The 223,262-nt window shown below is 59.4% G+C and carries 237 protein-coding genes (1 of these 237 running past the window's edge); 100 read left to right on the top strand and 137 right to left on the bottom strand.

The features are described 5' to 3' along the window. The 8 genes in view from CFA77_RS01175 to rpmH are tightly spaced (at most 54 nt apart) and all read right to left on the bottom strand, a layout consistent with a single transcriptional unit that may run on beyond the window. A protein-coding gene (locus CFA77_RS01175; protein ID WP_206991901.1) for a pyrimidine 5'-nucleotidase crosses the window boundary here: on the bottom strand, positions 1-465 show its 5' portion. The gene continues 282 nt to the left of window position 1, outside the view; the window shows 465 of its 747 coding nt (coding positions 1-465); its start codon is at positions 463-465; its stop codon lies beyond the left edge, outside the window. Continuing rightward, a complete protein-coding gene (locus tag CFA77_RS01170) occupies positions 462-1,493 on the bottom strand; it encodes a DUF1036 domain-containing protein (RefSeq protein WP_206991900.1) in 1,032 nt (343 codons plus the stop codon). Before CFA77_RS01170 ends, CFA77_RS01175 begins: the two co-directional genes overlap by 4 nt. Continuing rightward, positions 1,468-2,364, bottom strand: coding sequence for an acetylglutamate kinase (gene argB / locus CFA77_RS01165; protein WP_206991899.1), 897 nt, complete (start codon positions 2,362-2,364; stop codon positions 1,468-1,470). Before argB ends, CFA77_RS01170 begins: the two co-directional genes overlap by 26 nt. Positions 2,365-2,408: 44 nt before the next feature. Next, positions 2,409-2,870, bottom strand: a complete 462-nt coding sequence (locus CFA77_RS01160; RefSeq protein WP_198019835.1) for a GNAT family N-acetyltransferase — start codon at positions 2,868-2,870, stop codon at positions 2,409-2,411. 54 nt (positions 2,871-2,924) lie between these two features. Beyond that, positions 2,925-3,566, bottom strand: a complete 642-nt coding sequence (gene yihA / locus CFA77_RS01155; protein WP_206991898.1) for a ribosome biogenesis GTP-binding protein YihA/YsxC — start codon at positions 3,564-3,566, stop codon at positions 2,925-2,927. 4 nt (positions 3,567-3,570) lie between these two features. Then, complete coding sequence (yidC, locus tag CFA77_RS01150) at positions 3,571-5,397, bottom strand: membrane protein insertase YidC (protein ID WP_206991897.1); 1,827 nt, start codon at positions 5,395-5,397, stop codon at positions 3,571-3,573. Between the two features lie 51 nt (positions 5,398-5,448). Further along, a complete protein-coding gene (gene rnpA / locus CFA77_RS01145; protein ID WP_206991896.1) occupies positions 5,449-5,817 on the bottom strand; it encodes a ribonuclease P protein component in 369 nt (122 codons plus the stop codon). 42 nt (positions 5,818-5,859) lie between these two features. Further along, complete coding sequence (gene rpmH, locus CFA77_RS01140) at positions 5,860-5,994, bottom strand: 50S ribosomal protein L34 (RefSeq protein WP_034817532.1); 135 nt, start codon at positions 5,992-5,994, stop codon at positions 5,860-5,862. Between the two features lie 188 nt (positions 5,995-6,182). Between rpmH and CFA77_RS01135 the strand changes: the two genes are divergently transcribed. The 6 genes from CFA77_RS01135 (at position 6,183) to CFA77_RS01110 (ending at position 12,530) form a co-directional block, all read left to right on the top strand. Beyond that, positions 6,183-7,370, top strand: coding sequence for a serine hydrolase (locus tag CFA77_RS01135; protein ID WP_206991895.1), 1,188 nt, complete (start codon positions 6,183-6,185; stop codon positions 7,368-7,370). Positions 7,371-7,480: 110 nt separating this feature from the next. Next, positions 7,481-8,260, top strand: a complete 780-nt coding sequence (locus tag CFA77_RS01130; protein WP_242517442.1) for a DUF547 domain-containing protein — start codon at positions 7,481-7,483, stop codon at positions 8,258-8,260. Next, the gene (locus CFA77_RS01125; RefSeq protein WP_206991893.1) at positions 8,257-9,000 is read left to right on the top strand and encodes a TVP38/TMEM64 family protein; all 744 of its coding nucleotides are present in this window, start codon (positions 8,257-8,259) and stop codon (positions 8,998-9,000) included. The genes CFA77_RS01130 and CFA77_RS01125 overlap by 4 nt, the downstream gene beginning before the upstream one ends. Then, on the top strand, positions 9,000-10,532 hold the full coding sequence (locus CFA77_RS01120; protein WP_206991892.1) for an NAD(P)/FAD-dependent oxidoreductase: 1,533 nt from the start codon (positions 9,000-9,002) through the stop codon (positions 10,530-10,532). Before CFA77_RS01125 ends, CFA77_RS01120 begins: the two co-directional genes overlap by 1 nt. A 15-nt stretch (positions 10,533-10,547) precedes the next feature. After that, positions 10,548-11,975: a HAMP domain-containing sensor histidine kinase gene (locus CFA77_RS01115; protein WP_242517441.1), complete on the top strand. Its 1,428-nt coding sequence runs from the start codon at positions 10,548-10,550 to the stop codon at positions 11,973-11,975. A 72-nt stretch (positions 11,976-12,047) separates the two neighbouring features. Further along, entirely contained in the window at positions 12,048-12,530 is a 483-nt protein-coding gene (locus CFA77_RS01110) for a hypothetical protein (protein ID WP_206991891.1), read from the top strand. A 76-nt stretch (positions 12,531-12,606) separates the two neighbouring features. Here CFA77_RS01110 and CFA77_RS01105 read toward each other — a convergent pair whose 3' ends face one another. Continuing rightward, on the bottom strand, positions 12,607-12,747 hold the full coding sequence (locus CFA77_RS01105; protein WP_198019834.1) for a hypothetical protein: 141 nt from the start codon (positions 12,745-12,747) through the stop codon (positions 12,607-12,609). A gap of 123 nt (positions 12,748-12,870) precedes the next feature. Here CFA77_RS01105 and CFA77_RS01100 point away from each other — a divergent pair, with 123 nt between their 5' ends. Beyond that, a complete protein-coding gene (locus CFA77_RS01100; protein ID WP_242517440.1) occupies positions 12,871-13,500 on the top strand; it encodes a pseudouridine synthase in 630 nt (209 codons plus the stop codon). Between the two features lie 49 nt (positions 13,501-13,549). Beyond that, complete coding sequence (locus CFA77_RS01095) at positions 13,550-13,978, top strand: hypothetical protein (RefSeq protein ID WP_206991890.1); 429 nt, start codon at positions 13,550-13,552, stop codon at positions 13,976-13,978. 6 nt (positions 13,979-13,984) lie between these two features. Here CFA77_RS01095 and CFA77_RS01090 read toward each other — a convergent pair whose 3' ends face one another. Both CFA77_RS01090 and hrpB read right to left on the bottom strand, forming a co-directional pair. Then, on the bottom strand, positions 13,985-14,455 hold the full coding sequence (locus CFA77_RS01090; protein ID WP_206991889.1) for an OmpA family protein: 471 nt from the start codon (positions 14,453-14,455) through the stop codon (positions 13,985-13,987). A gap of 56 nt (positions 14,456-14,511) precedes the next feature. Beyond that, on the bottom strand, positions 14,512-16,953 hold the full coding sequence (gene hrpB, locus CFA77_RS01085) for an ATP-dependent helicase HrpB (protein WP_206991888.1): 2,442 nt from the start codon (positions 16,951-16,953) through the stop codon (positions 14,512-14,514). Between the two features lie 118 nt (positions 16,954-17,071). Here hrpB and CFA77_RS01080 point away from each other — a divergent pair, with 118 nt between their 5' ends. The 4 genes from CFA77_RS01080 to CFA77_RS01065 all read left to right on the top strand — a co-directional run bounded on the left by CFA77_RS01080 (position 17,072) and on the right by CFA77_RS01065 (position 21,247). After that, positions 17,072-18,385, top strand: coding sequence for a dicarboxylate/amino acid:cation symporter (locus tag CFA77_RS01080; protein WP_206991887.1), 1,314 nt, complete (start codon positions 17,072-17,074; stop codon positions 18,383-18,385). Positions 18,386-18,512: 127 nt separating this feature from the next. After that, positions 18,513-19,130, top strand: a complete 618-nt coding sequence (locus tag CFA77_RS01075) for a DUF937 domain-containing protein (RefSeq protein WP_242517439.1) — start codon at positions 18,513-18,515, stop codon at positions 19,128-19,130. Between the two features lie 38 nt (positions 19,131-19,168). Then, positions 19,169-19,903: a phosphatase PAP2 family protein gene (locus CFA77_RS01070; RefSeq protein WP_206991885.1), complete on the top strand. Its 735-nt coding sequence runs from the start codon at positions 19,169-19,171 to the stop codon at positions 19,901-19,903. A gap of 39 nt (positions 19,904-19,942) precedes the next feature. Further along, the gene (locus tag CFA77_RS01065) at positions 19,943-21,247 is read left to right on the top strand and encodes an MATE family efflux transporter (protein WP_206991884.1); all 1,305 of its coding nucleotides are present in this window, start codon (positions 19,943-19,945) and stop codon (positions 21,245-21,247) included. Here the strand turns inward: CFA77_RS01065 and CFA77_RS01060 are convergent. Next, positions 21,210-22,262, bottom strand: a complete 1,053-nt coding sequence (locus CFA77_RS01060; RefSeq protein ID WP_206993135.1) for a quinone-dependent dihydroorotate dehydrogenase — start codon at positions 22,260-22,262, stop codon at positions 21,210-21,212. The two genes, CFA77_RS01065 and CFA77_RS01060, sit on opposite strands and share 38 nt — an antisense overlap. After that, positions 22,249-22,614 carry a DUF952 domain-containing protein gene (locus CFA77_RS01055; RefSeq protein WP_233347876.1) on the bottom strand — a complete coding sequence of 122 codons (366 nt, stop codon included), beginning with the start codon at positions 22,612-22,614 and terminating at the stop codon, positions 22,249-22,251. Before CFA77_RS01055 ends, CFA77_RS01060 begins: the two co-directional genes overlap by 14 nt. A gap of 66 nt (positions 22,615-22,680) precedes the next feature. Here CFA77_RS01055 and CFA77_RS01050 point away from each other — a divergent pair, with 66 nt between their 5' ends. Next, positions 22,681-23,109 carry a DUF4112 domain-containing protein gene (locus CFA77_RS01050; protein WP_206991883.1) on the top strand — a complete coding sequence of 143 codons (429 nt, stop codon included), beginning with the start codon at positions 22,681-22,683 and terminating at the stop codon, positions 23,107-23,109. Here the strand turns inward: CFA77_RS01050 and CFA77_RS01045 are convergent. Continuing rightward, positions 23,098-24,888: a hypothetical protein gene (locus tag CFA77_RS01045; RefSeq protein WP_206991882.1), complete on the bottom strand. Its 1,791-nt coding sequence runs from the start codon at positions 24,886-24,888 to the stop codon at positions 23,098-23,100. The two genes, CFA77_RS01050 and CFA77_RS01045, sit on opposite strands and share 12 nt — an antisense overlap. A 216-nt stretch (positions 24,889-25,104) precedes the next feature. On the opposite strand from CFA77_RS01045, the gene CFA77_RS01040 reads away from it, so the two are divergent. The 5 genes from CFA77_RS01040 to CFA77_RS01020 all read left to right on the top strand — a co-directional run bounded on the left by CFA77_RS01040 (position 25,105) and on the right by CFA77_RS01020 (position 29,804). Then, on the top strand, positions 25,105-26,340 hold the full coding sequence (locus CFA77_RS01040; protein WP_206991881.1) for an argininosuccinate synthase: 1,236 nt from the start codon (positions 25,105-25,107) through the stop codon (positions 26,338-26,340). 2 nt (positions 26,341-26,342) lie between these two features. Continuing rightward, positions 26,343-27,137 (top strand): hypothetical protein, encoded by a 795-nt coding sequence (locus tag CFA77_RS01035; RefSeq protein ID WP_206991880.1) that lies wholly within the window; start codon positions 26,343-26,345, stop codon positions 27,135-27,137. A 13-nt stretch (positions 27,138-27,150) separates the two neighbouring features. Then, positions 27,151-27,657, top strand: coding sequence for a GNAT family N-acetyltransferase (locus CFA77_RS01030; protein WP_206993134.1), 507 nt, complete (start codon positions 27,151-27,153; stop codon positions 27,655-27,657). A 350-nt stretch (positions 27,658-28,007) separates the two neighbouring features. Beyond that, positions 28,008-28,562, top strand: coding sequence for a hypothetical protein (locus tag CFA77_RS01025; RefSeq protein ID WP_206991879.1), 555 nt, complete (start codon positions 28,008-28,010; stop codon positions 28,560-28,562). Between the two features lie 48 nt (positions 28,563-28,610). Then, on the top strand, positions 28,611-29,804 hold the full coding sequence (locus CFA77_RS01020; RefSeq protein WP_206991878.1) for an NAD(P)/FAD-dependent oxidoreductase: 1,194 nt from the start codon (positions 28,611-28,613) through the stop codon (positions 29,802-29,804). Here the strand turns inward: CFA77_RS01020 and CFA77_RS01015 are convergent, their stop codons facing one another. The 20 genes from CFA77_RS01015 to miaB form a co-directional block, all read right to left on the bottom strand. Beyond that, entirely contained in the window at positions 29,805-30,767 is a 963-nt protein-coding gene (locus CFA77_RS01015) for a hypothetical protein (protein WP_206991877.1), read from the bottom strand. Positions 30,768-30,791: 24 nt separating this feature from the next. Then, positions 30,792-32,270, bottom strand: a complete 1,479-nt coding sequence (locus CFA77_RS01010) for an oligosaccharide flippase family protein (protein WP_206991876.1) — start codon at positions 32,268-32,270, stop codon at positions 30,792-30,794. Between the two features lies 1 nt (position 32,271). After that, positions 32,272-33,267 (bottom strand): HEXXH motif-containing putative peptide modification protein, encoded by a 996-nt coding sequence (locus CFA77_RS01005; protein ID WP_206991875.1) that lies wholly within the window; start codon positions 33,265-33,267, stop codon positions 32,272-32,274. 83 nt (positions 33,268-33,350) lie between these two features. Further along, complete coding sequence (locus CFA77_RS17175) at positions 33,351-33,482, bottom strand: hypothetical protein (RefSeq protein ID WP_255342031.1); 132 nt, start codon at positions 33,480-33,482, stop codon at positions 33,351-33,353. A gap of 233 nt (positions 33,483-33,715) precedes the next feature. Next, positions 33,716-34,657 (bottom strand): tRNA pseudouridine(55) synthase TruB, encoded by a 942-nt coding sequence (truB, locus tag CFA77_RS01000; protein ID WP_206991874.1) that lies wholly within the window; start codon positions 34,655-34,657, stop codon positions 33,716-33,718. Positions 34,658-34,793: 136 nt separating this feature from the next. Then, the gene (locus CFA77_RS00995; protein ID WP_206991873.1) at positions 34,794-35,441 is read right to left on the bottom strand and encodes a hypothetical protein; all 648 of its coding nucleotides are present in this window, start codon (positions 35,439-35,441) and stop codon (positions 34,794-34,796) included. A gap of 91 nt (positions 35,442-35,532) precedes the next feature. After that, entirely contained in the window at positions 35,533-35,937 is a 405-nt protein-coding gene (gene rbfA / locus CFA77_RS00990) for a 30S ribosome-binding factor RbfA (protein ID WP_206991872.1), read from the bottom strand. Continuing rightward, positions 35,937-36,464 carry a YcxB family protein gene (locus CFA77_RS00985; RefSeq protein ID WP_206991871.1) on the bottom strand — a complete coding sequence of 176 codons (528 nt, stop codon included), beginning with the start codon at positions 36,462-36,464 and terminating at the stop codon, positions 35,937-35,939. The genes rbfA and CFA77_RS00985 overlap by 1 nt, the downstream gene beginning before the upstream one ends. Positions 36,465-36,475: 11 nt before the next feature. Beyond that, complete coding sequence (infB, locus tag CFA77_RS00980; RefSeq protein ID WP_206991870.1) at positions 36,476-39,031, bottom strand: translation initiation factor IF-2; 2,556 nt, start codon at positions 39,029-39,031, stop codon at positions 36,476-36,478. A 60-nt stretch (positions 39,032-39,091) separates the two neighbouring features. Beyond that, positions 39,092-39,769, bottom strand: a complete 678-nt coding sequence (locus tag CFA77_RS00975; protein ID WP_242517437.1) for an RNA-binding protein — start codon at positions 39,767-39,769, stop codon at positions 39,092-39,094. Continuing rightward, positions 39,741-41,510, bottom strand: coding sequence for a transcription termination factor NusA (gene nusA / locus CFA77_RS00970; protein WP_206991869.1), 1,770 nt, complete (start codon positions 41,508-41,510; stop codon positions 39,741-39,743). Before nusA ends, CFA77_RS00975 begins: the two co-directional genes overlap by 29 nt. After that, the gene (gene rimP, locus CFA77_RS00965; protein ID WP_206991868.1) at positions 41,507-42,106 is read right to left on the bottom strand and encodes a ribosome maturation factor RimP; all 600 of its coding nucleotides are present in this window, start codon (positions 42,104-42,106) and stop codon (positions 41,507-41,509) included. Before rimP ends, nusA begins: the two co-directional genes overlap by 4 nt. A 192-nt stretch (positions 42,107-42,298) precedes the next feature. Further along, positions 42,299-42,508, bottom strand: coding sequence for a cold-shock protein (locus CFA77_RS00960; protein ID WP_034817395.1), 210 nt, complete (start codon positions 42,506-42,508; stop codon positions 42,299-42,301). Positions 42,509-42,693: 185 nt separating this feature from the next. Beyond that, positions 42,694-43,392 (bottom strand): tRNA (guanosine(46)-N7)-methyltransferase TrmB, encoded by a 699-nt coding sequence (gene trmB / locus CFA77_RS00955; RefSeq protein WP_206991867.1) that lies wholly within the window; start codon positions 43,390-43,392, stop codon positions 42,694-42,696. Between the two features lie 33 nt (positions 43,393-43,425). Beyond that, complete coding sequence (locus CFA77_RS00950) at positions 43,426-43,851, bottom strand: helix-turn-helix domain-containing protein (RefSeq protein ID WP_206991866.1); 426 nt, start codon at positions 43,849-43,851, stop codon at positions 43,426-43,428. 36 nt (positions 43,852-43,887) lie between these two features. Then, positions 43,888-45,531 (bottom strand): apolipoprotein N-acyltransferase, encoded by a 1,644-nt coding sequence (gene lnt / locus CFA77_RS00945; protein WP_034817388.1) that lies wholly within the window; start codon positions 45,529-45,531, stop codon positions 43,888-43,890. A gap of 3 nt (positions 45,532-45,534) precedes the next feature. Next, on the bottom strand, positions 45,535-46,398 hold the full coding sequence (locus CFA77_RS00940; protein ID WP_206991865.1) for a transporter associated domain-containing protein: 864 nt from the start codon (positions 46,396-46,398) through the stop codon (positions 45,535-45,537). A gap of 13 nt (positions 46,399-46,411) precedes the next feature. After that, positions 46,412-46,861: an rRNA maturation RNase YbeY gene (gene ybeY, locus CFA77_RS00935; RefSeq protein WP_034817476.1), complete on the bottom strand. Its 450-nt coding sequence runs from the start codon at positions 46,859-46,861 to the stop codon at positions 46,412-46,414. 11 nt (positions 46,862-46,872) lie between these two features. Next, the gene (locus CFA77_RS00930) at positions 46,873-47,850 is read right to left on the bottom strand and encodes a PhoH family protein (protein WP_084333532.1); all 978 of its coding nucleotides are present in this window, start codon (positions 47,848-47,850) and stop codon (positions 46,873-46,875) included. A gap of 2 nt (positions 47,851-47,852) precedes the next feature. Continuing rightward, positions 47,853-49,229, bottom strand: a complete 1,377-nt coding sequence (gene miaB, locus CFA77_RS00925; protein WP_206991864.1) for a tRNA (N6-isopentenyl adenosine(37)-C2)-methylthiotransferase MiaB — start codon at positions 49,227-49,229, stop codon at positions 47,853-47,855. Positions 49,230-49,385: 156 nt separating this feature from the next. On the opposite strand from miaB, the gene CFA77_RS00920 reads away from it, so the two are divergent. Next, the gene (locus CFA77_RS00920; protein ID WP_206991863.1) at positions 49,386-51,110 is read left to right on the top strand and encodes a sodium:alanine symporter family protein; all 1,725 of its coding nucleotides are present in this window, start codon (positions 49,386-49,388) and stop codon (positions 51,108-51,110) included. Positions 51,111-51,261: 151 nt separating this feature from the next. Here the strand turns inward: CFA77_RS00920 and CFA77_RS00915 are convergent, their stop codons facing one another. From CFA77_RS00915 to CFA77_RS00905, 3 genes are read right to left on the bottom strand one after another with little or no spacing between them, the layout of a single operon-like run. Continuing rightward, complete coding sequence (locus tag CFA77_RS00915) at positions 51,262-51,735, bottom strand: VOC family protein (RefSeq protein ID WP_206991862.1); 474 nt, start codon at positions 51,733-51,735, stop codon at positions 51,262-51,264. Then, entirely contained in the window at positions 51,732-52,190 is a 459-nt protein-coding gene (locus CFA77_RS00910) for a hypothetical protein (RefSeq protein WP_206991861.1), read from the bottom strand. Before CFA77_RS00910 ends, CFA77_RS00915 begins: the two co-directional genes overlap by 4 nt. Positions 52,191-52,243: 53 nt before the next feature. Beyond that, positions 52,244-53,128: a bifunctional helix-turn-helix domain-containing protein/methylated-DNA--[protein]-cysteine S-methyltransferase gene (locus CFA77_RS00905; protein WP_206991860.1), complete on the bottom strand. Its 885-nt coding sequence runs from the start codon at positions 53,126-53,128 to the stop codon at positions 52,244-52,246. Positions 53,129-53,261: 133 nt separating this feature from the next. Between CFA77_RS00905 and CFA77_RS00900 the strand changes: the two genes are divergently transcribed. Continuing rightward, positions 53,262-54,209 (top strand): glutathione S-transferase family protein, encoded by a 948-nt coding sequence (locus CFA77_RS00900; RefSeq protein WP_206991859.1) that lies wholly within the window; start codon positions 53,262-53,264, stop codon positions 54,207-54,209. 67 nt (positions 54,210-54,276) lie between these two features. Next, on the top strand, positions 54,277-55,086 hold the full coding sequence (locus CFA77_RS00895) for an SDR family oxidoreductase (protein WP_206991858.1): 810 nt from the start codon (positions 54,277-54,279) through the stop codon (positions 55,084-55,086). Here CFA77_RS00895 and CFA77_RS00890 read toward each other — a convergent pair. After that, the gene (locus tag CFA77_RS00890) at positions 55,083-55,934 is read right to left on the bottom strand and encodes a hypothetical protein (protein WP_206991857.1); all 852 of its coding nucleotides are present in this window, start codon (positions 55,932-55,934) and stop codon (positions 55,083-55,085) included. The two genes, CFA77_RS00895 and CFA77_RS00890, sit on opposite strands and share 4 nt — an antisense overlap. Before the next feature lie 213 nt (positions 55,935-56,147). On the opposite strand from CFA77_RS00890, the gene CFA77_RS00885 reads away from it, so the two are divergent. Beyond that, positions 56,148-57,848 (top strand): acyl-CoA dehydrogenase family protein, encoded by a 1,701-nt coding sequence (locus CFA77_RS00885; RefSeq protein WP_206991856.1) that lies wholly within the window; start codon positions 56,148-56,150, stop codon positions 57,846-57,848. Positions 57,849-57,874: 26 nt separating this feature from the next. On the opposite strand, the gene CFA77_RS00880 is transcribed toward CFA77_RS00885, so the two are convergent. The 4 genes from CFA77_RS00880 to CFA77_RS00865 are packed head-to-tail and all read right to left on the bottom strand — an operon-like array spanning position 57,875 to position 61,277. Beyond that, positions 57,875-58,711, bottom strand: coding sequence for a family 16 glycosylhydrolase (locus CFA77_RS00880; RefSeq protein WP_206991855.1), 837 nt, complete (start codon positions 58,709-58,711; stop codon positions 57,875-57,877). 8 nt (positions 58,712-58,719) lie between these two features. Further along, entirely contained in the window at positions 58,720-59,595 is an 876-nt protein-coding gene (locus tag CFA77_RS00875; RefSeq protein WP_206991854.1) for an N-acyl homoserine lactonase family protein, read from the bottom strand. 44 nt (positions 59,596-59,639) lie between these two features. Continuing rightward, positions 59,640-60,035, bottom strand: a complete 396-nt coding sequence (gene hisI / locus CFA77_RS00870) for a phosphoribosyl-AMP cyclohydrolase (protein WP_206991853.1) — start codon at positions 60,033-60,035, stop codon at positions 59,640-59,642. Between the two features lie 48 nt (positions 60,036-60,083). Beyond that, positions 60,084-61,277 (bottom strand): CaiB/BaiF CoA-transferase family protein, encoded by a 1,194-nt coding sequence (locus tag CFA77_RS00865; protein WP_206991852.1) that lies wholly within the window; start codon positions 61,275-61,277, stop codon positions 60,084-60,086. Between the two features lie 29 nt (positions 61,278-61,306). Here CFA77_RS00865 and CFA77_RS00860 point away from each other — a divergent pair, with 29 nt between their 5' ends. Beyond that, positions 61,307-62,203: a hydroxymethylglutaryl-CoA lyase gene (locus CFA77_RS00860; protein WP_206991851.1), complete on the top strand. Its 897-nt coding sequence runs from the start codon at positions 61,307-61,309 to the stop codon at positions 62,201-62,203. 2 nt (positions 62,204-62,205) lie between these two features. Here CFA77_RS00860 and cobT read toward each other — a convergent pair whose 3' ends face one another. The 4 genes from cobT to rpmB all read right to left on the bottom strand — a co-directional run bounded on the left by cobT (position 62,206) and on the right by rpmB (position 67,398). Continuing rightward, positions 62,206-64,203, bottom strand: coding sequence for a cobaltochelatase subunit CobT (gene cobT, locus CFA77_RS00855; protein ID WP_206991850.1), 1,998 nt, complete (start codon positions 64,201-64,203; stop codon positions 62,206-62,208). Positions 64,204-64,230: 27 nt separating this feature from the next. Beyond that, entirely contained in the window at positions 64,231-65,214 is a 984-nt protein-coding gene (gene cobS, locus CFA77_RS00850) for a cobaltochelatase subunit CobS (RefSeq protein ID WP_198019831.1), read from the bottom strand. Between the two features lie 104 nt (positions 65,215-65,318). Next, on the bottom strand, positions 65,319-66,980 hold the full coding sequence (locus CFA77_RS00845) for an amidohydrolase (RefSeq protein ID WP_206991849.1): 1,662 nt from the start codon (positions 66,978-66,980) through the stop codon (positions 65,319-65,321). 133 nt (positions 66,981-67,113) lie between these two features. Further along, the gene (gene rpmB / locus CFA77_RS00840) at positions 67,114-67,398 is read right to left on the bottom strand and encodes a 50S ribosomal protein L28 (protein ID WP_034817354.1); all 285 of its coding nucleotides are present in this window, start codon (positions 67,396-67,398) and stop codon (positions 67,114-67,116) included. A gap of 251 nt (positions 67,399-67,649) precedes the next feature. Here rpmB and CFA77_RS00835 point away from each other — a divergent pair, with 251 nt between their 5' ends. Next, entirely contained in the window at positions 67,650-68,537 is an 888-nt protein-coding gene (locus tag CFA77_RS00835) for a DUF3108 domain-containing protein (protein WP_206991848.1), read from the top strand. A 5-nt stretch (positions 68,538-68,542) separates the two neighbouring features. Here the strand turns inward: CFA77_RS00835 and CFA77_RS00830 are convergent, their stop codons facing one another. Next, positions 68,543-69,562 carry an RluA family pseudouridine synthase gene (locus CFA77_RS00830; RefSeq protein ID WP_206991847.1) on the bottom strand — a complete coding sequence of 340 codons (1,020 nt, stop codon included), beginning with the start codon at positions 69,560-69,562 and terminating at the stop codon, positions 68,543-68,545. Positions 69,563-69,650: 88 nt separating this feature from the next. On the opposite strand from CFA77_RS00830, the gene CFA77_RS00825 reads away from it, so the two are divergent. Further along, complete coding sequence (locus CFA77_RS00825; RefSeq protein WP_206991846.1) at positions 69,651-71,360, top strand: alkaline phosphatase; 1,710 nt, start codon at positions 69,651-69,653, stop codon at positions 71,358-71,360. Here CFA77_RS00825 and CFA77_RS00820 read toward each other — a convergent pair. The 4 genes from CFA77_RS00820 to CFA77_RS00805 form a co-directional block, all read right to left on the bottom strand. Further along, complete coding sequence (locus CFA77_RS00820; RefSeq protein WP_206991845.1) at positions 71,357-72,115, bottom strand: SDR family oxidoreductase; 759 nt, start codon at positions 72,113-72,115, stop codon at positions 71,357-71,359. The two genes, CFA77_RS00825 and CFA77_RS00820, sit on opposite strands and share 4 nt — an antisense overlap. A gap of 5 nt (positions 72,116-72,120) precedes the next feature. Then, positions 72,121-72,450 (bottom strand): hypothetical protein, encoded by a 330-nt coding sequence (locus CFA77_RS00815; protein WP_206991844.1) that lies wholly within the window; start codon positions 72,448-72,450, stop codon positions 72,121-72,123. A 65-nt stretch (positions 72,451-72,515) separates the two neighbouring features. Further along, on the bottom strand, positions 72,516-72,683 hold the full coding sequence (locus CFA77_RS00810) for a YdcH family protein (protein WP_034817340.1): 168 nt from the start codon (positions 72,681-72,683) through the stop codon (positions 72,516-72,518). A 111-nt stretch (positions 72,684-72,794) separates the two neighbouring features. Continuing rightward, complete coding sequence (locus tag CFA77_RS00805) at positions 72,795-73,484, bottom strand: GGDEF domain-containing protein (RefSeq protein ID WP_206991843.1); 690 nt, start codon at positions 73,482-73,484, stop codon at positions 72,795-72,797. 124 nt (positions 73,485-73,608) lie between these two features. Between CFA77_RS00805 and purE the strand changes: the two genes are divergently transcribed. From purE to CFA77_RS00770, 7 genes are all read left to right on the top strand, one after another. Next, complete coding sequence (gene purE, locus CFA77_RS00800) at positions 73,609-74,103, top strand: 5-(carboxyamino)imidazole ribonucleotide mutase (RefSeq protein ID WP_206991842.1); 495 nt, start codon at positions 73,609-73,611, stop codon at positions 74,101-74,103. Beyond that, positions 74,100-75,179 carry a 5-(carboxyamino)imidazole ribonucleotide synthase gene (locus tag CFA77_RS00795; RefSeq protein ID WP_206991841.1) on the top strand — a complete coding sequence of 360 codons (1,080 nt, stop codon included), beginning with the start codon at positions 74,100-74,102 and terminating at the stop codon, positions 75,177-75,179. Before purE ends, CFA77_RS00795 begins: the two co-directional genes overlap by 4 nt. Before the next feature lie 4 nt (positions 75,180-75,183). Then, entirely contained in the window at positions 75,184-75,939 is a 756-nt protein-coding gene (locus tag CFA77_RS00790; RefSeq protein WP_206991840.1) for a creatininase family protein, read from the top strand. Between the two features lie 86 nt (positions 75,940-76,025). Next, positions 76,026-76,757, top strand: coding sequence for an ABC transporter ATP-binding protein (locus CFA77_RS00785; RefSeq protein WP_034817328.1), 732 nt, complete (start codon positions 76,026-76,028; stop codon positions 76,755-76,757). Further along, positions 76,754-77,509: an ABC transporter permease subunit gene (locus CFA77_RS00780; RefSeq protein WP_206991839.1), complete on the top strand. Its 756-nt coding sequence runs from the start codon at positions 76,754-76,756 to the stop codon at positions 77,507-77,509. The genes CFA77_RS00785 and CFA77_RS00780 overlap by 4 nt, the downstream gene beginning before the upstream one ends. 1 nt (position 77,510) lies before the next feature. Further along, entirely contained in the window at positions 77,511-79,403 is a 1,893-nt protein-coding gene (locus CFA77_RS00775) for a GldG family protein (protein ID WP_206991838.1), read from the top strand. Next, positions 79,400-80,452 carry a DUF4340 domain-containing protein gene (locus tag CFA77_RS00770; protein WP_206991837.1) on the top strand — a complete coding sequence of 351 codons (1,053 nt, stop codon included), beginning with the start codon at positions 79,400-79,402 and terminating at the stop codon, positions 80,450-80,452. Before CFA77_RS00775 ends, CFA77_RS00770 begins: the two co-directional genes overlap by 4 nt. Here the strand turns inward: CFA77_RS00770 and CFA77_RS00765 are convergent, their stop codons facing one another. Then, entirely contained in the window at positions 80,453-81,103 is a 651-nt protein-coding gene (locus CFA77_RS00765; RefSeq protein WP_206991836.1) for a DUF1223 domain-containing protein, read from the bottom strand. 117 nt (positions 81,104-81,220) lie between these two features. Then, positions 81,221-83,908 (bottom strand): aconitate hydratase AcnA, encoded by a 2,688-nt coding sequence (gene acnA, locus CFA77_RS00760; RefSeq protein ID WP_206991835.1) that lies wholly within the window; start codon positions 83,906-83,908, stop codon positions 81,221-81,223. A 118-nt stretch (positions 83,909-84,026) separates the two neighbouring features. Between acnA and ccmA the strand changes: the two genes are divergently transcribed. The 5 genes from ccmA (at position 84,027) to CFA77_RS00735 (ending at position 86,882) form a co-directional block, all read left to right on the top strand. Next, positions 84,027-84,605, top strand: coding sequence for a heme ABC exporter ATP-binding protein CcmA (ccmA, locus tag CFA77_RS00755; RefSeq protein WP_206991834.1), 579 nt, complete (start codon positions 84,027-84,029; stop codon positions 84,603-84,605). A gap of 165 nt (positions 84,606-84,770) precedes the next feature. After that, positions 84,771-85,439 carry a heme exporter protein CcmB gene (ccmB, locus tag CFA77_RS00750; RefSeq protein WP_206991833.1) on the top strand — a complete coding sequence of 223 codons (669 nt, stop codon included), beginning with the start codon at positions 84,771-84,773 and terminating at the stop codon, positions 85,437-85,439. A gap of 21 nt (positions 85,440-85,460) precedes the next feature. Then, positions 85,461-86,192, top strand: coding sequence for a heme ABC transporter permease CcmC (gene ccmC / locus CFA77_RS00745; RefSeq protein WP_206991832.1), 732 nt, complete (start codon positions 85,461-85,463; stop codon positions 86,190-86,192). Between the two features lie 4 nt (positions 86,193-86,196). Beyond that, a complete protein-coding gene (locus CFA77_RS00740) occupies positions 86,197-86,361 on the top strand; it encodes a heme exporter protein CcmD (protein ID WP_206991831.1) in 165 nt (54 codons plus the stop codon). Next, positions 86,358-86,882, top strand: a complete 525-nt coding sequence (locus CFA77_RS00735; protein ID WP_206991830.1) for a redoxin family protein — start codon at positions 86,358-86,360, stop codon at positions 86,880-86,882. Before CFA77_RS00740 ends, CFA77_RS00735 begins: the two co-directional genes overlap by 4 nt. Positions 86,883-86,898: 16 nt before the next feature. On the opposite strand, the gene CFA77_RS00730 is transcribed toward CFA77_RS00735, so the two are convergent. After that, positions 86,899-87,630, bottom strand: coding sequence for a MarR family winged helix-turn-helix transcriptional regulator (locus CFA77_RS00730; RefSeq protein ID WP_206991829.1), 732 nt, complete (start codon positions 87,628-87,630; stop codon positions 86,899-86,901). 127 nt (positions 87,631-87,757) lie between these two features. Between CFA77_RS00730 and CFA77_RS00725 the strand changes: the two genes are divergently transcribed. Then, positions 87,758-88,309 (top strand): NUDIX domain-containing protein, encoded by a 552-nt coding sequence (locus CFA77_RS00725; RefSeq protein ID WP_206991828.1) that lies wholly within the window; start codon positions 87,758-87,760, stop codon positions 88,307-88,309. On the opposite strand, the gene CFA77_RS00720 is transcribed toward CFA77_RS00725, so the two are convergent. Together CFA77_RS00720 and CFA77_RS00715 are read right to left on the bottom strand one after the other, a co-directional pair. Then, positions 88,306-88,947, bottom strand: a complete 642-nt coding sequence (locus tag CFA77_RS00720; RefSeq protein WP_206991827.1) for an inner membrane-spanning protein YciB — start codon at positions 88,945-88,947, stop codon at positions 88,306-88,308. The two genes, CFA77_RS00725 and CFA77_RS00720, sit on opposite strands and share 4 nt — an antisense overlap. Positions 88,948-89,057: 110 nt before the next feature. Next, positions 89,058-89,918 (bottom strand): DMT family transporter, encoded by an 861-nt coding sequence (locus CFA77_RS00715; protein WP_206991826.1) that lies wholly within the window; start codon positions 89,916-89,918, stop codon positions 89,058-89,060. 104 nt (positions 89,919-90,022) lie between these two features. Here CFA77_RS00715 and CFA77_RS00710 point away from each other — a divergent pair, with 104 nt between their 5' ends. Continuing rightward, positions 90,023-91,759 carry an amidohydrolase family protein gene (locus CFA77_RS00710; RefSeq protein WP_242517436.1) on the top strand — a complete coding sequence of 579 codons (1,737 nt, stop codon included), beginning with the start codon at positions 90,023-90,025 and terminating at the stop codon, positions 91,757-91,759. Here CFA77_RS00710 and ftsY read toward each other — a convergent pair whose 3' ends face one another. The 8 genes from ftsY to CFA77_RS00670 form a co-directional block, all read right to left on the bottom strand. Next, positions 91,760-93,148 (bottom strand): signal recognition particle-docking protein FtsY, encoded by a 1,389-nt coding sequence (gene ftsY / locus CFA77_RS00705; RefSeq protein WP_206991825.1) that lies wholly within the window; start codon positions 93,146-93,148, stop codon positions 91,760-91,762. After that, the gene (mtaB, locus tag CFA77_RS00700; RefSeq protein WP_206991824.1) at positions 93,145-94,422 is read right to left on the bottom strand and encodes a tRNA (N(6)-L-threonylcarbamoyladenosine(37)-C(2))-methylthiotransferase MtaB; all 1,278 of its coding nucleotides are present in this window, start codon (positions 94,420-94,422) and stop codon (positions 93,145-93,147) included. The genes ftsY and mtaB overlap by 4 nt, the downstream gene beginning before the upstream one ends. 78 nt (positions 94,423-94,500) lie before the next feature. Further along, on the bottom strand, positions 94,501-95,310 hold the full coding sequence (gene dapF / locus CFA77_RS00695; protein WP_206991823.1) for a diaminopimelate epimerase: 810 nt from the start codon (positions 95,308-95,310) through the stop codon (positions 94,501-94,503). Between the two features lie 64 nt (positions 95,311-95,374). Beyond that, the gene (locus tag CFA77_RS00690; protein ID WP_034817298.1) at positions 95,375-95,791 is read right to left on the bottom strand and encodes a hypothetical protein; all 417 of its coding nucleotides are present in this window, start codon (positions 95,789-95,791) and stop codon (positions 95,375-95,377) included. 40 nt (positions 95,792-95,831) lie between these two features. Further along, complete coding sequence (locus tag CFA77_RS00685; RefSeq protein ID WP_206991822.1) at positions 95,832-96,884, bottom strand: MaoC family dehydratase; 1,053 nt, start codon at positions 96,882-96,884, stop codon at positions 95,832-95,834. 38 nt (positions 96,885-96,922) lie between these two features. Then, complete coding sequence (locus CFA77_RS00680) at positions 96,923-97,180, bottom strand: hypothetical protein (protein WP_034817295.1); 258 nt, start codon at positions 97,178-97,180, stop codon at positions 96,923-96,925. An 89-nt stretch (positions 97,181-97,269) separates the two neighbouring features. Continuing rightward, the gene (locus CFA77_RS00675; protein WP_206991821.1) at positions 97,270-97,617 is read right to left on the bottom strand and encodes an ArsC/Spx/MgsR family protein; all 348 of its coding nucleotides are present in this window, start codon (positions 97,615-97,617) and stop codon (positions 97,270-97,272) included. Between the two features lie 53 nt (positions 97,618-97,670). Beyond that, positions 97,671-98,552, bottom strand: coding sequence for a CoA ester lyase (locus CFA77_RS00670; protein WP_206991820.1), 882 nt, complete (start codon positions 98,550-98,552; stop codon positions 97,671-97,673). Between the two features lie 85 nt (positions 98,553-98,637). On the opposite strand from CFA77_RS00670, the gene CFA77_RS00665 reads away from it, so the two are divergent. The 3 genes from CFA77_RS00665 to CFA77_RS00655 are packed head-to-tail and all read left to right on the top strand — an operon-like array spanning position 98,638 to position 100,937. Continuing rightward, entirely contained in the window at positions 98,638-99,153 is a 516-nt protein-coding gene (locus tag CFA77_RS00665; protein ID WP_206991819.1) for a hypothetical protein, read from the top strand. A gap of 38 nt (positions 99,154-99,191) precedes the next feature. Next, on the top strand, positions 99,192-100,310 hold the full coding sequence (locus CFA77_RS00660) for a serine hydrolase domain-containing protein (protein ID WP_206991818.1): 1,119 nt from the start codon (positions 99,192-99,194) through the stop codon (positions 100,308-100,310). A gap of 3 nt (positions 100,311-100,313) precedes the next feature. Beyond that, the gene (locus CFA77_RS00655; RefSeq protein WP_206991817.1) at positions 100,314-100,937 is read left to right on the top strand and encodes a LysE family translocator; all 624 of its coding nucleotides are present in this window, start codon (positions 100,314-100,316) and stop codon (positions 100,935-100,937) included. A 92-nt stretch (positions 100,938-101,029) separates the two neighbouring features. Here CFA77_RS00655 and rarD read toward each other — a convergent pair whose 3' ends face one another. Both rarD and CFA77_RS00645 read right to left on the bottom strand, forming a co-directional pair. Beyond that, positions 101,030-101,938 (bottom strand): EamA family transporter RarD, encoded by a 909-nt coding sequence (rarD, locus tag CFA77_RS00650; protein WP_206991816.1) that lies wholly within the window; start codon positions 101,936-101,938, stop codon positions 101,030-101,032. 60 nt (positions 101,939-101,998) lie between these two features. Continuing rightward, positions 101,999-103,042 (bottom strand): aspartate-semialdehyde dehydrogenase, encoded by a 1,044-nt coding sequence (locus CFA77_RS00645; RefSeq protein ID WP_206991815.1) that lies wholly within the window; start codon positions 103,040-103,042, stop codon positions 101,999-102,001. Between the two features lie 122 nt (positions 103,043-103,164). On the opposite strand from CFA77_RS00645, the gene CFA77_RS00640 reads away from it, so the two are divergent. Together CFA77_RS00640 and CFA77_RS00635 are read left to right on the top strand one after the other, a co-directional pair. Continuing rightward, positions 103,165-103,536 carry a nuclear transport factor 2 family protein gene (locus CFA77_RS00640; protein ID WP_034817434.1) on the top strand — a complete coding sequence of 124 codons (372 nt, stop codon included), beginning with the start codon at positions 103,165-103,167 and terminating at the stop codon, positions 103,534-103,536. Positions 103,537-103,541: 5 nt separating this feature from the next. Then, positions 103,542-104,339, top strand: coding sequence for a TIGR03084 family metal-binding protein (locus CFA77_RS00635; RefSeq protein ID WP_206991814.1), 798 nt, complete (start codon positions 103,542-103,544; stop codon positions 104,337-104,339). On the opposite strand, the gene leuB is transcribed toward CFA77_RS00635, so the two are convergent. The 11 genes from leuB to trmD form a co-directional block, all read right to left on the bottom strand. Next, on the bottom strand, positions 104,336-105,388 hold the full coding sequence (leuB, locus tag CFA77_RS00630; RefSeq protein WP_206991813.1) for a 3-isopropylmalate dehydrogenase: 1,053 nt from the start codon (positions 105,386-105,388) through the stop codon (positions 104,336-104,338). The genes CFA77_RS00635 and leuB overlap by 4 nt on opposite strands. Before the next feature lie 143 nt (positions 105,389-105,531). Continuing rightward, positions 105,532-105,804 (bottom strand): hypothetical protein, encoded by a 273-nt coding sequence (locus CFA77_RS00625; RefSeq protein WP_206991812.1) that lies wholly within the window; start codon positions 105,802-105,804, stop codon positions 105,532-105,534. A 116-nt stretch (positions 105,805-105,920) separates the two neighbouring features. After that, complete coding sequence (locus CFA77_RS00620) at positions 105,921-106,097, bottom strand: hypothetical protein (RefSeq protein ID WP_206991811.1); 177 nt, start codon at positions 106,095-106,097, stop codon at positions 105,921-105,923. 23 nt (positions 106,098-106,120) lie between these two features. Next, positions 106,121-106,750 (bottom strand): 3-isopropylmalate dehydratase small subunit, encoded by a 630-nt coding sequence (gene leuD / locus CFA77_RS00615; RefSeq protein ID WP_206991810.1) that lies wholly within the window; start codon positions 106,748-106,750, stop codon positions 106,121-106,123. Positions 106,751-106,760: 10 nt separating this feature from the next. After that, positions 106,761-107,603, bottom strand: a complete 843-nt coding sequence (locus tag CFA77_RS00610; RefSeq protein WP_206991809.1) for a VOC family protein — start codon at positions 107,601-107,603, stop codon at positions 106,761-106,763. A gap of 6 nt (positions 107,604-107,609) precedes the next feature. After that, complete coding sequence (gene cysK / locus CFA77_RS00605; protein WP_206991808.1) at positions 107,610-108,593, bottom strand: cysteine synthase A; 984 nt, start codon at positions 108,591-108,593, stop codon at positions 107,610-107,612. Between the two features lie 79 nt (positions 108,594-108,672). Next, positions 108,673-109,254, bottom strand: coding sequence for a hypothetical protein (locus tag CFA77_RS00600; protein WP_206991807.1), 582 nt, complete (start codon positions 109,252-109,254; stop codon positions 108,673-108,675). Positions 109,255-109,442: 188 nt separating this feature from the next. Next, entirely contained in the window at positions 109,443-110,837 is a 1,395-nt protein-coding gene (gene leuC / locus CFA77_RS00595) for a 3-isopropylmalate dehydratase large subunit (RefSeq protein ID WP_206991806.1), read from the bottom strand. A gap of 60 nt (positions 110,838-110,897) precedes the next feature. After that, complete coding sequence (locus tag CFA77_RS00590) at positions 110,898-111,332, bottom strand: hypothetical protein (RefSeq protein WP_156947948.1); 435 nt, start codon at positions 111,330-111,332, stop codon at positions 110,898-110,900. Positions 111,333-111,431: 99 nt separating this feature from the next. After that, entirely contained in the window at positions 111,432-112,001 is a 570-nt protein-coding gene (gene rplS, locus CFA77_RS17250; protein WP_206991805.1) for a 50S ribosomal protein L19, read from the bottom strand. After that, positions 111,988-112,713, bottom strand: coding sequence for a tRNA (guanosine(37)-N1)-methyltransferase TrmD (gene trmD, locus CFA77_RS00580; protein WP_206991804.1), 726 nt, complete (start codon positions 112,711-112,713; stop codon positions 111,988-111,990). The genes rplS and trmD overlap by 14 nt, the downstream gene beginning before the upstream one ends. A gap of 156 nt (positions 112,714-112,869) precedes the next feature. Here trmD and CFA77_RS00575 point away from each other — a divergent pair, with 156 nt between their 5' ends. After that, entirely contained in the window at positions 112,870-114,000 is a 1,131-nt protein-coding gene (locus CFA77_RS00575; protein ID WP_206991803.1) for an aromatic ring-hydroxylating dioxygenase subunit alpha, read from the top strand. Here the strand turns inward: CFA77_RS00575 and CFA77_RS00570 are convergent. Next, the gene (locus CFA77_RS00570) at positions 113,997-114,332 is read right to left on the bottom strand and encodes a DUF6614 family protein (protein ID WP_206991802.1); all 336 of its coding nucleotides are present in this window, start codon (positions 114,330-114,332) and stop codon (positions 113,997-113,999) included. The two genes, CFA77_RS00575 and CFA77_RS00570, sit on opposite strands and share 4 nt — an antisense overlap. Positions 114,333-114,428: 96 nt before the next feature. On the opposite strand from CFA77_RS00570, the gene CFA77_RS00565 reads away from it, so the two are divergent. Continuing rightward, on the top strand, positions 114,429-114,608 hold the full coding sequence (locus CFA77_RS00565; RefSeq protein ID WP_206991801.1) for a hypothetical protein: 180 nt from the start codon (positions 114,429-114,431) through the stop codon (positions 114,606-114,608). Continuing rightward, entirely contained in the window at positions 114,605-115,396 is a 792-nt protein-coding gene (locus CFA77_RS00560) for a glycosyltransferase family 2 protein (RefSeq protein WP_242517435.1), read from the top strand. Before CFA77_RS00565 ends, CFA77_RS00560 begins: the two co-directional genes overlap by 4 nt. 12 nt (positions 115,397-115,408) lie before the next feature. Here CFA77_RS00560 and CFA77_RS00555 read toward each other — a convergent pair whose 3' ends face one another. The 9 genes from CFA77_RS00555 to CFA77_RS00515 all read right to left on the bottom strand — a co-directional run bounded on the left by CFA77_RS00555 (position 115,409) and on the right by CFA77_RS00515 (position 124,568). Next, positions 115,409-117,043 (bottom strand): beta/gamma crystallin-related protein, encoded by a 1,635-nt coding sequence (locus CFA77_RS00555; protein ID WP_206991800.1) that lies wholly within the window; start codon positions 117,041-117,043, stop codon positions 115,409-115,411. A gap of 66 nt (positions 117,044-117,109) precedes the next feature. Beyond that, complete coding sequence (gene rimM, locus CFA77_RS00550; protein WP_206991799.1) at positions 117,110-117,661, bottom strand: ribosome maturation factor RimM; 552 nt, start codon at positions 117,659-117,661, stop codon at positions 117,110-117,112. A gap of 50 nt (positions 117,662-117,711) precedes the next feature. After that, on the bottom strand, positions 117,712-118,377 hold the full coding sequence (locus tag CFA77_RS00545; protein ID WP_206991798.1) for a beta/gamma crystallin-related protein: 666 nt from the start codon (positions 118,375-118,377) through the stop codon (positions 117,712-117,714). A 162-nt stretch (positions 118,378-118,539) separates the two neighbouring features. Then, on the bottom strand, positions 118,540-118,977 hold the full coding sequence (gene rpsP / locus CFA77_RS17230) for a 30S ribosomal protein S16 (RefSeq protein WP_206991797.1): 438 nt from the start codon (positions 118,975-118,977) through the stop codon (positions 118,540-118,542). Between the two features lie 40 nt (positions 118,978-119,017). Continuing rightward, complete coding sequence (locus tag CFA77_RS00535; RefSeq protein WP_206991796.1) at positions 119,018-119,335, bottom strand: chorismate mutase; 318 nt, start codon at positions 119,333-119,335, stop codon at positions 119,018-119,020. Then, entirely contained in the window at positions 119,332-120,804 is a 1,473-nt protein-coding gene (gene ffh / locus CFA77_RS00530; protein ID WP_206991795.1) for a signal recognition particle protein, read from the bottom strand. Before ffh ends, CFA77_RS00535 begins: the two co-directional genes overlap by 4 nt. Positions 120,805-120,995: 191 nt before the next feature. Beyond that, a complete protein-coding gene (locus CFA77_RS00525) occupies positions 120,996-121,586 on the bottom strand; it encodes a GNAT family N-acetyltransferase (protein ID WP_034817254.1) in 591 nt (196 codons plus the stop codon). 106 nt (positions 121,587-121,692) lie between these two features. Continuing rightward, on the bottom strand, positions 121,693-123,864 hold the full coding sequence (locus tag CFA77_RS00520) for a prolyl oligopeptidase family protein (RefSeq protein WP_206991794.1): 2,172 nt from the start codon (positions 123,862-123,864) through the stop codon (positions 121,693-121,695). A gap of 122 nt (positions 123,865-123,986) precedes the next feature. Beyond that, on the bottom strand, positions 123,987-124,568 hold the full coding sequence (locus tag CFA77_RS00515) for a hypothetical protein (RefSeq protein WP_206991793.1): 582 nt from the start codon (positions 124,566-124,568) through the stop codon (positions 123,987-123,989). Between the two features lie 131 nt (positions 124,569-124,699). Here CFA77_RS00515 and CFA77_RS00510 point away from each other — a divergent pair, with 131 nt between their 5' ends. From CFA77_RS00510 to CFA77_RS00500, 3 genes are read left to right on the top strand one after another with little or no spacing between them, the layout of a single operon-like run. Next, the gene (locus tag CFA77_RS00510) at positions 124,700-125,842 is read left to right on the top strand and encodes an AGE family epimerase/isomerase (protein WP_206991792.1); all 1,143 of its coding nucleotides are present in this window, start codon (positions 124,700-124,702) and stop codon (positions 125,840-125,842) included. A gap of 55 nt (positions 125,843-125,897) precedes the next feature. Then, entirely contained in the window at positions 125,898-126,611 is a 714-nt protein-coding gene (gpmA, locus tag CFA77_RS00505; RefSeq protein ID WP_206991791.1) for a 2,3-diphosphoglycerate-dependent phosphoglycerate mutase, read from the top strand. Beyond that, the gene (locus CFA77_RS00500) at positions 126,608-127,063 is read left to right on the top strand and encodes a riboflavin biosynthesis protein RibD (RefSeq protein ID WP_242517433.1); all 456 of its coding nucleotides are present in this window, start codon (positions 126,608-126,610) and stop codon (positions 127,061-127,063) included. The genes gpmA and CFA77_RS00500 overlap by 4 nt, the downstream gene beginning before the upstream one ends. Here CFA77_RS00500 and CFA77_RS00495 read toward each other — a convergent pair. Further along, positions 127,060-128,109, bottom strand: coding sequence for a glycosyltransferase (locus CFA77_RS00495; RefSeq protein ID WP_206991790.1), 1,050 nt, complete (start codon positions 128,107-128,109; stop codon positions 127,060-127,062). The two genes, CFA77_RS00500 and CFA77_RS00495, sit on opposite strands and share 4 nt — an antisense overlap. Positions 128,110-128,243: 134 nt before the next feature. Here CFA77_RS00495 and CFA77_RS00490 point away from each other — a divergent pair, with 134 nt between their 5' ends. Then, positions 128,244-129,236 (top strand): glutathione S-transferase family protein, encoded by a 993-nt coding sequence (locus CFA77_RS00490; RefSeq protein ID WP_206991789.1) that lies wholly within the window; start codon positions 128,244-128,246, stop codon positions 129,234-129,236. A 74-nt stretch (positions 129,237-129,310) separates the two neighbouring features. On the opposite strand, the gene CFA77_RS00485 is transcribed toward CFA77_RS00490, so the two are convergent. Next, a complete protein-coding gene (locus tag CFA77_RS00485; protein WP_206991788.1) occupies positions 129,311-129,688 on the bottom strand; it encodes a hypothetical protein in 378 nt (125 codons plus the stop codon). 94 nt (positions 129,689-129,782) lie between these two features. Between CFA77_RS00485 and CFA77_RS00480 the strand changes: the two genes are divergently transcribed. Further along, complete coding sequence (locus CFA77_RS00480; RefSeq protein WP_206991787.1) at positions 129,783-130,658, top strand: LysR family transcriptional regulator; 876 nt, start codon at positions 129,783-129,785, stop codon at positions 130,656-130,658. 63 nt (positions 130,659-130,721) lie between these two features. Here CFA77_RS00480 and CFA77_RS00475 read toward each other — a convergent pair whose 3' ends face one another. Continuing rightward, positions 130,722-131,201 (bottom strand): Hsp20 family protein, encoded by a 480-nt coding sequence (locus CFA77_RS00475; RefSeq protein WP_034817234.1) that lies wholly within the window; start codon positions 131,199-131,201, stop codon positions 130,722-130,724. A gap of 198 nt (positions 131,202-131,399) precedes the next feature. Here CFA77_RS00475 and CFA77_RS00470 point away from each other — a divergent pair, with 198 nt between their 5' ends. Continuing rightward, complete coding sequence (locus CFA77_RS00470) at positions 131,400-132,299, top strand: class I SAM-dependent methyltransferase (protein ID WP_242517432.1); 900 nt, start codon at positions 131,400-131,402, stop codon at positions 132,297-132,299. Between the two features lie 88 nt (positions 132,300-132,387). Further along, positions 132,388-133,002 (top strand): TIGR02466 family protein, encoded by a 615-nt coding sequence (locus tag CFA77_RS00465; RefSeq protein WP_206991786.1) that lies wholly within the window; start codon positions 132,388-132,390, stop codon positions 133,000-133,002. Positions 133,003-133,009: 7 nt separating this feature from the next. On the opposite strand, the gene CFA77_RS00460 is transcribed toward CFA77_RS00465, so the two are convergent. Beyond that, on the bottom strand, positions 133,010-133,420 hold the full coding sequence (locus tag CFA77_RS00460; RefSeq protein ID WP_206991785.1) for an MAPEG family protein: 411 nt from the start codon (positions 133,418-133,420) through the stop codon (positions 133,010-133,012). 172 nt (positions 133,421-133,592) lie between these two features. Between CFA77_RS00460 and ppa the strand changes: the two genes are divergently transcribed. The 3 genes from ppa to CFA77_RS00445 are packed head-to-tail and all read left to right on the top strand — an operon-like array spanning position 133,593 to position 135,939. Next, positions 133,593-134,129, top strand: a complete 537-nt coding sequence (gene ppa / locus CFA77_RS00455) for an inorganic diphosphatase (RefSeq protein ID WP_034817227.1) — start codon at positions 133,593-133,595, stop codon at positions 134,127-134,129. A 19-nt stretch (positions 134,130-134,148) separates the two neighbouring features. After that, on the top strand, positions 134,149-135,315 hold the full coding sequence (locus CFA77_RS00450; protein WP_206991784.1) for a sialidase family protein: 1,167 nt from the start codon (positions 134,149-134,151) through the stop codon (positions 135,313-135,315). Continuing rightward, positions 135,316-135,939 (top strand): LysE family translocator, encoded by a 624-nt coding sequence (locus tag CFA77_RS00445; protein WP_206991783.1) that lies wholly within the window; start codon positions 135,316-135,318, stop codon positions 135,937-135,939. Positions 135,940-135,957: 18 nt separating this feature from the next. On the opposite strand, the gene CFA77_RS00440 is transcribed toward CFA77_RS00445, so the two are convergent. Then, a complete protein-coding gene (locus tag CFA77_RS00440; RefSeq protein ID WP_034817223.1) occupies positions 135,958-136,581 on the bottom strand; it encodes a carbonic anhydrase in 624 nt (207 codons plus the stop codon). Positions 136,582-136,732: 151 nt separating this feature from the next. Between CFA77_RS00440 and CFA77_RS00435 the strand changes: the two genes are divergently transcribed. Then, positions 136,733-137,332, top strand: coding sequence for a TetR/AcrR family transcriptional regulator (locus CFA77_RS00435; protein ID WP_206991782.1), 600 nt, complete (start codon positions 136,733-136,735; stop codon positions 137,330-137,332). 56 nt (positions 137,333-137,388) lie between these two features. After that, complete coding sequence (locus tag CFA77_RS00430; RefSeq protein ID WP_206991781.1) at positions 137,389-138,447, top strand: acyltransferase family protein; 1,059 nt, start codon at positions 137,389-137,391, stop codon at positions 138,445-138,447. Between the two features lie 16 nt (positions 138,448-138,463). Here CFA77_RS00430 and CFA77_RS00425 read toward each other — a convergent pair whose 3' ends face one another. Together CFA77_RS00425 and CFA77_RS00420 are read right to left on the bottom strand one after the other, a co-directional pair. After that, the gene (locus tag CFA77_RS00425; protein WP_206991780.1) at positions 138,464-139,012 is read right to left on the bottom strand and encodes a DUF1465 family protein; all 549 of its coding nucleotides are present in this window, start codon (positions 139,010-139,012) and stop codon (positions 138,464-138,466) included. Between the two features lie 63 nt (positions 139,013-139,075). Next, positions 139,076-139,261 (bottom strand): DUF1192 domain-containing protein, encoded by a 186-nt coding sequence (locus CFA77_RS00420; RefSeq protein ID WP_034817216.1) that lies wholly within the window; start codon positions 139,259-139,261, stop codon positions 139,076-139,078. 93 nt (positions 139,262-139,354) lie between these two features. Here CFA77_RS00420 and CFA77_RS00415 point away from each other — a divergent pair, with 93 nt between their 5' ends. The 4 genes from CFA77_RS00415 (at position 139,355) to CFA77_RS00400 (ending at position 143,382) form a co-directional block, all read left to right on the top strand. Then, on the top strand, positions 139,355-140,332 hold the full coding sequence (locus CFA77_RS00415; protein ID WP_242517431.1) for an NAD(P)H-quinone oxidoreductase: 978 nt from the start codon (positions 139,355-139,357) through the stop codon (positions 140,330-140,332). A gap of 135 nt (positions 140,333-140,467) precedes the next feature. Beyond that, positions 140,468-141,145, top strand: a complete 678-nt coding sequence (locus CFA77_RS00410) for a DUF1013 domain-containing protein (RefSeq protein WP_206991779.1) — start codon at positions 140,468-140,470, stop codon at positions 141,143-141,145. Positions 141,146-142,012: 867 nt separating this feature from the next. Beyond that, a complete protein-coding gene (locus tag CFA77_RS00405) occupies positions 142,013-142,726 on the top strand; it encodes a hypothetical protein (protein ID WP_206991778.1) in 714 nt (237 codons plus the stop codon). Positions 142,727-142,914: 188 nt separating this feature from the next. Next, a complete protein-coding gene (locus tag CFA77_RS00400) occupies positions 142,915-143,382 on the top strand; it encodes a hypothetical protein (RefSeq protein WP_034813016.1) in 468 nt (155 codons plus the stop codon). A 71-nt stretch (positions 143,383-143,453) separates the two neighbouring features. On the opposite strand, the gene phaR is transcribed toward CFA77_RS00400, so the two are convergent. After that, entirely contained in the window at positions 143,454-144,026 is a 573-nt protein-coding gene (phaR, locus tag CFA77_RS00395) for a polyhydroxyalkanoate synthesis repressor PhaR (protein ID WP_206991777.1), read from the bottom strand. Positions 144,027-144,177: 151 nt separating this feature from the next. Between phaR and phbB the strand changes: the two genes are divergently transcribed. Next, positions 144,178-144,903 carry an acetoacetyl-CoA reductase gene (gene phbB, locus CFA77_RS00390; RefSeq protein WP_034812987.1) on the top strand — a complete coding sequence of 242 codons (726 nt, stop codon included), beginning with the start codon at positions 144,178-144,180 and terminating at the stop codon, positions 144,901-144,903. On the opposite strand, the gene CFA77_RS00385 is transcribed toward phbB, so the two are convergent. From CFA77_RS00385 to CFA77_RS00370, 4 genes are all read right to left on the bottom strand, one after another. After that, complete coding sequence (locus CFA77_RS00385; protein WP_206991776.1) at positions 144,900-145,904, bottom strand: NAD(P)-dependent alcohol dehydrogenase; 1,005 nt, start codon at positions 145,902-145,904, stop codon at positions 144,900-144,902. The genes phbB and CFA77_RS00385 overlap by 4 nt on opposite strands. Before the next feature lie 70 nt (positions 145,905-145,974). After that, entirely contained in the window at positions 145,975-147,438 is a 1,464-nt protein-coding gene (locus tag CFA77_RS00380) for an AMP-binding protein (protein WP_206991775.1), read from the bottom strand. A 20-nt stretch (positions 147,439-147,458) separates the two neighbouring features. Next, on the bottom strand, positions 147,459-148,412 hold the full coding sequence (locus CFA77_RS00375) for an alpha/beta fold hydrolase (protein ID WP_206991774.1): 954 nt from the start codon (positions 148,410-148,412) through the stop codon (positions 147,459-147,461). 75 nt (positions 148,413-148,487) lie between these two features. Beyond that, on the bottom strand, positions 148,488-148,790 hold the full coding sequence (locus tag CFA77_RS00370; protein WP_034812976.1) for an SCP2 sterol-binding domain-containing protein: 303 nt from the start codon (positions 148,788-148,790) through the stop codon (positions 148,488-148,490). 174 nt (positions 148,791-148,964) lie between these two features. Between CFA77_RS00370 and CFA77_RS00365 the strand changes: the two genes are divergently transcribed. Further along, complete coding sequence (locus tag CFA77_RS00365) at positions 148,965-150,512, top strand: acyl-CoA carboxylase subunit beta (RefSeq protein WP_206991773.1); 1,548 nt, start codon at positions 148,965-148,967, stop codon at positions 150,510-150,512. A gap of 78 nt (positions 150,513-150,590) precedes the next feature. Further along, positions 150,591-151,490 (top strand): DUF4349 domain-containing protein, encoded by a 900-nt coding sequence (locus CFA77_RS00360; RefSeq protein WP_206991772.1) that lies wholly within the window; start codon positions 150,591-150,593, stop codon positions 151,488-151,490. Between the two features lie 39 nt (positions 151,491-151,529). Here the strand turns inward: CFA77_RS00360 and gltB are convergent, their stop codons facing one another. Both gltB and CFA77_RS00350 read right to left on the bottom strand, forming a co-directional pair. Beyond that, positions 151,530-156,071 (bottom strand): glutamate synthase large subunit, encoded by a 4,542-nt coding sequence (gene gltB, locus CFA77_RS00355; protein ID WP_206991771.1) that lies wholly within the window; start codon positions 156,069-156,071, stop codon positions 151,530-151,532. Positions 156,072-156,075: 4 nt separating this feature from the next. Further along, on the bottom strand, positions 156,076-157,521 hold the full coding sequence (locus CFA77_RS00350; protein ID WP_206991770.1) for an NAD(P)-dependent oxidoreductase: 1,446 nt from the start codon (positions 157,519-157,521) through the stop codon (positions 156,076-156,078). A gap of 233 nt (positions 157,522-157,754) precedes the next feature. Here CFA77_RS00350 and CFA77_RS00345 point away from each other — a divergent pair, with 233 nt between their 5' ends. Continuing rightward, positions 157,755-158,606, top strand: a complete 852-nt coding sequence (locus CFA77_RS00345; protein WP_206991769.1) for an undecaprenyl-diphosphate phosphatase — start codon at positions 157,755-157,757, stop codon at positions 158,604-158,606. 2 nt (positions 158,607-158,608) lie between these two features. Here CFA77_RS00345 and CFA77_RS00340 read toward each other — a convergent pair whose 3' ends face one another. From CFA77_RS00340 to CFA77_RS00330, 3 genes are all read right to left on the bottom strand, one after another. Further along, positions 158,609-159,613, bottom strand: a complete 1,005-nt coding sequence (locus CFA77_RS00340; RefSeq protein WP_206991768.1) for a complex I NDUFA9 subunit family protein — start codon at positions 159,611-159,613, stop codon at positions 158,609-158,611. A gap of 159 nt (positions 159,614-159,772) precedes the next feature. Then, on the bottom strand, positions 159,773-161,266 hold the full coding sequence (locus CFA77_RS00335) for a glycerol-3-phosphate dehydrogenase (RefSeq protein WP_206991767.1): 1,494 nt from the start codon (positions 161,264-161,266) through the stop codon (positions 159,773-159,775). Between the two features lies 1 nt (position 161,267). Further along, the gene (locus tag CFA77_RS00330; protein WP_034812959.1) at positions 161,268-161,891 is read right to left on the bottom strand and encodes a DnaJ domain-containing protein; all 624 of its coding nucleotides are present in this window, start codon (positions 161,889-161,891) and stop codon (positions 161,268-161,270) included. Between the two features lie 31 nt (positions 161,892-161,922). Here CFA77_RS00330 and CFA77_RS00325 point away from each other — a divergent pair, with 31 nt between their 5' ends. Both CFA77_RS00325 and CFA77_RS00320 read left to right on the top strand, forming a co-directional pair. Further along, positions 161,923-162,195 carry a BolA/IbaG family iron-sulfur metabolism protein gene (locus CFA77_RS00325; protein WP_034812955.1) on the top strand — a complete coding sequence of 91 codons (273 nt, stop codon included), beginning with the start codon at positions 161,923-161,925 and terminating at the stop codon, positions 162,193-162,195. 78 nt (positions 162,196-162,273) lie between these two features. Then, on the top strand, positions 162,274-162,618 hold the full coding sequence (locus CFA77_RS00320) for a hypothetical protein (protein WP_206991766.1): 345 nt from the start codon (positions 162,274-162,276) through the stop codon (positions 162,616-162,618). On the opposite strand, the gene CFA77_RS00315 is transcribed toward CFA77_RS00320, so the two are convergent. The 3 genes from CFA77_RS00315 to CFA77_RS00305 are packed head-to-tail and all read right to left on the bottom strand — an operon-like array spanning position 162,598 to position 165,529. After that, complete coding sequence (locus CFA77_RS00315) at positions 162,598-163,860, bottom strand: HlyC/CorC family transporter (protein ID WP_206991765.1); 1,263 nt, start codon at positions 163,858-163,860, stop codon at positions 162,598-162,600. The genes CFA77_RS00320 and CFA77_RS00315 overlap by 21 nt on opposite strands. Before the next feature lie 23 nt (positions 163,861-163,883). Then, positions 163,884-165,026 carry a 3-dehydroquinate synthase gene (aroB, locus tag CFA77_RS00310; RefSeq protein WP_206991764.1) on the bottom strand — a complete coding sequence of 381 codons (1,143 nt, stop codon included), beginning with the start codon at positions 165,024-165,026 and terminating at the stop codon, positions 163,884-163,886. Next, positions 165,011-165,529 (bottom strand): shikimate kinase, encoded by a 519-nt coding sequence (locus CFA77_RS00305; RefSeq protein WP_242517430.1) that lies wholly within the window; start codon positions 165,527-165,529, stop codon positions 165,011-165,013. The genes aroB and CFA77_RS00305 overlap by 16 nt, the downstream gene beginning before the upstream one ends. A 149-nt stretch (positions 165,530-165,678) precedes the next feature. On the opposite strand from CFA77_RS00305, the gene CFA77_RS17165 reads away from it, so the two are divergent. From CFA77_RS17165 to CFA77_RS00285, 5 genes are all read left to right on the top strand, one after another. After that, a complete protein-coding gene (locus CFA77_RS17165; protein WP_256434941.1) occupies positions 165,679-165,813 on the top strand; it encodes a hypothetical protein in 135 nt (44 codons plus the stop codon). Positions 165,814-165,910: 97 nt separating this feature from the next. After that, on the top strand, positions 165,911-167,407 hold the full coding sequence (locus CFA77_RS00300; protein WP_206991762.1) for a hypothetical protein: 1,497 nt from the start codon (positions 165,911-165,913) through the stop codon (positions 167,405-167,407). A gap of 67 nt (positions 167,408-167,474) precedes the next feature. Next, positions 167,475-169,430 (top strand): DUF3604 domain-containing protein, encoded by a 1,956-nt coding sequence (locus tag CFA77_RS00295; RefSeq protein ID WP_206991761.1) that lies wholly within the window; start codon positions 167,475-167,477, stop codon positions 169,428-169,430. A 40-nt stretch (positions 169,431-169,470) separates the two neighbouring features. Beyond that, the gene (locus CFA77_RS00290) at positions 169,471-170,388 is read left to right on the top strand and encodes a tyrosine recombinase (protein ID WP_206991760.1); all 918 of its coding nucleotides are present in this window, start codon (positions 169,471-169,473) and stop codon (positions 170,386-170,388) included. A 91-nt stretch (positions 170,389-170,479) separates the two neighbouring features. After that, complete coding sequence (locus CFA77_RS00285) at positions 170,480-170,704, top strand: hypothetical protein (protein ID WP_206991759.1); 225 nt, start codon at positions 170,480-170,482, stop codon at positions 170,702-170,704. On the opposite strand, the gene CFA77_RS00280 is transcribed toward CFA77_RS00285, so the two are convergent. Next, positions 170,705-170,878, bottom strand: a complete 174-nt coding sequence (locus tag CFA77_RS00280) for a YqaE/Pmp3 family membrane protein (protein ID WP_206991758.1) — start codon at positions 170,876-170,878, stop codon at positions 170,705-170,707. A 211-nt stretch (positions 170,879-171,089) separates the two neighbouring features. Between CFA77_RS00280 and CFA77_RS00275 the strand changes: the two genes are divergently transcribed. From CFA77_RS00275 to CFA77_RS00255, 5 genes are all read left to right on the top strand, one after another. Beyond that, positions 171,090-171,734, top strand: a complete 645-nt coding sequence (locus CFA77_RS00275) for a putative 2OG-Fe(II) oxygenase (RefSeq protein ID WP_206991757.1) — start codon at positions 171,090-171,092, stop codon at positions 171,732-171,734. Between the two features lie 64 nt (positions 171,735-171,798). Continuing rightward, positions 171,799-172,854, top strand: a complete 1,056-nt coding sequence (locus CFA77_RS00270; RefSeq protein WP_206991756.1) for a CoA ester lyase — start codon at positions 171,799-171,801, stop codon at positions 172,852-172,854. A gap of 60 nt (positions 172,855-172,914) precedes the next feature. Continuing rightward, a complete protein-coding gene (locus CFA77_RS00265; RefSeq protein WP_206991755.1) occupies positions 172,915-173,343 on the top strand; it encodes a hypothetical protein in 429 nt (142 codons plus the stop codon). Between the two features lie 15 nt (positions 173,344-173,358). After that, on the top strand, positions 173,359-173,787 hold the full coding sequence (locus CFA77_RS00260) for a nuclear transport factor 2 family protein (RefSeq protein ID WP_206991754.1): 429 nt from the start codon (positions 173,359-173,361) through the stop codon (positions 173,785-173,787). A gap of 13 nt (positions 173,788-173,800) precedes the next feature. Then, positions 173,801-174,325 carry a GNAT family N-acetyltransferase gene (locus CFA77_RS00255; protein ID WP_206991753.1) on the top strand — a complete coding sequence of 175 codons (525 nt, stop codon included), beginning with the start codon at positions 173,801-173,803 and terminating at the stop codon, positions 174,323-174,325. On the opposite strand, the gene CFA77_RS00250 is transcribed toward CFA77_RS00255, so the two are convergent. After that, complete coding sequence (locus tag CFA77_RS00250) at positions 174,322-176,073, bottom strand: bifunctional diguanylate cyclase/phosphodiesterase (protein ID WP_206991752.1); 1,752 nt, start codon at positions 176,071-176,073, stop codon at positions 174,322-174,324. The two genes, CFA77_RS00255 and CFA77_RS00250, sit on opposite strands and share 4 nt — an antisense overlap. Before the next feature lie 123 nt (positions 176,074-176,196). Here CFA77_RS00250 and hisB point away from each other — a divergent pair, with 123 nt between their 5' ends. Continuing rightward, complete coding sequence (gene hisB / locus CFA77_RS00245; protein WP_206991751.1) at positions 176,197-176,793, top strand: imidazoleglycerol-phosphate dehydratase HisB; 597 nt, start codon at positions 176,197-176,199, stop codon at positions 176,791-176,793. A 6-nt stretch (positions 176,794-176,799) separates the two neighbouring features. On the opposite strand, the gene CFA77_RS00240 is transcribed toward hisB, so the two are convergent. After that, entirely contained in the window at positions 176,800-178,236 is a 1,437-nt protein-coding gene (locus tag CFA77_RS00240; protein WP_206991750.1) for an amidohydrolase, read from the bottom strand. A 111-nt stretch (positions 178,237-178,347) separates the two neighbouring features. Between CFA77_RS00240 and hisH the strand changes: the two genes are divergently transcribed. The 4 genes from hisH (at position 178,348) to CFA77_RS00220 (ending at position 181,167) form a co-directional block, all read left to right on the top strand. Then, a complete protein-coding gene (gene hisH, locus CFA77_RS00235) occupies positions 178,348-178,995 on the top strand; it encodes an imidazole glycerol phosphate synthase subunit HisH (protein WP_206991749.1) in 648 nt (215 codons plus the stop codon). 91 nt (positions 178,996-179,086) lie between these two features. Beyond that, complete coding sequence (gene hisA / locus CFA77_RS00230; RefSeq protein WP_206991748.1) at positions 179,087-179,812, top strand: 1-(5-phosphoribosyl)-5-[(5-phosphoribosylamino)methylideneamino]imidazole-4-carboxamide isomerase; 726 nt, start codon at positions 179,087-179,089, stop codon at positions 179,810-179,812. Beyond that, positions 179,809-180,639 carry a hypothetical protein gene (locus tag CFA77_RS00225; RefSeq protein WP_206991747.1) on the top strand — a complete coding sequence of 277 codons (831 nt, stop codon included), beginning with the start codon at positions 179,809-179,811 and terminating at the stop codon, positions 180,637-180,639. The genes hisA and CFA77_RS00225 overlap by 4 nt, the downstream gene beginning before the upstream one ends. 240 nt (positions 180,640-180,879) lie before the next feature. Next, the gene (locus tag CFA77_RS00220) at positions 180,880-181,167 is read left to right on the top strand and encodes a GIY-YIG nuclease family protein (protein ID WP_242517429.1); all 288 of its coding nucleotides are present in this window, start codon (positions 180,880-180,882) and stop codon (positions 181,165-181,167) included. 865 nt (positions 181,168-182,032) lie between these two features. Here CFA77_RS00220 and CFA77_RS00215 read toward each other — a convergent pair. The 4 genes from CFA77_RS00215 to CFA77_RS00200 all read right to left on the bottom strand — a co-directional run bounded on the left by CFA77_RS00215 (position 182,033) and on the right by CFA77_RS00200 (position 183,805). After that, positions 182,033-182,791 carry a GGDEF domain-containing protein gene (locus tag CFA77_RS00215; RefSeq protein WP_051607648.1) on the bottom strand — a complete coding sequence of 253 codons (759 nt, stop codon included), beginning with the start codon at positions 182,789-182,791 and terminating at the stop codon, positions 182,033-182,035. 176 nt (positions 182,792-182,967) lie between these two features. After that, the gene (locus tag CFA77_RS00210) at positions 182,968-183,156 is read right to left on the bottom strand and encodes a hypothetical protein (protein ID WP_034813151.1); all 189 of its coding nucleotides are present in this window, start codon (positions 183,154-183,156) and stop codon (positions 182,968-182,970) included. A gap of 71 nt (positions 183,157-183,227) precedes the next feature. After that, a complete protein-coding gene (locus CFA77_RS00205) occupies positions 183,228-183,428 on the bottom strand; it encodes a hypothetical protein (RefSeq protein ID WP_206991746.1) in 201 nt (66 codons plus the stop codon). A 164-nt stretch (positions 183,429-183,592) separates the two neighbouring features. After that, positions 183,593-183,805, bottom strand: coding sequence for a hypothetical protein (locus tag CFA77_RS00200; RefSeq protein WP_206991745.1), 213 nt, complete (start codon positions 183,803-183,805; stop codon positions 183,593-183,595). A 146-nt stretch (positions 183,806-183,951) separates the two neighbouring features. Between CFA77_RS00200 and hisF the strand changes: the two genes are divergently transcribed. Further along, positions 183,952-184,713 (top strand): imidazole glycerol phosphate synthase subunit HisF, encoded by a 762-nt coding sequence (gene hisF, locus CFA77_RS00195; RefSeq protein WP_206991744.1) that lies wholly within the window; start codon positions 183,952-183,954, stop codon positions 184,711-184,713. An 82-nt stretch (positions 184,714-184,795) separates the two neighbouring features. After that, positions 184,796-185,212 (top strand): GFA family protein, encoded by a 417-nt coding sequence (locus tag CFA77_RS00190; protein ID WP_206991743.1) that lies wholly within the window; start codon positions 184,796-184,798, stop codon positions 185,210-185,212. Here the strand turns inward: CFA77_RS00190 and CFA77_RS00185 are convergent. Then, entirely contained in the window at positions 185,209-186,024 is an 816-nt protein-coding gene (locus tag CFA77_RS00185) for a crotonase/enoyl-CoA hydratase family protein (protein WP_206991742.1), read from the bottom strand. The two genes, CFA77_RS00190 and CFA77_RS00185, sit on opposite strands and share 4 nt — an antisense overlap. A 109-nt stretch (positions 186,025-186,133) precedes the next feature. Between CFA77_RS00185 and hisE the strand changes: the two genes are divergently transcribed. Further along, on the top strand, positions 186,134-186,481 hold the full coding sequence (hisE, locus tag CFA77_RS00180; RefSeq protein WP_206991741.1) for a phosphoribosyl-ATP diphosphatase: 348 nt from the start codon (positions 186,134-186,136) through the stop codon (positions 186,479-186,481). Here the strand turns inward: hisE and CFA77_RS00175 are convergent. Together CFA77_RS00175 and CFA77_RS00170 are read right to left on the bottom strand one after the other, a co-directional pair. Further along, complete coding sequence (locus tag CFA77_RS00175) at positions 186,478-186,975, bottom strand: DUF4262 domain-containing protein (RefSeq protein ID WP_206991740.1); 498 nt, start codon at positions 186,973-186,975, stop codon at positions 186,478-186,480. The two genes, hisE and CFA77_RS00175, sit on opposite strands and share 4 nt — an antisense overlap. Next, on the bottom strand, positions 186,972-187,709 hold the full coding sequence (locus CFA77_RS00170; protein WP_034813140.1) for a DUF6065 family protein: 738 nt from the start codon (positions 187,707-187,709) through the stop codon (positions 186,972-186,974). Before CFA77_RS00170 ends, CFA77_RS00175 begins: the two co-directional genes overlap by 4 nt. A gap of 58 nt (positions 187,710-187,767) precedes the next feature. On the opposite strand from CFA77_RS00170, the gene CFA77_RS00165 reads away from it, so the two are divergent. Further along, on the top strand, positions 187,768-188,277 hold the full coding sequence (locus tag CFA77_RS00165) for a prolyl-tRNA synthetase associated domain-containing protein (protein WP_206991739.1): 510 nt from the start codon (positions 187,768-187,770) through the stop codon (positions 188,275-188,277). Positions 188,278-188,343: 66 nt separating this feature from the next. Here the strand turns inward: CFA77_RS00165 and CFA77_RS00160 are convergent, their stop codons facing one another. Continuing rightward, entirely contained in the window at positions 188,344-190,851 is a 2,508-nt protein-coding gene (locus CFA77_RS00160) for a TonB-dependent receptor (RefSeq protein ID WP_206991738.1), read from the bottom strand. Positions 190,852-191,116: 265 nt separating this feature from the next. Here CFA77_RS00160 and CFA77_RS00155 point away from each other — a divergent pair, with 265 nt between their 5' ends. Both CFA77_RS00155 and CFA77_RS00150 read left to right on the top strand, forming a co-directional pair. After that, entirely contained in the window at positions 191,117-192,625 is a 1,509-nt protein-coding gene (locus CFA77_RS00155) for a sulfotransferase (RefSeq protein WP_206991737.1), read from the top strand. Between the two features lie 62 nt (positions 192,626-192,687). Continuing rightward, positions 192,688-193,704: an aldo/keto reductase gene (locus CFA77_RS00150; protein WP_206991736.1), complete on the top strand. Its 1,017-nt coding sequence runs from the start codon at positions 192,688-192,690 to the stop codon at positions 193,702-193,704. An 82-nt stretch (positions 193,705-193,786) separates the two neighbouring features. Here CFA77_RS00150 and CFA77_RS00145 read toward each other — a convergent pair whose 3' ends face one another. After that, the gene (locus tag CFA77_RS00145) at positions 193,787-196,252 is read right to left on the bottom strand and encodes a DNA translocase FtsK (protein WP_206991735.1); all 2,466 of its coding nucleotides are present in this window, start codon (positions 196,250-196,252) and stop codon (positions 193,787-193,789) included. Between the two features lie 272 nt (positions 196,253-196,524). Between CFA77_RS00145 and CFA77_RS00140 the strand changes: the two genes are divergently transcribed. Continuing rightward, entirely contained in the window at positions 196,525-197,532 is a 1,008-nt protein-coding gene (locus tag CFA77_RS00140) for a fasciclin domain-containing protein (protein ID WP_206991734.1), read from the top strand. Positions 197,533-197,615: 83 nt separating this feature from the next. On the opposite strand, the gene CFA77_RS00135 is transcribed toward CFA77_RS00140, so the two are convergent. After that, positions 197,616-198,995 carry an ammonium transporter gene (locus CFA77_RS00135; RefSeq protein WP_206991733.1) on the bottom strand — a complete coding sequence of 460 codons (1,380 nt, stop codon included), beginning with the start codon at positions 198,993-198,995 and terminating at the stop codon, positions 197,616-197,618. A gap of 214 nt (positions 198,996-199,209) precedes the next feature. Here CFA77_RS00135 and CFA77_RS00130 point away from each other — a divergent pair, with 214 nt between their 5' ends. Beyond that, positions 199,210-200,448: an FAD-dependent monooxygenase gene (locus CFA77_RS00130; RefSeq protein WP_206991732.1), complete on the top strand. Its 1,239-nt coding sequence runs from the start codon at positions 199,210-199,212 to the stop codon at positions 200,446-200,448. On the opposite strand, the gene CFA77_RS00125 is transcribed toward CFA77_RS00130, so the two are convergent. Genes CFA77_RS00125 through trxA form a run of 4 tightly spaced genes read right to left on the bottom strand, consistent with a single transcriptional unit; the run spans position 200,445 to position 202,600 of the window. Then, positions 200,445-200,750 carry a gamma-butyrobetaine hydroxylase-like domain-containing protein gene (locus CFA77_RS00125; RefSeq protein WP_206991731.1) on the bottom strand — a complete coding sequence of 102 codons (306 nt, stop codon included), beginning with the start codon at positions 200,748-200,750 and terminating at the stop codon, positions 200,445-200,447. The genes CFA77_RS00130 and CFA77_RS00125 overlap by 4 nt on opposite strands. Continuing rightward, positions 200,747-200,995 carry a Trm112 family protein gene (locus CFA77_RS00120; RefSeq protein WP_206991730.1) on the bottom strand — a complete coding sequence of 83 codons (249 nt, stop codon included), beginning with the start codon at positions 200,993-200,995 and terminating at the stop codon, positions 200,747-200,749. The genes CFA77_RS00125 and CFA77_RS00120 overlap by 4 nt, the downstream gene beginning before the upstream one ends. An 8-nt stretch (positions 200,996-201,003) precedes the next feature. Continuing rightward, positions 201,004-201,654, bottom strand: a complete 651-nt coding sequence (locus CFA77_RS00115) for an LON peptidase substrate-binding domain-containing protein (RefSeq protein WP_206991729.1) — start codon at positions 201,652-201,654, stop codon at positions 201,004-201,006. Between the two features lie 55 nt (positions 201,655-201,709). Beyond that, entirely contained in the window at positions 201,710-202,600 is an 891-nt protein-coding gene (trxA, locus tag CFA77_RS00110; protein WP_034813090.1) for a thioredoxin, read from the bottom strand. A gap of 242 nt (positions 202,601-202,842) precedes the next feature. On the opposite strand from trxA, the gene CFA77_RS00105 reads away from it, so the two are divergent. Then, complete coding sequence (locus tag CFA77_RS00105; protein ID WP_242517428.1) at positions 202,843-203,502, top strand: outer membrane lipoprotein carrier protein LolA; 660 nt, start codon at positions 202,843-202,845, stop codon at positions 203,500-203,502. A gap of 281 nt (positions 203,503-203,783) precedes the next feature. Beyond that, positions 203,784-204,587, top strand: a complete 804-nt coding sequence (locus CFA77_RS00100; protein ID WP_206991728.1) for an exodeoxyribonuclease III — start codon at positions 203,784-203,786, stop codon at positions 204,585-204,587. Here CFA77_RS00100 and CFA77_RS00095 read toward each other — a convergent pair. Continuing rightward, positions 204,584-205,270 (bottom strand): response regulator transcription factor, encoded by a 687-nt coding sequence (locus tag CFA77_RS00095; protein ID WP_206991727.1) that lies wholly within the window; start codon positions 205,268-205,270, stop codon positions 204,584-204,586. The genes CFA77_RS00100 and CFA77_RS00095 overlap by 4 nt on opposite strands. Positions 205,271-205,373: 103 nt before the next feature. On the opposite strand from CFA77_RS00095, the gene CFA77_RS00090 reads away from it, so the two are divergent. Then, positions 205,374-205,877, top strand: coding sequence for a L,D-transpeptidase (locus CFA77_RS00090; protein ID WP_206991726.1), 504 nt, complete (start codon positions 205,374-205,376; stop codon positions 205,875-205,877). Here the strand turns inward: CFA77_RS00090 and CFA77_RS00085 are convergent. Next, entirely contained in the window at positions 205,874-206,542 is a 669-nt protein-coding gene (locus CFA77_RS00085) for a YggS family pyridoxal phosphate-dependent enzyme (protein ID WP_206991725.1), read from the bottom strand. The two genes, CFA77_RS00090 and CFA77_RS00085, sit on opposite strands and share 4 nt — an antisense overlap. A gap of 4 nt (positions 206,543-206,546) precedes the next feature. Between CFA77_RS00085 and CFA77_RS00080 the strand changes: the two genes are divergently transcribed. Continuing rightward, positions 206,547-207,170 carry a thiamine phosphate synthase gene (locus CFA77_RS00080; RefSeq protein WP_206991724.1) on the top strand — a complete coding sequence of 208 codons (624 nt, stop codon included), beginning with the start codon at positions 206,547-206,549 and terminating at the stop codon, positions 207,168-207,170. Here the strand turns inward: CFA77_RS00080 and CFA77_RS00075 are convergent. Together CFA77_RS00075 and CFA77_RS00070 are read right to left on the bottom strand one after the other, a co-directional pair. After that, positions 207,167-207,616 carry an NtrZ family periplasmic regulatory protein gene (locus CFA77_RS00075; protein ID WP_206991723.1) on the bottom strand — a complete coding sequence of 150 codons (450 nt, stop codon included), beginning with the start codon at positions 207,614-207,616 and terminating at the stop codon, positions 207,167-207,169. The two genes, CFA77_RS00080 and CFA77_RS00075, sit on opposite strands and share 4 nt — an antisense overlap. Before the next feature lie 76 nt (positions 207,617-207,692). Beyond that, positions 207,693-208,874: a porin gene (locus CFA77_RS00070; RefSeq protein ID WP_206991722.1), complete on the bottom strand. Its 1,182-nt coding sequence runs from the start codon at positions 208,872-208,874 to the stop codon at positions 207,693-207,695. A 105-nt stretch (positions 208,875-208,979) separates the two neighbouring features. Here CFA77_RS00070 and CFA77_RS00065 point away from each other — a divergent pair, with 105 nt between their 5' ends. From CFA77_RS00065 to holA, 4 genes are read left to right on the top strand one after another with little or no spacing between them, the layout of a single operon-like run. Then, entirely contained in the window at positions 208,980-209,408 is a 429-nt protein-coding gene (locus tag CFA77_RS00065) for a DUF3576 domain-containing protein (RefSeq protein WP_034813069.1), read from the top strand. Between the two features lie 37 nt (positions 209,409-209,445). After that, positions 209,446-212,013 carry a leucine--tRNA ligase gene (leuS, locus tag CFA77_RS00060; protein WP_206991721.1) on the top strand — a complete coding sequence of 856 codons (2,568 nt, stop codon included), beginning with the start codon at positions 209,446-209,448 and terminating at the stop codon, positions 212,011-212,013. After that, entirely contained in the window at positions 212,010-212,480 is a 471-nt protein-coding gene (gene lptE / locus CFA77_RS00055) for an LPS assembly lipoprotein LptE (RefSeq protein ID WP_206991720.1), read from the top strand. The genes leuS and lptE overlap by 4 nt, the downstream gene beginning before the upstream one ends. Beyond that, positions 212,480-213,514, top strand: a complete 1,035-nt coding sequence (gene holA, locus CFA77_RS00050; protein ID WP_206991719.1) for a DNA polymerase III subunit delta — start codon at positions 212,480-212,482, stop codon at positions 213,512-213,514. Before lptE ends, holA begins: the two co-directional genes overlap by 1 nt. A 3-nt stretch (positions 213,515-213,517) precedes the next feature. On the opposite strand, the gene CFA77_RS00045 is transcribed toward holA, so the two are convergent. From CFA77_RS00045 to hemE, 9 genes are all read right to left on the bottom strand, one after another. After that, complete coding sequence (locus CFA77_RS00045; RefSeq protein WP_206991718.1) at positions 213,518-214,435, bottom strand: ParB/RepB/Spo0J family partition protein; 918 nt, start codon at positions 214,433-214,435, stop codon at positions 213,518-213,520. Between the two features lie 5 nt (positions 214,436-214,440). Next, positions 214,441-215,253 (bottom strand): ParA family protein, encoded by an 813-nt coding sequence (locus CFA77_RS00040; protein ID WP_034813061.1) that lies wholly within the window; start codon positions 215,251-215,253, stop codon positions 214,441-214,443. Continuing rightward, on the bottom strand, positions 215,240-215,863 hold the full coding sequence (gene rsmG, locus CFA77_RS00035) for a 16S rRNA (guanine(527)-N(7))-methyltransferase RsmG (protein WP_206991717.1): 624 nt from the start codon (positions 215,861-215,863) through the stop codon (positions 215,240-215,242). The genes CFA77_RS00040 and rsmG overlap by 14 nt, the downstream gene beginning before the upstream one ends. A gap of 5 nt (positions 215,864-215,868) precedes the next feature. After that, the gene (gene mnmG, locus CFA77_RS00030; protein ID WP_206991716.1) at positions 215,869-217,734 is read right to left on the bottom strand and encodes a tRNA uridine-5-carboxymethylaminomethyl(34) synthesis enzyme MnmG; all 1,866 of its coding nucleotides are present in this window, start codon (positions 217,732-217,734) and stop codon (positions 215,869-215,871) included. A gap of 67 nt (positions 217,735-217,801) precedes the next feature. Continuing rightward, positions 217,802-219,136, bottom strand: coding sequence for a tRNA uridine-5-carboxymethylaminomethyl(34) synthesis GTPase MnmE (mnmE, locus tag CFA77_RS00025; protein WP_206991715.1), 1,335 nt, complete (start codon positions 219,134-219,136; stop codon positions 217,802-217,804). 16 nt (positions 219,137-219,152) lie between these two features. Then, positions 219,153-220,442, bottom strand: a complete 1,290-nt coding sequence (gene rho / locus CFA77_RS00020; RefSeq protein WP_369794153.1) for a transcription termination factor Rho — start codon at positions 220,440-220,442, stop codon at positions 219,153-219,155. Between the two features lie 154 nt (positions 220,443-220,596). Then, the gene (locus tag CFA77_RS00015; RefSeq protein WP_206991714.1) at positions 220,597-221,025 is read right to left on the bottom strand and encodes a CopD family protein; all 429 of its coding nucleotides are present in this window, start codon (positions 221,023-221,025) and stop codon (positions 220,597-220,599) included. Beyond that, the gene (hemH, locus tag CFA77_RS00010; protein ID WP_206991713.1) at positions 221,025-222,107 is read right to left on the bottom strand and encodes a ferrochelatase; all 1,083 of its coding nucleotides are present in this window, start codon (positions 222,105-222,107) and stop codon (positions 221,025-221,027) included. The genes CFA77_RS00015 and hemH overlap by 1 nt, the downstream gene beginning before the upstream one ends. 6 nt (positions 222,108-222,113) lie before the next feature. Then, positions 222,114-223,145: a uroporphyrinogen decarboxylase gene (hemE, locus tag CFA77_RS00005; protein WP_206991712.1), complete on the bottom strand. Its 1,032-nt coding sequence runs from the start codon at positions 223,143-223,145 to the stop codon at positions 222,114-222,116. Positions 223,146-223,262: the final 117 nt, after the last annotated feature.

Raw genomic sequence — 223,262 nt, 5'->3', positions numbered from 1 at the left:
GGGAGTGTACTCAGCGTCCTCGATACCGAAGCTCCCGTGGAACAGGTCTTCCAGCCCCATCTTGCCAACAACCCGCTCGGCATGGCGACGCGAGCCATTCGTGTAAACGAATTTCCGGCCCGGCAGCGCGCTGATTGCCTGGCGCAAAACCGGCAAGTCCGGCAGTGGCGACAAGTCTATGTCATGCACATGATGCAGAAAATCGGCAGGATCGATCTTGTGCACCTTCATCAGGCCGGACAGCGTCGTCCCATAGGTTGCATAATAATGTTTCTGCACCTTGCGCGCCTCCAGCGGCGGCAATTCCAGCAGGCGCGAGACGAAATCCGTCATGCGCGTGTCGATCTCGGCGAACAGGTCGCACTCCGCTGGATAGAGCGTATTGTCGAGGTCGAACACCCAATCCGTAACATGGCCGAAATTGCCGAACGGTGCGAGGTGTACACCCGCCTTTGGAGAGGTCATTGACTACCGGCCTTGGCGAAGTCCCGCTCGAAGAACTCAAACACGAGACGCTGGTCAACTGGCTCCGGTGCGGCAGCGAACAGCGCGGTGCGATAGGCGGACGCTTCGCAGTCGTCCCGGCCAACGATCGCAAACTTTGCCCGGCCCACACAGAACGGATCCGATGCCTTTGCCAGCGTTCGGATGCGCGTCCCATCTTCCATCTCGCCAAAGACATAGTGCTCAGTGCCGCGAAGGGCCTTGTCGATCACTCGCGCGCAACCTCCCGCCTCGAGCATCCACCAGCCGCGGCTCTCCCAGCCCTCGGTGCCGCGGCGTCCGATGGCGCTCCAGATCCGTTTGTCGGTGCGGTTGCACAGGGTAAACCCGACATTGCGGCCATTCTCCTTCGCCACCTGCTCCAGGAAGTCGATGAGATCTGAATCCGACGTCGAGTCAGGCAGATTGTTCTCTTCCAGGAATTTTCCGATCGCGGTGCGGGTCTTGTATCCGATCCGGCCATCAATCGCGCCTGACAATACGCCCGCCTCTTCCAGCAGGCGCTGAATCCCGGCTGCCTGCGCGGTCGCGCGGTCATAATTTTCGATTTCGGTGAAAGTTGTCGTCCAGCGGGAGCGGCTGGAAATGTCGACCGCCCGGAAACCTCGCGCTTCCAGACCCATTGCATTGCAATTGGGCGGGCTTTCCAACGAGAAACCACCGGTGGGGTCCACGCAGAGTTCGCGCTCGCCGCCCCACTCTCTCAGGCCACCCCGATGGGCAGTCGATGTACGCCCATAGACATAATGGATTTTCGGATCGAGCGGCGCCCGCACGGCGACCTGACAGGAGCCTGGCTGCAATTTGGTCCAGCCATCCACATTGACGGAGCCGCCTACAGGGCGGCCAACCGCTGTTTCGATGATAAAGCTGGTCTCGTTACACAGTTTCCAGCCATCGCCTGTCCCCTGTGCGTGCGCTATTGCGGGCAAACCCGCCGCTGCTGCAACAAAAGCAAGACCTTTAAGAAATGAGCGTACCTGCGCCATGTTCGGTAAATAGCTCCATGAGCAGGGCGTGCGGGGCACGCCCATCGAGGATCACTGCCGCCCCGACCCCATGTTTTACGGATTGGGCCGCAGTTTCAAGCTTCGGTATCATGCCACCTGCAGCTGTGCCGTCCGCGATCAGGTCAGGAATGGCATCCACGGCAATCTCGCGCATTAAATTCTTCTGCTTGTCGAGCACGCCAGCGACATCTGTCAGCAGGAACAGGCGGCTGGCGCCCAGTGCCGAGGCCAGCGCGCCGGCAGATGTGTCTGCATTCACATTGTAACGATGGCCATCCTTGCCGACTCCGACCGGGGCAACCACCGGAATCAACTGGGAGTCGGACTTCAGGAGCGCATCGATCACGCTTGTATCCACTGCAGTCGGCTCACCCACAAATCCAAGGTCCAGAACCTGTTCGATATGGCTGTCCGGATCGCGTTCGGTTTTCTTGGCCTTCTCGGCCTGGATCAGATTGCCGTCCGACCCGGACAGGCCAACGGCCTTGCCGCCCGCCTGATTGATCGCCCGCACAATGGATTTGTTGATAGGCCCCGACAGGACCATCTCGACCACTTCCATCGTCGCTTCGTCGGTTACCCGCAGGCCGCCCTTGAATTCGGACACGATGCCCAGCCGGTCCAGCAATTTGCCAATCTGAGGCCCGCCGCCATGCACGATGACGGGATGAATTCCCAGTGTTTTCAGCAAAACCACGTCGCGCGCAAAGATTGCCGACAGGCGCTCGTCCACCATGGCGTGACCGCCATACTTCACGACAATTGTCTTGCCAGCATAGCGCTGGATATAGGGCAGCGCTTCTGAGAGCGTCTGGGCGGTGAATTGCGCAGCGGAGATCTGGTCTGTCATGCGGGCCCCTTTAGCGCGGATCGCCGCCGTGACAAACTCGAATTCTAGAGGGCCCGATGCATGTACACGCTGTTCGGATCAAGCGTGTAGTCACCAAATGGCGAACAATAGACAAAGCCATACGCCTCATAGATGCGCCGTGCTGGCAGGAATCCGACCATGGACCCGGTTTCCAGATACAGCGCCGAATAGTTGCGCTGCTCTGCTTCGGCCATGATGTGTTCCAGCATGCGGCGGCCATGCCCCTGCCCGCGCAGGTCCGAACGCGTATGCATGGATTTCACTTCGCCCACACCGCCTGGCAACTCCTTCAGTGCCCCGCACCCAACGAGAACTTCCTCGTCCCACATTGACCAGACTGTCACGTCCGGTGCCCGCAATCCTTCCGCAGGCAGGAAGTGGCAACTGCCCGGAGGGGATAATGCCAACATCAAATTCGCGTGCGTCTGGAGAAGGGCCAGCATGGCAGGGCTGGTCACGTCATCAACTTTGATTTCGATTGGCATGAATGCACGGCTCCAGATTACTCTCCGGCGCACATGTAATCTCAATTCGTGGCGCTATTCCAGTCCGGCGATTTCGGCGCGAAGTTCGGGGATGCCCCACCCCTTCTCAGACGAAGTCTGGCGAACAACTGGATGCGCCGCGCCGCGTTTTTTCAGCTTGCCGGCGATCTCTTCAACGAGCTTTTCGACTTCGGACTTCTGCATCTTGTCGACCTTGGTCAGGACGATCTGATAGGTGACCGCCGACTTGTCGAGCATGGTCATAACCTCCTCGTCAGTATCCATCAGGCCCCGGCGAGAATCGACCAACAGGAACACCCGGCGCAACGACGGACGGCCCCGAAGATAGGAGCGTGTCAGCCGCATCCAGCCCTCGGCCTGTGTCCGGCTGACCTTGGCATAGCCAAAGCCCGGCAGATCGACGAGGAACATGCGGCCTTCGCCGAGGTCAAAATAATTGATCTCGCGCGTGCGGCCGGGTTCCGCAGAAGACCGCGCCAGCTTGGCGCGATTGGTCAGCGCGTTGATGAGCGATGACTTGCCGACATTGGACCGCCCCGCAAAGCAGACTTCCGGACGATCCGCTGTGGGCAGGCCCTTCAGGTCCACCACGCCTTTGACAAACACGACCGACCCGGCGAACAGGACGCGGCCCGCTTCGAGCGCGTCTTCACTGAAGGCGTCTCCGGTTTCCATCAGACTAGTCCGCCGCTTTCTTCTTGCCGCGCACAAGTCGGCTGACAAATTTGCCAATCTCGGTGTCGACACCGTTCCGCCGCATGATGAAATATTGCTGCGCGAAGGAGAGCAGGTTTGACCATACCCAGTACATCACAAGGCCTGCCGCAAATCCGCCGAACACGAACATGAAGACCAGCGGCATGGCCTGAATGATCCGGCGCTGTGTCGGGTCTGGAGGTGGCGGGCTGAGAGTCTGGATGGCCGCCATGGTCACGCCATAGAGAATTGGCAGGATGCCAATACCAATGATGATGCCGATGATCGGAATCGCCTTGATGTCCGCGGCTGACCACCACGGGATGAGACCGAACAGGTTGCCGATGGCCGTGGGATCAGGTGCCGACAAATCCTTCAGGAAGCCGAAAGAGGCATGGCGCATCTCGATGGTCACATAAAGCGTCTTGTAGAGCGCATAGAAGATGGGAATCGTGAACAGGATCGGCAAACAGCCGCCGACCGGGTTCGCGCCTTCCTGTTTGTACAGCTTCATGACTTCCTGCTGCTGGCGCTGCGGATCGGCTTTGAAGCGCTCGCGGATTTCCTGCATCGGCTCTTGCAGCTTCTTCATTTTCGCCATGGACTTGTAGCTCTGATTGTAGAGCGGCACGAGCGGGAGCTTGATCAGAACCGTGAAGGCCAGAATCGCCCAGCCAAACGAGCCCACAATGCCGGACAGCCATTCCAGCGCATAGAAGAAGGGCTTGGTCAGGAAGAAGGCCCAGCCCCAGTCGATGGCATCCACCATTCGGGGAATACCCAGTTCGTTCTGATACTGTTGCAGCACTTCAAACCGTTTCGCACCGGCATAAAGGCTGTTGGCCATGGTCTGGCTTTCGCCGGGCGCAATCGTCAGTGGCGCGGATTCCGTGCGCACTTCCAGCGGCTGGCCACGTGACAGCTTGCGCTTGTCAACAAGGCCCGCAAAGAACTGGTCCTGTTGGGGCACGAGCGCGCCCAGCCAATACATGTCCGACAGGCCCCACCAACCGCCCTGGTCAGATGGGAACGTGCCTTCACTGGTCTCGCCCTTGATGTCCTTCAACTGGAACAAGGGCTTGTATTTCTTCAAGCGCAGTTCGCCGTTCACGACGCCCATCAGACCCATATGTGCAAGGCCGTTCTTGGCCGAGGAGCCCGGATCGGTTGTCTCAAGGAATTCCTTGTAATCCCCATGCCGCTCGATCGAGCCAATCGCGCGAAGCTGGCGCGCTTCGCCGGAATTATTGGTGACCGTATCCGTGAAGGTGAAGAGATAGTCCTCATCAACAGAGATCACCCGGTCGATGACAAGGCCTTCTGTCTCGAGCCGCAGTATCAACGGATTGCCGGGCGTCAGCTGCCCTTCCCCGACTTGGCTCCAGGGCGAATTGCGTCCTGCGACCAATTTCGATCCATCCGCCCAATACCAGGTGGCGAAATATCCAAACTCGGTGTTTTCCGGACGAAACAGGCGAACTTCCTGTTCCTTGTCGACAGTGAGGTAGTGCTTTTTCAGGCTGAGATCGTCGATGCGCGAGCCAGCAAGGCGGATCGACCCATCCACAGAGGCGGCATCAAACGGCACGCGGGCATCATCCTGCAGCGCTTCCTCGACCGGCTTGATTTCAGCAATCGCCGGCGCATCAGAGGCCACTGTCGGGCCGGTTTGCTGCTCGGCCTCGCGCACGGCCTGATTGGCTTCGAATTCTTCCTGGGCGGGCTTCATGATGAAGGCCTGGTAGGCAAAAACGAACGCGATCATCGCGACCATGGCGATCAGAAAATTGCGCTGGTCAGGTTTTTCCATCTGGCGGGATCCCGGCAAATCTTTTGAGCACGCCGGAATCGGCGGCAGGGGTTAATCAGCGGCGAGGCTTATCAGCGCGCTTTCCATATCGTCAAGCAAACGCGGCCACGCAATGTCAGCGGTGTCCATACGTGCAATGAAGACATAATCCCACCCCGGTTTTCCATGCTGCGGCAAGAGAACACGCGCCGCTTCGCGCAAGCGCCGTTTCGCCCGGTTGCGAATGACCGCATTCCCGATCTTCTTGGTGGCGGTAAATCCAGCGCCGGCATGCGCGCCCGGACTGGCCCCTTTACGGCGTCGCGCCTGCACCAAAAGGGCTTTGCGCCGCTCGGTTTTTCCGTGACGCACATAAAGAAATTGAGGTCGCACGCGAAGACGGGCGACCTCAAATTCGGTTTTATCTGTTTTGCTGGTCATGGCCTGTTGCCGCCTGCGTGAGACGGTCCGTGGCCTGCCGCCTTAAGCGGACAGTGACTTGCGGCCCTTGGCGCGGCGACGTGCCAGCACCTTGCGGCCGTTCTTAGTCGACATGCGCTCGCGGAAACCATGGGTGCGGCTGCGGCGAAGGTTGCTTGGCTGGAAAGTGCGTTTCATGGGTCTGCTCTGAAAGCTAAGAATCTCGGAAAGAGGGGCCAATACAGGCAGCAGAGGTTCGAAGTCAAGCCGAACCGACAGCCAGAACCGAATAAATCTGTCTCTCCGCGCCCAAGACTCTTTACATGGCCAGAGAGTCTTGTGAACTCTGCACGCTGAGGCTGGGCAAAAGAGTTCGAAGAGGTCCAATGCGGTTTCCACGCTTTGCCATCCCGTGCCTGTTGGCCATGATCGCGCTTCCCATCACAGCGCACGCACAGTTCATAGACTATGACCGTCTGGATGCCCGGCTGACGCGGCTCGCCGCAGATGAAGACATTGTCGGCCTCTCTGTTGCCGTGATCGACCGGGGCGAGGTCGCCTTTGCCAAAGGGTATGGCATCACCCAGTCGGGCGGAGAGCCCGTTACAGACGAGACGGTGTTTCGTTGGGCATCCTTGTCCAAAGGTGTGGCCGCGACCGAAGTCGCGATCCTTGCGACAGAAGCGCGCCTGAACATCACCGACCCGGTATCGAAATACGCAACCACGCTGCGACTTCCCAATGGCGGTGAAACCACGGCGACGCTCGAAGATGTGCTTTCGCACCGACTGGGTATCCTGCCAAATGCCTATGATACGCGGCTGGAAGATGGTTGGGACCCAGCCGAGATTCGCAACAGCCTGAAATCACTGAAGCCCATCTGTCCGATTGGTGACTGTCACACCTATCAGAATGTTGCCTATGACAGCATCGCCGAAGTGATCGAGGACGTGACCCAGTCGCGCTATGCTGATGCCGTAGAGACCTCAATATTCAAACCCATCGGCATGGTAACGGCCAGCATCGGTCGCGCCGGGCTTGAAAACTCCCGGTCCTGGGCCCGTCCGCATTCAAAGAACAGCCGCGCGGCCGGCCCACCGCGCAAGAAGATCGTGAATGACGATTATTACAATGTCCCTGCGGCCGGCGGCGTGAACGGTTCGATCCGCGATCTTGCGCTCTATGCCCGGGCGCATATGGGATTGCTGCCGGATATCCTCAGTGATTCCGCCCTCGAACTGCTCCAGACGCCGCGCATTTACACGCGGCGCGAACAATCGGGCATGTCCCGACGCTATCGGGGTACAGTCCGGGATGCCCGCTACGCGCTTGGCTGGCGCGTCTACAAATACGGAGAGGCGGGCGACCGGGTGGTTGGCCATCGCGGCGCGGTGGAAGGCTACCGATCCTATATCCTGTTCGATCCGGACCGCGACACCGGAGTCGTTATCCTCTGGAACTCGAGCTCTCGCCGCCCCAATGGGATAGGGTTCGAGGTCATGGATATGGTCTACAACCTACCCTTCCGGGACTGGATGGAGTTGGACGCGCACGCCAGCGCAGGCAGTCGCTGACATCTCCCTCACGAGGGCGTTAGCCCGGCGCACGCAGTCGTGACGCGATCTTTTCCAGGCATCAGGCTATGCGGGGGCATCTTTCGCCCCATACTTCAGACCCGATGCTTATGCCTGATCTCCACTTTCTTGTTCGCCCGCTCGTTGGCCTGGCTCTGGCCAGCTGCCTCGCCCTGCCCGGTGTGGCGCAGGGAAATGACGCATGGACCCAGCTTCTTGAAACCTATGTCCATGAAAGCACGGACGGCGTGAACCGCGTGGACTATGCCGCGCTTTCTACCAGTCCCGCCGACCGCGCGACGCTCGACACTTATATCGCCAGCTTCGAGGCGCGTGACCTGACAGGCACGGACGATGCCACTTTCGCTGCATGGGCCAATCTCTACAATGCTGTGACGGTTCGCTACATCGCGGAGAAGTACCCGCTGGATTCGATCCGCGACGGTTTCCTGTTCGGGGGGCCCTGGAAGAAAGTGACCGTAATGGCTGGCGGCCGCGAAGTCTCGCTCGATGCCATTGAGCACGACATCTTGCGCCCCCGCTTCGGGGACTCGCGCGTCCATTACGCCATCAATTGCGCCTCTTATGGTTGCCCGAACCTGCTCACTCGCGCCTGGACGGCGAACACACTTGATGCAGACCTCGACGCCGCTGCGCGTGCTTACATCAATCACCCTCGTGGTGTAACGGTCGGAAACCGCGGCCTTACTCTATCGTCTATCTACAAATGGTTTGAGGCCGATTTCGGCGGATCGAAAGATGGCGTTATCAAACACCTGCTTCAATATGCCGAGCCGGCGCTCGCCGAGAATATCCGCGCTACGCCCAAAATCCGCGGCTACACCTATGACTGGTCGCTCAATGATACCCGGACGGACCCTGCCAAATGACCGAAGAAACCCAACACGCTTCGCGCCCGCTCTGGTTGCGCCTGTGGCCCCTCTACCTGATTGCGGGTGGCCTGATCGCCGCATGGTTCTTCGGCCTGTTCGACTATCTTTCGCTTGAGACACTGCGCCAGCAGCAGGCCTCGCTACGCGCGTTCGTTGAAGACAACCTGATCCTGGCCATTGCCGCCTATGTGGGCGTCTATGCAGCCAGCACAGTCTTCATGCTGCCCGGCGCACTGTGGATCACGATCAGTGGGGGCTTCCTGTTCGGCCTCGCCGGCGGCACGCTCGCCACCGTGGTGGGCGCAACCCTCGGCGCCAGCCTGCTCTTCCTGGCAGCAAAGACTTCGCTGGGCAGCTTCATGCGGAAGATCGCAAGCGGCTATGCCGACAAGGTCCGAACCGAATTCCAGAACAGCCCCATGGCCTATATGTTTGCCATGCGCTTCATTCCGGCCATGCCGTTCCCTGTCGCCAATATCCTGCCTGCCATCCTCGGCGCCAAGTATCGAGATTATGCCATCACGACGGCGCTCGGCATCATACCGGGTGTGATCGCCTATACTTGGGTCGGCGCAGGGCTCGGCGCGACCTTCGCCAAGGGCGAAGATCCCGATCTTGCCTCCGTTTTCCAGAACCTGCTTCCCGCCGCGATCGCCCTGGGCGTTGTGTCCCTGTTACCCGTCGCGTGGAAGAAGTTCTTTCCCAAGAAGGCCAACCAGATTGAAGAGGCTGCCTGATGTCCGACAATGCCGACCAAAATGCCCGTGCACCGCTCGCCGGATCGGCGGATCCAGACAAGGTCGCGACCTCCCCTGCGCCGCATTCGCCGGGCGCCGCCCCGATGCGCGAGATGAAAGCCGATCTTGTCGTTATCGGCGCTGGGTCAGCTGGCCTGTCGGCTGCGGCTGGTGCAGCCCAGTTCGGGCTCTCGGTCGTGCTGTATGAAAAAGGCGAGATGGGAGGTGATTGCCTGAATTCCGGCTGTGTCCCGTCGAAAGCCCTGCTCAGCGCTGCCAAGGCCGCCGCCCATGTGCGCGAGGCTGGCAAGTTCGGTATCGAGACCACACCGCCAAGAATCGATTGGGAAAGGGTGAAGTTGCACGTGCGCACGTCCATCGCGACCATTGCGCCGGTTGATAGTCAGGAACGATTTGAAGGCCTTGGCTGCACGGTTATCCGCGAACATGCAAAGTTTGCCAGCCCGGACACCGTCATCTCCCCGACCACGCGGGTAAAGGCCCGGCGCATCATCATCGCCACAGGATCTCGTGCCTTCATTCCGCCAATCGAAGGACTCGCCAACACACCCTACCTGACCAATGAAACCATTTTCGACCTGCCGGACTTTCCCGAACACCTTGTCATCCTCGGCGGCGGTCCAATCGGGATGGAAATGGCGCAAGCCTTTGTCCGGCTCGGTGCCAAGGTCACCGTGATCGAGATGGGCAAGGCACTCGGTCGATCCGACCGTGCCCACGCCGAGATCGCCATCGAAGCCCTGCGCGCCGAAGGCGTCACTCTTCTGGAAGGTTACAAGGCTACGAAGGTTGAACAGGACGGAAAGACCATCCGCGTCCACACAGAGCCAAAGGACGGCGAGGCCTGGATGGTCGAAGGATCACACCTGCTCGTCGCCGTCGGTCGCCAGACCGTTTTTGACGGCATGGATCTCGACAAGGGCGACGTCGATCATGACCGAAAGGGCATTATTGTCGGCGACAATTTACGGTCAGCCTCAAACCGCCGGGTCTGGGCGCTGGGCGATGCCGCCGGCCGCGAACAATTCACGCATATCGCTGGCTGGCACGCCTCGGTTTTTGCCCGCCGCGCCTTCTTCAAGCAGCGGACAAAAGCAGACAGCCTGCCGGTGCCCGCCGTCACCTACACATCGCCGGAAGTCGCCCAGCTGGGTCTGACAGAAGCCGAAGCCCGCGAAAAGCATGGAGACGATATCACGACGCCGAGCTTCCAATTCGAGGAGAGCGACCGCGCCATTGCCGAAGCTGACACAGAAGGCGAAGTGAAACTGATTGTGCGCAAAGGCAAACTGCTCGGTGCGTCAATCGTCGGCAAGGAGGCCGGAGACTTGCTTCAACTGGTTTCTGTGGCCATGTCCAATGGACTTGGCGTGAAGGAACTGACCAATTTCATCTCTCCTTACCCTACCCGGGCCGAAGGGGTGAAACGCGCTGCCAATGCGCACTATGCCGATGTTGTGTTCGGAAAGAGCGCAAAGCGACTCGTCGGCTTGCTCCAACGTATCCCCTAGGCTAGTTCAGGCGGTGTGAACGACACCGCCGACCTGCCCCCGCCGGCTCTGACGAAAACCCGCGCCGGGGCGCGCTGGTTCGACAGCCTCTCATTTCGATTGTTTGGCCTGACCATACTCGCCATTCTGGTCGTCGAAGCCTTCATCTTTGTGCCGAGTGCATCCGGTTTCCGTACGAGCTGGCTGACCGAACGCGTTCAAGCCGCCCGGATCGCATCCCTCGCCCTCGAAGCTGCGCCGGACCGATCGGTTTCCGAAGAATTGTCGGCAGAACTCCTCAAATATGCCGAAGTCTGGGCCGTCACCGAAATGGAAGACGACATGCGTTTCCAGCTATTGCCAGCCCAAATGCCTCTGGATGGCGACATGCATATGCTCGACCTGCGAGAGGCAACATCCACGAACCGCGTCGCCAATACGTTTGGCGCGTTCTTCGCACGGGATGACCGTGTGCTGGTAGTCACCGCGCAGGGCGTGAACGAAGACCGGGTCATCGAAGTTCTGATGCCGCACGCACCGATGAAATCCGCGCTGTTGGCCTATGCACGCCGCATTGCCGCTCTTTCCCTGCTGATCGCACTTGCCGCCGCCACGATCATCTATGTCTTGCTCCACCTCCTCGTCGTGCGTCCCATGCAGCGGGTTACGCTGAGCGTCGAACAATTCAGGATGGATCCCGGCTCATGGACCCGTCGCCTGCCTCACACCAAACGGCGCGACGAAATCGGCAGGGCCCAGAATGCGCTGGCCGACATGGAGAGCGCCGTGGCTGAAAGCTTCCGGCAGCGCTCTCACTTGGCCGAACTTGGCACCGCAGTGGCAAAGATCAACCATGATCTCCGCAACTCACTGGCATCAGCCCAGCTGGTTTCGGATTCCCTGGCCCGCTCGGACGACGTGCGTGTACAGAAGGCTGCCCCCCGACTCGAGCGCGCGCTCACCCGCGCAATCACACTGGCAACCGAAACGCTGGACTATGGCAAGGCGACGCCCCAGCCGGCAGAACTGGAGCAGGTTGAATTGCGACAGGCGCTCGATGAGGCCGCCGACGAAGCGCTCGCCGCCTGGCCATCGGTCGAGTTCGTCAACAATGTTCATATGCTGGAACATGTGATGGCCGATCCTGACCACCTGCATCGCATCGCCGCAAACCTGCTCCGAAATGCCGCCGAAGCCATGTCAGCGGCCGGGTCTGACCCTTCCCGCATCTTCGTCAGCTTAGAGACCAATGAAATCGTCTTTTCCGACACGGGTCCTGGCATGCCGGAGAAGGCCGCAGCGAACCTGTTCACCCCGTTTGCCGGCACGACCCGGCAAACGGGCAGCGGACTTGGGCTTGTCATCGCTAGAGAGCTGGCGCGAGCCATGGGCGGCGAATTGGTCTTGGCTGAAACTGGCCCCGCGGGCTCGGTCTTTCGCCTCACACTTGCGCCGCACGAATGACACGTCCCGACACATTTGCTGGAACCAAGCCGGGGTGAATGCATTGGTCCACCAGATAGCTGGATGGACACCATGACCCCCGAAACCATTGTTTCTACTTTATTTTCAACAGGCGCTGCGGCCGCTGCAGGACTGGCTGTTGTGCTACAGCCGAGCCTGCCCCGGCCTGACGTGACGCCGGTGGATCATTTTCAGGAAGCCGACTTTGCCATCTATGATCGCGACTTCTCCCTTCAGGGGCGCGACTGCGAGATTGGCATTGAGAAACGTGGCATCTGCCTTAGCGCATCGCCGCTGGAAGATTCCATCGTTCCCGGCATGATACTGCCTGTAAAAGTCCCTGCGACGAGTGCTGAGTTTCCAATCATTCTCGAGGGTTCCCTGAAAAAGCCGAACCTCCAGACCGTGCGATTCGGCCACCGCATCGCGCTCTTCAACCCGACCACGCGCGAAATCGTCGACGTGATGGATCTGGATGCGAAGAGTTTTGCGGAAGCCAAGAATATCAATCACCAGAAAGCCGAGGTAACAGCCGCATCTGCGCGCTCCAGCTAGAAACGTCCGCCCAAAACAGCCCAATAAAAAAAGCCAGCCCCGAAAGGCTGGCTTTTCTTTGTCGAGAGAAACCGGACTAGTTGGTTTCGTCTTCGAGTTCGTCTGCAGCGTCGTCAATTTCTTCACCGAGTTCTTCAGCAGGGCCCTCATTGGTGTCGCAGGCTGCGAGACCGAATGCGCCAAGACCGAACAGAATTGCAATAAGTGGCTTTTTCATTTCCATAACTCCTTTATCAGTCAGCCCCCAGAGCGAAGGCGTCCCCCTGCAAACGTATGTGTGGGGGTCTGGTTCCAACGGAGCAGGATTGGTTTGACATCCCCCTACACACCCCCGGCCGAAATGCCGACGATCCTTCATGTCGATGACTGGCTGATCGTCGCGGAGAAACCGGCCGAACTGCTCTCTGTTCCAGGGCGTGGTCCGGAAAAGGCCGACTGCGCGCGCACACGTATCCAGCAAACCTATCCCGACGCGCTGACCGTCCACCGCCTGGACATGTCGACGAGTGGCTTGTTGCTGTTTGCCAGATCCAAGCATGTGCAGCGCGCATTGTCCGCTGAATTTGAACAAGGTCGTGTGCACAAGACCTACCTCGCCGATGTTTGGCAGCCGCCCGTCGAGGATGCCGGCCTGATTGACTTGCCGCTTGTGAATGACTGGCCCAACCGGCCTCGCCAGAAAGTGGACCATGAAACAGGAAAGCCGAGCCAGACCAGATTTCAGGTCCTGACGCGCCACGCACAAGCTGCACGGGTTCAGCTGACACCCCTCACCGGTCGAACTCACCAACTCCGCGTCCATCTTGCCGCGCTGGGGCATCCAATCCTGGGCGATGACCTCTATGCCCATGATGATGCCTTGTACATGACCTCCCGGCTGCACTTGCACGCGACCGAGTTGATCTTCCGCCATCCGGGCACCGACGCGGCAGTAACCTACCAATCCCCCTGCCCATTCGAGACGCCTTGACGCTGCGCATAATTGACATTATCGTTTTTCGATAATTTGGAGATTAGCCATGCACGCCGAGATCGTTCGCCTGTCCCTGCACCATGTCGATATCAAGATCGTGAAAGATGAGCAGATGCACGTCCTTCAATGGCGACGGAACCTGCTCTGGGATGAAGTCCTGCTGGACGGCAAACGCCAGGCATCCAGCCATGGGCTGTTCGGTCGGGAGAAAGTATACGGCCTGGTCTTTGGCCGGGATGAAGAGGGCAAAGGCGGCCAGCAGGTCATGCTGTTGCTCGATCCCTCCACTCATGCCGACTGGACCGAAGGCACACAGCGCGTCAAAGGCGTCCGGCTTGAGGGGCGCGATGGTCCGCTCGTCGCTTACGGAACACTCGACCCCAAGACACTCGAAAAGCCTGCAACATTTGCAGACTGGATGAAGAAGAATATGGGTATGGAATGGGGCGACTCAGCCGAGAGCCGCCCTCATTAGGAACTTCTAGGAATCCCGCGAGTTCGCGGAAACCGGAACGAGACGGACCGTCGCTTTCCGGTTCAACGGCTCGACCAGGCCATTGGCCGCATAGGCGCTGGCCTCGCCTTTCGGCATGACACCAATCTGCTCAGCAGAAATCCAGCGGGCTTCCAGAGCGGCCATTACAGCTTCGGCACGGTCCTCGGAAACACGCTGATTGACGTCTTCCGGACCGGTCGCATCTGCATGGCCGGCGACTTCAATCCGGAAGTATTCACACTGAGCTGTATCCGCAGCCACAGCATCCAGAACCGCTTCAGCCTGATCGCCAAGCTGGGTAACACCCCGCTCGAAATAGATCGTGAATTCCTCGACAGCGCAGGCAGCGGGGGCCGTTTCATACGTGACCGGCTCCTGCGGCGGAGCGGGCAATTCTGCTTGGGCCGCCAGGGCTGCCATTGCGGCAGAAATCATTGTCAGGCTGGCGATTTTCATGGTCGTCTCCATAAGTGACTATGCAAACAGAAACGCCACCTCCCCCGCCCGGTTCCTTACAATCTTTTCTTTGTGCGCCCTTCATGGGCCTTTGCGGAGGCCGGATCGGCCGGCCAGTCATGCTTCGGATAGCGTCCGCGCATGTCCTTGGCCATGTCCAGATAGCCCGCCCCCCAGAACCGGCCGAGATCCTGTGTCGTGGCGACAGGTTTCATGCCCGGCGATAGCATTTCCACGGTTACCGGCACCCGCCCCGAAGCCAGTTTCGGGTGGTCACCCAACCCATAAAAAGCCTGCGCCCGCGCAGATATGAGCGGCGCGCGATCATCGAGATAATCGACCTGCGCCGTCTGGCCGGACGGCAGCGACAGGCTGAGCGGCGCCTCCTTGCGCAGCGCTTCCTGCACCTGCCAGTCGAGCGAGGCGATCAGGGCTTCGCGCACCGCATGGGGCGCAGGCACCTGCGCACCTTTCCGTTTCAACAGGGGGAACAACCAGTCGCTTGCCGTCTCAACCAGTTTCACTGTGTTCCAACCCGTTTCATCCAAGCACCCGGCTGTTTCAAGCATTGCAATCCGGGCCAGTGTTTCGCGCACCACATCGCCTGCGCCGATGGCTTCGAAGCCCTCTTCCGCAATTGCCTCAAGCATCGCGCGGGCGGCCACAGTCGGGCTCGGCTTTGGCAGCGGACTTTCCGACAGGATGATCGCGCCGAGCGCCTTCACCCGCCGCGCGGCAAATTTTCCGGTCTTTGGGTCGAAGCTGGCCCGGTCTTCGGAGACGATGCCGCCAATTTCCAGCGCGTCCGCCTCTGAAATCGGCGCGGCCAGCGAAATCCGCGCCTCTTTCGCTGCGCCGCCAAGGTCTGCAATCACCAGCCAATCCTGCTTCGCCAGCGATTCGGTCTCCGGCAGCATGGCTGCGCGCCCTGACGCCATGAGGTAGCTGCCCGCACTGCCGGGGCGCTTGCGGGCAATCTGGTCCGGCCAGGCGCGCGCCAGAAGTTTCGCCACATCCCCGCCCGGCGCAGCCCCCTTCCCCCAGCTTTTCGCCTGCGCCTTCAGGCTGCGGGCGCGCGGCGAGCCATCGCGGCGGAACCCGGCCAGCCGGTCGCGCAGATCCGGTGAATTTCCGCCCATGCCCCGCTCCCCGGCAAGAGCCGCAATCTCCGCCGCCAGCGCGCGCGCTTCCGCGTTCGGTGCGCTCGCCACCAGGGCACCCAGCCGGGGCGGCAAGGGCAGGCGAGCCATTTCAGAGCCAAGCACCGTCAACGCGCCCGTTTCATCAATGGCACCTAACGTCGAGAGCAGTTCCTGCGCCGCCTTCAGCCGTCCAGCAGGCGGCGCATCCATCCAGGTCAGGCGCGTTGCGTCTCGCTCGCCCCATTCCGCGAGGGTGAGGACGAGCCCGGAGAGATCACTTTTCAGAATTTCCGGAACCGGCGCGGCCATCAGGCCCCGTGTCGCCGCCTCATCCCATAACCGGTAACAGACACCCGGCGACAATCGCCCCGCCCGGCCGCGACGCTGATCAACTGACGCACGCGAGGTCTTCACGGTGGACAAACGCGTCCCCAGCCCGCCGGCGGCCTCTTCCGCCACGCGCGAGAGGCCGGAATCGATCACGATCCGCACGCCTTCAATGGTCAGCGCGCTCTCCGCAATATCCGTCGCCAGCACAATCTTGCGCATTCCTTCCGGCGCCGGTGACACGGCCGCATCCTGCTCTGCCGGGCTCAATGCGCCGAACAGAGGGGCCACGCGCACATTGTCAGGCACGGTCTCTAGCTGTTCGGCCGTTCGCTGGATTTCCCGCGCGCCGGGCAGGAAGGCGAGGATCGAGCCCTCCTCTTCGCGCAACGCCTTGCGCACAGCAGCTGCCATACGGTCTTCGATACGGTCCTGCGACCGGCCGAGATATTTCGACTCCACGGGATATTGCCGCCCCTGACTCTCCACGACCGGAGCCCCGAGCACGCTGGATGCCTTTTCCGTATCGAGCGTGGCCGACATGATCAGGATTCTCAGATCGTCGCGCAAAGCGCCCTGGGCTTCCATCGCCAGCGTCAGTCCCAAATCCGAATTCAGCCTACGCTCGTGGAATTCGTCAAAGATCACCGCGCCGACGCCTGCCAATTCCGGGTCGGAAAGGATGCGCCGCGTGAACAGGCCATCCGTAATCACCTCCACCCGCGTCGCCGCAGACACTTTCCGGTCCACCCTTGTCGTCAGGCCGACCGACTGGCCGAGCTTCTCTCCAAGAGAATTTGCCATTTGCTGCGCCGCCATGCGCGCCGCAATGCGCCGTGGCTCCAGCATGATGATCTTGCCTTCAATGATGGGGGCTTCGCCGAGCAGGCCCGCCAGCGCCAGGGGCACGCGCGTCGTCTTGCCTGCGCCGGGCGGCGCCGCGAGCACAAGCCGCGCATGGTCGCGCAGGCCCGCGCAGATTTCGGCCAGCACATCATCAATCGGCAAGGAGGGCAGGGAAGACTGCATCCTGCCTGATAGGCTTTTCATCATCCGACTGGCAAGCTGCAGGAATGCGCACCGCGCGATTGCCTTCCCCGGCAGCGCGCCGTACCGTCGGGCGCTACAGACGGGGCAGGAGCAGCTTATGAAATGGTGGTTTGGCATTGATCTCTGGAAACGGGTGATCGCAGGTCTGGTTCTGGGCGCACTCGTCGGCCTTGGCCTTCGCTATGGGCTCGGCCCGGAAGCCGCCAGCGACAATGTCTCCACCTGGGCCAAGCCTATTGGCGATGCCTTCATCAACCTCATCAAGATGCTGGTTGTCCCGCTGATCTTCACCACGCTGCTGTCCGGCGTGCTGGCCATGGGTGATCCCAAAAAGCTCGGCAGCCTCGGCGGGCGCGCCCTGCTCATGTATATGGGCACCACGGTCATTGCCGTCAGTTTCGGCCTGCTCATGGGCACGTTGATCCAGCCCGGCGCAGGCTTTGACCTCTCGATTGCCTCAGCGGCTGACATTGCCGAGGCTAAAGCCCGGCTCGATGCAAACCCGCAACCGGGCAGCATCGGCGAACAGCTGATGAATACGCTGCTCTCCATCATCCCGACCAATCCGGTCGCAGCCTTGACCAATGGCGACGTGCTGCAGATCATCTTCTTCGCCATCATGCTCGGCATCGGCATCCTGATGACGGGCGAAGCCGGCAAGCCACTCGCCAATGTCATCAACAGCGCGGCTGAAGCCGTCATGAAGCTGACGCTGATCGTCATGGAAACAGCACCATTCGGCGTCTTCGCCCTGATGGCCTGGGTGCTTGGCGAGCGCGGCCTCGACATTCTTGTCTTCCTCGGCAAGCTGACGCTCACCCATTATCTCGCCTGTATCCTGCACATCTTGATCACATATGGCCTGATCATTCGGGGCGGCTTGCGCCTGCCCCTGATCCCCTTCTTCCGCGGCGCGGTCGACGCGCAGGCCGTCGCCTTCTCGACATCTTCCTCGAATGCCACACTGCCCATGACGATTTCCTGTGCGCGGGAAAACCTGGGCATTGGCAAGCCGGTCGCCTCTTCCGTCCTGCCGCTCGGCGCGACGATCAACATGGACGGCACCGCGCTCTATCAGGGTGTGATTGCCCTGTTTGCGGCCCAGGCCATGGGCACGCCCATGACGGCCGGCATGTATCTCACCATCATCCTGATGGCGACGCTCGTCTCGATCGGCACAGCCGGCATTCCCTCGGTCAGCCTGTTCCTCGCCGCCACTACGCTCAGCGTGATCGGGGCCACGCCGGAACAGATTGTCGTCGTGATTGCCGTCCTGTTCCCGTTCGACCGCATCCTCGACATGATGCGCACCGTCACCAATGTGACGGGCGATCTCACCGTTGCGACGGCGGTGGCGAAATGGGAGGGCGAACTGGACGAAGAAATCTTCCGCGCCCGCGACCCGGTATAGACTGCGCTTTTCAACCCAGCTGACATTCCCACCCGTCCAGTCATCTTGCGTTCAACAATCGATTGTTACGTATAACCCAAGTTAAATCTGAACGGAGACGGGAATGGCTGGGATCAACCTTTTTGACATGCTGACACAAACGAATAATGGCGCTGCCGTACAACAGGTAGGGCAACAGACTGGCCTGCAGCCGGACATGGCGCAAGCGGCCATCAAGGCCCTGTTGCCAGCCATCGCCGGTGGTCTTCAGCGTAATGTCCAACAGCCCGGCGGGCTTCAATCCCTGCTCGGCGCGCTGCAGAACGGCCAGCATGAGCAATATCTCGACCAGCCGGAATCTCTGGCTCAACCGAACGCCATCGCCGATGGCAATGCCATTCTCGGCCATTTGCTCGGATCGAAAGACACCAGCCGAGCGGTCGCCGCGCAGGCTGCCCAGAAAACCGGCCTCAGCGAACAGGTCCTGAAATCCGTCTTGCCCATGGTTGCGTCCATGGCGATGGCCTCGCTTTCCAAGCAGACCAAGAAGCCTGACATGGCGGGCGCACTTGCCGGCATGTTGAGCGGCCAGCAGCCTCAACCTGCGCAAGGCGGTATCGGCGGATTGCTGGGCGGCCTTCTGGGAGGACAATCCAAGGCTCAGGCCCAGACCGGCGCGATGGGTATGCTCGGCGGCCTTCTCGATGCAGATGGCGACGGCAATGCCGTGGACGATATCTTCCAGATGGTGATGAACCGCCGCTAGGGCTTGGAACCGGATGATGTGTGAGGCATTCAAGCCTCATGCATTTTTCCCGAACGCAATGGCTGTGCGCCAGTCTCAGCCTGCTTGTATTCGCCGGTCTTGCCTTGGGCGAGGCCGGCCTCTGGCCGCTTGAGGCGTTTGATCGTGCCATCACGGACGCAGTGCCCGCCCTTCGCACCGAAACACTGAACCTGCTGATGCTCGCCGTCACGGCGCTCGGGAACACTCGCTTTCTTGTCTTCGTGGCCTTCACGACCGTGTTGGCCCTGCTGGCTGCAAAGGCGTGGCGCGAAGCCCTGCTCTTTGGCACGGCCTTCACACTGATGCCGCTCATCGTGAAATTTCTGAAGATGACGATCGCCCGTCCCCGACCCACAGTCGATCTCTATGGCGGCGTTGAATCCTTCAGCTTTCCGAGTGGGCATGCCACCAATTCAGCGCTCATCTATGGCGCATTGGCCCTGCTCGCGCTGGCCGTATTCCGCAAGCTTCCCGGCCGTCTACTCGCCTTGGCCTTTGGTGTGCTCGCCATCATGATCGCCGTCTCTCGAATCTATCTTGGTGCGCACTGGCCGAGCGACACGCTTGCCGGGCTGGCCCTCGCAAGCCTGATGCTGACATGCGTGTCGGCCATTCAGGACGAGCTGCGCCTGCCCGAAGCCGCACGTTTCGTGCCTGTTGTATTGATCCTGATCACCGCTGCCTTCCCGCTCTATCTCCTGATAGCGCTGCCTGAGGCGCGTGAACTCTATACAGCGCTGCACCCGGAATAGGCCTCGCCCCGATCCGGCAATCACGCTAAGCGGGCGGGCATGCTGACCCGCGGAAAAGTCATTTCCCTCGCCGTGCCGATCATTCTGGCGCAAGCCGCGACCGCCACGACGGGCGTCGTTGATACGGCCATCATGGGCCGGTTCGGGGACAAGGCAGATCTGGCTGCCGTCGCCATCGCGGCTGTGGCCTACAGTTTCATTTATTGGGGCTTCGGCTTTCTGCGCATGTCGACCACAGGCCTGACGGCGCAGGCCAATGGCCAGCACGACACAGCCGAATCCCGCGCCATCCTCCTGCGCGCACTCATGCTGGGTGGCGCGATCGGAGTGGCGCTTTTCCTGCTCTCTCCTCTTCTGAAGATAGGCACGTTCGCGGCCTTCGAAGGGACCCAGACTGTCGAGTCCCTTGCCAAGGGCTATTTCAATGCACGCATCTGGGGCGCGCCCGCATATCTGATGGGCCTCGCCGTCACCGGCTGGATGCTCGGCACTGGCAAGACCGGCCAGATGCTCGCCTTCCAGATCGTGATGAATGGCACCAATGCCGGGCTGGATGCCTGGTTCGTCGCAGGCCTCGATTGGGGGCCGACCGGGATTGGCGCAGGCACAGCCATCGCTGAATGGGTCGCGCTGATCTTCGGCCTTATCCTTGTCGCGCCTGCCTTCCGCGGCCATGCCCGCCTGCTGGACCGGGACAAGCTCACCGCGCTGTTTGCGGCCAATCGCGACATCATGATCCGCACATTGGCGCTGGTCTTCTGCTTTGCCTGGTTTGTCCGCTCCGGCACGCTGATCTCCACTGCGGTGACGGCCGGCAATGAAGTCTTGCTCCAGTTCATTACCGTCGCCGCCTTTGTGTTGGACGGATTTGCCTTCGTGGCGGAGAAAGAAGCTGGCGAAGCCTATGGCGCGCGCGACGGCAAACGGCTTGCCCGGGCCATGCGCCTGACAACAGAGTTCGCGCTTGTCTCCGGCGCAGCGATCTCGCTGCTTTATCTTTTCGGCGGCGGCTGGGTGATCGAAACCTTCATTCGTGATCCGGAGGCGCGCGCCGCAACGCTGGCCTATCTTCCGTGGTGCGCCGCTGTCCCCCTGCTCGGCATCGCTGCGTGGCAGCTGGACGGGCTTTTCCTTGGCACGACCCAAGGCCGCGCCCTGCGGAATGCGGGAGTCATCTCAGCTGTGCTCTATCTCGGCGCCGACATGCTGCTGCGTCCGGCCTGGGGCAATACCGGTGTCTGGGCAGCTTTTCTGACAATGTATGTGTTTCGTGCGGCTGCGCTTGGCGCCTATGTGCCGCGCCTGTTCAGAGATCTTTCCCGACCGCATCAGCCAGCGTCGTGAAACCGTCCGCCTGTAACAGGCGGACAAGTTCGCGATTGATATGTTCGGCCAGACCGGGCCCTTCATAGATCATCGCAGAATAAAGCTGGACCGCATGGGCCCCTGCCCGAATCTTGCGATAGGCATCGGCCCCGCTGGTAATGCCGCCTGCCCCGATCAGATCAAACTCACCCTTCAGTTCACGCGCGAAATTTGCCAGCACGTCCGTGGAGGAGTTCATGAGGGGCGCGCCAGATAGGCCCCCCGCCTCACCCTTGTCAGCACTCTTCAGGCTGTCCGGTCGCGCAATCGTCGTGTTGGAAACGATCAGGCCGGACAGCCATGCGCCCGGTCCGCGCACAACGCCGCAGATATCTGTAATGGCTTCCGGGTCGAGATCCGGCGCCACTTTCAGGAAGACTGGCTTGCCCGCACGCTCAGCCGCACCGCACGCCATCAGCAAAGCTTCGAGCGATGCCTTGTCCTGCAAGCCGCGCAGGCCCGGTGTGTTGGGCGAGGAAATATTGACCGTGATATAGTCCGCATGGGGCGCAACGGACTCGATACCGCGCACATAATCCGCAATTCGGTCGTCACTCTCCTTGTTCGCCCCGACATTCGCGCCGAGTGGCACGGCACCGGAATACACTTTGAGGTTCGCGACGAAATTGTCGAGACCTTCATTGTTGAACCCCATCCGGTTGATGACGGCCTTGTCAGCGCTGAGGCGAAACAGGCGCGGCTTCGGATTTCCCGCTTGGGGCTTCGGCGTGACGGTCCCGCACTCTACAAAGCCGAAGCCAAATTTCGACATGGCGGTCGGCACGTCGCAATTCTTGTCGAATCCCGCGGCAAGACCCACCGGCCCGGACAGGACGAGTCCTGATTTCGGCAGCTTAACTGCGAGCGTCGGATGGGTTGCCGGCGGATTGACCGGCACGCCCAGGCGCTCCTTCAGAAGACGGATCGTTGTTGTGTGCGCCGCTTCCGGCGGCAACAGCTTGATTACGGCAACGCCAAGATCAGTCAGGCTCATCATTCAAATCCTCTGGCATGAGCGGGGCGCCATTCTCTGCACGCGCAAGCCGCCAAACCGCATCGGCCTTGGCAATCTGCAACCGCCCGTAGAGGTGCGGGAACAATTGCCCACCCCGGCTCGTTTCCCATTTGAGTGGCGGCAAACGGTCCACGGGAAAGCGGACCAGCCGCACGTCCTTGAGACCCTTGAAATACTTGTCCGCCGTTTCGCCGACCTGCGCCGCCGTGGACAGATGCACATAACCATCGTCACGGTCCAGCGGCACATTGGTCACCCCGGAGGCCTCGGCAGCACGCCATTGGTCGTCGGTCAGCAATTTGTAGACATGCGTATCATCCATACGCGCCATTCAACAGGCTTTGACGCGCGGCGCAATATTGGGTCACTGTGACACTGGAATAAGGGGACAAATGACATGCCATCACGGATCAGCCAGGAAGAAGCAGAATCGCTGCACCTGCCCAATGGGCGCACTGTCGCCGACGAGATCGCCGGCTTCGACCGGTTCTCGGATTTGATGGATACGCGCTTCAGGATTGCCGGCGTGCCGTTCGGTCTCGATTCCCTGCTCGGCATTATCCCCGTCGCAGGCGATGCCATCACTGGCGCCGCTGGCCTTTATGCCCTTGGCACCGCGGCCCGGCTGAAACTGCCCATCACGGCGCACATACACATTATCTGGAATCTGGTCGTCGACGTGGTCCTCGGCTCTGTCCCACTGGCGGGCGACGTATTCGACTTCTTCTTCCGGTCACACCGCAAGAATTTCCGCGTGGTGGAGAAACACCTGATCAAGCGCGCCAAGCGCCATCACAAGGACATGGCCAAACGCCTAGATGCTTGATTTGGGCTCTTCACTCGCCCGCGAGATCAGCCACTCGCCCTTGCCCGACTCGCATGCCGCAAACCGCCCGCGCTCCTTGCCCGGAATGACATAGGAAATATCCCGGCACGTCAGGGCAACACTGCGATCCACCTGCGCCGTCACCGAACGCTGCACAGCATTATATTCGCTGACCGAATAACTCACCGTCTTCAGCACAGGCCGGCTCGCTTCGCGCATGGTCGTCTGCTCGACCGTGATCTCGATCTGGCCGCCTTGTGGCAACGCAATCGTGGAAACCGCGCCATCCTGCGCGGAGTTCACGATGGACAGGAATTCAGCCTGCAAGGTTTCGAGGGCCGCCGCGGATACGGGCACATCAGCGGTGCGCTGCACCCGCTCGGCCATGAAGGCTTCGACCTTTTGAGAGGCTTGTTGAACCGGTTGCGGACGGTCAAAGGCGCGAACATGCGCGCCATTGGGCTTGAGGGCGGGCGGCGCAGCACGCTCGACGGGTGTCTGCGCAACCAGGACAAGGGGCTTTGACGGTTTCAGCGAGGCCGTGGTTGGCATTGGGCCACTATACGCTGCCCAGGTCGCCACGGGCTTGGCCTTGGGTGTGCGGACCAGCGGCTTGACCTGCGGCGTTGGCGCCACCGGCAAGCTGACCGCATTCGCCATCGACACATACTGAACCGGTGCGCGCAGCGCCTGCACTTCCGCAGCAGCCACCCGGCGCGCCTCGGCAAGACGGTCAGCTTCAATATTGGCGAGCCTCAGGGCTTCGGTCTCGGCATGCGCGATGCGGCGCGCTTCCAGTTCGGCAAGGCGCGTCGCCTCGGCGCGCGCAGCTGCAGCTTGCTCTGCATCCAGTTTGGCCTGGCGGATCGCTTCCATGCGCGCCACCCGTGCGGCTTCTTCCTCGGCAAGGCGGCGCTTCTCGGCAGTGGCATCTGCAAGCCGTGTCGCTTCGGCAAGACGCGCAAGGCGCTGTTCTTCGGCAAGCTGTTGCGCTTCCGCCTCGGCAATGGCCGCAGCCGCGCGGCGTTCTGCTTCAGCAGAGGCGGCCACAGCGGCAACGCGCTGGGCTTCACTATGCACTTCATTGCGTGCGGCAATGTCAGAGGCGATGGCCTTGTAGTCGAACCAGGGCTGGGCCGTGCCATCGGCGGGCGCGGAGGCGCTCGCCATCGCGAGTGCAGACGCCTGGCTGGACGTGATCCGCTGGCTGGTTGCCGCTTTCAGCGCGGCATGTGTTTCAGCAGCCGCGGCGGCATCCTCGTCGCCATCGGCCCCGTCAGCGCCGTTCAGCGCATTGTCAGCCGCCATGAAAGACAGGCCCGCAAAGCCGAGCACGGCAAGACCCGCAAACATGATCTGCGACAGCTTGGCCATGCGCGCGCCCATGCCGGACGCATCATCGCCGTCTCCGCCGCCGAGGGTCAGCCCATTCGACAGCGTGATCGCAGGCAATGCGCCGCCCATGGACGACACGGCCCGCATCAATATCGGCGTGACACGCATCTGCGGCTCGGCAACCGCATTCACAGGCCGTTTCGGCTTGGCCGCCCGCATCGGCGCGGGGCGGTTACGGCCTGCGTCCAGTGTTGGATAATGAATGCCGGATGTGATGGCCAGCGTGGACTGGGTCCGCACCGCGCGGCGCGCTTCAAGCCGGTCGCGGAAAGAGGCCTCCGCCACACTCTGGCGCGGCGCATCGGCGCGCGTGTCCGTGCAGTCCAGGACGGCACGGCGAAGGGCTTCGGGAAGTACGGAAACGGGCTCGCGCCGATCTGTCATGTGCGTCTCAAGCATGACCCTATCTAACCCCCAGCTGCCTACCTTAACCTTAACGGCCCGACTATATCGCGTTAACCGGGATCAAACTATCCCTTCCGCCAAAGAGTCTTGTGAGACTCTCGTGAACGCCCGGTCCCCGCGCAACGCTTGTAATCGCGGGCTTTCCCTCCTATTGCATCCCCGCAATCAGCAGGTCCCCGAACAAGGTACAAATTCATGTCCGTTTCCGCTCCGAAAAAAGTCGTGCTCGCCTATTCCGGCGGCCTCGACACGTCCATCATCCTGAAATGGCTGCAGACGGAATTCGGCGCCGAAGTCGTCACCTTTACCGCAGACCTCGGACAGGGCGAGGAGCTGGAGCCAGCCCGCGCCAAGGCGCTCGCCGCCGGGGTGAAGCCGGAGAACATCTTCATTGAAGACGTGCGCGAGGAATTCGTCCGTGACTTTGTCTTCCCCATGTTCCGTGCCAACGCCGTCTATGAAGGCGTCTACCTGCTCGGCACTTCCATCGCCCGTCCGCTGATCTCCAAGCGCCAGATCGAGATTGCCGACATGGTCGGCGCTGACGCCGTCTGTCATGGCGCAACCGGCAAGGGCAATGACCAGGTCCGCTTCGAGCTTGGCTATTACGGCCTGAACCCGGACATCAAGGTCATCGCCCCGTGGCGCGACTGGAGTTTCAAATCCCGCACGGATTTGCTCGCCTTCGCTGAGCAGCACGGCATCGAGATCACCAAGGACAAGCGCGGCGAGGCCCCCTTCTCGGTCGATGCAAACCTGCTGCACTCCTCTTCCGAGGGGAAAGTCCTGGAAGACCCGGCAGAGCCTGCGCCGGAATTCGTCCATATGCGGACGATCAGCCCGGAAGACGCGCCCGACGAAGCAGAGATCATCACGATCGGCTTCGAGCGCGGCGACGCCGTTTCCATCAATGGGGAAGAGGTGTCCCCCGCCACGCTGCTCACCGCGCTGAACGCCTATGGCAAGAAGCACGGCATTGGCCGGCTGGACCTGCTCGAAAACCGTTTCGTCGGCATGAAGTCCCGCGGCATCTATGAGACGCCCGGCGGCACCATCCTGCTGACGGCGCATCGCGGCATCGAACAGGCCACGCTCGACAAGGGCGCGGCCCATCTGAAAGACGAACTGATGCCGCGCTATGCGGAACTGATCTATAATGGCTTCTGGTGGAGCCCGGAGCGCGAAATGCTACAGGCCGCCATCGACCATTCCCAGCGCTGGGTGACGGGCGAAGTGACACTGAAACTCTACAAGGGCCAGGCCTACCTCACCGGCCGCTCCAGCCCCTATTCTCTGTACCGGGAAGACATCGTCACCTTCGAAGACGACCACGGCGCCTATGACCAGAAAGACGCGGAAGGCTTCATCAAGCTGAATGCGCTGCGCTTGCGGTTGCTGGCAGGGCGGGACCGGAAGTTTGGGAAGAACTGACTGTGTCGTGGCTTGAAAAAATTACAGACAGTGAGAGATTCGAAGTCCGGGATCGCTACAACAGAAATCGCTTGATTTCTCAGCGGAAGTGGATCGTTCTTTTTTATTTCTCAGCATACGTCTTATTAAGCGACAAACTTAATATGCAGAAAGAAATTGGCCCGCTAAATTTCTCAAATCTTACAGATGAGTATATCGCCTTAGCTTTCTTGATAGCCAATGCCTTGATATTTGCTTACTCAATAATCCAGATACCGTCCTTTCTTTCAAATTACCCGGCCTACCTACGAGACACTTTCGCCAACATTAGGGCTAATGAGGGCATTGAAGATAGGGAAACGATGGATAAGCTTAACACAGAAGCTGCAGAGTCGGAGAAGAGAGCGCACGAGCTAGAGATTCGGCAAGAAGACTTCGCGAATGCTTACCAAGCTTATCAAGACGAATTTGGAGATCGAGATCTACTCGATGAAGATGACGAAAGAAGAGCGCGAACAATTGCTGAAAATTATGGTGTCCCATACAAACCCCACTTTTTGCAATCAATTGAGCGAGAGCTGCGCTCGATCGGACGAGTGCGCTACCAAGTTTCCGAAAGCTTAGATCGGGTATACAGCGACATCGCCTCACTAAACGAAAACATTGAAAGAGGGCTTAGCCAGCGTTCTGAGAACTTTAAGATGTATGCCATCACAGAAGTCCTTACTGACACAACCAGAGTTTTGCCTACAATCGTCTTCGGAATAATGACCATCGTGTTGTGGGCGCAGAACTACTACTCAGTACCTCCGACCTGAGTTTGGAAACCGAATCTCACACATTTTTTTCATCCGTCCCTACACCCCTTCCGACCTCCCTGCCCTCTATGCCATCAATCAGGCCTCGACGCCCGGCGTGGGGCATGAGGATTCGGCTAAGGGCCTGAAGCGATGGATTGATCTCGCCACCTGCCTCGTCGCGACAGATGCGGACGGCGCGCCGCTCGGCTTCATCACGCTGATCGAGCCCGGCACGCTGGCCTATGAGAGCGCCAATCTCCGTTGGTTCGAAGCGTGGCAGGCAGAGCAAGGCTGCGACCTGCTCTATGTTGACCGGATCGCTATATCAAAGGCCGCGCGCGGACAGGGCCTCGGCCAGCGCCTCTATGCAGCCGCCTTCGACCTCGCCCGCGGTCGCCAATGGCTCGGCGCGGAAGTGAACACAGACCCGGACAATCCGGGCTCGCACAGATTCCACGCCCGTATGGGCTTCGTCCGTGTTGGCGAGAAACGCTACACGCCGGACTATACCGTCGCCTATTATGCAAGGCCGGTCTGAGGCACGTCCCTTCCTGTCATCCCCGCCTCTCCGGCGCATGCCGGAGTCTCGCGCGGCTGGCTCAGCTTAGTTTCTGCAGGCGACCCCGGCATGCGCCGGGGATACGGTCTTTGTGAGCGAGAGGTTGCTCTTCGAGGAGCACAAATCGCACGGCGATTTACCCGAGAAGGCCCAAGCGCAAACGCAGGGCTTGCGCTTGACCATGAGAGACCCGGATGGCCCGCGCCAGTTCGCCTTGCGCATGGGCCGTGACTTCTCGCGTCCCACTATTCCACTCACGCCAAACTTGACACAGGTCTCTTGATCATTCACTTTGCTTTTCAAAGTATTCTGCAAAAAGGAAACTTGTCATGGTCCGCACGCTCTCCCTCACCGCGGCGACCTTCGCCCTCGCCCTTGGTGCACTGGCGCAAGAGGCCGCCGCCCCTGCCCATCCGCTCACCCCATTCTATGGCACATGGGTGGGCACGGCGAGCGGCTATGACGAGGCCAGGCAGCCCTATACTGTCACACAGACAGAGCGTGTCGGTCTCATGCTGGACGGCGCGATCGCGGTGATCGAAGGGCGCGGCTATCGCGACGACGGCTCACTGGCCTTCAACGCCTTCGCTGTCGTGTCCTGTTCCGAAGACGCCGAGGCCTGCGACATGAACAGCTATCTGCCCGATCGAACCGGGTCTTTCAAACTGGTGCCAACCGAGACCGGGTTCATTTGGACCATCCCTGCTGGCCCGGAGGCCGAAGTCAAATATGTCGCGACCCTGGACGGTGATGTCTGGACCGAAATCGGCCACTACCATCCAGCCAGCGGAGACCCGATGGAAATATTCCGCATGGAAGTCACACGTACGGGCGATACAGACTGGCCCGCTGGCGGTGCTGTTCTCCCTCCGGCGACAGAGTAGACAGTTGCCTGCCTAGCCCGCGCAGTCCAAACCCGCTAAAGCCCGCGCATGCCAAATGCGCCGACATCCTATGAAGCAATTGTCCTGGGCGCGGGCGCGGCGGGCCTGTTCCATGCGGGCCTTGCCGGTCAACGCGGACGGCGTGTATTGGTGCTAGACCATGCAAAACGCCCCGCCGACAAGGTACGCATCTCCGGCGGCGGACGCTGCAACTTCACCAATCTCGAAACGCGCGCCGACCGCTTTCTCAGCCAGAACCCGCATTTCGCGAAATCGGCGCTGGCCCGCTACACGGCCTGGGATTTCATTTCCCTCATGGCCGCCCACGGCCTGACCTATACCGAAAAGCACAAGGGCCAGCTTTTCTGTGACCAGAAATCCGGCGCCATCATCCAGATGCTGCTGGACGAATGCGACAAGGGCGACGCGGAGATCCGCCTCTCCACAGAAGTTTCCGGCGTGACCCATACGGATGGACGGTTCACGGTCGAGACCAGCAGCGGTGCGGCCAGCGCAGAGCGGCTCATCGTGGCCACAGGCGGGCTTTCCATTCCCAAAATGGGCGCGACCGGCCTTGCCTATGACATCGCCCGCCAGTTCGGGCATGACATCGTGGAAACGCGGCCCGGCCTTGTCCCCTTCACCTTTTCGGGTGAGCTGGGCGAAAAATTCGCCTCGATCTCCGGCGTCGCTACCCCCGTGCTCGCCAGCGTCCCCGGTGCGCGCTTTGATGAAGACCTGCTCTTCACCCATCGCGGCCTCTCGGGCCCTGCAGCGCTCCAAACCTCCTCCTACTGGCATCAGGGCGACCCCCTGTCCCTCAGCCTGCTGACGAAGGCAGATCTGGGCGATGCCCTGCGCGCCGCCAAGCAGGCTGCGCCGAAACAGACGCTCGCCAAGGCATTGGAAGCCCACTTCCCTGCCCGCCTCGCCGACCTGATCGCAGATCTCGGCCCGATCGCACAAGATGCCCGGCTGGCCGACCTCTCCCACGTCGCCATCGACGAATTCGCAGCCTTCCTCAAGGATTGGCGCGTGCCCCCAATGGGCACGGAAGGCTATCGCACCGCCGAAGTCACCGTGGGCGGCATCGCCACTGACGGCCTGGACCAGAAGACGATGGAAAGCCGCCATGTTCCGGGCCTGCATTTCATTGGAGAATGCGTGGACGTTACCGGCTGGCTGGGTGGCTATAATTTCCAATGGGCCTGGGCCAGTGCACACGCCGCCGCAATGCTGTGATCAAGGAGTCCAGCGCGGCCGTGTCAAATAGCCATCGCGCTTGCGCTGGGAGACCAGGTCTGGATGGTCCATCAAGATGGGATCACCACCTGTTTCCGTATCAATGGCCCGCATCGCCTCGGCCAGACGCTGATGGAACAAGGCGTCTGTCTCAACCCGCAAGGGGAATGGATGGTCCAAAATCAGCGAATTGTTCGGGTTCGTATTGATTTCGTAGACCTCGACCTTTCCCTTCACCAGCGTGAAATCCGCCCGTCCGAAGGAAATGCCTGCTGCCTTGAAATGCCCGGCAATCCCCGCAGCATGGCGGTTTTCCTTCACCGCCTGCATCTCGTCGAGATAGTGCGCCTCACTCGCCACACCTTCCTTGCCATACTTGGCGTGCCAGTTTTCATCGTGGACGGACATTCCGGTTATGACTTCATCGCCCACGCAATACGCGGCAAGCTTGCGGAACAAGCCATCCTCAATAGGCTCGGCGCAATATTCCACAAACATCAGATCTGACAGGCAAAGCCCCGATCTGACGAGTTCGTCGAGCGCAGACCGAGCCTCTTCCGGTGTCGTCAGCAATTCGGTCTGCGTACCGCGATGCGCCGCGCGTGTGCGCAGGAATACCGGATACCGATCCGGCAAGCCATCCATCTCCGCGTCCCATACCGAAAAGCTGTTCAGGCCTTCGCCCTGGAGTTTCTTGAGCATGGGCAACCGGGTGCGCGCGCTGGCCGGATCATTCAGCGCCCTTGCATTGTTGGCCGTGAGGCAGCGATAGGCTTTGGCGGCCAGTTCGCGCGTCCAGAAATCAATGCGGTCAAAATCGGTGAAGACGTAGGTGGCGCGAGGCAAGGACTTCTTGCGAAGCAATTGGTTGTACGACATCAGATCGATCTTCGGCATGCCGGGAACGTCGCGCAGCTCGCGCACAGCGTATTTGTGCGATCCGGATGTGATAAAGCAGATCAATTATTCGTCCCCGTCTGTCAGATTTCAGATCGCGTCTTCGACGCTGTCATGATGGTTTCGGAACCAGGTCATCCCCTCCCGGATTTCCCTGACTTGCCGCACTCCAATCAAAAACATGAGCGCACCATAGGCCACAATACCAGTCGCAACCATTGCAGCAATGATGGCGACATCGAACCATTCACTCGGCAGGAATTTCTGGACTGTCCACACCGCGCCGACCATGCCGATCGCGCTGAGCAGTGCCTGCCAGCCAACGGTCAGCTGGTGCAGCGCCGAGTAGCCTGCGGCTCGCTGCACCAGCAAGGCCGAGAGCGGCCATGTGAGAAAAGTTCGCAGGGCGATCAGCGCCGCAATACCGACAACACCATATGGCATCAGGAACGGCGCCATTGCGCCCAAGAGGACGATACCTATCGAAAGGATCAACAGAGGAGACTTGCTGTCGCCTACACCCCTCAGGATCGCAATATTGAAATTGCCTGTGGCGTCCCGGATCCCCAGAACAAGAAAAATCTGTATCGGCAACACCGCCGCCACCCATTCATCCCCCACGACAAGCGGCACAAGCAGAGGTGCCACCATTGCAAGGCCCAGGGTCGCCGGATAGATGGCTGCTGTCGTCATGGCGAATACACGGTCCAGCAGATCATGCACCGTCTGGCGACTGGACTGCAGACGCGCCACCACGTTCATCGCGATCTCATTGAATGGTCCCATCAACAGTTCCGTCAGCATGCCGGAAACATTGCCAGCCATCGCCAACAGGCCGACCGCGCGTTCGCCGCCGATCATGCTGAGCAGGAAGCGCGGAATGGCATCATCAACATAGCCGAGCAGATAGGTCAGTACGGTATCGCGATTGAACGCAAACAATTCTCGAAAGGCGTCCCGGCTCACGGCAAATCCGGGTCGCCACTTCGCGGCATAGATGATGCCCGCTGCCGAGATCACCGTGCCAACCGCCATACTGAGGACAAGCGCCCAAACGCCGAAGCCGAGAATTGCCAACACAAGTGCCGCGCCGGTTGAGACCACTTCCGAAACCGTCTCGATCAGAACCACTTTATCATTTTCCAGACGCCGCTGGAGCAGTGCTCCAGGCACCCCCTCAACGCTACCCAATACCATGAGCAGGCTGAGCGCAGGCAGGACATCCGCTACGGCGGGAGCGCCGATCAGGTTGGCGAGAGGTTTTGCCAGCAAGGCGATGATGATGGAAAACAGAACCGTCAGACCTGAATTCAACCAGAAGGTCGTATCCAGGTGTCCATCACTGAGGTCTTCTCGTTGCTGCAGGCTTTCGGTCAAAGGCGGGCCGACAAAGATGCCCACCAGGCCAAATATCAGACTGGCGAGCGCCATGATGCCATACGGCTCCGGTCCCAGAATGCGCGCCATGATCGCGAAGCTGACAAGGCCGAAGATCGCCGAGCCCCAGGAATGCGCGAACATCCATACAAGGTTGCGCATGGCCCGGCGTATGATGAAGGAGGCCGTCATGTCAGACGGAAATCGGCAACTTGCCTGACCCATCCATGAAATCAGTCATCGCCTGCAGCACGCTCTTGCCCGTCTCGGTCAAACGTCCCTCGCGCCGGACAATGTCTGCAGAGTCCCGCTGGATGGTTTCGGCTTCCTTCAGGATTTTCCTGAGTCGGCGGCGCTCGAACCAACCGAATTCATCGCCAGCCAGCATGTGCTTCAACACCCAAATCATCCGGGCAGATACAAATGATGCGTGAAAAATACCTTCCAGCGGGCGTTCGGTTCGGCGGATGGGCGACCAGAACAATTCTGAATCCGGATTTTCCACAAGCATTTCATTCTTGCAGGCACCGAACAGGGCCGCATGGCCTTCCTCGTGCGCCAGTGTGACAATCAGATCGGCCACAGACGCCTTACGCTCTGCATTCAGGGCAATTGCACCCCAGAGGCGGAAACAGGTGCCGCCTTCAAACTCGAGCGAGCCTTCCGCCGGCCCCACCAGGACCAACTCCCCCAGCAGTGCATTCATCTCATCGTGCAACTCGGGCAGGTTGTGCTCTATCCAGCCAATTGCCTCTTCCAGCTTCGCGGAGAAGCGGTCGGCTTGCGACGGGTCTGGCCGAGTTACGCCTGCAGCGCCCGTTTCGGGAGCGCCCATGAAAGTTTGAATTCGGCGACTGTCAGCGTCTGTATAGTCACGTCCCAGAACAGTGATCTTCGTGCTCCGCGCCACGGGATGTTCCGTTAGAATGCGCTGAATAAGCGCCACACCTGTGTCGGTCTCACCGGCTTGGAGAGCTTCCACAGCGTCGTAGTAGGTTCCGAATACCGCTGATGATACGCGCTGAGCTGGTCCGATTTCCTCGCGCCAGGCTTCAAATGCAGCGGGCAGTGTCGGCGCTTTGTCGCTCAGTTCGCCTGCCAGATATCGAAGGCTGTCATACAGGCCATCATGCATGGCCTGATTGGTCGTGATGGCGTCGCTGGAGTTCGGAATGAAGCGGAACGGCATTTTCAACGAATCTCCCGGCATACGCTGTTTAAGTATGTGCACCGCCTCGCGAGAGGCGGTGCACGTTCGCTAGCGCTGGTATACTACCAAAACTTGAAGAATTTTCTTCCGCCGCGCCGGCGTTTGTTGCGACCTCCCTTGCAGCCGACCATCGTGTCGTTTTTCGCGTCACGAAGGTTGCTGAAGCCGAGGAGCATATCTTTCTTGAGATTCATAAGAGTACTCCCTTGTTTCCCGCCGTCATTGACGGGACTACGCATCTTGCAGATTCCGTGCAACTTTCCAGCAGAATCTCGCTAGGCGCGAAAAAATTAATGAATCAAATAGCCACATTAATGGATGTACATCTGCATGGGACGAATCTCACGAATTCCCGCAGGAATGGGCCCCGTCTCCGCGCTGAGAGAGACCTGACACAGTTCTTGGAAAACTCGTAAAACGCCTGAAATTATGACGTAAATACGCGACTTGGCTCGAAACGCCCGGCGCGGACATCCCCCAAGGCAACAGCTTTTCCGTCGCAAACGGCGATCGCTGCCCGGTCGTCTGGATCGTCAGACGATTCTTCCTTCCATCGCTCAATTATGTGCGGCAATAGAACAATCGTCCGTCCGTGGCGGATGTTTCCTGCTTCCTCGCGTGTGATGTCCACACTTGGCACATTCTCGAGCATGGCATGGATCGGCTGAAGAAACCCCATCAGGGTTTCCATATTCTCAGCTTCCTCAATCATTGCCAGCGGGATCGCCGCAGGGGCGCCGAACTGGCCGACACGTGTGCGCCGCAACTGACTGATATGGCCTTCGCATTCGAGATCAAATGCCAGGTCCCGTGCCATGGCGCGGACATAGAAGCCCTTGCCCGACGTGACATGGATCACGGTATGGTCTGCGTCCGGCATACCAATCACACTGGCCGTGAACACGTCGACTTCGCGCGAGGTAAGTTCGAACTCCTCCCCTTCCCGTGCGAGGTCATAGGCCCGCTGGCCATCTACCTTGATCGCAGAGAATTTCGGCGGCACCTGCTCAATGGTCCCCAGGTAGCCTTTCAGAAGTTCTTCCACCTGTTCCCGCCTTGGTCGCGCTTCGGATGTGGCGGTCACTTCGCCTTCGGCATCCTGACTTTCCGTCGAGATGCCCCAGCGAATGGTAAAGACATATTCCTTCTGGGCATCCATCGCCCACTGCACCGTCTTGGTCGCCTCGCCGAAAGCAATTGGCAGGATACCGTCGGCCAGCGGGTCCAGTGTCCCGCCATGGCCAACTTTTTGAGCATTATACTTCCGCTTCAGGATCGCGACGGCCTGAGTTGATGTGATATCGACAGGTTTGAACAGGTTGAGCCACCCGTTGATCGGGTCGCCTTTGCGCTTTCTTTGACGGGCCAAGTTTCAGAACTCTCTGGTTGCGCCAGCACGCGGTTCGAACGCGGGCGGCGGTGTGTCGGAAAAGGATTAAGGCGCGGCCATACGCAGCCCGCTCATGTGCGTCAAGCCAGTGCGGCCAGCCCTGCGACAATGGAGGTCAGGAAGCGTCGCGGACGATCTCGGGATCGTGATCGAACAAGACCTCGGTTTCGGTCTCGGAGGGTCCAGCCGGAACGACTGGCTCTCTTGGCGACGCAATCGTCTTTTGTGGCTCGGTCGGCAAGCTGAGGTCCACAAGATCCAGATCGAGATCAAACTCGCCGCGGATGGCACGCTCACCGGAATCCATCTTGTGACGGACAACGTCCCGAATACGCATCAACACGTCACGATTATTATCCACCAGCGGGATCTGCCGCCCATCCGATGCGCCGATCACGAGCCGGTAATAAGGCTGGCGCGTCTTCATGCGACGCGCGATCAACGCCGCGCGAATGCCAAGGATAAACCCCAGCAACGTCAGCACGCCGCCCACCAACAGCGCGACCATGCTGGAGCCGTTCCCCGGAAACAGGCCGCCCCAGGCGAGCGCCATCAGACCGAAGAACAGATTGATTACGAAGAAGGACGCATAAAGGCTCTGGGTTCGCTTGTTCGCGGGCGTCTCCCATGGCGCAAACTCCTTCGACTCCACGGACATGGTGGCTATGCATTGGATGGCGATCGTGTCTTCGCCCATCTGAAGCGACGCCGCAGAAATCTCTCCCCGGCGAGCCCCTTCCATGTCGAGCGTCTGGCGATCCATCCGTGCGGGCCCCTGATTGCGATCAATCAACGCTCGCAATCTGGTGCAGGCGAGTCAACTTACAACCTGTCCAGAGACAGCGGACCAGATGCTATTCCTGGTCCAGATCGCGTCTCACGCGAGGATCTGCCAGCAAGCGGTCAATCGCGGTCGCCTCATCATAGGATTTGTCGGCAATGAAATGGAGCTGCGGCGTGAATTTCAGCTCGATTTCCCGGCCAAGTTTTCCTCTCAGGAAACTCGCCGCGCGGTTCAGGGCTTCCGCAAGTTTGGTACGCCCCTCTTCGCTGTCATTGCCCAGCGGTGATACAAAAATGTTTGCATGGCGCAGGTCGGGGGAGCAGCGCACTTCTCCGACTGTCACAATGACGCCGACAAGGTCCGGGTCGCGAAAGTCTTCTCGGGCAAGAATGTCCGAGATCGCATGACGCACAAGTTCGCCTGCGCGCAACTGGCGCTGGCTCGGAAGCCCCGGAGAGGATGATTTGCGTGCCATCAGACACCTGCTTTCTGTTTGAGGCGCTCCACGAAATTGCGGCGCGCCTGCTTGTCCTTGTTGAACCATTCGTCGGGAATGATCAGCGCATCTGCGCCTTGTATTTGTACCGATGTGAACCCGCGACTGGATTTGACGGCCGCAACGCTGGTCCAGTCAATTCGGGTTTCGATACCGCCTCGTCGGACTTTCAGATATTCGTCCATCACACTGATTTCGGTTTCCAGAGGCGAGGCTCCAAACACATCGACCGGAGACCGGTATGACCAGCGAATGAAAATGAGATACCAAGAAATCCCGGCAAACGCGGCGACAAGCGCCGACAGGAACCATTGCCAATATGGGCTGAGGCCGGCCATTTCGGTCGCGTTGCGCATCATGACCGACATGCTGGCCGATATGATGGGTGCCGTCACGCCCGCATAATATATTGCGGTCGGCCCGACTGCGCCTCGCCTTGAAAGACGGATCAGGCGCTTCTGGTCTTTTTCACCCAGAAGGCCGGAGATGTGATCAGGCGCAATCATCCGTTCCTGGCTTATTCAAGCGACCTTGCGATTTCCTCAACCTGGAAGCACTCGATCTTGTCGCCGACACGCATGTCGTCGTAGCGCTCGAACGCCATACCGCACTCCATGCCGGAGCTGACCTCAGTCACTTCATCCTTGAAGCGCTTCAGTGTTTTCAGCTTGCCTTCATGGATGACAACATCATCCCGCAGCAGGCGAACTCCACAACCGCGAAGAACCTTGCCTTCGGACACACGGCAACCGGCAACCTTGCCGACTTTGGTGATGTTGAAGACTTCCAGAATTTCGGCATAGCCGATGAAGGTCTCGCGCTTCTCTGGGGCCAGCATGCCCGACAGCGTGGATTTCACATCGTCGATCAGGTCGTAGATCACCGAATAATAGCGGATCTCGACGCCTTCTTTCTCTGCGAGGTCACGCGCCTGCTTGTTTGCACGCACATTGAACGCAAAGATCGGAGCTTCGGAGGACTGGGCGAGCAGAACATCGCTTTCGGAAATACCGCCGACCGCACCGTGAATGACCCGTGCACGGACTTCGTCGGTCGAAATCTTGTCCAGAGACTGGCTGATCGCTTCGACGGAACCCTGGACGTCACCTTTGACGACCACCGGCAGTTCCGACGTTTCGACAGACCCGTCCTTCAACTTGCTGAGTAGCTGATCGAGCGATGCCCGCGCGGCTGCGCCAGCCTTGCCGGAAACCTGACGCTTCTGGCGTACACGATACTCGGTGACTTCACGGGCACGCGCTTCGGTATCGACCACAACGAACTGGTCACCCGGATCTGGTGCGCCATCCAGGCCGAGCACTTCGACAGGAAGCGACGGACCGGCATCTTTCAATTGCTGGCCACGCTCGTCGACGAGCGCACGGACCTTGCCCCACTGAGCGCCGGCAACAACAATGTCGCCCCGCTTGAGCGTGCCGCGCTTGACCAGAACCGTCGCGACCGGGCCGCGACCCTTGTCGAGTTGGCTTTCGATCACGGTACCGTCCGCAGGACGGGCCGGATTGGCCTTCAATTCCAGAAGTTCAGCCTGGAGCGTGATGGCGTCCGTCAGTTCGTCCAGTCCGGCGCCGGTCAGCGCAGATACTTTCACGGCCTGGGTCGAACCACCCATGCTTTCAACCTGCACATCATGCTGAAGCAAATCGGTCAGCACCTTGTCGGCATTCGCATCCGGAAGGTCGCTCTTGTTGACGGCGACGATGATCGGAACGCCAGCAGCCTTCGCATGATTGATGGATTCAATCGTCTGCGGCATCACCGAGTCATCGGCTGCGACCACAAGAATTGCGATATCGGTTGCGGTCGCGCCGCGGGCACGCATCGCCGTGAAGGCTGCGTGGCCCGGCGTATCCAGGAAGGTGATCTTGTCACCGGATTTCAGCTTCACCTGATAGGCACCGATATGCTGCGTAATGCCGCCAGCTTCGCCTGCCACAACATCTGTCTTGCGCAAGGCATCCAGAAGCGACGTCTTGCCGTGATCGACATGGCCCATGATCGTCACGATCGGCGCGCGCGGCTTCAGGTCTTTCGCATCATCCTCGCCGCCTTCCAGGCCGATCTCGACATCAGCTTCAGACACGCGTTTCACGGTGTGGCCGAATTCCTCGGCGATCAGTTCAGCCGTATCGGCATCGATAATGTCGTTCCCGCGGAGCATTTCACCCTGCTGGATCATGAACTTCACAACGTCACCGACGCGTTCGTTCATGCGTTGGGCAAGGTCCTGCAACGTGATGGTCTCTGGCAGAGTGACCTCAACGGACATCTTTTCGCGCTGGTCATTACCGCCTGTACGGCGCTCACGTTCACGCTCCCGGGCGCGGCGCAGCGAGGCGAGCGAGCGTTGACGATCAGCGTCATCACCGAGCGCAGAAGAAATCGTCAACTTGCCACGGCGACGTTCGCCGCCACCACCGCCACCGCGTGAACTGCGGTTCTGTGAGTCGCGGCTGGCACGATCACGGTCATCACGACCGGACTTGCCGCGCTTGGCACGTGCCGGGCTGTCATCAACGGGTGGGGTCGCCGCTGGCGCGGCTGCATCCGTCTTCCCGCGAGCCTTGGGCGCGCGATCCGCACGTTCCTTCGCGGCGGCTTCCTCGACCTTGCGAGCTTCTTCCTCAGCCTTGCGACGAGCTTCAGCCTCTTCGCGTTCCTTGACTTCCTGGATCTTCTTTTCCTGCTCCGAGCGCAAGCGATCCTGAGCAGCCTTTTGGGTCTGCTCTTCCTTGGCGCGGCTGGCCTCTTCCTGTTTGCGCTCATACAGCGCTTTCTGGCGGGCTTTCAGCTCATTGACCGTGATACCAAGCTTCTTGGCGGTCGCGACGAGGCGGGCTTCGAGGGAGTCTGAAGCCGCTTTCGAAGCATCACCACCTGGCGCAGCAGCCGAACCGCTCGGTCCTACAGACCGGCGCTTCTTGGTTTCAACAACCACCTGCTTGGAGCGGCCATGACTGAAGCTCTGCTTCACCGTGCCGGATGACTTCCGTGCAACAGTGAGCGGCTTGCGTCCGCCCGTATTACCACCAGTGTCTTTCGTATCGCTCATACGTTCTTCATACCACGTTTCTTACCGATCCGCGCCCATGCGCCTCGGCCTTGTTTTCCGCTACCGATCCTGATCCGGGAACCAGTCCAGTTCGGGCCTTGCTCGAAATCCGGCTAGCCGCTGATAAGCAAGCTCTGTCGCCTTCGCAATTGGACCCTTGCGGACGAGACCGTGTATCACACGCTCACGTCCAAAAGCCACGCCCAATTCCTCTGAACTGAGCGCACCGGCCATTTTCACGTTGCTATATAATGCTTTGGCGAGGAAATACACCTTTGAACGGCCATCTTCTGCACCATCAGCGGCTTCCAGAAGCAAGCCAGGACGCTTCTTCTGCAACGCATCTCGCACCTGGTCGAAGCCAAGCACGATATCCCCTGCTTTCTTCCCCATGCCCAGCAGGCCGGTCAGCCTCTGCAACAGTAAAGTCTCTACAGTGCCAGAAAGTCCTTCCGGGACAATGACCTGTTGCTTGAAGCCGCGCGCAAAGGCGCCCTTCTTCACGGCCGTTTCCAACGTCTCACGGTCCGAATGGACCCAGACGCCACGGCCAGGCAACTTGCCTGAAATATCCGGGGTCACGACATTGTCTGGCGACAGCGCAAATCGCACCATCGCATCCTGCGGAAGCTTTTCCCGGGTTACGGCGCATTGCCGGACGGGGCCCTCCCCGTCCGCAACACGACCTTCAGTAGCGGTTACCCGCGCTTCACTCTTGCGGTGCGGCCTCTTCATCATCACCGCCCTCCGCTGCCAGGGCATCGAGATCAAACTCGAGCTCTTCAAGAGCTTCGTCCACCGCATCCGGTGATGGGTTGTTACCCAGTTCACCAAGTGCCAGGAGCGCACGCTCCTCCTCGGTAAGTTCAGGGGCTTCTTCTTCGGCTTTCTCGGCCAGCATCTGCTCAATGGCGTCCGGCTCGATCCACCCTGCGGCAACCCGTGCGCGCATGATGAACATCTGCGCGTCATCCTTGCGCATCTCGCCCTTCTTCAGAACACCTTCGACCCAGACCGGCTTGCCGTCAGGGCCGGGCTCACGCCAACCGGTGATGTCGTCCGGCACAAGACCCGCCACATCGTCCAGCGTCTGAACACCCTCTTCGCCGAGGCGGACCGCGAAGGAAGGCGTCATGCCTTCCAATTCCATCACAGGGTCCTCAACACCGAGTTCCTTGCGCTTGGCATCATTCTCAGCGGCAAGACGGTCAAGGAATTCCCGGGCGCGCTCCTGAAGCTCTTCCGCCACGTCAGCGTCAAAGCCCTCAATCGTGATGAAGTCTTCCGGCGCAACATAGGCGATCTCTTCGACCGTCTCGAAGCCTTCGGACGCCAGCAACTGCGCCAGCGTTTCGTCGGCATCAAGCGCCTTCATGAAGAGGTCGGTACGCTCCTGGAACTCGCGCTGGTAACGCTCGGAATCGGCGCTCTCGGTCACGAGGTCGATCTGCCAGCCGGTGAGCTGGGAAGCGAGACGCACGTTCTGGCCCCGACGGCCAATGGCCAGCGGGAACTGATCATCAGCCACCACGACTTCAACGCGGCGCTCTTCTTCGTCCAGCACCACTTTCGACACTTCGGCCGGCTGCAGGGCGTTCACGATGAAGGTCGCATCGTCATAGTTCCAGGGAATGATGTCGATCTTCTCACCCGACAGTTCGCCGACCACAGCCTGCACACGCGCACCGCGCATACCGACACAGGCCCCGACCGGATCGATGGAGGAATCATTGGAGATCACGCCGATCTTGGCGCGGCTGCCCGCATCGCGCGAGCAGGCCTTGATCTCGATCACGCCCTCATAAACTTCCGGCACTTCCTGAGCGAACAGCTTGACCATGAAGTCAGGCGCAGAGCGGGACAGGAAGATTTGCGGACCCTTGGTCTCGCGGCTCACCTTGTAGAGATAGGCGCGGACACGGTCATTGGTCTGGAAGTTCTCGCGCGGGATACCGTCATTGCGACGGATAATGCCTTCGGCGCGGCCGAGGTCCACGATGACATGGCCATATTCTACGCGCTTGACGACACCGGAGATGACTTCGCCGACACGGTCCTTGTACTCATTGTACTGGCGCTCGCGCTCGGCATCGCGAACCTTCTGCATGATGACCTGTTTGGCCGTCTGGGCAGCAACACGGCCGAAATCGAAAGGCGGAAGCTCTTCCTTCAGCTCGTCACCTGCCACCAGGTTCTCATCAATCTTCTTGGCCTCGGACAGGCGCAGTTCCTTGGACTCGTCCTCGAACTCCTCGTCCGCCACAACGGTCTGGATGCGCCACAGCGTCTGCTCGCCTGTCACAGAATCGATCTTCGCACGAATGTCGTGCTCCTGGCCGTATTTCGCTTTTGCGGCCTTCTCGATTGCTTCCTGCATGGCCTCGATGACAATCGACTGATCAATTGCCTTCTCTTCGGCGACCGCTTTCGCGATCTGCAGGATTTCCAGCCTGTTGGCTGAAACGCCGATGGTGTTCATGTGACGTCTCCCGTCTCTTCGTTTGTATCGGTGTCTTCGTCCGTCTCGTCGATCTCCAGATCGCCAAGGTCGTCTTCGTCTGGCTGCGGCGGCAAGGTGCCAGCCGCGCGCGCTGCATCAATCAATTCGTCGGTCAGGATCAGGCTGGCGCGGCTCATCTCATGGACATGGGCAACGAGTTCAGTCTCGCCGTCCAGCTCGATATGCGCGCCATCCTCGTCCTCGCCCCGGATCACACCGGAAAACCGCCGACGGCCATCAATCGGCCGGGACAGTTCAATCTTCGCCGCATGGCCAATCCAGCGCCCGAAATCCCCTTCCCGCGTCAGGGGACGGTCGATGCCAGGCGTGGACACTTCCAGCGTGTAGGCCTCGCTGATCGGGTCAGCCTCATCCATCAGAGGCGCGATTGCGCGCGACAAGCTGGCGCAATCCTCGACATTGGTTGGGGCGCCGCCGGCGCGCTCTGCCATGATCTGCAGCTGTGGGCGCCGCCCGCCCTGCACGCGCAGGCGAACGATTTCCATGCCAAGCGACTCGGCCACGGGCGTGACGAGCGCGAGAATCTGGCGTTCCTGTTCGGTCAGGGCAATCATCGGAGAAAGGGACTATTCCGGTAAAGAAAAGCGGCGGCCCCGTTGCCGGAACCGCCGCCGATATGTTTCGACTTGGGAGTGCATATACTCCCTGCAGTGCGGCCTGTCGAGAGATGGGGTGCGGTAAGCATGGAAAAACGGCGGTCCCGTTGCCGGAACCGCCGCCTTGAACCCAGAAAGGGTAATTCGTGCTTACAGAACCTTCAGGTCCACAGCCGAGGTCTTGCCACGGCGTTCGTCCTTGAAGAGTTCGTAAGATACTGCCTGGTCTTCAGCCAGCGTACGCAGGCCGGAGCGCTCAACGGCCGAAATGTGTACAAAAACGTCCGCGCCGCCCTCATCAGGTTTGATGAAGCCAAAGCCCTTCTGGTCGTTGAACCATTTCACTTTGCCAGTTGCCATTACTTGTAGTCCTTTACGTTAGATAGAAGCGTCCCGGTTCGGATTTGAACCAGATCCACTTATCGAAACGGGTAGGAAGAAAGTCATGGCCGCCGGTCTGACGGGGTCTTGAAGTTTCAGACCGACCGAATTCGATGGCAATATAAACGCATGGGTGCGACAATCGGTCAAGTGAATGTCTTGTGTCAGCTGCGAACGAAGTCCAGCCAAACCGGGGCGCAATCGCCCAATTTCTTGCGCTCATAGCGCGTTGTGAGGTGATCTTCTGGCGGACGCCGCCAATCATCGGCACAGTTCACCCCCCAGTCGAATCCTCCATGTTCCAGAAACCGGGCAAGCGCTTCGTCAGCATAGCTCTTGACGTCAGTCGCGAACCGGATCTGCGCGCCGGGACGACAGATACGATACAGTTCATCCAGAAATTCCGGCTGGATCAGGCGGCGCTTTTGCTGCCGCTTTTTCGGCCACGGATCCGGGAAAAGGATAAAGGCGCGCGCAATGCTCTGATCCTTCAGCGCCGCCATAACCGGCCGCGCATCGTCCATGACGAGCCGAACATTGCCGAGGTCATGATCCTTGATACCCGTCAGCGCCTTGGCCATGCCCTCCACGAAGGGCTCACAGCCGATGAACCCAACTTCCGGGTGCAATCCGGCCTGACCAACAAGATGCTCCCCGCCCCCGAAGCCTATCTCCAGCCAGATGTCGCGATCATCCCCGAACATGTCTGACGGATTCAACGTGCCCGGATCCGCCGACGGGACTTCCAGCTCAGGCAGGAGATTGTCGATCAGGTCCTGCTGGCGTGCGGATAGCGCCCGCCCACCCGTTCGGCCAAACGTGCGCAATGGGCGTGATTTCAAGGAAGGGGTATCGTCGGTCATCGCGGCGTCTGATGCCTCAGTGATCGAAGGGGATCAATCCTCGTCCTGCTGCTTTCCGTCAAACGCGGTTGCAGCGGCCTGAATGGTTCCAAGCAGGGATTTGCGCAGCGACTGGTCTTCGATCTTCTGGAAGGCGGCAATCAGGTCCAGGATTTCCGACGTCATCACAGGCGCATGGATCGCGTCGCCGTCTTCAGCGACATACGCGGCATCATGATCGAGAAAGGTCTCTGCCCCGTCAAAGAAGTAGGTGATGGGGACACCCATGGCGGTGGACATCTCAAACAGGCGCCCCGCGGATACACGGTTCACACCCTTTTCGTATTTCTGGACCTGTTGAAAGGTCAGGCCGAGCAGCTCTCCCAGCTTTTCCTGGGTCAGTTTCAGCTCCTTGCGCCGCCACCGGATGCGCTGGCCGACGACGCGATCAATACCGCTGGGTAGCTTGTTGTCGGCCATGTCCCCCCCTGTTTCTGTATGTCGCTTGTACTTTTTCTATCTTCGCCACGTAAGGAAGGCCAGTCCGACGAACAGGAACAGGGACAGCCAGAACAGGATTAGGCCAATCCGGGTCTGGAACAGGGTAACCGGCTCGGGCAATGGAAGTCGTCCACGGCCAAAGCTGGTATTCCACCCACTCGGGGCGTCTGCGACCGGCGCCGCACGCAGCACTTCCCTGCCCAAACCATCGACAATGGCCGACGCCCCCCGGCTGGCAACACGTGCCATGGGCAAGCCTGTCTCGATCGATCGATACCGGTTTTGCGCATAGTGCTGGGCCGGGCCCATGCCACCCCCAAACCAGGCATCGTTCGAAATCAGGACCAGCCAGTCCGCCCGCGCCCCCAAATTGGCGTTTCGCGGGATCGACGGATAGAGCCCCTCATAGCAGATCATCGCGACGAAAGGCGGAATGTCATCGGCATAGATGACTGCCGGGCCAAGGCCGGGCCGGAACCCGTCACTGGCCATGCGCTGTATTGCGCCCGGCAAGATGCCGGACATGGCCTGCCCGAACGGAATGATGCGCGTGGCCGGCAGCTCTCCAAAAGGCACCAGGCGATGTTTGTCATACAGCGCCACAGGGCCGGAGCGGATCGCATTCTCATCGATCACGGTCAGGCTGTTATAATAATCGCGCATGTCCTTGCCGGTGATCTCGTACCGGGTTGTGCCAGCGATCAGCTTGCGGGGGCCAAGATACGCGCCCACAGCGTCGAGGGCGTTCGCATCCTGCAACAAGGTGGTCGGCAACGCCCCTTCCGGCCAGAGGACAATATCGCCCGCCTCCCCTTCCTGCGTCGACAGCATGCGCAAATATTCGATCAGGATCGGATCGGGACCGATCTCCCATTTCTCGCTCTGGGGCACACCCGAATCCATCAGCACGACAAACTGATCTGACTGGGCCGAGGGTTGGGCAATGCGTTGGGCGCCCCAGGTCCAGCCGAGCGCGATCAGGATCGCGGCGGCAAAGGACGGCGCCATACGCACCGCCAATTGGCGGGACTCTCGCGTGTCCACAAGCGCGGCCGGCGCCGACATGATGAACACCGTCAACAGCGTCAGCCAGTAGACCCCTCCAATCGACGCCGTCTGGGACAAGGCGCCGCCCGGAATCCAGGTCGTACCGGGCAAGTTCCACGGAAACCCGCCGAACAGATGACCGCGCACGAACTCGGCGAGTGCAAAGAATAGCGCGAAAATGAAAATGCGTGAGGGTGAGGAAGACCAGAATGCGCCCGCCATCGCGCCGAACACGCCCCAGATGATCGCCATCCCACCCGGCAACAGGATCAGCGGCATCCACAGGAAAATGGCGTGCTTTTCCGGCTCAACCAGGAAGGGCGCCGCCGTCCAATGCATGCTGATCAGGAAAAATCCGGCGCCAAATGCCCAACTGCGCAGGAAGATTGCCTTGCCCCATTTACGGTGACTGCGGGCACCATCCAGCATCCAGATCAGACCGGTGAATGAAATCACCAGGACCACGCTGAAATGAAACGGCGCAAATGCAACCGCCGAAAAAGCGCCCAGCAACAAGCTGGTGATCACTGCCGGCCAGCCGGTCAGGCGGGCGAAGGCTTCATGCAGGGGCCCAAGCGCTGTGAACCCGTGGCTTCGCACCGGATGAGTCATGACTTACTCCTGATGTGCAGGGGCAGGCATTTCCGGGGTGCGAAGGCGAACGCGGCGAATACGCCGGGCGTCGGCTTCCATGATTTCGATCTCGACACCGGTCGGGTGCTCCAGCACTTCTCCGCGCACAGGGACTTTTCCGGCCAGCGCGAAGGCGACCCCGCCAAGCGTGTCGAAATCCGTGTCGTTGTCCTCAAGTGCGAGGTCAATGCCCGTTTCCTCTGCAAAGTCGTCAATCTCCGTGCGGGCGTCCGCCTCCCAGATTCTCTGGCTCCGGCGCACGAACATGGCTTCTTCATCATCGTGTTCGTCTTCGATGTCACCGACGATTTCTTCGACAAGGTCTTCCAGGCTGACCAGCCCATCCGTACCGCCATACTCATCCACGACCAACGCCAGATGAATACGGGTCGACTGCATTTTCACAAGCAAATCGGTCAACTTCATGGATGGCGGCACATAGAGCACTTCGCGATGCAGCCGTTCGAGCGGCCGCTTGGCTGGCTCTCCCCCCTTCGCCAGTTCGCTGACCACATCCTTCATGTGCACAAAGCCGATCGGATCATCGAGCGACTCCCTGAACACCGGCAGTCGCGAATGCGTGACCTCGGCGAAATATTTCAGAAGTTCCGGAAACTCGATCCCGACCTCTACGGCCTTGATCTCGGCGCGCGGGACCATGACGTCTTCCACACGCAAATCCTGGAATTCGGCAAGGCGCAGGCGCATCTCGTGCGGATTGTGCGGCGGCGTTTCCCCATTGGTGGCGGCGGACACCGGTTCCACAGGGACTGGCTTCCGGCGGAAACCGAAAAAGCTACGTAATCGGCCGCTTGGCGGCGCGTCAGAAGGGTCAGGGTCGCTCATGGCCTCAGGTGATTCAGTTCATCAAATATGGATTATCAATGCCCAGCGATGCAAGCGCCTTTATTTCGAGGCCCTCCATCGTCTCGGCATCATGGGTGATTTCATGGTCGTGCCCCAACAAGTGGAGATAGCCATGAATTAGAAGATGGGTCAGGTGATCGGCAAGCGACTTGCCTTGCGCTCTGGCATCAGCCTCGGCGACGCCAAAGGCCACTGCAATATCGCCCAGCAGGGGCCGGTCCATCGGATCGGCCGGGAATGAGAGCACATCCGTCGGCTTGTCCTTGGCCCGAAACTGCAGGTTCAGCGCCTGTAGCGCGTCATTATCAGCCAATAGCAGGGACACGACACCCTTCGCTGGCTCAACAGTCGCGCCAGCCTTGAACGCCGTCTGGCACACAGCTTCCAGATCAGGAATTGCCGACCAGCGATCCTCTTCGATGATAAGATCAAGTTCGATCATGCGCGCGGCGATCAACCCTCTCCGTGGGCGGCGTAGGCATCAATGATGCGGCTGACCAGCCCGTGACGGACAACATCCGCCGCGGTGAGCGTGTGGACATTGACGCCTTCGACATCAGACAGGATTTGCAAGGCGTGCTTGAGGCCCGATGGCTGGCTGCCCGGCAAATCCACCTGGCCCGGATCGCCCGTAATCACCATGCGGCTGTCACGGCCCAGCCGCGTCAGCACCATCTTCATCTGCGGTACGGTCGTGTTCTGCGCTTCATCCACGATGACGAAGGCATTCTTCAGCGTACGTCCACGCATGAAGGCGAGCGGCGCAACTTCAATCTCGCCGCGCGCCATGCGGCGCTCCATCTGTTCCTGTCCCATCAACTCGCGCAGCGAGTCCCAGATCGGCAGCATGTAGGGATCAACTTTTTCTTCCAGCGTCCCCGGCAGGAAGCCGAGCTTCTCACCGGCCTCTACGGCGGGCCGCGTCACGATCAGACGCTGGCGCGTGCCGGACAGAAGTTCGGACACCCCCGCCGCGACCGCGAGAAAGGTCTTGCCGGTTCCGGCCGGACCGACCCCGAAGATCATCGCATTGTCAGGATTGGCCAACAGGTCGATATAGCGGGACTGGCCGCGCGTTTGCGGGGTGATCGGCTTCTTCAGCGAGCGGAAGGTTCCAAAGGTCTGCGACGGCGTCTGCGCAGCTTCCACAGCGCCATCAACGTCCATATCGGAAATTTCCGCGCCCGTGCGCAATCGACGCTCGAGTTCTGCAAGCACCGCCTCGGCAATCGACACGCCCTCGGCCTTACCGACAAGCAGGATGCCCCCGCCCTGACTTTCCGCCTTCAGGCCATAGTCGGCCAGACGTGTTTCCAAAAGCTGGAGGTGGCGGTGATGCGGGCCACAGATGTCCCGCAGCCATTCCGCATTGCGGACTTCGAAGATACGGCTGACAGGGGCTTCAGGCGAAGCGGACGGACGACGTTTCACGCTCAAAGCGCCACCTCATGTTCGCGCACAAGATCGCCGGTGAGCGAACTCATCGTTGCGCCACTCACTTTCACATCGACAATCTGACCTGTCAGCTCTTCCGGTCCCTGGAAATGAACGGATTGCATCCACGGAGACCGCCCATGCGCCTGCCCTTCAAGGCGTCCACGCCCTGTGACAAGTACGGGCACGGTCTGACCGATCTTGGACTCGTTGAACTCGGTCTGCTGGTCACGGAGCAGTTTCTGCAAGGCTTGCAGGCGCACATCCTTCACGTCTTCCGGCACCTGACCGAACATCTCTGCCGCCGGCGTGCCTGGCCGCTGGGAATACTTGAATGAATAGGCCACCGCATAATTCACATCGCGCACCAGCTGCATGGTCGCCTCGAAGTCCTCGTCGCTCTCTCCGGGAAAGCCGACAATGAAATCTGATGCTATGGCGATATCTGGCTGGGCCGCGCGCACTTTGCGAATGATCTCCCTATACGCGTCTGCCGTATGGCTACGGTTCATGGCCTTCAGGATACGGTCAGACCCCGACTGAACGGGCAAATGCAGGAAGGGTTGCATCTGGGGCGTGTCGCCATGTGCTGCGATCAGGTCGTCTTCCATGTCGCGCGGATGACTCGTCGTATAGCGGATACGTTCAATGCCGCCGATCTTCGCAATGTGGCGACAGAGCTGGCCCAGCGTCCAGTCGTCTCCCCCTTCGACGGCCGGCGCAGCGCCATGGAATGCATTCACATTCTGGCCCAGCAAGGTGATCTCCCGCACGCCTTGCGCAGCCAGGTTCCGCGCCTCCATCACGATGTCGTCCACAGAGCGGGAAAGCTCAGCGCCACGCGTATAGGGCACGACACAGAAAGTGCAGAACTTGTCGCAACCTTCCTGCACCGAGAGGAAGGCGGTCGGGCCATCCGCCTCACGGACTTTGGGCAGCGCGTCGAACTTTTCGAGCGTGTCGAATTCGGTTTCCAGCCGGTCACCCACAGCGCGGCTGGCGCGTGCAATCATCTCCGGCAGCTTGTGATAGGCCTGCGGTCCCAGCACGAGGTCGACCAGCGGCTGGCGGCGCATGATCTCTTCGCCTTCGGCCTGCGCAACACAGCCAGCCACGGCGATTGTCATGTTGCGACCGGTCTTGCGCTTCATGCGCTTCAACTGGCCGAGTTCGGAATAGACTTTTTCGGTGGCCTTTTCACGAATATGGCACGTGTTCAGCACAACGAGGTCTGCCGCTTCCGGCGTATCAACCGGCGCATAGCCGAGCGGACGCAATACGTCCCGCATGCGCTCGGAATCATAGACATTCATCTGGCACCCATAGGTCTTGATGAAGAGACCCTTGGTGTTCTGTTTCGCCGCTGGTGTGGTCATGCGCGGGCTTATGCCTGAAAATGACTGTCGCTGCCAGAACCTTGTGCGCCTCGCCTGCAGCCGCAGCAAACGCGTCCCGATCCTGCGACAAAAGCTTCACAGCGCCGGAAAGCTAGCTAGGGTGCGGCCAAGCAATCAAAGGAGCCGGGGAGGCCCATGGATATCATTAAGCTTATCGAGAACGTCTCAGGATTCATCTGGGGAGGAACCTGGGGAGATACTGTCGTCATTCCGGGCCAGATCGGCCCGCTTGCCGTTGTCCTCCTGGGCACTGGCCTGTTCATGATGGTTCGACTGGGCGCGCGCCCGATTCTCCGGTTCGTGCCGGCGGTGTTCGAAGTCTGGCGAGGCCGCAAGGCACAAGGCGAAGACGGCGCCATCACACCCTGGCAGGCGCTCTCCACAGCCCTGTCCGGTCAGGTCGGCACGGGGAACCTCGCCGGTGTGGCCACGGCCATTACATTGGGCGGTCCCGGCGCGATCTTCTGGATGTGGGTGGTTGCCCTGTTCGGCATGGCGCTGGCCTTCTCGGAAAGCTCGCTGGCCATCAAGTATCGTGAGACCGACGAATATGGCCGCATCAATGGCGGTCCGATGTATTATATCAAGAACGGCCTCGGCAAAGGCTGGGGCTGGCTCGCCGTCATTTTCTGTCTCGGCACGCTGTTCTCCGCCATGGCAACCGGCTCGATGATCCAGGCCAATTCCATCACCGAAGCTGCGCTGGAAACCGGCTCCCATATGGGCGTCAGCATTCCGAACTGGAGCGTGGGCATTATCCTGTCTGTCCTGGTCTTCGCGGTCATTATCGGCGGCATCAAATCCATTGGCTCATTCGCCGGCAAGGTCGTGCCGGTCATGGCTGGCCTCTATGTGCTGGTCGCCTTCATCGTGCTTGTGATCAATGCGGACAAGGTGCCGGGCGCCTTCATGCAGATCATCGGCACGGCGTTTGGCTGGAAAGAAGCTGCTGGCGGCGCGGCTGGCTACGGCGTCATGCAGGCGGTCCGTTACGGTATCGCCCGAGGCCTGTTCTCGAACGAAGCCGGTCAGGGTTCCGCCCCGATCGCCCATGCTGCCGCTCAGACCAAGAACCCGGTCATGCAGGGCGAAATCGCCATGATTGGCGTGTTTATCGACACGATCATCATCTGCACCATGACTGCGCTGGTCATCCTGACAGTTCAGGGAGACTTCAAGAAGAGCCCTGCCCTGATGGCGGCCAATGCCTGTTTTGATGCAGGCATTGAAATGCCGGTGAACCCGGGCGCGACTGACGGTGCCAAATACGGTGTGGGGGACCTGTTCCCTTCTGCTTACGAAGATGGCCGCGAAGCGAAGATCGCCGCAGTGGGACCGACAGCCCAGTCCTACCTCCTGGCCTGCCAGGCATCTGGTCAGGTTGAAGTCAATCAGCAAGCGCTCGACGCGTCTGGCAATCCGGAAGTTCTGATGGATGTGGACCATGCCTGGGAAACAGATGCGAACTCGGCTGCCGTCACCACGCGCGCCTATGCCGCCGCCATTCCGGTGGTGGGCCCGTGGATCGTGCCAGTCGCACTGTTCTTCTTCGCCTTCACCACCATCATTGGCTGGTCATACTATGGCGAGCAGGCCGTGACGTATCTGATCGGCGAATGGGCGACACACCCGTTCCGCTATATCTGGGTCGTGGTCGTATTCCTCGGCTCGGTTGCCGCGGCTGACTGGCTCTGGCTGCTGGGGGACATCGCAAATGCCTCAATGGCGTTCCCGAACCTGATCGCCATCCTTGCCCTGTCAGGCGTCGTCGCCGCCATGCACAAATCGAATGGCGATCCGGACAAGGGTCATCCTGTGCATGACTACCGAGAGGAGGAGCGCCATCCTGAAAAGGAATAGGCGCTGACCCTACCGAAATGAAAAGCCCCGCCCGGTTCAGACCAGGCGGGGCTTTTTCTGTCCGGGTGTATTTGGACGCAAAGCCCATATATGCGGGCACTTTATGGACAGTTTATGGGCTGGTTTATGGACCAGCGCTTCGGGACGGGGCCTACCAGGCGCCGATATTCTCTGCGCTCGCCCACGGCTCTTTCGGTGACAGCGGCTCGCCCTTTTGCAGCAATTCGACCGAGATGCCGTCTGGCGATCGAATAAATGCCATTCGGCCATCGCGCGGCGGCCGGTTGATGGTCACGCCAATTTTCTGCAGCCGTTCAACCGCGCCGTAAATGTCGTCGACCATATACGCCAGATGGCCGAAATTGCGGCCACCTGCATAGTCTTCGGGGTCCCAATTATAGGTCAGCTCCACCATCGGAATGTCGGTCTGGGTCGGGCTGACGCCGTCCGGCATGCCGCCCATACGCTCGACATCTTCCGGCGTGGCCAGAAAAACGAGCGTGAACCGCCCCGCGTCGCTGTCCATCCGGCTGACCTCTGTCAGGCCCAGGCCATCGCAGAAAAATTTCAGCGACGCGTCAATGTCACTGACGCGCACCATTGTGTGCAGATACTGAATGCTCATGACTGGCCTCCATTAAGGTCCCGAATGACATGTTTGAAACTAGGCGGCATCAGCGCGTAGTACCGCCGCATAGCGATGGCCAACAAGCCGATCGATGCCAGCATGAAGGCGATGAAAACCGAAAATGTGTGAATCAGCGTCCCTGTTTCGAAAACAGGTGACTGGCCGCTCAGCCGCCAGATCATCCGCCAAACCTGATTGAAGCCGGCCACGAAAGGTGCCAGCAGAACAAAAACGATCGCAGCGCAGACGAAGAAATAGGTCGCCGCGCGCGGGCCTTCACTGCGTAGATAGAGATCCGTGAACTCGGCAGCGCTGACATCTTCCGGCACTTCTCCGGCTGCCTTGCGCACCGCCAATACTTCCGGCGCGAAGTCCCGCGTCTGCTTCCAGCGCCAGGCAAGGTGAGCCCCCCAGGCGACAAGGCCAGCGAGTATGATCAGGAAAAGTATCATGGGCGGTGCGGAATCCAGCTTGGGCGGCGTGGGCCGACTGCCCACCGCCTGGTTCAGGCTGCGCAGGCGCGTTCGAGGGTCAGCATGGCACGCTTGCGCGCCACACCCCAATGATAATTATGGAGCCGGCCGTCCGCCGCAAGGGCACGGTGACAGGGAATGAACCAACTGATCGGATTTGCGCCCACTGCCGCACCGACAGCGCGGGCCGCCTTCGGATTGCCGCTGGCCTTCGCCAAGGCCCCATAGGTTGACACCGCACCGACAGGAATTTCCAGCAAGGCCCGCCAGATCTGGCGGCGAAACGGCGTACCATAAAGCGCAACCGGGAGCGGCTCACCGGATTCAAACACCCGGCGCGCCAGAGTCTCGGCCTCGTGATCATCCCGGCGAATGCTGGCATCCGGATACCGCGCCGCAAGATCGGCAAAGGCCTGCTCTTCATTGCGTCCCTGGTGTTCAAAACCGGTGCGTTCCGGGGCGTTCTCATCAACAAACCCTAGCGCCACCAGGCCCCGCGATGACATGAGCCAGGCTCCTTCCCCGAATGGAGTCGGCGCCCGTCCAAGGACCAGATCGGCTCCCTTGCCGCCTGCCTTGGCTTCACCGGGAGAGAGGCCTTCATGCGCGATGAACAAATCATGCAGGCGCCCCGGTCCTGACAAGCCTGCCTCCAGAGTGGCGTCCAAAACACTTGCGCCCTCTCTCAACAGATCACCTGCCGCAGCGTGGGCAAGTGCGGACTGGTATTGTTTCGGGCTGATGCCGGCCCAACGGGTGAATTCGCGCTGGAAATGGCTGGGCGACAGGCCTACGGCCTTTGCTGCAGTCGAAAGATCCGGCCATTCCTGCCAAGTGTCCCCCAGATAGGACAGGGCATTGGCCATGCGCTCATAGGCGACAACGCGTTCATCAAGAGGCGAAACTAGATTGGTCATGTGAGAATAATGCCGCGCCGCGGAGCCTGTCGCCACCCGTTTCTTGCGGCTTGTCAGACCAATTGAGGCTTTCCAGCGCCTGAAAAGCCCGGCAAGAATAGGGACCAATAAAAAGAAGGCTGGGAGAAATAGAATGGCAGATGCGCGCAGTATTATCCTGCATGAATATCCCACGTCACCCTATGCAGAGAAAATCCGCCTCGCGCTGCGCCTGAAGAATCTCGCCTATAGCCGGGTCGAAATTCCAGTCATCATGCCTCGGCCAGACCTGATGCCGCTGACGGGGGGCTATCGCCGGACACCCGTCCTTCAGATCGGCGCCGACATTTTTTGCGATACCGCCATCATCCTGCGGGAGCTCGAAGCCCGCTTCCCTATGCCGGCACTCAAATTGCCCGGTCATGAGGGCCTCGCCCAAATGGTCGCCGGCTGGACCGATGGCCGCTGGTTCCAAAGCTCGGTCGCGGTCATCTTTGGTGAGCGAGGCGACAGCGTACCGGATGCGTTCCGGAAGGACCGCGAAGCCTTGTCGGGTCGTCCCTTCGACACCAATGCAATGAAAGCTGTTGCCCCCATGATGCGCGACCAATGGCGGGCCCGACTCATGCTGCTGGAAGAGCGCCTGCAGGGCGGCAAGGGCGCTGGGTCCGGCATCTATCTCGTCGGCATGAAACCGGGCCTTGTGGACATTCACGCCTACATGAATGTCTGGTTCATGTATGAAAATCTGCCCGACTTCGTCGAAAAATGTTTCGAGACAGCGGACCTGACCAAGGCCTGGTTCGAGCGGCTGAAGGAGTTTGAAGGGCAAACCCCGGACACGATCAGCTCTGCAGAAGCCCTCGAGATCGGCCTGAATGCGGCGCCGCGTCTCGTGGCGGCGACCACCCGCAACGAACCGCAACAATTTGCTCCGGGCGAAAACGTCGCCGTTGCGCCCGATGATTATGGCCAGGTCTGGGTGAAAGGGGAACTCGTCCACGCCGACTCCCAGCGCGTCATTCTCCAACGCACTTCACCAGAGGCGGAAACAGTGCATGTGCATTTCCCACGCGCGGGCTTCCTAGTCCGGCGTGTCTAGCCTGCCTTGCATGCCGGGCGCGCGCCGCTAGTCTCGCCAGCATCAGCAATTCGGACGGAAGACGGCCATGGACCGGCGACTTTGCCTTATCACGGGCGCATCAGCGGGAATTGGGGCTGAGTTTGCCCGCCAGTACGCCGCATTGGGCTGGGATGTTGCGCTCACCGCACGCCGCGAAGATCGGCTAACCAACCTCGCCGCAGAGCTGGAAGAGAAGTTTGGCATTCACGCGATTTGTATCGCGCAGGACCTCGCGCGCGCCAATTCCGCGGACAAGATCATCTCCGCGCTGTCCGAGCAGGGCCGCCATGTCGACGCGCTGGTCAACAATGCGGGTTATGGCCTGCCGGGCACCTTCTTCAATACGAGTTGGAAGTCACAGGCAGAGTTCATTCGCGTACTTTACACCGCTCCGATCGAGCTTGCACACAAAGTGCTGCCAGGCATGGCAGATCGCGGCTATGGCAGGATCATCAATGTCGCCTCCCTTGCGGGCTACGCCGCCGGCAGCAATGGGCACACGCTTTATGCCAGCGTAAAGTCGGGCCTCATCAAGTTCTCCGAAAGCCTGAATGCCGAGTGCGACGCGTTTGAAGGGGCGGACATTCACTGCACGGCACTCTGTCCCGGCTTTACCTATAGTGAATTCCATGACGTGAACGGCACGCGCGAGCAGATGAACAAGATGAGCAAGCGAATGTGGATGGAGGCTGCGCCTGTCGTGAAAGCCGGCATTGATGCGGTCAATCGCGGCCAACCGGTTGTTGTGCCGGGGCTCGTCAACAAAAGTCTTGCCACGCTGACTCGCATCATGCCGGAACCCATCGGTCGGGCCATCATGCGGCGCCAGAGCCGGACGATCCGGCGTCAGGATTAGTCGGAAGAAGCTGAAAACTCATCGCGAATGCGATCAGCCGTCGGCGTGGTGTCCGATTTGCGCCAATCCTTCGCGCCACGCTGACGCAGGATTTCGACTTTGCCGGACCGCTTGGCCTCTCCGGAATCGGACCTGTCGCTATCGCGGGCAATTGTCACGATTGGCCCCTCGAAAAAAGCTGACCAGTATTTGGACAGTACGTCCCGACGGCCCTCAAGGGAGCGCAGCTGCCGGCGCTCTTTCCAGGATGTCAGCTTGATGGCTTCTGTCTTGATGCGCTTGTCCATACCCGCCACTTGCAAGCAGCCGGCATACCGGCGCGGGGCGCCTCCGGTCAGGTCAAACTGAATCTCGCCAAAACCCTCGGCTTGTCGGCCCGAATCCGATGGCAAGGTTTCGCGGAACTTGAAGTCCAGTCTGGGCCAGCTGATTTGGTGGAATTCTGCATGCAGGCCACTCTCAATCTCGCCCATGCGAGTCAGGGTCGAGGAGGTCACAAGGATGCCGGGGTATGCAGGCTTCATTGAAACGATGGCCAGGCGTGGACCATTTGGGCCACCGCGTTCAGCCTGAATCCAACTGCCTTCCACGAAAGCACGGCCGAGGACCCATCGACGCAGCACCCCGATCTTTAGAACACCCGGAAGGAGGACACCCGACAGAACAGACCAGATCACGAGCAGCATCACACCCGAGCCTATCAGTCCGGCCCACTGTGCGACTTGGCTGGAACCGGCGGCGTCAACAATGGTCTGGCGCACAACCGGGCCAAATGCCAGGACACTCGCCAGCACCGCGCTGGACGCCAGGAAGCCCGAGACAATGCGGAAACGTTCATAAGGGTTCATATGTGAGGCGGCTCCGTTAGGAAGTGGCGGCAGAAAGGGCCATTTAGAAAGCCGGAACCGAAGTTTCGGTTAACGCAAGGATACCCGGTGTGATCCTTCAATTTTACATGACATCGAACCGAGACGTTTTGTTGCAGCGCACAAAATATATATGACTTGCCGCCACCTGCGCCCTATACTCAACGAAAATAAAGTCCAGTGGAGGAAATTCGAATGGATGGTGCTGTTGAGGGTCCGGCCCTGAATTCTGCGATAATTCCAAACCTTGTTGCCGTCATCAAGGATGCGAGCGCAGCCGTCGACGCCTATGTAGACGTTGCACGTGGCAAATGCCGCGAAGCGCTGACCAAGGCGGATGGCCGTCCTGACCGGGCTGCACTCGAACGCCAGCAACATATGGCCCACGGCCTGTCTTGGCTGGGCACATATGCTGAAACGCTACGCCAGACAGCCGAATGGGCCGCGCGTCTGGAGCAAGAGGGCAAATTCAGCACGACCGAAGCGCTCCTGACGCAAATTCTCTTTAGCGAATACTGCGCTCAACTGATTGGTGGGGTACCCATGAATCAGGGCGAAGTGATCCGCCCTCACGAATTGGGCATCGTTGCGGAAGCTGATGCCCTGTTCGCGACGCCGGTGGTCCAGCAGCTGATTATTGATGGAAAAACCCCTGCTGTGATGGCTGCTGCGGCTGAATGCCTACCTGACGCCCTAAGCCGGAACACGGTTGAAGAAACCGGTCTGGACGAAACCATGTCGATGGTTCGCGAACAATTTTCCAAATACGCGTCCGACAAGATCAAACCCCATGCCCATGAGTGGCACTTGAACAATGAGTACATTCCGATGGAGGTCGTCAATGAAATGGCCGAGCTTGGTGTGTTTGGCCTGACCATCCCTGAAGAGTTTGGCGGGTTTGGCATGGGCAAGATTGCCATGTGCGTAGTCTCAGAGGAACTGTCTCGGGGATACATCGGCACCGGCTCTCTCGGCACCCGGTCAGAGATCGCGGCGGAGCTGATCCTGATTGGCGGAACGGACGACCAGAAGACCCATTGGTTGCCGCAAATAGCCAGCGGAGAAATCCTGCCAACGGCCGTCTTCACTGAACCGAATACCGGCTCTGACCTTGGCTCGCTGCGGACACGCGCCGTGAAGTCCGACGACGGCTCTCATTACAGTGTCACAGGCAACAAGACATGGATCACGCATCCCGTGCGAGCCGATCTGATGACACTGCTGGCCCGGACTGATCCCGCCACAAACAATTTCTCTGGTCTCTCCATGCTGCTTGCGGAGAAGCCGCGCGGAACAGACGACACCCCCTTCCCTGCTGACGGCATGACCGGCGGCGAGATCGAAGTCCTCGGCTATCGCGGGATGAAGGAATACGAAATCGGATTCGATGATTTCAAGGTGAAGTCCGAGAACCTGCTTGGCGGTGTCGAAGGCCAAGGCTTCAAGCACCTGATGGCGACCTTTGAAAGCGCTCGCATCCAGACTGCGGCCCGCGCCATTGGCGTTGCGCAAAATGCGTTTGAAACCGGTCTTCAATATGCGCTGGATCGCAACCAGTTTGGCAAACAGATCTTCGACTTCCCGCGCGTTTCAAACAAGCTTGTCATGATGGCCGCAGAACTGGTGGGTGTTCGCCAGCTGACATATTTCTCGGCGCGCCAGAAGGATGGCGGAAAGCGCTGCGACCTTGAAGCCGGCATGGCGAAACTGCTTGCCGCACGGATCGCCTGGGCTGCAGCTGACAACGCCCTGCAGATTCATGGCGGAAACGGATTTGCGCTGGAATACCCAATCAGCCGCATCTTGCAAGATGCTCGTATTCTGAACATTTTCGAAGGCGCTGGCGAAGTTCAGGCCATGGTTATTGCCCGTCGCCTGATCGAAAGCGGAAACTAAAAGGAATCCGTAGGGTGCCCCGCACCCTACGGCGCTTCTCGTTCGTACACCCGGACCCAGTCGACCAGGAAACGATCAGGTAAGCGTTTGTTATCCGGCACGTTGGACCACCATTTGTGGGCCACTGTCGACTGCGTGCTTATCTCGCCGGATAGCTTCACCCATAAGGGCACTTTCGACACGCCGCCCGCAGCGCTTTGCCAGACCTGCTCTCCGTCCACGAACCATGTATATTCGGTTTCAGTCCATTCCAGCGCGAAGACGTGCCACCCACTCCGAATTCCCGGGTGGAACTCGCGCTTGTTCTTGGTCTTGTGGCGTTTTCCGTACCCATCCCAGTGAAGCGCATAGCTGATCTTGTCAGTCCAGCCAAACGCTTCAACGATGTCGATCTCGGTTCCATCCTCTCCCGATCCATCCACTCGGTGGACCTCATCCGCGAACAGCCAGAAGGCAAGCCACCAGCCCGGATCCTGTGGCAATTTTATGCGGGCTTCATACCTGCCGAACGTCGTTTCGAACTTGCCTTCGGTGGAAACCATGCCGGATGCGTAGTCATAGGGATCGTCATCCTCTTCAGGATTGCGATTCGGAATTTGCGTCGCGCTGATTTCGAGTTGGCCCCATCCTGTCAGACTGACATTATCCTTGAGCCACCAGCCATCCGGGCCGTCAGGATTTTTCTTGCGATTATACTCCTGCGATATCCATTTTTCAGGATCAGGCTTTCCGTGTCCGTTGAATTCGTCCCGGAAAACCAGCGACCACCCCGAATTGGGCTGGTCCAGCGCCGAGTATGAATTGGTCGCAGTTGAGCACGACGCCAACATTACGATGGCCGCAACGATTGGAAACGACTTCAAACGAAATCTCACCGAATTTTACCTTCGAGGGGGTCAATGTCCGCAGGTTCATGCTGGATGATGACCTTTGCGCCCAGGGCATCCGCACGCGCCTCAAATGCCTCCATTGACGACACGGTCATGGCCTCATCGGAGTTGAAGCGGGGAACGCGCTTCAGCTCGCGGCTTTCAGCGCGATGGTAGAGGTCCCCGGTCAACAGGACCGGGCCGGTTTCCGGCATCATCAATTGCAGGGATGTATGGCCCGGCGTGTGTCCGGGCGTCTCGAAAATCACAACGCTCCCATCACCAAAAACATCAAGTTCGTCTTCGAAGACTTTCTGCTCCATGGGGGCGAACAATGAAAACAGCGCCTGCTGCTCCTGGGCAATTTCGGCCCCTTCCCCGAACATGGCGTCGAGTTCTTTCTGGCTCACCAGCCAAGTCGAGCCCGCGACCTGATCGGCCTGGCCGATATGATCGAAGTGGCTGTGAGAGATGGACACGTAGTCGACATCGTCTGGGGACATCCCCCTATCTGCCAATTGTTCGGTAATTGTCTGCTCGAGCGAAACCGTGAAGATCTGCTGCGTTTGCGGGCCCGCAATAGCCAGCACTCCTGGCAAACCAAGATCCCAGAGCAAGTTGCCATCAGGATGCCTCACGAGGAAACAGGAATCGGTGAACGTGTCAGTCTCACCGGCATAGTCGCCGGCAGACGAAAACGCGTCGAGGTCAGACACTTCAATCGTTCCGCAATCCAGCACATCGACTTCCAGCGCCGCTTCCTGCTGTGTTTCGGGTGGCGATTCTAATGTTGCCTCGGTAGATGCAGGCGATTCTGACCCGCATGCGCTCGCGAGTGCCAGTGCGGATACTGCCGCAGTTATAGTGATAAGACGCATGCCAGAGGCCCCCTTCTGTCTTCCAACAAATTCAATCTCAAGTATCAGTTGTTGGCAACAGACAGACTGCGTCCATCTGGAGACAAAATCCTGTAGAAACAGCTGGGTCGCCCTGTATGGCAGGCACCGCCTGTCTGGTTGACCTTCAGCAGGATAGCATCCTGATCGCAATCAATACGGATCTCGATGACGTCCTGAACATGCCCGGACGTTTCACCTTTGACCCATAGCGCTCCGCGCGAACGGGACCAGTAGGTTGCCCGCCCGGTCTCGATCGTCGCCGCAAGCGCGTCGGCATTCATCCAGGCGAGCATCAGCACTTCGCCAGTTCCGGCATCCTGCGCGATGGCGGCAACCAGGCCGTCCGCATTGAATTTCGGGCGCAGCTCAAGCGTCTCGTCCTGCGCACTGCCAGAAAGGGGATCGGGATAATCGGTCATGAGGGCGGCTTAATCGAAATGACGCCGGTGAGCCAGTCAAGATTCGCGCTAGATGACGCCCTGCGCGCGCAGCGCCGCCTGCTGGTCCGCGCTGAATCCAAGGCCTGCAAGGATGCTTTCTGTGTGCTCACTCAGGCTTGGAGACGTTTCTTCCACCCCGCCGGGCGTATCGGACAGTTTAGGAAAGACGCCCTGCATCGGTACGTCGCCCAGAACCGGATGGGCCACGCGGATGATGGCATTGCGCGCCGCAATATGTGCATCTTCCAGCATCTCCTTGGCGCGGTTCACCGGCCCACAGGGAATGCCATTCCCTTCGCAAGTTGCCAGCACATCTGCCATTGTGCGCTGTTTCGTCCAGTTCGAGATCATTTCATCCAGTTCCAACTGGTTCTCGCCGCGTGCATCATGCGTTGCGTAGCGTGCATCGTCAGACCATTTCGTTCCGCACATGGCCGAGAGGCGGCGGAACAGGGAGTCCTGATTGGCGCCGATGATGACCATGCCATCGCTGCATGGATACACGCCCGACGGCGCAATCCGCGGCAGGATCGGTCCGCTGCGCTCGCGCGTATGCCCCATCAGGGCGTATTCGGGGATCAGGCTCTCCATGAAGGCCATGACGGTTTCGTAGATTGCCGCATCGACCACCTGCCCCTTCCCCGATTTCTCGCGGGCAAACAGCGCCATCATCGTGCCGAGCGCCGCGAAGGTGCCGGTCATCGTGTCGCCGAGGGAGACGCCGGCTCGCGCGGGCAACCGGTCCGGCTCGCCGATCAGGTAGCGCAAGCCGCCCTTCGCCTCGCCGACGCTGGCATAGCCCGCCTTGTGACTTTCCGGTCCCGTCTGGCCATAGCCGGAGACGCGCGTGATCACGAGGCGGGGATTGATCTCGTGCAATACATCCGGCCCAATCCCCCAGCGCTCCAGCGTGCCCGGCCGGAAATTTTCGACCAGCACGTCAGCAGTTTTCACCAGGTCCCGCAGGATCGCCTGCCCCGTTTCCACGCGAAGGTTCAGCGTCAGGGATTTCTTGTTGCGGCCAATGATCGGCCAGAACAGGCCAATGTCATCCTTCTTCACCGCGCCCCAGCCCCGGGCCGGGTCCGGCAGGCCGGGCGCCTCGACCTTGATGACTTCGGCGCCGAAGTCACCGAGCAATTGTCCACAGAAGGGGCCAGCGATCAGCTGTCCGAGTTCGATGACGCGCAGGCCATCCAGGGGGCGTTTGGAGTCTGTCATTTGTCCTCAATGCACATTACATAGGCATCATGACAAGACGCATCGACATTGTAGAAGTCGGCCCGCGCGACGGGCTGCAGAATGATCCGGCCGACCTGACGACCGAACAGAAGCTGGAATTCATTGCCCGGCTTGAAGAGGCCGGCGTTCGGCGGATGGAATCCGGCAGCTTTGTCAGCCCCAAGGCCGTGCCCAAAATGGCGGATTCTGCTGCGGTCTTTGCAGGCGTCGACCGATCAAAGCCGACGCGCCATATCGCGCTGGCCCTGAACGAAAAAGGCGTTCGTCGCGCGATCGACGCCAAGGCTGACGAGATCAATTTTGTGCTCGTGGCCTCGGAAGCCTTCGGCATACGCAATCAGGGCATGACCCCGCAGGACAGCGCGGACGCCCTGCTGCAGATTGCCCCGCTCGTACTTGAAGCAGGCATCCCTCTGTCCGCCACGATATCGGTTGCCTTCGGGGATCCGTTCGACGGCGAAGTCGACATCAAGTTGGTCGGCAATCTCGCCGCGCAGGCCCAGCGCGCGGGCGTCAGCGAACTGGCGCTGGGTGACACGATTGGTGTGGCCGACCCGTGGGATGTCCGCAAACGGATCGAGCGCGTGCGCATGGAAGCACCGGATGTCTATTTGCGCATGCACTTCCACGACACACGTGGCGCAGCGCTCGCCAATGTCGCGGCCGCCATTGATTGCGGGGTCGATGTCATCGATGCCAGCTGTGGCGGCATTGGCGGCTGTCCGTTTGCCCCGGCGGCGACAGGCAATGTGGCCACCGAGGATGTGGTCTACATGCTGGAGCGCGGCGGCTTCGAAACTGGACTGGACCTGAGCAAGTTGATCGAGACATCGCATTGGCTGGAAAAAGTGTTGGGGCACCCGATTGCGTCGTCACTCAGCAAGGCGGGCGGATTTCCCACTTGACCCTACTTCTTCGGGCCCTTCACTTCAGTAAGGGTCGTCGCCTTCACGGCCCGGCCGAGATCGACTTTCTTGCCATAGCTTGGCGCGCCGCTGGTGGCGCCTGAGACGGCGCTGCCGCCGCGCACTGTCTTGTTCGTCAGAGGCGGAATGGCCATCGCCTTGGGCTCTGGCGCGTTCTCGTCGAACAGGCTAGCCAATTGCTCCGTCATCGCACCACCGAGCTGTTCGGCGTCCACAATCGTAACGGCGCGTTTGTAGTAACGTGTCACGTCATGGCCGATGCCGATGGCGATCAGCTCCACAGGGCTCTTGGTCTCAATCTCTTCGATCACCTGCCGCAGATGGCGTTCGAGATAGTTGCCGACATTCACGTTCAGTGTGGAATCGTCCACCGGCGCGCCGTCAGAAATCACCATCAGGATCTTACGCTGCTCCGGTCGCCCGAGCATCCGATCGTGCGCCCATAGCAAGGCCTCGCCGTCGATGTTTTCCTTCAGCAGACCTTCGCGCATCATCAGACCCAGATTGCGCCGCGCCCGGCGCCATGGGGCGTCAGCTTGTTTGTAGACGATATGGCGAATGTCATTCAGGCGCCCCGGTCCGGCGGGCTTGCCGGCCTTGACCCAGTCCTCCCGCGAAAGGCCACCCTTCCACGCCTTTGTCGTAAAGCCGAGGATCTCCGTTTTCACGCCGCAGCGCTCCAGTGTGCGGGCCAGAATGTCCGCACATAGCGCCGCCACCATGATCGGCCGGCCGCGCATGGAACCGGAATTATCCAGCAATAGCGTCACAATCGTATCGCGGAACTCCGAATCATCTTCCTGCTTGAAGGAGAGCGGCGCTGTCGGGTCGGTGATCACACGCGTCAGGCGGGCCGTATCCAGCACGCCCTCTTCAAGATCGAAGCTCCAGGAGCGGTTCTGCTGTGCCAGCAAACGTCGCTGCAGCTTGTTGGCAAGTTTGGACACCGCGCCCTGCAGTCCCTGTAACTGGTGATCGAGATAGGCGCGCAGCCGCGTCAGTTCCTCAGCGTCACAGAGGTCTGGCGCATTGGCGACTTCATCATTCTCGCGCGTGAAGACATTATAGTTGAACCGGTCGCGATCATCGCCATCCTTGAAGTTCGGGCGCAGCGGCTTGGTCCCGTCCTCATCATCATCAGGCGTGTCATCGGCCTCGGCGTCGACATCCATGTCGACGCTGACATTGGATTCCTCGCCCTCCATTTCCTCGGTGTCGCCCGCATCCATCTGCTCGGCGGAAGAACCCATCTGCTCTTCGGACTCCATGTCCTGATCGCCTTCAGAGGGCTGTTCATTCTCTTCGGACTGTTCCGAATCGTCCTGTTCCTGCGTTTCCACGTCTTCGCCCGGCGCATCGGAGGCGGTCAGGTCCCGGATCATATCGCGTACTGTGCGTGCAAAGCCGGGTTGATCGTGCAATTGCGCGATCAGACGGTCAATTGCGCCCCCAGTTTCGGCTTCGACCCGTTCGCGCCAGACATCGGCCACGCGTTTCGCGCTGTCCGGCAAGGCGCGCCCGGTCAGCTTCTCGCGCAGCAGAAATTCGAGCGCCGGCGCGAGCACCGCCTCAGCGTCTTCTGCGCCCATCGCGAACTCGCCGGACTGGCAGCGATGGTCCAGGACAGCGTCGAGATTGTCGGCCGTACCGCGCATGGCATTGGCGCCCAGGCTTTCGATGCGCGCCTGTTCAGCCGCGTCATAGACCTTGCGGGGCAAATCCCCGCCGGGACGATGCGCGAAATGTGCCTCAGCATTGTGGTGCGCACGACGCAGGGCAATGGCATCTGCCTCGCCGCGAATGCGCGCAGCGATATGGGGTTCCAGCTGTTGTGGCGGCGTGCGCAGAGTGATCGTCTCACCGTCCCCGCCCACATCATTGCCAAAGCCGACCTCGACATCACGGTCTGCACTCATCGCTTTCGTGGTGGTGGCCAGCGCCTGCTTGAACAATTCCTGAGGAGAGGTGTCTTTGGACATGGCTGTGACTTAGCGCGGGGCTCCGGCTCAGGCGACCCTCACCATGAGGGCGCTTTCAGGCAGTTCCTCGGCGAAGCAGCGCTGGTACATTTCTGCCACCAGAGGCCGCTCCAGCTCGTCGCACTTGTTCAGGAACGTCATCCGGAACGCATGGCCAAGATCACCAAAGATGGCGAAGTTTTCAGCCCATGTGATCACGGTCCGCGGGCTCATCACTGTGGAGAGGTCGCCGCTCATGAACGCGTTCCGGGTCAGGTCGGCCAGCGTCACCATCTTGGCGAGCGTGTCATCATCCACGCCCGTGGCCTTGGACTTCACGATCTCCACTTCAGCATCATGTTCCAGATAGTTCAGCGTGGTCACGATGCTCCACCGGTCCATCTGGCCCTGGTTCAGCTGTTGTGTGCCGTGATAGAGGCCGGTCGTGTCACCCAAACCAACCGTGTTGGTCGTGGCGAACAGGCGGAAATACGGATTTGGCTCGATGACGCGATTCTGGTCGAGCAGGGTCAGCTTGCCGCTAGCTTCCAGCACGCGCTGGATCACGAACATCACGTCCGGCCGGCCGGCATCATACTCGTCGAACGTGATCGCCACAGGGCGCTGCAAGGCCCAAGGCAGGATGCCTTCGCGGAATTCGGTAATCTGCGCGCCATCCTTCAGGACAATGGCATCCTTGCCGACCATGTCGATCCGGCTGACATGGCTGTCGAGATTGACCCGGATCATCGGCCAGTTCAGGCGCGCGGCCACCTGTTCGATATGGGTCGATTTCCCTGTGCCGTGATAGCCTTGCACCATGACGCGGCGATTGTGCTGAAATCCTGCCAGGATCGCCATTGTCGTCTGAGGATCGAAGCGATAGGCCTCGTCAATCGCTGGCACATATTCTGTGCGTGTCTTGAACCCATGTACGACCATGTCCGTGTCGAGGCCGAAAACCTCGCGAACATTGATTTCTACGGTCGGCTCCATGCCGTCCAGCACATCGGTATCACTCATCACAGTCATGGCATGCGTCTCGTCATCTATTGCATTGATGGACCTATCACACCTGACGCTTCCGCCAAGCGTGACATAGGGTCAAATGTGGGTTTGGTCCGCCGCGCGGCAACTCATTCAGCAGCTTGCCAGACGATTTCCCCGCCAATGATGGTCATTCGGGCCTGTGCATCAAGGATTTCAGCGGCAGGAATCGTCATCAAATCCCGGTCGAAGACGGAGAAATCCGCAATCTTGCCGACTTCGATCGTGCCGAGGTCATCCTCCTGGAAAGCTGCAAAGGCAGCGGCGGACGTGAACAGGGCCAGCGCCTGGTCCCGCGAGAGGGCCTGTTCAGGGTGCCACCCCTCCCCCGCATTGCCGTCGAGGTCCTGCCGGGCCACCGCCGCATAGAATTCGATCAGGGGTGAGCCGACTTCAACCGGCGCGTCCGAGCCGCCAGCAACCACGGCGCCCCCGGCCAGCATGTCCTGCCAGGCATATGCGCCGGCCAACCGGTCCAGACCGAGACGTGAGGGGGCGAACTTCAAATCGCCAATCGCATGAGATGGCTGCATGGAGGCAATCAGGCCCAGCTCTCCGACGCGCGCGACATCCTGCGGCGCAAAGATCTGCGCATGTTCAATCCGCCAGCGTAGCTCATCGCCATTCCCCAGCGCCTCGAAGGTTTCGAGAATGTGCCGGTTCGCAAGGTCCCCAATGGCATGGATGGCCAACTGGACGTCTGCGCCCTTGGCTTTCATCATCAAGTCGTGGAGCGACTCCGTATCGAGCAAGGAGAGACCATTGGTGTCCGGCTGGTCTGAATAGGGTGCGATCAACAGCGCGCCCCGGCTGCCAAGGGCGCCGTCCATATAGAGTTTCACAGCACGATTGGTGACTGTGTCAGTCTCGAACTTCCGGGACTCCGCCACTTCGAAGGCGTCCACGTCGAAGGCATTGTAAACGCGCAGCGGCAGGCGCCCTTCCCCGTCGAGGCGGGCCATGATGGGCGCCTGGGATGCGCTGACGCTCATATTGTGAACGCCCGTCCAGCCCCGGCTGGCATAGGTATTGGCGCCAACCTCCAGGGCCGTCTCGACATCTTCTTCCGTTGGGGCCGCAAGCAGCTGGAAGACAGGGCCCATCGCATTGTCGATCACAATGCCCGTCGCTTTGCCGCTGTCATCCCGCTCCACCCGGCCGCCCGAAGGGTCTTCGGTCAGATCGTAAATGCCGGCCGCCTTCAGCGCGGACGTGTTGGCCACGAGGGCATGGCCATCCGCGCGCGTATAGATCACCGGATTATCTGGACTGACCGCGTCGAGGTCTGCGGCGGAGGGCATGCGCCCTTCCGGCCAACCGGTCTCGATCCAGCCGCGCCCGAACAGGATTTCGCCAGGAGCCTTGCCCTGGATCTCTGCCTCGGTGCGGGTGACAAGTTCATCTACGGAGGCGGTGCCTTCCAGGTTAAGCGTCAGTTCCCGCTGGCCAATCCCCATCAGGTGCGCATGGGCATCGGTGAATCCCGGAAACATGACTGCGCCTCCGAGATCAACAATCGTGACCTCGTCTTCGCTCCAGTCGGCCGAGGCGGGCGGCACAATGGCAACGATCCGGCCATCAGGCCCGACGACCACCGCGTCAGCGGTGGGCTGGTCAGCGACCCCGGTGTAAATTGTGCCCCCGGTAAAGACGGTAAGCGCTTGCGTCTCATCCGTTTCAGATTGCGGAGCCCCGCCCGGCTGGCATGCTGCCAGAACCCCCAACGCCAGTGCAAAACCGAATACCCGCATGATCACATTCCCTCCAAGACGGGACCATGTGTGGCACGCACGGGCGCCCGCTGCCAGATTATGGACGTAAAAAAGCGCGCGCAGCCTGTGCCGCGCGCGCTTTCAAATCTCATCAGCCCAAAAGGGCCAGACCTTAGGCGACAGCTTTCTTTTCGATGTCGCGCTTGATCTTCAAGGCCTTGGAAGACAGGGCATCTTCCTTTGCCTTCGCCAGGAACGCATCCAGGCCGCCGAGCTTGTCGACAGTGCGCAGGGCTTTCGCCGCGATGCGCATGCGGAAATTCTGGCCCAGTGCATCGGAATGCAGCGTAACCTGTACGAGGTTAGGGCGGAAAATCCGCTTGGTTTTCATTTGCGAGTGGCTCACATTGTGGCCAGTCATCGGCTTGGTGCCGGTAAGTTCACATTCGCGGGACATGGCCTCGCTCCGAATAGGTCTATAGGGATCTCGAAGGCGCGTCGTTACAGGGCAGATGGCCCCCGTGTCAACTCTGAGGATCAGGCATTTCGGCAGTTTTCCGGTTGCAGGTGTCATCCGCTGTCATACTTGTTGAATGCAAACCCCATCCGAATGAGGCATGATCAGGGCATGGCTGTTCAGGTGGTGTTGGAGAAGACGGGGTATAGGGGATGTTGTAACCTAGTGCTCCGGAAAGGATTCTGGTTCAGATGAAACGCGCTTTCCTTCTTGCCTCTGCTGCAGGACTCGCCCTCGCTGGTTTTTCAGCTGCCGATACGGCCCCAAGCAGTGCGGCCCCCGCTGTCCTTGCCAATGTTAAGGCCGGTGAGGCCACACGCATGGTCTATGAACTGGAGGCGAAAGCCTATGTCCTGTTCATCCCGGCAACCGGCCGGGCCCATTTCGATGTCGAGATGCGCCCCGATACCTACAATATCAAATCACGCGTCAAGGTGACCGGCATCGCCGACTGGTTCGTGAATTACGACATGCACCTGCAGGCCTCCGGCTATACGCGCGGCGACGAGCTGAAGACCTATAATTACGTGTCGCAGAACCGGGACGGTAAAAAGAACCGCCGGGTCAATCTGACAATCACGGATGACGATTTCTCGATGACTGCCAATCCGGTCTTCGGGAATCTGGGCGAACCCCCGGCCACGGTTGAGCAGGTCCTCAAGACGAATGACCCGATTACCGCGCTCATCACATTCGCGCTCGAGCCCCGCGCGCCAGGTGCTGACCCGTGCGGCGGTCCGATCCGTCTGTTCGATGGTCGCCAGCTGACCTATCTGCACCTTGAAAATGCCGGCACGAAACAGATTGATGTGAAGGCTTGGTCTGGTGAAGCCATCGAGTGTCACATCACGATGGAAAAGGTCGCTGGCTACAAGAAGGACAAGTCTGACAATGACAATCTGTCAGGCATCGACGGCCCGCTACGCATGTGGCTCGCACCCCTGCCAAATGGTGCAACCGTTCCGGTGAAAATCCAGGCCGATACAGACAAGATCGGCAAAGTCACCCTTCAAGCCTCGAAACTCTATTTTGAGCCGGTTGTAACATCAGAAGCCGCGCTGAATTCTGACGGCGGCTAAACTCGTTACTTTTCGATGGGCAGGCTTCGCAGCGCATCGATCAGCTCAGACATGTCTTCTGGAAGAGGCGCTTCGAACCGAAGCGCCTCTTTCGTTATGGGATGTACAAAGCCGAGCACAGCGGCGTGCAAGGCCTGACGGGGAAAGGCGCGCGCCGCATTGGTTCCCGCAATGTGCGCATCGCTTTGCCCATGGACTGTAATCCCCTTGTGACGTCCATAAACCGGATCACCAATCAGCGGTGCGCCGATATGCGCCATATGCACCCGTATCTGGTGGGTCCGGCCAGTTTCCAGCTGGCATTCCATCAGCGCCGCTGCAGGCAGCCGAGTGCCCTTGTCTCTGGTCCCGAACGTTTCGAGTGCCCGGTAGTGCGTGACGGCGTTGCGGCCAACACCGCTTTCAGGGTTACGCACCACCGCCATCTTCTTCCGGTCTGCAGTGGACCGGGCGATCGGCATGTCCACCGTACCCGACAATGGCCGCGGCGCGCCGCGCGTCACCGCAAGGTATTTGCGTTCAATATCGTGTTTCTGGAACAGTTCAGACAGGCCGAGATGCGCCGCCTCGGTCTTGGCCGCGACCAGAACGCCGGTCGTCAGCTTGTCGATCCGGTGAACAATGCCCGGCCGCTCTACCCCGCCAATTCCCGAGAGTTGTCCCCGGCAATGATGGAGCAGCGCGTTGACCAATGTGCCGTCCCAGCTGCCGGGTGCCGGGTGGACTGCCATACCGGATGGCTTGTTGATGAGGATCAGGTGCTCGTCCTCAAACAGGACGTCGAGCGGGATGTCTTCCGGGTCTGGTGTTGCAGGAACAGGCTCCGGCAGCTTTATCAGATAGCTGGCACCGGCGATGGCACTGCGCTTCGGGTCCAGCACGGCCTCCCCGTCGAGCGTAACCGCGCCTTCAAGAATCAACGCTTTCACGCGCGAGCGCGACAATTGCTCAGCCTTTGAGGCGAGAAAAGTATCAAGCCGGGTGCCGGTATCGTCCGCAGTAGCAGTAATTTTCAGGGTGTCCATTGTGGCGCTTATAGACGAACTTCCGTCTGATCGTCATGCTATTGTCAACAGACCGGACTAGGGGAGGTTCGGAACACGGGAGAGAACCATGACCAAGATCACTCGACGCGGCCTGCTGGGCGCTGCTGCTACCGGAACCCTGAGTGTTGCCGCCTGCGCAACCACGGCTACCAATGTTGCGCCAAAGCCGGCGCCATATGCGGGCGAGGTTGAGTTCCTCCATGGAGTCGCATCCGGTGACCCACTCAGTGATCGTGTCATTATCTGGACCCGCGCCACCCCCAAGACCGGCACTGGCCCGATCCCTGTCTCCTACAGCGTTACCGATCCCGAAAATCCCTCCGCCCCACCTATCACCGGCACAGCTATGGCAAGTGCATCGCGAGATTATTGCGTGAAGGTCGACGTTGCCGGGCTCAAGCCGGGCAAGGCCTATTCCTACGCCTTCAGCGTTGCGACCGAAGCGGGCAATGTCGACTCGCCGGAAGGTCGCCTGAAAACAACGGCGCTTCATGGGGACGCCCCCGTGCGCATGGGCGTAGTTTCCTGCTCAAACTGGCAGTTTGGATATTTCAACGCCTATGAAGCGTTGTCGAAGGAAGAAGACCTCGACGTCATTCTTCATCTTGGTGACTATCTGTACGAATATGGCGTGGATGGTTACGGAGCTGAAGTGGCGACCGAGATTGGCCGCGTTCATGATCCGATCACGGAGATGGTCACGCTCGCCGACTACCGCATGCGCCACGCGCAATACAGGAGCGACCCTGCCCTGCAGGCTGCACATGCGCTCGCGCCATGGATTTGCACATGGGATGATCATGAAAGCACAAACAATTCCTATCGGACGGGCGCCCAGAATCACAATCCAGAAGAAGGCGAAGGCGATTGGTCGGATCGCAAACAGGCTGCCATTCAAGCCTACTTCGAGTGGATTCCATTGCGTGAGCCCGCTGCGGGTGAAATCACATCCGCCGTCTGGCGGAGTTTCACCTTTGGCGATGTCGCCACCATCCATGCTCTGGAAAGCCGCCTGACGGGGCGCTCACCCGATGTCAGCTGGTTTGATGCGCTCACCGGCGTTACCGACCAGGACGTCATGATGCAACGCGTCGCCGAGACCCTGGAGACAATCAATGATCCAGCCCGCACCATGCTTGGATCAGAGCAGGAAGCCTGGCTGTCCGGCGAGCTCAAAAGCTCGGTCGAGCGCGGCAAGGCCTGGCAGGTTCTCGCCAACCAGGTCGTGATGGCCCGGACAAAACTGCCGAATTTCCAGGAAACTCTGACGCCTGAACAACTCGCCGCGCAAGACAACGGCTTTGTCCAGACCATGGTTGGCTTTTCAGCGCTGGGCCTGCCATTCAATCTGGATGCGTGGTCCGGGTTCCCTGCTGCTCGCGAACGGCTCTACGCGGGCGCCGCTGCGGCAGATGCGAAACTGATCACACTGGCAGGAGACACACACACGGCCTGGGTGAACACGCTCTATGACGCCGAGGGTGGCAAACGCGGCGTCGAGTTCGGGTGCACCTCGATCACTTCACCGGGCACAGGCGCCTACATTAAGGGAATCCCCGATCTGGGCGAACAATTCGCCGACGCAAACCCGGAAGTGAATTGGCACGATCCGTTCAATCGTGGTTACACAATCGTCACCCTGTCGAAAGACACGGCGCGCGCAGAGTATCGCACCGTGTCGAACATCCTGAGCCGCGACTATGCAGTTGAAACGGTAGCTGTGTACGAAACAAGCCAGGAAAATGGTACACTGAGCGATCTGGTAAGCGTCGCCTAGTCGAGGATACCGGCGAGGCTGGAGCGCCCACCGTCCAGCTTCAGCAGCTCGCCGGTAACAATGGCGGCTTCTGGAGAAGACAGGTACCGGGCAGCATCTGCAATTTCATCAGCAATCGCTGCGCGCCCCAAGGGGGTGCGCCGGGTTGTCCAGCTTTCAATACGCTCTTCACGAGGGCGGATGGCGATGATGCCGTTGACGCGTATTTGTTGTTCAGCCAGTTCCACAGCGCCGGCCTTGATGACACCCAGTACGGCAGATTGGGTAATCGTCTCCGTAAACCGTCCTGGCATGGTTGCCATGGCCGAATAGGACAGGACGAACGTGACGGCCCCCTTCTGGCGGATGCGTTCAACACCAGACTCAGGCAGGTCTTCTTGCTCAGAAATCCGTTCGGAAAAGACCTTCAATGCCAAGGCCGCGCCCCGTGTGGCCTTGGCCACCGCCTTGTCGAATTTCTCCTGCGCGAAGTCTTCCAGTGAATCTGCAGCTTCAATATCCGGAATGACGATCAGATTGTCGACTCGGCCAAACGCCTCGACCGCTACGGTTAGCGCGTTGCGCAGACCGAGCCGCGTATGCAACTCACCATGATGGAGCAATACTTCGTCTGGCACAGCGTTACGTGAGGCGGCTATCCGGTCATCAGAAGGGTCAGCGGCGACGACATGATGACCAAACTTGCTGAACCGACGTGCGACAGCGTCTCCAACCTCACGGCCGAGACCCAGGATGACCGTGACGGGCTGAGCCATAGCCCCTAGGCCCTGGTATCTGTTGTTGGATCAGCGACAGGTCGGCTACGCCTTGTGCGGATGTCATCTCCGACCACGGACAGACGGTCGTTCAGCCGGTGTAGCGCTGCCAGAATTTCGGCCAACAAGCGTACGACAATGTAAAGAAAGCCGAGTACAGCCAAACTGGCGACGATACGTCCGATTCCATGGAAGACATGGCCGCTGAAGATCTGTCCCAACCCTGATAGCACAGCGAACGCTGCGGCTATGAGGAACAGTATGGCGAGGACGCCCGTAGCCTGTTTGACGGCTCCAAGCGTCATCGCTCTTTCCTGATCAAAAATCTCGCGCATGCGTTTTCCTTATGCCTGCTGAAATTCAGGCTAGGGCACAAAGATGAAGGCGAGGTTTCGAGGCCCTAGCTCGCTTCCAACACGTGAAGCTGTTGCTTGATCTGCAGTTTTTCGCGCTTAAGGCGTTTTAATCGAAGGGCATCTGCCGACGGTCGTTTCTGTTCCTCGTGGATAATCTCGTCGAGTTTGCGGTGCTTGTTGGCGAGCTCATTGATCCGGCCTTTAAGCGACATGGCAGTCTCCTTCTTGCTGTTAAGTTGTTGTGTCTTAACGGCAACAGTAAATCACAAGAGGTTGGGGGCGTCACGGGGGGCGGCCCCCGGAATCGCGCTCAAACGCGTGAATTATTGTTTACCTGCCTGCTGGCTGGTTTTCCTGCGCGCTTTCTGGGCGAACATCGCCTGGTCGGCCAGTGCCAGCAGGCTTTCAGCGTTCTGGCCCACCTGCCATTCGACCACACCACAGGACGCGCCGATCCGGACTCCCGGATGGGCATCATCGCCATCACTCCGCACCACCAGCTGGTCGACTTCATGTGTGAGCTGCTCTGCCTTCAGCCGGCTGTCGTCCACATTGGCCTGCGCCAAAACGATTCCGAATTCATCCCCGCCTAGTCTGCCCACGATATCGGTCTCGCGCGTATGGCGCAGCAACAGCTCCGCGATACGGATCAGCACCTCATCGCCCGCCGCATGCCCGAACACGTCATTGACCTGTTTGAAGTGGTCGAGATCGATATAGATCATCGAAAGCGGTGTTCGGAACCGCGCCGCAAGGGCGATTTCACGCCGGATCTCTCGTTCGAAGGCCCGCCGGTTGAAGACGGGACACAGTGCGTCATTGTCGGCGAGTGAAACCGCCTCATCAAGCGCGTCTCGCAACTCATCTGCGTCTTCGCGCAAAACCAACACTTCATCACAGAGGGCTTCAATGGCGGCGCGGGCCCTGAAATCCAATGCTGACAGGTCAACGCCCAGCACATTCAGCAGTGCCAATCGTTCCGTCGCCTTTGGAGTGTAGAAGTCGTCCGCCATGTCGGAAGGTTAAGCAAATATTACGCCGAGATACAGTCATTCCTGCCGCGTGAGCCAACACGCTGGCAGTTGACGCCGCAACCCGCTTACTTATGTTGCGCGCTTTCCAGCGGCGAGGCTTCCCATGACGGACACAGATTCCCCACAGGTCGGCATTATCATGGGTAGCCAGTCTGACTGGCCAATCATGAGGTTGGCCGCTGAGATCCTCGAGGAACTGGGTGTTACGCACGAAACCCGCATCGTGTCCGCCCACCGCACACCTGACCGATTGGTTGAGTATGCAAAATCCGCGCGCGGACGCGGCATGAAGGTCATTATCGCTGGCGCTGGCGGCGCTGCCCATCTGCCCGGCATGGCCGCGTCGATGACCCCCCTTCCCGTGCTTGGTGTGCCAGTTCAGTCGCGGGCCTTGTCCGGCATGGATAGCCTGCTTTCCATTGTCCAGATGCCGAAAGGTGTGCCCGTCGGCACGCTGGCCATCGGTGAGGCTGGCGCGACGAATGCCGGACTGCTGGCTGCGTCGATCATCGCCCTTCAGGATCCTGTCGTCGCAGACAAGCTGGATGCGTTCCGCCAGGCCCAGACGGACAAGATTGGCGAGTCTCCAGAGGCATGACGATGATCGCGCCCGGTCGCACCATCGGGATACTGGGCGGCGGCCAGCTCGGCCGTATGCTGGCTAGCGCCGCGAACCAGCTTGGCTTTGATGTCCACATTTTTTGCCCGGAAACGGACTCCCCGGCGTCGCGCGGTGCGCGCAAGACTTGGAATGCCGATTACCTCGACGCCGATGCAATGCGTGAATTCGCAAAATCCTGCGATGTCGTCACACTCGAGTTCGAGAACATCCCGGTCGAAGCAACAGACCTGATTGCGTCATGCGGAGTCGCGCTGCATCCCGGGCCCAGATCTCTCGCCATCTCGCAGGACCGCGCCGAAGAGAAGGCATTCCTGAACCGGATCGGCATTCCAACAGCGCCCTACGAAGTCATTGAGTCGGCAGCTGACATTCCTCCTGCCCTGAAGCGTGTCGGGGGCACGGGCGTGCTGAAGACTCGCCGCGATGGATACGATGGCAAGGGGCAAACTTGGGTCCGTGCGGCTGACGAGGCCCAAGCGGCATGGTCCGCCATTGGAGAGGCCCCAGCAGTGCTGGAAGCAGCCATCCCCTTCGAGTGTGAAATTTCAGTCATTGTCGCCCGTTCCAGCGCCGGTCAAACGCTGAGTTGGGCACCCCCACGCAACATGCATGAAGACGGCATTCTGGCCCGGTCGGTCGCGCCATCCGGTCTCAGCAAAGCCGTTGAAACCGAAGCCCGCGAAAAGGCCATGAAACTGGTCGACGCCCTCGACCATGTCGGCGTCCTCGCCCTTGAATTCTTTGTGCTTTCAGACGGGACGCTTCTGGCCAACGAGTTCGCCCCAAGGGTTCACAATTCCGGTCATTGGACACCGGAAGCCTGCCAGACAGGCCAGTTCGAACAGCATATCCGCGCCATCTGCGGCTGGCCCCTCGGCGATACCCGCCGCCTCCATGACGCAGAGATGCGAAATCTGATCGGTAATGAAGGCTTGGTTGACCCGACGAAGCTGAACGCCGATGAGACTCTGACCCTGTATGGAAAGAGAGACGCCCGACCCGGCCGCAAGATGGGACACATCACGCGCCGGATTGCCCCCAGAAAGGACTGAATGCATGCTGCTTCCCGTTTCGACCTGGACTGACATCGAAACCTGGCTGAAGACGTCCAAGACCATCGTCATCCCGATTGGCTCCATGGAGCAGCACGGGCCGAATGGTTTCATCGGGACGGATGCGCTGTGCCCTGAAATCATTGCCCACGAAGCCGAAAAGCTAGCGCCGGAGGACATGCTGGTCGGCCCAACCTTCAGTGTCGGCTGTGCCCAGCACCATCTCGGCTTTCCCGGCACGATCACGTTGCGCCCCTCAACCATGATCGCTGCAATGGCGGACTGGACCGAAAGCCTGATGCGGCACGGCTTTGAGCGTATCTACTGGCTGAACGGCCATGGAGGAAACATCGCCACGATTGAAGCGGCCTTCTCTGAAATTCACGCCCGGCGCAGCTTTGACCCGCGCGGCGAGGACAATCGTCACGGCCTGAGTTTGAAACGTCGCGACTGGTGGGATTTCAAATCCGTCATGTCCTTGTGCAACCAGCTCTACCCGGTCGGTCATGGCAGCCACGCCACCGCATCGGAAGTTTCGGTGACATATTACGGCTACCCCGATCATGCCCGCACAGATGTGGAAATGACGCCAAAAATCGCCCCGAACGGCAAGATTGGTGATGCCGTGCAATATCGCCGCGACTTCCCGGATGGCCGTATCGGATCGGACCCCACGCAATCGAACGTGGAAGACGGCGGAAAGATCGTGGCAGCCGCTGCGCAGGCGGTGCTGGACGAGGTACGCCGCTTCTCCGCATAGAGCGGGTCGCTTCTACGTTAGGCCACTGGCCAGACTCGCCGAAGAACGGTATCACGAGGCTCCCGGGAAAGGATCTGTCGCGAAGAATGCTGGACATTCAGAAGCTGGAAAAATCCTTTGGTGAAAAGCGGGCCGTGCAGGGCCTGTCCTTCACCGTAGAAAAGGGAACCGTGCTCGGTTTTCTCGGCCCGAACGGGGCGGGAAAGTCGACCACGATGCGTATGATCGCGGGTGTGTTGGAGCCGGACTCCGGCGACGCCACGATTGACGGAAAGTCAATCGTCTCAGCCCGTCGCGAGGCACAGGCCGCTTTGGGCTACCTGCCCGAGGGCGCGCCGCTATATGACGACATGACCCCACCAGAATTCCTCGCCTTCATGGCGGCTGCTCGGTCCCTCCCCCGGTCCGAACGTAAATCGGCAATCGAACGCGCCATTGCGGACTCTCGTATTTCCACCGTTTGCGGACAAAGGATCGGATCGCTCTCCAAGGGCTATCGCCGCCGTGTCGGCCTGGCCGGCGCCATCCTGCATGATCCACCCGTCTTGCTGCTGGACGAGCCCACCGATGGCCTAGACCCCAACCAGAAGCGAGCTGTGCGCGCCCTGATCGCGCGTATGGCGCCGCGCAAGGCGATTGTCATCTCCACGCACACGCTGACCGAAGTTCCGGCCATGTGCACACGCGCCATTGTTGTGGATCGCGGCCGTATTGTTGCCGACGAGACGCCCGAAGGCCTGTTGAAGCAATCTGCAGATGGCACGCTTGAAAGCGCGTTTACGCGGCTAACCGACCAGGCAGAGGCCGAATCCGCATGAACCGGTTCCGTCAACAATTCGACAGTTTCCTGCCGACCTTCCGGCGCGAGCTTGGCGCATACTTCGCAACACCTATGGCCTATGTTTTCCTCGCCGTGTTCCTGCTCTCTATTGGCATGTTCACATGGGAGGCCGCCCGCTTCTTCGATACAGGCACTGCAGACCTGTCCCCGTTCTTCGTCTGGCATCCCTGGATCTACATGATCTTCCTGCCAGCGCTCGCCATGCGCCTCTGGGCAGATGAAACCAGTGCCGGAACCGACGAGCTGCTGCTTTCCCTGCCCCTCGGCATGCCGGGCCTGGTGCTGGGAAAGCTCTGCGCCGCATGGACCGTCGCGGCTGTCGGGCTGGTCCTGACGCTACCGATGTGGATCACCGTCAATTATCTTGGCAATCCGGACAATGCTGCCATCGCGCTGACCTATTTTGTCAGCCTTCTGATGGCTGGCTCCTACCTCTCCATTGGGGCCGCTATCTCCGCTCTCACCCGCAGTCAGGTCACCGCCTTTGTTATGAGTGTTGTCGTGGCCTTCGTGTTCACAGCCGCTGGATGGCCTCTCGTCTTGTCCGGTGTGAAGAGCCTGTTCGGCGCGGGCCTTGCCGACCTGGTGGCCCAATTCTCATTCCTGTCGCATTTTGAGGCTGCGCAGCGCGGCGTGCTGGAATTGCGCGCTGTGCTGTTCTTCGTCGGCTTCATGACGCTGTGGACCATCCTCAACGGCCTGTGGGCATCTCGTCAGAGGCACGGCTGACATGAAGGCGAAACACTACCTCATCATCGCAACAGCGCTCACGGCAATCATTTTCGTTGCGGCAAACCTTCTTGTACAGAAGGTCTTCACTGGCGCGCGCATCGATTTTACCGAGAACAATCTCTACACACTCTCCGACGCGACAAAGTCGACATTGAAGACCGTGGCAGAACCAGTCGATCTGACTTTTGTCTACACACGTAGCGCCGGGCAGGATTTCCCGGCCATCCGCGCCTATGCCGCGCGTGTACGCGAATTGCTGCAAGTCTATGAGAGCCAGTCCGGTGGCAATGTCCGCGTGACCGAGATCGACCCCCTTCCCTTCTCTCCGGCTGAAGACCAAGCGCTCGCCGCGGGCATCACTGCGATCGATACAAACGGCAGTGATCCACTCTATTTCGGGATCATCGGTCGCAACTCAATTGACGACCAGCGGGTCATTCCCTTCCTCGCACCCGAACGGGAGGTGACACTAGAATACGACCTGACCCGTATGGTTGCGCGGCTGGACGATCCAGATCCGCCCAGAGTCGGGATCCTGTCTTCGCTGCCCGGCATGACCGCACCCGGAGGTGAAGGCGGGTACACGCTCCTGCGCGACATACACAAATCGTTCGATGTCGAACCAATCGCGGAAACTTTTCAGTCATTGCCGGAAGACCTGGACGTCTTGCTCATCGCTCAGCCGCCACTTCTGTCCCCACGCCAGGAATGGCTGATCGACCAGTTTATCTTGCGAACAGGTCGCGCCGTGATTCTCGTGGACCCCGCTGCCAAGACGGTCGCAAGCACGGGTCCGTTCAACATGAGTGACGCGGCCACGTCCTCCTCCCTCATGGCTTGGGGAGATGCCTGGGGTGTGGAACTGTCGACCTCCGCGGTCGCTGACGCCGCCAGCGCCCTGCCCGTTCCGGTCGATACCGGTGGCGGACGCATAGAGGAACTGGCGCACCCGCTGTTTCTCGGCATACCGGCCGGAGACATGAATCAGGATGACCTGATTACCGCAGACCTCAGCCGAGCAGTCAATTTCGGCGCACCGGGAGCTTTCTCTACTGAAGACTTGGCCGCGACCCTTGAGATGACGCCCTTGCTCTCCACAGGGCCAAGCCCTTCCTTCATTGATGCATCGGACGCCATCACCGACATGGCGCCCCAGCAGGTGCTGCGTCAGTATCAAACTGAGCCAGCCCCGCTCGTCCTAGCCGCAAGACTGTCCGGCAGGCTGAGCACGGCCTTCCCGCAAGGTGCGCCGGCTTTCGATGAACCATCCGATCCAATGCTGGCAGAGATCGCGCGCGCTGAAGCCGCCGCGGCCCTGCCCCACATTTCGCAAAGTGAAACCGATGCACAAATCGTCCTCGTCGCTGATGTCGATTTCATTGCAGATGACTTCTACATAATTCCCAACGAACAGATCGTCGTTGCCGACAATGGCGCGCTGGTCCTGAATGCGTTGGACGCACTGGCTGGGAGTGGAGAACTCTCACGCCTCCGGTCGCGTGCGCCCAGCCTGCGCCGCATGGGGCGAATAGACCGTATGCGGGAAAATGCCGAAGCGATCTATTTCCGCCAGCAATCAGCTCTGCAGGACAATCTCCAGACGGCGCAGGCGCGATTGGAAGAGTTGCAGGCCATCGGTGCAACGGATGGATTTTTCTCTGGCGACCTCGAGGCCGATCTGACCGAAGCCGAGCGTACGGAACTTTTGGACCTCCGCCAGAAGATCGTCGAGTTGCGCGCCCGATTGCGGGAAATCGAGCGCAACTACCGGCGCGACATCGACCGTCTCGAAGGCACGCTCAAAGCCATCAATATCTGGGGCGGCCCATTTCTGGTCTGTTTGATCGGACTATTCGTCTGGTATCGCCAGAAGCGGAAAGCGACAGCATGAGCGATGTGAGATCAAAACAGCGGATTCGTCGTCTCCAGATTATGGGAGGCATTGCGATTGGCCTGACTGCACTGACATTTACTGCTCATAGTCTTCACGGCCCATCTGCGCGGTCGTCTGAACGCGACGGCCAGCGGGTGATCCCCGATTTTGCCGCCATTCGCGCCGATGCCAGCGAGATTCGTGTGACCTTGTCTGATGAAGCCTACACGCTGGCCAACACGCAGGATGGCTGGAAAATGGGAGGCCCGGACGGTTATCCCATCCGCCCCGACCGGCTTGCGGAACTTGCAACGGGCCTTGAAGGCCTGAGCTGGGGCGAAGGGCGCACGCGCGATCCCGACAAGCTGAATCGTATCGGTCTTGGTGACCCGCGAGATGGCGGCACTGGTGCATTGGTCGAAATTCTTGATGAGGATGGCAAGATCACGGCCGCCCTGATTACGGGGCGCAAGGACAGCCGCGTCTATGGTCGCCTGCCAAGCGAGGAACAGGCCTTTCAGGTCAACGGGGACTTGCCGCCACTCTATAGTCATGACGCTTGGCTCGATTTCGATATTCTGGACATCAATTCAGACGCCATCTCGGCCGTAAGGCTCTTCGATTCCATGGGCGAGAGTCTGTATTTGCAGCGCTCTGTCGGATCGAGCGACCGCAGCTTTGTCCCTGGTCCGCCTTTTCAGGACTTCAGATTGGTCAGCCGTCTTGCTGCCTCTACGCCCGCCCTCGCCCTGACGCGGTTTGCACCCATTGGGGTGAAGCCAGCCAGCAAACTGCAAACGCGCACTGTCGCGCGCCATATCACCGAGACCCATGACGGGTTGGAAGTCGAGCTTCGCGCTTTCAGGGAGCCTGATGGGTATTTCGTGACCCTGCGGGCCATTGAAGCCGGCGAAGGCGCCCATCGCGGCAGCACGATCAATGACAAGGCCGAAGGCTGGGCCTATCAGCTGGCAGAGTATGACTGGAATGAATTCACGCCGCGCGTGTCCTCAATTGTGAGAGCGCCGGTCATGGCTATCGAGACCGGACAGCCTGCCCAGCCCTGATCAGGGCGCGATCACCATTGTTTCGAGAACGGGGCCGAAACCAGCTTCCTGGACAATAATCGCACAACCAGACTCACAATGCGGAACACTGAGTTCGACTGGATTTCCCAACCATGGCCCAAGTGCAGATACCCGCGTAACCGGATGGAGCATATCGGTCGTGTTGGCTTCACCGGACAGGTAATCAACAAGCCAGATATCAGCCAGATCCGGCACTTGCCCCGACAGACGAATTTTGTCGCCGGTACGCACAAGTTGGACATCGAAATCTGACTTGTCCTGAATCTTCGCAAGCGCCCGCTCGACATAGTGGCGCTTGTTGCCTGCGCATTGTTCCTGTCCATTATAAACCGTTTGCGGCGTATAAGGGCCGCGCAATCGGAAGCGATCTGTATAGCCCCGCTGTCGATCCTTGGACTCCGTCATCGCCATCGGGTCCTTGTCGCCAAGATAGTCCCAATAGTCGACGGACCAGGTCAGCACGAGCAGGTCATCGCGCTCGGCATTCACCGCCTTCAACGTTTTGTGGGCTTTTGGGCAGGCGCGGCAATTCTGGGACGCAAACAGCTCCACCAATACCGGACCTTCGGCAAAGGCGGGTGCCACCATGAGTTCCATGGCAAGCAGGAGGGAAAGCACAATTCGTATCATTTCAGTCCCAGTTTATAGAGCCAACTCCGCTTCCGTGACAGTCACAGGGATGTGAGGGCTGCAAAAAAGCCCCCACAGCACGCTGCAGGGGCTCTCTGATCAGAAATCGCGAACCGCTCAGGCTGCTGCGCGGGCGAGGTTCCGCAGCACATAGTGCAGGATGCCGCCATTGCGGTAATAGTCGAGTTCGTTCTCGGTATCGATGCGAACCGTCGTATTGGCGGTGAAGCTCGTACCGTCTTCGCGTGTGATCTCCACGGCGAGCGTCTGGCGCGGCTTGATCGAATCGATTCCCTTGATGGTCACCTGCTCTTTACCGGTCAGGCCGAGCGACGCGGCACTCTCCCCGTCAGCAAATTCGAGTGGCAGAACACCCATGCCGATCAGGTTTGACCGGTGGATCCGCTCAAAACTGCCCGCGATGACGGCGCGAACGCCCAGCAGGACCGTACCCTTGGCCGCCCAGTCACGCGACGACCCATTGCCGTAAAGATCGCCAGCAAACACAACAAGCGGTGTGCCTTCGGCTTCATACTTCATGGCCGCATCATAGATCGGCATCTGCTCAGCGTCCGGATAGTGTACCGTCACGCCGCCTTCGACACCCGGAACCATCTGGTTCTTGATGCGGATATTGGCGAACGTGCCGCGCATCATGACTTCATGGTTGCCGCGGCGCGAGCCGTAGGAGTTGAAGTCCAGCGGAGAGACCTGGTGTTCCTGCAAGTACACACCAGCCGGGCTGGAAGCCTTGATCGATCCGGCCGGAGAGATGTGGTCGGTCGTGATGGAATCACCAAACAGTGCCAGGACGCGCGCGTTCTCGACGTCCGCCGGCGCGTCGATGTCCAGGCCCATGCCTTCAAAGTAAGGCGGGTTCTGAACATAGGTGGAGGCTGGGGGCCAGCTATAGGTCTGGCCACCGGACACTTCGATGCCCTGCCAGTGCTCGTCGCCCTTGAACACGTCGGAATAGCGCTCGGCAAACATCTGCGGCGTCACGGCTTTCGACATGATCTCTGCGATCTCGTGCGAGGTTGGCCAGATGTCTTTCAGGAAGACGTCATTGCCATTCTTGTCCTTGCCCAGCGGATCCGTGGTCAGGTTCACGCGCAGCGAACCTGCGATGGCATAGGCGACGACCAGCGGTGGCGAGGCAAGATAGTTGGCCTTGATGTCCGGGCCGATCCGGCCTTCGAAGTTACGGTTGCCCGACAACACCGAACAGGACACGAGATCGCCATCGGCGATCGCTTTCGCCAGTGGGGCTTCGAGTGGACCGGAATTACCGATACACGTCGTGCAACCATATCCGACGAGGTTGAACCCGAGCGCATCGAGTTCATCCGACAGGCCGGCCTTGTCGAGATAGTCAGTGACAACCTGCGAGCCCGGCGCGAGGGATGTCTTCACCCAGGGCTTGCGGTTCAGGCCCAATTCGCGCGCTTTCTTGGCCACAAGGCCAGCAGCAATGAGAACGGACGGGTTGGACGTGTTCGTACAGGATGTAATCGCCGCGATGAACACGTCGCCATGCGTGACGGTGTAGTCCTTGCCTTCGACCGCGATTGGTTCAGCGGCATCGGCTGCCTTGCTGAATTCCTTCGCCATGGCTTCGGCAAAGGCGGTGTCGCCTTCGGACAGCAGGACGCGATCCTGCGGACGCTTCGGGCCGGAAATCGACGGCACAACTGCGCCAAGGTCAAGTTCCAGCGTATCAGTGAAGATCGGCTCAGCCTGTTCCGGACGCCAGTAGCCCTGTGCCTTGGCATAGGCCTCGACGAGGGCAACACGTTCGGCGTCACGGCCGGTATTGGTGAGGTATTTGACGGTGTCCTCATCAACCGGGAAGAAGCCACAGGTCGCGCCATATTCCGGCGCCATGTTGGAGATCGTCGCCTGGTCTTCGAGGGTCAGGTTCGACAGGCCCGGGCCGTAGAATTCGACGAATTTGCCGACGACGCCCTTGGCGCGCAGCATCTGCACAACTGTGAGCACGAGGTCGGTCGCTGTGGCGCCTTCTGCCATCTTGCCGTCAAGACGGAAGCCGATGACTTCCGGGATCAGCATGGAGACTGGCTGACCCAGCATGGCTGCTTCGGCTTCAATGCCGCCAACGCCCCAACCGAGCACGGCGAGGCCGTTGATCATGGTCGTGTGCGAGTCGGTGCCGACGCAGGTGTCGGGATAGGCAACGGTTTCGCCGTCTTCATCTTTTGTCCAGACCGTCTGGCCCAGATATTCGAGGTTCACCTGGTGGCAGATGCCGGTGCCCGGTGGCACAACGCGGAAATTCTTGAACGCAGTGGAACCCCAACGCAGGAACTCATACCGCTCCTGGTTGCGCTTGTATTCGATTTCGACGTTCTTTTCGAAGCTGTTCTCGCCGCCGAAGCTGTCGACCATGACCGAGTGGTCGATGACGAGGTCGACCGGGACTTGCGGGTTGATCGCGTCTGCTGACGCGCCGAGCTTCTGCGCGGCATCGCGCATGGCTGCAAGGTCAACCACAGCCGGAACCCCGGTGAAATCCTGCATCAGCACACGAGCCGGACGGTAGGCGATCTCGTGGCTGACACCGCCCTTGTTCTCAAGCCAGGATTTGAATGCGAGAATGTCGTCCTTGGTGACGGTCTTGCCGTCCTCATGGCGCAACATGTTCTCAAGCAGGACCTTGAGGGACGCAGGCAGGCGGGAAACGTCGCCAAGACCGTTTTCTGCGGCTGCGGACAGCGAGAAATACGTGTAGGTCTTGCTACCGACGGTGAGTGTGCGTTTTGACTTGAAGCTGTCGAGGGACGGCATGGAGAGGGAACCTCGCGTCTGAAATTATCGATCTGCGGCGATGAGCCGCCGCGCTGGTCTGTCTCATATAGGCCCTAGTGCATTGAGGCAATTGGGACAAAGGGTCTAAACGGGACATATGAGCGCCAGCGCCCTCCTTTCCGCAGCCGATATCGGCATGATCCGCGGCGAACGCCTCCTGTTCCGGGAGGTGTCCCTGTCCTTGGCGCCGGGCGAAGCAATTGTCCTGCGCGGCCCGAATGGCGCGGGCAAGACGACGCTGCTGCGTATTCTCGCAGGCCTGACGCAGGCCGAGACCGGCACAATTGACCGCAACGCGCCGCATCATTGGGTGGCCCACCGGGACGGATTGAAACCGCATGAAACGCCGCGAGAGCATTTGACCCTCTGGGCACGCGCATGGGGACAATCCACAACAGACATCGAGCCTCTCCTGGACAAAATGGGGCTTTCGCGTCCGTCAGATGTGCCCGCCAAGCACCTATCGGCCGGACAGCGCCGCCGGACCGCCCTTGCCCGTCTGCACCTCGAATACCGCCCCGTCTGGCTGCTGGATGAGCCGCTAACCGCGCTCGATTCCGAGGGGCGGACGCTCCTGCTCGGGATGATCGAGCAGCACCGGCAGTCGGACGGTGTGGTGGTTGCAGCCGTCCACGGCGATGCAGGCTTCCACGCAACACGCGAGGTAGAGATTTGAAATATTTCTTTTTCGGAATCTGGGCTGTCTTGGGATGCCTTTTCGGTTTTGCAGCAACTTATGTTTGCGGCTGGAAAAATGGAACCGATGGCCTGGAATGTGGCATTCCAGTCTTGGTGTTCTTTCTAGGTCTCGGCTTTGTTCACTGGCGAAAGCTCCGCCGATATGGCTAGCCCCGCACCCATCTTCTCCGCCTTCCGGCAAGCGCTGGGCGAAGCCTGGGCGGGCGGCGCCGGCGCGCTGCTGCCGGTGGGCTTCTTCGCAGGGGCGGCTGTCCTCGTGCCACTCGGCGTCGGAACGGACCCGGAAACCCTGCGCACGATTGGTCCCGGGATTCTGTGGGTTTCGCTGGCGCTTTCCAGTCTCGTAACATTGGAGCGCATCTTTCAGGCGGACGCCGAAGATGGCTCGCTGGATCTCTGGTTACAGACCAGCGCCCCCGCCGCCTCTATTGCCGCAGCAAAGACATTTGCGCATTGGCTGACCGCTGGCCTGCCCCTCGCCCTGCTCTCCCCCTTGCTGCTCCTGATGTTCCAGGCCCAGATTGGCGACGCATTGCTTGAGAACATGCTGTACTATGCGATTGGCGGGCTGGCCTTTTACTTCTGGGGCGGCGTAGGGGCAGCACTCGCCGCGACCGTACGCCGAGGCGGACTGTTGATCAGCCTGATCGCCCTGCCCCTTTACGTCCCCACCGCCATATTTGGCGCCCTCGCCATGGGAGACGGCCCAAGCAGCGCCGCCGCCCCATTATTTCTCGCTGCCTCAACGCTGTTTGCGTTGGCTGTCGCACCATTTGCCATGGGTGCAGCCCTGCGCTTGGCGGCAGACTGAGGGAAGGGTATTCCGAACGCGATGTTTTCCTGGTTCGCCAATCCGCACCGTTTCCTGATGCTGTCCAGCTGGCTCGCGCCCCTGTTCTATGCGGCCGCAGCCCTGTTGATTGCATGGGGGCTCTGGCAAGGCCTCTGGATGGTCCCGAAGGATGACTATCAAGGCGGCGACATCATGCGGGTCATGTTCATTCATGTCCCGGCCGCATGGCTTGCGATGGCCAGCTATCTCGGCATGGCCGTGATGAGTTTCGTCTGGTTTATCTGGCGCCACGAGGTTGCCGACATTGCCGCCAAGGCGATCGCCCCGCTCGGCGCGACATGGACAGCACTTTGCCTTGCCACGGGCGCCATCTGGGGCAAGCCGACTTGGGGCACCTGGTGGCAATGGGACGACGCCCGGATGATGTCTGTCCTCTTCATGTTTTTCCTCTTCCTCGGCTACATGGCCCTGCGCGCCGCGATGGATACGCGCCAGAAGGCCGCGCGGGCCGGCGCCATCCTTGCCATGGTGGGCGCGCTGAATGTGCCATTGATCAAGTTTTCCGTGGACCTCTTCACGTCCCTGCACCAAGACGCCAGCGTCATCACGCCGGAAGGCCCGAAAATGGCCGCTGTCTATCTCTGGCCATTGCTGATCAGCTCGCTGGGTCATTCGCTACTGTTTGCCGCCCTTGTCATGACGCTGATGCGGGCCGAAATATGGACCAGACGCGCTGCCCAGTCCCGGGCTCGCCTGATGACAGGAGACTGATCCCATGCTGCCAGATTTTGATTCCAATGCCGCATTCATCTGGGCGAGCTATTCCGTTGGCCTGCTCCTTATCGGCGGCGCGATGGTGAGTGTCTGGCTGAAAGCCCGCGCGGCAAAGACTGAATTGATCCGTATCGAAGCGCGCATCCGGGACCAGAAACGCGGATGAAGCGCTGGCTCGCAATTGTTCCGGTCGGAGCGCTCGTCGCTTTTGGAGTCATTGCAGCCGGACAATTGATCAATCCCGAAAAGGGCGACTTCAAGCGCAATTTGCGCAGCGCGCCCGATACGGCATTCCCAACCCTCGATTCCGCCCCCCTCAGCTTCGCTCCCTCGCCGACCGGCGGCACTATAGCCGTAAACCTGTTCGCAAGCTGGTGCGCCCCCTGCGAAGCGGAGCACAAATACATTTCCGAACTGTCCGCCGCATATCCGGACCAAGTATTCGGCGTGCTCTACAAGGACAAACTGGACGACGGCCTCGCCTTCCTCGACCGGCTGGGCAATCCATACACGCGGATTGCACTTGATCCGGACGGTCAGGGGGGACTCGATTTCGGCCTGACCGGCGTGCCGGAAACGTTTGTTATCTCAGCTGACGGTGAGATCATTGACCATGTCCAGGGTCCGCTGGACGGAGATTCGGTCAAAAAAATAGGCGAGGCACTGAAGAGCGCCCCGCCGAATTAGGTCCGTTTCCGGAACCTTACTTCTTCGTCGCTTTGCGAGCTTTCTTCACCGGAGCCTTTTTGACGGCCTTGGTGGTCGTGGCTGGCTTCGCTTTCGGTGCTGCTTTCGCTTTGGCTTTAGGCGCAGCTTTCTTGGCTGGCGCTTTTTTCACCGCAGGCTTCGGAGCGGCTTTTGCAGCAGGAGCTTTCTTGGCAGCGGGCTTTTTAGCCGGAGCCTTCTTTGCAGCAGGCTTCTTGGCTGGAGCTTTCTTCACTGCAGGCTTCGGAGCAGCTTTTGCGGCCGGCGCAGGAGCAGCAGGCTTTGGCGCAACAGCGGCTTCAGCCTTGTCAGCCTCGGCAACCATATCCTTCAGACCGGATACCAGCGTGGCTTGCTTGGTTTTCGGCAGGGCTTCGAAGATGGCCGCATCAGCCTTCTCAACAGCTGGAAGAGCTTTCTCGTAAGCTTTCTTGCCTTTCGCCATCAGCGAAACGACCTTGGCGCGCTTGTCCGTTTTGGAAGCGACGCGCTTGATGAGGCCAGCCTTTTCCATTCGAGCGACCATGTCGGCCAGCGTCGAACGGTCGATGCCGGTTGCGTTGACGAGGTCGGACTGGCTGACGCCATCATTGCCTGAGAGAGCGGCAAGGACAGAGAACTGGCGCAGCGTGATACCTGCTGCGGCAAGCGCAGAAGCCGATTCATTGGCGGCAATTTGCTGGGCACGATGGAGCAGATGGCTCGGTGAGGTTTTAAGATTGTAGGTCATGATGGTAGTCTTTCTGTGTTTATTTAGGCGTTGGGCGCGATGGATAATCCGGTTATTGGTCTGTTAAGTATACGACCCGTGTGCGGATCAACATTCACCCCAATACAAGCAAGAGGCTTAAGGTTCGATGACGGAGGAATTATCAAATGGTTTCTTTTCTCAAGATTTCAAACTGAAAATACCTTCTGGCGACGACCGAATACGCCGTGTTTGCTCACATTGCCAGTTCGTAGACTACATAAATCCGAAAATTATTGCAGCTTCAGTTGCGACAAAAGGTGACAAAATCCTGCTTTGCAGGCGCGCGATTGATCCGCGTAAGGGATTCTGGACGCTCCCCGCCGGGTTCATGGAGGTCGGGGAGACCGTTGAAGACGCCGCTAAACGAGAGGCTCGGGAAGAGGCAAATGCCGATATCAGCCTGGGTCAAGTTCTTGCCGTCTACTCCGTTCCCCGCATTGCGCAAGTCCATGTCATGTTCAGAGCAGAGTTGGTGTCGGATATTTCGCCTGGGCCCGAGAGTGAGGAAGTCGCCCTGTTTGACTGGAAAGACCTACCGTGGGCGAATCTTGCCTTTCCGACCGTCGTCTGGGCCTTAACCCATTTTTCCAGCGTTCGTAACCGCGCGGCATTCGTGCCGTTCTCAAATCCGCCCGGCACCGAGCAATTGACCCGCTAGGTATCTGCTTCCTCGGGCTTTCGCATATGCTTCAGCGTATACGGCGTATTCGCCAGCGCAAAAACCACACCGATCACGATGTTGCCGAGCTTCCAGTTCGCCCACGTCGCCTCGGAAAAGTTACGCCAGAGAAACTCGTTCCACGCCGCCATGGCAACAAAATAGAGCCCCCAGCGAATGGCCAGGGTTTTCCAGGCGTGATCTGGCAGATCAAATACGGTGTGGAACAACATTTTCCAGATGTTCCGTCCCACGGCGAGCCCGCCAAAGATCACGCCTGCATAAAGCAGATTGATGATCGTCGGCTTGATAAACAGGAACAGCTTCGACTGAAGCAGGATACCTGCCGTACCGAACGCCCCAATCAAGGCGGATGAGACAATCAGGAATGGCGGGATTCTTTCACCGCGGATCAATTTCTGAATAATCACGAAAGCGGTGAAGACGATGAGTACGCCGGTCGCCCAATAAAGCGCGGTATCCTTGGTAAACAACCCTTCGCCTTCCGGGAATCTCAACATCACGTTGTAGATACCGATAAACGCCAGCGTCGGGCCGAGTTCGGTCCAGATGCTGCCAGCTTTGGCCGTCGCATCGCTCAGCTCAGCTGAGCCTTCCGTGTTCTGTTTCTTTGTCATAACTTCTCTACGCGTCTCGGCTGCTGCTGGATTGGTCACAAGCTGTAGCTCCCCTCAGACAATAGTCGACCTAATAAATCACGAACGCAGATGTAGCGATCTGAAACAGGCTATGCCCCGACTTGCATGGAGAGGAGCCCCGCGGCCAGCAAAGCGGCGGCACATATTCGTCTGTACCCGAATCCCTCCTTCAGGAATATAGCCCCAAGGGCCGCAGCGAACACGACCGATGTTTCCCGCAAGGCGGTTACAATGGCGGCATCTGTCAGTGTGTAGGCATAGATGGCGAGCGCATATGAGAACGTGCCCAAAATCCCACCTGCGAGCCCTCCCTTCCATTGTTTCGCAATGGCAGCGCGTATACGTCCCCTGCGCTGCATGCAAGCGACGACGGTTACGCCGATCCAGTCCAGCAGGAATAGCCAAACCACAAAAGTCATCGGATTCGGCATAGCGCGAGCGGCGCGCGTGTCCGCCACAGCATAAAGACCAACGCCCAGTGCAGTGAGCACGGCCCAGATCAGGGCGTCCCGATCAAGCCGCCGCGTTGAGGCTGTCGTTCCCGTCGGCAGGGCAAACAGAATGATGGCAAAGCTGGCCACGGCCAGCCCGGCCATCTGGAGTGCCGTCAGATGCTCGTGCAACGCAAAGACAGCAAAGCAGGCGGTCGCGAGCGGCGCCAGACCTCGCATCACGGGGAAGACCAGAGACAAGTCGCCCCTGTGCAGCGCTCTTACGAGACAGAACTGGTAAATCCAGTGAACCACGACCGAGACGCAAATGAGCGGCCAGGTCTCTCTCGGCGGGGTGGGAACAAAGGGCGCAAAGGGCAGGACGCTTAGCCCCATGACGATCGCAACCGCCATGCGCGCTGTCAGGACGTCGCCGCCCCGCTTCACGAACATGTTGGTGGCGGCAACCGTCACTGCAGACAAAAGGCACAGAACCACAGGCAGAAGCGTCATCGACATTGCGGCGACCTATGCACGACTTGCTGACGCGTGGGAAGGATTTGACTCTTGCCCGGTTGAGGGTCTGACTCGCCTCAAACAAGAAACTCCGGAGGAAACCCATCATGACGCACGATCTGGTCTTGCGCGGCGGAACGATCATAGACGGCACAGGCGGCGAAAGCTTCGAGGGCGACGTCGCTGTTTCAAATGGGATGATTACGGAAGTCGGAAAAGTCTCTGGCCGCGGCATCGAGGAAATCGACGCGCGCGGACAAATCGTGACTCCCGGCTTTGTCGACGTCCACACGCACTATGATGGTCAGGCAACCTGGACCGGATCAATCAGCCCGTCATCCCTGCACGGCGTCACGACAGTGGTGATGGGAAATTGCGGCGTCGGATTCGCTCCGTGCAAGCCTGAAGATCATGATCGCCTCATTCGTCTGATGGAAGGCGTGGAGGATATCCCCTTCCCTGTTCTGGCCGAAGGCCTGCCTTGGAACTGGGAGAGCTTTCCCGACTATCTCGACAGCCTGTCGAATGGACAATTCGACGCTGACATCTGTGCGCAGCTGCCTCATGCGGCCCTGCGGGTCTATGTGATGGGCGAACGCGGCGCCAATCGGGAGCCGGCCACTGAGGACGACATCCGCCAGATGCGGGCTTTGGCAACCGAGGCTATCCGCGCAGGCGCGATCGGCTTTTCGACCTCCCGCACACTGAACCACCGTACCAGCGACGGTCAGCCTACGCCCACCCTCACCGCGAGCGAAGCCGAACTCACGGGCATCTCGCAAGGCGTGGCAGACGCCGGACGGGGCGTCCTGCAATTCGTGTCGGACTTCGATGATCCGGAAAAGGAAGCAGCCATGCTGCGCCGTATTGTCGAAGCGAGCGGCCGGCCATTATCTGTCTCGCTGGCCCAGGCAGATATTGCCCCGGAAGGCTGGCGGCGCTTGTTGGGCGCCATCGAACAGGCCGCCGAGGATGGCCTGCCAATGCGTGCACAGGTCGCCCCCCGTCCGGTCGGCGTGTTGCTTGGCTTTGAATTGACGCTGAATCCATTCAGCGCCTACCCGGTTTACCGTGAAATCGCGAACCTGCCTTTTGAAGAGCGCATAAAACTGCTGCGCACTGAAGACTTTCGCAAACGATTGCTGGCCGACGCACCGGACACAGATAATCCCTTCCTGAAAGTCATGTTGCGAAGCTTCGGAAAGATCTTTCAGCTTGACGATCCAGTAGATTATGAGCCCACACCTGATCGTACGCTGGAAGCCATTGCAGCCCGGCGAGGCATATCGCCAGAAGAAGCCGCACTCGACCTGATGCTGGAACGGAATGGGCATGGCATGCTCTACCTGCCCTTCCTGAACTATTCCGGTGGCTCGCTTGACCCATCCTACGAGATGATGCTCAGCCCTGCGACACTGCCCGGCCTGTCAGACGGCGGCGCGCACGTCGGCATGATCTGTGATGGCTCTTTCACCACCACGATGCTGACCCATTGGGTCCGCGACCGAACACGGGGCCCACGCATTCCCATTGAGCACATCGTGCACCGTCAGGCCCGCGCCACGGCACAATGGATCGGACTGAATGATCGCGGACTGGTAGCCCCGGGCTACCGTGCCGATCTGAATGTGATCGACCTCACAAACCTCAAGCTCCACTTGCCTCGCGTGGACTATGACCTCCCCGCTGGCGGTCGGCGCCTGATGCAAGCTGCCTCCGGCTACACAGCAACAATCCTAAACGGACAAATTACCCACCGAGACGGAGATCCCACCGGTGCACGCCCCGGCCGCCTGCTGCGAGGAGCCAGGGAAACCCAATCGACCGCCATCGCCGCCGAATAGTCAGTCCTGAATTCCGACCAAAGCCTTCGAGAAGGCCTCCGCGCTGAATGGGCGGAGGTCTTCTGCTTTTTCGCCGATGCCGATGAAGTGGATCGGCAGGTCAAACGCCTCCGCAATGGCCACCAGCACACCGCCCTTGGCCGTGCCATCGAGTTTGGTCATGACGAGACCTGTGACGCCCGCCGTATTTCTGAATGCCTCGACCTGGGACAGCGCGTTCTGGCCAACGGTCGCGTCCAGCACGAGAATGACATCATGCGGCGCAGTCGGGTCCAGCTTACGGACAACACGGACGACTTTTTCAAGCTCGGCCATCAACTCAGCCTTGTTCTGCAGCCGTCCAGCCGTGTCGACCAGCACAAGATCGAGATCGTCCGCCTTCGCCTGTTCCATCGCCTCGTAAACAAGGCCTGCCGCATCGGCGCCCGTAGGCTTTGACATGACAGGAATACCGGCCCGCTCGCCCCAGACCGTCAGTTGCTCAATCGCCGCCGCCCGGAATGTGTCACCTGCGACGAGCAGCGCCTTCGCCCCCTGCTCTGTCAGCTTGGACGCAATCTTGCCGATTGTGGTCGTCTTGCCGGAGCCGTTGACCCCGACGAACAAGACAATGCGCGGACGCGGACCGTCTGAGAAGTCCACGATCTTTTCGCGAGGTTTCAGAACGTCGGTGATTTCATCCGCCAGCGCCTGTCGGATTTCGTCTTCGCTGATTTCCTTGTCGAACCGTTCCTTGGCGAGATTGCCCGTCACACGCATCGCAACCTTTGCGCCCAGATCTGACGTGATCAGCAGGTCTTCGAGTTCTTCAAGAGTCTCATCATCAAGTTTCCGTCGGCCGAAAACCGCGAGGCCGGACGTCAATCGCGCCGAAGACCGGGACAGGCCGGATCCGAGCTTGGCCACGAACCCCGGATCATTGGCTTCCGCTTCCATGGCCGCCCGCGCAGCAGCTTCCCGCTCAGCGCGCATACGCTCGGCCTCGCGCCGATCTTCGAGCAGTTTGAGTTCTGCAGCCGCCTTCGCCTGCGCCGCTTCGCGCTCTTCCTTGGCCTTGCGGGCCCGTTCGGCCTCTTCCGCAAGACGCGCGGCTTCCGCATCATCCGCACGCGCCTGAGCGGCGGCACGTGCCTCATCAGCTTTGCGGACTTCCTCATCCAGCCGCTTTGCTTCTGCGGCCGCTGCCTCGGCCTCGCGCGCCTGTCGCTCTTCCCAGGCCTTGTTAGCCTCGGCGACCTTGCGCTCGATCTCTTCCTGTTCGGCAATCTTACGCGCAGCTTCAGCTTCCCTGGCCGCCAGTTCATCCGCTGACAGCTCCGGCGATTCCATTGCTGCGCCAGCCTCTTTCAGCTCTTCTTCTTTTTTCTTTTTTCCGAACCAAAGGATCATGCGGTCAGCGCTCCGATCAGCTGTTTTCCATCCTGCCGGACTATACGTGCGCGTACCGGGCGTCCAGCTTCGCCCGGATCACTCTCGAACTGTACCGGCGTGAAGTCCGGCAGACGCGCGGAGTTCCCGCGCTCGACCAGAGCTTCAACGGTCTGGCCGTCATATTTCCTGAGATGCCGCTCCAACGCCGCCGCCCCGACGTCTCTCAGACGCGCGGCGCGCGCTTTCACCACGGCCTTGGTGAGTTGCGGCATGCGGGCAGCCGGGGTGCCGGGACGGGGCGAATACGGAAAGACGTGCAGGAAAGACAAGCCGCACTCTTCCACGAGCCGGGCCGAATTCTCGAAATGGGCTTCGGTCTCGGTCGGGAAACCGGCAATGATGTCCGCGCCGAAGGCGATGTCAGGCCGAACCGCGCGGAGACGGTCTGTCAGCGCGATAGCATCGGCGCGCAGATGCCGCCGTTTCATGCGCTTCAGGATCAAATCGTCTCCGTGCTGAAGGGACAGATGCATGAAAGGCGCAAGTCGAGGTTCCGCCATGGTCTCCATCAAGGCATCATCTATCTCGATGGCGTCGATGGAGGAAATACGCAGCTGCTTCAGCTCCGGCGCCAGTTTCAGGATGCGCTGGACCAGATTGCCGAGTTGCGGCGCGCCCGGCAGGTCTGCGCCCCAGCTTGTGAGGTCCACGCCGGTCAGCACAACTTCATAATGGCCGGTCTCGACGAGGCGTCGAACCTGATTGACCACCTCCCCTGCCGGGACAGACCGGGAATTCCCACGGCCATAAGGAATGATGCAGAACGTGCAGCGATGGTCACATCCATTTTGGACCTGGACATAAGCGCGGGCGCGACCTTCCATGCCATCAATCAGGTGTGCAGCGGTTTCCCGCACTGACATGATGTCATTCACGCGGACCTTTTCGTGCCCGCCCAGCAATTCGGCCGGCCGCCAGGTTTCCGCCTGCATCTTTTCATGATTGCCGATGACGCGGGTGACTTCCGGCATCTTTGCAAACATGTCCGGATCGATCTGCGCAGCACACCCTGTCACGAGGATCGGCGCGCCCGGATTGTCTTTTGCCGCCCGCCGGATGGTCTGGCGCGCACTGCGGACGGCTTCCGATGTGACGGCGCATGTATTGATGATCACCGCATCATTCAGGCCAGCATCGGTCGCATGCCCGCGCATCACCTCGGATTCATAGGTGTTCAGGCGGCATCCGAGCGTGATCAGCTGCGGGCTGGAAGGGGATTTGGTCTCAGTCATCGCGATGTGTTGCAGCGGACATCGCGCCGTCAGCCCCGCAAATCAAGGGATCTGTGCAGGATGAATCCTTTGCCCAGTTCAGATTTCGGTCTCGAATTCCAGCTGCACAGGTCCGGTCATGTAAACCCGGTCATCGGATTCCTGCCAGTCGATTATCAGCGTGCCACCATCGAGAATGAGGTTGGCGCGGCGGTCGGTGAGCTTTGCCCGGGCGGCGCACACGAGCGCCGCACACGCTCCGGTGCCACACGCCTTGGTCAGGCCTGCCCCCCGCTCCCAGACACGAAGGCGAATGTTCTGCCGGTCAATGACCTGCGCAAACCCGACATTCACCCCCTCAGGAAAGGTCGGGTGCCATTCAACGAGCGGCCCGATGGCCGGAATGTCGTAATCGTCGATATTCTTCACGAAGAACACGGCGTGCGGATTGCCCATCGAGACCACTGCCGGACGGGAGAGCCAGGGATTGTCGATCGGCCCGACTTTCACATCAACGCCGCGAACGTCCATTTTCTCGGAAAGCGGAATGTCTTCCCACCCCATCAGGGGCGAACCCATGTCGACGGTTATCTGGCCATCCTCTGCGGCAAACGCTTTCAGAACATCCGCTTCGGTCTGGATGGACACCCGGTCCTTGCCGGTTTCAGCCAGTAACAGTTTGCCTACACAACGCGAGGCGTTGCCACAGGCAAAGACTTCGCTGCCATCGGCGTTCCAGATGCGCATGAATACGTCGCGCGCGACATCACGCTCCAGCGCAATGATCTGATCGGCTTTTAGGTCTTCGGCAATCTGGCGCACCTGGTCGGTGCTCGGCACGAACGCAGTCGAGCGGGCGTCGAATATGGCAAACGCGTTGCCAGCACCATTCATCTTCCAGACTTTCATTCGCCTGCCCTTAAAGGGTTTCCCCCGTCCCGAAAAGCGGAACCTCGTCAGATATTTCGCGCGTCTACTTGGGTAGCCCGAACGACACAATCCATCCAGCCACCTGGATGACCAGCGCTGCCACCAGCCCCGCCCCGACAAAGGGATGCGACACGAAGATGGCGAGCGCCACAATGCCCAGACACGCATAGTCGACGATATCGCTCGACATCAGCCATCCCTGAGGTTGCCGGAAGCGCCGCACGTCAAAGAGTGTGACCGTGCGCCAGACGCGGCCCATGTCGGGCGGGCCAAAGGCTTCCTGTAGCTTCTTGGGATCCCGGATACCGGTCATCTCCGCAAGATCGGCGACGGTCGCCTCGCCAAGCGCAACATTCCGCTTGCGAGCGGACGTGCCGATCAGGCTGACAATTGCCGACAGCACCACCGCAATTGCGATGGCGAACAGCGTGAAATCGTCAAAAGGCCCATATCCGCTCATGCGGCATCATATAGGGAGCGCGCGCCGAAACGGAAGCGCCTTACCGCTTGCGTGGAATGGCGGCCCAATAGTCGAAGTCGAGCAGAACACCATCGGCATACTTCCCATCCTCGCCCTTATAGGCGAACGCGCCCGGATCCTGATCCTTCACTGCCACGAGGCGCAAGCGCAACCCGCCAACCTTGTCGGACAGCTCAGCTTTCTCAAGCACTTCGCTCCAGGCATAGATCGTGTCACCGGCAAATAGCGGACTGACATGGCTGCCGGCATTGATCGCCAGCATATGGCCCGCATTGGCGAGACCATTGAAGGCCAGCGACCGCGCGATGGAAATTACCACACCGCCATAGATCAGGCGCTTGCCGAACCGGCTGGACTTCTGGCCATGCGCATCGAAATGAACCTTGGCGGTGTTCTGGTAGAGGCGTGTCGCAATCTGGTGCTCCGCCTCTTCCACGGTCATGCCGTCGACATGATTGATCTTCTCGCCAACCGCATAGTCTTCGAACATGTATTCGCTGCCGGCGAGGGATGTATCCCAAGCCTCCATGGAGGCAAACCCGGACAATTCGGCCCCGGGCACACTCTTTGGCAGGTCGGGGATCACCACGTCTGGCGCGGGTGAGTTGGCATCCCGCTTGTTGACCATGACCCAGCGCACAAAGGACATGACTTCTTCGCCGCGCTGATTGGTGCCGCGCGTGCGCACCCAGACGACGCCGGTCTTGCCATTGGAGTTTTCTTTGACGCCGATCACTTCCGAAACCGTGTTCAGCGTATCGCCTGGCAGGACGGGTTGAGAGAAGCGACCATCGGCATAGCCAAGGTTCGCCACCGCATTCAACGAAACATCCGGCACGGACTTGCCGAACACGACATGGAAAGCGTGCAGCGGATCAATCATGAGGCCCGGATAGCCGGCGGCTTTGGCGAATTCAGATGAGGAATACTGGACAAACCGGCCGCCGGTCAGCGCGCGATAGAGGGCGATGTCGCCTTCAGTCAGCGTCTGCGGCGTCGCATGCGCGAGGGGCATGCCCACGAAAAAATCTTCGAAGAAATGGCCGGGATTGGATTTCGATGTGCTGGTCATGCGCCCCTCAGATGGAAAAGGGGCAAGACTTCCCGGCGTCAGGCCTGGATTTGCCCCATATACAGATCAGCCAGCACCTGACCGTCACTGGGCGAGGAAATCAAGGCGGGTGAGACGAAGGGCAGCAGGAAAAGTGCGATGATCGCGGCCCCCAACAGGCCAGCCATCATTTGCTGCTCACGGTTCTCGGAGAACTCATCGAGCATGCGTGGTCCCGCCAACATGTACGGCACCCCAAGAGTGCAAAATGCAGAAAAGGCGATCAACACCGCCGCAAGAGTCATGAACACGATCATGCCCACAACCTTGCCATGCAGATATTGAATCTTCGCGTGAGAGATCGATGAAATTTCATAGATCTCCCCGCAATATCAGCCGTGTAATACTATTTCAGCTCGAGCAGTTTCTCGATCGGACGGCCCAGCACGGCCTGCTTGCCGACAATGCCGATGGGGCGCTGGATGATCTTTGGATTGGCGGCCATCGCCTGGAAGATCTCGTCATCTGTCGAAGTCGCATCGATGCCGAATTCGGCAGCATTCTTGTCGCGCAAGAACTCGCGCGGCGAACTGGCACCCATCTTTTTGGCGATGTCCTTCAGCTCATCCAGGCTGAGTTGCTCGGAAGCATTCATGTATTTCCGGACCTCCGGCTCGACGCCGTTCTCCTGCAACAAGGCGAGCCCCTTGCGCGACGCGCTGCAGCCGGAATGGTGAAGGAGAGTGTAGGTCATGCGTATTCCTGAATGTGTTGGTTTACCATATGAATGCCCGAGAGCATTGAGGATCAGCTCTCAAAAGCCCGGATGGCTTCATCCATGGCCACAGTCCGGCGGGCTTCGTCGAGATGGAGCAATTCGGTCATCTTGCCGTTTACCTTCAATACGCCCTTGCCGGCATTCTGAGGGTCTGCGAACGCCTCAATCACGGCCTGTGCATGTTCCACATCATGCGGACTCGGCGCGAAGACGCGGTTGGCCGTGTCGAGTTGCGATGGATGGATCAGCGTCTTGCCGTCGAAGCCGAGGTCACGCCCCTGTTCACACTCGTCGATCAGGCCCTGCTCGTTCTTGATGTCATTGTAGACGCCATCAATCGCAACGATGTTGTAGGCGCGGGCCGCAGCCATGCTCATGCCCAGAGCCGTCTGGAAAGCCAGCCGGTCCGGCGTCATCCGCGCGCGGTATTCCTTGGCGAGATCGTTCGTTCCCATCACGAACGTCGTCATACGGGTGCGGCCAACGGCTTCGGCAATGTCCTGGATGTTCAGGATCGCCTTGGGCATCTCGATCATCACCCAAAGCCCCATCTCGGCCGGGGCGCCGGCGCGGCTCATCGCGTCGTCGAGACGATCAATGTCGCTGCCATCAATCACTTTGGGTGCAAGCAGCGCATGTGCGCCCGCTTCAACCGCCATCTTGAGGTCGGCTTGGCCCCATTCGGTATCCAGCCCGTTCATCCGGACCACGATTTCACGGTGGCCATAACCCCCTGCGGTCACGGCCGCGCGGATCGTATCACGCGCGGTCTCCTTGGCTTCCGGCGCCACGGCATCTTCCAGGTCCATGATGACCGTGTCCGCGGGTAGCGTTTTCGCCTTTTCCAGGGCGCGCTCATTGGCGCCGGGCATGTAGAGGCAGGATCGGCGGGGACGGTGGACGTGGGACATATGTGACAACTCCTTGACCTGAACTGTCCATTTGATGCGTGATTGCGAGCCGAATACTCGTCCCGCACTGCACCGAGATGGATCAATGATGTTTCGCCTGCTCTTACTGGCTCAAATCTTCCTGTTTTGCGAGCCTGCCTTTGCGAAACCCATTACGCTGATCGAGTTTCGCAACGAATTCCTCATACGCGAATTCCAGTCCGTCAAAATCGGGTATATCGACACGCACCCCACAATGTCCGCAGCGATGGACAAACAGGGGTTCGAGGCTGTGCTTCGGGAGTGCTCCCAGATCGACGGCACCTGCCAGACGGCCCGCTTTACGGCCTGCCGGGACCTGCCTGGTTATTCGCGACTGGAAACGCTGGAACTTGCCAATCAGATGAATGAGGGCTTCAACCCCGGAACCGCCTACGCGAAAAAGGGTCCTTCTCCGAGTGGGATATGCGTGAGATTCCACGTCTCCTTTAGGGGAGAGGATGAGTTCGGCCTCAGGCAGATCTTCGAATGGCAGCAGGCGCTCGAGGATTTTACAGTCTCCGTAGACAGCGACCTCACCAGCCGTGTTGCCGCCGATGTGCGGGCCTTGGTTCAGCCGTAACGCTTGTCGGCCAGTTCGGTTTATGCGAGCCAACACCGATGACTGATACAACATCTGACAGCTGGCCAATGGCCGGACATGCCGACAGCGGATTTGAATCTGTTCGCCGCGTCTTCGAAAAAAACTTCGAGAATGGCGAGGAGCTCGGCGCCGGATTCGCCGTCATCAAGGACGGCAAAGTCGTCGTGAACCTGGTCGGCGGCTGGGCTGACCGGAAGAAGGAACACCCATGGTCAGACACCACCCTCGTCCCGGTCTATTCGACCACCAAAGGTATCGCAGCCATCGTCCTGGCCCATCTGGTGGAGCGCCTGCCGGGCGGCTTTGAGACGCCCGTGGCCGATGTATGGCCCGAATTTGCAGCCAATGGAAAAGGCGCGGTCACAATTGCCGAAGTTGCGAGTCACCAAGCCGGCCTGCCCGGCTTTCCGGAAGAGATCGACCCTGAGCTCTGGCTCGATCCGCCCGCCTGCGCCGCCGCACTGGCGGAATTGGCTCCGATGTGGTCACCGGGCAGCGCGCATGGCTATCATCCCCTGACCTGGGGCTATCTCGTCGGAGAGATTGCACGGCGCATCAGTGGCGAAACGCTCGGTACGACGCTAAATTTGCTGTTTCCGAACGTCGACTTCATGATCGGCACACCCGCCAGCGAGCATGATCGCTGTGCCGACATCCAGCGACCGCGAGAATTGGCAGAACTCGGAGAGATTACCCCCCCGCGACGCGCAGCATTTGTCAGCAAATGGGCCGCCCCAAATCGCGGTGGAGCCATTTGGCGCGAGATCGAAATTCCGTCGGCAAACGGCCACGGAACAGCGCTCTCGGTCGCGCAACTCTATGAGACCTACACGACCAATGGCGAGGGTGTCATGAGCAACGCCACTTTCGAGGCACTCAGCACGGCGCGAACACATGGACCGGATCTGGTTCTGCCCATGATCACCAGCTTCGGCGCTGGCATCATGCACAACACTCACGGCATGTTCGGACCTGAACCCACCACGCTCGGCCATTGTGGCTGGGGGGGCTCCATGGCGATAGCTGATCAGCGCAATGGTTTGACGTGCGCCTATGTCATGAACAAGCAATCCAATATACTCGTGGGTGACCCGCGTGCGGTACGACTGGTTGAAGCGGTCTATGACTGCCTCTGATCCATGCTGAACCATATTGACTGGGCCGCATTCCTGATTGCCATGGCGGCAGTGGAATTGACGCCTGGTCCCAATATGGGATGGCTCGCCGCGCTGTCGGCGCAGCAGGGCCGCGCAGCGGGAATGCGCGCTGTCGCAGGCATCACACTGGGGCTGGCGGCCCAGTTGGTGGCTGCGGCCACAGGCCTGTCGGCTCTGCTCGCCGGAATGCCCATGCTCTACGACACGCTGCGATGGGCAGGCGTCGCATTCATGGTCTATCTCGCCGTTGAGGCTTGGCGGGATACCGGATCCGTCTCACCACTCAATCGAAACAAGGCGGCGGGCTTCTGGCGGGGTCTGGCTGCGAATTTGTTGAATCCCAAAGCGCTTGTGTTCTATCTCGTCGTCGTCGGGCAGTTCGCCAGCGATACCGCAGGACCAATCTGGTTGCAGATTGTTGCGCTGGGCGTCATCCACCTGGTGGTCGCGACGACCATCCATACGAGTATTGTACTTGCCGGGTCCCGTTTTGGCCAAAAACTGGAAGCTTATCGGACCGCTCCCCTCCTGCGCGGCACCTTTGCCATCATGCTGCTTGGAATCGCCGTGTGGATCGCCGTCTCGACCGGACGTTCGGTCTCCTGACTGGCACAGTCCTTGCGGAGGTGAAATCGGAGGCAACTCCAATCATGCAAAACATCTTCCTGCTCCGGGTGCTCACCGCCCGGAGCATTTTTTCAGCTGACTCGCGCTGCGCGGGCGAGCCGCCGGGCCTTGGCGTCGCCCATGACACTGTCGGCGGTAAAGATCGCCAACGCCGTCCAGATGAAACCAAAAGCCGCCGCATGGGTCCAGCCGAACGGTTCGCGGAACACGAGAACCGCGATCAGGAACTGCAAGGTCGGCCCGATATATTGCATCATGCCGATGGTCGAGAGCTTCAGACGACGTGCTGACAAGGCAAACAGGATGAGGGGCACAGACGTGATCGGGCCGGCCGCCATCAATAGTGCGACATCCCATCCCCCATTGCCGAATACTTGCGCATCCGGTTGGCGCGAGAGCCAGGCCAACCAGGCCAGGGCGACGGGCGCCAATAGCAGGACCTCCATCAGAAATCCTGCTCGACTATCAATGGCGACCTGCTTCCGGATCAGCGAGTAACAGGCAAAGGTTACGCAGAGAAACAGGGCGACCCACGGCACCTGTCCGAAAGCCACTGTCATGATGGCAACGCCGATAGCGGCGATGCTTACTGCGCCCCATTGCGCCGGCCGAAGGCGCTCGGAAAAGAAGATCATGCCGAAGATCACGTTCACAAGCGGATTGATGTAATAGCCGAGCGACGCTTCCATCGTCCGGCCAGCATTTACCGCCCAGATGTAACATCCCCAATTGGACCCGATCAGGGCGCCTGAGATAAGCAGCCATTTCAGCTTGTCCCATTTCAGGGCTGTCCGAACGTCCCGCCAGTTCGCAGCAATCGCAATGAACATCAGCGCAGTCGGTATGGACCAGACCACGCGATGTGCCAGCAGGTCCGCCGCACCGATGTGCTGCATCAGCCGGATGTAGAGCGGCAGGCTCCCCCAGATAAAAAAGGCCCCCAGGCCAGCAAAGAATCCGAGACGAGTTTCAGTGTTCATGGCCCAGCGCGTAGCACTGAGCCATGAGGCAACGCCACCCAATTATTGCTGCGAAGCGTTTCAGTTTGTCGAAACGGGCTGTTTCTCTGGCTTCAGGACGCCGCGATTGAGGAGTTCTTCGGCAATCTGGATTGCGTTGAGGGCGGCGCCTTTGCGCAGATTGTCGGAGACACACCAGAAGGCGATGCCGTTTTCGACCGTCGGGTCCTTGCGGACGCGGGAGATATAGGTCGCCCATTCGCCCACGCATTCCTTCGGCGTGATGTAGAGCTCGTCTTCAGGATCATCGACCAGCATGATGCCCGGGCTCTCGCGCAGAATTTCCTTGGCTTTCTTGGCGCTCAGGGGGCCGGCCAATTCGACATTCACGGCTTCGGAATGGCCGACAAAGACCGGCACGCGCACACAGGTCGCGACCAGTTCGATGGACTCGTCGAGGATTTTCTTCGTCTCGACGCGCATCTTCCACTCTTCCTTGGTGAAACCATCATCCATGAAAACGTCGATCTGCGGGATGACGTTGAAGGCAATTTCCTTCTGGAAGACTTCCGGGGTCGGCTCGTCATTGACGAATACGCCGCGTGTCTGATTCCACAGCTCGTCCATCGCCTCCTTGCCGGCGCCGGATACGGACTGGTAAGTCGAACAGACAACGCGGGTGATACCGACGGCATCATGCAGCGGCTTCAGCGCCACAACGAGCTGTGCAGTCGAGCAGTTGGGGTTCGCGATGATCATCTTCTTTTCGTAACCCATCACGGCTTCGCCGTTGCACTCTGGCACGACGAGCGGCACGTCCGGATCCATCCGCCATGCGGACGAGTTGTCGATCGTGATCGCGCCGGCTTTGGCAATTTTCGGTGCCCATTCCTTGGCGGTGGCGCCGCCAGCCGACATCAGGACGAGGTCTACCTGTGTGAAGTCGAATTGTTCAATATCGTGGCATTTCAGCGTGCGATCGCCATAGGACACTTCCTTGCCGAGCGACCGGCGGGACGCAACGGCAAAGACTTCGTCGGCTGGGAACATACGTTCTTCCAGAATGTTCAGCAGTTCGCGTCCGACATTACCTGTTGCACCGACGACTGCGATCCGAGTGGCCATGATATTTCTACTCCTGAGATTGAACCGGGCTTATGGCGCATCTTCGACGCCATTTAAAGCCTGTTGCCAACGTCTCGCTGCTGAGGCAGACCGGATTGAACCCGGAACTGGGAGCCGCCCTCGTGCTTGATGACGTAATCAACCGCTACCTCGCCTGTTACAATGCCCGTGATATCGACGGAATGCTCGATTGCGTGACGGAAGACGTGGTGTTCGAAAATATCTCCAACACGGGTCAGTCCATGCGTCTGGATGGCAGGGACATGATGCGTCAGGTCGCGGAATTGTCAGGAAATGCCTTCTCCTATCGCCGTCAGCGACTGGTCAACATTGTCAGTGGAGGCGGCAAAGCTGCGGCCGAGATCGAATTTGAAGGCAAGGCCGCCGTAGACCTGCCCAATGGCATCAAGTCCGGCGAGACCGTAAAAGTACGCGGCGCGAGCTTTTTCGAATTTCGTGGAAACCTGCTCTGCCGCATCGCGGATTATAGCTGATCTCCATGCAACAAGCCGTAGATTTCCTCGATGAATCGCTGGCCCTGTCCGAGCTGATCGCACCCCTGTCCGATACGGACTATACGCAGAAAACCGCATTCAAGGACTGGACCATCGACATGGTTCTCCGCCACCTGCATTTCTGGAACACCGCAGCGCTATTGTCGGTAAAAGACGAGGCGGCATTTCAAGCGCTTGTATCCGGCCTGACGGACGCACTCCGCGAAGGCGCACTTCCAGACCATGAATATGCGTACTTCGAGGGCCTGTCAGGCCGCGCCTTGCGGGAGGACTGGCTTGTCATGGCAGACCGTACGGCAGATGTCTTCGCTCAAACCGATCCATCCCAGCGCCTGCAATGGGTGGGCCCAAGCATGAGCGCGCGGTCTTCGATCACGGCGCGACTTATGGAAACCTGGGCGCACGGTCAGGAAGTCTATGACCAGCTGGGCGTCGTCCGTGAGAATAACGACCGTATCCGCAATATCGTGGTGCTGGGCGTGAACACCTATGGGTGGACTTTTGCCAACCGGAAACTCCCGGCTCCGGGGCCGATGCCCTTCCTGTCCCTTACCGCGCCGTCCGGCGAAATCTGGACGTATGGCGAAGAACAAGATGATGAGCGGATTGCAGGCCGCGCAGAAGAATTCTGCCAAGTCGTAACGCAGGTACGCAACGTGGCGGACACAAGTCTTTCCGTATCCGGAAAGATTGCTCAATCCTGGATGACACAAGCGCAGTGCTTTGCGGGCCCTCCGCAGCCGCCACCAGCGGCCGGGACACGGAGGACGCGCACGGCCTAAAGCACTGCGATAACTGCATCCGTCATCTGGTGAGTCTTGAGCTCTCCTCCAAGATCTCGCGTACGGGCGCCATCTTCCAAAGCCTTGCCCACTGCTGCGAAGAGCCTGTCGGCGATTTTTTCACGCCCCAGAGACCAGCGGAGGGCCATTTCAAGCGACAGAATGGCCGCGCACGGATTTGCGATACCCTGTCCCGCAATGTCCGGCGCCGAACCGTGCACCGGCTCATAGAGGCCCGGCGTACCATCCGCCCCAAGGGACGCAGAGGGCAGCATTCCGATGGACCCGGTCAGCATGGCGGCTTCGTCAGAGAGAATATCCCCGAACAGATTACCGGCAAGAATCACATCGAACTGTTTCGGCGCTCGGACGAGCTCCATTGCACAAGCATCCGCATACATGTGGCTGAGTTCGACGCCAGCGCCGAACTCGGCATGCGCCAATGTGACTTCCTGACGCCAGAACAGGCCGGTCTCCATGACGTTCGATTTTTCCACCGAACAGACACGGCCATCCCTGCCACGCGCGATTTCGAAAGCAACACGCGTAACACGTTCGACTTCCGGGTGCGTGTAGATCGACGTGTCATACCCCCGGCGCAGTCCGCCTTTCTCATCAATGCCGCGCGGCGTGCCGAAATAGACACCCCCTGTCAGCTCTCGGACGATCATGATGTCCAGGCCTTCGACCACTTCAGGCTTCAGGCTGGAGGCGCTGACCAATGCCGGGAAACAGAAAGCGGGCCGCAAGTTCGCAAACACATCGAGGCCTTTGCGCAAAGCCAGCAGGCCAGCTTCCGGGCGCTTGTCGCGCGCCGTACCCGCCCATTTCGGCCCACCAACCGCGCCGAGCAGAACCGCATCCGATCTACGGGCCTGCTCCAGCGTATCCTCGGTCAACGGCGTCCCGTGGGCATCAAAGGATGCTCCGCCAACAAGCCCCTCTTCCAACAGGAGGTCTGGAGCCAGAACGTCCACCAGGCGCCGAACTTCGGCCACAACTTCTGGGCCAATCCCGTCTCCTGGCAATAACAGTAAGGTCTGTTTCACTTCCGCGCTCCACTCATGTTCGGACAAGTTTGTTTTGTGGCACCTAGTAGCCACCACAACACAGCCGAGCAATACTGTCGCGTGTGGTCGGCGGCCGGACCAGGTCGACCTGGGAAAGTTGAGCCACCCGAGAGTGGAAGGGCCTACATGCCGGGTTCGCGTGGTATGGGTGTGTAGCGGCTATCAATCTTGTCCTTGAATTCCTTGGCCTGTTCTTCGTTCCGCTCATCTATGTCGGCCCAGGTTGCCTTGTTGTTGCAAATCCGTTTTGGCAGCATCGAGCCGAACTCCTTGATGGAGCGGCACTCTCTTTCGGCGCCTTCCGCCAATGTCATTTCCTCAGACCCGGTTGAACTCGCGCAGCCCGCGAGAGAAACCATCAATCCAGCTGCAAGCACAGAACCCGCAAATTTCATCTTTATCTCCCAAAGTGTGCAATTCAGAACCGCGTCCACCACTAATGGTTGTAACCAGCGGGCGCAACGCCATCTACGTCTCCACCAAACAAGAACGAAACCCGCTCGTGCGACTCTCAGGTCTCGGGGTCACGCTTTTCTTCGGTTGAGGCGCCCGCTTCGTCGGACGGCGCGGACTGAGCCTCTGGCAGGGTGACATTGACTTCAGGCTGCGTGCCGAATGGATCCGTATGACAGGCCGCGACAGACGCCAGCACCAATCCCCCCAGAATTATCAGGCTTAATCTCTTCATGACCATCCTCTTCGCTTTCCGGGTCAGCTGGCCTTTTCGAGCCATGGCATGGAGACGCGTCGACGCGCTTCGAACGTGTCGATCTCGCTTGCTGCAGTCATCGAACTGCCAATCTCGTCAAGGCCTTCCATGAGGTTTGCCTTACGGCCTGCATCCACTTCAAACGCATACACTTCGCCATCCGGCCCGGTGACGATCTGGGCTTCAAGGTCCACGGTGAAGACATGGTTCGCCCCCCCCGCCTGATCGGCCAGCTTCTGGCATACGTCGACTGGCAGGCGAACTGGCAAGATGCCATTCTTGTAGCAGTTGTTGTGGAAGATGTCGGCGAAACTCGGCGCGATCACACAAGTTATACCCTGATCCAACAGAGCCCAGGGCGCGTGCTCACGCGACGAGCCACAGCCGAAGTTCTCGCCCGCAATCAGGATACTCGCCGTCGCGTATTCAGGCCGGTTCAACACGAAATCGGGCCTGGGGGAGCCATCCGAGAGCGTTTTCAGCTCATGAAACAGTCCCGTCGACAGACCGGTGCGTTCGGTCGTCTTCAGGAATTGCTTGGGAATGATCATGTCGGTGTCGACATTTGACATCGGCTTGCCCTTTTCGAGCAGCGGCGCAGCGGTTCCGGTGAGTTGGGTAAAGGCTTTCATGAGGCGTGTCCTACCTTGAAGAATGCGCGATGAACAGGGTCGGCACGCCCAATGTGCCATCCCTTATAGTGAAAACGGCAGACCCCGGTTTGCGACCTGTCCGTTGTTCGGAAACATTGAAGCCAGCCTCCGTGAGGCGTGCATGTGCCGCCGAAAGATCATCCACGGTCCATGTCAGGCCCCAGATACTGTCCGGCGCGGCTGGGTCAACATCTTCCCCGAGGCGGTTGATGACCTCAAAGGTCAGCCCGCCTGTGCGGAAGAACAAAAAGCGCGTCTTCCACTCTTCCCGCGTCCGGTCGAGCGCCAGATCCAGCCCCAACCGTGCGCCATAAAGCCCCAATGCCCGGTCGGGATTGGGCGTGTTGATGACAATATGGTCCAGCGATGTGACGCAGCCAGACGGCGCGTCCGCCACGGGCAAGGCTTGTTCCGGCGAGATGATGAAAGTCTTCACGCCAGCAGTTTGCGCGTCCGCGCACCGGAAGCGCGTCCATTTCCGGGTTTCGCCGTTGATTGCGTTTGTACTGCTTCCATCGGCGATCTCGCCCGGCATCAAGCCACGACGGGTCAGCTTGTGATGCGCGGCGGAAATATCTCCCGTTCCAAAAGCGAGGCTTTTCAGGCCGGGGCCTTCGTCGGAGATGATTTCCCGCAAACGATCGGCCACCGTCCCCTCCCCGTCAGGGGCCATCAGTTCAAGACTGGTATTCTCCAATTGGAAAATTGCTGTTGCGGCACCGTCGGCTGAGGCGCGCCAATCTGCCGGCCGCCCGAGCAATTGCTCATAGACGGCCGTCGCGGAGCTGATCTCCGGACAGACCAGCACAAAATGGTCGAGACCCGTAATCATGCTATCCTAGAGACCCTCAAACAGGGCTGTCGATACATACCGTTCGGCGAAGCTTGGCAGGATGACGACGAGGGTCTTGCCGGCCATGTCGTCACGCGCGCCAACCTTGACCGCTGCGGCCGCTGCCGCGCCGGAGGAGATACCGCCGGGTATGCCTTCGAGCCGCGCAAGTTTGCGGGCCGTGGCAAAGGATTCCTCATTCGACACTTTCACGACTTCATCAATCAGGCTCGTGTCCGCATTGCCGGGGATAAAGCCTGCGCCGATACCCTGGATCATGTGCGGGCCGGGCTCGCCCCCGGAGAGGACCGGGCTGCCTTCCGGCTCAATCGCCATCATTTTCAGGCCCGGCTTGCGGGCCTTCAATACGCGGCCTGTGCCCGTAAATGTGCCACCAGTACCTATGCCGGACAGGACAGCATCGACCGCGCCGTCTGTGTCCGCCCAGATTTCTTCTGCTGTGGTCAGCTCATGGATGGCCGGATTGGCGGGATTGTCGAACTGGCTTGGCATCACCGCGCCGGGCGTCGCCTCAAGGATTTCCTTCGCCTTCGCGATAGCACCGCCCATGCCCTTCTCTTTTGGCGTCAGCTCCAGCTCCGCGCCGAGATAGGCCAGCATCTTGCGGCGCTCGATGGACATGGATTCCGGCATGGTCAGGATGAGGCGGTATCCCCGGCTCGCCGCCGCAAAGGCCAGGCCGATGCCGGTATTGCCTGAGGTCGGCTCGACCAGAACGCCGCCGGGCTTCAGCTTGCCGTCGGCTTCCAGCTGCAACACCATGTTCAGGCCGATCCGGTCTTTCACGCTGGCGAGTGGATTGAAGAATTCGCATTTGAACAGCAGGTTCGCCTTGATGCCTTCGGCCTCGGCGAACTTCGGCGCAGCAACCAGCGGCGTCGATCCGACCGTTTCGAGGATAGACGCGTAGGTACGACCGCGCGGGCCATCCAGCGAAACATTTCCGGGCAGGCTGACAGTATTGCTCATGGGTCCACTCCATTTGTTGCAGGGCAAGGTTGGCCGGACTATCTGCCCTCACCCTTCGAGAGGCAACTGAAGGATGTGTTTAGTCGGCGGCACGCCCTTTTATGTCTTCAAGTATTTGCCGCCCAATCTCCCTACGCTCTACGTACTTGGCGGCTGCTTTCGAGGTTTTGAACAAATTCCACTTCAGATGAGGCTTAAGATCCGTGACATCGCGCCCAGTCAAATCACAAAAGATCGCCAGATTGAACGCCCACTCGTCCAGCGACAAATAGCCGAATTTCTCACTGGACCACCCCTGGCTCTCGAAATCCTGAGTTTGGATAAACTCGAATGCGGAATTAGCCCCGAATACTCCAAAGCCCAGAAAGACAGACGTGACATCCGTTGCCGGCTCGATCAGCTCCCAGCCGCCTGGTGGGGCTTCCTGAAATCCTTCATTCAGATAGTGACTGAGTTCGTGCGCAAAGGTTGCGATCAGCTTTACCGGTGTATGAACATGGCTCGGATCATACGTAATCTGACCAGAATTTCCGGTGTGGGAGAAGGTTCCTGCCGCTGTCCCCGAATGTTGAACTCTGCCCAGTGTGGATACCCTTCCGGCAAGCTCGGCTTGCGGCACCAATTGGACTGGCCATTCTGACATTCCGGCCAGATCACGCACATGCTCAAATATGAATTCAGCGCGCTCGCGCCCACTCGAATCGGTTGGCGGAAAGAAGTCCGGGGTTGGAAGCACGAGCGGCGTCTCTCGAAGGGCTTCCCGCCCACCAGTGCACTTCAATAGCCATGCCCAACACAGAACATGGAATGCCTCCACATCCTCATCGAGAAAGTGGCTGCGTCCAAACACTAGCCAATCACACCTTGGATCGCGGCGCGCGCTGCGAGGGTAGGGCTCATCAGATGGGTGCGGCCATCGCGGCCCTGGCGGCCTTCGAAGTTCCGGTTGGAGGTGGACGCGCACCGCTCGCCCGGCGCCAGCGTGTCGGGATTCATGCCGAGACACATGGAACAGCCCGGCTCGCGCCATTCAAACCCGGCTTCGAGAAAGATCTCGTCCAGCCCTTCGGATTCGGCTTGCGCACGGACGAGGCCAGACCCCGGCACGACCATGGCACGCACGCCTTCGGCCACTTTGTTGCCCTTGGCGACTTCAGCGGCGGCGCGAAGATCTTCGATCCGGCTGTTCGTGCACGAGCCGATGAAGACGCGCTGCACCGGTGTGCCCTTGATCGGTGTACCACCTTCAAGGCCCATATAGGACAGTGCGCGCTCACACGCACCTGCCTTGATTGGATCACTGAAATCTTCCGGCTTCGGAATAATACCCGACAACGGAATCGCCTGTTCTGGGCTCGTGCCCCAGGTCAATGTCGGCTCAACCGCTTCGCCCTTGATGTGGACGACTTCATCAAATACGGCATCCTCATCGGAATAGAGCGTCGTCCAAAAAGATTTCGCGACATCCCATGCACCACCCTTGGGCGCGGCCGGGCGGCCCTTGATGTATTCAAACGTTGTCTCGTCTGGAGCCACCAGACCCGCACGGGCACCGCCCTCAATGGCGAGATTGCACAGCGTCATGCGCCCTTCCATGGAGAGGCTCCGAACTGCGTCACCGCGATACTCCATGACGTATCCCGTGCCACCGGCCGTACCGATGACGGAAATTATGTGGAGGGCGAGATCCTTGGCGGTCACGCCATCTTTCAGGCTGCCAGATACTTCGATTGCCATGTTCTTGGATTTCTGCGCACGCAAGGTCTGCGTGGCGAGCACATGCTCAACTTCCGATGTGCCGATACCATGCGCCAGCGCGCCGAACGCGCCATGCGTGGACGTGTGGCTATCACCGCAGACAATCGTCATGCCGGGCTGGGTGCGCCCCTGCTCCGGCCCCACGACATGGACGATGCCATTGCGGATGTCGCCCATCGGGAAATACTCGATATCGTGCTCGGCCACATTGCGGGTCAGCGTTTCCAGCTGGTTGCGCGCATCGGGGTCTGTCACGCCAGCAAGGCCGGCGGCCTGGTTCTCGGTCGGGGTGTTGTGGTCAGCGACGGCCAGGGTCAGGTCCCGGCGGCGCATGCCGCGTCCGGCCGCTTTCAGTCCGGCAAAAGCCTGGGGCGTCGTCACTTCGTGAATCAGGTGGAGATCGATATAGAGCAGGCTTTCACCGCCCTCATCGGTGTGCACCACATGCGCGTCCCAGATCTTGTCGTAAAGTGTCTTGCCAGCCATGGGGCCTCTTCCTGTCATATCGCGGCGCACCATAGCGGCGCGCGCCCGGCTGGGAAGGGGTCAATTGGCGATTGGCGACTCTTGATCACAGGGCGGAGACAGGCGCACGGCCAGCGCCTTCAGCTCGTCCATCTCGAAATCGCCGGAAACGAGTATTTCACCGCCTGTGATCCGTTCCAGCACTCTGGGAGACATGATGGTTTCCTCGTCCACCCGCAAGGGGAGGACTTCACCCATATTGGCCACCGTGAGGGCTTCCAGCTTGGATGCGCCGGACTCGTCCATACGGATGGAAAGCGCCGGTCGACCCGCCGAATCCGTCACGGCCGAAGCCTGAACCTGATAGGGTGCAAAGCGGGTATCACCGATGAAGAGAATACCCTGCGCTATGTCAGGCGGGCGGCAAGCCGGCATTGTGAGGCGCAGCGTGTCGTCGGCGGGTTCGCAGGCAGCAAGCAATGAAACGGCGAAGAGTGTGAGACAGAGGCGTTTCATGCGTCCGAACGTGCCACAGAAATACCAGCCCCAAAAGTGAAAACGCCCCAACCATGAGGCGGGGCGTTTCTTCAATTCCTGACTGAAGTGTCGGGACGTCTATTCTTCAGCAGCGCCTTCGTCAGCGGAGGCAGCCGCAGCGGCCTCTGCTTCAGCGGCAGCAGCAGCTGCAGCCTCTTCAGCGGCTTTCGCCTTGGCAGCCTCTTCGCGAGCCTTGGCAGCAGCTTCCTTGCGGGCGGCTTTCTCTGCATCTTTCTGGCGGCGGCGCTCGGTTTTCGACACGGCAATTTCGACCGTTTCGATGCCGTGGCCGGTGGTACGTTCAGCGATACGGGCAGACTTACCGCGACGATCGCGCAGATAGTAGAGTTTCGCACGGCGCACGCGACCCTTGCGCTTCACTTCGATGCTCTCGATCATCGGGGAAGCCAGCGGGAAAACGCGCTCGACGCCTTCACCAAAGGAAATCTTGCGAACCGTGAAGCTCTCATTGATGCCACCGCCTGCGCGGGCAATACAGACGCCTTCAAAGCGCTGGACGCGCTCACGGTCGCCTTCCGTGATGCGGACGTTCACGGCTAGCGTGTCACCCGGTGAAAAATCCGGGATGTTCTTGTCGCCGACAACGCGGGAAAACTCTTCCGCTTCGAGCTGTTCAATCATGTTCATCGCCTGTCTCCGGCGGTTGTAATTCGTTGGTATCTGAGTAAGCGGCGTATAAATCGGGGCGGCGGTCAATTGTCAACGACTTTGCGCTGTTAAACCGCCATTCTTGTATGCGTTTATGATCCCCCGACAGCAGAACCTCCGGAGTCGGGCGGCCTTCCCACTCCCGGGGCAGCGTATACTGGTCGTGTTCCAGCAATCCGGTCTCGAAAGATTCCTCCTCAAGGGAGGCCTGGTTCCCCGCAACTCCGGGCAACAAACGCACAACCGCCTCGGTCATCGCCATGGCTGCGACCTCACCCCCAGCCAGCACAAAATCCCCGATGGAAACCTCGCGCAAGCCGCGCGCACGGATCACCCGCTCGTCCAGCCCCTCGAACCGGCCACACATCATCACCATGCCCGGGCCGCCTGCCAGGTCCCGCGCCAGTTTCTGTGAAAACGGCTCTCCGCGCGGCGACAGATAGATCAGCGGCTTGCCGTCTGTGTCGATACTGTCCAGCGCCGCAGCCGTCACATCCGGTCGCAACACCATACCTGCGCCGCCCCCCGCCGGCGGGGCGTCGACATTCTGATGCTTTCCGAGGCCGAAATCGCGCAGCTGGACGGTTTCATAGTCCCAGATGCCTTCGCGACGCGCGCGCTCCAGGATGGAGACGCCGAGCGGGCCGGGAAACGCTTCGGGAAACAGGGTGATGAAACTTGCCTTGAACATGCGCCGAGCCTTTAGCCTACCGCGTGCGCTCCGTCACGTCTCGCCAGGCCGTTACCCAAATGGCTAGCCGTCTTCCTGCCCCCCAAGAGTAGAACGCCAAACGGCAGCGGTCGACAAAAGTTGACGCGTGTGTCATTTTTTTCTGGGAGGAATAAAATGACAAAAACATTGGCGGGTCTCACACCCGAAGAAATTGGCCGTGTCCGCAAGCCTCTGGGACAAGCCTATACCCTGCCCCCAGCCGCCTATCTCGACGAGGATGTGTACGCGCGCGAAACCGACCAGATCCTGCGCAAGAGCTGGCTCCCGCTGGCACGCATCGACCAGATAGCCACGCCGGGCGATTTCGTTTCGCTCGACCTGTTCGGCCAACCGGTCATGGTGGTTCACGGACATGATGGCGAAGTCCGTGTCATGTCGCGCACATGCCTGCACCGCGCAGCCCTGCTGGCAGACGGAAACGGCAATCGCAAGCTATTCACATGCCCCTACCACGCCTGGAGCTATGACACGTCGGGCCAGCTTGTCCGGGCGCCCCTGATGGATGGCGCAGAGGAGTTTGCTGAATCCAATTGCCGGCTGCCCCAACTCCGCACGGAAATCTGGGAGGGCTTTGTCCTCGCCAATTTCGACCCCGACGCAGCGCCCTTCGCCCCGCCGGTCGAGACGTTTCGCAAGTATTTCGAGAACTTCCGCCTCGCCGACATGAAGGTCGTTCACACGCTCGAATTCGACAGCGAGTGGAACTGGAAAGTGCTGGTGGAGAATTTCATGGAAGCTTACCACCACATCGCCACGCATTCCGAGACGTTCGAGCCCGCCTATCATGCCCGCGACTCCCGCGTGCCGGACAATGACGGCCCGTGGTCCATCCTGCACATGCCAGCGGCCCATGAGGAACTGCCGCCTGGCCTGCCCCCGCTTGAAGGTCTTGAAGACTGGCAGGCGCGCGACCTGTTCGCGACCGCCATCTTTCCGCACTTCCTGCTGGGCATTCAGGGCAGTGTCGTCACCTGGTACCAGGTCTTTCCGCAAGGCGCCGGCAAGTTGCACCTGAAGATCCATATTTGCGTTCCAGCCGCTTACAGCGAGATGGAAGGCTTTGACGAGATTGCGGAAGGCATGGCCCTGATGGTCTCGGCGATCCATCACGAGGATATCGGCGCGAATGATCTTGTCTGGCAGGGCCTCAACGCGCCGATGACACGGCAAGGCCGCCTCTCTCCACTTGAGAAGGCCATCTGGCAGTACAATCAATGGTGGCTCGACAAGATGGAAGCGCCCTAGGCGGCCCCATCCCAATCCGGCCAGTCGCGGAACAGGCCGAACTTGATGTTGGTCACCATGGCATTCGCGCTGAAGTGCAGCGTATCGGTTTCACCGGACCGCGCGGCGGCGGCGCGAAAAGCGGTGTCGAGCTGGGCGAGGTCGCGCGTCTCGATCATGATGTGGAACTCGCGCACATCGTCCGGCCGCAGGCCCAGCTTGCAGCGCATCATGCGCCAGGATTCGATCCGGCCGTCTGACTTCATATGATCCAGAAACGCCGGTAGCGCCTTGGCGAAGGCACGCTCGTCCGTTCCGGGCTTCAGGTCAAACCAGACGTGATAAATGTCCATGCCGCGCTCCCCTGCTTGGTCGCCTGTTGCACCTATCGCAACCGGCTGGCAATTGGCATACTCGTTTCATGACGTTCCAACCGGGAGTTTTGTGACATGGGCATCATCGCATCGGTGGCAGCCTTCCTTGGACAGAAACCCCGTACCGTATCGAACCGGAAAGTGCCGGAGGCGTACAAGGCCATGTCCGCCGCCGAACTGAAGGACCGCGCCATGGCCGGCGATGTCCAGGCCGAAACCGCCCTGCGCCAGCGTGCAGCTTCAGCGGGCAAATGAGACTGGACCGCCAAGGCGCCAGCCTCTACTCCAGACCTATGCCCCAAAGCCCCGCCCTCTCCGTCCTGATCCCGTTCTTCAATGAAGAGGGTAATGTGCACCCCGTGATCGACGAGATCCATGAGCAGCTGGCGGGAATCAGTTTCGAGATTGTGTGCGTGAATGATTGCTCGTCCGACGCGACAGAGCAGGAACTTGCCGAAGCGATGGCGAAGCATCCCGATACCGTGGTCGTGTTCAATCATGTCGCGCGCAAGGGGAAGTCCGCCGCACTGTTCACCGGGCTCAAATCTGTGCGCGGCCAGTGGGTACAATTGCTTGACGGGGACGGGCAGAACGATCCGGCGGATACGGCCCGTCTCTGGAAAGAGATCATTGTGCCGGGCGCATCCCCAAGCCTCGGCATCATTGCAGGCAAGCGCAACAGCCGGAATGATTCCGGATTCAAATGGATACAGTCCCGCGTCGCCAATGGGGTACGCCGCTTCGTGCTTCAGGATGATGCGACGGATACCGGATGCGGATGGAAACTGATCCGGACCGAAGCTTTTCGCGATCTGCCCTTCTTTGCCTCGATGCACCGCTTCCTGCCCGCCCTGATCAAGCGCGCAGGCTGGGATGTGCGCGAAGAGCGCGTGAATGATCGCAAGCGACTGGCGGGAGAATCCAAATACGGATTCCTCGGCAGGCTTGGCGCAGGCGTCTTTGACCTGATCGGCATGTTCTGGCTGATCCGCCGGGGCGGATACGGCATCGCGCGCGAATGGCACGACCCGCGCGCGAACTGAGCCGCAACACCCCTAGTCCTTGTGAACTTCTCCACCCCGATTGCGCAGGGCTTTCGGCATATTATTTGACCGTTGCGGTTGCGGACGCGGCGTGGACCGTTGCTGCGGCTTTACCCGAGCCGGTTGGCGCTGAGCCTGTGGCCGGGCTTGCCGTTGCGGCTGTGCCTGTTTGCGCGTCTGCGGGGCAGGACGGACTTGCGGGCGCGCCGGTTGCCTCACCTGTTGTCTGGTCTGCTGTTGGGGACGGATCGTCTTTTGCTGGCGCGTCTGGGTTTGAGGGCGCTGCTGCACCTCACGGCGTTGCGTTTGAGTGTTCCTCAGCGCCTTGGGCCGCGAAGTATTCATGTCCACTTTTTGCCTGGGCCGCGGCGTGGCTGTGGGCCGGCGCTCGGTTTGCGCGCGGTTGCGCTGCGTTGCCGCCGGTTGCACCTGGCGCGTCTGCGGTCTCTGGGTGGTCGAACGGTTGGGCTGAATGGTCCGCACATTAGGACGCGGACGGTCTTCAGAGCCAATATTGGCGCGTTGCGGGCGACCTGGCAGAGCGTGTGGGCGACGTTGCTGAGTCACGTCCCGCGCCTTCGGCCCGCCCGCAAGCGGGTTTGCCGCTGTCGGCGCTACTGTCTGCACATTTCCATTTCGTCCGCCGCCACGATTGCCATTCCGGCCATCATCCCGGCGACCGCGGTCTGCGTGACCCCCATCATTTCGGCCACCGCGATCTCCGCGTTGACCATCTCCCCGGCCGCCGCGCGGGCTGTCACCCACCGGCCGAATGGACGAGATGTTGTCATTCAGACGAATACCATTCAGCCGGTCCGTCGAGGCATCGACGATCTGACAGCGCCCTTTATAGTTCGCATGCTCGCAAACTTCCCATTTGCCAGAACGGATTTGCAGCGACGATATATTGTCATTGAAGCGATAGCGACTGAGGTCGGAAACGCCCTTGTTGAGGCCAAGCGAGGCACCGCGTTCATAGGAATCCGTGTAGAGCGTCACCGCGCCATTGCGCGCGCCATAATGCCCTCTCAGCGGGCGCTGTTGCTTGCGGTAATGACGCCCATAGTGCGGATTCGCGCCATGACGCGTCCAGCCGAAGCCATAGGGGCCGTGGCCGAGACGCGGACTGTAATAACCGTGGGATCGATAGCTCGGCGAATAGCCATAATGGTAGACGCTGACACTCGTGCTGGTGCCATAGCCGTGTGAGTAATTGTCGTACCCGTAACGGGCATTGTCAGCATAGCGGATATAGCCCGACTGATCGCGGGTGAACATCAAGCCGTGCTCGGCTTCGGTATACTCGTAAATCGGGCGCACCGACGTTAGTTCGCGATCAAGGCCGTACCAGTCGAGGTCCTGGACATCGCCACGGATGAAGACACAGCGGCCGGTGAAGTCGCTATGCTCGCACAGCTCCCAGGCGCCGGACAGGACCGCAACGGATTGCGCGCGATCATTGAAATAATAGTCGTTCAGAGAATAGACGGAATCGAAGACTTCCCGCACTTCCCCGCGAAAATCCTCGCCGCTGAACAACATCAGGCCCGCCGGTTGTTCATTGCCTTCATACTGCGCGGCTGCAGCGCCCACTACAGTTAGCGGAAGGGCAAGAGCAGCGCCGAAGCGGATTAATCTGGCAAACATGGGCAGTTACCTCGTTCTTAACCTACCCTTTATGACAGGTGGCGTCTGAACAAGCGGCAACATGGGTCAATCAGTGGATTCAGCCTCGTCCCCGGGCGCCGTCCATTCGGCGAGATCCGGAATGATGATGCGGGATGTGGCAAGGTCCACGGTCGGCACATCGGCCAGCGTGAAGGGCACGAGAACCGTATCGCCCCGGTCCGCCAAACGGATTTCGAGCAAATCATCTGCGCCGAAATTCTGCACGGCTTTCACGGTGCCCGCAGGCTCATTCCCGCCCGCGAACACCTGAAGACCGACAAGGTCCTCGATGTAGAACTCGTCGTCATCTGTTTCCGGAAGTTTCGCGCGCGGGACATGCAATAGCGTGCCACGCATCGCGTCCCATTCTTCTTTTTGCTTCTGTTCCTTGGGACGCACAATGAAATGGTCCTTGCCGGGCCGGGCCGACTGCGGCGTCAGCACAGGCTTCCCGGCTTCATCAGTCAGCGCACCATAGGTGAACACATCATCCGGGTCGGCGGTGAAGCTTTTCACTCGCACATCACCGCGTACGCCGTGCGCACCCTTGATAACGCCCACGACGATCTGTCTCTCAGTGTTTGATTTCGCACTCATGCCGCTTCTCTAACGGCCGATTGGCAGAGCGCAAGCGGGCAAGCGCCGCATCAGCGCCAGCCGTCATAGGCGCGGATGGAGGAAATATTGTCGTTCATGCGGATTGGCTTCAAATCACCCGCGCCGCCCTGCAACACTTCGCACCGCCCCCGATAGTTCGCATGCTCGCAGACCAGCCAACTGCCCCCCGTCACGAGGAAGGAGCTTGCGCGGTCATTGAAACGATACTGGCCGAGATCCGGCACATCGTGGCTGATTTCGATGGCCTGCCCGCGCTGGGCAGAATCCTGGAACAGAACAAGGTCACCATACCCTCCTCCGCGACGGCCTTTCCCCGGCCGGTCGCGATAGGCGACAGGACGAAGGGAGGAAACATTGTCATTGAGGCGATATGCGTTCAGGCGAACTGTGCTCGCATCGACGATTTCGCACCGCCCCCTGAAATGGGCGTCCGTACACAGTTCCCATGCGCCAGCGCGAATGGTAATCGACGAGGCTCGGTCATTGAAGCGCAGGCGGGCAAGGTCCGGCTCGGCGCCCTGAATGCGAAGGCCTTCGCCGGAAAAGCCGGAATCAGCGTGAAGCACCACGCCATTCCCACCGCCACGATATGACGTATCATGATAGCGACCCCGGTCTGCGCTGGCAGGAAGGGCGAGCGCCGCAATTCCGAGTGCAGCAAAGGGCAGAGTTCTGAAAAGTTTGGCCTTGGACATCTCGGATCTCCTCTCGTGTCGTGTCGTGTTCTTTCTAGAGAAAGCGACCTGAACGGTGATTTGGTTCCCTGTTGCCCGGCATTCAGCCTCAGGCCTTGCGTCCACGAAAAAGGCCGGCACCCCGCAGGGCACCGGCCATATCCCGAGACTGGCAAGCCAGTCTTACTCCGAAGCAGCTTCCTCAGCGGGCGCTTCTTCAGCGGCCGGAGCTTCTTCTTCAGCCGGAGCCGCAGCAGCTTCAGCCGCCGCTTTTGCCTTTTCGGCTTTCTCTTCAGCGCGTTCCTGAGCTTTCTTGCCTGGCTCGCCCTTGTTCGGGTTGTTGCCATGCGCCCATTCTACGAGCGGCTTGCCGTCCAGTTCGATCTTGGACAGGAAGCGTGCAACGCGTTCGGTCGGCTGGGCACCCTTGCGGAGCCATTCGGACGCTTTCTCGGCGTCGATCTGGACGCGGAATTCCGAATCTTTCGGAAGGCGCGGATCGTAGGAACCGATTTTCTCGACGAAACGACCGTCGCGTGGTGCGCGGGCATCCGCGATGACCACGGAATAGAAAGGGCGTTTCTTGGACCCGCCACGGGCGAGTCGAATCTTGAGGGCCATATGTGTATCTCCTGTAAGTCTGGCGTCTCGGGGTGGTAATTCAGTCGTCGGTCTCAAGACCGCGAATGTGCTCATGATGGCGGATGACTTCCGCCACGATGAAATTCAGTAGTTTCTCGGCGAAGGCAGGATCGAGCCCGCTTTCCTGTGCCAACTGGCGCAGGCGGTCGATCTGTCTGGCCTCGCGGTCCTTGTCCGCAGGCGGCATATTGTGCACGGCTTTCAGCTTGCCGACTTCCTGCGTCGCCTTGAAGCGCTCGGCCAGGGTGTGGATGATGATCGCATCCAGATTGTCGATACTGGAGCGCAGCTTGGTCAGCTGCAGCAGGGCGAAGGCGTCGCTTTGCTCATTGGTCATTTCTTTTTCCCTCCGCCGAGGCCGGGAAGACCGCCCATGCCCGGTGGCAGTCCACCGCCACCAAGACCGGGCAAGCCGCCTGCCCCGCCGCCCATCTTGGCAAGGTCGCCCGGCGAGATGCCTGCGGCCTGGGCCATGTTCATCATGTTCTTCATACCGCCCTTCTGGCGCATCTTCTTCATCATGCCGGCCATCTGCTGGTGCATCTTCAACACCTTGTTGACCTCTTGCACGGTCACGCCAGCGCCAGCGGCAATCCGCTTGCGGCGAGACGCATTCAGGATGGCCGGTTTGCGACGCTCCTTGCGCGTCATGGACAGAATGATCGCTTCCTGGCGCTTCAGCACATTGTCGTCGAGATTGGCCGAATCCATCGCGGCCTTTGCCTTGCGCGCGCCGGGCAACATGCCCATCAGGCCGCCAAGACCGCCCATGCGCTGCATCTGGCGGAACTGGTCGGCCATGTCCTCAAGGTCGAATTCGCCCTTGCGGAGTTTCTCCGCCATGCGCTCGGCCTTTTCGGCGTCCATCTGCTCGGCGGCCTTTTCGACCAGCGAGACAATGTCGCCCTGTCCGAGAATCCGGCCAGCCACCCGCTTGGCATCGAAGGCATCAAGGCCGTCGAGCTTTTCGCCGACGCCCATGAACTTGATCGGCAGACTCGTAACGGCGCGCATGGAAAGCGCCGCGCCGCCGCGGCCATCGCCATCCATCCGTGTCAGGACAAGGCCGGTCAGCGGCAGGCGAGCGTGGAAGCGGCTGGCGGTTTCAACAGCGTCCTGGCCCGTCAGGGCATCAGCCACGAGCAGCGTTTCAGACGGGTTCGCGATCTGCGCGATCTCCGCCACTTCATTCATCATCTGCTCGTCGATCGTCGTGCGACCGGCCGTATCGAGGATGAGGACGTCATAGCCGCTGATCTTCGCGGCGTTCAGGGCGCGACGGGCAATATCAGCCGGCAACTGGCCCTGAATGATCGGCAGGGCGCTGACATTTTCGTTGCACTGGTCGGCAAGGATCGCGAGCTGTTCCATCGCGGCCGGACGGCGCGTATCAAGCGAGGCGAGCAGGACGCGCTTGCGTTCCTTTTCCGACAGGCGCTTGGCGAGCTTGCCGGTCGTGGTCGTCTTACCGGAGCCTTGCAGACCGGCCATCATGATAATGGCCGGCGGGCTGTCGATGCGCAGGCTGGTATCGGCCTCTTCGCCGCCGAGCATCTCGACAAGGCCGTCATAGACAATCTTGATGACTTGCTGACCGGGCTTGACCGAACGAATGACTTCCTCGCCCACCGCGCGGGCGCGCACGCTGTCGATGAAATCCTTCACGACAGGCAGGGCGACGTCCGCCTCAAGCAAGGCGACCCGAATCTCGCGCAGGGCCGCGTTCACGTCCTTTTCGGACAGTGCACCGCGACCGGTCAGGCCGTCGAAAATTCCTCCAAGGCGTTCGCTCAGCGTGTCGAACATCTTTGTCGCTCCTTTGCCGTTTGCCAGATGTGTCTGACATAGGCGATCAAACCCATTGCACAAAGCAGAAGAGCCCCGCTGAGCGACACTTCGCCGGGCGGGGGGCCTCGCTGACCTCATGGATCAGTCAAAGCGCGCTTTTCAAATTTGCGCAGATGTTGGCGCGCCTAAAGCATGCGGGAGCCGCGGCGTCAAGCGAGCTGAAGCGCGCGCACCCGGTCTCGCAACACGGCAATCGCCGCCTTGATCTCGTCTCCGACCAGGCTGAGGACAACCATATTGGCCCATGTGCCCCCGGCCGTACGCATATAGTTCCGGATCAAGCCCTCGCGCTGGGCGCCCATTTTGCTGAAGGCACGAATGGCGCGCTCATTCTGTTCCGGTACGAAATACGAAATTCGCCGGAAGCGCGCCTCATGGGCGCGAGTCAGAAGCGCCAGTTGCGTTGCGGGCACAATGGCTGTGCCGCGATACTTCTCTGGATGCCAGACAAAGCCGATTTCGAGCCGGCGATGCGTGCGCGACACCCGCTCGAATGCGGCAAGACCCGCAAACTCACCTGTCGCCTTGTCGACCACATAGAAAGGATGGAAGGCGTCCGTCCCTTTCATGTCCAGACTATGGTCCATATACGCTTCGAGGCTGGTGCCAGTGGGCATTACGGGCATCCACTGCCACATGGATTCAGCCACCGGAGTTGCCAGCACGACCTCTTTATGGTCCGCCGTGAGCGTATCCAGGCGAACAACGTCATTTTCCGGGGGCGGCTCCGCAAGGTTCATGATTTAGATCATTAGGCCGGAGACTGATCGAGGCAAGAAAAACCGAAGTCAGGAGTTCCAGTTCTATTTTCAGACCCGATAAAAGTTCCTATTTGGAACCTTCTTGTCAATTTGTCCGACCTAGCCGCTTGGTCAGGTAGGTGAATTCCAGAGCAGACCGCTTGGCGCGCTCCTTCTGGTTCGCCGCTGCCGAATGCCCGCCATCAATGTTCTCATAATAGTAGAATGGCAGGCCCGCCGCCTCAAACTTCGCGGCCATCTTGCGCGCGTGACCGGGATGGACGCGATCATCCTTGGTCGAGGTAACGAAGAAGGGCACCGGATAGTCCTTCGTGGCATCAAAGTTCTGGTAGGGCGAAATCGTCTCAAGAAAGGCCCGTTCGTCCGACACTTCCGGCGATCCGTATTCATCTACCCACGACGCGCCTGCCAGCAATAAGTGGTAACGCATCATGTCGAGCAGCGGCACCTGCACGACGACCGCGTTCCAGAGGTCTGGCCGCTGGTTCAGCATGACGCCCATGAGCAGGCCACCATTTGAGCCACCCATGATGCCGAGATGCTCCGGTGATGTAACGCCTCGTTCAATCAGGTCCTCACCGACCGAAATGAAGTCATCATAGATTCGCTGGCGATTCTGCTTCAGGCCAGCCTGATGCCACTCGGGGCCGAACTCGCCCCCGCCGCGGATGTTCGCCAACACATAAGCACCCCCCTGTTCCAGCCACAGACGACCTGTGACAGCGCTGTAGGACGGATTCAGCGAGACCTGGAACCCGCCATACCCGTATAGAAGCGTCGGCGTGGAACCGTCGAGCGGCAGATCTGCTTTGCTTACGAGGAAATAAGGCACGCGCGTGCCGTCCTTCGACGTCGCAAAATGCTGCGTGACACTCAGGCCTGTTGCATCAAATTTCGGCGGCAGACTCTTGAGGGTTTTTACGTCCCCCGTCGAGGCACTGTAGGAGAGCAGCGAATCTGGCGTCAGGAAATCCTCATAGTTGATGAAGACCGTATCCTCTTCGTCGCTGGCAAATGCGACGCTGGCCTGGCCCGTGCCGGGAAGGGAAATGGGTTCCAGCATCCAGCCGGCATCGCTCGCGGTGGCGCGCATGACCTTGCCAACCGCCGTATCACCTACCCCCAGAAGCAGGGCGCCCTTTGCAGTGGACACGCCTTTCAAGGCCTGCGTTTCGCTCGGGTGAAACACAAGTGAAACCGGCGGCAATGCGCGGGTCTCCATGAAGGTCTCGACATCGAAGGCGACCAGATCACCGGATTTGAATGTCGTTTCCTGACCCGTCGGAGTCCAATCCTGCTTCAAAGAAACAAGCAATCGGCCTTCATGGATTCCTTCTGGTGAAGACTTTGGCGGGATAGGCCACTGCACCGGCTCGCTCTCTCCATCGGGGAACCACCAGTAGCGCGTCGTGAAGAACGTGTCGGCCTGAGCCGCGCCCTGCAGAATGCGCCCATCCTCAAGCTCCAGCGTCATTGGCCAGACGCCGACATCATCCACCTCGCCGCGGATCACCTCTTCGGCGGCGTCCAGTGGCGTACCGCGGTCCCAGCGTTTCACGATGAAAGGATAGCCGGACGCGGTCAGTGTTTCCTCGCCCCAATCGGTTGCGATCAACAAAGTGTCAGGGCTGGCCCAGGCACCGCCCTGCTTGGCCTCTGGCGTGACGAAGCCGTCATCAACGAATTGCTTGGTCGCAAGATCGAATTCGCGGCGGACAATCGCGTCCTTGCCGCCATTCGACAGGGAGATCATGCATTTGTAGCCAATATCGCTGCCCTTGGGCCGGAAACAATCTGCGCCCTTGTAGACCCAGTTCTTGCCTTCTTCTTCCGCAAGCTTGTCGAAATCGAGAATGGTTTCCCACTCCGGCGTGTCACTGGCATAACTTTCCAGCGTTGTCCGACGCCACAGACCGCGCACATGCGTTTCGTCCTGCCAGAAATTGTAGACCATCCCGTCACGAATTGATCCGTAGGGAATACGCTCTGCCGAGGTCAGCGCCTCGATCGCGGCCGCCTCATATCCCGCATAATCAGGATCTGCCTTCAGCTCTTTCAGCGAGCGGTCATTCTGATTGCGCACCCAGTCAAGCGCTGCCTCACCTTCAACTTCTTCCAGCCAGAGATAGGGGTCTTCTGCAGTTGCCTCAGAAACCTGGGGTGGGGGAAGTGTGTCTGCCAAGGGAGTCTCCGTTGGTGTTTGTGTTCCACAGGCCGCGAGGGCCAAAAAGCTGAGCGGAGCGAAAATCTTGCGCATGGTATCTCCATGAAAGACAAATCTTGTCAGGTATCTGGGCAAAGCGACAAATTCCGCCCACCCTTATCAACTTAAATCGTCAAACGTCGCTGCCAAGCGCGGCACTCTGTCATGCGAACGGCTTATTCAATGCGCTCGAATGTGACACTTTCGACCAGAAGGGCTCGTGACTTTTCAGGCACAACCGGACGTATGGCAAAATAATCGAAGCCCTGATCTCCAATATGTTCCGGAACGACATATTCGAAACTGAAATTCTCAAAACCCGAAACAAGGTCAAAAACCTGCCAGCCGGAATCGCCTTCCCGACCCACGGAATAGTTCACCTTGGCCTGCATGGCGCCGCGTTGATCTGCCGGACGCATGCGGACGGTGCAGCGAACGCGGCGCCCCGAGAATTGCACTTCAAGATCACTGGCGAGGCGGAAATGCGGGCCGTCTTCGGGCTCGGGCCCAAGCAAGCCGGCCTGGGCTTCGATATAGAGCAAATAGTCGTCGCCCCGATTGCGCACGAGCTCGGTCGTGGCGTCGCCGCCGGCAAGAATCTTGTTCAGAAATTGCCCGCTGACCGTGACGCGATCATAATTGGTGCCATCGCCCGTTATGGGGCCATCCGGCAAGCGGCCAATAGCGGGCCAGATGGCCAGCACAACCATGCCGACCACCAGCAGGAAGGCCAGAGGGAAGAAGATCCGGTCTTTCATGAACGAGGAGCTCTTTCACAGTTCGGCGGTGGCACCCGCTAGCCAAGGACTGGCACTCCTGTTAGCAGGAAGCTGGGCGGTTTGGCGAGCCGTAGACGCTGCCATGCATGCAATTAACGGGGGCGAGTTCCATGTCGAAAGCGGCATTGAGGCGGCGAGCCAAGGAAGCTCGTCACTGGCTTTTTGAAGCGTGCTTCCCCCTTTGGAGCGAGCGCGGAATCGGCGAGTCTGGCCTGTTTCGAGAAACACTGTCTCTGGATCACGCGCCGGTACAAGACGAGATCACACGCATTCGCGTGCAGGCCCGGCAAACCTATGTCTTCGCGCAGGCCGCCCTGCTCGGCTGGAAACCAGACATATCACTTGATCTGGTTCATCATGGCGTGCGCACCCTCAGCGGTACGGCTCGGCGGGAAGATGGCCTCGTGGGTCGCACGCTCAACGCAGATAGCCACGAATATGTCGACGATACGCCCGACACGTATGATCTCGCCTTCACGCTCTACGCGCTCGCCGTGGCCAGTGAAGCTCTGGACGACGGAAGCGGCGCGATCGCTTCGGCAAGGGCGCTGCTGGATGCGCTGGACGGGCGGATGAAAGACCGGATCAATGGCGGCTATGCCGAAAGCTTGCCGCCGCCATCCCAGCGCAGCCAAAATCCGCATATGCATTTGCTGGAAGCGTGCCTGGCCCTGCACCGGGCCGACCCTGAAGGGGACCATCTCACCCGCGCCAGCGAACTCATCTCCCTGTTTCAAGCAAAATTCACCGCAGGCCCCGGCGGCCTGCTGGGAGAATTTTTTGCCCCGGACTGGGCAGAAGGCGCAGGCGATGCCGCGCGCATTGTCGAGCCGGGTCACCAGTTCGAGTGGATCTGGCTATTGAGCCAGCACGCCCGCGCAACCGACCAGCCAATTCCGCCCATTGCCGGTCGCTTGTACAGCTTTGCCACCAGCACGCTGGATCCAGACGGGCGGGCCATTCTGGAAGTCACCCGCGATGGCGCACCCCACAATGCGGGGCGACGCACCTGGTCGCAGACCGAAGCGCTCAAAGCGCATCTGGCAATGCTGAATCTGACTGATGACGACGCCATCGCTGCCGCGGCCTGCCAGAGCTTCGACATCCTCATGGATGAATATCTCACCCCGGAAGGCGGGTGGATCGACCAGTATGATGGCGATGGCCACATCGTCTCAACCAACATGCCGGCGTCCACCGGCTACCATGTCACGCTCGCATTTTCAGAGCTGATCCGGGCGATGGAAGCTTGAACCCGGACCCTTTTACGCTGAAAAGGGCCCGCAACAGACCAAAAAGGAATTTTTCATGCCCAGATTAGCGCTTGTCCGCCACGGCCAATCCGAATGGAACCTGCAAAACCGGTTCACCGGCTGGTGGGATGCCGACCTGACCGAGAAGGGCGAAGCCGAAGCCAAAAAGTCCGGTGAAATGCTGAAAGCCTGCGACGCCGATTTCCGCGCCGCGTTCACCAGCGTTCAGACCCGCGCCATCCGTACGCTCTGGATCGCCCTGACGGAGATGGACCGCGTATGGATGCCGGTGACCAAGCATTGGCGCCTGAATGAGCGCCACTATGGTGGCCTGACCGGTCTCAACAAGGCAGAGACTGCCGGCAAACATGGCGAAGATCAGGTTCATATCTGGCGCCGCTCCTACGACATTCCCCCACCGCCGATGGAAGCTGGCAGCGAGTTCGATCTGGCAGGCGACGCCCGCTACAAGGGCATTGATATCCCGAACACCGAAAGTCTGAAGCTGACACTGGAACGTGTGCTGCCCTATTGGGAAGAAGCGATCACACCCGTGCTCAAATCCGGAACGGACGTCGTCATTGCAGCACATGGCAACTCCCTGCGCGCCCTGGTGAAACATCTGTTCCGGGTGCCGGATGAGTCCATTACCGGGATCGAGATTCCAACCGGTAATCCGCTCTACATTGATCTGGATGACACGCTCAAGCCAGTCTCCGTTCGTTACTTGGACTCTGATCGCAGCAAGCCGCTTCCTGAACTGCCATGAGCTTTCGCCCGTCCCGACGGCGCGACCGGCGCATGATGGGACGGGCCCACAGCCTGGCTCGGCTCAACCACGGCCTCACCGGGATGAACCCGTCGGTTGGGTGTATCATCCTGGACTCTGACGGGCATGTCGTCGGCGCGGGGGTAACCGGTCTGGGCGGGCGTCCCCATGCCGAGGAGGTCGCGCTGGACGAGGCCGGAGCCGCTGCGCGAGGTGGCACCGCCTATGTCACACTGGAGCCCTGCCGCGAGCGATCCCAGGGCGGAAAATCCTGCTCCGTGAAATTGCTGGAGGCCGGCATCGCCCGCGTCGTCTGCGCCATAGACGACCCACACCCGGTCGCCAAAGGGGGCATCCGCGCCCTCAGGGACGCTGGAATTGAAGTCCGGATCGGGCTTGGCCAGCGCGAGAGCCGCCGACTTTACCGAAAATTCTTCGCAAGCCTGCTCTAGCCAGTGAATGGCCCGGCATGCGCGATGATCTTTTCATACAGCGCCACGGAATCGCGCTGGAACGCGGCCTTGTTGAACTGCTGCTCATATGAGGCTCGGCCACCTTCGACCAGCTTTGCCGCGAGCGCCTTGTCCGAGATCACCCGGCTGAGCGCCGTGGCGAGCGCATCGACATCATTCTTCGGAATCAACAGCCCGTTCACTTCATTCTTCACATAGGCTGCCGGGCCAACCGCATCTGCCGCAACCAGCGGACGGGACGCTGCCCATGCATCGACGGTCACCGTGCCGAACGGCTCGTAGCGGGACGGGAAGGCCACCACATCGCAGGCCGCGAGCAGCGCGCCGCGATCATTGCGCCAGCCCAGGAAGCGAACCCGATCATCCAGCCCAAGTTTGGTACACTGCGCCTTCAGCTCGGCCTCGATGGGGCCATCGCCCGCGATCCAGACATACAGGCCTGGCACTTTGGCCGTGGCATCCAGCAACGTGTCGAGACCCTTCTTCTCATGCAGGCGCGCCAGCGCGAGCGCAACGGGCGCATCTTCGGGCGTATCCAGCGCCGCGCGGCTGGCCGGATCAGTGCCTTCAAAATCAGCATAGGTGTGAACGATGGCAGAGCGATCGTCCGGGACACCTTGTTCGCGGATGTGACGCAGCAAATCGATGGTCAGGCCGACATGCCATTCGCAATTCACGAAGCGCGCAAGTTTGTAATAGCCACCATACCAACCAATCGAACGATTGCGGTATTCCTTCGGCGCATATTGCCCGGCGCGGCCCATCCAGTACTCGATAACATCCGGCTTGAAGACCTTGATCGCGTCGCCAATCACGCGCCGCGTCGGGAAGGGCCACGTATTGTTGAACGCGGCCACATCCACCCCGATGCCGGCTTCACGGAATTTCTGGACGCGGAACTGGTTGTCCGGTCGTGTGACCACATGCTGGGTCAGACCGGCTTCTGCCAGTGCCAGCACGGATTCCAGCATGATGTTCTCTGCGCCGCCTTCCTGGGCGCCCGCCATCACGTGCATGATCCGCATCTGCCGCTCCTTTCAATGTCCAACAAGTTCTGACCGAGCGCATACCCATTATCACCAGCTGCGGCAAACGCTCCTTGGCAGTGCGTGCTGAAATGCCTACAGACAGGGCCAAACACAATGAAAGCCGTATGCCCATGTCCGATTATCGCCTCTTCGGCGCAGATACCTCGCCCTATTCCCAGAAAGTGCGGTCGTTCCTGCGCTACAAGAATATTGATTTCGACTGGGTATCCCGCTCACGCGAGAATGAGGAAGAATTCCAGGCATTGGCGCGCGTGGCCTCTGTGCCGCTGCTGGTCTCCCCTTCGCGATCGGCCAATCAGGATTCCACGGCAATCATTTCCGCCCTTGAGGAAGACCATCCGGAGCCTACGGCCGTTCCGGACGACGTTGCCACGTCGACCCTTGCGCTGATCCTTGAAGACTATGCGGATGAATGGCTGAACAAGATCATGTTCCTCGAACGTTGGAGCCAGAAGCCCGACCGCGAAGACGCTGCCCTGCGTGTGCTGGTCCAGCTCTATGGCGGCAAGCGCCCCCGCGCCTACAAGAAGGCCCAGAAGCAAATTGCCGAACGCATGGCCGACCGTCTGAATCTGGTTGGCGCCGACAGCGCAAATGCAGACATGCTGAAAGCCTCGTTCGAACGCTTTGCAACGCTTCTCAACGCGCATTTGACCGAGCAACTCTACATCTTCGGCGGTCGTCCGTCCGCGGCCGATTTCGCCCTCGCCGCGCAGTTCCAACAGATGATGATGGACAAGACCCCGGCCGAATGGCTCAAGAAGCACGCCCCCTTTGTGGTTGCCTGGATCGAGAATATGGAAGATCCCAAACCGGGCGCGCCTTTCGCGTCGCTGGAAGCGCTTGCGCCCACGCTGACGCCGCTGTTTGCCGAGGAAGTCTCGAAAACCTATCTGCCCTGGGCCAAGGCCAATTCAAAAGCCGCCGAACGCGGTGACAAGAATGTTTCCGCATCCATCGAGGGCGGCAGCTTTGAACAGACCACGCAAACCTATGCTGCCCGCGCCTATGATTCCGTCCGCAAGGCGGTCGGCGCTTCGCTCAGCGACGACGCTCTTAAAGGCTTCCTGTCGGAAGCCGGTTGCTCGAAATTCTTCGGCTAGCCGCCAGAGACAATTCGCAAATAGAAAAACGGCGCGTCCCTGTGGTCGCGCCGTTTTCTTTGGTTTTGTCTATATCAGGACTCGGGCGACCCGGTTTCGGCGGGCGCAGGGTTGAGCACTTCAAGCCGCGTCTGGACGTTCCGCGCGTCCGCGACAAGGCGTTCACCCTTTCGGACATCCGCCTCAGCATCGGCGACCTTGTCTTCGCCCTTGCGAAGCGCCTGACGGGCCTTGCGGACCATTTCCTCGCCCTTTTCAAGGTCCTTGTTACCCTCCGCGATGAGCTTCTCACCCTTGCGAATGTCTTTCTCGGCTTTGTTCCACTGCTTCAGTTCCTTCCGATCGAGATCGGACATGGAAATGTTGGACGAGACGGCTGGTGCGGCAGCCGCGGAAGCGCAGGCGCCAAGCAGAGTGAGTGCGGCGAGACCGGCGATGAGATGGGTTTTCATTGTCGTTTCTCCTTGATCTGACATGCTGCCTAGATAGGGAGTTACATGGAATTCGAATAACGAATTTAATCGATGCTTGAAATCGGAATATTGAATGATTGATGTTGAAGTCGCTCGCACATTCCTGGCAGTCATTGAAACCGGCACGTTTCAGGGTGCGGCGGACAAGGTACACGTCACCCAGTCCACGGTGAGCGCCCGGATCCGGACGCTGGAAGATCGCCTCGGACAAAGAGTGTTCGCACGATCGAAAGCCGGCGCCCGGCTGACATCACACGGCTATCATTTCGAACGATATGCCCGGACAATTGTGCGCGCATGGGAGCAAGGTCGTCAGCAGGCCGGGATTCCGGAAACCTTTGACGATATGCTGATCCTCGGTGGGCAGTACAATCTCTGGGCCCGCTTCCTCTCCCAGGCACTTGTGGAGATGCAGGAGCAAATGACAAACGTCGCCTTCAAGGCGGAGGCCGGCACGCCCCTTTCCCTGTCACGCCTTTTGTCAGAAGGGCTTCTGGACATCGCAGTGCTGCATCAACCTCGCCTGCGCACCGATATCGCGGTGGAACACTTGATGGATGACGATCTCATCATGGTCACCACCGATCCGAAGGGCGAATTCGAAGACCGTTATGTCTATGTCGACTGGGGCGAAGAGTATCGTGACCGGCACGCCCAGATCCTGCCAAAGCTCATGGAGCCAAGGACCACAGTCGCCCTGGGATTCTTCGGGCCGTCCTTCCTCATCGCCAGTGAAGCCGCAGGGTATTTGCCTCGGCGCTTGGTCGAAACCCATCTGGCAAAGGGGTTCCTTTTCGAAGTCCCGGATGTCCCGACCATCGCCTATCCTGTGTTCGCGGCCTATCAGTCAGAGTCAGACACGGATGCGATCCAGCCTGCGCTGCAAATCCTGCGAGAAAAGGCCGCCGCCACGCTGTCAGGAAACCTGGCACCACACTTCTGGGCCTGAATGCAAAAAACGGCGCGCCCATCTCTGGACGCGCCGTTCTCTTATCTGATCAGAACTCGGCGTTTAGGCCGCGTTGCTGGCCGATTTCTTGCCGATCAGTTTCGGCTCCGACTTTGCCGGGGCGCCAATCTCGATCTTGCGAGGTTTCTTCTCTTCAGGAAGCTCGCGAATAAGGTCGATGCGCAGCACGCCGTGCTGCAGATTGGCACCGGTCACGATGACATGGTCGGCCAGCTGATAGCGCCGGATAAAGCTGCGCTGGGCAATGCCGCGATGCAGATAGTTGCGGCCCTCGCCGTCTTCATTCTCGCCGCGCTTGCCGGCCACAGTCAGCAAGCCTTCTTTCGTCTCGATCTCGAGGTCATCTTCGGTAAATCCCGCGACCGCGATCTCGATGGCGAAGGCGTTTTCGTCAACGCGTTCGATATTGTATGGGGGATAGCCTTGTGACCCGTCGAGGCGAGACGCCTGATCAATCATGCCCGCAAGCCGGTCAAAGCCGACAACGGTACGGTAAAGGGGGGTAAGGTCGATATTGCTCATGTGTTCAGTCCTCTTAAATCAAGCAACTGCGGGCAACCCGTTCGGGGAGCGCCCGGATGGATGTTCAGCACCTGAAAAGAACCAACCCGAATTCGGCGTTGGGACAGATACCGGTCACAGCCCGATTTACGGCACCGTGACATGATCTATGTGGGTAGCGTAAGGAGAGGTTCAAGAGGCCTGTTGAGGAGACACCCTGTGAAGCAATTGACCCCGATGATCGCCCTGTCTGCACTGGTTCTGGCAGCTTGCGGCCAGCCAGAGACACCCGCATCAGAGACGCCCGCCCCCGAAACCCCGCCGGTCGAGACAGCCTCGACCGAAGCCTCGCCGCTGGACGCCGCGATCGCTGGCGAACACCGCACGGATGCCGAAAAGGCGCGCGACGCCTGGCGTCACCCGAAAGAAACGCTCGAATTCTTCGGGGTGGAAGCGGATGACAAAGTGGTCGAGCTGTGGCCCGGCGGCGGCTGGTACACAAATGTCATCGCGCCCTATCTTGCCAGTGGCGGTGGCACACTGGTCGCAGCCTATTTCGACCCGAATATTGGCGATGAAGACCGTCGCGCCCGCATCGCCGAGCGCCTTGCAGAATTCCAGGCGAATTATGACGACCCGAAATTCGGCACCATCGAATACAGCGCCTTTTCGGCCGAGAGTGGCCCGCTGACCGAGGCCGGGACAGCCGATGTCGTACTGACCTTCCGCAACCTCCACAATTGGATGAGCGGCGGATACACCGAGAAATTTTTCACGGACGCCTATGCCGCTCTGAAGCCCGGCGGCGTGTTGGGCGTGGTCGAACATCGCCTGCCTTCAACGGCCACACAGGACCCGACGGCCTCTTCGGGTTACGTCCATGAGGATTATGTCAAATCCCTCGCCGAAGCGGCCGGGTTCGAGTTTGTCGAAGCCAGCGAAATCAATGCCAATCCGGCCGATACTGCGGATCACCCGTTTGGGGTCTGGACGTTGGCCCCGGTCAACGCCACGCAGGACCGGGAAGGCAACACTCCGGACGGTTTTGACGCTGCTGCCTATGCCGAAATCGGCGAAAGCGACCGCATGACGCTGAAATTCGTCAAGCCTGCCGAATAGAGCGGCCAAGTTCTGCAGATGAGCCCGCGACCTTGCAGAAGGTGGCGGGCTCTTTCTTTTGCGCCTTGCTCCGCCTAAAGAGCGGCCCATGACCACAAAGACCCTCTTCCCCACTTTGGTGCGGACCCAGCCCGTCGGCGATAGCGATCTGGCGACACGGCTCGAACATGTCTGCTGGGTGCTGGCCGAGGATGACGCCGCGGGGAATGCGTGGTGCGAGACCGAAGGCTATGGCGGGTACACATCCTACGCATCTCTCGACGACTTGCCGGACCGGTTCCCGGAATTTGCGGAGCTGAAAGCCTTGCTCGATGCCGTCGCGACTGACTTTGCGACGGAACTCGACTGGGACATGGAGGGCTTCACCCTGGAACTCGACGCGATCTGGGTGAACATTCTGGAGCCCGGCTTTGGCCACTCCAATCATATCCACCCCGGCAGCGTGATTTCAGGAACCTATTACGTCTCCACGCCAGACGGCGCGTCTCGGCTGAAACTGGAAGACCCGCGCCTGTCGCGCATGATGGCCGCGCCGCAATTGCGCGATGACGCGCCAGAAGACCGCCGCCGCTTTGTCTATCTTGAGCCCGAAGTCGGGCACGCCATCCTGTGGGAAAGCTGGCTGCGCCATGAAGTCCCCGCCAATATGGGCGAGGAACCGCGACTCTCGATCAGTTTCAATTACGCCCTGAAGCGCGACTGACGGGCGCCTACAGCACTTTTCCAATCACCATGATCGCCAGCGCCAGTCCGCCAACATAGGTGACGAGCGCACCCAGGACTTTAAGCGGATGCGGCTTTTCCAGCGTTGCACAGACCAGGCAGCCAAGCGCATGCAGAAAACGAGACAGGGTGATCGCCACAACAAGGCTCGTCACGGCGATTCCAAGGTCGCGCCCCGCATAGGCAAAGCCGGTGATGACAAAAAGCCCGACCAGAAGCGCAGTATATTCAGCGGCATTTCCATGCGCCCGCTCGGCTTTCATCATCGGCCCCGTCGGATCTGTCGCTGCGCCATAGGCGATGGTCTTGGTGCGCCCCCGCGTGATCGAAACCCAAAAGCCCAGCAACAGGGTCAGAATGACCAGCGCCGCGCTACAAAGAATTAGTGTTGAATGCATTTGGTGTACCTCCCAGACGGCAGAGTAACCCCATTTGGGCGAGTGGGAAGCATTCGGGCACAAAAGCTGCATTAACCCTCCCGCGTCACTGCCACTCTTGACGCAATCTGTTTCAGGCGTCATCGCCACCCCACACCGTGTTTCAACCTTCCAGCCAGATGCGAGCCGTCTTATGGACCTTTCCAAAATCAAAACCGGCGACAATCCGCCAGACGACATCAATGTGCTCATCGAGGTCCCGCTCGGCGGCGACCCGATCAAATACGAGATCGACAAGGATTCCGGCGCGATGTTCGTGGACCGCTATCTCTACACCGAGATGCGCTATCCCTGTAATTACGGCTTCGTGCCGCACACACTCAGCCTCGACGGCGACCCGATCGACGTGATGGTTGTCGGCAATCGTCCACTGGTGCCGGGCTCGGTCGTGCGCGCCCGTCCCGTCGGCGTTCTGATGATGACCGACGACAAGGGCCCGGACGAGAAGATCCTCGCCGTGCCGCACAACAAGCTGACGTCATACTACGACAAGATCGCGACCTATCACGATCTGCCGCAGACCCTGATCGACAAGACCGCGCACTTCTTCGAGCACTACAAGGATCTCGAAAAAGGCAAGTGGACCCGGATCGAAGGCTGGTACGGTATCGAGAAAGCCCGCGAACTGATCGAAGCCGCCGTCAAGCGCGGCCAGGCAGAAGGCGCCTGATCGCAGCGGCGGGATGCAAATGTTTGAACGCCTGTTCGCACTTTGCCTGATCCTGCCGCTTTTTGCTTGCACCCAATTGCAAGACCGGCCGTCGGCGCTGCATGCACCGGCGGCCGATCTGTATGACGCCTCAGCGCCCGATCTCGGCCTCTCGCCCCTGCCCGGCGCGAAGGCCATCACCGTATTTCGGCCCGGCCCCGGCACGGACCAGTTCAGCAATGGCGCCGTGCCCATCGCCTTCAAGGGCCGCGTCTTCGTTCAATGGCAAAGCTCGGCCCGCGATGAAGACGCCCCGGACACATGGGTTGCCTATTCAGTCAGCGACGACAATGGCGATCAATGGAGCGCGCCGCGTCCCCTGACCACACCGTCTGATGGCGAGGAGATCCGCTCCAGCGGCGGCTGGTGGACTGATGGCGAAACGCTCATCGCCTTCATCAATGTCTGGCCGGAAGGCTTCCACAAACGCACCGGCGGCTACACCGCCTATCGCCTCAGCCATGACGGCGAAACCTGGTCCGAGCCCCGCCCCGTGCTCGGCGCAGACGGAATGCCGGTGAATGGCGTGATCGAGCAGGATCCGCACCTGTATGACGGCCGCCTTCACACCGCCTTCCATGTGCGCCCCGGTATCCGGGCGCGCCCCTTCTACACCGACGACCCGCTCGGATTGACGGGATGGCAGGCTGGCGCGTTCGAGAACCTTCCCTCTGACCCGCCCATGAGCCGGGAGCTGGAACCCAGCCTGTTTCAACGCGGCGACTGTCTTGTCATAGTCTTCCGCGATCAGGCGTCGAGCTTTCGCCAGCTTGCATCGGAAAGCTGCGACCGTGGCGAAAGCTGGAGTCGTCCGCAGCTGACTGCCATGCCTGATGCACGCACGAAGCAAAGCGCGGGCAATTTACCCGGTGGCACCGCCTTTCTCGTTCACGCGCCAAAAGGCGACAAACTGCGCATTCCCCTCGTCCTGTCGCTGTCAGAAGATGGCCACGTGTTCGACCGCGCCTTTCTCCTGCGCGGCGCCGATGACCTGCAGCCCCTGCGCACCGAGGGCCTCTACAAGCGGCCGGGCTATCATTATCCGAAAAGCTGGGTCGCAGGCGATTTCCTCTTCATTGCCTACGCCGCAAACAAGGAAGACGTCGAACTGACCCGAATTCCCCTTTCCGCGCTGGAGGCGCGCTGAATGGACCTGTCAGTCTGGCTCGCGCTGATGGCGCTGTTCTTCGCTGGCGGCCTGACCCCCGGCCCGGCCGTCATGATGGTGATGAGCGCATCCTTGCGCTATGGCGCGCCGACCGCGCTGGTCCCTGCCGCAGGCGTATCCGCCGCCAACCTTGTCTGGATTTCCCTCGCCGCAACCGGCATCGCCACCTTTGCGGCGCAGGCCCCGCTCGTGCTGATGGGCCTGAAGATTGCCGGCATCTGCTTCATTGCCTGGTTGGCCTGGACAATGGCCACCGCAGACCCGCACCGGCCTCGCGCCCGCGCAGATCAGGCGCCTGCGAAGTCCAATTTGTTCGGTCGCGGCGTTGGCCTGCAATTGCTCAACCCAAATGCGCTCGTCTTCTTCGGCCTGTTGCTGCCAAGCTATTTCGATCCGGACAAGCCGGTCGTCCAGCAAGCCTTGCTGATCATGCTGACCGTGACCATCACCGAAATGTTCGGCCTCGCCTTCTATGCCTGGCTTGCAGACGCCATGAACCGCCGGTTCCAGTCGCCCGTCTTCACGAAATGGTTCAATCGCCTGGCCGCGTCCGCCATACTGGTATCGGCCCTGTTCGCGGCGCTTATGACCAGTGGAAACTGACCGCCACTCCGGGGCGAATCAGGGCTCGATCACCTCAAACCGGCTGGTTTTCGGGTTCCGCCAGTGCAGTTCGCCATGCTTGATCGCAAACCAGGCGCCGTGCAGTTCCAACTCGCCCGCCTCGACCGCCCGCTTCACGAATGGAAACGACATCAGGTTTCCGAGAGACGTTTCGACACCTTCCAATTCGAGGGCAAATTGCGGATTGACCGATCCGCTTTCCACAACGCGCGCGCGTGCCGCTTCAAGCAAGCGTACCCAAGGCGTCACGAACTCGCCGATTTCCGGTGTGCCTTCCCCGGCCAAAGAGGCCGCGACACCGCCGCATCCGCCATGTCCCATCACCACGATGTGCTCTATCTTCAACACGTTGACCGCATATTCGAGGGCGGCGCTCACGCCGTGCAGGCCGTCATCCGGCTGATAGGGCGGCACGAGATTGGCAACGTTACGGACGACGAACAATTGGCCCGGCGCGGCATTGAAAATGTCCGAAGGCTCGGCCCGGCTGTCGGCGCAGGCGATCAGCATGATGCGCGGATTCTGGCCTTCGCCCAGTTCCCGATACAATGCAGCCTGTTTTGAGTAGATTCCCTTCCGGAAGCTGCGATACCCTTGCAGCAGATCCTCGACCGTATTCATGCCAACAACTCCTGTTTCTCTGTAGCACTGACTAGTGCATATTGCAGTCGCGGCAAGCGGAAACGGGAGTTTGTTTACTACTTCACCCTTATGCTTGGCTGACAAAAGCTGTACCTAGTGCAGCGCAGCATTCAAGAAACTGGAGTTGTTCATGCCCACGCCCTCGGAGACCAGCAAGTCTTCCCGGAAGGGGCCGACGCGCAGTGAAGCGTCCCAGGCCGCCATTCTGGACGCAACACGCATAGAGATGGCGGAGAATGGCTGGCGCGGCTTCAGCGTAGATGGCGTCGCCAAACGTGCCAGCGCATCCAAACAGACCATCTACAAATGGTGGCCGTCAATCGGCGCTATGTGTGTCGATGCGGCTTTGGCCCTGATCCCCGACAGTCCGGATGGCGGGCGCGATCCGCAAGAACGGATTACCACGCTCATCGTGCCATTGGAGGCCGCCGCACGTACCGGAGCCGGGCACGCGGTTCTGCGGGTCGCTTTGACGGCCGCTGCTGACGACAAGGATGCTGGCGAATTGTGGCGCGCCTGGATGAACCGCGACATTCGTATGCCCATGCGCATGCTCCTCGCCGAATTGGCTGGAAAACGCGTGATTCGACGTGATTTCGATCTTGATGAAGCGATTGAAGAAATGCTGGGGCCTCTCTGGCACCGTATTCTGATCATGCGCGCACCTGTGCGGGAGGGCTTTTGTAGTGCCCAGTCCGCAAACTTCCTGAAAGTGTACGCCGCGAGCTGATTTCGCGTATGGCGTGAAATTTGCAGAGCTGCTCCTGAAGTTTTCGGGGGCATTGCATGTCTGTTACACGCATCAATTGGGTCGATTACGCCAAGGGCGTTTGCATTATCGGGTTTGTCCTGGCGCAGTCTGTCTACGGGTATGTCGCCATGACGGGCCAGTCCAACTGGATGCACTTTGCCGCCGCCTGGGCAGCTCCCATCATCCTGCCGACGCTGTTCATCATGTCCGGCTTGTTCCTTCCCCGTACGCTATTCGGATCGAAATCGACGTTTTTCGATCGAAAAGTGCTCCGATTCGTCTATTTCTACGCCGTTTGGCTGATCATCCAGACCGTCATCCTCTACGCACCGCACGTCACGTCAAACCCGCTTGTCATTGCGAGCTCAATGCTGAGCGGTCTGGCACAGCCCACATCGGGGCTTTGGATCCTGCCCATGCTGGCGCTGTTTCATCTCGCCACATGGCTCGCACGCCGTAGCGCACCGACGAAAGTCCTGCTTGTGGCCGCTCTGCTCCAGACGGCGCATGCGGCCGGCATGATCCAGACGGGTTGGCTCGTAATTGATACATTCGCGCAGTATTTCGTCTTCTTCTTCGCAGGCTATCACGGAGCAAACCTGTTCCGCCGGTTTGCAGCCCGCTTGTCCGAGGGCTTCTCGGATGTACCGGTCGCACTGATCATCTGGGCCGCCATCAACACGGTCCTGGTCGCGCAGGGTACGGCCACATTGCCCATTATCAGCCTGGTGCTCGGCTTTGCTGGCGCGTTTGCCCTGATCGCCCTGGCGACGCGCTTGGCCAACACGCGGCATGGCGCCGCCATGCAATATATCGGGCGGGCGCAGTTCGTGATCTATCTGACCTATTTCCTGCCCATGACGGCCGCGCAAACCCTGCTGGTCCGGAGTGGCCTCCTGCCAGAGCCCGGACTTACCAGCCTGGCGATTGGCCTGATCGCGATCGCCTTGTCATTGGCGTTTCACCGGCTCGTGCGTCGGACCCCGCTCAAGGCGCTCTATCGTCGGCCGATGAGGTTCCGCCTCAAGGGCGCGGAACTCAGCCGGGGCGGCCAGCTGATCGGATCAGCCACCGACCGGGTCGAAGAAGCCTGATTGGAAAAGGTGCGCCTTATTTGGCGCGGTGCCACACCATCAACGGGTCAAACGCGCCGGTTTCGGCAGCCCGTTGCAATTGGCTGATCTGATCGATCACGGGATTGGCGGCCATCGGTTTGCGGGACTGGCCATAGAGCGCGTCATCCAGTCTGCAAATCTGCTCGAACAAGGCTTCCGACCGCGCAACCAGATCCAGGAACCGCGTCGGCAGGCCCAGACCTTGCTGCGCCGCCGCGTCCAGGGCCGGCTCTTCGCGGCGGATTCGGTACTTGCGAGCCGCAGCCTCGTCGCGACGCATTTCGCCATCGCGCACAGCTTTCTGCATCACCAGCCAACTCGCCGCCTGCATCAGGCGCGTCGTCAGTTCCATGCTCCAGGCCGAATAGGTGAGGCCAGCTTCACGGGGCAAGGTCGTCGCAGCCTCGCGACCCGGACCGTCCAGATAGGAGGCCGTTTCTTCAACGAGTGCCATGCCGCGCGCAAAAACCGTGTCAAACAGCTTGCCGCCGGTAAACCCGTCCTGGATGTCGAGCTGATCGTCTGGTGACGTGTCTGCCGCCATGAATGATACCTCTATACGCGGGGGTGGAAATTTGGACTTTATCAATCCAGCCTTTCCACCCGCTTAATTGCCGCCCCCGAACAGGGCATCCGCCGCAGATTTCTGCGACTTCTTCTTCTCGATCTCCGCTTCGCAGGCTGCGATGCCTGCCTGGAGCACTTCTATACGTTCATGCAATTCCTGCACCGACATCTGCTCCAGCGTCTGCGGTGTGTTGACCAGAATTGGCTCTTCATCAGATGCGGCCATGGGGGTCACCCTTCAATTCGTGTTACAGCCCTTATCAAAGCAGAAACGCTGCCTAGATGCGACTCTGGAGTCAGAAGGGAAAACACAAGCGACATGGCAACAGAAATGATGAAAGCCGTCCTGGTTGAAGAGGGCGCGCCGCTCAAGCTCGGCGATTTTGAGAAACCGAACCTGAAGCCGGGTGAAGTGCTGGTCAAAGTGGCCGCTTCGGGTCTCAATCGGGCAGATCTGGTTCAGCGCCGCGGCGCCTATCCGCCGCCCCCCGGCGCCTCCCCCATCATGGGTCTGGAAATTTCCGGCACTGTTGTGGAAACGTCAGATGGCACCAGCCGATTCAAGACTGGTGACCGGGTTGCCGGCCTTCTCGCCGGGGGTGGCTATGCTGAGTTTGCAGCGGTCGACGAAGGCTCGCTTTTCCCCGTTCCCGACGGCATGGACATGGTAAATGCTGCCTGCTTCCCGGAAGCGCTGATGACGGTGTGGGCGAACGTATTCGACCGGGTTCACTTCCAGAAGGGTGAAGCCTTCCTGTGTCATGGCGGAACCAGCGGGATCGGCGTCATGGCGCTGCAAATGACCAGGATCGCTGGCGCATCAAAAATCTACGCAACCGCCGGATCAGATGACAAATGCGCGCTCTCCAGAGAGCTCGGCGCAGATCGCGCGATCAATTACAAAACCGAAGATTTCGAGAAAGTGGTCAAGGAAGATGGCGGTGTTGACGTCACGCTCGACATGGTGGGCGGGGATTACATCCAGAAGAATATCTCGGTTTCCCGCCCGGATGGCCGGATCATCAATATCGCCTATATGAACGGCTTCACAGCAGAGGTGAATTTCGCGCCCGTCCTGATGAAACGCCTGACCCTTGCCGCCACGACCCTGCGGGCCCGGCCGGTCGAGGAGAAGCGCCGCATCCGCGATGCGGTCGAGCAGGATTTCTGGCCCCATGTCGTCTCCGGCAAAATCCGGCCAATCCTGGAACAGGCGTTCCCGGTGGCCGAAGCCGAAGCCGCTCAGGCCCTGATGGCCAAGGGCGGCCATTCCGGCAAGATTGTGCTGGTCTGGTGAAGCGCACGGCTTTCAATTTCCCAGACATGGCATTATAAGGCCAGCAAGGTTTAAGGCACGTCTGAAACCCGACCGCCCGGCACGATGTGTCGGGCGGCTGCATTTCTGGCGGCCATTTCATTCAGGGAGTTCCCCATGTCAGATATTCTGATGCCCAAGGCGACCGCCGTCTGGCTGCTCGACAATACCAGCCTCACCTTTACGCAAATCGCAGATTTTTGCGGCCTCCACTATCTGGAAGTCAAAGGCATCGCCGATGGCGACGTGGCCGAGAACATGCGCGGCGTTGACCCGATTGCGGGCGGCATGCTGTCGCGCGAAGAAATCCGCAAGGGCGAGGGCGATGAAGCCTACAAGCTGAAGAAGGCTGCTTCCAAGATCGCTCATATCCCACAGCCAAAGCGCAAGGGCAGCCGCTATACACCGGTCATCCGCCGTCAGGACAAGCCCGACGCCGTGGCATGGTTCATTCGCAACCACCCGGAAGTCTCTGACGCTCAAATTTCTAAGCTGATCGGCACAACCAAGTCGACCATCAACAATGTGCGGGACAAATCGCACTGGAACTCACCGAACATCCGTCCGGTCGATCCTGTGACGCTCGGCCTCTGTACACAGATCGAGCTTGATGAAGTGATCGCGAAATCGGCTGACAAGCGCCGCAAACTGGAAGCCGAGAAGGCCGAGAAGTTCGAAGGCCCGGGCCTTGCCCCGGCACAGGACGAAGCGAGCGCCTACGAACCCGAAGAAAAGCCTGCCGAGGACAATGGCGGCAACGTGTCAGCAGACGACATCTTCAAGAATTTCAGCTAGGCACGCCCTCGCAAACCCAAACCAAAAAGGCTGGCCACTGAGCCGGCCTTTTTTGTGGAGTGGGACGCCAGTCTCCTCTCCCCACTTCTCCGGCGCAGGCAGGGGTCTCGCCCGGCTGGCTCCGTCTGGCTTCGGCAGGAGACGCCGGCATGCGCCGAGGATACGGTTTGTGGGATAGAGATCATTCTCCTCCGATGACCCCTGCGCAGCTGCCGAGGACAAGAAATCGTGCCAGTGGCACGATTTCCCGAGGCAGGGGTCCATCTCGGGACTTCTACCCATGCACATGAGGTAGCTTCAGGAGATGGATACCTGCCTACGCAGGTATCTTCGGAGCTGGGATTTTGCGCTCCCTATCCGTCTGAGAACTCCCCGCCCCATACTAAGCATCTGCTCTCACAGGAGCCGGATCAGGTACCGTTCTGGTTGTGGGTTGCAGGGTCAGGATGGTGCGGGTCGGAGCGACGGTCTGATGCGCGCCTAGGCAGGTCAGGCCAGGGTGAGCCGAGGAAGCTCGGTTGGGAATCCGCCTCGTCCGGTCGCACGGGAGAAATCCCCGGATGAGCCATGCGTGTGAAAGCACGGTGGAATCGTTCGCGCGGCGCCGGTAACGAAGACCCGGGACCATGGGCCCCCATGAGGGTGCTCGCTGAAACTCCTGTCCGGCGCGGCGGGCGGTAACGCTCCATTCCGTAGCCATTCCAAATCATCCGGCGGAGCGCCACGGCGCCCGCTGCGCCGACGGCTCTGTGAGGGGCCGACTACGAGATACCCGGATGGCGCGCGCCAGTCCGGCTTTGGGTGCAGGGAATGAAATACATAGTTTCGTATCTTTAACGACGTTTTTAATTACATCATAAACGGGCGATGCGCTTCCTGCTCCTCATCCTCATCAGCCCCGCAATTGTCTGGCTTCTCAGCCCTGCTGCCGCGCAGCTGACAAGTGGAATCTCCGCGCCTGAAATCAGGGAGGGCGCGCATTCGGTCGGTTACCGGGCCGCTTATGACGCGGACAGGTCAGGACTCGCGCAGCGCATCCATGCTGAACGCGCGCTGACCGGGAGCGTCGCCGTGAGGGGCGTGGTCCAGGCACACAAGACAGATGCCCGCGCGGTTGATCTCGACTATGTTCAGGGAGAGTTGCGCTGGCAAATCACCCCGGACGGGGCGCGGTGGGCATCCGGTCTTCGGCTGGACGCGCGCTTCCGGGATGGCGGTCGCCCGGGCCAGGTCGCGCTACACTGGCTGAATCAGGCGCAGTTGACCGACACAGTGCGGTCCCGGTTTTCGGTCATTGCAAGCATCCAGACCGGATCAGGTCGCGAATCTGGAACCTTCCTGCAAACACGGGCGGAACTCAGCCAGCGGCTGGAGGACGGAGTCGATATCGGCACCGAAGTTTACAACACTTATGGCCCCGCAAACGATCTCTTGCCCGTCTCACAACAGGGCCATCTGGCAGGCCCCTTTGTCTCGCTTCCCCTGAATGAGTCCCTGACTTTGCGGACCAGCGCCCTGGTTGGACTGACCGCCGGATCGACTGACGCAACATTTCGCGTTTTCCTGACCCAACGGTTTTAACCTCACAGAAGTCCCTCGCATCTGACGGATCATTACGGTAAACGTGATTTTAATGCAGACAAAGGACGGGTAAGTCCGCGATGGATCGCGAAACAAAATTGGCCGTCGCAGGTGCGGCTATCGCAAGACGGGAACAGAAGCGTCAAGAAAATGGCGGGTCTGGCGGCAAAACCGAGAAGGGGAATCTCATGCGCGCAATCTTCGGAATCTTCCCGCTGCTGGTTATCCCGGTAGCGCTCTACAATCTTCTGGCCATCGGTTTTGGCGGTTCAGTCGAAATGGCAAACGAATTCGGCGAGATCATTCGCGCGGATTCCGCGCCGATCCTGTCATTGTTGAACGACCGTTTTCTCGGTCTGCCGATGATTTCCGGCGTCGACTGGATCCTCACCAAAGGGGATGCGATCCTCTTGCTGGCCGTGGTCTTCCTGTTTCTGGAAATCCTGAAGTCGACCTCGACAGGCACGTCCACGATCATCAATCACGCAGTCTCGATGATCCTGTTCATCGTCTGCCTGATCCAGTTCCTGCTCTTGCCGAACTTTGCGACATCGACCTTCTTCATCCTGATGTCGATGACCTTGCTGGACGTTCTGGCAGGTGTTGTCGTCACAATCGTTTCTGCTCGCCGCGATTTTGGCGTCGGGGAAATGTAGACCGGTCCTGCCGGTTACAAAAAAGGGCCTGCCAGCCGGCGGGCCCTTTTTCGTTTGAGCTGGAGAGGAAGTCAGTCTTTTCCGTAAAGGTCTGACAATTGTTTCTGAATCGCGGCCATCTGGGCCTGCATGTTGGAAAGCGCCTCCGCCTGGTATTCCATCATCGGATTCATGGAAGGTGTGCCATTCCGGGACTGCGCATTCTTCAGCGTCGGCATGAAGAGTTTCATCGCCTCTTCGAACATCGACATGTTGCGCTTGGCCTGTTGCTCGAACATGCTCATGGGGTTGGCAGCCTTGCGCCACTCCTTCTGGGCTTCGGCAAAACTGTTCATGGACATTTCCAGATACGAGGGCAGGAAAGTCTGGGCCCCGCCGCCATAAAAGCCGATCAACTGGCGCAAGAAGTTCAGTGGCAGCGCGCCTTCGCCCTTTGTTTCGTTCTCGAAAATAATCTGCGTCAGAACCTGACGGGTCAGGTCAGCCCCAGATTTTGCATCCCGCACCTCAAAGTCACGCCCTTCCCGGACGAGTTCAGAAAGGTGGTCAAGCGTCACGTAGGACGATGTCGACGTGTCGTAGAGACGACGGTTTGCATACTTCTTGATAATGATCAGATCGTCTGATCCATTTCCCTTGGCCATGTCCTGCCCTCTGCTTCTCCGACTTGCGAAGCAATTATTGTGCTATGCAACAAGTCTGACACAAATTTGCCCTGCGACCAATGTGCTATTGCTATCGATGCAACAGAATGGCTAGCTGATTGCCGTCAAACAAAACGGGAGGAAACACGTTATGACTAGAGTTGCTCTGGTCACAGGAGGCACGCGCGGTATTGGGCGGGCAATCAGTGAAACACTAAAAAACAAGGGTTATAAGGTTGCGGCCAATTTCGCCGGCAACCAGCAGGCCGCCGACGAATGCGCCAAAGAGCTCGGGATCAATTGCTACAAGTTCGACGTTGCAGATTATGATGCCGTTACGGAAGGTCTGGCGCAGATCGAAAAAGAGCTCGGTCCTGTTGACGTCGTGGTCAACAATGCCGGTGTTACCCGCGACGCACCGTTCCACAAGATGACGCGCGAGCAATGGCAGCAAGTGATCGATATCGATCTGACATCAGCGTTCAATGTAACGCGTCAGGTCTGGGAGGGCATGCGTGAGCGCGGCTGGGGCCGGGTCATCAACATCTCTTCCATCAATGGACAGAAAGGCCAGTTTGGTCAGGCAAACTATTCCGCCGCAAAGGCCGGCCTGATCGGCCTCAGCAAGGCACTGGCCCAGGAAGGCGCAAAGAAAGGCATCACCGTCAACACGGTCTGCCCAGGCTATATCGACACCGAGATGGTGCAGGCTGTTCCGGAAAAAGTCCTTGAGGGAATCATTGCGACGATCCCTGTCGGCCGCCTTGGTAAGGCCGAAGAGATCGCCTCAATGTGCGCCTATCTCGCCAGCGACGAAGCTGCCTTCATCACCGGCGCCACCATGACGGTGAACGGGGCGCAATACATCGCCACCTAGAGGCTCAATGTGATCTTGCCGAAATGCTGCTGGCTGGCCTGATGGGCAAAGGCGGCAGCAATTTCGGAAAGTGGGAAATCCTTGTCCAGCACGGGCTTGATGCCGTTGGCCTCGATGGCGGCAATCATGTCTTCCTGATGCCGGCGGGATCCGACCGTTATCCCCGACAGCGTGATGTTCAGAGAGAACAGAGCCGCTGTCGGGACTTCCCCGGACACACCCGTCAGCACACCGATAAGGGAAATATGGCCCCCTGGACGCGACGCTGTAATGGACTGGGCCAATGTGCCTGGCCCGCCAATCTCGACAACCTCGTCCACGCCTCGCCCTCCGGTCAGGGCTTTGGCTGCCTTTCCCCAGTCAGGCGTGTCCTTGTAATTGATCACATGATCTGCGCCCAGTTCTTTCACGCGCTGAAGCTTTTCATCAGAGGATGATGTGGAGATCACGCGGCACCCAGCCGCCTTGGCAAATTGGAGGGCGAAAATGGATACGCCGCCCGTGCCCTGGGTCAGCACCCAGTCACCCGGCTTGACCTTGGCCTCAACCATCAAGGCGCGCCATGCCGTCAAGGCCGCGCAGGGAAGCGTTGCCGCCTCTTGATACGAGTATCCCTCAGGCATGCGCGTGAAGGACGTCTCTGGCGCGGCAACGAGTTCCGCGCCGAAGCCATCAGCGCCATCTCCCGGAACACTGGCGAACCCAGCCGCTTCGATTTCGCCGGCCTGCCAGTTGGGGAAGAACAGCGACACAACCTTGTCGCCTGGCTTGAATTTGGTGACACCCTCGCCAACTGCGACGACCTCACCCGCTCCATCCGACATGGGAATTCGTCCGTCATCTGTAGGGATGCCGCCCATGACCACCACGAAGTCGTGATAGTTCAGGCTGCTCGCATAAATACGAACGAGTATTTCCCCGACGGCCGGTTTGGGATCCGCGCGGTCTTCTATGATCAGGTTTCCCGGCCCGCCGGGCTTCTTGACGGCAGCAACTTTCATGGTGGTCTCCTCCTGTGTTTCCCACAGGGGAGCTATGGCTCCGCTAGGGAAGTCAAGCGACAGGCGAAAACTAGGTGGCGCTCAATTGCAGCCGCGCTTCCCTCAGCGCCTTTCTTCTCACTTTTCCCGCATCATCCCGTACGGGTTCAGGCACAAACTCGAAACTCTTTGGAATCTTGTAGCGCACCAGGTGATCGGCGAGATGAGCATTCATCTCTTCGACGTCTACTGAGCCTTCGGGTCGATCGATGATCGCATGCAGCCGGGCGCCCATATCATCATCCGGCAAGCCGATCACGGCAGACGACCGCACTCCGGGAAACGCATCAATCGCCGCTTCCACTTCGGCGGGGTAGATGTTCGCGCCGCCAGACAGGATCATGTCGGAAAGCCTGTCCGTCAGGTAGAGATATCCCTCTTCATCCATCCACCCGAGATCGCCTAGACTTTCCCAGCCGCCTTCGATGGATTTGGCTTCCGCGCCGATGTAGCGATATGTCGTGCCCTGGCCCGTCAGGGGCCTGAGGAAGACTTCCCCGACGTCGCCGGATGGAAGCGTCTCGCCCGCCTCCCCGACAATCTTGATTTCGCATGCCTCAACAGGCCGGCCTACGGAGCCTTTGTGCGTCAGCCATTCATCCCCGCGGATCATGGTCGTTCCCTGCCCTTCGGTGCCGGCATAAAGCTCCCAGATCACTTCCGCGCCGAGCCACTCAATGAAGCATTCCTTCAGCCAGGCCGGGCAGGGTGCGGCCAGATGCCAGAGCGTCTGCAAGCTCGACAGATCGTAACCTGTCCGTACATCTTCAGGCAGCGCCCAGATGCGGCGCATCATAGTCGGCACCATATAGACGATATTGATCTTCAGGCGTTCCAAAGTCGCGAGAGTCTGCTCGGCATCGAAGCGCGTCGTGATGGCCGCGGTACAGCCGCGAAACAGCGCAATCATGGCCCAGACGAACGGTCCGTTATGATAAAGCGGCCCCGGCACCAGCATGGCACCCTGTTGCGGAATTTCCAGATATGGCAGATCAGTATCCCAGGCCGCCGGTTGAGCAGAGACGATCAGCTTTGGCCGTCCGGTAGACCCCCCACTTGTCATCGCTTTCAGGGAAGCCGCTGTCAGCTCCGGTAGGGGCTCTGCGGACAAATGTTCTCCAGGTACAAATCCCTGAGGTACAGAGACTATCTGTTCAAATGCGCCGGTTTCGGCTCCAACGACCAGCGACGGCTTGCCCAGATCAATAATCTGGTCCCGTTCGGATTTCGGCAATTTGGCAGATATGGGTTGAGGTGTGGCCCCCAACTTCCAGACGGCAAAGCATGCTTCGAAGAATTCTATGCCATTCGGCAGTGCGATGGTAACAAAATCATCTGGTTGTACGCCTAGCTCGGAATAGGCCCGAGCGAGGCGGTTGGTACGCTCTTCAAACTCACCCCAAGTGATGGCCCGTCCTTCATGATCGATTGCAATCCGATCAGCCTGTCTTGCTGCCCAGTATGAAATGATGCGCGACATGGATTGGACTGGCATAGTGTTTCCTCGCTACGTTTTTATATGTTGGCTCGCCTGAGCAATCGCTGAAAACCCTCCCAGAATTCCTGTCGGCGGGTATCAGTCTCCATCAGGATTTCATGCATGGCACCTTCAATAACCCCATGTTCGCAATCAGGCAGCCGCGCGCAAATCTTTTCGTGTGCGGCATTGTCGACCAATTGCTCTTCCTCGGCAGATGCCACAAAGACGGGAATGGCGACCTGTCTGAGAGCCTTCGGTTTACTGAACGTATCAACAATGCTGAGTGAAGCACCAAGCCAGCCCCATGTCACCGGGCCCAGCTCCAAATCAGGCTGCGCATCAATTAGCGCGCGCTGCATTTGCCAACGCTGCTTGTCATGCGTGACGATATTTGTCTCAAACGTCTCTGGCGGACCGGGTTGGATGGCATAGTCCCCCGCGCGCCCCGTCGCGCGCATGGCCCAGACGAGATAGCGCATCCCGAAGAAGCGAGACTTCAGGCCCCACATTGGCGCACAAAATGCCGCAGCGTCCACTTTTACGAGACCTTGCGAGATGGCGGCCAATGCGATGGCGCCCCCCATGGAATGTGCGAGAGATACATGCGGACGTGGCAGGCGGTCCTGGAGTTGGTCCAACCCATTTGCCAGCGCGCCCATAAAGGTCTCGAACCGATCAATATGGCCCTTCTTTGTATCATCCAGAAGGCGTTCCGAAAGGCCCTGCCCAGGCCAATCAAGAATCACGACGGCAAACCCCATGGTCTGCAGCTCTCGTCCGACCTCAAAGTATTTCTCGATGAACTCCGTCCGGCCCGGACACACTATCGCAGTGCCACGCGGACCAGATTTTGAAAGCGCAGGGGCCACGCAGGCGCGAAGATTGCGGCCTTCGCTCCCCTTGAACCAGAGTATTTCCGCCCCGTCGGGTGGCGGGTTGCCCGGGATCAGCACAAAGGAGCTGTCCAGTGTGTGGGGACGCGTCGTCATATCGGACCTTCAAAAGAAAGAAGCCGCCCAAGGTTTCCCCGGACGGCTTCAGAGATCAAGTTCAATTCAGCGAAATTAGCTGAACTTCTTCATCAGGTTCTGCAGCTGCATGGCAACAGACATGTCGCCTTCAACCTTCAACTTGCCCTGCATGAAGGCCATCGTCGGGTCCATGGCGCCTTCGGAAATCTTCTTGAAGTCGTCCCAGTCGACCTTGATGGTCGCGTCGGCATCGGAATCGGAATTGTCAGCCTTGCCAGCAACGCCGTCGATGAAAAGCTTGCCTGCATCACCGAAGTCAAATTTCACCTTCTTCGTGAAGTCGCCACCGGCTTCGACGGCCGAATCTGCTTTCGCTGTGAGTTCTGCGAGATCCATTGAATTCCTCCTTGAATGGACTTTGGGCGATAAAGCCGTTCCTTCTATCAGAATGCAAGCCCACAGAGGCCAGATTACCTTGATTTAGTTCAGTTGGGTGGCAGCTTACTCAAATCGCTCAGGTTTTTAAAAGCGTGTTGACCTCGCGTAGCGGAAGCGTGGAAATTGGGCGCCATGAGCTGGCAGAAATCGATCGAAGAATTGCGTCGCCGAGAGCGATTGGCGGAAAAAATGGGCGGCGAGGAGCCAGTGTCCCGGCAGAAAGGCCGCGGAAAGCTGACGGTTCGAGAGCGCGTCGCCTTCCTGGCAGACCCCGGAAGCTTCCATGAAATCGGCAAGATCGCAGGCAAGGCAACCTATGGTGCCGACGACGAATTGGACGGTTTCCTGCCCTCGAACTCAGTTATGGGCCGGGCTCGGTTGAATAGCAGATCGACAGTGATTCTGGCAGACGATTTCACTGTTCGGGGCGGCGCAGCCGATGCTTCGATCTGGCAGAAAATGGTTCAAGCCATCAAGATGGCGGCCGAGTACCGCCTGCCGCTCGTTCAGATGATTGACGGCACTGGGGGCGGCGGTTCGGTCAAGATGCTGGAGAAAGACCCGCGCACCTACATTCCGGAGACACCGGGCTGGAATGAGATTACCCACGGCCTGACACAAGTGCCCTTCGTATCATTGGCCCTTGGCCCCTGCGCGGGCATGGGCGCGGGGCGAGTAGCCGCCAGCCATTTCTCTGTCATGGTCAAAGAGCTGAGTCAGGTTTTCGTGGCCGGTCCGCCTGTCGCCATCGCGCTTGGCGAAGATGTCACCAAGGAAGAGCTGGGCGGCTGGAAAATTCAGGGCCAGAATGGCACAGTCGACAATGTCGTGGATACCGAAGCGGACGCATTCGAAACAGCTCGTCGTTTCCTGTCTTACCTTCCATCATCGGTGCACGAACTTCCGGAGCGAGTCGTGGGTGGTGACTCGCCAGAGCGACGGGAGGAGAGCCTGCTCTCTATTGTGCCAACAGACGGTAAGACGCCGTACAAGCCGCGGAAGATTGTTGAAGCAAGTGTAGATACGGGTAGCTTTTTCGAGATCGGACATGATTGGGGCCGGGGTATCGTGTGCGGGTTCGCCCGTCTGGATGGGTATCCTGTCGGAATCCTGGCAGGTGATCCCTTCTTCCTGGACGGCGCATGGACCGCAGATGTCTGCGACAAGGTCACTCGCCACATGGATCTCTGCTCGCAATTCCATTTGCCGGTCGTCCACTTTGTCGACTGTCCCGGCTTTGCGGTTGGCGTGAAGGCGGAGACCGCCGGTGTGACCCGTGCGGGCGTGCGCGCCATGACGGCGATCTATCAGGCCGATGTGCCGGTCTGTTCTGTCGTGATCCGCAAAGCCTATGGCCTGGCTGGGTCCGCCATGATGAATCAGAGCCGGACCAAATGGCGCTATTGCTGGCCGAGTGGGGACTGGGGCAGCCTGCCCATGGCCGGCGGCATCGAGGCCGCCTTCCGCAAGGAACTGGCCGAGGCCGAGGATCCGGAGGCCCTGAAGGCCCAGCTCTACAAGAAATTCGATGCGATCCGGTCTCCCTTCAGGACAGCAGAATCCTTCTATGCCGAGGAAATCATCGACCCGCGGGACACCCGTCCCCTCCTCGTGGATTTCATCCACCACGCCTGGCGCACACTGGAGCCGGGCGAACGGAGAACAGGTTTCCGGCCCTGATCATCCGCCCGAATTCCAACGTGATCTTGCCATTTTGTAGGTTTCATGTGGAAGTCATAGTGGATGTGGAGGGAACAGATGAACATCAAAATTCCAGCAATTGCGACCGCTACCGTCTTGCTCGCGGCATGTGGCGGTCCTGGCAACGAGTCGGCTGAGCGCGCGATGATGAACGCCCCCCCGGCCCCATCTCCGATGATGGAGCAGGACGTGGCAATGGACGGTTCGTTTTCCAAATCAGGAGGTGGCGGCGGGCCGACCGAGGAGGCCGCGCAACAATATATCGCCTATTCGCACTCACTCGGATTGCGGCTGCCAGTGAAGTCCATCGAGCCAGTCATGCAGGGCCATGTTGCCGCCTGTAACCAAGCTGGCCCCTCGCTGTGTATCGTCACGAATTCCTGGTTCAACACCTACTCGGATGATGAAGCCTCCGCATCGCTCCAACTTCGGGCAACGCCAGATTGGATCGAGACATTCCTGGAGGGTGTCGACGCCGACGCCGAGCAAGCCAATGGCGACGTTACCAATCGCCAGACGACGGCCGAGGACCTTACCGTTTCGATCATCGACACCGATGCCCGCCTGAACGCTCAGCAAACCCTTCAAAAGCGTTTGGAGGAGTTGCTCGCCAACCGGGACGGCGAACTGGGAGACCTATTGGCCACGGAGCGGGAACTTGCCCGGGTCAACGGTGAGATCGACTCGCTAAAATCATCGCTCAAGACTTTAATGCTCCGGGTTCAGATGAGCCAATTGAGCGTGAACTACGAGACCAAGCGCAATCCGGTCTCGCAAGGCGCACTCTCACCGATCGGAAGTGCGTTCGGAGATTTCTTCTATAACCTCTCCAGTGCGCTGGCCGCCGTGATCACCGCCTTTGCGATCGGCCTGCCATGGCTGATCTTGATCGGAGCCTTCCTCTGGATCTGGCTGAAGCTGATCTGGCCACGCATCCGTCGCAAGAAACCCCAATAATGTGAATGGCCCCCGGAGCAATCCGGGGGCCATTCATCATCAGGCTTTCTCAGCCACTTTTGCCTTCTTGCCCTTGGGCTTGGCATCACCAAGCAACAGGTGGGCTATTTCTTTCGGCACAATCATCAACATCTCGCTGGTGGACGTTTCCCAATTCTCGAGAATGTCTTTCGCGCGAAGGGACTTGGTGCGCTTGAAGTGCTCCTCGATCAGCGCCCTGGCTTCTGCAATGTGCTCTGCCTGCATGTCTGAGAGGGGATACCAATCAATCGAATCCGGGTTCGCCACCCGTTCGAACTGGCATTCCGGATCCCAGATATAGGCCGTACCGCCGGTCATGCCCGCGCCGAAATTGTCACCGACCGGTCCGAGAATGACAGCCCGCCCGCCCGTCATGTACTCACAGCCATTCGCGCCGCACCCTTCAATCACCGTCACAGCGCCGGAGTTACGAACCGCGAAGCGTACGCCCGCCGTACCCGCCGCGAACAACTTGCCCGCGGTTGCGCCGTACAAACACGTATTGCCGATGATAGCGTCACCCGCCCGATGACGCTCTTTCGGCCGTGGCGATACGACAATCGAAGCGCCCGACAGGCCTTTACCTACATAGTCATTGGCATCGCCGATGACTTCCAGCAGAAGACCCTGCACCGAGAACGCACCTAGCGATTGCCCTGCGGACCCTTCCAGCCGGATATGCAGGCGGCCCTCTGGCAGTGCCTGCATGCCGAACTTGCGCGTGATCGCAGAACTCGACCGTGCACCGATCGCGCGCATCGTGTTACGCACACCATATTCCAACTGCATCTTCTCGCCGCGCTCGAAGAACGGCTCGGCATCACGTAGAATCTGGGCGTCTAGGGTATCTGGAACCTCTTCACGACGGTCAGGCTGATAAATGACCGGATTTTCGGTATCGACCTGGACTAGCAGCGGGTTCAGGTCGAGATCATCGAGATGTGTCGACCCACGGCTTACCTGAGCGAGCAAGTCCGTGCGCCCGATTGCTTCGTCGAGCGACTTCAGGCCGAGTGAAGCAAGAATTTCCCGGACGTCCTCGGCTATGAAGCTCATCAGGTTCACGACCTTTTCCGGCGATCCGGTAAAGTGAGCACGTAGCGCCTCGTCCTGAACACAGACCCCCACAGGGCAGGTGTTCGAGTGGCACTGGCGCACCATGATACAGCCCATAGCCACGAGCGAGGCTGTGCCGATTCCGTACTCTTCCGCACCAAGCATAGCAGCGATCACAATATCGCGGCCCGTGCGAAGGCCTCCATCGGTGCGGAGGGTGACCTTGTTGCGCAGATTGTTCAACGACAGGATCTGGTGCGCTTCGGCAAGACCGAGTTCCCACGGCAGACCCGCATATTTGATGGAAGTCTGTGGGCTCGCGCCCGTTCCTCCCACGCCGCCTGCAATCAGTATGACGTCTGCCTTCGCCTTCGCCACACCAGCGGCAACCGTTCCGACCCCGGACTGGGCAACAAGCTTCACGCAAACCCGTGCCTCCGGATTAATCTGCTTCAAGTCATAGATCAGCTGGGCAAGATCTTCGATCGAATAGATGTCATGGTGTGGCGGTGGTGAGATCAGCATCACACCCGGCGTTGCATGGCGCAGCTTGGCAATGAATTCTGTCACCTTGAAGCCGGGCAACTGACCGCCCTCGCCGGGCTTTGCACCCTGAGCGATCTTGATCTCAATCTCTCGACACTGGTTCAGATATTCCGCAGTCACACCAAAGCGGCCAGAGGCCACCTGCTTGACGGCAGAGTTCATATTGTCGCCATTCGGCAGCGGACGAAACCGGGCGCGATCTTCGCCGCCTTCGCCCGATACCGATTTTGCACCGATCCGGTTCATGGCCACGTTCAGCGTGCCATGAGCTTCAGGGCTCAACGCGCCGAGCGACATGCCGGGCGTAATGAAGCGCTTACGGATCTCATTGATCGACTGAACGACGGATACTGGAACGGGGTCCCCAGCCGGCTTGAAATCGAGCAAGTCACGCAATTGTATCGGATCGCGCGAATGCACTGCTTCGACATATTTGCGATAGATAGAGTAATCGCCGCGATCACATGCCGCTTGCAATGTGTGGATCAGATTACCGTCAAGCGCATGTGGTTCTTCGGACGCTCTCAAGCGGTAGAACCCGCCTACCGGCAGAGATACGACATCCTCGTCGAAGGCGGCCTCATGGCGAACAAGCGAGTTTTCTTCGAGGCCAGCGAGACCAAGGCCAGAAATGCGGCTGTTCATGCCTGGGAAATAATCCGCGACAAGCGCACGCGAGAGGCCCAGCGCTTCGAAATTGTACCCACCCCGATAGGAAGAAATTACAGAAATTCCCATCTTTGAGATGATCTTCAACAAGCCGGCTTCGACCGCTTTTTTGAAATTCAACACACACTCATTGAGCGGCATCTCTCCGAAAAGCCCTCGGGCTTGCCGGTCCGCAATGATGTCTTGCGCCAGGTACGCATTCACGCACGTCGCACCGACACCGATGAGTACGGCAAAATAGTGCGTGTCGAGGCATTCGGCCGACCGAACCGTGATGGAACAGAACGTACGCAAACCTTGCGCCACAAGGTGCGAGTGAACCGCACCAGTGGCCAGGATCATCGGAATCGCAATCTTGTCCGCAGACTGATATTGATCGGTCAGAATTATGTGCTCACGGCCTTCGCGTACTGCATCTTCCGCCTCCTGACGGATTCTACTCAGCGCGTTCTTGAGCGCAACTCCATCACCTGCCGCATCTGCTTCATTGAATGTACAGTCAATCTCAGCAGTGCCAACACCCAGTCGATCGATCAGGCGGTCATACATCCCATTGGTCAGGACCGGGCTTTCCAGCACGAATACTTCCTGCTGGGACTTGTCGGTATCGAGAACGTTTCCAAGGTTTTTGAACCGAGTCTTGAGACTCATTACGCGCTCTTCACGCAACGGGTCGACCGGCGGGTTTGTGACCTGACTGAAATTCTGGCGGAAGAAGTGGCTCATTGGGCGGTACGAGAAAGACAAGACGGCCGTCGCAGTGTCGTCGCCCATCGAACCAATGGCCTCCTTGCCACCTTCGGCCATCGGAGAAAGGATCAATTCGAGTGTCTCAAGTGTATAACCCGCGGCTGTCTGACGACGCAGCAGATCTTCCTTGTTGAACATGAGAGGCTCAGGCCCCGGGCCGATTTCCGGCTCCAGTTCGGTCACGGCCTGCAACCACTCTTCATATGGCGCCTTGCCGGCGAGCAGGTCAATTAGCTCGCGATGCTCATAAAACTTTCCGGTCTTCAAATCAGCCGCGATCATGCCGCCAGCCTGGATCAGGCCGCGCTTGGTGACTTCATGATCGCCCAGCGGGCACATACCCGCCTCAGACCCAACCGCAAGAATACCGTCTGCCGTCAGAGCATAACGAAGCGGCCGCAGACCGTTTCGGTCAAGCCCTGCTATGGCCCAGCGGCCATCATAGGCCGCGATTCCGGCCGGTCCGTCCCAAGGCTCCATCACGGAGTTGCAATAGTCGTAGAGCGCCTGGTGAGCAGTCGGCATGACCGAATCACGCTTTGACCAGGCTTCCGGGATCAACATGGCCTTGGCCATTGGTGCCGAACGGCCTGACTTGCAAAGAATCTCGAACACGGAATCAAGGGCGCCAGAGTCGGACGTACCATCCGGGATCACCGGCTTTACATCATCAACATGCTCGCCAAAGGCTTCGGATACCATGCGGATTTCGTGGCTCTTCATCCAGTTCTTGTTGCCACGCACCGTATTGATCTCGCCATTGTGCGCGATCATTCGGAAAGGCTGAGCCAGCGACCATTGCGGGAACGTGTTGGTCGAATACCGCTGGTGATATATTGCGAATGCAGAGACGAAACGCTCGTCCTTCAGGTCCAGATAGAAATTGTCGATGTCCTGCGCCAGGAACATGCCTTTGTAGATCAAGGATGAATGGCTGAGTGAACATACATAGAAGGATGGAATCGCGGCCTCACGTGCACGACGCTCGATCCGCCGGCGACAGATATAGAGCGCACGTTCGAGCTCTTCCGGGCTGCGCCCTATACCATCGCGGAACATGATCTGCTCAATCGCCGGGCGTGTATCCTTGGCCTTCTGGCCTATCACGGTCACATCCACGGGGGGCTGGCGCCAGCCATAGATGTAGAACCCGAAATGCAGAACCTCGGTTTCAACCAATGTCCGCGCAGCTTCCTGAGCCGCAAAATCCGTGCGTGGTAGGAATATCTGACCCACACAGATTGGGTCGTCCGTCGGATTGTGGCCTGTGCGAGTGACATGCTCACGGAAGAAATCCTGTGGCACTTCCACGCGAATACCCGCGCCATCTCCGGTCTTGCCATCCGCATCGACAGCGCCTCGGTGCCAGACATTCTTCAATGCCTCGATCCCCATCTCCACGATTTCGCGACGCGGCTTGCCATCGAGCGCTGCGACAAGGCCAACACCACAAGCATCATGCTCATATTCGGGGTCATAGGCGTGGCCGTCCATCAGCTTCTGACGGTTGGCCTCATACTGTTTTACATAATCTGACATCTGACTACTCCGCCGCTACTTTAGAAGCGCGCTCTTGTGCTCTCATCGCCTTGTGCATGGCTTCTGCTGCGTCCCGGCCATCCTTGATGGCCCAGACAACGAGCGAAGCGCCGCGAACGATATCCCCTGCCGCATAAACGCCGGGCAGGCTGGTTTCCATTGTTGCATAATCGACCCGAACCGCGCCCCAACGGTTTACGGTCAAGGTTTCTTCGCCAAACAATTCCGGCAGGTCTTCCGGGTCAAAGCCCAGCGCCTTGATGACCATGTCGGCCTTGATGTCGAATGTTTCCCCGGTCTTGACCGGAGACTGACGACCGGAGGCATCGGGCTCGCCCAGTTTCATCCGGCTCGCGCGAACAGCTTTAAGTTTGCCGGCTTTCGTATCGAGAATGGCATCGGGCGAAGCCAGCCATTCAAAGGTCACACCCTCTTCCTCGGCATTCGTCACTTCGCGCTGACTGCCCGGCATATTCGCGCGGTCACGGCGATACACACAAGATACGCTCTTGGCGCCCTGACGGATCGCCGTTCGCACGCAATCCATCGCAGTGTCGCCGCCACCGATCACAACCACGCGCTTTCCGTCTGCGTTCAAAGTCCCGTCATCATAGGCCGGCACGTCATCGCCAAAATTCTTGCGGTTGGAAGCGGTCAGGTATTCCAGCGCAGGGAATACGCCTTTGGCCCCGCTGCCCGGACATTTCAGATCCTTTGCTGCGTAGACACCTGTCGCGATGAGGATCGTGTCGTGCTGATCTCGCAGCGTTGAGAGAGACACCGTCTCGCCGACCCGCGTATTGAACTCAAACCGGATTCCGGAATCTTCCAAGCGTTTGATACGGCGCTCAACCACATCCTTCTCGAGCTTGAAGCCAGGGATTCCGTAGACCAACAGGCCACCCCCCCGGTCATAAGCATCGTAAACCGTGACTTGATAGCCCTTTCGGCGGAGCTGTTCAGCGGCAGCAAGGCCCGCAGGGCCCGCGCCAATAATGCCTGCAGATTGGGCGCGTTCACGTGGGGGCGTGATCGGCTTCACCCATCCCTGATCCCACGCATTGTCAGTGATATACTTTTCAATAGATCCGATCGTGACTGTGCCGTGGCCCGACTGTTCGATGGTGCAGATACCCTCACACAGACGATCCTGCGGACAGATGCGGCCGCAAATCTCAGGCATGTTATTGGTCGCCGACGAGACCTGATATGCTTCTTCGAGCCGGTCTTCGGCGGCGAGCTTCAACCAATCAGGAATGTTGTTGGAAAGGGGGCAGCCCTGTTGGCAGAATGGGACGCCGCACTGCGAACACCGCGCGGCTTGCTCACCAGCCTTGTCCCTGCTGAACTCAGAATAGATTTCGTTGAAATCGTCTTTTCGGTCCGAGGCATCCCGCTTTGACGGCATGCTCCGCTCGACTTTGATGAATTTCAGCATTTTTTCTGCCATTTCGGCGCTCCCGGTATTAGAAGTGTGGGCTTAGAACTTTCCCTCCAAGCTCGCAAGCGCATTCGATCATTCACAACTCATAATGATATTTATAAACTGCACTCGGCCGCCCGCTTTACCGCCTGTGCGGCTCAATACGGAAAAACAATATCATATTGATCTTTATACGAGTGGTGGCTTTTTTGGTAAATTCCCATAGTTGGGAATTGCGTTGAAACTGTAAGGCTCGCCTGATGTCCCTATTACAGCTCGCCATTATCGCCCTGCTGCAGGGCACGACAGAATGGCTTCCCGTGTCCTCTTCCGGCCATGTACTGCTCGCCGCAGGATTCTTCGAAGCTAGCCCCGGCGACGAGTTATTGATCAATGCCGTGTCAAATCTCGGCACCTTGTTGGCGATGCTGATCTATTTCCGAAAGGACGTGACCAGCGCCATTGCAGGAGGATTTGAACTGGTCGCCGCACCAGTATCAAAATCGCCACTTTCAAAAGGGGCTCGCCTTGCAGCCGCCGTGATTGTTGCAACGCCGGTCGCCGTTCTGGTCGCATTCGCCTACGAAAAATTCCTGCCCGAAAGCATGCTGGAAAGCATGCGCAGCATCTATGTCGTCGCCGCCACAACGATCATCTTCGGCGCCCTGCTCTGGTGGGCCGATGTGAAAGGTGCGCGCGATCGCAAGGAAGAAGACATGACGATGTGGCATGCTTTCCTGATCGGCGCGACCCAGGCGATCGCTGCAATCCTGCCAGGCACCAGCCGTTCCGGCATTACGATGACGGCCGCTCGTGCATTCGGGTATGACCGCACCGAGGCAGCGCGATTTTCAATGCTGATCGGCGCCCCAATCCTCGCCGCTGCCGGACTTTACGGAGCGATGGGATTGGTGACAGCCGATGCCACCGAAACCGTGCTGACCCTGAAGGATGGACTGATTGTGGCAAGCATCGCCTTCATCACGGGGCTGGCGTCCATCTGGTTCCTGATGTCGCTACTCAGCCGAATGAGCTTTCTGCCCTTCGTATTGTACCGCTTCGCACTTGGAGCCGTGCTGATATTGGGATCACCACTCGTCGGACTACTCTAGACTTAGGCCTCGGACGCCTTGTGAAACTCGCCATAGTCGCGGAACCGCCAGAGATAGGAAGGCACGATCGCTTCAACCGTTTCCAGCTCCGTGACGCCAAGATCCTTCAGCGTCAGCGCATCATCGGCGACCACATTGTCGGATTTAAGCATCTCGACCTGGTCTCCTGTGAGGGGCGGATCGCCGAGAAAGCCCCACGAGAATGGCGGAATATAGCGCCAGACAGCTGCTGTGAGATAACCCGCGGGCTTTGCGATGAAGAACGGCAACGGAATTTTGAACCGGCGCTTGTCAATCGTCTCGAGGATCACGTCATACAGTTCATTGAACGTGTAAATGCGGGGGCCGCCCAATTCGTAAGTCTTGCCTGCCGTGGCCGCATCATCCACCGACACAGCAATCGCCTCGGCCACATCACCGGCATAGACCGGCTGGAAGCGAGTCGATCCACCGCCAATGGCCGGCAACAGGGGCAATACACTCATCAACGGGGACGTTGCCATCGCAGCAAAGCGGTTGAAGAACTCGTCTTCCGACGCAAACACAATGGATGGGCGTAGAATGGTCGCTGTAGAAATGGCGTCGCGAACAGCGGCTTCAGCTTCTGCCTTTGTGCGTGCATAGTCAGCCGAGGAATCGGCATCAGCGCCGATGGCTGAAACTTGGACAAACCGTGCAATGCCTTTTTCGGCGGCAACTTGCGCCAGCAATCCAGCCCCTTCGCTCTGAGCCGACTCAAACGTCTGAGCGCCTTTCTCAAACATGATGCCAACAAGATTCACGACAGCGTCGGCGCCTTCCAGCGCGCGCTCGATCGATTCTCGATTGCGGATATTGGCCTGAATAATATCGACCCAGCCTGGAGGCCCCGCAAGACGAACATCCCCGGCAGTGTTCACGTGCCGACAGGCAACGCGCACACGCCAGCCCTTCTTGACGAGTTCACGGGCGGCATACCGTCCAATGAACCCCGACCCGCCGAAAACAGTTACCAAGCCTTTGGTCATCTTCAGTCTCTCTCAAAGCGACCGCAGCCGCGATAATCCGGATGGCGCCTTTGACCATAGAGCCGTTCGCCTGTCTACCAAGGCACGGCGGGCGAAACAGCGCGGCATGACAGAATATACAGGTATGCCATCAACCTGTGCAGCGCGGCGTCAGAGCGGTCAGGCCTTCACTGCCATTTCAGTCGCCATCCATCCCGCGAACGCATCCCGCTCCGCCGCGCTCATGTGCAGGCCCAGCTTGGAACGACGCCACAGAATGTCATCTGCGGTTCGGGCAAACTCTACTTCAACAAGGTAGCGCGCCTCAGTTTCGGTCAGGCTCGCACCAAACTTTCGGCCAAGATCGCCGTCCGTTTCGGCTTGCCCCAACAAACGCCGCGCGTCGGTGCCGTAAGCGCGTGCTAGACGCTGCAGAAGGTTAGCGCTCAGCTTGGGATAATCCTGTCGCAATCCTTCATAGAAACCGTCAAAATCCGCGCGAGGCATGTCTCCGCCGGGAAGGTCAGCGTCGCGTGTCCACTCACCACCTGCCCCCGGAAAAACCTTATCCAGTGTCTGAAGCGCGTCTTCAGCCAATTCCCGAAAGGTCGTTATCTTGCCCCCAAACACTGACAGGATCGGCGCTCCGCCGTCATCATCCAGTTTCAGGACATAGTCGCGCGTCACTTTGGAGGCGTTGGCAGCGTGGTCATCATATAGTGGGCGCACACCGGAATAGGTCGCCACCACATCTGCTGGAGTGATGGCCCGCTTGTAATACTCGCTCGCGCCCTTGCAGAGATACTCGATCTCATCAGGCGTAATTTTCACCTCGTCGCGATTTGCTTCATACGGAACGTCCGTCGTGCCGATCAGTGTGAACGCGCCGCGCTCATAGGGAATCGCGAACATGATTCGGCCATCACCATTCTGGAAGAAGTAGGCGTAGTCGCCTTCGTGCCAGCGCGGCACGATGATATGGCTACCCTTTACAAGTCGTAGGTGGGTCTCGTTTTTCTTTCCATAGTCGAGCCCCAGAACATCGTCGACCCAGGCACCTGCCGCATTGACGACCGCCCTGAATGACCGGGTCTCGGATCCTTTCGGACTTTCCAGCACTGCATCCCAATGGTCACCACTGCGCACAAGCGACGTACAGCGGGTACGCGTCATGACTTCAGCACCATGCGATTTCGCATCGACGGCGTTCAGCACGACAAGCCGCGAATCCTCGACCCAGCAATCAGAATACTCGAAAGCAAGCCGATATTCTTCCTTGAGCGAGTCAAGTCTGGCCGACGATTTGCGCCGAAGCGTTGTGGTTGCAGGCAACAATTTGCGTCCGCCAAGGTGATCATAGATGAACAGACCAAGTCGGATCAGCCAGGCAGGACGAAGTTCCTTATGGTGCGGCAGGACGAACCGCATTGGCCAGATTATGTGCGGCGCTGCCTTAAGCAGGATTTCGCGCTCGATCAGGGCCTTGCGCACCAGACCGAAATCATACTGCTCCAGATAACGCAGCCCGCCATGAATCAACTTCGTGCTGGCTGACGATGTATGCTGGGCAAGGTCATCCTTTTCGCAGAGCACCACATCCAGCCCACGACCAGCAGCGTCGCGCGCGATCCCGGTTCCGTTGATCCCGCCGCCGATCACCAGGATATCGTGCATGTCAGCCCTTCATCAGGCCTGCGGCCTTCAGCAGCTTGCCGGCACGAAGGACGCGCTGGAGCTTGTGTTCTGATGACCGGTCGCCCTTGTTCGAATCCGGGTGGAACCGGCGAACATATTCTGCATAGCGCGCGCGAATCTCCGCTGGCTTTGCATCGGTTTCGAGATCGAGTTCCTTCAAGGCGCGCTTCTGCAGCGTGTTCCGGTGGCCGGACGAGGCCGACTCGCCACTCGCAACATCATCAACATTGAAGAACTTGCTGCCTGCCCAGCGCCGCGGGTCCAACTTCTGAGGTCCCTTTTCGCCGCGCATTGGACCTGTGCCAAATTTCCAGGTGCGCTTGTGACCATACCGCTCAGACCGGGCGAACGAAGCGGCCTCGGCCTGCGACATGCCTTCAAAGAAATCAAAGCTGCGATTGTACTCTGCTGCATGCGCCTGGCAGAAATAATGACGACCATTCCCCTGACGCTTGGGCGCAGGATGGGTCCCCTCAAGATCACATTGTTTGTGGTCGCAGACACGAGTCTTCTGCGCACGCGCACGGGAAGCCTCGTCTTTGGGAGGCTTGATGCGTATATCTTTGAACTTAACGCGATAGGAAAATGGGTCACCGTCAGACATGACCCGGCATAATAGGGAGTGCAGGTTAAAGATGCCACAGCCAAGTGACAGGTTATCGCGAATTCGTGAGCTTTTAACTGAAGCTTTTCACCCGGTAGAGCTGATTATTACCGATGACAGCCAGAAACATGCAGGTCATGCAGGCGCCGCGCCGGGTGGAGAGACGCATTACACCGTGCGAATCACGTCCTCGGCATTCGAAGGTCTGTCCCGCGTCCAAGCCCAACGCGCGATCATGTTGACGCTGCAGTCCGAATTTGATTCCGGCCTGCACGCACTCGCCCTACACGCGAAAGCGGCATGAATCTTGAAAAATCCGACTCCACGCGGAACCGAAATATGACTCGATCATTAATTTCGCAGCCGTCGAGGAGAACGGGTGATGGTACAGAAACTCATGACTGCCGCCGCAATAGGCGCAATGATTGCAGGTTCAGCGATTGCGGAGACACCTTCCGACAAGGTGAATCTCGGCATGATGCACTGGATTCGCGACACGGTTTGCACTCAGGATAGAGAGATAGTCTTCGTTCCGGTGTCCCATGACGTCCCAACGCTCAGCGGCGAGTGGGCTGTTATCGCCATGGACAATCCCGATCCAGACTCCGCCCACATCGTGACGCTCACCGAGAAGAACTGGCTGAAGGCCAATGGCTGCGACGAAGATCCGTCGCAGCAGATGCATATGGCCAGCCGAGAGCCGAAATCAGGCCGTCTCGGCCTCTGATATGTTCAGGCCAGTGACCTGGTTTCGCTGACGCCTGAGTATGTTGAAGCGATACCCGTGAAAGACAAAGCTCTGTCCAGGCTCGGGAATGGTCTGCGCCTCGTGAATGACCAAGCCTGCAACGGTTACGGCTTCTTCATCTGGCAAGTTCCAGCCTGTCGCCCTGTTCAGGTCCCGAATAGGTACCCATCCATCCACGTTGACTGATCCATTTGGCTGGGGACGCACACCCTGAACGGCCACATCATGCTCGTCATGGATATGACCGACGATCTCTTCCAGGATGTCTTCCAGCGTAATCAGCCCCTGAAGCTCGCCATACTCGTCAACAACCAACGCGAAGTGACTCCGTTTTTGAAGAAATGCGTCGAGTTGGTCCTGTACCGGTGTTGTCTCCGGTACAAACCACGGCTTGCGCAAGATCGAGTCGAGATCGAGCGCGCTCAGGTCGCCGCCAAGCGGCAGCGCCGCCCGCAACAGGTCCTTTGCGTGCAAAATGCCGACAATCTCCTCCTTCTCGCCCCGGTATAGCGGTAGGCGCGTATGCGGGCTGGCGAGCGCTTTGGTTACCAACTGCCGAGGCTCAGTATCCGCATTCAACATGCGAATGTTTTTCCGATGGATCATCACGTCTTCGACGGTCAACTCCTTCAAATCGAGCGCGCCGACAAGACGCAGACGGTCTTCGGCTCCCACACCGCCCTCGGAGGCATGCAGGTCAATGGCACCGCGAATTTCCTGTTCTGCCGTAACCAGTTCAGCCGGTGCGCCGAGACCGAGAATCTTGAGCGTGATGGTCACGATGAACTGGATGAGCTTGACGATCCAGGCAACCGCCCAGACCAGGCCACTGATCGGCCGGGCTACGCTCATCGCCATCGTGTCAGGCCGCGTGATCGCGTAGGTTTTAGGCAGCACTTCGGAAAACACGAGCACCAGAATGGTCATCACGCCTGTGGCCAATACCAGCGCGAGCCCGCCCTGACCGAACAGCGCCGTAAACAGGGATGTTGCAAGAACCGACGCCAGGATGTTCACGAGATTGTTGCCCAGCAGGATGGAACCGATCAGGTTTTCACGATTGCTGATCAGACGGTTCACCGTCTCGGCCCGCTTGTCCCCGTCCTTTTCCAACTGGTGCATGCGGGCGCGCGAGGCAGCCGTCAGCGCCGTCTCGGAGCCGGAAAAGAAGCCGGACAGGCCAAGCAGCACGAGGATCGAAATGATGTAACCGGCAATCATGGGTGGGGTCTCATATGTGTGGATCAGCTCTCCAGCAATTCGCTACGGAGAAATGCTTCGACGGACGCAAGATCTGCATCCTTGTGGATGTAGGACTGGCCAATACCGCGTGCGAGGATCAAGGGTACTTTGCCGCCGCTGGCTTTCTTGTCCTGCTGCATTAGCTCGACCAGTCGCGCAGCGATGTAAGGCCCACCCTGACGTCCCGGAATGCTTGATTGCAACCCCGTCGCATTGAGGTGGGCCGTCACACGGTCTGCATCGGATTGCGGCGTGATACGCTGACTTGCGCCATAGCGAAATGCGAGCGCCATGCCGATGGCAACGGCCTCGCCGTGCAACAGATCCGGCGCATAGCCGTTTGCCGCCTCAAGTGCATGGCCAAACGTGTGGCCGAGGTTAAGCAGCGCCCGGACGCCGGTTTCGCGCTCGTCTTCCGCAACGATGGCCGCTTTGGCACGACAGCTGGTGGCAACCGCTTGCGCTATTGCCGCCGGGTCCAGTGCCAGCACCGCTTCGCCATGCTCTTCAAGCCACGCAAAGAAACCCGGATCATTGATCAATCCATATTTCACGATCTCGGCGTAACCAGCGCGCAGCTCTCGCGGCGGCAGCGTTTCAAGCAGGGACGTATCAGCTATCACCAATTGCGGCTGATAGAATGCACCAATCGAATTCTTCCCGCGCGGCGTGTTCACCGCGGTCTTGCCGCCGACCGAGGAATCGACCTGGGCCAACAGGGTCGTCGGCACCTGCACGAATTTCATGCCGCGCTTCATAAGGCTGGCTGCAAGCCCCGTAATATCACCGATCACGCCACCACCGAGCGCAATGAGTACATCGCTGCGGTCAGCAGAGGCCTCAAGTAACCAGTCGAGGATCTCTTCGAGATTGGAAAACGACTTCGTTTTCTCGCCCGGCGTCAGGGATTTCCAATGCGTCGTCACACCGGTTGACCGAAGCGCCTCATCCAGTCGATGTCGGTGCATCCGCTCGACCGTCTCATCTGTCAGCACGAAGACCCGCGGCTGTTTGATCATGGCCGACACGCGCGCACCGAGCTGGTCCAGCGCGCCGTGGCCGACGAGAATGTCATAGCTGCGATCTTCGAGCTCGACCGTGACGGTCTCAAGCGGTGGTGCGGTCACGTTCACTTCGGTGTCCATGTCTGGAGGGCCTTGTATATGGCATTGACGGTGGCCGCGTGCGGTCCGTCCTTTGACGGCACGACGAGATCGGCTTGGGAATAGATCGGCTCGCGCTCTGCCAACAGATTGGTCAGTACGTTCTTCGCATCCGGACGCCTCAGCAAGGGACGCGTATCGCGCTTCTGGACACGTCGCCAAAGAGTTTCGAGATCAGCATTCAGCCAGATGGTGACCGCGTTCTTCTGCATCAACAGGCGGGTCTCATCATTCAGGTAGGCACCCCCGCCCGTAGCCAACACGTGGGGAGGCAACTCCAATAGCCGCTTCAACACCTGATGCTCCCCGCGCCGAAAATCCTCTTCTCCGTGCAGTTTGAAAATATCGGTTATTGATAGGCCCGCCGCCTTCTCGATCTCCGAATCACTGTCATAAAACTCTCGGCCCAATCGTTCGGCCAAGCGGCGCCCGACGGTAGATTTTCCTGCCCCCATCAAACCGACAAGCGCGACGGTTCGCGACATGTAGGGCAATGTCGCGTCAACCGGTCTGGAAGTACTGTCACTGTCAGAAGGCATTCTGGACTTTCGGGCTCCGTTCGGTACTTGTCCTATAGTTGCTGTCGCGCCTTCGCAATCCAGCGCCGGAATTCTGTATCTAGGGGTAAATAGCCATGCGCAAGTTTCTGATCCTTTTAGGCCTGCTGGCAATACTTGTCCTCGGCGCGGCCTGGTGGCTGGGCGGACAAGCCGAAAAGGGTAAACCAGAGCCCGGTGAAGTCCGCATCGAGGTCGACAATGTCCTTTAAGGGCATTGTCTCGGTCGTGTGCCTCATCCTCGCCGGGAGCTTACCGGCAGGCGCGCAAATCGAGGATTCCGGTCTAGAGCTGGTGAATCCGTGGGGAATGAGCTTCCTCGAGGCGGGCGAGCCTTCCCTGCCAACCGATATGTGGCGCGCGTCCGACGCTGATGATTTGCTGCCATTGATGCGAGATGTCCGCACACACGACCTGACTCCGGCTGAACGCACGTTGATGCAACGCATGGCCCTGTCGCCTGCCACACCACCAGCGGGAATGCAGGAACCCCTGCTAAGGGCCGAACGGGCACGTATCATGTACGACCTCGGCGAAGCCCAAGCCGCAGCCACCCTCATGGCACGACTCGAAACTCCTCCTCCTGGCCTCGACGCGGATGAAATCGTTGCAGATCTCAATCTTGCGCTGGGCAATGAAGCAACAGCCTGCGATATGCTGAATGCGCCAGACCGTCTTTCAGGTTATTGGGCCAAATTGCGCGCGGTCTGCGCGGCACTGCAAGGCAATACTGCCGGCGCAGAACTCGCGATTGAAATGGCCTTGCAACAGGATGCCGTCGATTCCTGGCTTCTGGCCGCTGTGTTTGCGACATCCGGCGAACTGCCTGATGCGCCAGAGGCAGATTACTCTTCGGGACTGAACCTTGCCATCTCTGCCGAGGCGGGCCTCACGCCTCCGGAGGCACCCGTCCCCGCGAATCGTCCCGACCTTGCAGCCGCAATGGCCCTGCATCCGAAATTGCCAATCACTCTGCGTGTTCAATCCGCAGGAATGGCCAGCCAAGCTGGCATGCTGGAGACGGCTGATTATCAGGCACTCTTCCTCAAGCTGATATCCGAACCGGGCTTCGTGCCCTCTACGCCTTTGGAGAGCGCGCTCTATGCAGCGCGCGATCCGCTTGTCACTGATGAAGATGGCGCTTTTGCGCTCGCCGCAGCACTGGAAGGCGCTATGGACACACCAGCCCATTTCAGCGCGGTCGCGCGGCTATTATGGGAGGACGTCGAACGCCTACCGATCAACACTTTCACGGCAGCCAACGCTCCGATCTTCGCGCGGGCTGCGCTGGCCACCGACCATTACACTGCCGCCAAGGACTGGTCATCCGCCAATACGATGGAAGGCGCGCGCGAAGATGGCAGCTTTGATGCCGCGCTCATGTCGGCTCTGGTGACACTTGCGGGCAGCGAGACGACACGCAGCGCCAGCGACTATATTGGAGAACGTCTAGCCACACTTGCCGAGTCTGACCTGCAAAAGCAGACCGCTGCTCGTCTTTTCGCATTATGGACCGCTCTCGGCATTGCGCCCCCGGCGGATGCGCGCCGCTTGATCGTGAATGCGCCCGAACGCAAATCCACCCCGGAAATAGATTTGCAATTGGTAGGCGTGCTTGCCTCCGCTGAGGCAGATGCTGCAGGAGAGGTTATTCTGTCCACGGTAGGCATGACAAAAGGCGATCCGACCGCACTCGATGACGCCAGCCTACTCTTGCTCCTGAAAGCACTGCAACGGATCGGCGCAGAGGATGCCGCCCGGGAGATGGCATTGGAATCTACTGGCTACTGGAAGGCGCTCAACTAGAAATTTCTCGAATTTCGTTGATCTTGCCTCCAGAAGGCTGATGGTGGACGAAAAACGGGAGGAATCGATGAGGGTATCCATACTGGCCGGGGCGTCTGCACTGGCACTTGCAGCCACGGCATGTGGGGCGCCAGACAAGACACAATCCCAAGCATCCGAACCAGAGCCCGCACCGGCTGCGATTGCCACGGCGAGTTCAACATCAATAGATCCCGCTGACAGGACTGCATTATTCGGCGACCTGCACGTCCATACCGGACAGTCCTTTGACGCCTTCATATCGTCCGTTCGGGCAACACCCGATGACGCATATCGCTATGCAAAGGGCGAGAAAATAATCACCGACGGCGGCTACGAAATCCAGTTGGACAGCCCACTCGATTTTCTGGCCGTCACAGATCATGGCGAATATCTCGGCATCATGCCGGTCATGGCAACGCCCGGTACGAATCTGTCGCGCACGAATTTCGCAAAATCCGTATTTGGACCGGACGCGACGAACCCTGCCCAGTCGTTCCATAATGTGGGCATCACCATCGTGACGGGCGAAGAAGTGGATGAGATCTACGATCGAGACGTCATCGACTCGGCCTGGATGAAGAACATTGAGACGGCCGAACGCCACAATGAGCCCGGCAAGTTCACCGCCTTCTCCGGCTACGAATTCACCGCCATGACAGAGGTCATGGACTCGGAAGTTCCCGGCGCAGCGAACCTGCACCGGAACGTCATATTTCGTGGAGACGCGCCGGACCGGCTTTTTTCCACCCTCGACTCCCCAAATCCGGAAGACTTGTGGGCCTGGATGGATGCGCGGCGCGCTGAGGGTCTGGATGTCATCTCCATCCCGCACAATTCCAACGCATCCAATGGCGAAATGTTTGCGTCCGAAACCTATGAGGGCGGTCAGTTGACTGCAGATTATGCGATCACCCGCATGCGCAACGAACCGGTAATTGAAATCTCGCAGGTCAAAGGCACCTCGGAAGTCCACCCAGCACTATCCCCGAATGACGAATGGGCAAACTTCGAGATCTACGACACCTTGGTTGGAAGCGCCGCAAAGTCTACGCCGCACCTCGGAGATTTCGCCCGCAACGCGTTGGCGCGTGGACTGGGTTTCGAAGAAACAGAGAGCTTCAACCCTTACAAGTTCGGCTTCATTGGCTCCAGCGATACACATATCGGCGCCGGGTCTTTCGATGAGAAGAACTTTACTGGCAAGTTCCCCCAAGACGGATCCAATCCTGAGTTCCGACATTCCGTCCCACCAGCAGGTGCGGACAGTTGGGACGGTGTTGTATCGCTGAATAGCTTGCCGCCCGGCGCGGTAAAGCCCAGCATGCGACGCAAGCTGTCTGCCGGCAAGTACAGCGCATCCGGGCTGGCCGGCGTATGGGCCGACGAAAATACGCGGGATGCCATCTTCGACGCCATTCGTCGCAAGGAGACGTTCGGCACGTCCGGGCCGCGCATAAAAGCACGCATGTTTGCCGGATACGGATTTGATCAGGCAATGTTGGCAGATCCGGACCTGGTGTCAGCAGCCTACCGCACTGGCGTGCCACAGGGCGGCGAACTGGTCGGAAATCAGCAAGCCCCGTCATTTCTCGCTTGGGCGATTCGGGATCCGGCTTCTTATCCGCTGCAGCGTTTGCAGGTCATCAAAGTGTCGACCGATGCCCAGGGCAAGGCGCATGAGGCCGTCTACGATGCTGCATGTTCCGGAAATGTCGAACCAGATTCGGACACGCACCGGTGCCCCGACAATGGTGCCAATGTAGACATATCCGACTGCTCTACACGCCCCGGCAGTGGCGTTGGCGAGTTAAAAACACTGTGGACTGACCCAAACTACGATCCGACGCGCCGCGCAGCTTATTACGTCCGCGTTCTCGAGAATCCATCTTGTCGCTGGTCGACATGGGACGCGGTACGTAACGGATCACCACCCAATCCCGACATGCCCGTTCTCGTTCAGGAGCGGGCTTGGACATCGCCGATCTGGGTCAAACCGGAATGATGTTCACGCAATTTTAGGCGCGGCGCGCCAAGGTCGGGCAATGTCTGACCGCGCGCGCATCGAAGCCTTCCTTGAAATGATGTCTGCAGAGCGCGGCTCATCCGCAAATACGCTGGACGCCTATGGACGGGACTTGCTGGACGCATCCGAATTTTGTGGTGGCGGGTTATGTGATGCTGAAGGAAGTGAAATTTCAGGCTGGCTGAGAGATTTGTCCAAGCGAGGCATGGCTCCATCGTCGCAAGCCAGAAAGCTGTCCGCGGTCCGACGCTTCTTTCGCTTCCTGTTTGAGGAAGGAGACCGCAAGGATGATCCCACCGCGAAGATTGACGGCCCAAAGCCCGGCCGGGACGTGCCCGATGTCCTGTCTCGCGAAGAGATGGCTCGTCTGCTGGATTGCTGCGGCGACGATTTGAGGCTGAAATGTCTTGTGGAGCTGCTCTATGGGGCGGGCCTGCGGGCAACAGAACTTGTCTCTCTCAAACTCGGCCAATTGCCGAGGCGCAAGGAAGCCCGCTGGGTCACAACGGATGTGATTGTTCGCGGCAAAGGCGGCAAGGAAAGGTTGTGCCCACTGGGGCGCCCCGCTTTGCGCGGGCTTACAGATTGGCTGAAAGTACGCGAAGATCACTTGCCGGAAGCCTCACTTACAAGGAGCCGAGCTGAACCCTTTGTGTTTCCGTCGCGAGGAAAATCAGGACATCTCACCCGGCGCCGCCTCGGACAGTTGCTCGAAGCCTTGGCACTGAAAGCCGGTATCCGCCCGGATAGAGTCCACCCGCACGCGTTGCGGCACGCTTATGCAACTCACCTGCTCATGGGTGGCGCCGATCTGAGAAGCGTCCAGACATTGCTGGGCCATGCCGATATCGCGACGACACAAATCTACACGCACGTCCTGACGGACGAGCTCGCGGAGCTTCTCGAAACAGCGCACCCCTTGGCCAGAAAGATTTAGCACGAGAAAAAGTTTTCAGCATTGCTGAAACCGGGAGTCATGCCGATATATGACGACGCGAGTTCGCAATGCTTTTGTATGGACGTCTCAGATGAAACGCTTTCTGAATGCTCTTATTCCAACCATCCTGATCTCGGAAATCGCCGCGATCACCTTCATGACAGCGACTTGGGCTATCCTGTCCGAGCTTCATGCAGGACTGAACGTCATCATAGGCGGGGAGGTTGTCACCGCGATCGGAGTCGCAGCTCTTACCGTAGCGGTGTTCCGCCGGGCATCGCGGCCCGACGTAGAAACCGCCTCGGCAGAAGAGTGATCAGGCGGCCGTAGCGGATCCGCGCGACGCGACCCAAAAGGCATGAACAACGCCGGGCAGCCAGCCAATCAGTGTCAGTAGCACGTTGAGCAGGAATTGAAGCCCAATGCCTTCCTTGATCGCAACTGCGACAGGTGGGAGAAATATTGTGAGTAGGATTATGAGCAGGGACATGCAGGGTTTCCTTTTTGGATAAGCTACCCCTGCAACGCCCGGAACAGGTGAAAGTTCCCTGCCTGGCGTTCCACAAATGATTTCGACTTTTCCCGAGATCGACGTTGACCCCGGTTCAGCTGCGGGTTTAGACACCCGCTGAGGGCGTTTCCATCAAGTATAGTAACGACCGCACCGGGTGAGGTGTGCGGCCGCGCGACGGGAGTCCGCTGTGTCGGCCATATTCACGCCTTCTGGCGAGAAGGAATTCTTTACGCCCTTTGACCCCATGATGGGCTATGTCCGCATACCGCCTGCGCTGGTCGCCCATCTGAACGCCTCTATGAGTGAACAGCTGGAAGATCATTCGGGCAGCCTTGTGGGCAAGGTCCGGCAGGAACTCCGTTTTCCCAAATCCCTCGTGGACGCCACCGCCGCTGCGCTCGGCAACGCGCTGATCGAGTACCATATTCGCGCCAGCCGCCGTGGTTCATTCGGCGACTATGACCATACGACCAAGCGCTTTGAGCTGAACGTCATGGCCGGATGGTTCGTCCGCCAGTATGCACATGAGTATAACCCGCTCCACATCCATACCGGATGCGCGCTCTCATGCGTCGGTTATCTGAAACTGCCGGACGGGATTGATCAGGAATGGGCCGAGGACGACCTCGACCATCATCCTTCTCACGGACATCTTCAGTTCGCGCACGGCACCGACACCCATTACTCGGTATCGAACTTCATGATCCGCCCACGCGTCGGGGATTTCTATATATTTCCATCCTACATGTTTCAAAGTGTCTATCCGTTCAAGTCGCCGGGCGAGCGTCGCTCCTTCAGCATGAATCTCTCTGTCGTCGAATCACCGGCCTGAGCCTTTCTGTCTGATTGACGCGGCACAACCGCCCTCTATGTTGCGCCGCAACAAGGAGGAACGCATGAGCACGAAAACACCAAGAGACTTCTTCAAGCCCCTGGCCATCGGTGCGCCCGCCCCGATGCACGACCTGCCCATCAGGCTGGAGCGGATGATCCATTTTGTCCCGCCGCATCTGGACAAGGTCCGGGCCAAGGTGCCGACCATGGCCGAAGGCGTGGATGTGATGCTCGCAAATCTTGAGGATGCCATCCCCGCTGACGCCAAGGATGCTGCTCGCGCCGGCGCTATCGAAATGGCGTCCATGTACGATTGGCAAGGCAAGGGAACGGGCTTCTGGAGCCGCGTGAACCCGCTGAACTCCCCGTGGTTTCAGGAAGATGTGAGTGAACTGGTTCTAAAAGCCGGTCATCAGCTGGACGTGATCATGCTGCCAAAGGTCGAAGGTCCATGGGACATCCATTTCGCCGATCAATATGTTGCACAATTGGAGGCAACGGCGGGTCTCACGCGGCCGATCCTGTTCCACGCCATTCTTGAAACGGCCCAGGGGATGGCACGCGTAGAAGAAATCGCACTGGCCAGTCCGCGCATGCAGGGTATCAGCCTGGGCCCGGCAGACCTGGCTGCGGACCGCAAGATGAAGACCACTCGCGTCGGGGGTGGCCATCCCTTCTACCGCGTAATCGACGATCCGAATGAAGATGGCAGCCCACGCGACTCAGCCCAGCAGGATCCTTGGCACTATACGATCGCCCGTATGGTTGATGCCTGCCGGATGGCAGGGATCAACGCCTTCTATGGTCCGTTTGGCGATATTGCCGATCTTGACGCCTGCGAACAGCAATTCCGCAATGCCTTCCTGCTGGGTTGCTCAGGCACGTGGAGCCTTCACCCGAACCAGATCGCCATCGCCAAAAAGGTCTTCAGCCCCGACCCAAACGAGGTGAAATTCGCGCGCAAGATCCTTGATGCCATGCCGGATGGCTCTGGTGTGGCCATGATTGATGGCAAGATGCAGGACGATGCGACCTGGAAACAGGCCAAGGTGATTTCCGACCTGGCAGACCTCGTCGCTTCGAAAGATCCCGAGCTAGCCGCCGCATACGCGACCTGATCCCTCTTCACGCCGAGCAATTGCGTGATAGGGTTTCCCTTGGAAGAGGGAGTATCAGTGATGCGGAAATCCATTACGGCCTTGCTGGGTCTGAGCTTGATAGGCCTGTCTGCTATCGCAGATGAAGTCTGGTCCACACCGATTGGTGACGTCGTCTACGAGGATGAGACCGATGACGGCTGGGCCGTCTGGTCTTATCCGGGCCTGACCGAGCGCGGCACCGTCTACATCAAGGATCTGGCAGGCGTCTATGAGGGCCGAACCGCCTATGCCGGCATATGGATTGAGGCGGAAAGTCCGGGGATCGAGCTCTGTGATGTTGCCGTCACCGATCCGGCAACGGGGGAATCCCACTATAATTGGGGCCGCGTGGACATCGTGTTCACGGAGCCAGACTTTCCTGGCGGCTGGGTCGCACTTCGCGGGAGCTGTTTCAATGATCCGGGCGATTACCTGATCGGAAAACCGGTCACCGCAATGCAAGAATAATCGAGAGGAAATCCGATGGCTGAACACCTTATCGCCATGACGGGCCATAGCCCAAACCTGCAACGCTGGTTTGATTGGATGAATGGTGACCATTCACCTGCTGGTCTGTCTGTCCAACTCGCTGACAATGTGGTCTTCAAGAGTCCGGTTGTGCATACACCGCAGGAGGGCAAGCCAATCACGATGGCCTACTTGACCGCTGCCGGACAAACGCTGGGCGGCGACACGTTCCGCTACACGCGCGTATTCGATTGCGGCGACAAGGCGGTCCTTGAGTTTGAATGCGAAATGGATGGCGTGCTTGTCAATGGAGTCGATATGATCGCCTGGAACCCTGACGGACAGATTGAAGACTTCAAAGTTATGGTTCGACCACTGAAGGGCATGCAAGCTGTGCATGCGGCCATGGGGGCGATGCTGGAAAAGATGAAGCAAAAGGCCTGAGGCGGCAACTGTCATGACCCTGCCTGTCATCATCACCGATCGATTGGTACTCTGTCCCCACGAGACCCGTCACTTCGAGCCATCTGCAGCCATGTGGGGGTCTCCATCAGTGACCCAACATATAGGCGGAACTCCGCGATCACGTCAGGAAGCCTGGTTTACCATCTGCCGCAATCGCGGAATGTGGGACCTGCTGGGGTATAGCTCCTGGGCAATCGAGGATCGTGAGACAGGCGCTTTCATCGGTGAAGGCGGATTCGCAGACTTTATGCGCGGCATGACGCCGGACTTGTCTGAATGGCCAGAAGCCGGCTGGGTCTTTGCGGAAGTCGCTTGGGGAAAGGGTTACGCCAGCGAAGCCGTTGGCGCGATGCATGATTGGCTCGATGAGAATCGCCCGGGGCAAAGCGTCTGCATCATTGATCCGGACAATGCCGGGTCCCAACGAGTCGCTGACAAATGCGGCTATGAGTTTTGGCAGCAGGCGGAATACAAGGACGCAATCGTCAATGTGTACCGTCGCAATCCTGCGCGTTAGCCGACCTTAAGGCGCGATGCCTCACTCTTGCTACTCCAGCCCCGAATGAAATCCATGAAGGCCTCATGTGGCAGACCTGCGCTGTACAGAAAGCCTTGGGCCATCGAGCAGCCGCGCCGACGCAGGAAGTCTGCCTGACGCTCAGTTTCAACACCTTCCGCAACCGTATTCAGCCCTAGCGTTTCGGCCATGGCCAGAATCATTTCAATGATCGCGGGAGCTTGCTCGTCCGATTCAAGCGCAGAGACGAACTGGCGGTCGATCTTGAAAACGTCAAACGGCAGCTGGGTCAGAATGGACAAGTTGGAATGCCCCGTTCCAAAATCATCAATCGCCAGTTTTGTCCCAAGGCTCCGTAGAGGGCGCATCACCCGCGCAACCTTTTCAGGTTCGGACACGGCCATGCTTTCCGTGATCTCAAGCTCCAAGCGGTTCGGTGGCAAGCCAGTACGCTTGAGGATCGCCAGAACGGTTTCTGTCAGATCACTGGACTGAAACTGGCGCGGTGACACGTTTACCGCGACCGTTGCGTTGAAGCCTTCCTGCATCCAGATGCGGGCGGATTCGCAAGCCGCTTCAAGAACCTGTTCCCCGATTTGGGTCACGAGTCCGGTTTCTTCTGCCAGCGGAATAAATGTGTTCGGAGATATGATCTTCCCGTTCGGTCGGACCCAACGAGCCAATGCCTCGGCACCGACGACTTGGCCGGTCTGAAAATCGATCTTGGGCTGGAAATGCGTCTTGAACTCACGATTGGCGACTGCGTCGCGCAGTTCAGCTTCCAGCATATACTTGCCACGCGCAACACGGTTCAGGCGTGGTGAGAAGTAACGGAAGCCGGATCCGGTGTCGGTACGAACCTGGCGCAGGGCAAGCTCTGCGTGACGAAACAATTTGTGCATCGTATCGGCGTCTTCGGGCGCGATGACGATACCGCCAGAAATGCCCAGCGTTACAGACTGTCCGGACACGATGAAAGGATCCGCAAAGGCGAGCCGAATAGCGCGTGCAATGTTCGAGACGTAGTCGCGGCTGACCGCGCTTGGAAGGTACAAGGCGAAACTGTCGGCCTGCATCGCGGCCAGCATGGAGTTGTTCAGCCCGGCGCGAACCGGACCCTCGAGCGAGTCGAGCGCATTCGTCATACGCTGTCCACACGCCTTCAGGACGGCTTCGCTCGCAAGCGCACCAAGTCGCTCGGAAGCCCGCGTGAAATTATCGAGATCAAGGACGATGAGCGCGGCGGGCGTTTCGTATTTTGCGCGGGGCAGGGTCTTGGTTATGTGTTCTTCCAGCGCAATCAGGTTTGGCATACTCGTGCGCGGATCTTCGTAGGCCGTGCGTCGAAGCGCATCATTGTCGCGCCGCAACTTGCCGACCGATCGGATGACAACCGACCGCAACCGGCGGAGCTCGACAAACGAAACATTGGACAAGCGCGCCGACGGATCAACCTGCGCCACTTCAAGATATCGCGTGAAATCAACCAGGACGTTCTGGAATTCCCGGGCAAAAAACCAGGCTGTAATGGCGGCCACGACCGATGAAGACAGCAGCAACAGCATGATCGCCCAGATCGGCAAAGACATGTCTGTCCATGCTTTACCTTCGATGAGCGCACCATAGGCCTGCTCAATCGTCCATACGCCGACAAAAATGATAATCGTTGCGACCGCTGCGCACCACGCGGCAAACCGGGGAATGGTCATCCGGCCCAGAAGTCTCGAGATGAAACTCTGTTTGTCCACGCTTAGATATTCCTCACCACTCGCCACCTATGTGTGCGGTAACTATGTTTTCCGGAATATGTTTAGGAATCAGTGAACAAAACGCGCTAGCTGTAAGACATTCAAACCACTATATGGGCCTAGATGACCAATAATCGTACCGCCACCGTTACCCGTACCACCAAGGAAACCGATATCTCGGTAACCGTTGATCTGGATGGCACTGGAAAGTCCGACATCGAAACCGGGATCGGCTTTTTCGATCATATGCTGGAGAGCTTCTCCAAGCATTCGGCTATCGACCTGACTGTGCGGTGCAAGGGCGATCTTCATATCGACATGCACCACAGCGTTGAAGATACAGGAATTGTTATCGGACAGGCGATCATGAAGGCGCTTGGCGACTTTGCAGGAATCACGCGATTTGGCCACGCCTATGTGCCGATGGATGAGACGCTGTCCCGCGCCGCGCTGGACCTATGCAAGCGGCCTTACCTGATCTGGAAAGTGGATTTCAGTCGCGACAAGATCGGTGAAATGGACACCGAACTCTTCAAGGAGTTCTTTCATGCCCTGGCCGGAAATGGTGGCATGTGCCTGCACATAGAGAACCTCTATGGCGAGAACTGCCACCACATAGCCGAGTCCTGCTTCAAGGCCACCGCCCGGGCGCTTCGCGCGGCAATTGCGGTCGACCCGAAACTGGGCGGCAAGCCGGCGAGCACCAAGGGTAGCCTCTAAGGGGTCTTATTTCCGATAATCAAGCGGCGGCTCACGGTCACCGAGCAGCGACTTGTACTCGTAATCCGGACCCCGGGCCGCGTCGAATTCCTCGCGGGCTTCAACACGCAGGCCTTTATTGGTGAACAGCTCTACTGCCGCCAGCGTCAGCGTCTCCGCGGCGACCTGTGTGCCCTTATGACCAATCGACGTGCCACTGGCCGCAACTGCCTGCCAGGAATGCGCCGATGTGCCCGGCACCCAAGTCGCTGTGCGCAGGCCGACCGTCGGGACCGCGTAGGAGACATCGCCCACATCGGTGGAGCCGTACCCCATGGAGACTTCGAAATCCTGCACTTCAGCGGCTGAGGCGATATCGCGTGCCGGGTTGTCAAAGGTCGAGGCGATGGTCTCGGCAAATTCGCGCTCAGCTGGCGTGTAGTCCACCCCGCCAACCAGCCGGAGTTTCTCGTCCATCATGCGGGCCAGTTTCTCATTCACGAGCAGCGGATTGTTGCCGTGAATGATTTCCCATTCCACGTCAGTGCCCGTGCCCAGCGCGGCGCCCCGGGCCGCGTCTTCGAGGCGGGTCCAGATGGCTTCAACGCCCTTCGGTGAAGGGTGGCGGACATAGTAGAAGACTTCGGCAAAGTCCGGCACGACATTGGGGGCAGAGCCACCGGACGTGATGACATAGTGCATGCGCGCATCCTGGGGGATGTGTTCGTGCATCATGTTGGCCATCATGTTCATCGCCTCGACGCCATCAAGCGCGGAACGCCCCCGCTCCGGCGCGCCAGCGGCGTGAGCGGAAATCCCGGAGAAGCGGAATTTCGCCGACCGGTTGGCCAGGGACGTATTGGCTGCCGCTGAGTTCCGGTCGCCAGGATGCCAGTGCATGGCAATGTCGACATCGTTGAAGAGGCCCGCGCGGACCATGTAGACCTTGCCAGAGCCCCCCTCTTCTGCGGGCGTCCCATAAACGCGGATGCGACCCGGCGTGCCGGTGTCTTCCAGCCAGTGGCGGATCGCGACCGCCGCAGAGACAGAGCCCGCGCCGAACAGGTTGTGGCCACAGGCGTGGCCTGCGCCCTTGCCGTCGACTTCTTCGCGATCCGGTGAGGCCGCCTGGTTGATACCCGGCAGGGCGTCCATTTCCGCGAGCAGGGCGATGACCGGGCCACCAGAGCCGTACTCGGCCATGAAGGCGGTGGGGATGCCAGCGACGCCGGGCGTGACCGTGAAGCCTTCATCCGCGAGCGTCTGCTGGAGCAGGGCGGAGGATTTCTCTTCCTGATACCCGACCTCGGCCCATTCCCAGAGCTTGCTCGACAATTCGCTGGTCAGCTCCGCCTGATTGCGCGCCTCTTCCAGCGCAGCAGACTCGGCTGCATCGGGCCAGGCGGGCGTGGCGGCGCAGGCCATGAGCAGGCAGGCGGACAGGGCGGGCAGGATGGATCGCATGGGCAGGCTCCGTGTGAGGTCGTTTCCTGTCGAGATTGCGGCACCTTGCCCCTGGGCGCAAGGGAGGCTTGCCCCTTCCCTCACGGGCGCGGCGAGGCTAAGAGCGCGGCCATGAGCCTTGTTGCCCTTATCGACTACGGATCCGGAAACCTGCACTCGGCAGGCCGCGCCCTGCGCGAAGCCGCGCGCCTGTCCGGCAGCGGGCATGAGATCCGCATCACGAACCGCACCGAAGACATCCTCGCCGCCGAGCGGGTTGTGTTGCCGGGCGTGGGGCACTTTGCCGATTGCGCAGCGGGCCTGCGGGCGCAGGCGGGCGTGGTCGAGGCGATGGAAGCCGCCTGCCTGAATGGCAACACCCCCTTCCTCGGCATCTGTGTCGGCATGCAGCTGCTGGCCGAGACCGGCCGTGAAGACGGCGCGACGCCGGGGCTCGAATGGATCGGCGGCGAGGTTTCCCGCATCCAGCCGGGCGAGGGCTTTCGTGTGCCGCATATGGGCTGGAACGGCCTCAGCTATACCGGCGCGCCGCACCCGGTGCTGGCGGGGCTCGGGGCTGAGCCGCATGTCTATTTCACGCATTCCTATGCGTTCAGCGTGACCGACCCGGCAGATGTGGCCGCCACTGCCAGCTATGGCGCGCAGGCGATCACCGCAGCAGTGGCGCGGGGCAATCTGTTCGGCACGCAATTCCACCCCGAGAAATCGCAAGGCGTCGGCCTGCGCATCCTTTCCAATTTCCTGACATGGACCCCATGACCCGGCTCACCCTGAGCAAAGTCGAAGGGCGAGCCGCTCCCAGCCCGCGCGCTCCTTCGACTTTGCTCAGGGTGAGCGCTAAGGAGACAATATGAGCTTTACCCTCTATCCCGCGATCGACCTGAAAGACGGCCAGTGCGTGCGCCTGCTGCGCGGTGAGATGGATCAGGCGACGGTGTTTTCCGACAGCCCCGCCGATCAGGCGAAAGCCTTTCGCGAGGCGGGGTTCACGCATCTTCACGTCGTCGACCTGAACGGCGCCTTTGAAGGCAAGGCGGTCAACCGCGACGCGGTCGAGGCGATCCTGAAGGCCACCGACGCGCCGGTCCAGCTCGGCGGCGGCATCCGCACCCGCGCCCAGATCGATGCCTGGCTGGAGGCCGGCATTTCACGCGTCATTCTCGGCACGGCCGCGCTGCGCGACCCCGAATTGGTCAAGGCAGCCGCCCGCGCCCTGCCCGGGCAGGTCGTGGTCGGCATCGATGCCAAGGACGGCATGGTCGCGGTCGAGGGCTGGGCCGAGACCAGCGACATGAAGGCGACCGAACTTGCCAAAGCCTTTGAAGGCTGCGGCGTCGCGGCCATCGTCGCCACCGATATTGGGCGCGACGGATTGAAGACCGGCGTGAATGTTCCGTTTACGGCTGAGCTCGCCAATACGGTCAGCATTCCAATCATCGCCTCCGGCGGCGTCGCCAGCGTGGACGACATCCGCGCCCTGATCGCGGCTGATGCGCCGATTGCGGGGTCCATCCTCGGGCGGGCGCTCTATGATGGGGATATTGTGGCGGCGGAGGTTTTGGGGGAGATAAAGTGACCTTGAGGCTAGATTGGCTGAACGAAATCAATGCAAAAATGCATGTTCGTTTAGGCAACGTTCTCGTGCCCGCCAAGGACGTGGTCAGCACTTGCATCCAGTACACTACGCCCCTGTTGTTCGACAACAACGACCCAAACTTCCCGATTCAGGTATTTGGCTCTAGCTTTCTGATATCGTTTCGTCGCCGGCTTTTCCAGATTGCAACCGGTCACCAACTGGAGAACTCTCAGAGAGACTACTCTGATGTTTGCTTGGTATATTCCGCTCTACGAAAAACTGATCTTCTATCTCCTCAGTCTACATTTTCGATCAAAGCCATTTCTGAAAAGAAAGATCCATTAACAGATATCCGACTCTGGCAGTATGATGTGTCATTGCTGCCTGTACTATCGAGTCGGTTCCTAAAGATCTTTTCAGATCAATTCGTTGGAGTGCCTCCATTAGGCGCACAGAAGATCTTTGCATATTTTACAATTGCGTATCCCCTGCAGGCAGTTGGTTACGAATTGACTGAAGATGAATCTGCATTGGCACACTTGCGAAATAGATATATTCAGCTCCATTTGGAGCCCACAAAAGATTGGCTGCCCTTGATTGATAATAGGCACTATTTTCGTTCAATTGATTCATTAAGTGATATCAACACTCACCCAGATGGCTTTAGCGGCGCTCCAGTATTTGTCATATATCAATCAGACGACCTACAATGCCACATGGGCTTAGTTGGTTTCATTACAGATGCGAACTCAGAAGGCACGATGGCTGTATACCCGGCCCAGAGTCTTCTTTCATCTCTAACTACAATATTTGACTCCTCGAATTGAGTGTCATGCACTTTTGAAATTTCGCATTGCATTGCCTTCTCCCCATCGTCCCCCACTTGCCGCAGCCCCCTGCGGAGGCAGGGGGCCATCTCGGAACCTGTCCACACGACGCATGAGGCAGCGCCCGGTGATGGATACCTGCCTGCGCAGGTATCTTCGGAGGTGAGGGAGGGTGTAAGTCTTTTCCTCTTTGCCTGAGGCAGGTAGGGTTCAGGCGCTGCGGTTTCAGGGGGGGCTCGCGTGGCGTTCTATACATACATCATGGCCAATCGGAAGAATGGCGCATTGTATGCGGGCCATACGGATAATCTTGGGGCCCGTGTGCTGGCCCATCGTGAAGGCCGCGGCGCGGCCCATACCCGCAAGTATGACATCAAGCGACTTGTCTGGATGGAAGCGCACGATACGCGCGAAAGTGCCAAGACCCGCGAATACCAGATCAAGAAATGGAAACGCGCCTGGAAGATCCGCCTGATCGAAGAGACCAATCCGGACTGGAAGGATTTGTTCTTTACGCTCAACCAATGAGGTCTCCTCATTTCAAAGTTCAGGAGATGCTCGCGCAGGCGGGTAAGCATGGTAAGACCGCTCCCCTCGCGCCTGCCGAATTGTTCGTCCATGGATACCTGCCTGCGCAGGTATCATCGGGAGGAGAGGGCAGCACCCAAAGCCGGACTGGCGCGCGCCATCCGGGTATCTCGTGTTCCAGCTCCATCTGGCGAAGCCGAGGCGCGGCGGGCGCCGTGGCGCTCCGCCTGATGATTTGGAATGGCTACGGAATGGAGCGTTACCGCCCGCCGCGCCGGACAGGAATTTCGGCGAGCACCCTCATGGGGGCCCATGGTCCCGGGTCTTCGTTACCGGTGCCGCGCGAACGATTCCACCGTGCTTTCCCACGCATGGCCCATCCGGGAGCATAATGCTCCGTGCGACCGGACGAGGCGGTTTCCCAACCTGCTTTCGCAGGCTCACCCTGGCCTGACCTGCCTAGGCGCGCATCAGACCGTCGCTCCGACCCGCACCCTCCTGACCCTGCAACCCACAACCAGAACGGTACCTGATCCGGCTCCTGTGAGAGCAGATGCTTAGTATGGGGCGGGGAGTTCTCAGACGGATTGGAGACCAAACCCTCACCCCGAAGATACCTGCGAAGGCAGGTATCCATCTCCTGAAGCTGCCTCATGTGCATGGGTAGAAGTCCCGAGATGGACCCCTGCCTGCGCAGGGGTCATCGGAGGAGAATGATCTCTATCCCACGAACCGTATCCTCGGCGCATGCCGGCGTCTCCTGCCGAAGCCAGACGGAGCCAGCCGGGCGAGACCCCTGCCTGCGCCGGAGAAGTGGTGAGTGGAGGCCGAAATGTGGGAACGCTTCTGCGCTTGGAAAGGCAGCCTAGGCCGCGAACATTTCCGGGTCGCTGTCGGGGTGGTCAAAGCTCATTGCGCGATTCTTGCCGAAGCGTTTGGCGGCGTAGAGCCCCTTGTCGGCGCGCGATAGCAGGGTCGAGATTTCGCGGCTGTCATGGTCCTTGCAATAGCCGAGGCTGATCGTGACGGTCAGCTCACCTATCGGAGTCTGGATCGGTTCGGCGGCCACATCCCGCACCAGCCGACCGAGCGCGCGATAGGCCACGACTTCGCTGGAGAACATGCCCGCAATGGAAAACTCTTCCCCGCCCAGACGGGCGACAAGGCAATCCTCTGGCACTTTTGCGTTCAGCCTGACCGCGATCTCTCGCAGGACATGGTCGCCCACATCATGGCCGTGGGAATCATTCACGCGCTTGAAATTGTCGATGTCGGCAATGGCACAGAAGAAGGGCCGCCCGACGAAATGCGCGCGGGTCTGGAGCTGGCGCGCGGCCTCGAAAAAGGCGCGGCGATTGGGCAGGCCGGTCAGCTCGTCCTTGTGCGCGATCTTGTAATTCTGTTCGGCCAGACGATAGATCCTGAGCCGGGTGCGCAGCATGATGAAGCTGAGCGTGGGGCAAATGATCAAAGGCAGGATCGTGGCAAATGCCATCGCCGCCGGGCCGCTGATCGAGCCATAGGCCTGGATCCAGAGATAGACGGGCGTGACAACGCACATCAAGACCAGAAGCGTGACCAGCACGCCGAGCCGTATGGCCCAGGCAATATTTCTATCAGGCATCCGCAACAGCGCCCCTCCCACACGAGACCTTTCGCAGAACGCTGTTAAGATTGCCGCTCACTGGGCGCGTAAATTGCGCCGGTCCCGTTAAGACCCTGCTAAGCGACAGGATGGGGGCGGACAAAAAGGACCGGCCCTGTTGGGGGACCGGTCTGTTGTCGTTATTACAGGGGGGCTCAGCGCACCGCGCGCCGTGGCTTGTTGGCCACGCTGGTGACGTGTTCGGACACCGCCGGAATAAGGCGCGGGCCATTATGGGAGCGGCGGCCCATGAAGTTCAGGGCCGCGCGTTTGGCGACTTGCCCAGCGCCAGCCGTGAGGGCGGCGGTTGCGGCGGCGATGGCGGCTTGTTTCCAGAGTTTCATGGGCGAGCTCCTTGTGCGTGTGGGATTACCCTATCAATGCGCGCGACCGCCTGCCGGTTCCGCGATGTCACCTAGCGACGGCCCAGCACGGGCGGCATCATGCGGCGTGTGCGCAGGGCATGGGCGATGTCCGAGAGCGCGGGCGCATCGGGGGCGCGATCAAACTCGCTATCGCCGAGACGCGCATGGCGCATGCCCTGACGCAGGAAGGTTTCTTTCGGGTGCGTTGCGGCCGCGTCGGCGGCCCGGCGCATGGTTTTGGAAAGATTCATATCGTGTCTCCCTTGCTTTGTGATGCGAGGGCGGGCGGAAGCCCGCCATGAAGGGAGTATAGCACAGGAGGCGCAGCGACTTGAGTGAAACCCTTGTCAGGATGGCATGCATGAAAAAGGGCCGCATAGGCTGCGGCCCCTGTTTCATCTGCCGGTCTGGCCTATCAGTGCGCGGTGACCGGGTCGCCATGAGGGCTGGAGACACCCTTGTGCTGGCGGAACTGGCTGGATGTGTCTGCGCCGTTCGTGGCTTGCGTGTTGCTTTCATCCTGGCGGCGCTCGCGGAGGAATTTGCGGCCGTATTTCTGGCCGGCAAAGGCGGCCCCTGCAGCGCTCAGGACTCCAGCAGCGATCATCAATTGGTTGCGGCGTTTCATAGGTGGGTCTCCTGTGGTTCGCGTTATTCATGCGCGGCAGAATTGCCATCGCATACACATCATCAATGGGTGGGCCCGGCCCCCTGTTCCGTTACATACCTGCAAGGCGCTTCCCTTCCGGGCGCGTGGACGCTAAAGCCCACCTCATGAGCCTGAAGACCCGCATCATTCCCTGTCTCGACGTGAAGGACGGCCGCACCGTCAAGGGCGTCAATTTCGTTGACCTGAAAGACGCGGGCGACCCGGTGGTGCTGGCGAAAGCCTATGATGCGCAGGGGGCGGACGAGCTGTGCTTTCTCGACATTTCCGCCACGCATGAGGGCCGGGGCACGCTGATGGACATTGTTTCGGCAACAGCGGAGCAATGTTTCATGCCGCTGACCGTGGGCGGCGGGGTGCGCAGCGCGGAAGACCTGGTGGCCCTGTTGCGCGCGGGTGCCGACAAGGTGGCGATCAATTCCGCCGCCGTGGCTGACCCCGGCGTAATTGCGCGATGCGCAGCAAAAGCCGGGTCGCAAGCCGTCGTCGTGGCAATTGATGCGCGCGCCGTGGGCGACCATTGGGAAATCTTTACCCATGGCGGACGGAAAGAGACCGGCATTGACGCGGTGGCCTTTGCCAGGGAAGCCGAGGCGCGCGGGGCCGGGGAAATCCTGCTGACCAGCATGGATCGGGACGGCACCAAATCCGGATACGACCTGCCCCTGTTGAAAGCAATCACCGGCGCGGTGAACATTCCCGTCATCGCCAGTGGCGGGGCAGGCAAGGTGGAAGACCTCGCCCCCGCCGTGATCGAGGGCGGGGCGACGGCGGTGTTGGCTGCCTCGATCTTCCATTTCGGCGAAGCGACGATTGCCGAGGCCCGCGCCGCACTGGCCGCAGCCGGAGCGCCTGTCCGCCCCCTCTGACGAAATCGTCACAAAGCCTTCAATTGAGATATGGCCGCATTGGCGTAGGCTGGCCTCCTTATACAAACAGGAGGGAGCGATCATGAAAGGCCATTGTCTATGCGGCGCGGTGACGATCACGGTGCCGGACATCAATGAGGTGGCAGTTTGCCATTGCGCGACGTGCCGACGCTGGGGCGGCGGGCCACTGTTCACGGTCGACCATGACGGCAAGCTGGAGATCGAGGGCGAGGACCATATCGCCGATTACCAGTCCTCGGACTGGGCCGAGCGGGCCTTCTGCAAGACCTGTGGCAGCCATCTCTACTACCACCTCAAATTCCACGACCATTTCGCCCTGTCGGCCGGCCTGTTTCAGGAGGCCGACCTGTCAAAGCTGTCGCAGCAGATCTTCATCGACGAGAAAGCCGCCTATTATGATCTGGCCAATGACACGCCGATGCTGACGGGCGAAGAAGCCTTTGCCGCGTTTGAGGCCGCAAATGGCGAGAGCGACTAGTCGGTAAAGGCCGGCTTGCGCTTTTGCATCTCGGCGAACACCGCTTCCATCTGGTTCGGTGTACGGATGATCTTGTCCTGCTCGACCGATTCCGCCATCAGGAGTTCCGCGTCGGTGGCATCCTGCATGGAATTGAAGATGCGTTTGGAGGCCTTGATCGCGTCCGGGTTCTTCAGCGAGATTTGCTTGGCGAGCGCCATCGCATCATCCAGCGGATTGTCGGAGACATGGGTGGCAAAACCCATTTCCTGCGCTTCGGTGCCGTTGAAGATCCGGTTCGTATAGGTCAGTTCGCGCAGCACATCGTCACGGACATTGCCGCGCCAGAGCGGGAAACCCGCCATGTCGGGCACGAGGCCCCATTTCAGTTCCATGATGGCGCAACGTGTGTCTGGATGGACAAAGCGAATATCGGCGCCGGAGAGAATCTGGAAGCCGCCCCCAAAGGCCACACCATGCGCAGCGGCGATGACCGGCGCCGGAATCTCACGCCAGCCCCAGGCGACATATTGCGCGCGATTGGCGATGCCGTGCGTGCGGTCGGACAAGGTGTTCTTGCTGCCGGTGACGCTCTTGGACTCGTCGCTGCCGGAATCGCTGCCGAGGCTGGACAGGTCCAGCCCGGCGCAGAAGGCGCGGCCTTCACCTGAGACGACCACGGCGCGCAGGCCCTTTGTCTCTTTCAGCTGGGCAATCGCCTCATTGATGCCGTCAAACATGGCGGGGTCGAGGGCGTTCATCTTGTCAATGCGGATGAAGCGAACGTCGGCGATGCCGTCGTCCAGCATGGTAATGGAGACCCGGTCTTTCATGACATTCTTCCTGATCTGGTGGCGTTTCCTGAGGTTAAAGTGCGCCAGTAAGGCCTCGCGTCAAGCGCCCGCGCTTCCTCACGTCGCGTAAGTGCGCTAAGCCAAGGCCATGACAGATCTCGGCTCCCCTGACCGCCTGGCTGCGGCCCTCGCCCATCTCGGCACCACGATCGACGCACGCGCCAAGGAAGGCGACGCATCCAGTTCGTGGACCGCAAAACTGCTGGCCAAGGGGCCGGAAGCCTGCGCGGAGAAAGTGCATGAGGAAGGCATGGAGCTGGCCGAGGCCGTGCGCCGCGAGAGCGATGCGCATGTGGCAAGCGAGGCGGCCGACGTGCTCTATCATGCTTTCGTTGCGCTGCGCTCGCGGGGCGTGAGCCTCGACGCGGTGGCCGCGGCGCTGGAAAAGCGGCAGGGCACGAGCGGGATTGACGAGAAGGCCGGGCGAAAGGGTTAGGTAGCGCTCGGATGTTCACGCCACAGCTGGGGTTGGGCGTTAATCACGTCCTGGGAACAGCCAGAATCCCAAGGGAACAATCCGTCTCGGGCTCCAGGCCAGACGATCTGGTAAACTTCCGGCACGCTTCTTTCGCTGAAATTTCGCTCATACCAGCCCGCAGACGTGGTGTACTCAGACATCAGATCCGGGTGGCTCGCCAGCAACGAGACACACTCGAAACCCTCAAGAATATTCTTCCAAGATTCTCCGTGAGACAGGGCAGCGCCCCCCTCCAGCTGGCGATACATTTCCCACAGCATATTGTGCATCAATTTGCTCGGCAGGCCAAAGGTTATGCATTCCGGGGCCCCGAGTGTCTTTGTGAAACCAACGGAATAGGCGAAGGGTTCGATCTCTCCTTTCGGGTCGAAGACATTCATGCAATGCCAACCATGCACTTCCACATTGTCCAGCATCTGCTGTTCTGGCTTGGAAAGCGGCCGGTCGATCACGACACCTCTTTCGGCGCTTTCAGGCGGCGTTTGGTCTGGTGGGTGTCGGCTTTGTCGCCGGTGGGTTTCTCGCCGCGCATATAGTGGCGCTGCCAGCGTTCCTTCATGGCGTTTTCTTCGCCTGTCTTCAGGCGCTTGTTGAAGTCTGACCGGCTTTCGGTCCAGGCATTGTATTCCTTCACCAATTCCGTGTTCGAGCGCAGCAGCTTCCGCTCCGGCTCGATCTCTTCCAGCTTCTTGTGCTCCATCAATGTGATGAAGGCGAAGGGCTCGTCCTTTTCGAAGATCACTTCGCCGGGGCGCGTCATCTGCCAGTTCATTGTGAACGGGAAGGGCAGCCAGTCGGTCTCGACCAGGCCCGTCAGCGGATAGATGCCATCCTTCGGCCAGTTTGGCGGGCCCGTGACCCAGACGCCCCAGCCGGGCGGCGTGCGGAACAGGTGCCCGGTATGGAAGGTGACGATGCCGCGCATGAAATGCGCATCGGCAAAGCTGGAAATTGCGTTCGGATCGCCGCGCGTCAGGATCTGAATGTCTTCATTGCGCGTGCCGCCATTCCATTTGATCTTGATGTCCATCGGGCAGAGCAATTCCCAGCCGGTGGAATTGGCCATGGTCAGCGGCAGGCAGCGATAGGGATGGCGATCTGTGAAGGCGTCCATCCAGTCGCGATTGGAGCGCGCGGGCACCATTTGTGGCGCGACGTCGTAGATCTTGTAGCAATCGAGATGCATGAAGCGGTATCCAGAGCAGTGCTTGACGGGAGGCTAAAGTCTTGGCCCAAAGGACGCCATGACCGCAACCCCTGATGATTTCTTTGCCTATCTGGATGAATTGGGCGTCGCCCACACAACACATTGGCATGATGCCGTGTTTACGGTGGATGAGGGGCGGGAGCTGAAAGCCTCCATGCCCGGCGGACACACCAAGAACCTGTTCCTGACCGACAAGGATGGCGCGATCATCCTGATCGCGGCGGAGGCACATTCAGAGCTCAAGCTGAACCGGCTTCATCGCCTGATCGGCACGCGGCGGCTGTCGTTTGGTTCACCCGATCTGATGGAGGAAGTGCTGGGCGTGACACCGGGATCGGTGACGGCATTTGCCCTGATGAATGATACAGGCGGGCGCGTGCGTTTCCTGGTCGATGCCGCGCTGCTGGATCACGATCCGGTGAATTTCCACCCGCTGACCAATACCGGGACCACGGCGATTGCGCGGGATGATCTGGAGCGGTTTGCCCGCGCGACGGGGCATGGGTTTGAAGTGGTGGACTTTGCCGTTTTGCTGGATGAGGCCTGAAACAGGGAGGGGCCGCCCATGACAGGCGACCCCGGGGATTGACCTTTGGAACAGTCAGGAAGTTGACTATTCAAACGTATATTTGAACCGCACACCGATCGAACGCGGCGCGCCGACATGGGTGTAGTAGGTCCGTTGATAGACCGGGCCGCCCGCATCATCAGACAGAACCTGATTGTAGAGATTCGTGCCGACGACGCCGGTCTCGTAGAACTCGTCAAAGAGGTTGTTCACGAAGAAGGTCGCCTGCCAGTCGCCCGTGTCATATACGGCAGAGACATTGGCCAGCCCAAAGGAATCGAGCGTCAAACCATCGCCGAGGCCACCCGTGCGGCTGAGCACATCGCCCTGCCATGTGTAGCCAGCATTGAAGGCAACTTCCGCGCCATTTTCGAGCGGCATGACATAGGTTCCGAAGACTGCGAACTGATCTTCCGGAGAGCCGGGCAGGCGGTCGCCGTCGCTGCCGTCCAGCAAGACCGACCCGAAGCCCGGAGGCGAGATCGTGCCGACAAGGCCCGGTGCATCTGCGGTGAGCGTTGCCTCGGAATGACTATAGCTGCCGCGTACGGAGAGGTTCTCATTGACTGCCCAGGCGCCATTGACCTCAAAGCCTTTGGACTCAGCGCCTTCGGCATTGACCGTGATCGGAATGGAGGCGTTGATCGTGGCAGAACTCAGCTGCGGATCGGTCCACTCGATATAGTAGACTGCGCCGTTCAGCGTGACCCGCCCATCCATCAGGGTCGACTTGAAGCCAAGCTCATAATTGGTGGTCGTGTCAGGACCGAATTGCGATTCGTCCCGCGTGGAAACGTCGCCAGCGCCCGGTCCGAATTGCTGTCCCGGCAGAAGTGCACATGCGCCTTGCTGGTTGTTGGTCGGATCATAGGCCGGGCAAACGCCAATACCGTTCGAGTTACCAATCCGGTAGCCTTCGCTGACCGTGAAGTAACCGAGAACATCATCCGTCACCTGATAAGAGGTGTTGAATTTGAACAGGGTGCCATCATCGGATTGGCTAGTCCGCTCTGTGCCATTCGGGCTGCCGGCTGCGAAGTCAGACTTCAGGCTGTCTTCCATGTCGCTGATGCCAACGGGCTGGAGATAGTTCGGACCGCTATCGAACAGCGGGAAATCGACATCGCTGAACGATTCCAGATCATACTCATAATAGCGCCCCCCGACCGTGACGGTCCAGCGGTCGGTGATGTCAAATCCAACTTCCCCAAACAGCGCTGCTTCTTCCAGTGAAGAATAGAACTGGGAATAGTATTCCAGGTCATCCGGGCGGTCGAAGCCGACATAGTCCGCATATCCCGGCGTGTACTCCTGCGAGTAAGAGGTCACATCGGAATTGTTGTAGAACGCACCAACGATCCAGTTGAACCGGCTGTCAGTCGTCGAAACGAGACGGACTTCCTGGTTGAATGTGTTCTCGCGGCCCTTCTCATGCGTGAAGGAGGTGAAGGTCGGGAACAGTTCATAGCTGTATTCGAGCGAGATCAGGAGGTCGGTCTGGTCGCGCTGGCCATTATCGTCGAACCGGGAATAGCCGGTGGCGGAGGTCAGCTCCGCAAAGCCGAGATCGGCTGTCAGCTCAAGCGCCAGCAACTGGTTGGTAATCTCGTTCGGTTCTTCGACACGTTTGGCCAGTTCGTATTTCCCGGTCTGGAGCGTGTTGCGCCAGCTGGAGCCCTGGCGGCCATCGATTTCGGACTTCTGGTAATAATAGGTCGCCGTCCCATCGAGCCACTCAGTTGGTTCCCAGCGCGCAGCGAGGCGGCCGGAAACGGTCCGCTCGCCATTCGCATCCGTGACGCCGCGCAAATTGGACGCAACATCAGTCGGGTCAGAAAAGTCCGGGTCCGGATCAGATACACCGATTTCCTGCACGATGTATGGATAGTCGATGAAACCGGAATCGTCTTCGTAGTCGACCGAGCCACGGATCGCAAAGTTTGGCGCAAACGTCTTGTTGAAGGTCAAGCCGGTTTCATAGCTGAGCGATGCTGCTTCGGAATATTTTGAGAATTCCGACCGCACTTCCAGTAGGTCGCCATCAAAATCCGGCTTGTTCGGGATGTAACGGATTGCGCCGCCAAGCGTACCGGCGCCGTAAAGTGTGCCTTGTGGCCCAAGCAGGACTTCCACGCGCTGAAGGTCATTCAGCTTGAGATCCACAAAAAGCGGAATCTCGCCGAGATAGGTGGCAACCGTGCCGCCGCCATCATTGTTGCCGTCACCGGAGCCGAGGCCATCTGCATTCAGACCACGAACAATAACGGGGTTGCCCTGACGGCCACCGCGATCAACGACGTTGATACCCGGTACATAAGCCAGCACATCTGCCAGTTCGTCAAAGCCTTGCTCTTCGATCTGCTCGCCGCCAAGGGCCGCGATGTTCAGCGGGATATCCTGGACGCTTTCGGCGCGGCGGGTGGCGGTGACCGTAATGGTCTGGGCGCGCAATTCGCTGTCGCTGGACGGTTCTTCCTGGGCGCTGGCTCCCATGGCAAGGCCTGTCGCAAGCACGACAAGACTGGTCTGCCGTAGTAGACTGGATTTAGACATTTGTAGAAACTCCTATAGTTCCTACCTCACCTCCAACATTAGGAAGCAGGGAAGAATTTGGCACAAGCGACCGTCCCACACGGCAGCACATTTATGTCCTTGGCGTAATATTTTTGGCACAGAATTGCGCCTATACGGCTCAGTTGTAGAATGAAGGAACAATGCACTGATCAAAAATTGGGCATCTTCGCCAAATATTGGGCTACTGGACCGGGCGGCAAGCCATCTGGAAAAGAAGGCTTACAGGCATGCGCATGCCGACTGCATGGAGGCGCTGAAACGCGACCCCGGCGAGCCGCGCGCGTATTATCTACTGGGCATCCTGACCGCGGATCACGCCAATCATGCCAAGGCCATAGACCTGTTTGATCGTGCGCTGACACTCAGCCCACAACACCCTGAAGTGCTCGCCCAAAAAGCGCGCAGTGAAATGGCACTTCTCAGGCGCGAATCGGCTGTACGGTCTGCGGATGCCGCCGCCGCGCTTGCGCCAGACGACGCCTTGACGCTCGACACGCTGGGGGTCGTCTACAGCCGCGCCGGACTGCATGACCGTTCTCTGGAATTCTACAAGCGGGCCACGGCGACCGCCCCAGATGTCTCTGCCTACCATTACAATCTCGGAGCGGCGCTTCAGTTTGTCGGACACATGGACGAAGCGCGGGAAGCCTATCGCAGATGCTTAATGCTGGATCCGGGCGAGACCCGCGCCCTGGCCGCAATCGTCCAGATCACGAAGCAGACCGAGGCCGACAACCAGATTGCCGAATTGAAAGCTGTGTTTCCCTCGGTCGCCCATAAAGCCGATGACGCGCTCCGCGTCGGCCATGCCCTCGCCAAGGCCTATGAAGATTTGAACCAACCAGCCGAAGCGATGGGCTGGCTGGCCAAAGCCAAATCAGCCAAATGGGCCGCTGTGCAGCACGATACGGCGTTTGATGACGCCATTTTCGACGCGGCGAAAGCGACGACACACCTGCCAATGATGGGTGGCCATACCAGCGCGCAACCCATTTTCATTGTCGGCATGCCCCGGACGGGAACCACCCTGGTCGACCGGATCTTGTCGAGCCATAGCGAGGTGACTTCGGCCGGAGAACTCGCCGATTTCGGGATCAGCCTGAAACACCTGTCAGGCACCCGATCGAAATACGTGCTGGATGTCGAAACGCTGGCGGCAGCCGGGCAGGTAGACCAGAACGAGCTTGGCCGGATGTACATGCAACGCGTTGAATCCACGCTCGGCCTGACTGGGCGGTTCATCGACAAGCTGCCACTGAATGCGATTTACGCCCCCATCATTTTGGCGGCCCTGCCGGAAGCGCGGATCATCTGCCTCAGGCGGCATCCGGCGGACACAGTGCTCAGCAATTACAGGCAATTGTTTGCGACGCAGTTTCCCTATTACGACTACGCCCTGAACCTGGAAACCACGGCGCACTATTATGTCGGCTTTGACCGCATGATCCGGCATTACAGCGAGACGCTTCCGGCAGGCCGGTTCACACAGGTTCATTATGAAGACGTGGTGGGCGACATCGAGGCCCAGACACGGAGATTGCTCGAGTTCTGCGGCCTGTCATTTGAGGCCCAATGCCTGGACTTTCACCAGAATGCCGCGCCGGTTGCGACCGCCAGTTCCGCGCAGGTGCGCGAGCCGCTCTATACCCGGGCGCTGGCCCGATGGAAGCGGTACGAGGCGCAGCTCACCCCGGCACTCGATATATTGGAAGCGGCTGGCTGCATCGATGCCGCAGAGCGGGATATCCCCTAGGGCAATGCTGGCCATTCCGGCCCGACGCATTAGTGTCTTCCCGATAAGAGGGAGTCACCGCCATGAAACACCGCCGCCTTGGCAAGAGCGCCATTTACGTATCCGACATCTGCATGGGCACGATGACTTTCGGCGCCCAAACGGACGAAGCCGAAGCCCACAAGATCCTTGATGCCTGTTTCGAAGCCGGGATCAATTTCTATGACACCGCCGAGAACTACCCGGTGCCGCCAAAGCTTGAATGGGCTGGGCGGACCGAAGAAATCTTTGGCCGCTGGATGAAGACCAAAGACCGCGACCGCCTGATCGTGGCGACGAAAGTGTGCGGGCCGTCGCATGGATGGATCAAGGGATCGCAGCGCGGCGAGATGACGGCGCTGGACCGGCACAATATCCGCCGCGCCATCGATGCCAGCCTGACCCGGTTGCAAACCGACTATGTGGATCTCTACCAGACCCATTGGCCAGATCATGGCACGGACTTCGACGAAACGATGGAGACCCTTGATGATCTCGTTCGCGAAGGAAAAGTGCGCATCGTCGGCTGTAGCAACGAAGATGCCTGGGGCCTGATGAAGAGTATCGAGACCTCCAACCGGCTCGGTACGGTGCGCTATCACACGATTCAGAACAATTTCAGCCTGAACAATCGCCGCTTTGAAGATGCATTGGCCAAAGTGTGTCGCCGCGAAGGTGTCAGCCTTATCCCTTATTCGCCGTTGGCAGGGGGCGTCTTGTCCGGCAAGTATCAGGATGGTGCCCTGCCCGAAGGCGCGCGTTTCTCAGCCTATTTGCAACATGGCGGGCGTCAGACCTTAATGGCCGGGCGGTTCGTCAACGAAAAATCACTGGAATCCACGCGGCGCTTCATGGACATCGCGAAGGATGCGGGCATGTCGCCCGTGACGCTGGCCACAGCATGGTCGAAACAACATGACTTTGTCGCCTCCACCATTGTCGGCGTGTCGAAATTCGATCAGTTGGCCGACATTCTCGCAGCCGCAGACCTGGAACTCTCCGCAGACGTGATGAAGGCGTGCGATGCCGTCACCAAAGACCAGATGTATCCAATGGGCTAGGGCCCGCAAATGAAATGAGCCCCCACCCGCTTCTGCGTCGGATGGAGGCTCGTCCTTTGTTTCCCACCAAAGCTCGTGGGATCTATTCGGGGCTTGGCCGCGCGCTTGCGAGAACTTCGCGCTTGCCGGCATGGTTCGGCGCAGAGATCGCGCCTTCTTCTTCGAGGCGATCGATTACGCCTGCAGCCTTGTTGTAGCCAATCTTGAGGCGGCGCTGAAGATAGGAGGTCGAGGCGCGCTGGTCGCGGACGACGATGGCAAGCGCCTGGGAATAGAGATCGTCGTCTTCGTCGCCGGTGCTCGTCCCGAGCATGGCATCCATGACGGCAGACCCCGTTGAGCCATCTTCGGGCGCTTCGAGCACATCCATGACATAGTCGGGCTCGCCTTGTTCCTTGAGCCAGTCAACGACCGAGCCGACTTCCTCATCTGACACGAACGGGCCATGAAGGCGCTGGGATTTCTTGCCGGGGGCCTGATAGAGCAGGTCGCCCATACCGAGCAGCTGTTCGGCGCCTTGTTCGCCCAGGATCGTCCGTGAGTCGATCTTGGTCGTGACCATATAGGAGATCCGTGTCGGGAAGTTCGCTTTGATCGTACCCGTAATAACGTCCACGGATGGTCTCTGTGTTGCCGTGATCAAGTGAATACCAGCCGCACGGGCCATCTGGGCGAGGCGCTGGACACAGCCTTCAATTTCCTTGCCTGCGACCATCATCAGGTCGGCCATCTCGTCGATGACAACAACAATATTTGGAATATGATCCGTTGGCAGAGATTCGGTTTCGTATATTGGCTTGCCGCGCTCATCAAATCCGGTCTGGACCTTGCGGACAAGTTCGTCGCCATTGGCACGGTACTTGGCGGCCTTGTCATTGAAGCCAGCGAGGTTACGGACGCCCGCTTTTGACATCAGCTCATAGCGGCCTTCCATCTCGCGGACGGTCCACTGCAGGGCGTTCACGGCCTTCTTCGGATCCGTCACAACCGGCGCCAGCAGGTGCGGGATACCTTCATAGATCGACAGTTCGAGCATTTTCGGATCGATCATGATGAAACGGCACTGTTCCGGCGAGTGACGATAGAGCAGGGACAGGATCATCGCGTTGACGCCAACCGACTTACCCGAACCCGTCGTACCCGCGATCAGCAAGTGGGGCATCTTGGAAAGGTCGACCACGGTTGGCACGCCGCCAATGTCTTCGCCGAGCGCCATTGGCAGGCTGGCCCGTGTGCCGACATAGGCTTCGGCCTGAAGCAGCGTGCGCAGGTAAACCGTGTCGCGGTCTTCGTTTGGCAGCTCGATGCCAATCGCATTCTTGCCGGGAACCACCGCCACACGGGCAGAGATCGCGCTCATCGAGCGGGCAATGTCGTCCGCCAGGGAAATCACACGGGAAGATTTGACGCCCGGAGCTGGTTCCATTTCGAACAGTGTAATGACCGGGCCGGGACGCACTTCCTTGATGCGGCCGCGTACACCGAATTCCTTCAGAACATCGGTCAGGCGCGCAGCCTTCTCGAGCAGTGCATCTTCGTCCACCGTATCGCCGCGCTCTTCCGGCATCTGGAGCAAGTCGATCGAGGGCAGGCGCGTGGACTTGCGGCGGCGGTCCGATTTCGTCACACGGGGTTGGCTTGGCAGTTTCGGCTTGGAGACGGGTACGGACAGGCGACGCGTTTGAATTGGCGCGATCCCGTCATCTTCGTCTTCATACAGGTCTTCATCATCAAGTGACGTCTCGTCTTCCTCATCATAGACTTCGTCTTCGTCATCATAGTCGACATCATAGGAGTCTGCGTCGACATATTCGTCGTCGCCCTTGATGACGCGTGCGCGTCCCGTATCGCGATCTGCGTCCAGCTCTTCGTCATCCAGATCGCGCGGCTTCGGCTTGAGGAAGGACACAACCGAAACCAGGAACCCACCAATGCCGGTGGCCTGACGTGCGGCATGGCGTCCGGACTTGGTCGCAGCCTGATGAAGAAGGTGTGCGTCGCGGCGTCGGAAACCCATTGCCGACAGGGCGGCCCAAGCGGAGGCCGCGCCCAGGACGGCGCCCGCCCATGTGTTCGGAGATGGCAGCAGCAACGCGCGGAACGGCATGGAGGCATAATAGAAGAGCGCATCACCCACGACGCCGCCAAGACCCGCCGACAATGGCCAGCTTTCCGGCACAGGCCAGGCGGCAAAGAAGGCGGCCGACAGTGGAACGAAAGCGAGGCCCGTCATCCAGCGGCGCACGCGCGGCACGCCGATCAGCACGGTGCGCATGGCGCCGCCGATCATCATGGCAAGACCCGCTGCCCAGGCAGACCAGCCAAGCATTTGACGGGACAAGTCCGCGAAGATGGCACCAGGGCCACTGAACAGATTCTGGACTTCTGCATCTGTGGCGGCGTTCCAGCTCGGATCGCTCGGCATGTAGGACCCTACGCTACCACATATGAAGACGCCTATTCCGAATGCCGCTGCCCCTGTGAGAATCCGCCAGACCGGGTCGCTGACGCTCGGGATATCGTCTTCGGTATAAACATAGTCTGTCATGAGGTGGGGCTGCTCCACTTGTGTCGCGGGAGCCCTCACTTTGACCCAATACGCTTAACGCCCGGCAAATGCCGGTAAAACTTCTGCAGGAAGGCTGTTAATCTTTTGGACCTCGCGAAAACGGGCTCAAAACGAGCAAACCGTCGCGATTTGATCTGAATCAGCCAGGCTGATCCCGTATCCGCACGCGTATGTATTCTCCGTAATATAAGGAACCAGAGCCTCCACGGCCTCATTGATTGCGTGAGACCAACACCAAAGGAGAGCTCGATATGAAACGCACACTGATTATCCCCGCAACCATCGCCCTGTTAACGGGTATGGCCGCAACCGCGCAGGAACCTAACACAACCGACATGGACGTTAACGCCTCCGCCGAAATGGAAGAAAGTTCTGATGTTCAAAACATTGACGAGCTGTCGATTGACGAATTGAACGCACTTCAACTGAAGGTTCTGAAAGATCCGGCGGCGTCTGACGCCACCAGCGATGTCCTCTTCACTGTCCAGTCCGATATGGATGTACCTGAAGAGACTTCTGCTGAATCCGACGACACAATGGTGATGGCACAGGCTGACACGACCACGAACGCGGAAATGGAGGCTGAGCAGACGACCGGTGCCACAGAAACATATGATCCCGCTATTACCAATCCGGAACAGACAGACCCGGCAGGCGACACGAAATCCTATGAGTGGGACGAGACGCAATCTGCTGACGTGACGACTGATGGCTCCGCTGAAGCAAATATGGACGCTTCGGTAACCGCAGAGACTGATATGGAAGTAGAGCCCGAAATCGGTATGGGCGGCCCGGACTATGCGTCAGAGACCGAGGCCATGGCTGATCTCGCCATGAAGGGCACGATTTCCGATATCGCCTCGGAAGATCCTCGCTTCACAACTCTGGTCGCTCTTGTAGAGCAGGCCGGCCTGACCGGTGAACTGGATAGCGACACCAAATACACAGTGTTTGCGCCGACCAATGCGGCTTTTGAAAAGCTCGACCCCGAGCTGGTTTCAAAGCTGAAATCCGGTGAAGCAAATGACAAACTGACCGCAATCCTCAAAGCACACGTGGTCGAAGGCGAAACCCTGAGCAGCGATATCGCCAATGGCGAAATGAATGTCGCTACGCTGGCTGGCTCTGACGTCGCCGTCACGAAGACGGACGACAGCGTGATGATCGACAATGCCACGGTTGTGGCGGCTGATATCCAGGCTTCCAACGGTGTTATCCACGCCGTCGATACAGTGATCATGCCGAATGATGAGTCCTAAGGACTGATCCTGCCCCGCAAAGACCAATAAAAAGCCCCGACAGATTGCTCTGCCGGGGCTTTTCGTTGGGTACTCTTATGAACCTAGTTCGCGAATTCCGGATAGGCTTCGAGGCCGATTTCTGCCTTGTCGAGGCCCATCTCTTCTTCCTCGGCCGTCGGACGCACGCCGATGGTGAGTTTCAGGATGTACCAGACAATCGAAGAGGCGATCATCACGAAGACACCGGTCAGAACCACACCAACCAGCTGGCCAAGATAGCTTGGGTCACCCGCTTCATTCGGCGCGATGGCGTTCGTGTAGGAGAATGGAACGATCATCGTGCCCCAGATGCCGCAAACGAGGTGAGCCGGAATAGCGCCGACCACATCATCGATTTTCAGCTTGTCGAGCAGTGGCACGAAGATCACGACCAGGACGCCGCCCACACCACCGATCAGGACCGAAGCCAGCATGCTTGGTGCAAGCGGTTCTGCCGTGATGGACACGAGGCCACCGATAGCACCGTTGAACACCATGGTCGCGTCGACCTTGCCCTTGTAGAGGATGGCAGTCGTGAACATCGCCGCCATCACGCCGCCCGCTGCTGCGAGGTTTGTGTTCGCAAAGATCTGCGACACGGAGTTGATGTCTGCGGCCGTACCGGCTGCGAGTTGGGACGCACCGTTGAAGCCGAACCAACCGAACCACAGGATGAATGTACCCAGTGCGGCGAGCGGGATGTTGTTGCCCGGCATCGGATTGACCTGCTTGCCGAAATACTTGCCGATGCGAGGCCCGATGATGATGGCACCTGCGAGCGCTGCCCAGCCACCGGTCGAGTGGACCAGCGTAGAACCAGCGAAGTCAGAGAAGCCCCATGCGGAATCGAGGTAGCCTGCACCCCATTCCCAGGACACGACGACCGGATAGATGAAAGCAGTAAGAATTGCGGTGAAGATCAAGAAAGGCCATAGCTTCACGCGCTCTGCCACTGTACCGGATACGATGGACGCAGCTGTTGCGACAAACACCATCTGGAAGAACCAGTCGGAGGCCGGGGCATAGCCTGCGTCGCTTTCGACGCTCAGATCGCCACCATCCCAAGGTCCGGGTGTGGTGCCGAGCAGGCCGCCAATCGATTCAGCCGGATAGGCCATGTTGTAGCCGACCACCCAGAACATGAGACCGGCAATGGAATAGAGTGCGACGTTCTTGGTGGACTGCATGGCGGCGTTCTTGGAACGCACAAGCCCTGCTTCGAGCATGCAGAAACCTGCTGCCATCAGCATCACGATGATACCGCCAATCAGAAACAGGTAGCTGTTGTCGACATAGGCGCTGGCGCTTCCCGCTACGCCCTCTTCCAGCGCGGCAAGCCGCGCCTCGATGTCTGCTTCCTGAGCGTAGGCGGCTGCCCCCGCCAATAGTGCGGCTGGCAGCAGTGCTGCTCCGCGTATGGTATTTTTTAGTAGTTGGCCCATCTGGCCCCTCCTTCGTCACGAGACTGCAGAGCTCGGGACCCCCCGTGCTCTCCCAGAACCGATATGATTGTGAGCTTGAGGGAATGTCGCACCACCATGGGGGCAGACCGGTTTTTCAGGTAAGGCATGGTCAAAGCATGGGCAGTGATGCGGCGAATCGCCTAAATCTCCATCATCGCTGGACGATTGGCAGGAGGGCGCTTAGCTAAAGACCATGACCAAAACAGCTGCTCAGTCTGACCGCGTGTATGACCTTGCCATTGTGGGGGCCGGACCGGTCGGCACCACACTGGCCATTCTGGCCGCGCAACGGGGCTTTTCTGTAATACTTGTTGACGCTCGGGACCCGAATGCTCCGGTACGCAAGGACACCCGGACCTTTGCCATCGTACGCGGCAGCTGGCGGCTGCTGGACACGGCAGGTGTGACCAACGCAATGCGCGGATCAACCGAGCCTTTGAACGGACTGGAAGCGATCGACGGCGGAACCCACTGGTTCGGCGTGCCCGGAGTGCTGTTTGGCAATGACGACCTGCCGGATGATCCCGATGGCCAGCCCCTTGGACAGATGGTTCCGGCCGCTGACCTTCAGGCCGCCTTGGACGATGCCTGCGAGAAGGCGGGTGAAATAGAGTGGGTGCAGGGCAAGCTGTTCGAGTCGATGGAGATCGGTCCCGCTAGTGCCAGCCTGACTCTCTCTGATGGGCGCAAAATCCACGCCCGGCTGGTTGCCGCATGTGACGGGATGAAATCATCCGTGCGAAGCGCCGTCGGGATCCAGACCGAAGGGCATGATTACAATCAGTCCGTCTTCGCCGCGAATGTGAAGCTGGACCGCCCTCATGGAGGCATTGCGCGCCAGCTGTTCACACCGGAAGGGCCTTTTGCGACCCTGCCGATGCCGGACAATCGGGCGAATCTTGCCTGGTACATGAAACGCGGCGCGGCCGAAGCCATCGCGGCCATGTCTGTCGAGGACATCAATGCCGAACTGAATGCGCGCTTTGCAGATTTTGCGGGCCCCATGGAGATCGACGGACCGTATTCGGCCTATCCACTCGTCATGCAGCTGGCAACGCGCATGGTTGGCCCGCGTACAGCGCTCGTGGGCGATGCCGCGCACCGGATCAATCCGCTAGCCGGGCAGGGACTGAATCTCGGCTTCAAGGATGTCGGCGCGCTGATTGATGTTATGTGCGACGCTCGCGACGTCGGCCTTGATCCGGGATCGGATGTCAGCCTAGAGCGCTACGAAAAATGGCGCCGGTTTGATGCGACCGCAGCGGCGATGTTCATGGATGGAATCGACCGGGCCTTTACCAATGACAGTAATCTGCTGAAGCCTCTGCGGGGCTTGGCCCTGACACTGGCGCAACGGGTGACTCCACTCAGGCGAGCCATGGCCCGCCAGGCCAGCGCGGATCAGGATCACCTGCCAAGCCTGATGCGTTAGGCTGGCACGGCCAGTTCCCGCAGGAATTTCCACGTATACAGCCCGGAATCATGTCCGTCAGAGAATCGGATGCGCACGGCATAGCGCCCGACCGGTTCGGCGCCGAGCACGGAGATATCGTCCGGCACCGGCGGCTGGGGAGGGCGTGGACCGCTGCCATGACCGCGGACCTCCGCTGACGGGCTTTCCTCGCGCAGGCGTTTGTAGCCGATGACTCCGGATACGCCGTCGTCGAATTCGATAAATAATTCCTGTGCGGATTTCCGGAAAGCCAGACGAGCAGGCCAAGATGGATCGCTCATGCGCCGGGCTCATCGTGAGGAGCGGTTTCGTCCAGATCGCGCGCCTCATCCGCCAGCATGATCGGAATGCCATTGCGGATCGGATAGGCCAGCCGCGCCTTTGGCGAGACCAGCTCGTCGGCGGCGCGGTCATAGCTCAACGGCTGGCGGCTGACCGGGCAAATCAGGATTTCCAGCAAGCGAGGATCAACCCCGGACGGGCCCTTGCGCGGCGCGCCAATTTCTTTCCCGGTATCTTCAGACATGAACGCCCCTATTGCAGCGTGCCGCCATCCTGGCCGGACACATCCATTTCCAGAAGGGTGATGAGCGTTTCCGCGCGATCTTTCAAGGTGGGCGCCTCAACGAGCGCCTGCTTCTCCATCACGGAGAATGGACATCCCGAGCAAAGCGCATTCACCAAGGTTTCAAGCGGGGCTTCTTCCACTGCAGACCAGTCCGTCGCCATGTCGTGTGTCTCGGTATAGTCGTGCAACGCACCGACGAGACGCTTGCGGTCCGGCAAGCGCGCAGGCGGGACATCTTTCAGGTCTTCGGCATAGGGCGTCCAATCGGGCGTCACCTGCCGATAGGGCGTCATCACCGAAAGCTCTTTGGAGACATCAAACCGCGCAATTCCCGACAGCGTGATCAGATAGCGACCATCCCCTGTTTCAGACCAGGCCGTAATACGTCCCGCGCACCCGGTTTGCGCAATATCCGGCTTGGCCCTTGTACCGCCAACAGTCTGGACCATGCCGATCATGCGGTCGCCCTGAATGACATCATCAATCATGTTGAGGTAACGCGGTTCGAAAATGTTCAGCGGCAACTGCCAGCGCGGAAACAGGAGCGCGCCGGGCAGGGGGAAGATCGCCAGCTGTTCCGGCAGTTCGGAAATACGCGTGAAGCTCGGCTGGGTCATCGGATTGCGTCTCTTTCTGGATCGGCCTGAAAAGAGATGTGGAGCGAATGCTCCCTCAGGCAAACATCAGCGATGCAAGACGACGGCGACCGCTGACGGTTGCCGGGTCTGTCGCCCCTGCCGCCTCAAACATCTGTAGCAGCTTTTCCTTGGCCTTGCCTTCGCTCCAGTCGAGCTTGTGTCCGAGAATGATCAGCAGATGATCAATCGCATCCCCGAACCGGCCAGCCGCGCCATACTTCTCTGCCAACTCGAACCGCGTGTCATGGTCATCGGGATTGGCAAGGACGGCTGAAAGCGCCGCTTCGAACTCGTCTGGTTCAGCCGCCGAATCGCCCATCATTTCAATGGCGGTGCGGACGCCTTTGACGGCGCTGTCATTCTGCTTGTCCTCGGGGATCATATCGAGCGTCGCTGTGGCGCGTTCCTTGTCGCCATTGGCGAGGTAACAGCGAGCGAGCCCGGCGATCGCTGTGACGTTTTCTGGCTCCTGCTGAATGACAGCCGCATAGATCTGCGCCGCTGTGCCAATATCGCCTGCCTGGCTAGCCGCTTCAGCCTGTTCCAATGCCTCGGCAATCATCTTGCCGGCATCGGTTCCGCTCAGCAGCTTCTCGACGAACGCATTGATCTGGCTTTCCGGCAGTGCGCCCATGAAGGCATCGACCGGGCGGCCCTTGTCGAACGCATAGACGGCCGGAATGGAACGTACGCCAAGCTGCCCAGCATAGGCCGGGTTTTCATCAATATTGATCTTGACCAGCTTGACCTGGCCATTGCGGGACTCAACCGCCTTTTCGATGATCGGCCCAAGCGTCCGGCACGGTCCGCACCACGGCGCCCAGAAATCCACGATTACGGGCTGTTGCTCGGACGCCTCCACAACATCGGCCATGAAATCCTGGTCGGTTGTGTCTTTGGTATGAAGCGAAGCCATTTCAGTCATGTGAGCGTGTTCCTTGAATATCTGCAGGGAACATGGGCTGGAGACCCGCTTTTCGCAAGGCGCGGTCCTGACACCAAACAGGCTGTGCGCGTTCATCTGGCAGTCAATCTGGACATGCGATTGGGTGAAGCTGAATGCGGTGCAACGAAAAGCGACGAAAATACCTTTTTCGCGCCCTGTTTCTGCAAGCCTGTCGCGCTTAAGTGTAGGTCCATTGGTCAACGAATTGAGGAGACCGCACAATGTTGAATTTCCTGGCAAGCCTTGGCGCAATCACCGCGATCGCCACGTCCCCCTTCGCAATGGGCCTGCAGATCACCGATGCCGCAGCCCCTGCTCCGCAAGTCGCTCAGCCTGCTGGCCTGACAGACAAACAACGCGCCGACCTGCTGGAACGCGCCTCGGCGGCGCTGGCCGCTGTGGAGACCGCAAGCGGTACGTTTGAACAACTTGCGCCTGACTATACTGAATCAACTGGACGGTTCGCCCTTTCGCGACCTGGCAAGGTGCGGTTTGAATATGACGCCCCAAGCCCGCTTCTCGTCGTAAGCGATGGAACAACTGTGGCGCTTCAGGATTCCGAACTGGAAACCACGGATCGCGTCCCCCTCGGCACGACCCCGCTCGCCCTGTTGCTGGATGACGACATCGATTTTGCCACCGAAGCCGACGTGCTCGACGTGCAAAACCGCAATGGTCGGGTCGAAATCACACTTCGGGACAAGTCCGGTGAAATGGACGGCACGCTGACCCTGCTGTTGATGGAAAGTGATATGTCGCTGACCGGATGGCGCACGATGGATAGCGGCGGAAACCTCACCTCCGTACAACTGACGAATGTGGAATCGGGCAAACGATTGAACCCACGCCTGTTCGTAATGAAGGATTTTGACGAGAATTGAGGTCGAACTTGACCGCTGGCGCCGGAAAACTGGACCCCAGACGACACAGCCAAGCATATAACACAATTTTCACTTGAATTTAATTGTGAGAGTGACATCTTTGCAACTGTGGACGACGCAGCTACCCCGCGCAGCAATTGACCCCCCGCTGCGACCAGATGCGTTGTCACCGTCGGAGCCTTCCCCTCCCGGCGAGACGTGCAAAGCAAGCGTCTGACGCGTCCGAGCTTCCCCGCGCTCGGGCGCGTTGACGTTTCTGGAAACACTGTTACGCAGCCTGAATGTCAAATTCACTCAAGATCGTCAGCTGGAACATCAATTCGGTCCGCCTGCGCGCCCCCAATGTGGAAGCCTTCGTCGCCGCTGAGCAGCCGGACGTAATCTGTCTGCAGGAAACCAAATGCCAGGACGGGGAGTTTCCTGAAAAGGCTTTTCGGGAAATGGGTCTGCCACATCTGGTCCTGAACGGTCAGAAAGGCGGTCATCACGGCGTGGCCATTGCTTCGCGCCTGCCGATCGAACGTATCGAGGCCCCAGATCTGTGCCGCCACGGGCATTCCCGTGTGATCGCAGCAAAAGTGGCAGGCGTCGAAATCCACAATATCTACCTGCCGGCTGGCGGCGACGAACCGAACGCCGACACGAACGACAAGTTCGCGCACAAGCTGGATTTCCTTGAGCGGCTTGGACCTGGCTATAAGAAGCAGACCACAACACCGCGTGTTCTGGTCGGCGATCTCAATGTCGCGCCGCACGAGAATGACGTCTGGTCACACAAGCAGATGTTGAAGATCATCTCGCACACGCCGGGCGAGACAGAACGCCTGGAAGATTCGCGCAGTCAGGCGAGGTTCGCTGACATCGGCCGACTGGCCGTTGATGACCATCAGAAACTGTATTCCTGGTGGAGCTATCGCGCGAAAGACTGGGCCAAGAGCAATCGGGGCCGCAGGCTGGATCATATCTGGATGAACCCGGCTGCCCTGCCAGACACGCAGCTGGACACATACCGCGTCCATCTTGCCTGGCGCGGCGGCTGGAAACCCTCAGATCACGCCCCGATCAGCGTTGAGATGAAAGTCTAGGGCTGAAGGCGGTATCCGCCAGCATCAGTCAGCAACAGGCGTGCGTGTGCCGGATCAGGCTCGACCTTCTGACGCAGGCGATAGATATGGGTTTCCAGCGTGTGCGTGGTGACCGTCGCATTGTAGCCCCAGACTTCTGACAATAACTCATCCCGTGCGACCGGCTTGCCCTGTGCGCGGTAGAGATATTTCAGGATGTTGGTTTCTTTCTCAGTCAGGCGCACCTTTCGGCCATCTTCCGTGACAAGCAGCTTCATCGCCGGGCGGAATTCGTAAGGCCCAACCTGGAAGGTCGCGTCTTCAGACTGTTCGAAACTGCGCAGGTGCGCACGTACCCGCGCCAGCAGAACAGAGAATTTGAAGGGCTTGGTGACATAGTCATTCGCGCCGGATTCGAGGCCGAGAATCGTATCTGCATCGCCATCCTGTCCCGTCAGCATGATGATCGGTGCACGCACGCCCTTTTGGCGCATTTGCTTGCAGGCTTCGCGGCCATCCATGTCCGGCATATCGACATCGAGCAGGATCAGGTCGATTCGTTCGGCTAGCGCGTGAGTGATGCCCTCGTTCGCATTGGCGGCCTGCAATGTGGTGAAGCCATCGTGCAAGTCGAATTGCTCGGCAAGCGCTTCGCGCAGGTCCTGGTCATCGTCAACCAGCAGGATCGTCTTGTTACCTGTCACGGGCGTCTCCTAATTTCGGTCGTCGCTGTGTATTGCGGCTGCTGTCAAATGCCATATGACTTTGCCTAACGCGCAATCACAAGTGTGGGAGCAGTCCGTGAGCATGAAATTCACCGCAACGCAAACCGGCAAGTTTTCGGGGCCGGGCTTTACGGCCCGGTGCGTCGTGGGCAAAGGCGGCGTGGTGAAGGCATCGCAAAAGCGCGAGGGCGACGGGGCCTCTCCGGCTGGCACATGGCCGGTGCGGAATGTCTTCTTCAGGCCAGACCGTCTGGGCCCGCCCGTCACCAGCCTCCCCCTGGTGCCGTTGAAACCTTATGATGGGTGGTGCGATGCGCCGGATCACCGCCTCTACAACCGGCCTGTATCCCTGCCATTTTCGGCAAGCCATGAAAAATTATGGCGCGACGATCATGTCTATGATGTGATTGTCGAACTTGGCTACAATGATGATCCGGTGACGCCGGGCCTTGGCAGCGCGATCTTCATGCATCTGGCCCGGCCGAATTTCGAGCCGACCGAAGGCTGTATTGCGCTCGAGCAGAACGACTTGCTCACCTTGCTGGAACTGATGGTGCCGGGCGCCGAGATCGAAATCTCTTTCTAGGCTGAAGAGTCACGCGGGCCAAACAGGGCAGACCCAACCCGCACATACGTCGCTCCAAAGCGCGTAGCGATGTCATAATCTGCACTCATGCCCATGGAGAGCTGGGGGAGTTCGAGACGCTTGGCGATCTTGGCCAGCAGGGCAAAGTGGGGACCAGCCGGCTCATCAACCGGGGGGATGCACATCAGACCAGTCACATCCAGTCCTTGCTCCCGCGCCACGCGGAGCAGCGCTTCGACGTCTCTTGGGGCAACCCCGGCCTTCTGCGGCTCTTCGCCGGTATTCACCTGAATCAGATAAGTCCGTTTCAAACCAGACTTCTGTTCGGCCTTGGCAAGTTCGCGGCAAAGCTTTGGTCGGTCGAGCGTCTCGATGACATGAAACAGGTTTACCGCGTCTTCGGACTTGTTCGATTGCAAGGGGCCAATCAGCCGCAATTCCAGATCCGGATAATCCGCGCGGCGCATTTCCCAATGCTGGAATGCTTCCTGTACGCGGTTTTCTCCGAAGACGCGGTGCCCTGCCGCGAGGATCTCTTCCAGTGCCGCATCGGATTGGGTTTTCGTCACAGCCACAAGCGTGGGCGGTGTTTCAGCAATAGCAGCAAGATCGCCGAGGATCGCGGCGCGGCGCTTGGCAATTCCGGGGAAGTCCGTATCAGTCATCTTGATGGCGCAGAAACCCCAAGACGAGCCGAGACGCAAGCTGATCTCTGCGGCGAGACGCTCGCGGCGGCATTTGCCATCCTGGTTGCCACCCGCCCTGTTCCTGACCGATCCGCAACGCACACCGGACCCGGTTTCAGTTGCAGAAAACCTTCCCGCAGGCTGGGGCATTCTTTACCGTCACTTCGGGGCACGGCACAGTGTATGGCAGGCGCGCCAACTTGCTGACATCGCAAACAAGCGCGGACTTGCCTTGCTGGTTTCGGCCGATCCCGACCTGGCAATTGAAGTTGGCGCAGCGGGCGTGCATTGGCCGTATGCCCGGCGACACGAGGCCCGCAAATGGCGCGACCGGTTCGATCTGATGAGCATAAGCGCTCATGGCCGTGCCGAATTGCAAAAGATTGATGCACGCGTGTTCGATGCGGCACTGGTGTCTACCGTGTTCCCATCCAATAGCCCCTCCGCCGCGGCGCCCATGGGGCCACACACGTTACGCTGCCTGTCGCGGCAAAGCGCGCTACCAATCTACGGGTTGGGCGGAATCAATTCGCGCAATGCCGCCAGCATAAGCGATGCAGCAGGCTTGGCAGCGATTGAAGGAATAAGGGACCCGTTCAGATCCTAGAATTTGAAGGCAGACTTCAGCCGGATACCCGCTTCGACTTCGCGAGACTCCCATGTGGACGTGTCATTCAACTCGTCCGTGCCAACACTGACTTCACCGCCGACCGAGAATCGCGGGGTAATCTTGAAGGTCGCACCCGCCTGCATTTCCTCACGCGGTAGCGGAGAAAGGTCCGTACGGGAGACCTTGTCGAGGTTCAGTTGCCAACGGGCATTGCCGCCAAACTGCATTGAGAATTCGCGGTCAGGCTGGGCCTGCCAGACAGATTCGGTGCTAGCGGGTTTGGCCTGAGCGAATTGACGATACCATTCGGACTGCGCGGCCGAGGTTTCAGATATACTGGGCGTTGCCATTTCCATGGCGGGTGCAGACACGTCATCTTGCGCCGCGGCTGGCAAAGCCAGCGCGGTTAGCGCGATCACGAAAGTTGCAAAGCCCAGCTTCATCGAATTTACCTCTGCTCCCAGAAATAGTCGGAGGGGCAGGTAAAGAGAAGATTAAGAATCTGAAAGACCCGCTATTCTAGTCCGATAGTGTGATTTCTATCACAATCCCCTCAGGGGAATTTTTACCCGCCGAAACGCCAAAAGCGTTAGTTGGCGACAGGTTCAGGCCGTTGTCCGCGTATCCAAGGGTGAATCTTGCATGTTTTGTGACATTTCGCGAGACGCCCAATTTCCATGCATCTCCCTCCAGGCCTGCCAGATCATCTTCCGCGAATCCGTATTCGGCCCCTATCAGGTAATCGCCCACCGACTTGGTCAGGCCCACAGTCCACGCTTCATAGTCACCCCCCGTCTTGATGCCATTGTCGGAGACGAGCCACGTTGCACCGATGGATATCGTGTCAAATTCCGCCTTTGTCCCCACTGACCAGGTCGTGACACGGTCATACAAATCCGATGCATAGGGCGGCGTCTCAATCTCTGCGGTACTTGCTGCAAGGGCACCGCTCAGCCTTACGCCCGCGCTGCGCAAAAGGCGCGAGGCATTGATGGACCCTTCAACCGCATTGGTGATTGTTAGGGGTGCAGCGCCAGGCAGATTACGGTCAGCATCCCGGTCGAGGCCGCGGACATCCGCCTTGGGCGTGATGCTGACACCCGCGCGCACTCCCACCAGACGAGGTGTCGCGTAAGAAAGCTTCACCGACGGCCCCGTCAGGTCATGCCGTGTCGTAACCATGTCCAACCCTGTTGGGTCCAACACCTGACGACCGCTGGCAAGCGTATCAAAAACGGAGGGTGCGCCTTCCTGAAAACGCGCCGCAACGCCCAGGTCCCGCCCCAACCGGAGCTGCCCATAGCCACCTTCGACATATATGTAAGCCGTTTCAATTTCGGCTCGGGTTTCGGTGTCATTTGGCGGAACGCCGACTGCCAGCCCAGTGAACGCGCCCTGCAACCCCAGACCGCTCCCCTCCATACCGACCGGTACACCGCTGAATCCGGCCCGTTGGGAGTGGTCCTTCTGAAGTTCAGCCCGACCGGCAGCGCCGATTTCAAGGCCGCTATCCAGGATTCGATTGGTCGATACGCCAGCCCAGGTACTCGCCAGAATTTGCTCGTCAGCCTCCGGCATCATTACCAGACTGGCACCCAGATCGGTTTCGGTTTCCCACGGATTCCAGTCGTCCTCCCATTGCGCATGCGCGGCGGGGCCGGCAAGCGCCAAAGCGAGAACGGAGATTTGGGCGAATTTCATACCGGTCCTCCATGGGGGCGACACGCAGATCAGCACTGGCGAGCCCGTAAACCCCTTGTTATACAAACCGCCGTCAACAAGGTCTTGCACTCAGGAACTTTCTTCATGGTCAAATATGTTTTCTCTGCGGCGATTGCCGGCATGCTGATGGTTTCAGGCTGCCAGTCCAAATCGGGCGGCAACGCCGAAGCCCGTGTGATCCAGCAAAATATCGGCAGCGTGAATCCATATCTCTGGCGCGCCTCGCTTGACACGTTCGATGATCTTCCGGTGGCAACGGCCGACCCTATCGGTGGCCTGATCACGTATGACTGGAAGGCATATGCCGCCGCGCCAAACGAACGCGTCAAAGTTACAGTCTACATCCTCGATACGCGTCTGCGTGCAGATGGCGTGAAAGTTTCCGTGTTCCGTCAGGAAAAGAGTGAAGCTGGCGAGTGGACCGATGCTGTCGTTGATCCGGAAACTGCACTCCAGCTTGAGAACAAGATCCTGGATCGGGCACGACTGCTGAAGAACTCCCAGCTGGGCTAAGCTCCGGCTGAACCAATAATCCGGAAAGGTCAGGGGCATGGCGACCCGTTACGATCCGCAAATCGCGGAACAGAAATGGCGTGCAGCTTGGGAAAAGGCCGCACTCTTTCACGCAAAATCTCCGGCCGAGGCGGGCGATGCGCCCAAGGCCTATGTGCTGGAGATGTTCCCATACCCATCCGGACGGCTGCATATGGGCCATGTGCGCAATTATGCGATGGGCGATGTCGTCGCGCGTCACAAGCGCGCCAAGGGCTACAATGTGCTCCATCCAATGGGATGGGACGCGTTCGGGATGCCGGCCGAGAACGCCGCCATGGAGCGCAATGTTCATCCGGGCGAATGGACCTATCAGAATATCGCCTCGATGAAGGCCCAGTTCTCGAAGCTCGGCCTGTCGCTCGACTGGAGCCGGGAATTCGCGACCTGCGACCCGGAATATTACGGCGCCCAGCAGGGTCTGTTCCTGAAATTCCTGGAAAAGGGCCTCGTCTATCGCAAGGCCTCGAAAGTGAATTGGGACCCGGTCGACAATACGGTGCTGGCCAATGAACAGGTCATCGACGGGCGCGGATGGCGCTCGGGCGCGCTGGTGGAACAGCGCGAGCTCACGCAATGGTTCTTCCGCATTACCGACTATGCCGAAGACCTGCTGACCGAAGTGCAAAAGCTGGAGCGCTGGCCTGAAAAGGTGCGCACCATGCAGGCGAACTGGATCGGCCGGTCGGAAGGGCTCCAGATGCGGTTCGAATTCGATGGCACCGCGCCATCCGGATTTGGCGAAGGCATCGAGATCTTCACGACCCGTCCGGACACGTTGTTCGGCGCGAGTTTCATTGCCCTGTCGCCAGATCACCCGCTGACCGTCCAAATGGCGGAGCAATCGGATGAGCTGAAAGCGTTCCGCGCAAGATGCGCACAGATCGGCACCAGCGAAGAAGCCATCGAAAAGGCCGAAAAGCTTGGCTTCGATACCGGCCTGACCGTCAAACACCCTTTCGACGACACGAAGACCCTGCCCGTATGGGTCGCGAACTTCGTGCTGATGGGGTACGGTACCGGCGCGATTTTTGGCTGCCCGGCGCATGACCAGCGCGATATCGATTTTGCCCGGAAATACGGCCTGAGCGTCACGCCCGTTGTGCTGCCGGCCGACGCTGACGCTGCCACGTTCGATGTTGAAAACGAGGCCTATACCGGCCCCGGGAGCATCTTCAATTCCGGCTTCCTTGACGGGATGGCGATTGATGACGCCAAGCGCGCCGCCATTGAAAAAATCGAATCCAAGGGGCTCGGTGAAGGCAAGGTGAACTATCGCCTTCGTGACTGGGGCGTCTCGCGCCAGCGCTACTGGGGCTGCCCGATCCCGGTCATCCATTGTGAAAGCTGTGGCATCGTGCCGGTGCCGGAAGCCGATCTGCCGGTGAAACTGCCGGACGAGGTTTCCTTCGACCAGCCCGGCAATCCGCTGGAGCGCCACCCAAGCTGGAAACATGTCGATTGCCCGAAATGCGGCAAGGCCGCCCGCCGCGAGACAGACACGCTGGACACTTTCGTCGACAGCTCCTGGTACTATTCCCGCTTTGCCAGCACAAACGACCTGGAAGAGCGCGCCTATTGGATGCCGGTCGACCAATATGTTGGCGGCGTCGAGCATGCGGTGCTTCACCTGCTCTATGCGCGCTTCATCGCCAAGGCGATGCGCGATGTCGGCCTGCTGGACTTGCCGAATGGCGAGCCGTTTGCCGGTCTTTTCACGCAAGGCATGGTGACGCACGAGACCTACAAGTCAGCGGCCGGAAAGTGGCTGGAGCCGAATGAAGTCACTCGCGATGGCGATACCTGGATCGAGACCGCCACCGGCGCGATTGCGACGGCAGGTCCGATTGAGAAAATGTCGAAGTCCAAGAAGAATACGGTCGACCCGGATGCTATCATCAGCCAGTTCGGCGCGGATGTCGCGCGCTGGTTCGTCCTGTCAGATTCCCCGCCGGAACGAGATGTCGAGTGGACCCAGTCCGGCGTTGAAGGCGCGTCGCGGTTTGCCCAGCGCCTGTGGAGCTTGTTCGATGCCCTGCCAGAGGATACCAGCACTGCCGCTGGCGAGGATGCCGACTCCACAGCGCTGCGGAAAGCGAACCACAAGGCCGTCGCAGCCATCGACAAGGCAATCGAGGAATTCCGGTTCAACTCTGCCGTAGCCACCATCCATGAATGGGTCACCACTTTGAAAAAGGCTGAATCGGCTGGCGACACCGTGTTGGGCGCGCGTATTGAAGGCGCCTCCATGCTGGCCCGCTGTGTGACACCGTTCATACCGCACCTGGCCGAGGCCTGTTGGGAACGACTGGGCCAACCTGCCTTCGTATCCTCAGCGCCCTGGCCCGTGGCGGACCCCGCCCTGCTGGCGGATGATGAGGTCACAATGGCGGTTCAAGTGAATGGGAAGCGCCGCGCGGAAATCACCGTGCCGAAGAGCATGGACAAGGATTCCGTCGAAGCCGTTGCGAAAGCCCATGCGGATGTAGCCAGCTTCATTGAGGGCAAGTCCGTGAAGAAAACCATTGTCGTGCCCGGCCGCATCGTGAATATCGTGGTGGCATGAAACAGTTCTTCGCTCTTGTCGCCTTCGCCCTCATAGCCGGGTGCGGATTCAAACCGGTCTATGCGACGGGCGCGGGCGCCACTTATGGCGGCGCCATCACGGTCGAACCCATCGATGGCCGATCGGGATACATCTTGCGCCGGGCCTTGCAGGAAGAGTTGGCGATCGGATTGCCAAACGTGACAGAGGCTGCCTCGCTCCAGATTACGGTGAAAGAAAATCTGACTCGGTTGGCATTCCAGCAAGACGGCGCAGCGGCGAGATCAAATGTTACCTTGTCGGGCCGTTACGCTTTGTCTCAAGGCCAAGAACGGTTGACCGGCTACGCTGTTGGCGAAGTCAGTTTTGCGGTACCGAGCAGCACTTATGGAGACATAGCAGCCCAAAAGAGCGCCTCGGAGAGAGCGGCCGGCATCTTGGCGAAGAATATCGTGGACGACCTGCGGCGCAAATTGTCGGTTGAATAATGTTGTTCAAGGGCAAACAAGCGAGTGATTTTGCCCGCAAGCCCAAACCATCCGTTTGGGCTGTGCTGGCCTTCGGTGAAGATTCCGGCCTCGCCTCCGATGCCGCGATTTCCCTGATCAAAGGCTGGACGCCGAAAGGCGCCAATATGGATGTCACCACACTGGATGATGACTCCATAAAGAAGGACCCATCACTCCTGTTCGATGGACTCGAGGCGGTATCCCTCTTGGGAGACCCTCGCGTCATCCGCGTTCGGACAAGCGGCGACAAGATTGCCGCCCTGTTGATAGAAGCCATTCAGAAAGGTGAATCGCAGGAGGGCTATTATTCCGCCCGCCTGATAATCGAAGCTGGTAGCCTGCAGAAGCGCTCGAAATTGCGCGCCGCCGCAGAAACCGCCCAACTGACCGCCTGCCTGCAACTGTTCGCCGACGAAGCGGGCGATATTGAAAAACGGGTTCAGGATGCGCTGAAGTCCGAAAGTGTCCAGATCACACCCGAGGCGCTCGCACTGTTTGTGGGCGACCTGCCGGGCCATCGCAATCTGGCCAACTCGGAGATCGAGAAGCTCGCCCTCTATGCGCGCGGTCTGGGCCGACCGCTTGATGTGGATGATATCCGGTCTTTGTCCGCTACCGATGTGGATCACAATCTTTCAGCCGCCATTCGCGCAGCGCTCGATGGCAAACCGGCGCTCGTCCATACCACACTCGACCGACTGGCTGTTGCGGGCACGAGTGGGATTTCGATCCTGCGTTCACTTCAGTTCGAAACCATGCGCATGCTGGACGCTCAGTCTCGGCTTGCATCCGGCCAATCGAATCCCGGCATGAAACTCCGGCCGCCCATTTGGCAAAGCGAATGGGGCCTGTTCAGCGCGCGCCTCAGGAAGTGGCCGACCAAGCGGCTGATGCGGGTGATGGAACGGATCTATGAAGCAGAACAACAAGCCAAGTCCGGTTCAGGCAGTGCGGACCCAGTAATCCGTGTACTGATGAATGAAATCGCCCGCGCCGCCGAAATAGCAAGCTGACGTTCAGAGAATGTTGCGCTTGGCAGTCAGACGTCTGCAGACGTCGTCAAGTTGTTCCAGGTCGCGATACTTGATGCGAAGCTCGCCGCCATTCTTGCCGTGGCGGATGTCTACATCCAGTCCGATGGACCGGGAGAGATCCGCCTCGAGGGCTTCGGTGTCGACATCCTTTTCCTCTGACTTGAGTCGGGCGGATTTGGTTTCAACGGGCGTGTCTTCGCGAGCAGCCTTGGCATGCGCTTCGACCTCGCGAACAGTCAGGCCTTTCTCAACAGCAAGCTCCACCAGCGCTTCCGGATCGGGCGCACCCAGCGCCGCGCGCGCGTGTCCCGCCGTGACCTTGCCATCACGAACATACTCTCGTGCACCTTCTGGCAATTGCAGCAAGCGCAGGGTGTTTGTGATGTGAACCCGACTTTTGCCGACGCTTGTGGCAAGACTGTCCTGAGTTCGACCGAAGCGCTTCATCAGCGCCTCATAGGCTTCAGCTTCTTCAATTGGGTTGAGGTCTGCGCGCTGAACATTCTCGATGATGCCGATCTCGAGTAGTTCCAACTCGTCGGTATCCCGTACAACAGCGGGAATACTGGTCAGACCGGCCAGCTTGGCGGCGCGCCACCGACGCTCCCCCGCTATGATCTGATACTCGTTCTTTTCCTTGGGATCCGGACGGACCAGAATAGGCTGGAGAACGCCTTTGGATTTCAGGGATTCCGCGAGTTCCTGAAGGGCGGCCTCGTCGAAGGTCCGACGAGGCTGTTTCGGATTTCGGCGAATCTTGTCGATGGCGATTTCGTTGGAGCTGCCCTTACTCCCACCTGCAGTGCGTGCTTCAGGCGGAGAGACAGCCTCCACTTCCCCAATCAGGGAAGACAGGCCGCGTCCAAGACGGGAAGGTTTGCTCTTGGTATCGTCGCTCATATGGGTCAGGCCGCGCGGGCTTTCTCTCTTTGAAGGACTTCCGATGCGAGACGGATATAGGCCTCGCTACCTGGACAGCGATAGTCATACAACAAGGCCGGCTTGCCGAAAGATGGCGCTTCGGAGAGGCGCACATTTCGCGGTATGACCGTATTGTAGACCTTGGCGCCAAAGAAGGCTCGCACTTCGTCGGCGACCTGGTCGGACAGATTGTTTCGCCGGTCATACATGGTCAGGACGACGCCCTGGATTTCGAGATTGGGATTGAGGCCAGAGCGCACAACTTCCACCGTGCGGAGCAGTTGGCTAAGGCCTTCCAGCGCCAGGAACTCACACTGTAGCGGAACCAGAAGTGCATCGGCGGCCGTCATCGCGTTCAAAGTAAGCGACGAAAGCGATGGCGGGCAATCAATCAGAATATAGTCATACTGGACCAGTCCGCCCTGGACAGACCGCTGAACATAATCATGCAGCGCGTCGCGCAATTTGTAGGACCGGTGAGAGTCATTGGCCAGTTCGGTTTCTACACCAGAGAGGTTTTCATCGCCCGGAACAATGTCAAGACGCGGCACAATCGTTGACAGAACCGCTTCTTCCAGCGGGATCCGGTCCACGACAACATCATAGGATGTCTGATGCCGATCCTGGCGCTCAATACCCAGCCCTGTGGAGGCGTTGCCCTGCGCATCGAAATCGACAATCAGGACGCGCCGGCCCACAGCCGCCAACGCCGTGCCGAGATTTATGGACGTCGTTGTCTTCCCGACCCCGCCCTTTTGGTTCACGACTGCAAAGATTCTAGGTTTACCGCTGACCACGCTTGAGCTCCCTCACGATCAAAATCACGCCTGACCCACCAGTGCGACTTGGAATCGCCTCATAGGCGAAGTTCCATCTTTGTTGGGCGTCCGTCAATTCTTCTTTCCAGCGTTCGCCCTTTAGAAAAACCCCTGTTGCACCGTTTTCCATCCAGGGAGCGGCGTAGTCGAGCAGTTTTGGAAGGGGCGCAAACGCCCGCGCAGTGATAATATCCGCGGTGGAATTCGGCGCAGCCTCAATCCGTCCCTGATAAACCGACGCACTGAGACCAGCATCGCCGATAGCGGCGCGGAGAAAGGCGCATTTCTTCCCGACGCTTTCCATCATGGTCACATGACTGTGTGGTCGGGCCGCAGAAATGATCAATCCGGGAAATCCCGCACCCGAACCGAGATCGACGATCCGCGTTGATTCCGGAATAAACGGCAGAATCTGGTAGGAATCAGCCACATGCCGACCCCATATCTGCGGCCACTCACGCGGTCCAATCAGATTGGAGCGTTGCCGCCACGCGTCGAGAGTTAAGATCACGGCGTCCAATCTTTCCAATGTTTCACGTGAAACATCGAATTCGGCCAGAAAGGTCGCGCGATCTTCGGAATTCATCATGAGTGTTAACCAGCTTTCTTCCGGCGCTTAACATATCCCAAAAGGGCCGTTAGAGCGCCGGGCGTCACGCCTTCAATACGACCGGCCTGTCCCAACGTAGAAGGACGGATCGATTCCAGTTTCTGGCGAACCTCATTCGAAAGACCGCCAATTCCCGAATAATCGAGATCTGCCGGGATCATCAGATTTTCGTCGCGACGCAAAGCGGCGACATCTTCTGCCTGGCGTTCCAAATAGGAAGAGTAAAGGGCTTCAATCTCGACCTGCGTCCCGATCTCCTCGGAGATGTCTGATACTTCCGGCCAAATGGCGGACAGTGCATTGAGATCGATATCCTTGTAGGAGAGATATTCCCATGCCGTCCTGACGCGGCCATCCTGATTGACCGCCCATCCGGCTTGAGCCGCTTTTGCGGGCGACAAGGTCAATGTTTTCAGAAGTTGGCGGGCAGATTCAAGCGCTCGGTGTTTCACGTGAAACACGTCTGCCCGGTCTGACCCGACGCATCCGGCGGCAATACCCTTTTCGGTGAGACGCTGGTCGGCATTATCGGCGCGTAGTGCCAACCGATATTCGGCGCGCGATGTAAACATCCGATAGGGTTCCGTCACGCCGCGCGTCACGAGATCATCGATGAGGACGCCAATATATGCTTCGGCGCGATCGAAGATAATCGGATCTTTTCCGCCCGTGGCGCGTGCTGCATTCAAGCCCGCAACGAGACCTTGCGCGCCGGCTTCTTCATATCCGGTTGTGCCATTGATCTGCCCGGCGAGATACAGGCCTGGAAGCGCATGCACCTCAAGTGCGGACGAAAGCGCACGTGGATCGACGTAATCGTATTCGATTGCATAGGCATGTTGGATGATCTTGGCATTCTCGAGTCCGGGAATGGTCCGAAGGAAACGCTCCTGAATATCCTCTGGAAGCGATGTCGAAATGCCATTTGGATAAACGGTGTGATCGTCGAGACCTTCCGGTTCCAGGAAGATCTGATGACTATCCTTGTCGGCGAACCGGTGAACCTTGTCCTCGATAGACGGGCAATAACGCGGACCTCGGCCAGCAATCGCGCCGGAATAGACGGCCGATTGCTCGATATTCTCGGCAATGATCGCGTGGGTTTCCGGCGTCGTCCATGTAATGCCGCATTTGACCTGCGGCACCGTAATCTCATCGGTCAGATACGAAAACGGAATCGGCTGCTCATCGGCGGGCTGCATTTCAAGACGATCCCAGGCGATCGTCCGGCCATCCAGCCGTGCCGGCGTACCAGTCTTCAAACGCCCCATCGGGAGACCAAGCCCATAGAGCCGGTCCGACAGGCCAATCGCAGGGGCCTCGCCGACACGCCCGGCAGGGATACGTTTCGCACCTATATGGATAATGCCTTTCAGGAAGGTGCCTGTGGTGATCACGACAGAAGCCGCACGATAGATCTCGCCCTTCAGACCAATCACGCCCGCGACGTGATTGTCCTCCACGATCAGGTCTTCGGCGCCATCCTCAATGATGGTCAGGTTTGGATAGTCAGCGAGTTCCGCCTGCATGGCGTCGCGGTAAAGCTTTCGGTCGATCTGGGAGCGGGGGCCCCAGACAGCCGGACCCTTGGACCGGTTGAGCATTCGGAACTGGATACCGGCCTTGTCTGCCAGCCGTCCCATGAGGCCGTCCAGCGCATCGATCTCTCTCACGAGGTGACCCTTGCCGAGGCCGCCAATTGCCGGATTACAGCTCATCTCTCCGATGGTTGCGCGCTTGTGTGTGACCAGAGCGGTGCGTGCGCCCGTCCGCGCCGCGGCCGCGGCCGCTTCGCAGCCGGCATGACCGCCGCCTACCACTATCACATCAAACTGTTTCATCTCGCTCATGGCGCTACTTCGGATCCGGATTTCAGAAAGGCGCTATATAGCGGCTCGTTGCCTCAAACCCTAGGGGTCATTTGCCGATGCAGAACTGGGAGAACACCGCACCGAGCACATCTTCTACGCCGACTGAGCCGACAACCGCTCCAAGATGCCGGATAGCCAGGCGCACGTCTTCCGCTGCGAGTTCCGGACCGGTGCCAAGCTCCAGCGCATCCCGCGCAGCAATGAGGCAAGCGAGTCCATCGACCAATCGGGCGCGATGCCGGGCGCGTGTTATGACCGGCGCTTCAACAGATGCAGCCTTGTTGGAAATGAAGTCCGCCAGTGCGGCTTCGAGTTCGGGCACGCCATCGCCATCTTTCGCGGAAATCTTGTAGTCGTATTCTGGGAGCCCGGCGGCCAGCTCGGTATCAGCCTTGTTTACCACGACTATATCTGTCGTTTGGCGGAACAACGAGTTCAACACACCCAGCTCAGGTGCGCCCCCGTCAACCATAAACAGGCGCAAGTCGGCCTCAGCAGCCACGCGTTCTGCCCGCCGAACGCCCTCGGCTTCAATCTCATCTTGGGTCTCACGCAAACCGGCCGTGTCGGATAGCCAGACTATCTGTCCGCCCATCACGCGCCGTACCTCAATCACATCGCGGGTTGTGCCTGGGGTTGATGTCACAATCGCCGCGTCGCGTCCGGCAAGGCGGTTGAGCAGGGTCGACTTTCCCGCATTCGGCGCGCCGATAATGGCGATGCGAAATCCATCCCGGATCTTCTCTCCGATCCCTCGGTCGCCAAGCGCTTCCTCGATTTCGTGAATCAATCGGGTCAGCTTCCGGATGACCGGGGCCGTGGTTTCCTCGGGTGCATCTTCTTCGTCCGGAAAGTCCACAACCACTTCAATCAAGGCAAGTATCCCCGTCAGGTCAGCCCGCCATTGGTCGTACTGCTCGGTCAGACCGCCCGTCAGTTGCCGAAGAGCCTGGGCTTTCTGTGCATTGGTCTCTGCTTCGATAATGTCAGCGACGCCTTCGGCCTCGGTCAAATCGATCTTGCCCGCTTCAAAGGCGCGTCGCGTGAACTCACCCGGCTCAGCCAAGCGCACTCCAGACTCACTCGTCAGTGTACTGATTGCATGGGTTATGACGGCTGGACCGCCATGCAGGTAAAGCTCCAGCGTGTCTTCACCGGTATAGGAATGCGGCCCGGGCATGAAGACGACGAGTCCCTCATCAATGAGATTTCCATCCTCGTCGCGAAATTTCGTCAGAGTGGCATGACGGGGTTCCGGCAGGCCGCAATCGAGCAGGGCACCTGCCAGTTTCCAGATCCGGTCTCCTGATAACCGGATAATACAGATAGCTGCTGGGGGCTGGCCCGAGGCGAGGGCGCAGATCGTGTCGCGCTCGCTCATGGCCAGGCTCGCTCCGCTAGTTCTTCATGGCTTCGAAGAACTCATCATTGTTCTTCGTCTGGCGCAATTTATCCAGAAGGAAGTCGATTGCATCATTCGTGCCCATTGGGCCAAGGATGCGACGCAGAATGTAGATCTTGGACAGCTGGGCAGCTGGCGTGATCAGTTCTTCTTTTCGCGTACCGGATTTCATGATGTCGATGGCCGGGAAGGTCCGCTTGTCGGCGATCTTGCGATCCAGCACGACTTCGGAGTTACCCGTACCTTTGAATTCCTCGAAGATGACTTCATCCATGCGGCTACCGGTATCGATCAGGGCAGTGGCAACAATGGTCAGCGAGCCACCATTCTCGACATTCCGCGCCGCACCGAAGAAACGTTTGGGGCGCTGCAACGCGTTGGCATCCACACCACCGGTCAACACTTTACCAGAGCTTGGAACGGTCGTGTTGTAAGCACGGCCAAGACGCGTGATCGAATCGAGCAGGATGACGACGTCACGCTTGTGCTCAACGAGGCGCTTGGCTTTTTCGATTACCATTTCGGCGACCTGGACGTGACGTGTGGACGGCTCATCAAATGTCGAAGCCACGACTTCGCCCTTCACCGTACGTCGCATGTCAGTAACTTCTTCGGGACGCTCATCGATCAACAGGACGATCAAATAGCATTCAGGATGGTTTTCCTCGATGGCCGAGGCGATGTTCTGGAGCAACACCGTCTTACCGGTCCGCGGAGGCGCAACGATCAGCGCGCGCTGACCCTTACCGATGGGCGCGACAATGTCGATGACACGTCCTGAACGATCCTTACGAGTTGGATCCTGGCTTTCCATGCGCAGACGCTCTTCGGGATAAAGCGGTGTGAGGTTGTCGAAGTGAACCTTCTTGTTGGCCTTGTCCGGTTCCTCGAAATTGATGCGCGAAACATCCGTCAGCGCGAAGTAGCGTTCATTGTCCTGCGGTGCGACGATCGGCCCTTCGACAGTATCACCAGTCCGGATGTTACCCTTCTTCAGAACTTCCGGACTGACATAGATATCGTCTGGTCCGGGCAAATAGTTGGATTCCGGTGAGCGCAGGAAGCCGAAGCCATCAGTCAGAACTTCCAGCACGCCCTGGCCCGTGATTTCTACTTCGCTATCCGCCAATTCCTTGAGGATTGCGAACAGCATGTCCTGTGTCCGCATGGACGAGGCATTCTCGACCTCCAGCTCTTCAGCATAGGAGAGCAATTCCTCTGGCGATTTTGCCTTGAGATCGCTGAGTTTTACACTGGTGATGTCGTCGAGCATGGAAGAGGCCATGGATGAATTCCGAATGAGGGGCCGCCGTCATGTGTGTCGGCAACCGGATTTTGGTAAATTGGGAGTTCTTCGCCCGCGCAAGGACTGCGCAGCGGTTTTGCCGCTTATGGGGCCAGAATGGTCAAATCGTCAAGGGGTTGGGCACGGGGCCTGCCTAAAACGGTCTGACGATCACCATGATAACGATGCCGATCATCAGCAGGAAGGGCACTTCATTCAACATCCGTAGACGCTTGGCGGGAATCCCGTCGCCTCCTCGGTCAATTTTCTTTCCAACACCGATGAAATAACCGTGCAGACCGGACAGGATCAGCACGAGCAGGAGTTTTACATGCATCCAAGGCATGCTCAGCAAGCCTTGATTCATAACAAGCATGGCAACGCCAAGCACCCAGACGAGGATAAGGCTGGGATTCAGGATGATCATGCGCAACTTGTTCGATGCTTCTTTCATCGTCTCGAAAAGAGGCTCGCCCGGCTGGCTGGAAAGTTGATGAATTTTGTAGCGGGGATAAACGAGCAAGCCGCCCATCAGCGCAATCACGAACACAACATGCGCTGCCTTCACCCAGAGATACAGCATCAGGCGACGTCCTTGCGAACGGGATTGGCGCGTTGGCCGACTTTCGGATGGGCTGTGCGGTTCGGGCAATTCTTCCAGTCGCCAGGGCAAAGCCGGGAGTCTGCGCATGATCGGATCGGCAAGTCTTGTCCCATTGTCTTCAGCACTTCATCGCGCAGCATGGAGACAAACTCCTCATGCACGCCCAGCGCTTCCACGCGGGTATAGCTCGCGGCGCCGTGCTCTTCAGCCACAAGTCGGTACTCTTCGCCAAGTTCCACCAGTGTCTCGATATGCTCGGAGACAAAGGCAATGGGTGCAATCAGGATGTTCTTGCCTTCCTTGGCCGCTTTTTCGATTTCGTCCTCGGTCGGCGGGCCAATCCATTTCAGCGGTCCCACGCGCGACTGGTAGCATGGCACAATCTCCCAGTCGGTCGGCACCCGCCCGGCGATCATCTCTGCCATGGCCTCGCACTGCCACTGGTAGGGATCTCCATCCTTCACGATTTTTTCCGGCAAACCGTGCGCTGACAGGAGAAGACGAACATTGCCGGGTTCACCCGCAGCTTTGTGTGCCTTCATGATCAGGTCGACATGCGAGGAGATCAGGCCTTCGGCAAAGGGATAGCAGCAGATTGTCTTGGCGACACCCTTGTAAGCCTTGTTCCAGGCCGTGAGGGACGAGCCTGTCGTCGTTGTGGAAAACTGCGGATAGAGCGGCAACAAGACGACTTCGTCTGCGCCCCAGGCTTTTACATCAGTCGCGGCTTCTTCGGTGAAAGGGTGCCAATAGCGCATCGCAATAAAACACCTGACCTCATCCTCAGGCAATTTTTCCTGCAGCGATGCCGTAAGCGCATCCGCCTGTTTTTGAGTCTCAGGCAAAAGCGGTGACCCACCGCCAGCATCCATCATGGCGTAATTCTTGATCACTGATGGCGCACGGGTCGTGGAGATCAGCCGAGCGAGAAACCAGCGAATGGGCAACGGCGCACCAATAATGGCTGGATCTCGGAACAGATTTTTCAAAAAGGGTTTCACGGTCTTGTCCGAATCCGGTCCTCCCAGATTGAACAGAACTACGGCGATCTTTCGGCTCATGATTTCCTAGCCCTTCCGAATGATTTCCAGCACGCGCTCAACATGCGCGATCGGGGTTTCCGGCCGGATTCCGTGTCCAAGGTTGAAGACATGCGGCCGACCTTCATAGGCAGAGATAAGCTCGCGCACCCGATCGTCGAGTCGCTGACCCCCTTCAATCAGCAGGAGTGGGTCAAGATGTCCCTGTACCGGAAATCCGGCGGGCAGGGCGGCGTTCACAAAGGCTGGCACTGCTGCCGTATCGAGACCGACGGCCGTGATACCCGTCTCCTGAACGTATTCCGGCAGCATAGCAGACGCGCCGCGCGGAAATCCGATGATGGGAACCGTGACACCCATTTCCCTCAGCCGTGCGACCAGTTTTTTCGTTGGCGCGATAATGACTTCTCGGAAGATGTTATTGGGCAGACCCTCGGCCCAGCTGTCGAACAACATCAATGCATCCGCGCCGGCTTCCACCTGCGCGGCCATATAGTGCGCTGTTGCTTCGCTGATGAGATCCAACATGTTCGCCAATTCGTCTGGCTTGCCATGTGCCCATCGCCAGGCGAGCGACTTGTCTGTCTTGCCGCGACCTTCGATAGCGTAGAGCCCGACCGTCCAGGGTGATCCGGCAAAACCAATCAGGGCTGTGTCGTCGGGCAAGGCAGATTTCACACGAGCAACCGTCTCATAAACCGGAGACAATCGATCAGCCGCTTTCTGGGGTGTGACTTTTGCCAAATCAGCTGCTGTATCGATTTGCTGAACAATAGGTCCAACACCTTTTTCGAACCGCACACTCAGACCCATCGTATCGAGGATCAGCAAAATGTCAGCAAACAGGATGGCGGCATCCATGCCATAACGACGTACTGGCTGAAGCGTCGCTTCCGCCGCCATTGAAGGCGTGTAGCAGAAATCGAGAAAGTTCTTCGCGCGCGCCCTCAGCTCGAGATACTCAGGAAGGTGACGACCAGCCTGTCGCATCATCCATACCGGAGGCGGCGAGACCACCTGTCCCTCAAGTACCTGAATCAGCTTAGGCTTGGTGTTCATGCCTCAGGCCCCCTTCCATCCCAAAATCAAACAAAGCCCGTCAGGGCGTTTATAACTATTAGACCGTGTAATTCGTGGAGAAAGGCCACACACAGGAATTGTCCAGCTAAATCCACA

Origin of the sequence: Hyphomonas sp. KY3 (assembly GCF_017309975.1) — a bacterium.
Lineage (GTDB): Bacteria > Pseudomonadota > Alphaproteobacteria > Caulobacterales > Hyphomonadaceae > Hyphomonas.
Note: the sequence above shows the minus strand (reverse complement) of the source record. Positions and strands in the feature narration are given on the sequence as shown.

Bases quoted from the DNA above. Each gene is read 5' to 3' on its own strand.
- CFA77_RS00555 (WP_206991800.1), bottom strand. From the start codon at position 117,043: ATGTTTGCCAGATTAATCCGCTTCGGCGCTGCTCTTGCCCTTCCGCTA.
- CFA77_RS00670 (WP_206991820.1), bottom strand. From the start codon at position 98,552: ATGTCCCACGTCCACCGTCCCCGCCGATCCTGCCTCTACATGCCCGGC.
- trxA (WP_034813090.1), bottom strand. From the start codon at position 202,600: ATGACTGAAATGGCTTCGCTTCATACCAAAGACACAACCGACCAGGAT.
- CFA77_RS01010 (WP_206991876.1), bottom strand. From the start codon at position 32,270: ATGACGGCCTCCTTCATCATACGCCGGGCCATGCGCAACCTTGTATGG.
- CFA77_RS00170 (WP_034813140.1), bottom strand. From the start codon at position 187,709: ATGCATCTCGATTGCTACAAGATCTACGACGTCGCGCCACAAATGGTG.
- CFA77_RS00890 (WP_206991857.1), bottom strand. From the start codon at position 55,934: ATGAACCCTTATGAACGTTTCCGCATTGTCTCGGGCTTCCTGGCGTCC.
- CFA77_RS00685 (WP_206991822.1), bottom strand. From the start codon at position 96,884: ATGACCAGCACATCGAAATCCAATCCCGGCCATTTCTTCGAAGATTTT.
- CFA77_RS01110 (WP_206991891.1), top strand. From the start codon at position 12,048: ATGACCCCCGAAACCATTGTTTCTACTTTATTTTCAACAGGCGCTGCG.
- argB (WP_206991899.1), bottom strand. From the start codon at position 2,364: ATGACAGACCAGATCTCCGCTGCGCAATTCACCGCCCAGACGCTCTCA.
- CFA77_RS00090 (WP_206991726.1), top strand. From the start codon at position 205,374: ATGAAATTCACCGCAACGCAAACCGGCAAGTTTTCGGGGCCGGGCTTT.
- trmD (WP_206991804.1), bottom strand. From the start codon at position 112,713: ATGTTCAAGGCAAGTTTCATCACCCTGTTTCCCGAAGCGTTTCCCGGC.
- CFA77_RS00490 (WP_206991789.1), top strand. From the start codon at position 128,244: ATGTCCGATTATCGCCTCTTCGGCGCAGATACCTCGCCCTATTCCCAG.
- phbB (WP_034812987.1), top strand. From the start codon at position 144,178: ATGACTAGAGTTGCTCTGGTCACAGGAGGCACGCGCGGTATTGGGCGG.
- CFA77_RS00150 (WP_206991736.1), top strand. From the start codon at position 192,688: ATGAAACACCGCCGCCTTGGCAAGAGCGCCATTTACGTATCCGACATC.
- CFA77_RS00950 (WP_206991866.1), bottom strand. From the start codon at position 43,851: ATGGCCGACAACAAGCTACCCAGCGGTATTGATCGCGTCGTCGGCCAG.
- CFA77_RS00370 (WP_034812976.1), bottom strand. From the start codon at position 148,790: ATGGATCTCGCAGAACTCACAGCGAAAGCAGATTCGGCCGTCGAAGCC.
- CFA77_RS01070 (WP_206991885.1), top strand. From the start codon at position 19,169: ATGCATTTTTCCCGAACGCAATGGCTGTGCGCCAGTCTCAGCCTGCTT.
- CFA77_RS01045 (WP_206991882.1), bottom strand. From the start codon at position 24,888: ATGACAGATCGGCGCGAGCCCGTTTCCGTACTTCCCGAAGCCCTTCGC.
- CFA77_RS00105 (WP_242517428.1), top strand. From the start codon at position 202,843: ATGTTGAATTTCCTGGCAAGCCTTGGCGCAATCACCGCGATCGCCACG.
- CFA77_RS00365 (WP_206991773.1), top strand. From the start codon at position 148,965: ATGAGCTGGCAGAAATCGATCGAAGAATTGCGTCGCCGAGAGCGATTG.
- ccmB (WP_206991833.1), top strand. From the start codon at position 84,771: ATGGCTAGCCCCGCACCCATCTTCTCCGCCTTCCGGCAAGCGCTGGGC.
- mnmG (WP_206991716.1), bottom strand. From the start codon at position 217,734: ATGAGCGAGATGAAACAGTTTGATGTGATAGTGGTAGGCGGCGGTCAT.
- CFA77_RS00910 (WP_206991861.1), bottom strand. From the start codon at position 52,190: ATGATACTTTTCCTGATCATACTCGCTGGCCTTGTCGCCTGGGGGGCT.
- ffh (WP_206991795.1), bottom strand. From the start codon at position 120,804: ATGTTCGACACGCTGAGCGAACGCCTTGGAGGAATTTTCGACGGCCTG.
- hisH (WP_206991749.1), top strand. From the start codon at position 178,348: ATGAGCCTTGTTGCCCTTATCGACTACGGATCCGGAAACCTGCACTCG.
- rbfA (WP_206991872.1), bottom strand. From the start codon at position 35,937: ATGGCACGCAAATCATCCTCTCCGGGGCTTCCGAGCCAGCGCCAGTTG.
- CFA77_RS00265 (WP_206991755.1), top strand. From the start codon at position 172,915: ATGCGGAAATCCATTACGGCCTTGCTGGGTCTGAGCTTGATAGGCCTG.
- CFA77_RS00995 (WP_206991873.1), bottom strand. From the start codon at position 35,441: ATGGATCGCCAGACGCTCGACATGGAAGGGGCTCGCCGGGGAGAGATT.
- lptE (WP_206991720.1), top strand. From the start codon at position 212,010: ATGAAACAGTTCTTCGCTCTTGTCGCCTTCGCCCTCATAGCCGGGTGC.
- hisA (WP_206991748.1), top strand. From the start codon at position 179,087: ATGAGCTTTACCCTCTATCCCGCGATCGACCTGAAAGACGGCCAGTGC.
- CFA77_RS00085 (WP_206991725.1), bottom strand. From the start codon at position 206,542: ATGACTGATACGGACTTCCCCGGAATTGCCAAGCGCCGCGCCGCGATC.
- CFA77_RS01105 (WP_198019834.1), bottom strand. From the start codon at position 12,747: ATGAAAAAGCCACTTATTGCAATTCTGTTCGGTCTTGGCGCATTCGGT.
- CFA77_RS00210 (WP_034813151.1), bottom strand. From the start codon at position 183,156: ATGAAACTCTGGAAACAAGCCGCCATCGCCGCCGCAACCGCCGCCCTC.
- CFA77_RS00205 (WP_206991746.1), bottom strand. From the start codon at position 183,428: ATGAATCTTTCCAAAACCATGCGCCGGGCCGCCGACGCGGCCGCAACG.
- hisE (WP_206991741.1), top strand. From the start codon at position 186,134: ATGACAGATCTCGGCTCCCCTGACCGCCTGGCTGCGGCCCTCGCCCAT.
- rpsP (WP_206991797.1), bottom strand. From the start codon at position 118,977: ATGGCCCTCAAGATTCGACTCGCCCGTGGCGGGTCCAAGAAACGCCCT.
- CFA77_RS00340 (WP_206991768.1), bottom strand. From the start codon at position 159,613: ATGACCAAAGGCTTGGTAACTGTTTTCGGCGGGTCGGGGTTCATTGGA.
- CFA77_RS00155 (WP_206991737.1), top strand. From the start codon at position 191,117: ATGGAGGCGCTGAAACGCGACCCCGGCGAGCCGCGCGCGTATTATCTA.
- CFA77_RS01075 (WP_242517439.1), top strand. From the start codon at position 18,513: ATGCTGACACAAACGAATAATGGCGCTGCCGTACAACAGGTAGGGCAA.
- CFA77_RS00145 (WP_206991735.1), bottom strand. From the start codon at position 196,252: ATGACAGACTATGTTTATACCGAAGACGATATCCCGAGCGTCAGCGAC.
- CFA77_RS01060 (WP_206993135.1), bottom strand. From the start codon at position 22,262: ATGAGCCTGACTGATCTTGGCGTTGCCGTAATCAAGCTGTTGCCGCCG.
- CFA77_RS00570 (WP_206991802.1), bottom strand. From the start codon at position 114,332: ATGGACATTTATCACGTCTGGTTTGACCTGAAGCCCGGAACGGACGAG.
- gpmA (WP_206991791.1), top strand. From the start codon at position 125,898: ATGCCCAGATTAGCGCTTGTCCGCCACGGCCAATCCGAATGGAACCTG.
- CFA77_RS00300 (WP_206991762.1), top strand. From the start codon at position 165,911: ATGAGCTTCCTCGAGGCGGGCGAGCCTTCCCTGCCAACCGATATGTGG.
- rarD (WP_206991816.1), bottom strand. From the start codon at position 101,938: ATGAACACTGAAACTCGTCTCGGATTCTTTGCTGGCCTGGGGGCCTTT.
- CFA77_RS00565 (WP_206991801.1), top strand. From the start codon at position 114,429: ATGGGCATCATCGCATCGGTGGCAGCCTTCCTTGGACAGAAACCCCGT.
- rpmH (WP_034817532.1), bottom strand. From the start codon at position 5,994: ATGAAACGCACTTTCCAGCCAAGCAACCTTCGCCGCAGCCGCACCCAT.
- CFA77_RS00510 (WP_206991792.1), top strand. From the start codon at position 124,700: ATGTCGAAAGCGGCATTGAGGCGGCGAGCCAAGGAAGCTCGTCACTGG.
- CFA77_RS01160 (WP_198019835.1), bottom strand. From the start codon at position 2,870: ATGCCAATCGAAATCAAAGTTGATGACGTGACCAGCCCTGCCATGCTG.
- CFA77_RS00160 (WP_206991738.1), bottom strand. From the start codon at position 190,851: ATGTCTAAATCCAGTCTACTACGGCAGACCAGTCTTGTCGTGCTTGCG.
- CFA77_RS00120 (WP_206991730.1), bottom strand. From the start codon at position 200,995: ATGTCTGAAGATACCGGGAAAGAAATTGGCGCGCCGCGCAAGGGCCCG.
- CFA77_RS00445 (WP_206991783.1), top strand. From the start codon at position 135,316: ATGGACCTGTCAGTCTGGCTCGCGCTGATGGCGCTGTTCTTCGCTGGC.
- CFA77_RS00895 (WP_206991858.1), top strand. From the start codon at position 54,277: ATGGACCGGCGACTTTGCCTTATCACGGGCGCATCAGCGGGAATTGGG.
- CFA77_RS00845 (WP_206991849.1), bottom strand. From the start codon at position 66,980: ATGCGGGTATTCGGTTTTGCACTGGCGTTGGGGGTTCTGGCAGCATGC.
- CFA77_RS00045 (WP_206991718.1), bottom strand. From the start codon at position 214,435: ATGAGCGACGATACCAAGAGCAAACCTTCCCGTCTTGGACGCGGCCTG.
- CFA77_RS00525 (WP_034817254.1), bottom strand. From the start codon at position 121,586: ATGAACCTTGCGGAGCCGCCCCCGGAAAATGACGTTGTTCGCCTGGAT.
- CFA77_RS00015 (WP_206991714.1), bottom strand. From the start codon at position 221,025: ATGCTGTATCTCTGGGTGAAGGCAGCGCATGTTGTGTTCGTGATTGCG.
- CFA77_RS00620 (WP_206991811.1), bottom strand. From the start codon at position 106,097: ATGAAGAGATTAAGCCTGATAATTCTGGGGGGATTGGTGCTGGCGTCT.
- rho (WP_369794153.1), bottom strand. From the start codon at position 220,442: ATGGCCTCTTCCATGCTCGACGACATCACCAGTGTAAAACTCAGCGAT.
- mnmE (WP_206991715.1), bottom strand. From the start codon at position 219,136: ATGAGCGAGCGCGACACGATCTGCGCCCTCGCCTCGGGCCAGCCCCCA.
- CFA77_RS01050 (WP_206991883.1), top strand. From the start codon at position 22,681: ATGCCATCACGGATCAGCCAGGAAGAAGCAGAATCGCTGCACCTGCCC.
- cysK (WP_206991808.1), bottom strand. From the start codon at position 108,593: ATGAGCAATACTGTCAGCCTGCCCGGAAATGTTTCGCTGGATGGCCCG.
- CFA77_RS00865 (WP_206991852.1), bottom strand. From the start codon at position 61,277: ATGACAGACTCCAAACGCCCCCTGGATGGCCTGCGCGTCATCGAACTC.
- CFA77_RS00985 (WP_206991871.1), bottom strand. From the start codon at position 36,464: ATGATTGCGCCTGATCACATCTCCGGCCTTCTGGGTGAAAAAGACCAG.
- CFA77_RS00715 (WP_206991826.1), bottom strand. From the start codon at position 89,918: ATGTCGATGACGCTTCTGCCTGTGGTTCTGTGCCTTTTGTCTGCAGTG.
- CFA77_RS00560 (WP_242517435.1), top strand. From the start codon at position 114,605: ATGAGACTGGACCGCCAAGGCGCCAGCCTCTACTCCAGACCTATGCCC.
- CFA77_RS00515 (WP_206991793.1), bottom strand. From the start codon at position 124,568: ATGAAAGACCGGATCTTCTTCCCTCTGGCCTTCCTGCTGGTGGTCGGC.
- CFA77_RS00735 (WP_206991830.1), top strand. From the start codon at position 86,358: ATGAAGCGCTGGCTCGCAATTGTTCCGGTCGGAGCGCTCGTCGCTTTT.
- CFA77_RS01005 (WP_206991875.1), bottom strand. From the start codon at position 33,267: ATGCCGTTCCGCTTCATTCCGAACTCCAGCGACGCCATCACGACCAAT.
- leuC (WP_206991806.1), bottom strand. From the start codon at position 110,837: ATGGCTGGCAAGACACTTTACGACAAGATCTGGGACGCGCATGTGGTG.
- CFA77_RS00405 (WP_206991778.1), top strand. From the start codon at position 142,013: ATGCGCTTCCTGCTCCTCATCCTCATCAGCCCCGCAATTGTCTGGCTT.
- purE (WP_206991842.1), top strand. From the start codon at position 73,609: ATGACGGACACAGATTCCCCACAGGTCGGCATTATCATGGGTAGCCAG.
- CFA77_RS00430 (WP_206991781.1), top strand. From the start codon at position 137,389: ATGTCTGTTACACGCATCAATTGGGTCGATTACGCCAAGGGCGTTTGC.
- CFA77_RS00690 (WP_034817298.1), bottom strand. From the start codon at position 95,791: ATGAGCGGATATGGGCCTTTTGACGATTTCACGCTGTTCGCCATCGCA.
- CFA77_RS00075 (WP_206991723.1), bottom strand. From the start codon at position 207,616: ATGAAGCTGGGCTTTGCAACTTTCGTGATCGCGCTAACCGCGCTGGCT.
- CFA77_RS00270 (WP_206991756.1), top strand. From the start codon at position 171,799: ATGAGCACGAAAACACCAAGAGACTTCTTCAAGCCCCTGGCCATCGGT.
- CFA77_RS00420 (WP_034817216.1), bottom strand. From the start codon at position 139,261: ATGGCCGCATCTGATGAAGAGCCAATTCTGGTCAACACACCGCAGACG.
- ftsY (WP_206991825.1), bottom strand. From the start codon at position 93,148: ATGATCCTTTGGTTCGGAAAAAAGAAAAAAGAAGAAGAGCTGAAAGAG.
- CFA77_RS00315 (WP_206991765.1), bottom strand. From the start codon at position 163,860: ATGATTGCCGGTTACATCATTTCGATCCTCGTGCTGCTTGGCCTGTCC.
- CFA77_RS00165 (WP_206991739.1), top strand. From the start codon at position 187,768: ATGACCGCAACCCCTGATGATTTCTTTGCCTATCTGGATGAATTGGGC.
- rpmB (WP_034817354.1), bottom strand. From the start codon at position 67,398: ATGTCCCGCGAATGTGAACTTACCGGCACCAAGCCGATGACTGGCCAC.
- CFA77_RS00875 (WP_206991854.1), bottom strand. From the start codon at position 59,595: ATGCGTCTTATCACTATAACTGCGGCAGTATCCGCACTGGCACTCGCG.
- CFA77_RS01120 (WP_206991892.1), top strand. From the start codon at position 9,000: ATGTCCGACAATGCCGACCAAAATGCCCGTGCACCGCTCGCCGGATCG.
- CFA77_RS00545 (WP_206991798.1), bottom strand. From the start codon at position 118,377: ATGTCCAAGGCCAAACTTTTCAGAACTCTGCCCTTTGCTGCACTCGGA.
- dapF (WP_206991823.1), bottom strand. From the start codon at position 95,310: ATGAAAGTCTGGAAGATGAATGGTGCTGGCAACGCGTTTGCCATATTC.
- CFA77_RS17175 (WP_255342031.1), bottom strand. From the start codon at position 33,482: ATGAATCTCAAGAAAGATATGCTCCTCGGCTTCAGCAACCTTCGTGAC.
- trmB (WP_206991867.1), bottom strand. From the start codon at position 43,392: ATGACCGACGATACCCCTTCCTTGAAATCACGCCCATTGCGCACGTTT.
- ccmC (WP_206991832.1), top strand. From the start codon at position 85,461: ATGTTTTCCTGGTTCGCCAATCCGCACCGTTTCCTGATGCTGTCCAGC.
- CFA77_RS17165 (WP_256434941.1), top strand. From the start codon at position 165,679: ATGCGCAAGTTTCTGATCCTTTTAGGCCTGCTGGCAATACTTGTCCTC.
- CFA77_RS00325 (WP_034812955.1), top strand. From the start codon at position 161,923: ATGCCACAGCCAAGTGACAGGTTATCGCGAATTCGTGAGCTTTTAACT.
- CFA77_RS00320 (WP_206991766.1), top strand. From the start codon at position 162,274: ATGGTACAGAAACTCATGACTGCCGCCGCAATAGGCGCAATGATTGCA.
- CFA77_RS00440 (WP_034817223.1), bottom strand. From the start codon at position 136,581: ATGAATACGGTCGAGGATCTGCTGCAAGGGTATCGCAGCTTCCGGAAG.
- holA (WP_206991719.1), top strand. From the start codon at position 212,480: ATGTTGTTCAAGGGCAAACAAGCGAGTGATTTTGCCCGCAAGCCCAAA.
- acnA (WP_206991835.1), bottom strand. From the start codon at position 83,908: ATGCCGTCCCTCGACAGCTTCAAGTCAAAACGCACACTCACCGTCGGT.
- CFA77_RS00815 (WP_206991844.1), bottom strand. From the start codon at position 72,450: ATGCGCGAGATTTTTGATCAGGAAAGAGCGATGACGCTTGGAGCCGTC.
- CFA77_RS00940 (WP_206991865.1), bottom strand. From the start codon at position 46,398: ATGAGCGACCCTGACCCTTCTGACGCGCCGCCAAGCGGCCGATTACGT.
- CFA77_RS01080 (WP_206991887.1), top strand. From the start codon at position 17,072: ATGAAATGGTGGTTTGGCATTGATCTCTGGAAACGGGTGATCGCAGGT.
- leuD (WP_206991810.1), bottom strand. From the start codon at position 106,750: ATGAAAGCCTTTACCCAACTCACCGGAACCGCTGCGCCGCTGCTCGAA.
- CFA77_RS00285 (WP_206991759.1), top strand. From the start codon at position 170,480: ATGAAACGCTTTCTGAATGCTCTTATTCCAACCATCCTGATCTCGGAA.
- CFA77_RS00920 (WP_206991863.1), top strand. From the start codon at position 49,386: ATGGATATCATTAAGCTTATCGAGAACGTCTCAGGATTCATCTGGGGA.
- CFA77_RS00825 (WP_206991846.1), top strand. From the start codon at position 69,651: ATGACCAAGATCACTCGACGCGGCCTGCTGGGCGCTGCTGCTACCGGA.
- rplS (WP_206991805.1), bottom strand. From the start codon at position 112,001: ATGAACATGATTGAACAGCTCGAAGCGGAAGAGTTTTCCCGCGTTGTC.
- CFA77_RS01130 (WP_242517442.1), top strand. From the start codon at position 7,481: ATGCCTGATCTCCACTTTCTTGTTCGCCCGCTCGTTGGCCTGGCTCTG.
- CFA77_RS00475 (WP_034817234.1), bottom strand. From the start codon at position 131,201: ATGAGCAATATCGACCTTACCCCCCTTTACCGTACCGTTGTCGGCTTT.
- CFA77_RS00135 (WP_206991733.1), bottom strand. From the start codon at position 198,995: ATGGGCCAACTACTAAAAAATACCATACGCGGAGCAGCACTGCTGCCA.
- CFA77_RS00810 (WP_034817340.1), bottom strand. From the start codon at position 72,683: ATGTCGCTTAAAGGCCGGATCAATGAGCTCGCCAACAAGCACCGCAAA.
- CFA77_RS00770 (WP_206991837.1), top strand. From the start codon at position 79,400: ATGAGCGATGTGAGATCAAAACAGCGGATTCGTCGTCTCCAGATTATG.
- CFA77_RS00375 (WP_206991774.1), bottom strand. From the start codon at position 148,412: ATGACGACGCGTCCCCACACACTGGACAGCTCCTTTGTGCTGATCCCG.
- CFA77_RS00655 (WP_206991817.1), top strand. From the start codon at position 100,314: ATGCTGAACCATATTGACTGGGCCGCATTCCTGATTGCCATGGCGGCA.
- yihA (WP_206991898.1), bottom strand. From the start codon at position 3,566: ATGGAAACCGGAGACGCCTTCAGTGAAGACGCGCTCGAAGCGGGCCGC.
- mtaB (WP_206991824.1), bottom strand. From the start codon at position 94,422: ATGACTGAGACCAAATCCCCTTCCAGCCCGCAGCTGATCACGCTCGGA.
- CFA77_RS00410 (WP_206991779.1), top strand. From the start codon at position 140,468: ATGTCAGATATTCTGATGCCCAAGGCGACCGCCGTCTGGCTGCTCGAC.
- CFA77_RS00360 (WP_206991772.1), top strand. From the start codon at position 150,591: ATGAACATCAAAATTCCAGCAATTGCGACCGCTACCGTCTTGCTCGCG.
- CFA77_RS00610 (WP_206991809.1), bottom strand. From the start codon at position 107,603: ATGATTACGGGTCTCGACCATTTTGTGCTGGTCTGTCCGGAGATCAGC.
- CFA77_RS01100 (WP_242517440.1), top strand. From the start codon at position 12,871: ATGCCGACGATCCTTCATGTCGATGACTGGCTGATCGTCGCGGAGAAA.
- CFA77_RS00240 (WP_206991750.1), bottom strand. From the start codon at position 178,236: ATGCGATCCATCCTGCCCGCCCTGTCCGCCTGCCTGCTCATGGCCTGC.
- CFA77_RS00645 (WP_206991815.1), bottom strand. From the start codon at position 103,042: ATGGCCACTCGGATCGCAGTCGTCGGTGCAACAGGTAATGTCGGACGC.
- CFA77_RS01055 (WP_233347876.1), bottom strand. From the start codon at position 22,614: ATGGCGCGTATGGATGATACGCATGTCTACAAATTGCTGACCGACGAC.
- CFA77_RS00680 (WP_034817295.1), bottom strand. From the start codon at position 97,180: ATGATCGTGTTCATGACTCTTGCGGCGGTGTTGATCGCCTTTTCTGCA.
- CFA77_RS00805 (WP_206991843.1), bottom strand. From the start codon at position 73,484: ATGGCGGACGACTTCTACACTCCAAAGGCGACGGAACGATTGGCACTG.
- CFA77_RS00295 (WP_206991761.1), top strand. From the start codon at position 167,475: ATGAGGGTATCCATACTGGCCGGGGCGTCTGCACTGGCACTTGCAGCC.
- CFA77_RS00100 (WP_206991728.1), top strand. From the start codon at position 203,784: ATGTCAAATTCACTCAAGATCGTCAGCTGGAACATCAATTCGGTCCGC.
- CFA77_RS00070 (WP_206991722.1), bottom strand. From the start codon at position 208,874: ATGAAATTCGCCCAAATCTCCGTTCTCGCTTTGGCGCTTGCCGGCCCC.
- aroB (WP_206991764.1), bottom strand. From the start codon at position 165,026: ATGGACACCGAAGTGAACGTGACCGCACCACCGCTTGAGACCGTCACG.
- CFA77_RS00435 (WP_206991782.1), top strand. From the start codon at position 136,733: ATGCCCACGCCCTCGGAGACCAGCAAGTCTTCCCGGAAGGGGCCGACG.
- CFA77_RS00740 (WP_206991831.1), top strand. From the start codon at position 86,197: ATGCTGCCAGATTTTGATTCCAATGCCGCATTCATCTGGGCGAGCTAT.
- CFA77_RS00885 (WP_206991856.1), top strand. From the start codon at position 56,148: ATGGATGGTGCTGTTGAGGGTCCGGCCCTGAATTCTGCGATAATTCCA.
- cobT (WP_206991850.1), bottom strand. From the start codon at position 64,203: ATGTCCAAAGACACCTCTCCTCAGGAATTGTTCAAGCAGGCGCTGGCC.
- CFA77_RS00905 (WP_206991860.1), bottom strand. From the start codon at position 53,128: ATGACCAATCTAGTTTCGCCTCTTGATGAACGCGTTGTCGCCTATGAG.
- CFA77_RS00385 (WP_206991776.1), bottom strand. From the start codon at position 145,904: ATGAAAGTTGCTGCCGTCAAGAAGCCCGGCGGGCCGGGAAACCTGATC.
- CFA77_RS01025 (WP_206991879.1), top strand. From the start codon at position 28,008: ATGGTCCGCACGCTCTCCCTCACCGCGGCGACCTTCGCCCTCGCCCTT.
- CFA77_RS00975 (WP_242517437.1), bottom strand. From the start codon at position 39,769: ATGATGAAGAGGCCGCACCGCAAGAGTGAAGCGCGGGTAACCGCTACT.
- rimP (WP_206991868.1), bottom strand. From the start codon at position 42,106: ATGATTGCCCTGACCGAACAGGAACGCCAGATTCTCGCGCTCGTCACG.
- CFA77_RS00255 (WP_206991753.1), top strand. From the start codon at position 173,801: ATGACCCTGCCTGTCATCATCACCGATCGATTGGTACTCTGTCCCCAC.
- hemH (WP_206991713.1), bottom strand. From the start codon at position 222,107: ATGAGCCGAAAGATCGCCGTAGTTCTGTTCAATCTGGGAGGACCGGAT.
- CFA77_RS00115 (WP_206991729.1), bottom strand. From the start codon at position 201,654: ATGACCCAGCCGAGCTTCACGCGTATTTCCGAACTGCCGGAACAGCTG.
- cobS (WP_198019831.1), bottom strand. From the start codon at position 65,214: ATGACTGTGATGAGTGATACCGATGTGCTGGACGGCATGGAGCCGACC.
- CFA77_RS00860 (WP_206991851.1), top strand. From the start codon at position 61,307: ATGACAAGACGCATCGACATTGTAGAAGTCGGCCCGCGCGACGGGCTG.
- CFA77_RS00775 (WP_206991838.1), top strand. From the start codon at position 77,511: ATGAAGGCGAAACACTACCTCATCATCGCAACAGCGCTCACGGCAATC.
- CFA77_RS00535 (WP_206991796.1), bottom strand. From the start codon at position 119,335: ATGACCAATGAGCAAAGCGACGCCTTCGCCCTGCTGCAGCTGACCAAG.
- ccmA (WP_206991834.1), top strand. From the start codon at position 84,027: ATGAGCGCCAGCGCCCTCCTTTCCGCAGCCGATATCGGCATGATCCGC.
- hisF (WP_206991744.1), top strand. From the start codon at position 183,952: ATGAGCCTGAAGACCCGCATCATTCCCTGTCTCGACGTGAAGGACGGC.
- CFA77_RS00485 (WP_206991788.1), bottom strand. From the start codon at position 129,688: ATGAAAACCCATCTCATCGCCGGTCTCGCCGCACTCACTCTGCTTGGC.
- CFA77_RS00330 (WP_034812959.1), bottom strand. From the start codon at position 161,891: ATGTCTGACGGTGACCCATTTTCCTATCGCGTTAAGTTCAAAGATATA.
- CFA77_RS00350 (WP_206991770.1), bottom strand. From the start codon at position 157,521: ATGGCAGAAAAAATGCTGAAATTCATCAAAGTCGAGCGGAGCATGCCG.
- CFA77_RS00520 (WP_206991794.1), bottom strand. From the start codon at position 123,864: ATGCGCAAGATTTTCGCTCCGCTCAGCTTTTTGGCCCTCGCGGCCTGT.
- CFA77_RS00345 (WP_206991769.1), top strand. From the start codon at position 157,755: ATGTCCCTATTACAGCTCGCCATTATCGCCCTGCTGCAGGGCACGACA.
- nusA (WP_206991869.1), bottom strand. From the start codon at position 41,510: ATGAACACCATCGGCGTTTCAGCCAACAGGCTGGAAATCCTGCAGATC.
- CFA77_RS00780 (WP_206991839.1), top strand. From the start codon at position 76,754: ATGAACCGGTTCCGTCAACAATTCGACAGTTTCCTGCCGACCTTCCGG.
- CFA77_RS00725 (WP_206991828.1), top strand. From the start codon at position 87,758: ATGACGGAGGAATTATCAAATGGTTTCTTTTCTCAAGATTTCAAACTG.
- CFA77_RS00260 (WP_206991754.1), top strand. From the start codon at position 173,359: ATGGCTGAACACCTTATCGCCATGACGGGCCATAGCCCAAACCTGCAA.
- CFA77_RS00460 (WP_206991785.1), bottom strand. From the start codon at position 133,420: ATGCATTCAACACTAATTCTTTGTAGCGCGGCGCTGGTCATTCTGACC.
- CFA77_RS00190 (WP_206991743.1), top strand. From the start codon at position 184,796: ATGAAAGGCCATTGTCTATGCGGCGCGGTGACGATCACGGTGCCGGAC.
- CFA77_RS00125 (WP_206991731.1), bottom strand. From the start codon at position 200,750: ATGAGCGATCCATCTTGGCCTGCTCGTCTGGCTTTCCGGAAATCCGCA.
- CFA77_RS00495 (WP_206991790.1), bottom strand. From the start codon at position 128,109: ATGCGGATCATGCACGTGATGGCGGGCGCCCAGGAAGGCGGCGCAGAG.
- CFA77_RS00785 (WP_034817328.1), top strand. From the start codon at position 76,026: ATGCTGGACATTCAGAAGCTGGAAAAATCCTTTGGTGAAAAGCGGGCC.
- hisB (WP_206991751.1), top strand. From the start codon at position 176,197: ATGACCAATAATCGTACCGCCACCGTTACCCGTACCACCAAGGAAACC.
- hrpB (WP_206991888.1), bottom strand. From the start codon at position 16,953: ATGCAGTCTTCCCTGCCCTCCTTGCCGATTGATGATGTGCTGGCCGAA.
- CFA77_RS00280 (WP_206991758.1), bottom strand. From the start codon at position 170,878: ATGTCCCTGCTCATAATCCTACTCACAATATTTCTCCCACCTGTCGCA.
- miaB (WP_206991864.1), bottom strand. From the start codon at position 49,229: ATGACCACACCAGCGGCGAAACAGAACACCAAGGGTCTCTTCATCAAG.
- CFA77_RS00200 (WP_206991745.1), bottom strand. From the start codon at position 183,805: ATGAAACGCCGCAACCAATTGATGATCGCTGCTGGAGTCCTGAGCGCT.
- CFA77_RS00380 (WP_206991775.1), bottom strand. From the start codon at position 147,438: ATGCCAGTCCAATCCATGTCGCGCATCATTTCATACTGGGCAGCAAGA.
- CFA77_RS00425 (WP_206991780.1), bottom strand. From the start codon at position 139,012: ATGGCGGCAGACACGTCACCAGACGATCAGCTCGACATCCAGGACGGG.
- CFA77_RS00290 (WP_206991760.1), top strand. From the start codon at position 169,471: ATGTCTGACCGCGCGCGCATCGAAGCCTTCCTTGAAATGATGTCTGCA.
- CFA77_RS00080 (WP_206991724.1), top strand. From the start codon at position 206,547: ATGGCGCAGAAACCCCAAGACGAGCCGAGACGCAAGCTGATCTCTGCG.
- CFA77_RS00450 (WP_206991784.1), top strand. From the start codon at position 134,149: ATGTTTGAACGCCTGTTCGCACTTTGCCTGATCCTGCCGCTTTTTGCT.
- CFA77_RS00765 (WP_206991836.1), bottom strand. From the start codon at position 81,103: ATGATACGAATTGTGCTTTCCCTCCTGCTTGCCATGGAACTCATGGTG.
- gltB (WP_206991771.1), bottom strand. From the start codon at position 156,071: ATGTCAGATTATGTAAAACAGTATGAGGCCAACCGTCAGAAGCTGATG.
- CFA77_RS00065 (WP_034813069.1), top strand. From the start codon at position 208,980: ATGGTCAAATATGTTTTCTCTGCGGCGATTGCCGGCATGCTGATGGTT.
- infB (WP_206991870.1), bottom strand. From the start codon at position 39,031: ATGAGCGATACGAAAGACACTGGTGGTAATACGGGCGGACGCAAGCCG.
- rimM (WP_206991799.1), bottom strand. From the start codon at position 117,661: ATGAGTGCGAAATCAAACACTGAGAGACAGATCGTCGTGGGCGTTATC.
- CFA77_RS01065 (WP_206991884.1), top strand. From the start codon at position 19,943: ATGCTGACCCGCGGAAAAGTCATTTCCCTCGCCGTGCCGATCATTCTG.
- CFA77_RS00960 (WP_034817395.1), bottom strand. From the start codon at position 42,508: ATGGCAACTGGCAAAGTGAAATGGTTCAACGACCAGAAGGGCTTTGGC.
- CFA77_RS00820 (WP_206991845.1), bottom strand. From the start codon at position 72,115: ATGGCTCAGCCCGTCACGGTCATCCTGGGTCTCGGCCGTGAGGTTGGA.
- CFA77_RS00830 (WP_206991847.1), bottom strand. From the start codon at position 69,562: ATGGACACCCTGAAAATTACTGCTACTGCGGACGATACCGGCACCCGG.
- hisI (WP_206991853.1), bottom strand. From the start codon at position 60,035: ATGACCGATTATCCCGATCCCCTTTCTGGCAGTGCGCAGGACGAGACG.
- ybeY (WP_034817476.1), bottom strand. From the start codon at position 46,861: ATGATCGAACTTGATCTTATCATCGAAGAGGATCGCTGGTCGGCAATT.
- rsmG (WP_206991717.1), bottom strand. From the start codon at position 215,863: ATGATGAATTCCGAAGATCGCGCGACCTTTCTGGCCGAATTCGATGTT.
- CFA77_RS00915 (WP_206991862.1), bottom strand. From the start codon at position 51,735: ATGAGCATTCAGTATCTGCACACAATGGTGCGCGTCAGTGACATTGAC.
- CFA77_RS00795 (WP_206991841.1), top strand. From the start codon at position 74,100: ATGACGATGATCGCGCCCGGTCGCACCATCGGGATACTGGGCGGCGGC.
- CFA77_RS01090 (WP_206991889.1), bottom strand. From the start codon at position 14,455: ATGAAAATCGCCAGCCTGACAATGATTTCTGCCGCAATGGCAGCCCTG.
- CFA77_RS00790 (WP_206991840.1), top strand. From the start codon at position 75,184: ATGCTGCTTCCCGTTTCGACCTGGACTGACATCGAAACCTGGCTGAAG.
- CFA77_RS00215 (WP_051607648.1), bottom strand. From the start codon at position 182,791: ATGCCTGATAGAAATATTGCCTGGGCCATACGGCTCGGCGTGCTGGTC.
- CFA77_RS00575 (WP_206991803.1), top strand. From the start codon at position 112,870: ATGACAAAAACATTGGCGGGTCTCACACCCGAAGAAATTGGCCGTGTC.
- CFA77_RS00720 (WP_206991827.1), bottom strand. From the start codon at position 88,947: ATGACAAAGAAACAGAACACGGAAGGCTCAGCTGAGCTGAGCGATGCG.
- phaR (WP_206991777.1), bottom strand. From the start codon at position 144,026: ATGGCCAAGGGAAATGGATCAGACGATCTGATCATTATCAAGAAGTAT.
- CFA77_RS00625 (WP_206991812.1), bottom strand. From the start codon at position 105,804: ATGAAATTTGCGGGTTCTGTGCTTGCAGCTGGATTGATGGTTTCTCTC.
- lnt (WP_034817388.1), bottom strand. From the start codon at position 45,531: ATGACTCATCCGGTGCGAAGCCACGGGTTCACAGCGCTTGGGCCCCTG.
- CFA77_RS01040 (WP_206991881.1), top strand. From the start codon at position 25,105: ATGTCCGTTTCCGCTCCGAAAAAAGTCGTGCTCGCCTATTCCGGCGGC.
- leuS (WP_206991721.1), top strand. From the start codon at position 209,446: ATGGCGACCCGTTACGATCCGCAAATCGCGGAACAGAAATGGCGTGCA.
- CFA77_RS00130 (WP_206991732.1), top strand. From the start codon at position 199,210: ATGACCAAAACAGCTGCTCAGTCTGACCGCGTGTATGACCTTGCCATT.
- CFA77_RS01125 (WP_206991893.1), top strand. From the start codon at position 8,257: ATGACCGAAGAAACCCAACACGCTTCGCGCCCGCTCTGGTTGCGCCTG.
- CFA77_RS00900 (WP_206991859.1), top strand. From the start codon at position 53,262: ATGGCAGATGCGCGCAGTATTATCCTGCATGAATATCCCACGTCACCC.
- CFA77_RS01135 (WP_206991895.1), top strand. From the start codon at position 6,183: ATGCGGTTTCCACGCTTTGCCATCCCGTGCCTGTTGGCCATGATCGCG.
- CFA77_RS00305 (WP_242517430.1), bottom strand. From the start codon at position 165,529: ATGTCGCGAACCGTCGCGCTTGTCGGTTTGATGGGGGCAGGAAAATCT.
- CFA77_RS00185 (WP_206991742.1), bottom strand. From the start codon at position 186,024: ATGAAAGACCGGGTCTCCATTACCATGCTGGACGACGGCATCGCCGAC.
- hemE (WP_206991712.1), bottom strand. From the start codon at position 223,145: ATGAACACCAAGCCTAAGCTGATTCAGGTACTTGAGGGACAGGTGGTC.
- CFA77_RS00465 (WP_206991786.1), top strand. From the start codon at position 132,388: ATGACCACAAAGACCCTCTTCCCCACTTTGGTGCGGACCCAGCCCGTC.
- CFA77_RS01170 (WP_206991900.1), bottom strand. From the start codon at position 1,493: ATGGCGCAGGTACGCTCATTTCTTAAAGGTCTTGCTTTTGTTGCAGCA.
- CFA77_RS00415 (WP_242517431.1), top strand. From the start codon at position 139,355: ATGGCAACAGAAATGATGAAAGCCGTCCTGGTTGAAGAGGGCGCGCCG.
- CFA77_RS00335 (WP_206991767.1), bottom strand. From the start codon at position 161,266: ATGCACGATATCCTGGTGATCGGCGGCGGGATCAACGGAACCGGGATC.
- CFA77_RS01020 (WP_206991878.1), top strand. From the start codon at position 28,611: ATGCCAAATGCGCCGACATCCTATGAAGCAATTGTCCTGGGCGCGGGC.
- CFA77_RS00500 (WP_242517433.1), top strand. From the start codon at position 126,608: ATGAGCTTTCGCCCGTCCCGACGGCGCGACCGGCGCATGATGGGACGG.
- CFA77_RS00675 (WP_206991821.1), bottom strand. From the start codon at position 97,617: ATGACCTACACTCTCCTTCACCATTCCGGCTGCAGCGCGTCGCGCAAG.
- CFA77_RS00730 (WP_206991829.1), bottom strand. From the start codon at position 87,630: ATGACCTACAATCTTAAAACCTCACCGAGCCATCTGCTCCATCGTGCC.
- CFA77_RS00660 (WP_206991818.1), top strand. From the start codon at position 99,192: ATGACTGATACAACATCTGACAGCTGGCCAATGGCCGGACATGCCGAC.
- ppa (WP_034817227.1), top strand. From the start codon at position 133,593: ATGGACCTTTCCAAAATCAAAACCGGCGACAATCCGCCAGACGACATC.
- CFA77_RS01095 (WP_206991890.1), top strand. From the start codon at position 13,550: ATGCACGCCGAGATCGTTCGCCTGTCCCTGCACCATGTCGATATCAAG.
- CFA77_RS00590 (WP_156947948.1), bottom strand. From the start codon at position 111,332: ATGAAACGCCTCTGTCTCACACTCTTCGCCGTTTCATTGCTTGCTGCC.
- CFA77_RS00665 (WP_206991819.1), top strand. From the start codon at position 98,638: ATGATGTTTCGCCTGCTCTTACTGGCTCAAATCTTCCTGTTTTGCGAG.
- CFA77_RS00140 (WP_206991734.1), top strand. From the start codon at position 196,525: ATGAAACGCACACTGATTATCCCCGCAACCATCGCCCTGTTAACGGGT.
- CFA77_RS00400 (WP_034813016.1), top strand. From the start codon at position 142,915: ATGCGCGCAATCTTCGGAATCTTCCCGCTGCTGGTTATCCCGGTAGCG.
- CFA77_RS00635 (WP_206991814.1), top strand. From the start codon at position 103,542: ATGCAACAAGCCGTAGATTTCCTCGATGAATCGCTGGCCCTGTCCGAG.
- CFA77_RS00710 (WP_242517436.1), top strand. From the start codon at position 90,023: ATGACGCACGATCTGGTCTTGCGCGGCGGAACGATCATAGACGGCACA.
- rnpA (WP_206991896.1), bottom strand. From the start codon at position 5,817: ATGACCAGCAAAACAGATAAAACCGAATTTGAGGTCGCCCGTCTTCGC.
- CFA77_RS00480 (WP_206991787.1), top strand. From the start codon at position 129,783: ATGATTGATGTTGAAGTCGCTCGCACATTCCTGGCAGTCATTGAAACC.
- yidC (WP_206991897.1), bottom strand. From the start codon at position 5,397: ATGGAAAAACCTGACCAGCGCAATTTTCTGATCGCCATGGTCGCGATG.
- CFA77_RS00835 (WP_206991848.1), top strand. From the start codon at position 67,650: ATGAAACGCGCTTTCCTTCTTGCCTCTGCTGCAGGACTCGCCCTCGCT.